General features: G+C 74.5%; 206 protein-coding genes, 1 other RNA gene and 3 pseudogenes (2 of these 210 only partly in view). 116 read left to right on the forward strand and 94 right to left on the reverse strand.

Features of this window, described 5'->3' with window-relative positions; all coding sequences use genetic code 11:
- Positions 1-407 carry the 3' portion of an FMN-binding protein gene (locus IEY96_RS12395; protein ID WP_189194968.1) on the forward strand. The gene continues 178 nt to the left of window position 1, outside the view, so only the last 407 of its 585 coding nucleotides appear in the window; its start codon lies off the left edge, out of view; the stop codon is at positions 405-407.
- 47 nt (positions 408-454) lie between these two features.
- Entirely contained in the window at positions 455-1,180 is a 726-nt protein-coding gene (locus IEY96_RS12400; protein WP_189195264.1) for an FAD:protein FMN transferase, read from the forward strand.
- A 263-nt stretch (positions 1,181-1,443) separates the two neighbouring features.
- Here IEY96_RS12400 and IEY96_RS12405 read toward each other — a convergent pair whose 3' ends face one another.
- Positions 1,444-2,115 (reverse strand): bifunctional DNA primase/polymerase, encoded by a 672-nt coding sequence (locus IEY96_RS12405; protein ID WP_189194969.1) that lies wholly within the window; start codon positions 2,113-2,115, stop codon positions 1,444-1,446.
- Positions 2,116-2,358: 243 nt separating this feature from the next.
- Here IEY96_RS12405 and IEY96_RS12410 point away from each other — a divergent pair, with 243 nt between their 5' ends.
- The 7 genes from IEY96_RS12410 (at position 2,359) to mctP (ending at position 9,203) form a co-directional block, all read left to right on the forward strand.
- Positions 2,359-3,585, forward strand: coding sequence for a helix-turn-helix domain-containing protein (locus tag IEY96_RS12410; protein ID WP_091319837.1), 1,227 nt, complete (start codon positions 2,359-2,361; stop codon positions 3,583-3,585).
- A gap of 16 nt (positions 3,586-3,601) precedes the next feature.
- On the forward strand, positions 3,602-4,183 hold the full coding sequence (locus IEY96_RS12415; RefSeq protein WP_189195265.1) for a flavoprotein: 582 nt from the start codon (positions 3,602-3,604) through the stop codon (positions 4,181-4,183).
- Positions 4,184-4,321: 138 nt separating this feature from the next.
- Positions 4,322-5,152: a Nif3-like dinuclear metal center hexameric protein gene (locus tag IEY96_RS12420; RefSeq protein ID WP_189195266.1), complete on the forward strand. Its 831-nt coding sequence runs from the start codon at positions 4,322-4,324 to the stop codon at positions 5,150-5,152.
- Entirely contained in the window at positions 5,149-5,886 is a 738-nt protein-coding gene (locus IEY96_RS12425) for a zinc ribbon domain-containing protein (protein ID WP_189194970.1), read from the forward strand. The genes IEY96_RS12420 and IEY96_RS12425 overlap by 4 nt, the downstream gene beginning before the upstream one ends.
- A gap of 5 nt (positions 5,887-5,891) precedes the next feature.
- A complete protein-coding gene (locus tag IEY96_RS12430; protein ID WP_189194971.1) occupies positions 5,892-7,112 on the forward strand; it encodes a bifunctional RNase H/acid phosphatase in 1,221 nt (406 codons plus the stop codon).
- A 193-nt stretch (positions 7,113-7,305) separates the two neighbouring features.
- Complete coding sequence (locus IEY96_RS12435; protein WP_107078118.1) at positions 7,306-7,548, forward strand: DUF3311 domain-containing protein; 243 nt, start codon at positions 7,306-7,308, stop codon at positions 7,546-7,548.
- The gene (gene mctP / locus IEY96_RS12440) at positions 7,548-9,203 is read left to right on the forward strand and encodes a monocarboxylate uptake permease MctP (protein ID WP_189194972.1); all 1,656 of its coding nucleotides are present in this window, start codon (positions 7,548-7,550) and stop codon (positions 9,201-9,203) included. Before IEY96_RS12435 ends, mctP begins: the two co-directional genes overlap by 1 nt.
- A 50-nt stretch (positions 9,204-9,253) precedes the next feature.
- On the opposite strand, the gene IEY96_RS12445 is transcribed toward mctP, so the two are convergent.
- Positions 9,254-9,733 carry a MarR family winged helix-turn-helix transcriptional regulator gene (locus IEY96_RS12445; protein ID WP_189194973.1) on the reverse strand — a complete coding sequence of 160 codons (480 nt, stop codon included), beginning with the start codon at positions 9,731-9,733 and terminating at the stop codon, positions 9,254-9,256.
- 58 nt (positions 9,734-9,791) lie between these two features.
- Between IEY96_RS12445 and IEY96_RS12450 the strand changes: the two genes are divergently transcribed.
- Entirely contained in the window at positions 9,792-11,024 is a 1,233-nt protein-coding gene (locus IEY96_RS12450; RefSeq protein ID WP_189194974.1) for an MFS transporter, read from the forward strand.
- A gap of 44 nt (positions 11,025-11,068) precedes the next feature.
- On the opposite strand, the gene IEY96_RS12455 is transcribed toward IEY96_RS12450, so the two are convergent.
- Positions 11,069-11,830, reverse strand: coding sequence for a sulfite exporter TauE/SafE family protein (locus IEY96_RS12455; protein WP_189194975.1), 762 nt, complete (start codon positions 11,828-11,830; stop codon positions 11,069-11,071).
- 193 nt (positions 11,831-12,023) lie between these two features.
- Here IEY96_RS12455 and rnpB point away from each other — a divergent pair.
- The 4 genes from rnpB (at position 12,024) to IEY96_RS12475 (ending at position 17,251) form a co-directional block, all read left to right on the forward strand.
- An RNA gene (gene rnpB / locus IEY96_RS12460) (RNase P RNA component class A) lies at positions 12,024-12,434 on the forward strand.
- Positions 12,435-13,257: 823 nt separating this feature from the next.
- The gene (locus tag IEY96_RS12465; RefSeq protein ID WP_189194976.1) at positions 13,258-15,360 is read left to right on the forward strand and encodes a PKD domain-containing protein; all 2,103 of its coding nucleotides are present in this window, start codon (positions 13,258-13,260) and stop codon (positions 15,358-15,360) included.
- Positions 15,361-15,395: 35 nt separating this feature from the next.
- Positions 15,396-15,911 carry a hypothetical protein gene (locus tag IEY96_RS12470; protein ID WP_189194977.1) on the forward strand — a complete coding sequence of 172 codons (516 nt, stop codon included), beginning with the start codon at positions 15,396-15,398 and terminating at the stop codon, positions 15,909-15,911.
- A gap of 125 nt (positions 15,912-16,036) precedes the next feature.
- The gene (locus IEY96_RS12475; RefSeq protein ID WP_189194978.1) at positions 16,037-17,251 is read left to right on the forward strand and encodes a PP2C family protein-serine/threonine phosphatase; all 1,215 of its coding nucleotides are present in this window, start codon (positions 16,037-16,039) and stop codon (positions 17,249-17,251) included.
- Between the two features lie 7 nt (positions 17,252-17,258).
- Here IEY96_RS12475 and IEY96_RS12480 read toward each other — a convergent pair whose 3' ends face one another.
- Positions 17,259-17,825: a TetR/AcrR family transcriptional regulator gene (locus IEY96_RS12480; RefSeq protein ID WP_189194979.1), complete on the reverse strand. Its 567-nt coding sequence runs from the start codon at positions 17,823-17,825 to the stop codon at positions 17,259-17,261.
- 60 nt (positions 17,826-17,885) lie between these two features.
- Between IEY96_RS12480 and IEY96_RS12485 the strand changes: the two genes are divergently transcribed.
- Positions 17,886-18,371 carry an FBP domain-containing protein gene (locus IEY96_RS12485; RefSeq protein ID WP_189194980.1) on the forward strand — a complete coding sequence of 162 codons (486 nt, stop codon included), beginning with the start codon at positions 17,886-17,888 and terminating at the stop codon, positions 18,369-18,371.
- 15 nt (positions 18,372-18,386) lie between these two features.
- Here the strand turns inward: IEY96_RS12485 and IEY96_RS12490 are convergent, their stop codons facing one another.
- Positions 18,387-19,454 (reverse strand): DNA glycosylase AlkZ-like family protein, encoded by a 1,068-nt coding sequence (locus IEY96_RS12490; RefSeq protein WP_189194981.1) that lies wholly within the window; start codon positions 19,452-19,454, stop codon positions 18,387-18,389.
- 66 nt (positions 19,455-19,520) lie between these two features.
- Here IEY96_RS12490 and IEY96_RS12495 point away from each other — a divergent pair, with 66 nt between their 5' ends.
- On the forward strand, positions 19,521-19,853 hold the full coding sequence (locus IEY96_RS12495; RefSeq protein ID WP_189194982.1) for a PadR family transcriptional regulator: 333 nt from the start codon (positions 19,521-19,523) through the stop codon (positions 19,851-19,853).
- Positions 19,847-20,821, forward strand: a complete 975-nt coding sequence (locus IEY96_RS12500) for a hypothetical protein (RefSeq protein WP_229791561.1) — start codon at positions 19,847-19,849, stop codon at positions 20,819-20,821. Before IEY96_RS12495 ends, IEY96_RS12500 begins: the two co-directional genes overlap by 7 nt.
- Positions 20,822-20,839: 18 nt before the next feature.
- Here IEY96_RS12500 and IEY96_RS12505 read toward each other — a convergent pair whose 3' ends face one another.
- Positions 20,840-21,271 (reverse strand): hypothetical protein, encoded by a 432-nt coding sequence (locus IEY96_RS12505; protein ID WP_189194983.1) that lies wholly within the window; start codon positions 21,269-21,271, stop codon positions 20,840-20,842.
- A gap of 154 nt (positions 21,272-21,425) precedes the next feature.
- Between IEY96_RS12505 and IEY96_RS12510 the strand changes: the two genes are divergently transcribed.
- From IEY96_RS12510 to IEY96_RS12530, 5 genes and pseudogenes are all read left to right on the forward strand, one after another.
- A complete protein-coding gene (locus IEY96_RS12510) occupies positions 21,426-21,629 on the forward strand; it encodes a hypothetical protein (protein ID WP_189194984.1) in 204 nt (67 codons plus the stop codon).
- A 77-nt stretch (positions 21,630-21,706) separates the two neighbouring features.
- Positions 21,707-22,273 (forward strand): annotated as a pseudogene (locus tag IEY96_RS33475) (histone); the annotation flags it as partial.
- 524 nt (positions 22,274-22,797) lie between these two features.
- Entirely contained in the window at positions 22,798-24,234 is a 1,437-nt protein-coding gene (locus IEY96_RS12520) for an RNB domain-containing ribonuclease (protein ID WP_189194985.1), read from the forward strand.
- A gap of 73 nt (positions 24,235-24,307) precedes the next feature.
- Positions 24,308-25,006 (forward strand): NADPH-dependent F420 reductase, encoded by a 699-nt coding sequence (gene npdG / locus IEY96_RS12525; protein WP_189194986.1) that lies wholly within the window; start codon positions 24,308-24,310, stop codon positions 25,004-25,006.
- Positions 25,007-25,034: 28 nt separating this feature from the next.
- On the forward strand, positions 25,035-25,478 hold the full coding sequence (locus IEY96_RS12530; RefSeq protein ID WP_189194987.1) for a VOC family protein: 444 nt from the start codon (positions 25,035-25,037) through the stop codon (positions 25,476-25,478).
- A gap of 45 nt (positions 25,479-25,523) precedes the next feature.
- Here IEY96_RS12530 and panB read toward each other — a convergent pair whose 3' ends face one another.
- Both panB and IEY96_RS12540 read right to left on the reverse strand, forming a co-directional pair.
- Positions 25,524-26,369 carry a 3-methyl-2-oxobutanoate hydroxymethyltransferase gene (panB, locus tag IEY96_RS12535; RefSeq protein ID WP_189194988.1) on the reverse strand — a complete coding sequence of 282 codons (846 nt, stop codon included), beginning with the start codon at positions 26,367-26,369 and terminating at the stop codon, positions 25,524-25,526.
- 136 nt (positions 26,370-26,505) lie between these two features.
- Complete coding sequence (locus IEY96_RS12540) at positions 26,506-28,266, reverse strand: NAD+ synthase (RefSeq protein ID WP_189194989.1); 1,761 nt, start codon at positions 28,264-28,266, stop codon at positions 26,506-26,508.
- 151 nt (positions 28,267-28,417) lie between these two features.
- On the opposite strand from IEY96_RS12540, the gene glnA (IEY96_RS12545) reads away from it, so the two are divergent.
- The 4 genes from glnA (IEY96_RS12545) to IEY96_RS12560 all read left to right on the forward strand — a co-directional run bounded on the left by glnA (IEY96_RS12545) (position 28,418) and on the right by IEY96_RS12560 (position 31,552).
- Positions 28,418-29,767 carry a type I glutamate--ammonia ligase gene (gene glnA, locus IEY96_RS12545; RefSeq protein WP_189194990.1) on the forward strand — a complete coding sequence of 450 codons (1,350 nt, stop codon included), beginning with the start codon at positions 28,418-28,420 and terminating at the stop codon, positions 29,765-29,767.
- An 82-nt stretch (positions 29,768-29,849) separates the two neighbouring features.
- Positions 29,850-30,275, forward strand: a complete 426-nt coding sequence (locus tag IEY96_RS12550) for a DUF350 domain-containing protein (protein WP_189194991.1) — start codon at positions 29,850-29,852, stop codon at positions 30,273-30,275.
- A 32-nt stretch (positions 30,276-30,307) separates the two neighbouring features.
- On the forward strand, positions 30,308-31,000 hold the full coding sequence (locus IEY96_RS12555; RefSeq protein WP_189194992.1) for a helix-turn-helix transcriptional regulator: 693 nt from the start codon (positions 30,308-30,310) through the stop codon (positions 30,998-31,000).
- 180 nt (positions 31,001-31,180) lie between these two features.
- A complete protein-coding gene (locus IEY96_RS12560; protein ID WP_189194993.1) occupies positions 31,181-31,552 on the forward strand; it encodes a VOC family protein in 372 nt (123 codons plus the stop codon).
- 130 nt (positions 31,553-31,682) lie between these two features.
- Here the strand turns inward: IEY96_RS12560 and IEY96_RS12565 are convergent, their stop codons facing one another.
- A complete protein-coding gene (locus tag IEY96_RS12565; RefSeq protein ID WP_189194994.1) occupies positions 31,683-32,147 on the reverse strand; it encodes a hypothetical protein in 465 nt (154 codons plus the stop codon).
- A gap of 180 nt (positions 32,148-32,327) precedes the next feature.
- On the opposite strand from IEY96_RS12565, the gene IEY96_RS12570 reads away from it, so the two are divergent.
- Positions 32,328-33,212, forward strand: coding sequence for a Vgb family protein (locus IEY96_RS12570; protein WP_189194995.1), 885 nt, complete (start codon positions 32,328-32,330; stop codon positions 33,210-33,212).
- An 82-nt stretch (positions 33,213-33,294) separates the two neighbouring features.
- On the opposite strand, the gene IEY96_RS12575 is transcribed toward IEY96_RS12570, so the two are convergent.
- Positions 33,295-34,224, reverse strand: coding sequence for a S66 peptidase family protein (locus tag IEY96_RS12575; protein ID WP_189194996.1), 930 nt, complete (start codon positions 34,222-34,224; stop codon positions 33,295-33,297).
- A gap of 65 nt (positions 34,225-34,289) precedes the next feature.
- Here IEY96_RS12575 and IEY96_RS12580 point away from each other — a divergent pair, with 65 nt between their 5' ends.
- Positions 34,290-35,060 (forward strand): type 1 glutamine amidotransferase, encoded by a 771-nt coding sequence (locus IEY96_RS12580; protein WP_189194997.1) that lies wholly within the window; start codon positions 34,290-34,292, stop codon positions 35,058-35,060.
- Between the two features lies 1 nt (position 35,061).
- Positions 35,062-38,085 (forward strand): bifunctional [glutamine synthetase] adenylyltransferase/[glutamine synthetase]-adenylyl-L-tyrosine phosphorylase, encoded by a 3,024-nt coding sequence (locus IEY96_RS12585; protein ID WP_189194998.1) that lies wholly within the window; start codon positions 35,062-35,064, stop codon positions 38,083-38,085.
- Between the two features lie 63 nt (positions 38,086-38,148).
- Here the strand turns inward: IEY96_RS12585 and IEY96_RS12590 are convergent, their stop codons facing one another.
- Positions 38,149-39,714, reverse strand: coding sequence for a hypothetical protein (locus tag IEY96_RS12590; protein ID WP_189195268.1), 1,566 nt, complete (start codon positions 39,712-39,714; stop codon positions 38,149-38,151).
- Between the two features lie 45 nt (positions 39,715-39,759).
- Between IEY96_RS12590 and mptB (IEY96_RS12595) the strand changes: the two genes are divergently transcribed.
- From mptB (IEY96_RS12595) to IEY96_RS12625, 7 genes are all read left to right on the forward strand, one after another.
- The gene (gene mptB, locus IEY96_RS12595) at positions 39,760-41,175 is read left to right on the forward strand and encodes a polyprenol phosphomannose-dependent alpha 1,6 mannosyltransferase MptB (protein WP_189194999.1); all 1,416 of its coding nucleotides are present in this window, start codon (positions 39,760-39,762) and stop codon (positions 41,173-41,175) included.
- 12 nt (positions 41,176-41,187) lie between these two features.
- Entirely contained in the window at positions 41,188-42,678 is a 1,491-nt protein-coding gene (gene mptB, locus IEY96_RS12600) for a polyprenol phosphomannose-dependent alpha 1,6 mannosyltransferase MptB (RefSeq protein ID WP_189195000.1), read from the forward strand.
- An 80-nt stretch (positions 42,679-42,758) separates the two neighbouring features.
- Positions 42,759-43,103: an ArsR/SmtB family transcription factor gene (locus tag IEY96_RS12605; protein ID WP_189195001.1), complete on the forward strand. Its 345-nt coding sequence runs from the start codon at positions 42,759-42,761 to the stop codon at positions 43,101-43,103.
- A gap of 14 nt (positions 43,104-43,117) precedes the next feature.
- Positions 43,118-43,582 (forward strand): SRPBCC family protein, encoded by a 465-nt coding sequence (locus IEY96_RS12610; RefSeq protein WP_189195002.1) that lies wholly within the window; start codon positions 43,118-43,120, stop codon positions 43,580-43,582.
- Between the two features lie 166 nt (positions 43,583-43,748).
- The gene (locus IEY96_RS12615) at positions 43,749-44,045 is read left to right on the forward strand and encodes a GYD domain-containing protein (protein ID WP_189195003.1); all 297 of its coding nucleotides are present in this window, start codon (positions 43,749-43,751) and stop codon (positions 44,043-44,045) included.
- 405 nt (positions 44,046-44,450) lie between these two features.
- Positions 44,451-44,720: a hypothetical protein gene (locus IEY96_RS12620; RefSeq protein WP_189195004.1), complete on the forward strand. Its 270-nt coding sequence runs from the start codon at positions 44,451-44,453 to the stop codon at positions 44,718-44,720.
- Positions 44,717-45,256, forward strand: a complete 540-nt coding sequence (locus IEY96_RS12625) for a hypothetical protein (RefSeq protein WP_189195005.1) — start codon at positions 44,717-44,719, stop codon at positions 45,254-45,256. The genes IEY96_RS12620 and IEY96_RS12625 overlap by 4 nt, the downstream gene beginning before the upstream one ends.
- Before the next feature lie 344 nt (positions 45,257-45,600).
- On the opposite strand, the gene IEY96_RS12630 is transcribed toward IEY96_RS12625, so the two are convergent.
- The 9 genes from IEY96_RS12630 to IEY96_RS12670 form a co-directional block, all read right to left on the reverse strand.
- A complete protein-coding gene (locus tag IEY96_RS12630; protein WP_189195006.1) occupies positions 45,601-47,706 on the reverse strand; it encodes a hypothetical protein in 2,106 nt (701 codons plus the stop codon).
- Positions 47,706-47,954 (reverse strand): hypothetical protein, encoded by a 249-nt coding sequence (locus tag IEY96_RS12635; RefSeq protein WP_189195007.1) that lies wholly within the window; start codon positions 47,952-47,954, stop codon positions 47,706-47,708. Before IEY96_RS12635 ends, IEY96_RS12630 begins: the two co-directional genes overlap by 1 nt.
- A gap of 183 nt (positions 47,955-48,137) precedes the next feature.
- Positions 48,138-49,523, reverse strand: coding sequence for a phage major capsid protein (locus IEY96_RS12640; RefSeq protein ID WP_189195008.1), 1,386 nt, complete (start codon positions 49,521-49,523; stop codon positions 48,138-48,140).
- Positions 49,524-49,689: 166 nt separating this feature from the next.
- Complete coding sequence (locus tag IEY96_RS12645) at positions 49,690-50,109, reverse strand: hypothetical protein (protein ID WP_189195009.1); 420 nt, start codon at positions 50,107-50,109, stop codon at positions 49,690-49,692.
- A 140-nt stretch (positions 50,110-50,249) separates the two neighbouring features.
- Positions 50,250-50,432 (reverse strand): hypothetical protein, encoded by a 183-nt coding sequence (locus tag IEY96_RS12650; RefSeq protein WP_189195010.1) that lies wholly within the window; start codon positions 50,430-50,432, stop codon positions 50,250-50,252.
- A complete protein-coding gene (locus IEY96_RS12655) occupies positions 50,429-50,650 on the reverse strand; it encodes a hypothetical protein (RefSeq protein WP_189195011.1) in 222 nt (73 codons plus the stop codon). The genes IEY96_RS12650 and IEY96_RS12655 overlap by 4 nt, the downstream gene beginning before the upstream one ends.
- Positions 50,647-51,984, reverse strand: coding sequence for an AAA family ATPase (locus tag IEY96_RS12660; protein WP_189195012.1), 1,338 nt, complete (start codon positions 51,982-51,984; stop codon positions 50,647-50,649). Before IEY96_RS12660 ends, IEY96_RS12655 begins: the two co-directional genes overlap by 4 nt.
- Positions 51,981-52,241, reverse strand: coding sequence for a hypothetical protein (locus IEY96_RS12665; RefSeq protein WP_189195013.1), 261 nt, complete (start codon positions 52,239-52,241; stop codon positions 51,981-51,983). Before IEY96_RS12665 ends, IEY96_RS12660 begins: the two co-directional genes overlap by 4 nt.
- A gap of 1 nt (position 52,242) precedes the next feature.
- A complete protein-coding gene (locus IEY96_RS12670) occupies positions 52,243-52,428 on the reverse strand; it encodes a helix-turn-helix transcriptional regulator (RefSeq protein WP_229791563.1) in 186 nt (61 codons plus the stop codon).
- A gap of 124 nt (positions 52,429-52,552) precedes the next feature.
- Here IEY96_RS12670 and IEY96_RS12675 point away from each other — a divergent pair, with 124 nt between their 5' ends.
- A complete protein-coding gene (locus tag IEY96_RS12675; RefSeq protein ID WP_189195014.1) occupies positions 52,553-53,200 on the forward strand; it encodes a hypothetical protein in 648 nt (215 codons plus the stop codon).
- A gap of 10 nt (positions 53,201-53,210) precedes the next feature.
- The gene (locus IEY96_RS12680; RefSeq protein ID WP_189195015.1) at positions 53,211-54,287 is read left to right on the forward strand and encodes a site-specific integrase; all 1,077 of its coding nucleotides are present in this window, start codon (positions 53,211-53,213) and stop codon (positions 54,285-54,287) included.
- 29 nt (positions 54,288-54,316) lie between these two features.
- Here IEY96_RS12680 and glnA (IEY96_RS12685) read toward each other — a convergent pair whose 3' ends face one another.
- Positions 54,317-55,741, reverse strand: coding sequence for a type I glutamate--ammonia ligase (gene glnA, locus IEY96_RS12685; RefSeq protein WP_189195016.1), 1,425 nt, complete (start codon positions 55,739-55,741; stop codon positions 54,317-54,319).
- A 301-nt stretch (positions 55,742-56,042) separates the two neighbouring features.
- Here glnA (IEY96_RS12685) and IEY96_RS12690 point away from each other — a divergent pair, with 301 nt between their 5' ends.
- On the forward strand, positions 56,043-56,453 hold the full coding sequence (locus IEY96_RS12690) for an RDD family protein (protein ID WP_189195017.1): 411 nt from the start codon (positions 56,043-56,045) through the stop codon (positions 56,451-56,453).
- Between the two features lie 66 nt (positions 56,454-56,519).
- Here the strand turns inward: IEY96_RS12690 and IEY96_RS12695 are convergent, their stop codons facing one another.
- Positions 56,520-57,209 carry a DUF4191 domain-containing protein gene (locus tag IEY96_RS12695; RefSeq protein ID WP_189195018.1) on the reverse strand — a complete coding sequence of 230 codons (690 nt, stop codon included), beginning with the start codon at positions 57,207-57,209 and terminating at the stop codon, positions 56,520-56,522.
- Between the two features lie 210 nt (positions 57,210-57,419).
- Between IEY96_RS12695 and IEY96_RS12700 the strand changes: the two genes are divergently transcribed.
- A complete protein-coding gene (locus IEY96_RS12700) occupies positions 57,420-57,590 on the forward strand; it encodes a hypothetical protein (RefSeq protein WP_189195019.1) in 171 nt (56 codons plus the stop codon).
- A 347-nt stretch (positions 57,591-57,937) separates the two neighbouring features.
- Positions 57,938-60,997, forward strand: a complete 3,060-nt coding sequence (locus IEY96_RS12705; protein WP_229791564.1) for a helix-turn-helix transcriptional regulator — start codon at positions 57,938-57,940, stop codon at positions 60,995-60,997.
- 191 nt (positions 60,998-61,188) lie between these two features.
- On the opposite strand, the gene IEY96_RS12710 is transcribed toward IEY96_RS12705, so the two are convergent.
- Entirely contained in the window at positions 61,189-63,102 is a 1,914-nt protein-coding gene (locus IEY96_RS12710; RefSeq protein ID WP_229791565.1) for a DUF423 domain-containing protein, read from the reverse strand.
- Between the two features lie 60 nt (positions 63,103-63,162).
- The gene (lipA, locus tag IEY96_RS12715) at positions 63,163-64,209 is read right to left on the reverse strand and encodes a lipoyl synthase (RefSeq protein ID WP_189195022.1); all 1,047 of its coding nucleotides are present in this window, start codon (positions 64,207-64,209) and stop codon (positions 63,163-63,165) included.
- A gap of 356 nt (positions 64,210-64,565) precedes the next feature.
- Here lipA and aspS point away from each other — a divergent pair, with 356 nt between their 5' ends.
- Positions 64,566-65,852 (forward strand): aspartate--tRNA(Asn) ligase, encoded by a 1,287-nt coding sequence (gene aspS / locus IEY96_RS12720; RefSeq protein ID WP_189195023.1) that lies wholly within the window; start codon positions 64,566-64,568, stop codon positions 65,850-65,852.
- Positions 65,853-65,953: 101 nt separating this feature from the next.
- Here the strand turns inward: aspS and nadE are convergent, their stop codons facing one another.
- The 4 genes from nadE to IEY96_RS12740 all read right to left on the reverse strand — a co-directional run bounded on the left by nadE (position 65,954) and on the right by IEY96_RS12740 (position 69,720).
- Positions 65,954-66,778, reverse strand: coding sequence for an NAD(+) synthase (gene nadE, locus IEY96_RS12725; protein WP_308429904.1), 825 nt, complete (start codon positions 66,776-66,778; stop codon positions 65,954-65,956).
- 17 nt (positions 66,779-66,795) lie between these two features.
- On the reverse strand, positions 66,796-67,188 hold the full coding sequence (locus tag IEY96_RS12730; RefSeq protein WP_189195024.1) for a VOC family protein: 393 nt from the start codon (positions 67,186-67,188) through the stop codon (positions 66,796-66,798).
- A gap of 5 nt (positions 67,189-67,193) precedes the next feature.
- Entirely contained in the window at positions 67,194-67,835 is a 642-nt protein-coding gene (lipB, locus tag IEY96_RS12735) for a lipoyl(octanoyl) transferase LipB (protein ID WP_189195025.1), read from the reverse strand.
- Positions 67,836-67,902: 67 nt separating this feature from the next.
- A complete protein-coding gene (locus IEY96_RS12740; RefSeq protein WP_189195026.1) occupies positions 67,903-69,720 on the reverse strand; it encodes a DUF6311 domain-containing protein in 1,818 nt (605 codons plus the stop codon).
- Positions 69,721-69,910: 190 nt separating this feature from the next.
- On the opposite strand from IEY96_RS12740, the gene IEY96_RS12745 reads away from it, so the two are divergent.
- Positions 69,911-71,119, forward strand: a complete 1,209-nt coding sequence (locus IEY96_RS12745) for an extracellular catalytic domain type 1 short-chain-length polyhydroxyalkanoate depolymerase (protein ID WP_189195027.1) — start codon at positions 69,911-69,913, stop codon at positions 71,117-71,119.
- Positions 71,120-71,143: 24 nt separating this feature from the next.
- On the opposite strand, the gene IEY96_RS12750 is transcribed toward IEY96_RS12745, so the two are convergent.
- The 7 genes from IEY96_RS12750 to IEY96_RS12780 form a co-directional block, all read right to left on the reverse strand.
- Complete coding sequence (locus IEY96_RS12750) at positions 71,144-72,043, reverse strand: TIGR01777 family oxidoreductase (RefSeq protein WP_189195028.1); 900 nt, start codon at positions 72,041-72,043, stop codon at positions 71,144-71,146.
- A 124-nt stretch (positions 72,044-72,167) separates the two neighbouring features.
- A complete protein-coding gene (locus IEY96_RS12755; RefSeq protein ID WP_229791566.1) occupies positions 72,168-72,674 on the reverse strand; it encodes a DinB family protein in 507 nt (168 codons plus the stop codon).
- Between the two features lie 108 nt (positions 72,675-72,782).
- Entirely contained in the window at positions 72,783-73,706 is a 924-nt protein-coding gene (locus tag IEY96_RS12760) for an LLM class flavin-dependent oxidoreductase (protein ID WP_189195030.1), read from the reverse strand.
- Positions 73,707-73,792: 86 nt separating this feature from the next.
- Positions 73,793-74,686, reverse strand: a complete 894-nt coding sequence (locus IEY96_RS12765) for an oxidoreductase (RefSeq protein WP_189195031.1) — start codon at positions 74,684-74,686, stop codon at positions 73,793-73,795.
- Entirely contained in the window at positions 74,683-75,198 is a 516-nt protein-coding gene (locus tag IEY96_RS12770) for a hemerythrin domain-containing protein (RefSeq protein ID WP_229791567.1), read from the reverse strand. Before IEY96_RS12770 ends, IEY96_RS12765 begins: the two co-directional genes overlap by 4 nt.
- A 139-nt stretch (positions 75,199-75,337) precedes the next feature.
- Positions 75,338-76,669, reverse strand: coding sequence for a low temperature requirement protein A (locus IEY96_RS12775; protein WP_189195032.1), 1,332 nt, complete (start codon positions 76,667-76,669; stop codon positions 75,338-75,340).
- 45 nt (positions 76,670-76,714) lie between these two features.
- On the reverse strand, positions 76,715-77,281 hold the full coding sequence (locus tag IEY96_RS12780; protein WP_189195033.1) for a TetR/AcrR family transcriptional regulator: 567 nt from the start codon (positions 77,279-77,281) through the stop codon (positions 76,715-76,717).
- 149 nt (positions 77,282-77,430) lie between these two features.
- Here IEY96_RS12780 and IEY96_RS12785 point away from each other — a divergent pair, with 149 nt between their 5' ends.
- A complete protein-coding gene (locus IEY96_RS12785; RefSeq protein ID WP_189195034.1) occupies positions 77,431-78,375 on the forward strand; it encodes an SDR family NAD(P)-dependent oxidoreductase in 945 nt (314 codons plus the stop codon).
- 59 nt (positions 78,376-78,434) lie between these two features.
- Here the strand turns inward: IEY96_RS12785 and sucB are convergent, their stop codons facing one another.
- Positions 78,435-80,249, reverse strand: a complete 1,815-nt coding sequence (gene sucB, locus IEY96_RS12790; RefSeq protein WP_189195035.1) for a 2-oxoglutarate dehydrogenase, E2 component, dihydrolipoamide succinyltransferase — start codon at positions 80,247-80,249, stop codon at positions 78,435-78,437.
- Between the two features lie 66 nt (positions 80,250-80,315).
- Positions 80,316-81,707: a dihydrolipoyl dehydrogenase gene (lpdA, locus tag IEY96_RS12795; RefSeq protein ID WP_189195036.1), complete on the reverse strand. Its 1,392-nt coding sequence runs from the start codon at positions 81,705-81,707 to the stop codon at positions 80,316-80,318.
- 177 nt (positions 81,708-81,884) lie between these two features.
- On the opposite strand from lpdA, the gene IEY96_RS12800 reads away from it, so the two are divergent.
- Positions 81,885-82,214: a hypothetical protein gene (locus IEY96_RS12800; protein ID WP_189195037.1), complete on the forward strand. Its 330-nt coding sequence runs from the start codon at positions 81,885-81,887 to the stop codon at positions 82,212-82,214.
- Between the two features lie 68 nt (positions 82,215-82,282).
- Here IEY96_RS12800 and IEY96_RS12805 read toward each other — a convergent pair whose 3' ends face one another.
- Positions 82,283-83,851, reverse strand: coding sequence for a leucyl aminopeptidase (locus tag IEY96_RS12805; protein ID WP_189195038.1), 1,569 nt, complete (start codon positions 83,849-83,851; stop codon positions 82,283-82,285).
- A gap of 197 nt (positions 83,852-84,048) precedes the next feature.
- On the opposite strand from IEY96_RS12805, the gene gcvT reads away from it, so the two are divergent.
- Positions 84,049-85,179 (forward strand): glycine cleavage system aminomethyltransferase GcvT, encoded by a 1,131-nt coding sequence (gene gcvT / locus IEY96_RS12810; RefSeq protein WP_189195039.1) that lies wholly within the window; start codon positions 84,049-84,051, stop codon positions 85,177-85,179.
- A 79-nt stretch (positions 85,180-85,258) separates the two neighbouring features.
- Here gcvT and IEY96_RS12815 read toward each other — a convergent pair whose 3' ends face one another.
- Positions 85,259-85,564 carry a putative quinol monooxygenase gene (locus tag IEY96_RS12815; protein ID WP_189195040.1) on the reverse strand — a complete coding sequence of 102 codons (306 nt, stop codon included), beginning with the start codon at positions 85,562-85,564 and terminating at the stop codon, positions 85,259-85,261.
- 67 nt (positions 85,565-85,631) lie between these two features.
- Between IEY96_RS12815 and IEY96_RS12820 the strand changes: the two genes are divergently transcribed.
- Positions 85,632-85,967 carry a winged helix-turn-helix transcriptional regulator gene (locus IEY96_RS12820; protein WP_189195041.1) on the forward strand — a complete coding sequence of 112 codons (336 nt, stop codon included), beginning with the start codon at positions 85,632-85,634 and terminating at the stop codon, positions 85,965-85,967.
- A gap of 125 nt (positions 85,968-86,092) precedes the next feature.
- Here IEY96_RS12820 and IEY96_RS12825 read toward each other — a convergent pair whose 3' ends face one another.
- The 4 genes and pseudogenes from IEY96_RS12825 to IEY96_RS33350 all read right to left on the reverse strand — a co-directional run.
- The gene (locus IEY96_RS12825; RefSeq protein ID WP_189195272.1) at positions 86,093-87,385 is read right to left on the reverse strand and encodes a DUF2314 domain-containing protein; all 1,293 of its coding nucleotides are present in this window, start codon (positions 87,383-87,385) and stop codon (positions 86,093-86,095) included.
- A gap of 64 nt (positions 87,386-87,449) precedes the next feature.
- Positions 87,450-88,223, reverse strand: a complete 774-nt coding sequence (locus IEY96_RS12830) for an adenosylcobinamide-GDP ribazoletransferase (RefSeq protein ID WP_189195042.1) — start codon at positions 88,221-88,223, stop codon at positions 87,450-87,452.
- A complete protein-coding gene (locus IEY96_RS12835) occupies positions 88,213-90,222 on the reverse strand; it encodes a bifunctional adenosylcobinamide kinase/adenosylcobinamide-phosphate guanylyltransferase (protein ID WP_189195043.1) in 2,010 nt (669 codons plus the stop codon). Before IEY96_RS12835 ends, IEY96_RS12830 begins: the two co-directional genes overlap by 11 nt.
- A 759-nt stretch (positions 90,223-90,981) precedes the next feature.
- Positions 90,982-92,322 (reverse strand): annotated as a pseudogene (locus tag IEY96_RS33350) (serine/threonine-protein kinase); the annotation flags it as partial.
- A 125-nt stretch (positions 92,323-92,447) separates the two neighbouring features.
- Here IEY96_RS33350 and IEY96_RS12845 point away from each other — a divergent pair.
- A complete protein-coding gene (locus IEY96_RS12845) occupies positions 92,448-92,648 on the forward strand; it encodes a hypothetical protein (protein WP_189195045.1) in 201 nt (66 codons plus the stop codon).
- Positions 92,645-93,442 carry a site-2 protease family protein gene (locus tag IEY96_RS12850; protein WP_189195046.1) on the forward strand — a complete coding sequence of 266 codons (798 nt, stop codon included), beginning with the start codon at positions 92,645-92,647 and terminating at the stop codon, positions 93,440-93,442. Before IEY96_RS12845 ends, IEY96_RS12850 begins: the two co-directional genes overlap by 4 nt.
- 106 nt (positions 93,443-93,548) lie before the next feature.
- Here the strand turns inward: IEY96_RS12850 and IEY96_RS12855 are convergent, their stop codons facing one another.
- Both IEY96_RS12855 and IEY96_RS32620 read right to left on the reverse strand, forming a co-directional pair.
- Positions 93,549-94,547: an aldo/keto reductase family protein gene (locus tag IEY96_RS12855; protein ID WP_189195047.1), complete on the reverse strand. Its 999-nt coding sequence runs from the start codon at positions 94,545-94,547 to the stop codon at positions 93,549-93,551.
- A 77-nt stretch (positions 94,548-94,624) separates the two neighbouring features.
- On the reverse strand, positions 94,625-100,129 hold the full coding sequence (locus IEY96_RS32620; RefSeq protein WP_229791568.1) for a WG repeat-containing protein: 5,505 nt from the start codon (positions 100,127-100,129) through the stop codon (positions 94,625-94,627).
- A 162-nt stretch (positions 100,130-100,291) separates the two neighbouring features.
- Here IEY96_RS32620 and IEY96_RS12865 point away from each other — a divergent pair, with 162 nt between their 5' ends.
- Genes IEY96_RS12865 through IEY96_RS12875 form a run of 3 tightly spaced genes read left to right on the forward strand, consistent with a single transcriptional unit; the run spans position 100,292 to position 102,922 of the window.
- Positions 100,292-101,143: an ABC transporter permease gene (locus IEY96_RS12865; RefSeq protein ID WP_189195048.1), complete on the forward strand. Its 852-nt coding sequence runs from the start codon at positions 100,292-100,294 to the stop codon at positions 101,141-101,143.
- The gene (locus IEY96_RS12870; RefSeq protein WP_229791570.1) at positions 101,136-101,957 is read left to right on the forward strand and encodes an ABC transporter permease; all 822 of its coding nucleotides are present in this window, start codon (positions 101,136-101,138) and stop codon (positions 101,955-101,957) included. Before IEY96_RS12865 ends, IEY96_RS12870 begins: the two co-directional genes overlap by 8 nt.
- Positions 101,954-102,922, forward strand: a complete 969-nt coding sequence (locus IEY96_RS12875; RefSeq protein ID WP_189195049.1) for an ABC transporter ATP-binding protein — start codon at positions 101,954-101,956, stop codon at positions 102,920-102,922. Before IEY96_RS12870 ends, IEY96_RS12875 begins: the two co-directional genes overlap by 4 nt.
- Positions 102,923-102,932: 10 nt before the next feature.
- Here the strand turns inward: IEY96_RS12875 and IEY96_RS12880 are convergent, their stop codons facing one another.
- Positions 102,933-103,493, reverse strand: coding sequence for a helix-turn-helix domain-containing protein (locus tag IEY96_RS12880; RefSeq protein WP_189195050.1), 561 nt, complete (start codon positions 103,491-103,493; stop codon positions 102,933-102,935).
- A 68-nt stretch (positions 103,494-103,561) separates the two neighbouring features.
- On the opposite strand from IEY96_RS12880, the gene IEY96_RS12885 reads away from it, so the two are divergent.
- Both IEY96_RS12885 and IEY96_RS12890 read left to right on the forward strand, forming a co-directional pair.
- Positions 103,562-104,464: an AzlC family ABC transporter permease gene (locus tag IEY96_RS12885; RefSeq protein WP_189195051.1), complete on the forward strand. Its 903-nt coding sequence runs from the start codon at positions 103,562-103,564 to the stop codon at positions 104,462-104,464.
- The gene (locus IEY96_RS12890; RefSeq protein WP_148428417.1) at positions 104,458-104,766 is read left to right on the forward strand and encodes an AzlD domain-containing protein; all 309 of its coding nucleotides are present in this window, start codon (positions 104,458-104,460) and stop codon (positions 104,764-104,766) included. The genes IEY96_RS12885 and IEY96_RS12890 overlap by 7 nt, the downstream gene beginning before the upstream one ends.
- 61 nt (positions 104,767-104,827) lie before the next feature.
- Here the strand turns inward: IEY96_RS12890 and IEY96_RS12895 are convergent, their stop codons facing one another.
- From IEY96_RS12895 to nadA, 3 genes are all read right to left on the reverse strand, one after another.
- Positions 104,828-105,436 (reverse strand): DUF3043 domain-containing protein, encoded by a 609-nt coding sequence (locus IEY96_RS12895; RefSeq protein WP_229791571.1) that lies wholly within the window; start codon positions 105,434-105,436, stop codon positions 104,828-104,830.
- Between the two features lie 75 nt (positions 105,437-105,511).
- Entirely contained in the window at positions 105,512-106,924 is a 1,413-nt protein-coding gene (gene murA / locus IEY96_RS12900; protein ID WP_229791572.1) for a UDP-N-acetylglucosamine 1-carboxyvinyltransferase, read from the reverse strand.
- Positions 106,925-107,078: 154 nt separating this feature from the next.
- Entirely contained in the window at positions 107,079-108,254 is a 1,176-nt protein-coding gene (nadA, locus tag IEY96_RS12905; protein ID WP_189195053.1) for a quinolinate synthase NadA, read from the reverse strand.
- 44 nt (positions 108,255-108,298) lie between these two features.
- On the opposite strand from nadA, the gene IEY96_RS12910 reads away from it, so the two are divergent.
- The 4 genes from IEY96_RS12910 to IEY96_RS12925 all read left to right on the forward strand — a co-directional run bounded on the left by IEY96_RS12910 (position 108,299) and on the right by IEY96_RS12925 (position 111,989).
- A complete protein-coding gene (locus IEY96_RS12910) occupies positions 108,299-109,459 on the forward strand; it encodes a glycerate kinase family protein (RefSeq protein ID WP_189195054.1) in 1,161 nt (386 codons plus the stop codon).
- Positions 109,460-109,575: 116 nt separating this feature from the next.
- A complete protein-coding gene (locus IEY96_RS12915; RefSeq protein WP_189195055.1) occupies positions 109,576-110,262 on the forward strand; it encodes a DUF4232 domain-containing protein in 687 nt (228 codons plus the stop codon).
- Positions 110,263-110,420: 158 nt separating this feature from the next.
- The gene (gene erpA / locus IEY96_RS12920) at positions 110,421-110,789 is read left to right on the forward strand and encodes an iron-sulfur cluster insertion protein ErpA (RefSeq protein ID WP_091320045.1); all 369 of its coding nucleotides are present in this window, start codon (positions 110,421-110,423) and stop codon (positions 110,787-110,789) included.
- 225 nt (positions 110,790-111,014) lie between these two features.
- Positions 111,015-111,989, forward strand: coding sequence for a carbohydrate kinase family protein (locus IEY96_RS12925; protein ID WP_189195056.1), 975 nt, complete (start codon positions 111,015-111,017; stop codon positions 111,987-111,989).
- A 75-nt stretch (positions 111,990-112,064) separates the two neighbouring features.
- Here the strand turns inward: IEY96_RS12925 and IEY96_RS12930 are convergent, their stop codons facing one another.
- Both IEY96_RS12930 and IEY96_RS12935 read right to left on the reverse strand, forming a co-directional pair.
- The gene (locus IEY96_RS12930; RefSeq protein WP_189195057.1) at positions 112,065-112,292 is read right to left on the reverse strand and encodes a sulfurtransferase TusA family protein; all 228 of its coding nucleotides are present in this window, start codon (positions 112,290-112,292) and stop codon (positions 112,065-112,067) included.
- Positions 112,293-112,309: 17 nt separating this feature from the next.
- Positions 112,310-113,461, reverse strand: a complete 1,152-nt coding sequence (locus IEY96_RS12935) for a cysteine desulfurase family protein (RefSeq protein WP_189195058.1) — start codon at positions 113,459-113,461, stop codon at positions 112,310-112,312.
- 251 nt (positions 113,462-113,712) lie between these two features.
- Between IEY96_RS12935 and ctaC the strand changes: the two genes are divergently transcribed.
- Both ctaC and IEY96_RS12945 read left to right on the forward strand, forming a co-directional pair.
- Positions 113,713-114,684 (forward strand): aa3-type cytochrome oxidase subunit II, encoded by a 972-nt coding sequence (ctaC, locus tag IEY96_RS12940; RefSeq protein WP_189195059.1) that lies wholly within the window; start codon positions 113,713-113,715, stop codon positions 114,682-114,684.
- 10 nt (positions 114,685-114,694) lie between these two features.
- The gene (locus IEY96_RS12945) at positions 114,695-115,120 is read left to right on the forward strand and encodes a cytochrome c oxidase subunit 4 (RefSeq protein ID WP_189195060.1); all 426 of its coding nucleotides are present in this window, start codon (positions 114,695-114,697) and stop codon (positions 115,118-115,120) included.
- A gap of 683 nt (positions 115,121-115,803) precedes the next feature.
- On the opposite strand, the gene IEY96_RS12950 is transcribed toward IEY96_RS12945, so the two are convergent.
- The 4 genes from IEY96_RS12950 to IEY96_RS12965 all read right to left on the reverse strand — a co-directional run bounded on the left by IEY96_RS12950 (position 115,804) and on the right by IEY96_RS12965 (position 118,854).
- Positions 115,804-116,010 (reverse strand): hypothetical protein, encoded by a 207-nt coding sequence (locus IEY96_RS12950; protein WP_189195061.1) that lies wholly within the window; start codon positions 116,008-116,010, stop codon positions 115,804-115,806.
- A 118-nt stretch (positions 116,011-116,128) separates the two neighbouring features.
- Positions 116,129-117,175, reverse strand: a complete 1,047-nt coding sequence (gene trpD / locus IEY96_RS12955; RefSeq protein WP_189195062.1) for an anthranilate phosphoribosyltransferase — start codon at positions 117,173-117,175, stop codon at positions 116,129-116,131.
- Between the two features lie 235 nt (positions 117,176-117,410).
- Positions 117,411-117,809, reverse strand: a complete 399-nt coding sequence (locus tag IEY96_RS12960; RefSeq protein ID WP_189195063.1) for a response regulator — start codon at positions 117,807-117,809, stop codon at positions 117,411-117,413.
- Positions 117,810-117,900: 91 nt separating this feature from the next.
- Positions 117,901-118,854, reverse strand: a complete 954-nt coding sequence (locus tag IEY96_RS12965) for a cytochrome c oxidase assembly protein (protein ID WP_189195064.1) — start codon at positions 118,852-118,854, stop codon at positions 117,901-117,903.
- A 108-nt stretch (positions 118,855-118,962) separates the two neighbouring features.
- On the opposite strand from IEY96_RS12965, the gene ctaE reads away from it, so the two are divergent.
- The 5 genes from ctaE to IEY96_RS12990 all read left to right on the forward strand — a co-directional run bounded on the left by ctaE (position 118,963) and on the right by IEY96_RS12990 (position 124,137).
- Positions 118,963-119,562, forward strand: coding sequence for an aa3-type cytochrome oxidase subunit III (gene ctaE, locus IEY96_RS12970; RefSeq protein WP_091320077.1), 600 nt, complete (start codon positions 118,963-118,965; stop codon positions 119,560-119,562).
- A gap of 72 nt (positions 119,563-119,634) precedes the next feature.
- Positions 119,635-120,468: a cytochrome bc1 complex diheme cytochrome c subunit gene (gene qcrC / locus IEY96_RS12975; RefSeq protein ID WP_189195065.1), complete on the forward strand. Its 834-nt coding sequence runs from the start codon at positions 119,635-119,637 to the stop codon at positions 120,466-120,468.
- A gap of 67 nt (positions 120,469-120,535) precedes the next feature.
- The gene (gene qcrA / locus IEY96_RS12980; RefSeq protein WP_189195066.1) at positions 120,536-121,624 is read left to right on the forward strand and encodes a cytochrome bc1 complex Rieske iron-sulfur subunit; all 1,089 of its coding nucleotides are present in this window, start codon (positions 120,536-120,538) and stop codon (positions 121,622-121,624) included.
- Complete coding sequence (qcrB, locus tag IEY96_RS12985) at positions 121,621-123,252, forward strand: cytochrome bc1 complex cytochrome b subunit (RefSeq protein ID WP_189195067.1); 1,632 nt, start codon at positions 121,621-121,623, stop codon at positions 123,250-123,252. Before qcrA ends, qcrB begins: the two co-directional genes overlap by 4 nt.
- Before the next feature lie 210 nt (positions 123,253-123,462).
- Positions 123,463-124,137, forward strand: coding sequence for a DUF4142 domain-containing protein (locus tag IEY96_RS12990; RefSeq protein WP_189195068.1), 675 nt, complete (start codon positions 123,463-123,465; stop codon positions 124,135-124,137).
- Positions 124,138-124,198: 61 nt separating this feature from the next.
- Here the strand turns inward: IEY96_RS12990 and IEY96_RS12995 are convergent, their stop codons facing one another.
- The 5 genes from IEY96_RS12995 to IEY96_RS13015 all read right to left on the reverse strand — a co-directional run bounded on the left by IEY96_RS12995 (position 124,199) and on the right by IEY96_RS13015 (position 129,678).
- Complete coding sequence (locus IEY96_RS12995) at positions 124,199-124,486, reverse strand: Lrp/AsnC family transcriptional regulator (protein ID WP_091122500.1); 288 nt, start codon at positions 124,484-124,486, stop codon at positions 124,199-124,201.
- Positions 124,487-124,538: 52 nt separating this feature from the next.
- Positions 124,539-125,417, reverse strand: a complete 879-nt coding sequence (locus IEY96_RS13000) for a nucleotidyltransferase family protein (protein WP_229791573.1) — start codon at positions 125,415-125,417, stop codon at positions 124,539-124,541.
- Positions 125,414-125,953 (reverse strand): NUDIX hydrolase, encoded by a 540-nt coding sequence (locus IEY96_RS13005; protein WP_189195069.1) that lies wholly within the window; start codon positions 125,951-125,953, stop codon positions 125,414-125,416. The genes IEY96_RS13000 and IEY96_RS13005 overlap by 4 nt, the downstream gene beginning before the upstream one ends.
- Before the next feature lie 49 nt (positions 125,954-126,002).
- Positions 126,003-127,793 (reverse strand): RelA/SpoT family protein, encoded by a 1,791-nt coding sequence (locus IEY96_RS13010; RefSeq protein ID WP_189195277.1) that lies wholly within the window; start codon positions 127,791-127,793, stop codon positions 126,003-126,005.
- 127 nt (positions 127,794-127,920) lie between these two features.
- Positions 127,921-129,678 (reverse strand): DEDD exonuclease domain-containing protein, encoded by a 1,758-nt coding sequence (locus IEY96_RS13015; protein ID WP_189195070.1) that lies wholly within the window; start codon positions 129,676-129,678, stop codon positions 127,921-127,923.
- A 127-nt stretch (positions 129,679-129,805) separates the two neighbouring features.
- On the opposite strand from IEY96_RS13015, the gene IEY96_RS13020 reads away from it, so the two are divergent.
- The 4 genes from IEY96_RS13020 (at position 129,806) to IEY96_RS13035 (ending at position 134,031) form a co-directional block, all read left to right on the forward strand.
- Positions 129,806-131,206: an NYN domain-containing protein gene (locus IEY96_RS13020; protein ID WP_189195071.1), complete on the forward strand. Its 1,401-nt coding sequence runs from the start codon at positions 129,806-129,808 to the stop codon at positions 131,204-131,206.
- Positions 131,207-131,338: 132 nt separating this feature from the next.
- The gene (locus IEY96_RS13025) at positions 131,339-131,551 is read left to right on the forward strand and encodes a hypothetical protein (protein WP_189195072.1); all 213 of its coding nucleotides are present in this window, start codon (positions 131,339-131,341) and stop codon (positions 131,549-131,551) included.
- A gap of 99 nt (positions 131,552-131,650) precedes the next feature.
- On the forward strand, positions 131,651-132,910 hold the full coding sequence (locus IEY96_RS13030; RefSeq protein WP_189195073.1) for a M48 family metallopeptidase: 1,260 nt from the start codon (positions 131,651-131,653) through the stop codon (positions 132,908-132,910).
- Positions 132,907-134,031 carry a glycosyltransferase family 4 protein gene (locus IEY96_RS13035; RefSeq protein WP_189195074.1) on the forward strand — a complete coding sequence of 375 codons (1,125 nt, stop codon included), beginning with the start codon at positions 132,907-132,909 and terminating at the stop codon, positions 134,029-134,031. Before IEY96_RS13030 ends, IEY96_RS13035 begins: the two co-directional genes overlap by 4 nt.
- Before the next feature lie 42 nt (positions 134,032-134,073).
- Here the strand turns inward: IEY96_RS13035 and IEY96_RS13040 are convergent, their stop codons facing one another.
- Entirely contained in the window at positions 134,074-136,182 is a 2,109-nt protein-coding gene (locus tag IEY96_RS13040) for an MMPL family transporter (RefSeq protein ID WP_189195075.1), read from the reverse strand.
- A gap of 152 nt (positions 136,183-136,334) precedes the next feature.
- Here IEY96_RS13040 and IEY96_RS13045 point away from each other — a divergent pair, with 152 nt between their 5' ends.
- A complete protein-coding gene (locus IEY96_RS13045) occupies positions 136,335-137,633 on the forward strand; it encodes a sensor histidine kinase (RefSeq protein WP_229791574.1) in 1,299 nt (432 codons plus the stop codon).
- A complete protein-coding gene (locus IEY96_RS13050) occupies positions 137,585-138,259 on the forward strand; it encodes a LuxR C-terminal-related transcriptional regulator (protein WP_189195076.1) in 675 nt (224 codons plus the stop codon). The genes IEY96_RS13045 and IEY96_RS13050 overlap by 49 nt, the downstream gene beginning before the upstream one ends.
- A 6-nt stretch (positions 138,260-138,265) precedes the next feature.
- On the opposite strand, the gene IEY96_RS13055 is transcribed toward IEY96_RS13050, so the two are convergent.
- From IEY96_RS13055 to IEY96_RS13075, 5 genes are all read right to left on the reverse strand, one after another.
- Positions 138,266-139,954, reverse strand: a complete 1,689-nt coding sequence (locus tag IEY96_RS13055) for a putative bifunctional diguanylate cyclase/phosphodiesterase (protein WP_229791593.1) — start codon at positions 139,952-139,954, stop codon at positions 138,266-138,268.
- A gap of 88 nt (positions 139,955-140,042) precedes the next feature.
- Positions 140,043-140,855 carry an SAM-dependent methyltransferase gene (locus IEY96_RS13060; protein ID WP_189195078.1) on the reverse strand — a complete coding sequence of 271 codons (813 nt, stop codon included), beginning with the start codon at positions 140,853-140,855 and terminating at the stop codon, positions 140,043-140,045.
- A gap of 209 nt (positions 140,856-141,064) precedes the next feature.
- A complete protein-coding gene (locus tag IEY96_RS13065; protein WP_007072219.1) occupies positions 141,065-141,733 on the reverse strand; it encodes a response regulator transcription factor in 669 nt (222 codons plus the stop codon).
- Positions 141,734-141,740: 7 nt separating this feature from the next.
- Entirely contained in the window at positions 141,741-143,432 is a 1,692-nt protein-coding gene (locus IEY96_RS13070; protein WP_189195079.1) for a sensor histidine kinase, read from the reverse strand.
- A gap of 14 nt (positions 143,433-143,446) precedes the next feature.
- Positions 143,447-145,252, reverse strand: coding sequence for an AMP-dependent synthetase/ligase (locus IEY96_RS13075; protein WP_189195080.1), 1,806 nt, complete (start codon positions 145,250-145,252; stop codon positions 143,447-143,449).
- Between the two features lie 179 nt (positions 145,253-145,431).
- On the opposite strand from IEY96_RS13075, the gene IEY96_RS13080 reads away from it, so the two are divergent.
- The 6 genes from IEY96_RS13080 (at position 145,432) to IEY96_RS13105 (ending at position 151,068) form a co-directional block, all read left to right on the forward strand.
- Positions 145,432-145,887, forward strand: coding sequence for an SRPBCC family protein (locus tag IEY96_RS13080; protein WP_189195081.1), 456 nt, complete (start codon positions 145,432-145,434; stop codon positions 145,885-145,887).
- A gap of 41 nt (positions 145,888-145,928) precedes the next feature.
- Entirely contained in the window at positions 145,929-146,648 is a 720-nt protein-coding gene (locus IEY96_RS13085; protein WP_189195082.1) for a hypothetical protein, read from the forward strand.
- Positions 146,649-146,721: 73 nt separating this feature from the next.
- Positions 146,722-147,669 (forward strand): ROK family glucokinase, encoded by a 948-nt coding sequence (locus IEY96_RS13090; RefSeq protein ID WP_189195083.1) that lies wholly within the window; start codon positions 146,722-146,724, stop codon positions 147,667-147,669.
- 1 nt (position 147,670) lies between these two features.
- Positions 147,671-148,372, forward strand: coding sequence for an endonuclease/exonuclease/phosphatase family protein (locus tag IEY96_RS13095; RefSeq protein WP_189195084.1), 702 nt, complete (start codon positions 147,671-147,673; stop codon positions 148,370-148,372).
- A gap of 471 nt (positions 148,373-148,843) precedes the next feature.
- On the forward strand, positions 148,844-150,247 hold the full coding sequence (locus IEY96_RS13100; RefSeq protein ID WP_189195085.1) for a flavin-containing monooxygenase: 1,404 nt from the start codon (positions 148,844-148,846) through the stop codon (positions 150,245-150,247).
- Positions 150,247-151,068 (forward strand): alpha/beta hydrolase, encoded by an 822-nt coding sequence (locus tag IEY96_RS13105; protein ID WP_189195086.1) that lies wholly within the window; start codon positions 150,247-150,249, stop codon positions 151,066-151,068. Before IEY96_RS13100 ends, IEY96_RS13105 begins: the two co-directional genes overlap by 1 nt.
- Positions 151,069-151,077: 9 nt before the next feature.
- On the opposite strand, the gene IEY96_RS13110 is transcribed toward IEY96_RS13105, so the two are convergent.
- Positions 151,078-152,496 (reverse strand): alpha,alpha-trehalose-phosphate synthase (UDP-forming), encoded by a 1,419-nt coding sequence (locus IEY96_RS13110; RefSeq protein WP_189195087.1) that lies wholly within the window; start codon positions 152,494-152,496, stop codon positions 151,078-151,080.
- A 172-nt stretch (positions 152,497-152,668) separates the two neighbouring features.
- Entirely contained in the window at positions 152,669-153,523 is an 855-nt protein-coding gene (locus IEY96_RS13115) for a DUF308 domain-containing protein (RefSeq protein WP_189195088.1), read from the reverse strand.
- 206 nt (positions 153,524-153,729) lie between these two features.
- Between IEY96_RS13115 and IEY96_RS13120 the strand changes: the two genes are divergently transcribed.
- Positions 153,730-154,422 (forward strand): lysophospholipid acyltransferase family protein, encoded by a 693-nt coding sequence (locus tag IEY96_RS13120; RefSeq protein ID WP_189195089.1) that lies wholly within the window; start codon positions 153,730-153,732, stop codon positions 154,420-154,422.
- 2 nt (positions 154,423-154,424) lie between these two features.
- Here the strand turns inward: IEY96_RS13120 and IEY96_RS13125 are convergent, their stop codons facing one another.
- A complete protein-coding gene (locus IEY96_RS13125) occupies positions 154,425-157,907 on the reverse strand; it encodes an ATP-binding protein (protein ID WP_308429911.1) in 3,483 nt (1,160 codons plus the stop codon).
- A gap of 133 nt (positions 157,908-158,040) precedes the next feature.
- Here IEY96_RS13125 and IEY96_RS13130 point away from each other — a divergent pair, with 133 nt between their 5' ends.
- The gene (locus tag IEY96_RS13130; RefSeq protein WP_091320164.1) at positions 158,041-158,277 is read left to right on the forward strand and encodes a hypothetical protein; all 237 of its coding nucleotides are present in this window, start codon (positions 158,041-158,043) and stop codon (positions 158,275-158,277) included.
- Positions 158,278-158,334: 57 nt separating this feature from the next.
- Here IEY96_RS13130 and IEY96_RS13135 read toward each other — a convergent pair whose 3' ends face one another.
- Positions 158,335-159,549, reverse strand: a complete 1,215-nt coding sequence (locus IEY96_RS13135; RefSeq protein WP_189195090.1) for an MFS transporter — start codon at positions 159,547-159,549, stop codon at positions 158,335-158,337.
- Positions 159,550-159,750: 201 nt separating this feature from the next.
- On the opposite strand from IEY96_RS13135, the gene IEY96_RS13140 reads away from it, so the two are divergent.
- Complete coding sequence (locus tag IEY96_RS13140; RefSeq protein ID WP_189195091.1) at positions 159,751-159,927, forward strand: hypothetical protein; 177 nt, start codon at positions 159,751-159,753, stop codon at positions 159,925-159,927.
- A 116-nt stretch (positions 159,928-160,043) separates the two neighbouring features.
- Here IEY96_RS13140 and IEY96_RS13145 read toward each other — a convergent pair whose 3' ends face one another.
- On the reverse strand, positions 160,044-160,736 hold the full coding sequence (locus IEY96_RS13145) for a Crp/Fnr family transcriptional regulator (protein WP_091268212.1): 693 nt from the start codon (positions 160,734-160,736) through the stop codon (positions 160,044-160,046).
- A gap of 246 nt (positions 160,737-160,982) precedes the next feature.
- On the opposite strand from IEY96_RS13145, the gene IEY96_RS13150 reads away from it, so the two are divergent.
- The 5 genes from IEY96_RS13150 to IEY96_RS13170 all read left to right on the forward strand — a co-directional run bounded on the left by IEY96_RS13150 (position 160,983) and on the right by IEY96_RS13170 (position 164,559).
- Positions 160,983-161,480 carry a polyadenylate-specific 3'-exoribonuclease AS gene (locus IEY96_RS13150; protein ID WP_189195280.1) on the forward strand — a complete coding sequence of 166 codons (498 nt, stop codon included), beginning with the start codon at positions 160,983-160,985 and terminating at the stop codon, positions 161,478-161,480.
- Positions 161,481-161,550: 70 nt separating this feature from the next.
- Positions 161,551-162,054, forward strand: a complete 504-nt coding sequence (locus tag IEY96_RS13155) for a pyridoxamine 5'-phosphate oxidase family protein (RefSeq protein ID WP_189195092.1) — start codon at positions 161,551-161,553, stop codon at positions 162,052-162,054.
- Between the two features lie 178 nt (positions 162,055-162,232).
- The gene (locus IEY96_RS13160; protein WP_189195281.1) at positions 162,233-163,261 is read left to right on the forward strand and encodes a 6-phosphofructokinase; all 1,029 of its coding nucleotides are present in this window, start codon (positions 162,233-162,235) and stop codon (positions 163,259-163,261) included.
- A gap of 73 nt (positions 163,262-163,334) precedes the next feature.
- Positions 163,335-164,153, forward strand: coding sequence for a pyrroline-5-carboxylate reductase (gene proC / locus IEY96_RS13165; RefSeq protein WP_107076605.1), 819 nt, complete (start codon positions 163,335-163,337; stop codon positions 164,151-164,153).
- Positions 164,154-164,208: 55 nt separating this feature from the next.
- Positions 164,209-164,559 (forward strand): DUF2203 domain-containing protein, encoded by a 351-nt coding sequence (locus tag IEY96_RS13170; protein WP_189195093.1) that lies wholly within the window; start codon positions 164,209-164,211, stop codon positions 164,557-164,559.
- Positions 164,560-164,638: 79 nt separating this feature from the next.
- On the opposite strand, the gene IEY96_RS13175 is transcribed toward IEY96_RS13170, so the two are convergent.
- On the reverse strand, positions 164,639-165,586 hold the full coding sequence (locus IEY96_RS13175; protein WP_189195094.1) for a threonine ammonia-lyase: 948 nt from the start codon (positions 165,584-165,586) through the stop codon (positions 164,639-164,641).
- 177 nt (positions 165,587-165,763) lie between these two features.
- On the opposite strand from IEY96_RS13175, the gene IEY96_RS13180 reads away from it, so the two are divergent.
- Both IEY96_RS13180 and IEY96_RS13185 read left to right on the forward strand, forming a co-directional pair.
- On the forward strand, positions 165,764-166,570 hold the full coding sequence (locus IEY96_RS13180) for an SGNH/GDSL hydrolase family protein (RefSeq protein ID WP_189195095.1): 807 nt from the start codon (positions 165,764-165,766) through the stop codon (positions 166,568-166,570).
- Positions 166,571-166,682: 112 nt separating this feature from the next.
- On the forward strand, positions 166,683-167,102 hold the full coding sequence (locus tag IEY96_RS13185; RefSeq protein ID WP_189195096.1) for a DUF4259 domain-containing protein: 420 nt from the start codon (positions 166,683-166,685) through the stop codon (positions 167,100-167,102).
- Positions 167,103-167,118: 16 nt separating this feature from the next.
- On the opposite strand, the gene IEY96_RS13190 is transcribed toward IEY96_RS13185, so the two are convergent.
- Positions 167,119-167,607 carry a glutathione peroxidase gene (locus IEY96_RS13190; RefSeq protein ID WP_189195097.1) on the reverse strand — a complete coding sequence of 163 codons (489 nt, stop codon included), beginning with the start codon at positions 167,605-167,607 and terminating at the stop codon, positions 167,119-167,121.
- 143 nt (positions 167,608-167,750) lie between these two features.
- Here IEY96_RS13190 and IEY96_RS13195 point away from each other — a divergent pair, with 143 nt between their 5' ends.
- The 4 genes from IEY96_RS13195 to IEY96_RS13210 all read left to right on the forward strand — a co-directional run bounded on the left by IEY96_RS13195 (position 167,751) and on the right by IEY96_RS13210 (position 172,744).
- Positions 167,751-169,391 carry a glycosyl hydrolase family 18 protein gene (locus IEY96_RS13195; RefSeq protein ID WP_189195098.1) on the forward strand — a complete coding sequence of 547 codons (1,641 nt, stop codon included), beginning with the start codon at positions 167,751-167,753 and terminating at the stop codon, positions 169,389-169,391.
- A 258-nt stretch (positions 169,392-169,649) separates the two neighbouring features.
- Entirely contained in the window at positions 169,650-170,144 is a 495-nt protein-coding gene (locus tag IEY96_RS13200; protein WP_189195099.1) for a hypothetical protein, read from the forward strand.
- 114 nt (positions 170,145-170,258) lie between these two features.
- Positions 170,259-171,665 carry a class II 3-deoxy-7-phosphoheptulonate synthase gene (locus tag IEY96_RS13205; RefSeq protein ID WP_189195100.1) on the forward strand — a complete coding sequence of 469 codons (1,407 nt, stop codon included), beginning with the start codon at positions 170,259-170,261 and terminating at the stop codon, positions 171,663-171,665.
- 50 nt (positions 171,666-171,715) lie between these two features.
- Positions 171,716-172,744, forward strand: coding sequence for a threonine aldolase family protein (locus IEY96_RS13210; RefSeq protein ID WP_189195101.1), 1,029 nt, complete (start codon positions 171,716-171,718; stop codon positions 172,742-172,744).
- Between the two features lie 136 nt (positions 172,745-172,880).
- Here the strand turns inward: IEY96_RS13210 and IEY96_RS13215 are convergent, their stop codons facing one another.
- Both IEY96_RS13215 and pknB read right to left on the reverse strand, forming a co-directional pair.
- Positions 172,881-173,750 carry a deoxyribonuclease IV gene (locus IEY96_RS13215; RefSeq protein ID WP_189195102.1) on the reverse strand — a complete coding sequence of 290 codons (870 nt, stop codon included), beginning with the start codon at positions 173,748-173,750 and terminating at the stop codon, positions 172,881-172,883.
- Positions 173,747-175,732: a Stk1 family PASTA domain-containing Ser/Thr kinase gene (gene pknB, locus IEY96_RS13220; protein WP_189195103.1), complete on the reverse strand. Its 1,986-nt coding sequence runs from the start codon at positions 175,730-175,732 to the stop codon at positions 173,747-173,749. Before pknB ends, IEY96_RS13215 begins: the two co-directional genes overlap by 4 nt.
- 143 nt (positions 175,733-175,875) lie before the next feature.
- Here pknB and IEY96_RS13225 point away from each other — a divergent pair, with 143 nt between their 5' ends.
- A complete protein-coding gene (locus tag IEY96_RS13225; protein ID WP_373293560.1) occupies positions 175,876-176,268 on the forward strand; it encodes an Rv2175c family DNA-binding protein in 393 nt (130 codons plus the stop codon).
- A 123-nt stretch (positions 176,269-176,391) separates the two neighbouring features.
- Here IEY96_RS13225 and IEY96_RS13230 read toward each other — a convergent pair whose 3' ends face one another.
- Both IEY96_RS13230 and IEY96_RS13235 read right to left on the reverse strand, forming a co-directional pair.
- Positions 176,392-177,474 carry a polyprenyl synthetase family protein gene (locus tag IEY96_RS13230; protein ID WP_189195104.1) on the reverse strand — a complete coding sequence of 361 codons (1,083 nt, stop codon included), beginning with the start codon at positions 177,472-177,474 and terminating at the stop codon, positions 176,392-176,394.
- A 10-nt stretch (positions 177,475-177,484) separates the two neighbouring features.
- The gene (locus IEY96_RS13235) at positions 177,485-177,967 is read right to left on the reverse strand and encodes a helix-turn-helix domain-containing protein (RefSeq protein ID WP_189195105.1); all 483 of its coding nucleotides are present in this window, start codon (positions 177,965-177,967) and stop codon (positions 177,485-177,487) included.
- 226 nt (positions 177,968-178,193) lie between these two features.
- Here IEY96_RS13235 and metF point away from each other — a divergent pair, with 226 nt between their 5' ends.
- Both metF and IEY96_RS13245 read left to right on the forward strand, forming a co-directional pair.
- Positions 178,194-179,111 (forward strand): methylenetetrahydrofolate reductase [NAD(P)H], encoded by a 918-nt coding sequence (gene metF / locus IEY96_RS13240; protein WP_189195106.1) that lies wholly within the window; start codon positions 178,194-178,196, stop codon positions 179,109-179,111.
- Between the two features lie 44 nt (positions 179,112-179,155).
- A complete protein-coding gene (locus tag IEY96_RS13245; RefSeq protein WP_189195107.1) occupies positions 179,156-179,845 on the forward strand; it encodes a CDP-alcohol phosphatidyltransferase family protein in 690 nt (229 codons plus the stop codon).
- Between the two features lie 9 nt (positions 179,846-179,854).
- On the opposite strand, the gene IEY96_RS13250 is transcribed toward IEY96_RS13245, so the two are convergent.
- Genes IEY96_RS13250 through IEY96_RS13280 form a run of 7 tightly spaced genes read right to left on the reverse strand, consistent with a single transcriptional unit; the run spans position 179,855 to position 185,857 of the window.
- Entirely contained in the window at positions 179,855-181,342 is a 1,488-nt protein-coding gene (locus tag IEY96_RS13250; RefSeq protein WP_189195108.1) for a phytoene desaturase family protein, read from the reverse strand.
- 11 nt (positions 181,343-181,353) lie between these two features.
- On the reverse strand, positions 181,354-182,481 hold the full coding sequence (locus IEY96_RS13255) for a glycosyltransferase family 2 protein (RefSeq protein WP_189195109.1): 1,128 nt from the start codon (positions 182,479-182,481) through the stop codon (positions 181,354-181,356).
- The gene (locus IEY96_RS13260; protein ID WP_189195110.1) at positions 182,478-183,290 is read right to left on the reverse strand and encodes a carotenoid biosynthesis protein; all 813 of its coding nucleotides are present in this window, start codon (positions 183,288-183,290) and stop codon (positions 182,478-182,480) included. The genes IEY96_RS13255 and IEY96_RS13260 overlap by 4 nt, the downstream gene beginning before the upstream one ends.
- Complete coding sequence (locus IEY96_RS13265) at positions 183,287-183,865, reverse strand: GNAT family N-acetyltransferase (protein ID WP_189195111.1); 579 nt, start codon at positions 183,863-183,865, stop codon at positions 183,287-183,289. Before IEY96_RS13265 ends, IEY96_RS13260 begins: the two co-directional genes overlap by 4 nt.
- Entirely contained in the window at positions 183,862-184,593 is a 732-nt protein-coding gene (locus IEY96_RS13270) for a monooxygenase (RefSeq protein ID WP_189195112.1), read from the reverse strand. The genes IEY96_RS13265 and IEY96_RS13270 overlap by 4 nt, the downstream gene beginning before the upstream one ends.
- Entirely contained in the window at positions 184,590-185,078 is a 489-nt protein-coding gene (locus IEY96_RS13275) for a YbaK/EbsC family protein (RefSeq protein ID WP_189195113.1), read from the reverse strand. The genes IEY96_RS13270 and IEY96_RS13275 overlap by 4 nt, the downstream gene beginning before the upstream one ends.
- A 5-nt stretch (positions 185,079-185,083) precedes the next feature.
- Positions 185,084-185,857, reverse strand: a complete 774-nt coding sequence (locus IEY96_RS13280) for a TetR/AcrR family transcriptional regulator C-terminal domain-containing protein (RefSeq protein WP_229791575.1) — start codon at positions 185,855-185,857, stop codon at positions 185,084-185,086.
- A 77-nt stretch (positions 185,858-185,934) separates the two neighbouring features.
- On the opposite strand from IEY96_RS13280, the gene IEY96_RS13285 reads away from it, so the two are divergent.
- Positions 185,935-187,125: an FAD-dependent monooxygenase gene (locus IEY96_RS13285; protein ID WP_189195114.1), complete on the forward strand. Its 1,191-nt coding sequence runs from the start codon at positions 185,935-185,937 to the stop codon at positions 187,123-187,125.
- On the opposite strand, the gene IEY96_RS13290 is transcribed toward IEY96_RS13285, so the two are convergent.
- From IEY96_RS13290 to IEY96_RS13300, 3 genes are read right to left on the reverse strand one after another with little or no spacing between them, the layout of a single operon-like run.
- Positions 187,107-187,907: an FAD:protein FMN transferase gene (locus IEY96_RS13290; RefSeq protein ID WP_189195115.1), complete on the reverse strand. Its 801-nt coding sequence runs from the start codon at positions 187,905-187,907 to the stop codon at positions 187,107-187,109. The two genes, IEY96_RS13285 and IEY96_RS13290, sit on opposite strands and share 19 nt — an antisense overlap.
- Positions 187,908-187,915: 8 nt before the next feature.
- Positions 187,916-188,428, reverse strand: coding sequence for an FMN-binding protein (locus tag IEY96_RS13295; protein ID WP_189195116.1), 513 nt, complete (start codon positions 188,426-188,428; stop codon positions 187,916-187,918).
- A gap of 20 nt (positions 188,429-188,448) precedes the next feature.
- Positions 188,449-189,846 (reverse strand): ferredoxin reductase family protein, encoded by a 1,398-nt coding sequence (locus IEY96_RS13300; protein WP_229791576.1) that lies wholly within the window; start codon positions 189,844-189,846, stop codon positions 188,449-188,451.
- 512 nt (positions 189,847-190,358) lie between these two features.
- Between IEY96_RS13300 and IEY96_RS13305 the strand changes: the two genes are divergently transcribed.
- From IEY96_RS13305 to IEY96_RS13345, 9 genes are all read left to right on the forward strand, one after another.
- A complete protein-coding gene (locus tag IEY96_RS13305) occupies positions 190,359-190,853 on the forward strand; it encodes an SAV_6107 family HEPN domain-containing protein (protein WP_189195117.1) in 495 nt (164 codons plus the stop codon).
- A 166-nt stretch (positions 190,854-191,019) separates the two neighbouring features.
- Positions 191,020-191,787 (forward strand): DnaE2-dependent mutagenesis accessory factor ImuA', encoded by a 768-nt coding sequence (imuA', locus tag IEY96_RS13310; RefSeq protein WP_189195118.1) that lies wholly within the window; start codon positions 191,020-191,022, stop codon positions 191,785-191,787.
- Positions 191,784-193,517 (forward strand): DNA polymerase Y family protein, encoded by a 1,734-nt coding sequence (locus tag IEY96_RS13315; RefSeq protein ID WP_189195119.1) that lies wholly within the window; start codon positions 191,784-191,786, stop codon positions 193,515-193,517. Before imuA' ends, IEY96_RS13315 begins: the two co-directional genes overlap by 4 nt.
- Positions 193,518-193,568: 51 nt before the next feature.
- On the forward strand, positions 193,569-196,946 hold the full coding sequence (locus tag IEY96_RS13320; RefSeq protein ID WP_189195120.1) for an error-prone DNA polymerase: 3,378 nt from the start codon (positions 193,569-193,571) through the stop codon (positions 196,944-196,946).
- A gap of 97 nt (positions 196,947-197,043) precedes the next feature.
- The gene (locus IEY96_RS13325) at positions 197,044-197,223 is read left to right on the forward strand and encodes a hypothetical protein (RefSeq protein WP_091268414.1); all 180 of its coding nucleotides are present in this window, start codon (positions 197,044-197,046) and stop codon (positions 197,221-197,223) included.
- A gap of 14 nt (positions 197,224-197,237) precedes the next feature.
- Complete coding sequence (locus tag IEY96_RS13330; RefSeq protein ID WP_189195121.1) at positions 197,238-197,987, forward strand: methyltransferase domain-containing protein; 750 nt, start codon at positions 197,238-197,240, stop codon at positions 197,985-197,987.
- A complete protein-coding gene (locus tag IEY96_RS13335; protein ID WP_189195122.1) occupies positions 197,984-199,147 on the forward strand; it encodes an alkaline phosphatase family protein in 1,164 nt (387 codons plus the stop codon). The genes IEY96_RS13330 and IEY96_RS13335 overlap by 4 nt, the downstream gene beginning before the upstream one ends.
- Positions 199,148-199,203: 56 nt before the next feature.
- A complete protein-coding gene (locus IEY96_RS13340; RefSeq protein ID WP_189195123.1) occupies positions 199,204-200,463 on the forward strand; it encodes a DNA polymerase IV in 1,260 nt (419 codons plus the stop codon).
- Positions 200,464-200,578: 115 nt separating this feature from the next.
- Positions 200,579-200,974 carry an SCO2097 family morphological protein gene (locus IEY96_RS13345; protein ID WP_091268111.1) on the forward strand — a complete coding sequence of 132 codons (396 nt, stop codon included), beginning with the start codon at positions 200,579-200,581 and terminating at the stop codon, positions 200,972-200,974.
- Positions 200,975-201,230: 256 nt separating this feature from the next.
- Here IEY96_RS13345 and IEY96_RS13350 read toward each other — a convergent pair.
- The 3 genes and pseudogenes from IEY96_RS13350 to IEY96_RS13360 form a co-directional block, all read right to left on the reverse strand.
- Positions 201,231-203,674 (reverse strand): annotated as a pseudogene (locus IEY96_RS13350) (transglutaminase TgpA family protein).
- A 16-nt stretch (positions 203,675-203,690) separates the two neighbouring features.
- Complete coding sequence (locus IEY96_RS13355; protein WP_189195124.1) at positions 203,691-204,989, reverse strand: DUF58 domain-containing protein; 1,299 nt, start codon at positions 204,987-204,989, stop codon at positions 203,691-203,693.
- Position 204,990: 1 nt separating this feature from the next.
- Positions 204,991-206,040 carry an AAA family ATPase gene (locus IEY96_RS13360; RefSeq protein WP_189195125.1) on the reverse strand — a complete coding sequence of 350 codons (1,050 nt, stop codon included), beginning with the start codon at positions 206,038-206,040 and terminating at the stop codon, positions 204,991-204,993.
- Between the two features lie 476 nt (positions 206,041-206,516).
- Between IEY96_RS13360 and leuS the strand changes: the two genes are divergently transcribed.
- Positions 206,517-209,357, forward strand: a complete 2,841-nt coding sequence (leuS, locus tag IEY96_RS13365) for a leucine--tRNA ligase (RefSeq protein WP_189195126.1) — start codon at positions 206,517-206,519, stop codon at positions 209,355-209,357.
- A gap of 112 nt (positions 209,358-209,469) precedes the next feature.
- On the opposite strand, the gene IEY96_RS13370 is transcribed toward leuS, so the two are convergent.
- The 4 genes from IEY96_RS13370 to IEY96_RS13385 are packed head-to-tail and all read right to left on the reverse strand — an operon-like array spanning position 209,470 to position 212,911.
- Positions 209,470-210,234 (reverse strand): phosphotransferase family protein, encoded by a 765-nt coding sequence (locus IEY96_RS13370; RefSeq protein WP_229791577.1) that lies wholly within the window; start codon positions 210,232-210,234, stop codon positions 209,470-209,472.
- Position 210,235: 1 nt separating this feature from the next.
- Entirely contained in the window at positions 210,236-210,955 is a 720-nt protein-coding gene (locus IEY96_RS13375; protein WP_189195127.1) for a TVP38/TMEM64 family protein, read from the reverse strand.
- Entirely contained in the window at positions 210,952-211,674 is a 723-nt protein-coding gene (locus IEY96_RS13380; protein WP_189195128.1) for a type 1 glutamine amidotransferase, read from the reverse strand. Before IEY96_RS13380 ends, IEY96_RS13375 begins: the two co-directional genes overlap by 4 nt.
- Positions 211,664-212,911 (reverse strand): MurT ligase domain-containing protein, encoded by a 1,248-nt coding sequence (locus IEY96_RS13385; RefSeq protein WP_189195286.1) that lies wholly within the window; start codon positions 212,909-212,911, stop codon positions 211,664-211,666. Before IEY96_RS13385 ends, IEY96_RS13380 begins: the two co-directional genes overlap by 11 nt.
- A gap of 355 nt (positions 212,912-213,266) precedes the next feature.
- On the opposite strand from IEY96_RS13385, the gene mraZ reads away from it, so the two are divergent.
- The 11 genes from mraZ to IEY96_RS13440 all read left to right on the forward strand — a co-directional run.
- Positions 213,267-213,698, forward strand: a complete 432-nt coding sequence (gene mraZ / locus IEY96_RS13390) for a division/cell wall cluster transcriptional repressor MraZ (protein WP_073831045.1) — start codon at positions 213,267-213,269, stop codon at positions 213,696-213,698.
- 205 nt (positions 213,699-213,903) lie between these two features.
- The gene (gene rsmH / locus IEY96_RS13395) at positions 213,904-215,013 is read left to right on the forward strand and encodes a 16S rRNA (cytosine(1402)-N(4))-methyltransferase RsmH (RefSeq protein ID WP_189195287.1); all 1,110 of its coding nucleotides are present in this window, start codon (positions 213,904-213,906) and stop codon (positions 215,011-215,013) included.
- Positions 215,010-215,612, forward strand: a complete 603-nt coding sequence (gene ftsL / locus IEY96_RS13400; RefSeq protein WP_189195129.1) for a cell division protein FtsL — start codon at positions 215,010-215,012, stop codon at positions 215,610-215,612. The genes rsmH and ftsL overlap by 4 nt, the downstream gene beginning before the upstream one ends.
- A 3-nt stretch (positions 215,613-215,615) precedes the next feature.
- Positions 215,616-217,823: a peptidoglycan D,D-transpeptidase FtsI family protein gene (locus tag IEY96_RS13405; RefSeq protein ID WP_189195130.1), complete on the forward strand. Its 2,208-nt coding sequence runs from the start codon at positions 215,616-215,618 to the stop codon at positions 217,821-217,823.
- A gap of 52 nt (positions 217,824-217,875) precedes the next feature.
- On the forward strand, positions 217,876-219,438 hold the full coding sequence (locus IEY96_RS13410) for a UDP-N-acetylmuramoyl-L-alanyl-D-glutamate--2,6-diaminopimelate ligase (RefSeq protein WP_189195131.1): 1,563 nt from the start codon (positions 217,876-217,878) through the stop codon (positions 219,436-219,438).
- On the forward strand, positions 219,435-220,832 hold the full coding sequence (locus tag IEY96_RS13415; RefSeq protein WP_189195132.1) for a UDP-N-acetylmuramoyl-tripeptide--D-alanyl-D-alanine ligase: 1,398 nt from the start codon (positions 219,435-219,437) through the stop codon (positions 220,830-220,832). Before IEY96_RS13410 ends, IEY96_RS13415 begins: the two co-directional genes overlap by 4 nt.
- Positions 220,829-221,956, forward strand: coding sequence for a phospho-N-acetylmuramoyl-pentapeptide-transferase (gene mraY, locus IEY96_RS13420; protein WP_189195133.1), 1,128 nt, complete (start codon positions 220,829-220,831; stop codon positions 221,954-221,956). The genes IEY96_RS13415 and mraY overlap by 4 nt, the downstream gene beginning before the upstream one ends.
- A gap of 241 nt (positions 221,957-222,197) precedes the next feature.
- Positions 222,198-223,613: an FtsW/RodA/SpoVE family cell cycle protein gene (locus IEY96_RS13425; protein ID WP_189195288.1), complete on the forward strand. Its 1,416-nt coding sequence runs from the start codon at positions 222,198-222,200 to the stop codon at positions 223,611-223,613.
- Positions 223,613-224,719, forward strand: coding sequence for an undecaprenyldiphospho-muramoylpentapeptide beta-N-acetylglucosaminyltransferase (gene murG / locus IEY96_RS13430; RefSeq protein WP_189195134.1), 1,107 nt, complete (start codon positions 223,613-223,615; stop codon positions 224,717-224,719). Before IEY96_RS13425 ends, murG begins: the two co-directional genes overlap by 1 nt.
- Before the next feature lie 31 nt (positions 224,720-224,750).
- Entirely contained in the window at positions 224,751-226,232 is a 1,482-nt protein-coding gene (gene murC, locus IEY96_RS13435) for a UDP-N-acetylmuramate--L-alanine ligase (protein ID WP_189195135.1), read from the forward strand.
- Positions 226,229-226,393, forward strand: partial view of a cell division protein FtsQ/DivIB gene (locus IEY96_RS13440; RefSeq protein WP_189195136.1) — the 5' portion only. It continues 654 nt past the right edge of the window; 165 of the gene's 819 nt are visible here — the first part of the coding sequence; it begins with the start codon at positions 226,229-226,231; its stop codon lies off the right edge, out of view. Before murC ends, IEY96_RS13440 begins: the two co-directional genes overlap by 4 nt.

A 226,393-nucleotide genomic window follows, 5' to 3' on the forward strand; every position in this document is an offset into this window, starting at 1 on the left:
CCGGACCCGGTGCGTCGGCGAAGCCGAGCGCCAAGGCCGGTGCCAGCCGCACCCCCGGCACCCGAACCAGCGCCACCGCGAGGGCCACCACCGCCGCGCCGCGGACCACCACGAGCGCGCCGAAGGTCACCACCCGGACGGTCACCGGGCCGGTGGTCAGCTACAAGTACGGCTCGCTCCAGGTGCGCATCACGCTGAGCGGGACCCGGATCGTCGACGCCACCGGCCTCGGCATGCCGCTGGACGGGCAGTCCGGGCTGCGCAGCGACGACGTGCAGGCCCGCTACAGCGGCAGCTCGGGCGAGGTGGTCGCCAAGCAGAGCGCCAACCTGAGCACCGTCTCCGGGGCGACCTACACCAGCACGGCGTACAAGCAGTCGCTCCAGGCCGCGATCGACAAGGCGTGAGGTAGGTGGCCGCGGGCCGGCCCGGCCTGCGCCGGGTCGAGCAGATCATGGGTACGGCGATCAGCCTGGAACTGGCCGACGACCTGCCCGCCGCCACCCTGCACGAGCTGGCCGAGCGGACCTTCGCCTGGCTGCGTGAGGTGGACGGCCGGTTCAGCACCTACCGGGCGGACAGCGAGGTGTGCCGCCTGGACCGGGGCGAGCTGCCGCTCGCCGAGGCGTCGGCCGACCTGCGGGCGGTGCTGGAGCGCTGCGCCGACCTGTGGACCGGGACCGACGGCTTCTTCGACGCGTACGCCACCGGGCGGCTGGACCCGTCCGGCTACGTCAAGGGCTGGGCCGCGCAGGTCGCCTCGGACCGGCTGGTCGCGGCCGGCGCCCCGAACCACTGCGTGAACGCCGGCGGCGACGTCCGGGTCCGCGGTCACACGGCGACCGGCGGCCCGTGGCGGATCGGCGTCCGGCACCCCTGGGACCCGGCGGCCACCTGCCTGGTGCTGACCGGCACCGACCTGGCCGTCGCGACCTCCGGGGTGTACGAGCGCGGCCACCACGTCGTCGACCCGCGCCGGGGCGCCCCGGCCGTCGGCCTGCGCTCGGTCACCGTGGTCGGCCCCGACCTCGGGGTCGCCGACGCCTACGCCACCGCCGCCGTCGCCATGGGGGAGCCCGGCATCGCCTGGCTGGACCACCTCCCGGCCCCCTGGCGTCACGCGGTGGTGACGGACGACGCCCGCCTCCTGCACTCCCGGGACCTGCCGCTGGCGACCTGACCCGGGAGCGACGGAGTCAGCGGAGGGGGCGGTGGGTGCTGGCGGGGCGGGAGCCCCGGGGACGCGAGCCGCGGGGCCGGGTGCCCAACGGGCGCGTGAAGGCCCAGCGGTACGGGCGGCGCCGGTGCCGCGGTGGCTCGGTACCGCCGCTGTGGCGGGCCGCGTCGTCCTCGGACATCGTCAACCCCCGCTCTGGCGCGCGTGCGCCCTCACCAGGCACAACGAGTGCGACGCCGGTGAGGTCGCTGTCCGGGAGCCGTCGGTCAGCAGCCGCGCCGGGGGAGGGGGAGCTGGCCGGGGAGCAGCTCGGAGGCGAGCGTGATCCCGGCCGCCCGTAACGCCGCGATCAGCGCGTTCTGCACCAGGTACGAGTCGGGCAGCCGCCAGCGCGCCTGCTCGGGGGCGACCGCCCAGCGCACCGTCCCCTCGGGCAGCCGGGTCGGCGGGGCCGGGATCCACGAGCCGGGACCGTGCCGGACCACGTGGAAGCAGTGCTCCAGCTCCGGCCGCAGCGGGTCGCCGGGGCGGACCAGGAACATCCAGCGGCCGGTGGGGGTGACCAGGACCGGACCCCGTACGCCGGCGCCGGCGGGGTGGGTGGCGACCGTGTCCAGCACGCGCCGGCCCAGGTGGGCCGCGACCTCCAGCACGTCGAACGCCCGCCCGGTGGGCAGCAGCACCCCGTGCGGGCGGTCCCGCCACCAGGTGGCCACCCGGGCCGGGTCGGCGCTCGCCGCGTGCTCCCAGTTCTCCAGCGCGGGATGGCAGCCGACCGTGGGGCAGCCGGCCCGGCCGCAGACGAAGCGGCTGTTGGCCAGGCAGGCGCCGGGGGTCACCTGCCAGCCGTGCGCGGCGTACCGGACGGCGACCCGGCGCAGCCGGACCCGTTCCAACGGCGACAGGTGAGCCACGCGCGGTCCGACATTCCCCCACATGTGTGCCACCCCTTCTCGCCCCACCCGGACTGTCCACACGCCACACCACGAAGGCCGTCACTGCCGTAACCCACACTCGTTGAGCTGACGAACGGCCGATGCAACTTGCACGAAAACTACGAGAACTGGCCGTACGGCCGACGTACAGAGTGTGCGACCAGCGAAAACCTAAAAACCGAAGGACCGTCGCGATTGGTCGACCGGGGGGATCAGCCGGATGCGAGCAGGGGGAGGGATGGTCAGATGGACGAGCTACCCATAGGCCGGCGGGTGGCGTACTGGCGGAGCCGGCGCAAGATGTCGCAACAGGTCTTCGCCGACCGGCTCGGCAAGTCCAAGAGCTGGGTGGACAAGGTGGAGCGCGGCGTCCGGCGGCTGGACAAGTTCTCCGTCGTCTACGAGATCGCCGACATCCTCCAGGTCGACGTGCAACTGCTCCTCGGCAAGGACCCGGAGCGGCGTACCGACGCCCTCAACTGCATCGACCAGGTCGAGGTCGAGGAGATCCGGGCGGCGCTGGAGCGCTACGACTCGATGAGCGCGTACTTCGACGCGGCGCCCTACCCCCCGCCGCTGACCGACATGCGCAAGGCGGTCAACCACGCCTGGCTCACCTACCAGTACGGCCGCTACGGCATGCTCACCCGCGCCCTGCCCAAGCTGCTGCGCGACGCCCAGGCCGCCGACGCCGGCTACGGCGGCGACCAGGCCCGGGAGGCCGCCCACCTGCTCGGGCAGGTCTACCAGATCGCCTCCTCGGTGCTGCGCAAGCTCGGCGAGTGCGACCTGGCCTGGCTGGCCGCCGACCGCTCGATGGCGGTCGCCCAGCGGGCCGACGACCCCCTGCTCGCCGGCATCGCCACCACCCGGGTCTGCAACGCCCTCGTCGCGATGGGCCGCCCCCGCCCCGCGCTCGAACTCAACGTGCGGATCGCCAACCGGCTCGCCCCCGGCGGTGAGAACGACGTCCGGCCCGAACGCCTCTCCGTCTACGGCATGCTGCTGCTCCAGGGCGCGATGGCCGCCGCCCGGATCGGCGACTCGGCGACCGTGGACGACCTGCTGACCGGGGCCGCCGAGGCGGCCACCCTGCTCGGCGGGGATCACAACCACTACTGGACCTCGTTCGGCCCGACCAACCTGGAGCTGCACCGGGCCGCCGCGGCCGTCGAGCTGGGCGACGGCGGCCGGGCGGTGGAGACGCACCACCGCCTCGCCGAGCCCGCGTTCAACGCGCTGCTGCCCGAACGGCGCGCGCACCACCTGCTGGACATCGCCCGCGGCTTCGCCCAGATCGGCGACGTCGCGAACGCCGGGGACATGCTGCTCCGCGGCGACCGGCTCGCGCCTTCCGAGATCCGTTGCCGGCCCATCGCCCACGAGGTGATGTCGGACGTGCTCCGTCGCACACGGGGTGCGCCGCCTTCGCCGATCGCGGAGTTGGCTGAGCACATGGGAGTCGGAGTATGAGCGCGTGGCCGGCCGGATGAGCGGTCCGCACACCAGCAACGGGCACCGTCGGGTGCTCTACGCCATCGCCTGCGGTTCGCCGCTGGCCCGTCACGTCGGCCGGCTGGTCGACCTCGCCCAGCAGGACGGCTGGCAGGTCTGCGTGGTCACCACGCCGGACGGCGCGAAGTTCGTCGACCGGACGGCCCTGGCGCGGCAGACCGGTCACCCGGTCCGCACCCACTACAAGAACCCGGGCGACCCGGACGTGCTGCCCCCGGCGGACGCCATGCTGGTCTGCCCGGCGACGGTCAACACCGTCAACAAGTGGGCGGTCGGCATCGCCGACACCCTCGCCCTCGGCCTGCTGGTCGAGGGGCAGGGGCTGGGGGTGCCCATCGCGGCCGTGCCGTACACCAACGTGGCGATGGCCGCGCACCCGGCGTTCCGGGCCAGCCTGGCCCGGCTGCGCGAGTGGGGGGTCCGGGTGGTCTTCGGCGACCACGTCGTGCCGCTGCACCCGCCCGGCACCGGCGAGCGGCACCTGGACGCCTTCCCGTGGGGAGCCGGCCTGGCCGCCCTGCGCGCCACGCCACGCCCGGTCGCCCCGGTCGGCTGAGGTGCGAGCGGGGCCCCTTGTCGGCGGATTCCGTCGGACAAGGGGCCCCTCCGCACAGTCATCGGGCATGTGGGTCGTCCAACGCCGGTAAGCTGGCCGGCCGTGAGCACAACCGGATCGCCGCCCACGGTCGCCGACGTGGTGGCCGCGCTGGACCGCCGCTACCCGCCCGCCTGGGCCGAGGAGTGGGACCGGGTGGGCCTGGTGCTCGGGGAGCCCGCGAACCCGGTCCGGCGGGTCGCCTGCGTGGTCGACGTGGTCCCGGAGACGGTGGCGGAGGCGCTCGCCGCCGGGGCCGACATGATCGTCGCGCACCACCCGCTGCTGCTGCGCGGGGTCTCCTCGGTGGCCGCCACCACGTACAAGGGCCGGATCGTGCACCGGTTGATCAAGGCGGACGTGGCGCTGTACGTGGCGCACACCAACGCCGACGTGGCCGACCCCGGGGTGTCCGACGCCCTGGCCGCCCGGTTCGGGCTGACCGGGCTGCGCCCGCTGCACCCGCCCCGCCCCGGCTCGCCCGCCGACGGTCCCGGCCGGGGCATCGGCCGGATCGGCGAGCTGCCCGCCCCGCTGACGCTGGCCGAGCTGGCCCGGCACGCCGCCGCCGTGCTCCCCGTCACCGCCTGGGGAGTTCGCGCCGCCGGGGATCCCGGGCGTATGGTTCGTACCCTCGCCGTCAGCGGTGGCTCGGGGGACAGCTTCCTCGCCGAGGCGACCGCGGCCGGGGTGGACGCGTTCCTCACCGCCGACCTGCGCCACCACCCCGCCGGCGAGCACCTCGCCGCCGGCGGGCCGGCCCTGCTGGACGCCGCCCACTGGGCGACCGAGCGACCCTGGCTGGACGACCTGGCCGCCCAGCTGCGGGACGAGCTGGGCGTCGAGACCGTGGTGTCCGACCTGGACACCGACCCCTGGACCGTGCACGCCGCCGCACCCCGACCGGACGACAAGGAGCCCCGACCGTGAAGGCTGACCCGAAGGTGCAGCGCCGCCTGCTCGACCTGCAGGCGATCGACACCGCGCTCGCCCAGCTCACCCACCGCCGCCGGACGCTGCCGGAGCTGGCCGAGCTGGAGGCCCTGGCGCGCGAGCTCTCCGCGCTGGAGGACGAGCGGGTCCGCGCCCAGGTGGCCGTGGACGACCTCGACCGGGACATCGCCCGGCTGGAGAAGGACGTCGATCAGGTCCGGGCCCGCAAGAGCAAGGACGAGGCGCGGCTGGCCGCGGGCAGCGGCCCGGCCCGCGAGCTGGAGGCGCTCCAGCACGAGCTGGCGTCGCTGAACCGCCGGCAGAGCGACCTGGAGGACGCCGAGCTGGAGCTGATGGAGCAGCGGGAGACCGCGCAGGGCGTGCTCGACGGCGTCGAGCGGCGGATCGCCGAGTCCCGGGACCGGCGGGTCGCGGCCGAGCAGCGCCGCGACGACAGCCTCGCCGAGATCGCCAAGGAGGAGGAGTTCAAGCGCGGCTCCCGCCAGCCGCTCGCCGGCGACCTGCCGGCCGACCTGGTCGCCCTCTACGAGAAGATCCGGACGGACACCGGGCTCGGCGCTGCCCTGCTCACCGGCGGCCGCTGCGGTGGCTGCCGGCTGGAGCTCTCCGGCGCCGACCTGGCTCGGATCCGCAAGGCCGACCCGGACGACGTGGTCCGCTGCGAGGAGTGCCGGCGGATCATGGTCCGGACCAACGAGTCCGGGCTGTAGCCGCCGTGGCGGTGCGCGCGGTCGTGGTGGAGGCCGACGGCGGGTCCCGGGGCAACCCGGGGCCGGCCGGCTACGGCGCGGTGGTCCGGGACCCGGCGACCGGTGAGGTGCTGGCCGAGCGCGCCGAGTCGATCGGCACGGCCACCAACAACGTGGCCGAGTACCGCGGCCTGATCGCCGGGCTGGAGGCCGCCGCCGAGCTGGGCGCGGCCGAGGTCGAGGCCCGGATGGACTCCAAGCTGGTGGTCGAGCAGATGTGCGGCCGCTGGCAGATCAAGAACCCGGGGCTGCGGCCGCTCGCCGCGCAGGCCGCCGGGCTGGTCGGCCGGTTCGCCAGCGTGCGGTTCAGCTGGGTCCCCCGGGAGCGCAACAAGCACGCCGACGCGCTGGCGAACGCGGCGATGGACGCGGCCGCCGGCCGGGCCCCGGCCCGACCCGTCGTGGAGTCGCCGCGGATCGTCGAGCCGCCGCGCGAGGTGGCCGCTCCCGACTCGGCCGCCCGGGCCGCGGCCCGCGAGGTGGCCGCGCGAGCCGCCACCGGCCGGGCCACCGGCACCGACCCGGCCACCACGCCGGCCTCCTGGGAGCCGCGCCCGACCGAGGAGGGCACCCGGCTGATCCTGGTCCGGCACGGCGAGACCGAGCGGACCGTGCAGAAGCGCTACTCCGGCCGCGGTGACGTGCCGCTGACCGACCGGGGCCGCGCCCAGGCCCGGGCCACCGCCGCCCGGGTGGCCGCCCTCGCGCCGTCGGTCGCGGCCGTGGTCAGCTCCCCGCTGTCCCGCTGCACGGCCACCGCCGAGGCGATCTCCGCGCTGGTCGGCAACCCGCCGGTACGCCCCGACGACGACCTGATCGAGTGCGACTTCGGGGTCTGGGAGGGGCGCACCTTCGCCGAGGTGCGTGACGGCTGGGCCGGGGAACTGGACGCCTGGCTGGCCTCCACGAGCATCGCCCCGCCCGAGGGTGAGTCGTTCGCCGCGGTCGCCGAGCGGACCGGCCGGGCGGTGGACCGCCTGCGGAAGGCGTACCCGGGGGAGACCGTCGTGGTGGTCTCCCACGTCTCGCCGATCAAGCTGGTGCTGCGCGACGCGCTCGCGGCCGGCGACGCCTTCCTGCACCGGCTCTACCTGGACACGGCGGGCGTCTCGGTGCTCGACCTCTACCCGGACGGCGGCGTCGCGGTCCGCTCGGTCAACGACACCGCCCACCTGTCCGACCTCTGAGCCCCACGGCGACTCCCGCCCGGCGCGTCCGACGCCGCGCCGCGACCTGGAGCCGCCACCGGCCGCCCGCCGTTCGGCGCACGCGGGCGGCCGCTCGGCGCATCGCCGTCCTCCGGTAGAACGTGACCGCGTTCACAGGGTCGTAGCCTCCGGCCGTCACATGGCAAGTTACGACTTCCCGGAGGTGTGTCACATGGCAGCACCAGAACCGGAGGCGCCGACAACGGCGCGATCCAGGGCGAAGGACCACAGCCCCTGGAACTGGTTGCTCTTCATACCGATCGTGGTGCCGCTGATCCCGGCCTTCTTCAACGCCGACTCGCCCCGACTGTTCGGGTTCCCCCGTTTCTACTGGCTGCAACTGGCCTGGATCCTGCTCGGCGTCGGGACCACCACGCTGGTCTACCAGATGACCAAGAAGCGGGGTGACCGCTGATGTGGCGCGACCACCTGACCGAGATCATCGTCTTCAGCCTTCTCTTCCTGCTGGTCAGCGCCATGGGCTTCGTGGCGGCCCGGTGGCGGGCGCCGCGCGACATGGCGCACCTGGACGAGTGGGGGCTGGGCGGGCGCAGCTTCGGCGGCTGGATCACCTGGTTCCTGGTCGGCGGTGATCTCTACACCGCGTACACGTTCGTGGCGGTGCCGGCGCTGATCTTCGGGGCCGGGGCGGCGGGCTTCTTCGCCGTGCCGTACACGATCGTCATCTACCCGCTGGTCTTCCTGGTGCTCTGCCGACTCTGGTCGGTCTCGCACCGACACGGCTTCGTCACGCCCGCGGACTTCGTCCGCAACCGGTTCGACTCGCCGATCCTGGCGCTGCTGGTGGCGATCACCGGCATCGTGGCGACCATGCCGTACATCGCGCTCCAGCTGGTCGGCATCGAGGCGGTGCTCAAGACGATGGGCGTGACCGGGGACAGCGCGCTGGCCCGGCACCTGCCGATCATCATCGCCTTCGCCATCCTGGCGGCCTACACCTACCAGTCGGGGCTGCGGGCACCGGCGCTGATCGCCTTCGTCAAGGACTCGCTGATCTACATCGTGATCCTGGTGGCGGTCATCTACCTGCCGTACAAGCTGGGCGGCTGGGGCGACATCTTCGACGCGGCCGACGCGAAGTTCAAGGCGTCACCCGCTCCCGGGGACGGCATCCTGCTCAACGCCAACAACCAGCTCCAGTACGTCACCCTGGCGTTCGGCTCGGCGCTGGCGCTCTTCCTCTACCCGCACAGCATCACCGGCGTGCTGGCCAGCCGGAACCGGGACGTGATCAAGCGGAACATGTCCGCGCTGCCGGCGTACAGCCTGCTGCTCGGGCTGATCGCGCTGCTCGGGTACATGGCCATCGCGGCCAACGTGAAGCCGCTGCCCGGCGCCAAGGCCGGCAGCGTGGACGGCAACACGGTGGTGCCGCTGCTCTTCGACAGCCAGTTCCCGGACTGGTTCGCGGGCGTGGCGTACGCGGCCATCGGCATCGGCGCGCTGGTGCCGGCGGCGATCATGTCGATCGCGGCGGCCAACCTGTTCACCCGCAACATCTACAAGGAGTACCTGAAGCGGGACGCCAGCCCGGCGCAGGAGGCGAACGTCTCGAAGATCACCTCGCTGGTGGTGAAGGTCGGGGCGGTGGCCTGCATCGTCTTCCTCGACCCGCAGTTCTCCATCGACCTCCAGCTCATCGGCGGCGTGATCATCCTCCAGACGCTGCCGGCGGTGGCGCTGGGCCTCTACACCCGCTGGTTCCACCGGACCGCGCTGATCGCCGGCTGGGTGGCCGGCATGGGGCTCGGCATGTGGATGCTCTACCAGGTCGGGAACCCGGCGACCGGGAAGAAGCACTTCGCCGGCTCGGCCTTCCCGCTCTCCGAGTTCGGCTTCGACACCAAGAAGACGATCTACGTGGGCATCGTGGCGGTGCTGGTCAACCTGGCGGTGGCCGCGCTGCTCACCCTGGTGCTGCGGGCCGCGAAGGTGGCCGACGGGGTGGACGGCACCACTCCGGACGACTACTTCGCCGACGAGGGCGACCCGCGGGTCACCCCCGGCCCGGACCGCGACGCGGACTCCGCCCGGGAGCCCGTCGCCTGAGCGCAGCAGGGCCCCCGGTCGACGCCTCGCGTCGGCCGGGGGCCCTGCCGTCACCTGCGCCGGTTGCGCGCGTCGAGGGCCTCGTTGAGGCGGTGCAGCAGGTCCGCGAGGGTGTCCCGGTCGTCGCCGGTCCAGTCGGCCAGGATCTCGCCGTAGAGCCGGGTGCGGGCGGCCCGTACCGCGGCCATCCGCTGGAGGCCGGCGGGGGTCGGTGAGATCACCGTGCCGCGCCCGTCGGCCGGGTCGGGGGTACGCGCGATCAGCCCGTCCCTCTGCAGGGCGGAGACCTGCCGGGTGACCGTGGAGCCGTCCAGGTTCAGCCGGGCGGCCAGCGCCGACACGTTCTGCGGGCCGGCCTTGTCGAGGTGCCGCAGGATCACGTACGCGGCCCGGTCCAGCACCCGGTGCTCGGCGGTGCCGGTGGCCCGGCGGGTCGCCTCGCCGAGCCGCATGAGCAGCGCGATCTCGGTCTCGATCCGGCCGAGTGTGACGGCGTCCGGATCCGTTCCCGTCCTGTGGTCGTCCCTCATAGCTGTATGATACAACAGATTTACCTGTAAGATACAGCTATCTGTCTGGAGGCGCGGAGTGGATCGGCGATCCGAACCCAACCGCAGTGCCATCTACGCCACCACCCTGGTGGCCTTCCTCGCCATCGCCGGCATCGCCGTGGTGGACCCGATCCTGCCCGCCATCGGCGAGGCGATCGGGGTCACCGCCTGGCAGGTCGAGCTGCTCTTCACCGCGTACATCGCGGTGATGGCGGTCGGCATGATCCCGGCGACCCTCGCCAGCGGGCGGTTCGGCTTCAAGCCGGTGCTGATCACCGGCGTCTCGGTGGTCGGCGTGGCCGCCATCCTGGCGTCGTTCAGCAACGACATCGTGCAGCTCTCCGTGCTGCGCGGCGTCTGGGGCCTGGGCAACGCGATGTTCTTCGCCACCGCCATGGTGGTGCTGGTCAACCTCGCCAACGACCGGGAGTGGGTGGTCGGCCTCTTCGAGACCGCGCTCGGTCTCGGCTTCGCCGTCGGCCCGTTGATCGGCGGCCTGCTCGGCGAGGTGAGCTGGCGGCTGCCCTTCTTCGTCTGCGGCGTGTTCATGGTGCTGGCGCTGGCCGTCGCGTCGCGCAAGCTCCGCGAACCGGCCCACAAGCAGCCCCCGGTACGCCTCGGCGCGATCTTCTCCACCTACCGCAAGCCGGCGTTCGTCACGCTCTGCGTGGTCACCGCCGCCTACAACTTCGTCTTCTTCGTGGTGCTCGGCTACACGCCGCTCTACCTGCACCTCGACGTCATCCCGCTGGGCCTGGCCTTCACCGGCTGGGGCCTCGGCCTGGCCGCCGGCATCCTGCTGGTCGGCCACCGGCTGGCGCACCGGATCGGCGCGGTGCAGACCGTCGGCGTCGCCATCGCCGGCCTGCTGGTCTGCATGGTTCTGTTCGCCACCTCCACCGGGACCGCCATGTCGCTGGTGGTGCTGGTGCTGGCCGGCCTGTTCATGGGCCTGGCCAACGCCAACCTCACCGATCTCGCCCTGGGCCTCGGCTCCCGCGACCGTCGGGTCGCCACCGGGGCGTTCAACCTGGTCCGCTGGGGCGCCGCCGCGCCGGCCCCGATCATCTCCGGCAAGCTCGCCGAGCACGGGCTCGCCCTGCCGTTCTGGGTCGGCTTCGGGGTGCTCGCCGTCGGCGTGCTGGTCTACCTCGCCTTCGCGCACGTGATGGCCGCCGGCTACGGCGAGCGGGTCCTCTGGTCCCGGTGGAACTCCGCCGCCCGGCGCAACGAGCACGCCCCGGAGGAGCCGGTCGGCGAGGCGTACTGAGGTGCGGGGGGCCCGTCCCGTCGGGCCCCCCCACGCTCGGTCGCTCAGCCCAGGGCGCGGTAGAGCAGGTAGAGGCCGATCACCGTGCCGAAGACCACGACGAGGGTCTTCAGCACCGCCGGCGGGAGCCGGCGGACCAGCCGGGCGCCCGCGTACCCCCCGACGAGGGTGGCCGGCGCGACCACCGCGACCGCGGCCCAGTCGACCGGGCCGAAGAGCGCGAACACCACCAGCGTGGTCAGCCCCACCACGGCCGAGAGCAGGTTCTTGATCGCCGACACCCGGGCCAGCGTGGTGTCCAGCACCAGGGCCAGGCCGGCCACCAGCATCACTCCGAGGGCGGCGCCGAAGTAGCCGCCGTACACCGTGCCGAGCGCCACCATGGCCTGCACGGTGACGGTACGGCGGCGCGGGGCGAGGTCGGCCGGATGGCCGACCAGCCGACGCAGCGGATCCTGGAAGGCCAGCACGGCGGTCGCGCCCAGCACCAGGAACGGCACCACCAGTTCGAACGCGCGCGCCGGGGTGGCCAGCAGCAGCACGCAGCCGACGACCGTGCCGGCCGCCGCGGTGGGCAGCAGCAGCCAGAGCGCCCGCCCGCGGGGCAGGTCGGCCCGGCTGCCCGCCACGCTGGCCACGTAGCCGGGGAAGACCGACACCGAGTTGCTGACGTTGGCCGGCACCGGGGGCAGGCCGGTCGCGATCAGGGCCGGGAAGGTGATCAGGGAACCGCCCCCGGCCACCGCGTTCACCGTGCCCGCGGCGAGACCGGCGGCGACCAGCAGCGCCACGTCCGAGAGCTCCATGATCCCGCAGGCTAGCCCTCCCGACCCGCTCCCGCAGAACCCCCGCACCCGCACCTCCCCGGGTTGATCAAGAAATTCGCGTCAAAATACGGCCTCACCGCGACACAAACTTCTGATCAACGCCGGAAGCGCGCGGTTCGCGGGGTGGAAATGCGGGCGGTCCGCCCGTCGTTAGGATGAACAGCGCGACGGACGAGTCGACCGGGCGGTCGCGTCGACGGGCTGCGGCCCGTCGCCGAGGAACGTCCGGACTCCACAGGGCAGGGTGGTTGCTAACGGCAACCCGGGGTGACCCGCGGGACAGTGCCACAGAAAACAGACCGCCGGCCCGATACGGGACGGTAAGGGTGAAACGGTGGGGTAAGAGCCCACCAGCATCCCGGGTGACCGGGATGGCTCGGTAAACCCCACCCGGAGCAAGGCCAAGAATGGGCCGTCACCGCAAGATGACGGCTCGCGCAGACGCTTGAGGGCGGCCCGCCCGATGTCTGCGGGTAGGCCGCTGGAGCCTGCCGGCGACGGTAGGCCGAGATGGATGGCCGCCGCCGGCCCGCCCCTCGGGGCGTGCCGGTGACAGAATCCGGCGTACAGGTCGACTCGTCCGTCGCCCACCAGGTCGCAGCCTCGATCAAAGGCTGCGACCTCGTTCTGTCTCAGGCGGTCGTTGAGCCTTGGCGATCATCATCGGTCCGTGTTCGACCGTTCCGGTACATGCCAGGCCGTGTGCCGCGTAGACGTGACGGTCGATTGCCGCGACCCTTCCCGCGAGGTCTTTACGTCCCGTCGCCGGCCTTCCGGGCGGTCAAGGGCCGAGTGGCCTGCGGTCACCCGCCCCGAGCCGGTGGCGACATCTGATCATGCGAGTCCGTCTCGTACTTTCATATATCTACATACCGCTAACTCTGTGCGTAGCATTCCTACCGAACCCGCCGGAGCGCGTCGGCGCCCGCCGGGTGGCACGGGGGTGCCCCTTACCCCGCCGCAGTTCCTTTCCCACCGGAACCACGCACCGCGGCGGCCCTACGGTCCGGCGACGGCTGCGTGACGGCTGTCAGGAGAACGGCTTGGTATTCAGCGGGCGGCATCGCATTCTCGCGATGCTGGCAATCAGCGCACTGGGGGTGGGACTGCTTCAGGCTCCGGCCTCGGCAGAGTCCACCTCGACGACGACCGGACCGGACAACCCGGTCCTCCTGGAATCCTTCTACGAACCCACCCCGGACGGGCGGGCGGCAGCCGATCTGACGGCACCGGCTCAGCTCGCGCCGCTCGCTCCCAGTTCCGTCCGCAGGCCGCCCGGCTCACCGGACGCCGACGGCCGGGCCGCCGAGTGCATGAGCCAACCCGGCGCCGGGAGCGTGGAAGGGCGTACCCACAACCGCTTCCTGTGGTGCCAGTCCATCTTCGTCGGCAGCAGGGTCTACAGCGTGGACCGGAAGGTGTACGTCGGCCAGGCGGTCTTCGCCATGAACGCCGTCGCGTACGGCCGGGACGACGGCAACCGGACGGTCGAGGTCTTCTTCCGCTCCGTGCCCGGGAGCCTGCGGTATCTGGAGGGCGACCGGGGCGAGCTGGCCAACGCGATCTTCATGGTGTTCGCCGACTGCACGACCTGGCTCGACGGCTGCTCCTCCGGCGGGCCGTCCGCCGCGAAGAGGTTCGCGGACTGGAACCTCGACGGGTCGTGGCACTCCTGGACCGTCGCCTCGTCCGAGTACCGCGGCGTGGGACCGGACAAGGTCGCCCGGCACGACTGGGCGCTGACCATCGACGCCTACGCACCCGGCACGCCGGACGCCGGCGGCGAGGACCTGCCCTCGCACCGGATCCGCTGTGACACCGCGCAGGTCGGCTTCCCCAAGTCGCGGGCGAAGGCCTGCATCATGGACGACGTCATCCCGCACCTGCAGTACTCGCTGCGGAGCGCGAACTACGCGGAGGTATCCGCGCACGTGCACTGCGCGATGACCCCGGGCTGCCAGACGTGGCCGGGGCCGCGAACGGACCGGGTCATCCCCGGCCGGTACACCGGCAACCGGAACGATCCGGGCCTGCACCGGATCACCGACAAGTTCCCGGTCGACGCGTCCGACAACAACCGGACGTACTACTCGAAGAACTCCACGGCCAAGGACGCGGCGTGCGCGACCCTCCCGTCGTGGGTGCTGGACCGGACCACCCAGCAGTGCGACGAGTTCCCGTTCGCCTCCACCATCGAGGGGGCGGGCAAGGGTGACGGCAACTTCTCCGTCCTCGGCGTGACCAGCCGCCACAACAGTTGCGCCGGCAACGCCCTCGGGAAGTTCTACCGCGACGACCGGATCCTGGTCTGGCAGCCGGCGCTGCCGAACGAGGCCCTCGACACCTATTACGTGGAGATCACCGACGTGCCGACGGGCAGCACCGACGAGTGCCTGCCACCCGAGGACGACCCGGCCGAGCCGAACCTGCCGCCGACCGCGAACGCCGGGCCGGACACCACCGGCGACGAGGGCTTCACCATCGTGCTGGGCGGCTCGGTCAGCGACCCAGACGGCAACCCGCCGACGGCGCAGTGGACCTACTCGCCGGGCCCGGACTCCGATCCCGGCATGTCCTGCACGTTCCACGACTCGCGCAGCGCGAACACCACCATGGAGTGCAACGACGACGGAACGGTCACCGTCACGCTGACCGCGTTCGACGGGGTGAACGCGGCGGTGAGCGACAGCGCCGTCGTCACCGTGCGGAACGTCGACCCGAGGCTGCGCCGGCTCGGCGAACTGGCCCCGTCGAGGGCCGCCGCGACCGAGGACGTGGAGTACGGCATCACCGCGCCGCAGCCGTGGCAGGTGTTCCGGGTCGGCGACCCGGTGCCGTTCAAGGCCCGTTTCCTCGATCCGGGCAGCAACGACACCCACTCCTGCGCGATCGAGTGGGACGACGGGCAGACCAGCACCTTCGATTCGTACGCGGACCGCTGCGAGGCGACCCACACCTTCACCCATCCCGGGATGTTCACCATCAAGCCGAAGATCACCGACGACGACGGTGGTGTCTCGCCCGCGGCGAGCGTCATGGTGATCGTGTACGACCCGAACGCCGGATTCATCACCCAGGGTGGCTGGCTGGACTCCCCGGCCGGCGCACTGGTCGACGACCCGGCGGCGCAGGACCGGCTGACCGTCGAGTTCAACCCGAAGTATCTGCCCCCGGAACCGGGACCGGCGCTCAGCGGCGGCAAGGTCGCCGCGGCACTGCGGGGAACCGGGTTCGACCTCACCTCCACCACCCTCGAATGGCTGGTGGTCACGCCTGACCGGAAGGCGGCCGTGAAGGGCACCGGCACGATCGGCGGGGCGGCCGGGTACGGCTTCGTCGCGTACGGTTTCGACACGCCGGACGCGGTCCGCCTGGTGGTCTGGCCGTTGTCGGCGGGGGACTATCCGCAGCAGACGCTGGTGTACGACAACCGGCCCGGAAAGAGCTACGACCTGGACCTGAGTGACCCGCAGCCGCTCGGCGGCGGATCGGTCCAGGTGCACGAGTAGGACCACCGGCGCCCGTACCGTGATCGGGAGGATCGATGACCGCTGCCTTCGACGGCCTGCTGAGCGTGCACTACAGCCAGGCGTACGTGGTCAGCGGCGACGAGCCGCCCGATCCGGTACGGGCGTTCGCCGGTCAGGTCAACGGCCTGTGCGGGGCCCGCGTGCCCGGCGCCCTGTTCCTGGTGACCGGCCGGAACACCGGGGAGGTCGGCTTCCGGGCCGACGTGGTGGACGGGCCGCCACCGGTCGACCCGCGGTGGGAGGAGGTCGTCGAGGTCTCCTTCACCGCGCTGTCCGACGACGTCAACCTGATGGACTGGCACCAGGAGGCGTATCCGCTGCCGCTGCGCGAGTCGGTCACCTACCGGGTGCGCTACTGCGCCCGGGGCATGGACGCGGGCAAGACCTACCTCGGCGAGCCGGGGGTCACCCTGCCGTTGGACCACTATCTGCTGCTCTTCTGGCCGGCGCCCGCGGAGGCGGACCGGATCGTCCGGCGGACCAGCCGGATCGCGGCGTACTGGCACGACGAGGGTTTCGTCGCCGGCTGACCGGGCCGGCACCGCACGCGTCCGTCACCCCAGGGCCCGGTTGTCCGGTTCCGCCCACCTCGTGGGACGCCTGTTCCGCAGGCTGCCAGGAGCAGGATTTGCCGGGGCGCAACTAGGATCGTGGCGTGGTCAGGGCAGACGTCCTGCGGGACGAGCAGCGGTTGCGCCGTATCGAGGCGGTGACCGACGCCACCCTGTCCCGACTCGATGTCGCCGACCTCTTCGACGAGCTGCTCGACCGGGTGCGGGACCTGCTCCAGGTCGACACGGCCGCGATCCTCCTGCTCGACGTCCGTGCCCAGCAGCTGGTGGCCACCGCGGCCCGGGGGCTGGAGGAGGAGGTCCGGCAGGGTTTCCGGGTCTCCGTCGGTCGCGGGTTCGCCGGTCAGGTCGCGCTCACCCGGCAGCCGGTGATCCTCCAGACCGTCACCTCGGACAACGTGGTCAACCCGATCCTGCTGGAGACCGGCGTGCAGTCCCTGCTGGGCGTGCCGATCACGGCCCAGGGGGAGCTGGTCGGCGTCCTGCACGTGGGCACCCTGACGCCCCGGCGGTTCGACCTCGACGACGTCCGCCTGCTCGAACTGGTCGCCGACCGGGTCAGCCTGGCCAGCCGCGCCCGGGAGAACATGCTGGACCAGGCCGCCGCCCTGGCGCTGCAACGCAGCCTGATCCCCACGGAGCTGCCCCGCCTGCCCGGCCTGGAGCTGGCCGGCCGGTACGTCCCGGGCCACGCCTCCGGAGTCGGCGGCGACTGGTACGACGTCTTCACCCTGCCCTCCGGCTGGGTGGGCGTCGTCGTGGGCGACGTCTCCGGGCACGGTCTCCAGTCCGCCGTCGTGATGGGCCGGGTCCGCAGCGCGCTGCGCGCCTACGCGCTGGTCTGCGACGACCCGGCGGAGGCGCTCACCCTGCTCGACCGGAAGGTGGTCCACTTCGAGGCCGGCAGCCTGACCACCGCGCTGTACGCGATGATCTCGCCCGACCGGGAGACCGTGCGCGTCTCGGTGGCCGGCCATCCGCGTCCCGTGGTGGCCGGGCCGGGCCACCCGAACACCGTGCTCGCGGCGCACATCGATCCGCCGCTGGGCGCCGGCCGCCGGGATCAGACGCGGCACACCATGACGTTCGACTTCCTGCCCGGCTCGGTACTGGTCGCCTACACCGACGGCCTCGTCGAGCGGCGCGGGGAGCTGTTCGACGTCGGCGTGGCCCGGCTGACCGAGGCCGTTCCGCTGGCCTCCGTCGACACCGTGACCGCCACCGTCATGGCGACCCTGGACACCGAGCACCCGGCCGACGACATCGCTCTGCTGGCCGTCCGCCGGCTGCTCCGGTAGCCCGGGGTCACCGCGGCCAGTTCCGCAGCAGGGCGTCGAGAGCGTCCAGGGTGCGGGACCAGGTGGCGTCCGTCGTACGCGGGGTGTGGCGGAAGCCCCCCGCCCGCTCCAGCGACACGTAGCCGTGGAAGGTGCTGTGCAGCAGGCGTACCGCGTCCGTCTGGTCGGGCTCGGCGAGCTGGTAGCCGCGCAGGATCGCGCGGGTCATCTCCGCGTGCCGCCGCGCCGCGCTCGCCTCCGCCGTCTCCCGGTCGAGTTGCAGCTGCGCCGCCGCGTACCGGCCGGGGTGCCCGATGGCGTAGTCGCGGTAGGCGTTGGCGAAGGCCACCAGCGCGTCCTTGCCCGCCCGGCCGGCGAGCGCGTCGGCGGCCCGGTCGGCCATCTCCGCCAGGGCCAGGACGGCCACCCGGACCCGCAGCTCCTGGGCGCTCCTGAGGTGGAAGTACAGGCTGGCGTCCTTCACCCCGAACCGGCGGGCGAGCGCCGAGACGGTCACGTTCTCGAAGCCGACCTCGTCGGCCATCTCCGCCGCCGCCAGGGTCAGGCGTTCGACCGTCAACCCGGTACGGGCCATGTGTCCCACCCCACGTCTAGATGCTCTAGCTCTTTACCTAGGAGGTCTAGACTAGCGCCTATGACACCCCTCACCGAGCCCGCCATCCGGGCCTCCTTCGTCAATTGCACCAAGGGCGAGGCGAAGCGCCTGGCCCTGCCCCGGGATCTGGCCGAGCGGCCGTGGGCGGACCTCGACTTCCTCGGCTGGCGCGACCCCGCGGCGGCGGAGCGGGCCTACCTGGTCGCCGGGTCCGGCACCGGGCTGGTCGGGGTGGCCCTGCGCGTGGCGCCGCAGACGGGGCGGGTACGGCGCAGCATGTGCTCGCTCTGCCTGACCACGCACACCGGGGACGGCGTCTCGCTGATGACCGCCCGCAAGGCGGGGCGGGACGGGCGTGCCGGCAACTCCGTGGGCAGCTACCTCTGCACCGACCTCGCCTGCTCGCTCTACCTGCGGGGGAAGAAGAACGCCGGCCGGCGCCTCGACGAGTCCATCACGCTGGCCGAGAAGATCGACCGGACCACCGCCAACCTGGCCGCCTTCCTCCAGCAGGTCGTCGGATAGGCCCGCACCGACCCCTCACTGTCGACGGACGCCGCCGGTCAGGCCCAGCCAGTCGGCCAGTGCGGCGAGTTCCGCGTCCACCGCCGCGGTCACCCCGGCGGTGAACGGCTCGTCCTCGTGGACCGCGTCCACCCGCAGCACAGACGCCCTGCGGTCGGCGGTCGCGTCCACCTTGCCCACCAGCCGGTCGTGGTGCAGCACCGGCAGCGCGAAGTAACCCCAGCGCCGCTGTGCCTTCGGCACGTACATCTCCAGCCGGTACTCGAAGTCGAAGAGCTCCAGGGCGCGCTTGCGGTCGTGCACCAGCCGGTCGAAGGGAGAGAGCAGCGCGGTGCGCCCGGGGAAGGGCGCGCCGTCGAGCGCCGCCGGATCGACCCGCCAGGCGCCGGCCGTACCCTCGATCTCGGCCGGCTCGCCGGCCTCGCCGACCACCAGGGGGCGGGCGACGCCGAGCGAGCGGAGCAGCCGCTCGTCGCGGAGCCGGCGGGCCTCCTCGGCGGGGACCGCCGGCGTGCCAGCCGGGTAGACCCGTTCGGCGAGGTCCCAGGTGCGTTGCCGGCCGACCCGGCCGGCGACGGCGATCTCGCCGCGTGCCGCGAGGAACTCCAGCATCTGGGTGACGTTGCGGTTGTTCGTCCAGCCCGTCGACGGCCACGGCACCACGCTCCGGTCCTCGACGTCGCGGCTGAGCAGCGGCCCGGCGTCGCGCAGCAGGTCCAGCACGTAGCGGCGGAAGGTGTCGTTCGCGGCCAGCCACTCGCGGTGCCGACCCGCCTCGGGCCAGGCGGCCATGTCGGTGAGGTGCAGCCGCAGGTCGATCATCGGCCGCACCATGGCCCGGTGCTCGAACAGGCTGCGGTCCCGCTCCAGCGCCCGGGTCAGGTCGCTCGGCCGGTAGCTAGCGCCCAGCCGGGTCCAGGCGACCAGGTCGGCGTTGGGGGCGATGGCGGCGGTGGGGTCGATCTGGAGGAACGTCAACCGGTCCACCAGCGCCAGCAGGTCGCCGGGCCGGTGCGCGTCGAGCAGTTGGGCGCGGACGGCGACCCGGCGGGCGGTGGCGCGGTCGAGCCGGTGCGGAACCATGCGGGCGAGACTAGCCGGGCCGGTCGGCCGCTGCACCCTATGTAGATTTCCGATACAGTGCCGACCATGAGGCTGACGATCCCCGTGGCGAAGGTGCTCTCCGCGCTCCTCGCCGACCCCGACGCCCCGCGTTACGGGCTCGACCTCATGCGGCTCACCGACCTGCCCAGCGGCACCCTCTATCCGGTCCTGCACCGGCTCCGGGCCGCCGGCTGGCTCGCCGCCGACTGGGAGGAGATCGACCCGGTCGCCGCCGGCCGGCCCGCCCGCCGCTACTACCGGCTCACCGGCGACGGGGTGCAGGCCGCCCGGCTGGCGCTGGCCGAGCTGCGCGCCCTCGCCCCCGAGGCCAGGCCGTCCCGGGGCGGGGCCGAGCCGACCGGAGCCCCGGCGTGGTGACCCGTCGGCTGGCCGGGGTGCTGCTGCGCGCGGCGGCGCAGCGTTGGCCGGTGGAGCTGCGCGACGAGCTGATCCGGGAGTGGGACGCCGAGCTGCACGTCCTGGCCGGGCGCGGGGAGCGGTGGCGGATGCTGCGCTTCGCCGCGAGCCTCGCCGCCAGCCGGGCCGGCGTGCCGGAGGTCGACCGGGCCGTGCCGGAGCGGCGGCTGCGGCGGACCGCCCGGGTGCTGCTGCTCGCCCCGCCGGCGTGCGTCGCGATCGTCGCGCTCGCCGCCGTGGTGATGAGCCTGGCGTACGCCGTGCTCGGCGCCCGCGTCGCCTGGGCCACCGCGGTGCAACTGCCGCTCTGGTCCGGCCTCACCGCCGGGGCGGGCGCGCTGCTCGCCCTCCTCGTCACCCGGGCCGCGCGGCGGACCGTACGCACCGGACCGCTGGCCACCGCGCTCGGCGTCGTGCTGCCGATCGGGCTGACCGTGACGGTGGTGCTCGCCGCGCTCGCCGGCTCGGGCGAGCGCGGCCTGGCGGGTACCGTGCCCGGGCTGCTGCTCTGGCTCGCCCTGCTGGTGGGGGCCCTCTGGGGCGCGGGGATCCTGGCCCGCCGGGGGCGGACCCGGCTGGCCTGGGCCGTCGGGGTGCTCGGCGCGCTGGTCGCGGCCGACGCCGCGGTCGTCCTGGCGGTGGTCTCGGCCATCCCGGGGGCTACCGTCGGGCCGGTCGCGGACGGCCTGCCCCCGGACACGGTGGACCGGGTCTCCGCCCCGCTCTGGCTGCTCACCTGCTGGACCGACTCGTCGCTCGGGCTGCCCCGGCCCACCGCCTGGGAACGGTTCCTCATCACCGACCTGGTGCTCGTCGAGCCCGTCTTCTACCTGGCCTGCACCCCTTACGCGGTGGCGTACGCCGTCGCGGCGGCCCGGCCGGCGGCGGCCACCGCACCCGCGCCGGAGCCCGTCCCGTCACCCGCCTGAACCCGCCGACCGGTCGGGTCAGTCGGGGCAGGGCAGCCGCTCCAGCGGCGCGGGGGTGTCCCCTCGGCGCACCACCTGCCCGAAGCAGGCGGCGGCGTCGGCCCGCTGCCAGCCGAGCACCGACGCGGCGGTCTTCGCCACGCGTACCCGGAAGACCAGCCGGACCTCGGCGGCGACCGCCGTCACCGTGATGACCTCGACGCCGTCCACGGTCCCGGCGGCGCGCCGCAGGTCCGCCTCCCGGTCCGACGGCTCGGCCAGCAGGACCGCCCGGGTGCGTTGGGCGGTGGCCGTCACCTCCCGGTCGGCCCGGCGTTCCAGCCGGTGCTGGGACCGGTCCCGCAGCAGCGGCACCCCCAGCGCCAGCCCGACCGCCACGAGGGCCACCAGCGCCGTCCCGACCGTCAGCCGGCGGCGCAGGCGGGCCGACCGTCCTCCCCCGAAGCGCACCCGGGGATTGTCCGACACCGACCCGGCAGCCGGCTGCCCCGTCTTTCGCCGTTCCGCTCCGGAACCGCCCTGACCAGGTCTAATGTGGAGGACATCGGCGACTATTTACGGCGTTCCGGTGGCGGCCGGGCGGTTCGCGGTGCACAGTGATCGCATGAGCGACGACGGAAGTGGTGGGCACTACTACTGGTGCACGCGACACCACCGGGTCGAGACCGATGCCGACGTGTGCCCCGCGAAGCACGTTCTCGGACCGTACGCCTCAGCCGCCGACGCGGAGAACGCCCTGCAGCAGGTGCGGGAGCGCAACGAAGCGTGGGAAGCCGAGGACGCCCGTTGGGCCGGGGAGGACAGGTAGACGGCGCGGGACGGCCCGCGTCGAGGTGATCCGTGCTCCGCGAGGGTGAGAGCACGTCCCCAGGAAAGGGAACCGAGATGGCCGAAGCACAGCAGGCCACCCGCCCGGCCGCGAAACGGACGACCGCGAAGAAGACCACCGCCGGCCGGACGGCGACCGTCACCAAGGCGGCCCCGAACGCCTCGGGCGCCGGCGCCGGCCGGGTACCGGCGAAGACGGGGGTCGCCCGGAAGGCCGCCGCCAAGAAGGTCGTGTCGGCCGCCCGGAAGGCGCCGGCCAAGAAGGCCCCGGCCACCAAGACGACGGCCAAGAAGGCGCCCGCCACGAAGGCCACCACCAAGAAGACCACCGCGGCGGCGAAGAAGACCACGCCCGCCAAGAAGACCACCGCCGCGAAGAAGACGACGGCGGCGAAGAAGGCTCCGGCGGCGAAGAAGGCTCCGGCCAGGAAGACCACGGTCGCGGCGAAGAAGGCCCCGGCCAGGAAGACCACGGTCGCCGCGAAGAAGGCTCCGGCCGCGAAGAAGGCTCCGGCCGCGAAGAAGACCGCCGCCGCGAAGAAGGCGCTGGCGCGGAAGACCACCACGGCGCCGGCGGCGAAGAAGACCACCGCGGCGAAGAAGGCCCCGGCGAAGAAGACCACCGCCGCCCGCAAGGTCACCTCCACCGGGCAGAAGGCCACCGCCGCGGTGAAGAAGACCGCCGCGAAGAAGACCGCCGCGAAGAAGGCACCCGCGAAGAAGGCCCCGGCGAAGAAGGCCACCGCCGCCAAGGCCACCGTGAGCCGCCCGGGCGGCGGCGCCCGCAAGGCGGCGGCGAAGAAGGCGCCGGCCAGGAAGGCCACCGGCACCTCGTCCGCCACGGCCCGCAAGTCGGCGGGTCGCAAGGCCACCTCCGCGGCGTCGTCCGTCGGCCCCGTCGAAGCCCGGACGAGCACCTCGACGGGAACCCACAAGCGGCTCACCGCCGCCCGGAAGCCGGCCGGCACGCGGGTCGTGGCCGGGCGGTCCACGGCCAAGCCGGGGAGCACCCGGCGGACCGCCGGCTGACGTCCTGGGCCCACCGCTGACCGGTGCCCCGCCGGCGCCAACTCCAGCTCGCCGCGCCGTGACCCGGAGCCGTCGGTGCCGGTGAGCGGATCACGCGGACCGCTGTCAGGATTGACCCCGTGGTGATCCGACGCGTACTCGCGCCCCGCATCGACTTCGGCGCGCTGCGCCGCGAGCTGGGACTTCCCGAAGACTTCCCGGCCGCGGCGCAGCGCGAGGCCGACGCGGCCGCCGCCGCGCCGCTGCCGGCCGTCGCCGACCGGACCGACGTCCCGTTCGTCACCGTCGACCCGGCGACCTCGCGCGACCTCGACCAGGCCATGCACCTCGCCCGCCGGCCCGGTGGCGGATACCGCGTCCGGTACGCGATCGCCGACGTCTTCACCCACGTCCGCCCCGGCGGAGAGCTGGAGGCGGAGACCTGGCGCCGGGGGCAGACCGTCTACCTGCCCGACGGGAACGTGCCGCTGCACCCGCACACGCTCAGCGAGGGGGCGGCCAGCCTGCTGCCCGACGCCGACCGGGCGGCGGTGCTCTGGACCATCGACCTCGACGCCGACGGCGGCACGGTCGCCGTCACGCTGGAGCGGGCCCGGGTGCGCAGCCGGGCCAAGCTCGACTACTCCGGGGTGCAGCGCGACGCCGACGCCGGCCGGCTGCCCGAGCCGATCGCCCTCCTGCCCGAGATCGGCGCCCTGCTCACCGCCCGCGGGCTGCGCCGGGGCGCGATCAACCTGCCGCTGCCCGAGCAGGACGTCGAGCCGGACGGCGACGGCTGGCGGCTGGTGCTGCGCGGGCCCGGCCCGATGGAGGAGCACAACGCGCAGATCTCCCTGCTCACCGGGATGGCCGCCGCCGACCTCATGCTGGCCGGCCGGATCGGCCTGCTGCGCACCATGCCGCCGCCCCGGCCGGAGGCGGTCGACCGGTTGCGGCTGGCCGCCGGACCGCTCGGCGTGCCCTGGCCGGCCGGCACCCCGGTCGGCACGGTGCTCGCCGGGCTGGACGCCTCGCAGCCCCGCGCGGCGGCCTTCGTCGACCAGGCCGCCGAGCTGATGCGCGGGGCCGCGTACACGGCGTTCGACGGGGAGCCGCCCGAGCAGCCGGAGCACGGCGGGGTGGCCGCCGCGTACGCCCACGTGACGGCGCCGCTGCGCCGGCTCGCCGACCGGTACGCCACCGAGGTCTGCCTGGCCCTGCACGAGGGCCGGGAGGTGCCCGAGCACGTGCGCGCCGCGCTGCCGAAGCTGCCCGAGGTGATGGCGACGACCGACCGGACCGCGTCCGCGGCCACCCGGGGCGCCGTGGAGCTGGCCGAGGCGGTGCTGCTGGCGCACCGGGTGGGGGAGACCTTCGAGGCGGCGGTGCTCGACGTGGACGAGCCGCGGCCGGCGGGCAACGGCCGGGCGGGCCGCCCGCCCGGCGGCACCGTCGCCCTCGACGAGCCGCCGGTGCGCGGCCGCTGCGCCGGTGACCTGCCGCTCGGCGAGCGCGTCCGGGTCCGCTTGACCGTCGCCGACCCGGCCCAGCGCAAGGTGGCCTTCGAGCGGGCGTGAGGCACGCCGAGCGCGGGGATTGTCACAGCGCCCGGCCGCGCTGCCGGGCGGTGACCTTTGCGAGGATGACGGCATGGCTTACGACGCGACCACGCTGCCCGACGTCTCCGGGCTGACCGTCGGCATCATCGGTGGCACCGGCGACCAGGGGCGGGGGCTCGCCTACCGGTTCGCCCGGGCCGGGCAGACCGTGCTGATCGGCTCCCGGGCCGCCGACCGGGCCGCCCAGGCCGCCGCCGAGATCGCCGCCCTGCCCGGCGTGCCGGCCGGCGCCACGGTCTCCGGCGCGGACAACGACGAGGTCGCCCGCCGCAGCGACGTGGTGATCATCGCGGTGCCGTGGGACGGACACGCCGCCATCGTGGCGGCGCTGGCCGCCCCGCTCGCCGGCAAGATCGTCATCGACTGCGTCAACCCGCTGGGCTTCGACAAGCAGGGCCCGTACGCGCTGACCGTGGCCGAGGGCAGCGCCGTGCAGCAGGCCGCCGGGCTGCTGCCCGACTCCCGGGTCTGCGCCGCGTTCAACCACGTCAGCGCGCCGCTGCTGGCCGACCCGGAGGTCGAGCGGATCGACCTGGACGTGCTGATCTGCACCGAGGACCGGGAACTGGTCGGCGTGGTGGCCGCGCTCGCCGCCCGGATCCCCGGGATGCGGGGCATCTACGCCGGCCGGCTGCGCAACGCCCACCAGATCGAGGCGTTCACCGCCAACCTCATCGCGATCAACAAGCGCTACAAGGCGCACGCCGGCATCCGCGTCACCGACCTCTGACGTCGTACCCGTGCGGCACCATCGCCGCATGGAATGGCAACTGGTGATCGACTGTCGGGAGCCGTCACGGCTCGTCGCGTTCTGGGCCGAGGCGCTGCGCTACCGGCCGCAGCCGCCGCCCGACGGGCAGCCGACCTGGCGGGACTGGTACCTCTCGGTCGGCATCCCGCCCGAGGAACTCGGCGACGACGACTGCCTCGACCGGCTGGAGGACCCGACCGGCGCGGGCCCGCGGATCTGGTTCCAGCCGGTCCCCGAGGCGAAGACGATCAAGAACCGGCTGCACATCGACCTGAAGGTCGGTGGCGGGCGCACGGTGCCGCTGGCCGAGCGGCGGTCCCGGGTGGACGCCGAGGTTGCCCGCCTCACCGCGCTGGGCGCCCGGGTGCTCGGCTCGATGGACGACCCCGACGACGGCTACTACTCCGCGCAGCTGGCCGACCCGGAGGGCAACGAGTTCTGTGTGGTCTGACCCGTGCGGGCGGCGCGGCCGGGAGCCGCGCCGCCCGGCGTACGGTCAGAAGGTGTGTTCGGCGGCGGGGAACTCGCCGCCGCGCACCTCCTCGGCGAACCGGCGGGTGGCGTCGGTCAGCGCGCCGGCCAGGTCGGCGTAGCGCTTGACGAAGCGCGGCGCCCGGCCGGTGCGCAGCCCGGCCATGTCCTGCCAGACCAGCACCTGCCCGTCGGTGTCCGGGCCGGCGCCGATGCCCACGGTGGGGATGCGCAGCTCGGCGGTGATCCGCTTGGCCACCTCACCGGGCACCATCTCCAGCACCACCGCGAAGGCGCCCGCCTCGGCCACGGCCCGGGCGTCGGCGATCACCTCCTCGGCGGTGTCGCCCCGGCCCTGCACCCGGTAGCCGCCCAGGGTGTGCTCGCTCTGCGGGGTGAAGCCGATGTGCGCCATCACCGGGATGCCCGCCCCGACGATCGCCTCGATCTGGGCGGCGCAGCGCCGGCCGCCCTCCAGCTTCACCGCGTGGCAGCCGCCCTCCTTCATGAACCGCACCGCGGTGCGCAGCGCCTGCGTCGGGCCCTCCTCGTACGAGCCGAAGGGCAGGTCACCGACGATCAGCGCCTGCCGGGTCGCCCGGACCACCGCGCGGACCAGGGGGAGCAGCTCCTCGGCGGTAACCGGCAGGGTGGTCTCGTAGCCGAACACGTTGTTCGCCGCCGAGTCGCCGACCAGCAGCACCGGAATCCCCGCCTGGTCGAAGATCGAGGCGGTGTACTGGTCGTACGAGGTGAGCATCGCCCAGCGCTCGCCGCGCTCCTTGGCGGCGATCAGGTCGCGGGTGCGGACCCGTCGGGTGGCCGGCCCGCCGTAGAGGGCGGTCACCTCGGTCGGGGTGGACTCCACCATGACTCTCTCCTTCCTCGAGGCCGCGTTCGCGGTCCCCGGGTTCCGCCGCGATCGTCGCACCGGGGCACCGGCCGGGGGCAGGGCGGAGTGGAGGATTTCACTCCCGGCGGCCGGCCGGCCGGCCGCCGGGACCGGGTCAGCCGTCCTCGCGCCAGCGGTTGGTGATCGGCAGCCGCCGGTCGCGGCCGAACGCCTTGATGGAGATCTTGGTGCCGGGGGCGGACTGCCGGCGCTTGTACTCGGCGGTATCCACCATCCGCAGCACCCGGTCCACGATCGCCGGGTCGTGGCCGGACGCGACCAGGCCCTCCCGCCCCAGGTCGCCGTCGACGTAGCCGATCAGGATCGGGTCGAGCACGTCGTATTCCGGGAGGCTGTCGCTGTCGAGCTGGCCGGGGCTCAGCTCGGCCGACGGCGGCTTGCCGATCGAGCTCTCCGGGATCGGGGGCGTCTCGCCGCGCCGCTCGGCGTCGGCGTTGCGCCACTTGGCCAGCCGCCAGATCAGCGTCTTCCAGACGTCCTTGACCGGGTTGTAGCCACCCACCGAGTCGCCGTACAGGGTGGAGTAGCCGACCGCCAGCTCGCTCTTGTTGCCGGTGGTGAGGACGAGGTGGCCCTCCTGGTTCGACAGCGCCATGAGGATCACGCCCCGGACCCGGGCCTGGAGGTTCTCCACGGTCACCCCGGAGAGCGACATGTTGGCGAGGAAGGTGTCCACCATGGGCTGGATCGGCTCGATCCGGAAGTCGAGGCCGGTGCGCTTGGCCAGCTCCTCGGCGTCGGCGCGGGAGTGCTCGGAGGAGTGCTGGCTGGGCAGCGACACCCCGACCACCCGGTCGGGGCCGAGCGCGTCGACGGCCAGGGCCGCCACCACCGCCGAGTCGATGCCGCCGGAGAGGCCGAGCACCACCGACGGGAAGCGGTTCTTGTTGACGTAGTCGCGCAGGCCCACCACCAGCGCCTGCCAGACCTCCGCCTCGTCGGCGACCGGCGCGATGATCCCGCCGACCGCGACCTCGCCCACGGGAGCCGGGGGAAGGATGTCGCTGACCTTGGCCCGGACGATGCGCATGCCGCCGGCCACCTGCTCGCCGTCGACCGGCTCCTTGGCCGGCGGCAGCTCCACGTCGTGCACCAGCAGGTGCTCGACGAACTGGGGCGCCCGGGCGAGCAGCGTGCCGTTCGCGTCGACGATCATCGAGTCGCCGTCGTAGACCAGCTCGTCCTGGCCGCCGACCATGTTCACGTACGCGATGGCGGCGCCCGCCTCGGCCGCCCGGCGGCGGACCAGCGGCAGCCGGATGTCGTCCTTGTTCAGCTCGTACGGCGACCCGTTGATGTTGAGCACCAGCCCGACGCCGGCCTGCCGGGCCACGGCGAACGGGCCGCCGGCCTGCCAGAGGTCCTCGCAGATGGTGAGCGCGACGTCCACCCCGCCGATCCGGACCACGGTCAGCGCGTCGCCGGAGACGAAGTAGCGGTCCTCGTCGAAGACGCCGTAGTTGGGCAGGTGGTGCTTGAAGTAGGTGGCCGCCACCGCCCCGCCGTGCAGCAGCGCGGCCGCGTTGCGGGCCCCCCTGCCCGGCTCGGCGTCGGCGCTGACCTGCGGCGGGCCGTCCGCGTCGAGATAGCCCACCAGGACCGGCAGGTCACCCAGGCCGTCGGCGGCCAGGTCGGCGGCGAGCCGGTGCAGCGCGGCCCGCGAGGCGGCGACGAAGGACCGGCGGAAGACCAGGTCCTCGACCGGGTAGCCGGTCAGCATCAGCTCCGGGAAGAGGACGAGCTGGGCCCCGGCGTCGGCGGCCTTCCGGGTCCAGGCGCGGACCAGGTCGGCGTTGCCGGCGATGTCGCCGACCGTCGGGTCGACCTGGCACAGGGCGAGACGCAGGGTGGGCATGCCCTCATCTTGCCCCAGCGGCAGGGGCCGAATCCGACCGGACGCGGGAGACGCCGGGGGCGTAACGTCGGCGTAACGAGCCCGGTGGAGACTGGGCGGTCAGGCCGGGCCGGCCCGACCGGTGCGGACGTACGTGTCACGAGGGGTGGAAGTGGACCGTCAGCAGGAGTTCGTCCTCCGTACGCTGGAAGAGCGGGACATCCGGTTCGTCCGGCTGTGGTTCACCGACGTGCTCGGCACGCTCAAGAGCGTGTCGGTGGCCCCGGCGGAGCTGGAGGCGGCCTTCGAGGAGGGCATCGGCTTCGACGGCTCGGCCATCGAGGGCTTCGCCCGGGTGTTCGAGTCCGACATGGTGGCCATGCCCGACCCGACGACCTTCCAGGTCTTCCCGTTCGAGGGCGGGGTCAGCGGCGAGAGCGCCCGGATGTTCTGCGACATCCTGCTCCCCGACGGCAGCCCGTCCTGGGCCGACCCGCGGCACGTGCTGCGCCGGGCGCTGTCCAAGGCGGCCGAGAAGGGCTTCACCTTCTACACCCACCCCGAGATCGAGTTCTTCCTGCTGGAGAACGGCTCGCAGGACGGCTCGCTGCCCACCCCGGTGGACACCGGCGGCTACTTCGAGCACACCACCCACGCGGTGGCCCGCGACTTCCGCCGGCAGGCGGTGCTGGCGCTGGAGCGGATCGGCATCTCGGTGGAGTTCAGCCACCACGAGGTGGCTCCCGGCCAGCAGGAGATCGACCTGCGCTACGCCGACGCGCTGACCACCGCCGACAACATCATGACCTTCCGCCACGTGGTGAAGGAGGTCGCGCTCTCCACCGGCGTGCAGGCCAGCTTCATGCCGAAGCCCTTCACCGACCAGCCGGGCAGCGGCATGCACACCCACCTGTCGCTGTTCGAGGGGGAGCGCAACGCGTTCCACGACGCCGGCGACCCGATGAAGCTCTCCAAGGTGGCCAAGTCGTTCATCGCCGGCCTGCTCACCCACGCCCGGGAGTACACGGCCGTCACCAACCAGTGGGTCAACTCCTACAAGCGGCTCTTCCCGCTGGCGCTGCCGGACCGGATCACCGAGAGCCCGGCGTACGTCTGCTGGGGTCACCTGAACCGGTCGGCGCTGGTCCGGGTGCCCGCCTACGGCAAGCCGAACTCGGCCCGGGTCGAGGTCCGCTCGCTGGACTCGGCGACCAACCCCTACCTGGCCTTCGCGGTCATGCTCGGTGCCGGCCTCAAGGGCATCGAGGAGGGCTACGAGCTGCCGCCGGGCGCCGAGGACGACGTCTGGTCGCTGAGCAGCGCCGAGCGCCGCGCCATGGGCTACGAGGCGCTGCCGGAGAACCTGGCCGAGGCGATCGACGTGATGGCCGGCTCCGAGCTGGTGGCCGAGGTGCTCGGCGAGCACGTCTTCGACTTCTTCCTGCGCAACAAGCGCGCCGAGTGGGAGCAGTACCGCCGCGAGGTCACCCCCTACGAGCGGCAGCGTTACCTGTCGCTCTAGATCACGGTGGTGCGGTGCCGCTATCGTCTGCGGCACCGCCCCGGCAACCGCGTCGGGCGGGCGAGGCCGGGGAGGGCGTTCGGTGCTGGGAGACCTGCTCAACGGGGCGTGGCAGAGCATCGTGTTCGGGGTCGTCGGGGTGGCGCTGATGGCCGCCGGCTTCCTGCTGGTCGACCTGCTCACCCCGGGGAAGCTGCGGGAGCTGATCTGGGTGCGCCGCAACGGCAACGCCGCGCTGCTGCTCGCCGCCAACCAGGTCGGCATCGCCGGCATCGTCTTCACGGCGATCCTCACCAGCTACAGCGACTTCGGCAAGGGCCTGGCCTCCACGGTGATCTTCGGCCTGGTCGGCCTGCTCGTGATGGCGTTGGCCTTCCTCGTGCTGGACCTGCTCACCCCCGGCAAGCTGGGCGAGGTCATCTGCGCCGACGAGCCCCACCCGGCGGCCCGGGTCAGCGCGGCCACCCACTTCGGCGCCGCGCTGATCGTCTGCGCCTGCATCGCCTGAGCCCTGTCGTACCCCGGGCATAGCCTCCGGGCGTGAACCGCACCGACCGTCTCTACGCCCTCGTGGAGGAGCTGCGGGCGGTGTCGCCGCGGCCGCGCAGCGCCCGCTGGCTGGCCGCGCGCTTCGAGGTCAGCACCCGCACCATCGAGCGGGACATCACGGCGTTGCAGGGCGCCGGGGTGCCGATCTGGGCCGAGCCGGGCCGCACCGGTGGCTACGTGGTCGACCGGGCCCGCACCCTGCCCCCGGTCAACCTGACCCCGGGCGAGGCGGTGGCCATGGCCGTCGCGCTGCACCGGCTGGGCGGCACGCCGTTCGCTCCGGCCGCCGGCGCCGCGTTGCGCAAGCTGGTCGCCGTGATGCCACCCGCCGACGCCGCCGAGGCGCACCGGCTGGCCGGCCGGGTGCACCTGATGGGCGGCGGGCCGGCCACGCCCGTCCCGGCCGCCGTGGCCGACGCGGTCTCCGCCCGCCGCGTGCTCCGCCTGCGGTACGCCGACCGCTCCGGCGCGGTCTCGGCGCGGGACGTGGAGCCGCTGGCCTACCTGGGCAACCCGACGCACTGGTACCTGGTCGCCTGGTGCCGGCTGCGCGACGGCGTGCGCTGCTTCCGCACCGACCGGATCGACTCGGTGCACCCGCTCGCCGAGGCGGTGACCCGGGAGCTGCGTCCCGAGGATCTGGACATCCCCGCGGGCCGGGTCCGTCCACTGAGCCTGGTCTGAGATCCCGACGCCGAGCCCGCGGGTGGTCCCAGCGGGTCCGGGGCGGTCCGGCACGCTCGGCCACGCCGACGCCGCCCGGCTGGAATTCGTGGCGAAACACCGACAGGACGGTGTCGCGGACCTCCCCGAGGCTGACTCCTGACGCCGGCCGACCGGCCGGCGCGAGCCACAGGAGGAAGCATGTCCAGCACGCCCGTCACCTGGTTCGAGATCGGCTCCGACCGCCCGGCGGAGGTGGAGCGCTTCTACGCCGACCTGTTCGGCTGGACCTTCGAGGAGCAGGGCGGCCCGGGGGCGTCGTACCGGCAGACGACGGCCGGTGGGGAGCAGGGGATCGGGGGCGCCATCCGCGCCACCAACGGCGACTCCCCGAACTACGCGATCTTCTACGCGGAGGTCACCGACGTGGCGGAGACCTGCCGGCGGGCCGAGGCGGCCGGGGGAAAGATCCTGGTGCCGCTGCGTACCGCGCCGAGCGGGCTGACCTTCGCCCACCTGGTCGACCCGTCGGGCAACCACATCGGCGTCTTCACGCCGCCCGCCGCCGGATGAGCGTCTGGGTGCGTGTGTTGTCGTCGGGGCGACACCACACGCACCCGGAGCGCCGCGTTCGATGGGTGGCCCCGCCGGTGCCGGCCGGGAGGGAGGTGCGGCCGGTGCGGGGGCGGCGGGGCCACCCGGGTCAGCTGCCGGGCCGGTCGCCGCCGCCGCGGTGGCCGTGGCCGCCCGGGCCCGGGAAGACCCCGGCCTCGGCGGCCTTCAGCACCGCGTCGGCCTGCTCCTGGGTGAGCTTGCCGTCCTTGACGGCCTGGTCCAGCCGGTCCTTCAGCGCGGCCTGCCGGTCCTCGGTCGACGGCCGCTCGGGCCGGTCGGCCTGACGCTGCTCGCGCAGCTTCTCCAGCGCCGCGGTGACCTTGTCGGTCGGGACGCCCAGCTCCTTGGCGAGCGCCTCGGCGAACTCGGCCTGCCGGTCGGCCCGCTGCTGCTGCCGGTCGCTGTTCTGGTCGGTGCTCGTGCTGGCGCTCGGGGCCGGGCTCGGGCTCTTGTCGTCGGCGAGCGCCACCGTCGGGGCGGCGATCCCGACGCCGAGCACCCCTGCGGTGGCCAGGCCGGCCAGCAGGTGCTTCTTCGACATCCTGCGGATCATGCGGTTCTCCTCTGGGTGGTGGTGCGATGACGTCACCGACAGTGACCGGCGTAGCTGGGTGTGACCCGTGGCGAACCTGTCAGCGCGCTGGCAATCGCCCCGGAGAACCGGGACAAACCAGTTGCCGGGGCATGCGGCGGGCGGCAGGGTGGGCCGGTCACCGACGGAAGGCGAAGCCGCATGACGAACCCCTCCATCCGCGAGATCGAGCTGTCCGAACCGGGCTCGGGGCCGTACGGGATCACCGCCGGCCCGGACGGCGCGCTCTGGCTGACGCTGGCCGGCACGGGTGGCGTGGCCCGGGTCGGGCCGGACGGCGAGGTGCGGACGTACCTGGCGGACCCGGCGGAGAGCCGCCCGCTGATCATCACCACCGGCCCGGACGGCGCGCTCTGGTACACCCGCTCCGGCGACCACCGGCTGGGCCGGATCACCGTCGACGGGCAGACCAGCTCGGTCGCGCTCCCGCCGGGGACCGCGCCGTGCGGCCTCGCCGTCGGCCCGGACGGCGCCCTCTGGTACGCCGGGATGGGCGACGACACCGTCGGCCGGGTCACCGTCGACGGGGCGGTCACCACCTTCCCGTTGCCGGTCGCGAAGGGCTTCCCGTCGATGCTGGCCGCGGGGCCGGACGGCGCGCTCTGGCTCACCCTCAACCAGGCGAACGCGATCGCCCGGGTCGCACTGGACGGCCAGGTGACCCTGCACGCCCTGCCCACGGAGGCCGCCGGGCCGGTCGGCATCACCCTGGGCGGCGACGGCGCGCTCTGGTTCGTCGAGATCGCCGCCGGTCAGCTCGGCCGGATCACCCCGGACGGCCGGATCGACGAGTTCCCGCTGCCCGACCGCACGGCCCGCCCGCACGCCATCGTGGCCGACCCGGCCGGCGGCTGCTGGTTCACCGAGTGGGCCGCCAACCGCATCGGCCACATCGACAAGGCCGGCCAGATCACCGCACACGACCTGCCCACCCCCGGGTCGGAACCCCACGGCCTGACGGTGACCCCCGACGGCACGGTCTGGATCGCCCTGGAGACCGGCGCGGTCGCACACCTCACCCCCTGACTCCGCTGATCATGAGGCTGGCGGCAGTCGTGGGTCTGCACCCTGCCGCCAACCTCATGATCGACGCGGGAGACGTCGGGGGTCAGTGGACCGCGGGGGTGACCGTCAGGGTGCCGGTGGTGGCGTCGAGGACGGCGGGGGTGCCTACCGGGACCGTCAGCTGGTCGGGGCCGTGGCCGATCGGGAGGCCGCCGAGGACGGGGACGCCCAGGTCGCCCAGGCGGTCGGTGAGCACGTCCGTGATCGTGGTGTCCCAGCCGTCGGCGCACTCGGTGAACTGGCCCACCGCGACCCCGGCGATCCCGTCCAGGGCGCCGCAGCGGCGCAGGTGGGTGAGCATCCGGTCGACCTTGTACGGCGGCTCCTGCACCTCCTCGACGAGCAGCACCGCCCCGGTCAGGTCGGGCATGTCCGGGGTGCCGATGGACGCGGTGATCAGGCACAGGTTGCCGCCGAGCAGCCGCCCCTCCGCCCGGCCGGGCACCCGGACCGGGTACGTCTCCTCCTCCTTCACCGCCTCGACGGTCACCGGCTCGGTGGTCATCAGCGCGGCGTGCAGCGACTCCGCCGAGCGTGGCGGGGTGCGGTCGTCCCGCCACGCCGCGCCGGGGCCGTGCACGCCGGCCAGCCGGGCGCCCCGCCAGAGCGCGAACTGCAACGCCGTGATGTCGGAGAAGCCGGCCACCACCTTCGGGTCGCGGCGGACCGCCGCCATGTCGACGAGGTCCACCACCCGCTGCGCGCCGTAACCGCCCCGGGTGCAGATCACCCCGCGGATCTCCGGGTCGGCGAACGCGGTGTTCAGGTCGGCGGCCCGCAGCTCGTCGGCGCCGGCCAGGTAGCCCTGGCGGGCGTATGTGTGCGGCGCGGGCACCGGCCGCAGCCCCCAGCCGGTGAGCAGTTCGATGCCGCGGGCCACCCGCTCCGGGCGGGTCGGGCCGGAGGGCGAGACCAGCATCACCTGGTCGCCGGGGCGCAGGACCGGTGGGCGCAGGCAGTCGTCGGTGGGCACGACGGGAGCCTAGTGCGGCCGAGCCGGACCGACCGTGGTCGGGCGCACCGGATAGCCTCGACGTCGTGGCGACCGCGCTGGTGATCGAGAACGACCCGACCGACGACCTCCGCCGCCTGGGGGAGTGGCTCACCGAGGGGGGCCTGGACCTGTGGGTCCTGCGCCCGCACGCCGGCGACGAGCTCCCCGCCGACCTCGACGGGTACGTCGCGCTCGTGGTGCTCGGGGGCGAGCAGCAGGCCTACCCGCAGGCCGACGGCACCCCGGGCGCGCCCTGGTTCCCGGCGCTGGAGGGGCTGCTGCGCAAGGCGGTCCGGCAGCGGGTCCCCACCCTCGGCGTCTGCCTCGGCGGGCAGCTGCTGGCTGCCGCCCACGCCGGGCAGGTCGAGCGCAGCCCGTCCGGGCCCGAGGTCGGGCCCGCGGTGGTCGGCAAGCGGGACGCCGCCGACACCGACCCGCTCTTCCGGTACGTGCCGCTGATGCCGGACGTGCTCCAGTGGCACTCCGACGAGATCACCGAGCTGCCGCACGGGGCAACCCTGCTGGCCGCCTCGACCCGCTACCCGAACCAGGCGTTCCGCCTCGGCGACCGGGCCTGGGGGCTCCAGTTCCACATCGAGTGCGACACCGCGATGATCGCCGACTGGGCCCGCGACTCCGAGCTGATGGCCGAGCTGGGCTACGACCCGGAGCTGGTGGTGGCCGCCTGCGACCGGGTGATGGCCGACGTGGAGGAGGTCTGGCAGCCGTTCGCCATCCGGTTCGCCGCCCTCGCCCTCGGCGAGCTGGACGACGCCGCCACCCCCCGCCCCAGCCTGCCGCTGCTCGGGCACTGAGATGACCCGACCCACCCGGGGACGCCTGGCCCGCTACGGCTTCGCCGAGACCGACGGCGGGGCGCGCGCGGCCGACGTGCTCGGTCCGGACGGGCTCGGGTTGTGGCGTACCGAGGAACAGGAACCCGCCGACGAGGCGGCCGGCGAGCTGCTCGCCGCGCTGTCCCGGGCCGCCGACCCGGACCTGGCGCTGCGCCAGCTGCACCGCCTCGTCGAGGCGGAACGGCGTACCGGTGAGAAGCCGGAGGTGCTGGAGGCGCTCGCCGCCGACCCGGGGCTGCGCCGCCGCCTGGTCGCGGTCCTCGGCGCCTCCTCGGCGCTCGGCGACCACCTGGTGGCCAACCCGCGGCAGTGGACCGTGCTGGCCACCGAACCGGACGGGCTCGCGCCCCGCGCCGACGGCCGGCTCGACCTGGCCGCCGCCGCCCCGCTGACCGCCGCCGCCGGCCCGATCCCGCTGGTGCGGCAGGCGTACCGGTTGGCGTTGCTGCGGATCGCGGCGGCCGACCTGACCGGCGGACGTGGCCTGGAGCAGACCATGGCGGCGCTCTCCGGGCTCGCCGACGCCACCCTGGCCGCCGCCTACGACATCGCCGTGGACGAGCTGCCGGAGGGCACCCCCCGACCCCGGCTGGCCGTGGTGGCCATGGGCAAGTGCGGTGGCGGCGAGCTCAACTACGTCTCCGACGTGGACGTGATCTTCGTGGCCGCCGGCGACGAGGACCTGGCGGCCGCCACCCAGGTGGCCACCCGGCTGATCCACGTCTGCGGGCTGGTCGCCTGGCCGGTCGACGCCGCGCTGCGTCCCGAGGGCAACCGGGGGCCGCTGGTCCGCACCCTCGCCAGCCACCTGGCCTACTACCGCCGCTGGGCTCGCACCTGGGAGTTCCAGGCGCTGCTCAAGGCCCGGCCGGCGGCCGGTGACCTGGCGCTGGCCCGGGAGTGGATCGACGCGCTCGCCCCGCTGGTCTGGACCGCCGCCGAGCGGCCGGAGGCGGTCGAGGACGTCCGGGCGATGCGCCGGAAGATCATCGACAACATCCCGCCGAAGGAGCTGGAACGCGAGATCAAGCGCGGTCCGGGCGGGCTGCGCGACATCGAGTTCGCCGTCCAGCTGCTCCAGCTCGTGCACGGCCGGGGCGACGAGTCGCTGCGGGCGCCCGGCACCATCCCCGCGCTGCGCGCCCTGGTCGCCGGCGGCTACGTCGGCCGCGCCGACGGTGAGGCGCTGCTGCGCGGCTACCGCTTCCTGCGCGGCGTCGAGCACCGGCTCCAGCTCCAGGGGCTGCGCCGCACCCACACCGTGCCGACCGAGCCGGCCGCGCTGCGCTGGCTGGCCGCCGCGCTCGGCCACGCGGCCGCCCCCGGCCGCAGCGCCGTCGAGGAGTTCCGCGCCGAGTGGGTCACCCACGCCACCGAGGTACGCCGGCTGCACGCCAAGCTGCTCTACCGGCCGCTGCTGGAGTCGGTGGCCCGGGTGCCGGCCGAGGGGCTGCGGCTCACCCCGGAGGCGGCCCGGCACCGGCTGGAGATCCTCGGCTTCGCCGACCCGGCGGGGGCGCTGCGTCACCTCCAGGCGCTCACCGGCGGGGTGAGCCGCACCGCCGCCATCCAGCGCACCCTGCTGCCGGTGCTGCTCAGCGAGTTCGCCGACGCGCCCGAGCCGGACCGGGGGCTGCTCAACTACCGGCAGGTCTCCGACAAGCTCGGCAGCACCCCCTGGTACCTGCGACTGCTGCGCGACTCCGGCCCGGTGGCCCGCCGGCTGGCCCGGGTGCTCTCCTCCTCCCGGTACGCCGCCGACCTGCTGGCCCGCGAGCCGGAGGCGTTGCGGCTGCTGGCCGAGGACACCGAGCTGACCCCGCGCCCGCGCGAGGTGCTCGGCGAGGGCTTCACGGCCGCGGCGGCCCGGCACGACGACCCCGTCGAGGCCACCCGCGCCGTCCGCGCGCTGCGCCGCCGCGAACTGGTCCGGCTCGCCTGCGCCGACGTGCTCAGCCGGGCCGGCGCGCTCGCCCCGCTCACCCCGCGGACGGCGGACGGCGGCGGGCGGGTGCCCACCCTGGCGGACGTCGGCGCGGTGGGCGTCGCCCTCTCCGACGTCGCCGACGCCACCCTGGCCGCCGCCCTGCGCACGGCCCGGGCCGCCCAGCCCGGACCGCCCGGCCTGCGCTTCGCGGTGATCGGCATGGGCCGGCTCGGCGGGCGCGAGTCGAACTACCTCTCCGACGCCGACGTGCTCTTCGTCTACGACCCGCCGCCCGGCGCGGACGAGCGGGTCGCCGGTGCCGCCGCGCACGCCGTCGCCGAGGAGCTGCGCCGGCTGCTCTCCGCGCCGGCCCCCGACCCGCCGCTCGGGGTCGACGCCGACCTGCGCCCCGAGGGCCGGCAGGGCCCGCTGGTACGCAGCCTCGCCGCGTACGCCCAGTACTACGCCCGCTGGTCGAAGGTGTGGGAGGCGCAGGCGCTGCTGCGGGCCCGGTTCGTCTGCGGCGACGCCGACCTGGGCGCCGAGTTCGAGGCGCTGGTCGACCCGGTGCGGTACCCGGCCGACGGGCTGACCCGCGAGCAGGTGGTGGAGATCCGCCGGATCAAGGCCCGGGTGGAGACCGAGCGGCTGCCCCGGGGCGCCGACCCGGCCACCCACACGAAGCTGGGCCGGGGCGGGCTCGCCGACGTGGAGTGGGCCGTGCAGCTGCTCCAGCTCCGGCACGCCGGCCGGCTGCCCGCGCTGCGCGGCACGCGTACCCTCGACGCCCTCGCCGCGGCCCGGGACGCCGGGCTGGTCGACCCCGAGGACGCGGCCGAGATGGCGGCCGGCTGGACGCTGGCGGCCCAGGTCCGCAACGCGCTGATGCTGGTCCGTGGCCGGGCCGGTGACCAGCTGCCCCGGCACGGGGTGGAGCTGGCCGGCGTGGTGCGGCTGCTCGGCGGCGACGACCCGGGCGAGTTCCTCGACGAGTACCTGCGCGCCGGCCGCCGCTCCCGGGCGGCCATGGAGCGGGTGCTCGACGCCCCCGCCTGACCGCCCGCCCGCCCCGACCCGGCTCGCCGCCGCGTCCCGGCCGCGCCACGCCGGTCGCCCGGGTCAGCCGCCGAGGGTGTACGTGCCGGCGCGCGGAACGGTCACCGTGGTCCACTCGCCGTCGGGGGCGAGCGTGGCGCCGCCGGTGACGGTCAGCCAGCGGTCGTGGCGGACCTGTACCGGCACCGGGCCGGGGCCGGGGGCGCGGAAGGTCACCGTGGCGGCGTCCTGACGGACCAGCTCGCCGGGGGCCCCGACCAGCGGGGTCGGGTCGGCGACCGCGTACAGCCGCCAGTGCGGGCCGGACCACACCTCGGTGAGGTACGGCAGGCCGGCCCGGACCAGCTCGGCCTCCGGCCGCCCCACCCAGGACAGCTCCACGTCGGGCACGGCGACGTACTGCACGGCGTTCTCTGCCAGCCAGGCGCGGTAGCTGTCGGCGGTCAGCGGGACGCCGGTGCCGGAGGCGCCGGGAACCGTGGTGAAGAAGAGCGGGTTGCGGGCGATGTCGGCCTGGCGCAGCCAGCCCCGGGCCAGCGGCACCTCGCCGAGGTGGGCGGCCTCCCAGTAGTTGCGGGTCGGTGGCACCTCCACCCGCCCGATGACCCCGCGCCGGTCCAGCTCGGCGCGCAGCGGCGCGAAGTACGCCGGGTCGGCCGTGGGATCGTCCGCGCTGGCCAGGTCGGCGGAGACGACGGGCGGCTGCCACCAGCAGACCGCTGCCAGCAGCGCGGCCAGCGCGACCGCCCCTGCCGCCCGCCGGTCGGTCAGCCGGCGGGGGAGCGTCGCGGCGGCGGCCAGCACGGGCAGCGCGAACATCACCACCAGCCGGGTGGCGTTCAGGCCCACCGGGGTGTGCAGCAGCGCCGCGGCCAGCACCCCGGCCGCCGAGAGCAGCGCACCGGCCCGCACCGGCCGGTACGCAACCAGCACCGCCACCAGCAGGCTGGTCACCACGGCGTGCAGGGTGTCGGCGCGGCTGATGTTCATCCAGCCGCCCTCGCCGAAGAGCAGCCCGGTCACCGCGAGGGGCGCGGCGGCGGGAACGGCGAGCAGCAGGCCGTCGGCGTACCGGCGGGTGAGCAGCAGCGCGACGCCGGCCAGGCCGACGAAGAGCCCGGCCACCGGGCTGGCCGCGGAGGCGAGCAGGGCGGCCAGACCGGCGAGCACGGCGCGCGTCCACCGGGCGCGGCCGGTGGACCCGGCGGGCAGGGTCAGGGCGAGCAGCGCGGCCAGGCCGAAGGCGACCCCGAGGGCGTACGTCACCCGGCCGGAGACCAGGTTGCCGGCGATGGTGAGGACCCCGACCAGGCTGCCGAGCAGCGGCCGGGGCACCCGGGTCCGGACCAGCAGGGCGGCGAACGCGGTGGCCGAGGCGAGCAGGGTGAGCGCGCCGGTGGGGCGGACCCCGAGCAGGGCCATCAGCGGCGGCGAGACCAGGCTGTAGCCCCACGGGTGGACCCCGCCGTACCAGCGCAGGTCGACCAGGGCGGGCCCGTGATCGGCGAAGAAGTCGGCCCGGGCCACCTGGGCGGACAGGTCCGAGCCGGTGGCCTGCAGGGTGAGATACAGCACGGCGAGGACCAGCGCGGACGCGGCGGACACCGCCACCACCCGACCGCCCCGCATGCCCACCTCCTGATCGCGACCCACCGTACTGGCAGCATGTCCGGCGTGCCTCACCACCTCTCGCGCTGGATCGGCCTGGCGGGCTCGGTGCTGCTCGCCGTGGCCGCCCACCTCGGCGGCGCGCTGCCGCACGGTGACCTGCGCCCCACCCCGGTCAGCATCTGGCAGGGCCCGAACGGGCCCCTGGTCATCGGTCTCTGGCTGGTCGGCACCGCCCTGCTGGCCTGGGCCTGGTGGTCGCTGCGCGACCGGGCGCCGTCGACCCGCTGGGTGCTCGTCACCGTCGCGCTCTGGCTGCTGCCGATGCTGTTCACCCCGCCGCTGGGCAGCCGGGACGCGTACGCCTACGCCTGCCAGGGTGCCAGCTACTCGGCCGGGATCAACCCCTACGAGCAGGGCGTGTCCGCGCTGCCCTGCCCCTGGCTGGACACCATCTCCTACATCTGGCGGGACACCCCGGCACCGTACGGGCCGCTCTTCGTGGTGCTCTCCGGGGCGGTCGTCTCCGCGGCCGGGTCGCTGGCGGGCAGCGTGGCGCTGTTCCGGCTGCTCGCCGTGGGCGGAGTGGCGCTGACCGCGTGGGCCCTGCCGGTGCTGGCCCGCCGCTGTGGGGTGCCGCCGCAGCGGGCGCTCTGGCTGGCGCTGGCCTGCCCGCTGGTGCCCGTGCACCTGGTCTCCGGGGCACACAACGACGCGCTCATGGTGGGCCTGCTCACCGCCGGGCTGGCCGTGGTGGCGGCCCGGCCGGGCCGGCCGCTGCCGCTGCTCGCCGGTGGGCTGCTGCTCGGGCTGGCCGCCGCCGTCAAGGTCACCGCGCTGGTCGTGGTGCCGTTCGCCGCGCTGGCCGCGATCGTCGGGCCGTACCGGATCCGGGCGCTGATCCGCGACGGCGGGTGGGTGGTCGGCGCGGCGGTGGGCGCCGTGGTCGCCGTGACCCTCGCGGCGGGTCTCGACTTCGGCTTCATCAGCGGACTGGAACAGGGCGGGCTCGTGGTCGCCTGGACCTCGCCGCCCACCGCGGTCGGGCAGACCGCCGGGTACGTCGCGGCGATCTTCGGCGCGCACATCGACGCGCTGCCGGTCACCCGGGGGATCGCCGTGGTGGTCCTGGTGGCGCTGCTCGTCTGGCTCTGGTTCCGGGCGCTGCGCCGGGGGGACCCGTTCTGGCACGCCGGCCTGGCGCTGGCCGCGACGGTCGCGCTCTCCCCGCTCTTCCACCCCTGGTACTGGACCTGGCCGCTCGCGGTGCTCGCCGCCACCGCCCGCCGGACCGGCTGGTTCTCGCTGGTCGCGCTGGTGTCGTCGTTCCTGGTCCTGGCCGACGGCACCGGCCTGCCCCGGTGGACCAAGATGCCCGGCGCGCCCCTGATGACGCTGTTGGTGATCGTGGTGGTGGTCCGGTTGGTACGTTCGGCTCGGGCGGCCCGCCGGCCGGTCCCCGCCGAGCGAGGAGCCGACTGAGGAGAGGTGCCGGTGAGCGAGCCCGGCGCGGTGCCCGACGGACCGGTCCGCCCGGTGGCCGCCGCGCTCGCCCGGTACGCCGGGCTCGCCGGCGCGGTGCTGCTGACCGTCGCCGGCTGGCTCGGCGGCGCGCTGCCCGACACCCCCGCCGTGACCAGCCTCGGCGACGCCTGGCGGGCCCCGCACGGGCCGGCGGTGCTCGGCTGCTGGCTGGTCGGCACCGTGCTGCTCGTCGGGGCCTGGTGGTCGCTGCGCTGGGGCGCCCCGTCGGGCCGGTGGGCGTACCTGACCGCCGGGTTGTGGCTGCTGCCGCTGCTGGCCGCGCCGCCGCTGGGCAGCCGGGACGTCTACTCGTACGCCTGCCAGGGCTGGTCCTGGACGCACGGGGCCGACCCCTACCGGGTCGGGGTGGTCGCCGCCGGCTGCCCGTGGGCGGAGAGCGTGTCGCCGATCTGGCGGGACACCCCGGCGCCGTACGGGCCGTTCTTCGTGCTGCTGGCCGGCCTGGCCGTGCTGCTCGGCGGCGGCCTGGTCGGCGCGATCGTGCTGCTGCGGGTGGTGGCCGTGGCCGGGGTGCTGCTGGCCGCGCTCTGCCTGCCCGGGCTGGCCCGGGCCGTCGGGGTGCCGACCCGGCGGGCGGCCTGGCTGGCGCTGGCCTGCCCGCTGGTCGGGGTGCACCTGGTGGCCGGCGCGCACAACGACGCGGTCGGCCTGGGGCTGCTGCTGTTCGGCCTGCTCGTCCTGGTCCGCCGGCCCGGCCGGCCGCGGGCGCTGGTCGTCGCCGGGGTGCTGCTCGGCCTGGCCGTGGCGGTGAAGGCGGTCGCCGTGGTGGTGCTCCCGTTCGCGGCGCTGGCCGCCGTGCTGGGCCGCTACACGTGGCGGGCGCTGCTGCGCGACGGCGGCTGGCTGGCCGGGGGAGTGCTGGCCACGCTGGTGGTCACCAGCCTGGCCACCGGGCTGGGCCTGGGCTGGGTACGCGGCGTGGCCCGCAGCGGCGACTCGGAGCAGTGGACGTCACCGCCGACCGCGGTGGGTCTCGTGGTCGACTACGCGGGCGCGCTGGCCGGCCGGGAGCCGCACGCCGTGCCGGTGGTCCGGGCGGTCGCGCTGGCCGTGCTCGCGGTGCTGCTGGTGCTGCTCTGGTGGCGGGCCTGGGCGGCGTTGCGCCGGCTGGGCGACGTCCGGCAGCGGGCGGCCCGGCTGGCCGCCGCGCGGCCCCGCGTGGCCCTGGCCGGGGCCGGCCTGGCGTTGGCCGCCACCGTGCTGCTCGCCCCGGTCTTCCACCCCTGGTACGCGACCTGGCCCCTCGCGCTGCTCGCGGTGGCGACGGTCGCCGTGGCCCGGACGGTGTGGTTCGTGGCGCCCTGCGCGGTGGCCTCGGTGCTCACCCTGCCGGACGGCACCAACCTGGCCCGCTTCACCAAGGCGCCGGGGGCGATCCTGATGACCGCGCTCGTGCTGGCCGTCGTGGTGGTCGCGATCCGGGCACGCCGCGCCCGCTGAAGTTTTCCCCGAAGTGGTTGACGCCGCCCCCATCCGGCCCTATGTTTAACGCATCCGTTAATTAACGAGGTGGTTAAGCAGTGGCCGAGGACCGACTCAGCGTCATCTTCGCGGCGCTGGCCGACCCGACCCGCCGGGGGATCCTCGCCCGGCTCGCGGAGGGGGACGCCACCGTCTCGGAGCTCGCCGAGCCGTTCGCGATCAGCCTGCCGGCGATCTCCCGGCACCTGAAGGTGCTGGAGCACGCCGGGCTGATCACCCGGAGCCGGAGCGCGCAGTGGCGGTCCAGCAGCCTCAACCCCGAGCCGCTGCGCGAGGCGACGGCCTGGATGGAGCGCTACCGGCAGTTCTGGGACGCCAACTTCGACCGGCTCGACGCGCACCTCAGGCGGATCCAGGCGCAGACCGAACGGAACGAACCATGAGAGAGGACAGCAGCATGACCGACACGCAGGCGACCCAGGAACTCGTCATGACCCGGGTCTTCGACGCCCCGCGGGAGCTGGTCTGGCGCGCGTTCACCGACCCGGACCAGTTCGCCGAGTGGTTCGCCCCGGTCGGCTGGTCCGTGCCGCGAAACACCGTCGACATGGACGTCCGGGTCGGCGGCCACCAGCGCTTCGTGATGGTCAACGACGAGGACCCGGCGATGACCTCGCCGGCCGACGGCACCTTCAGCGAGGTCGTAAAGCACGAGCTGCTGGTGGGCTACGAGGAGGCGCACGGCGTGCCGGGCGTGCCGGACGGCACCCGGTTCACGCTGCGGCTGGAGTTCCACACCGAGCCCGGCGACCGGACCCGGCTGGTGCTGCGCCAGGGCCCGTTCGCGCCGGAGATGCGGTCCGGCGCCGAGCAGGGCTGGGGCAGCTCCTTCACCAAGCTGGACGCGCTGCTCGCCCGCTGAGGGCGGACACACGAAACCGGCCGGGCCGGCCCCGCTGTCGCGGAGCCGGCCCGCGGGCACTGGGATGCGAGCCGATTGCCAGTGCCGGTGCGCAATTGACGCAGATTCCGGCCATTATGCCCAGAATTAACCTTACGATGAGATCTCTTCGTGGAGGTGAAGGGCCATGCCGACGTATATCGCGCTGCTGAACTGGACCGATCAAGGGATCCGGGCCTACAGGGACACCCCGAAGCGCGCCGATGCCTTCGCCGCAGCGACCCAGAAGGTCGGGGCGAAGCTCGTGAACCTTCACTGGACCGTCGGTCCGTACGACCTCGTGGCCGTCGTCGAGGCGCCCGACGAGGAGACCGCCGCTGCGGCGCTCCTGCAGCTCGGCGGGGCGGGCAACGTCCGTACCACGACCCTGCGGGCCTTCAGTCAAGACGAGATGGCCGGCATCATCGCCAAAACTGCTGGCTGAGGCCTTCCACCCCGGCCAGGATGGCGGCCGCCCGGCAGACCGAGCACGACGGGCCATCGATCGCTCGTACGCGGCGACCGACGGCCCGTCGGATGTTCCCAGGTGGTGACCAGGGGGCGCGCGGGGCGATGATCCCTGGTCAGAGGGTTGTCAGCTCAGCAGTCGAAGTACATGGCGAACTCTACTCACGCATTTGCGTGCGTTGACTGGCGTTGATTAAGCCTCCTGACCTGGGGAAACACCCCGACCGTCCGTTGGCAAGCGTTGACCGTTTGCGGACAACCTGCGGACTGACGGCGGACCGCCCCAAGTAGACGGGCCCGGCAGGTGCTGGAACACCTGTTGCCCGGGCCCTTGATCGCCGCAGGAGGCGACCCAATGGAACACCCTACTGACCCTGCCCAGGTGCAGCACCCCACCTGGTGCATCCGAGGTGCCCTCTGCACCGCTGAGGGCATCCACCACTCCCGGCCGTTGCCCGCAGTCACCGACGGCGCTGAGGACCTGATCCGGCTCTGGCTGGAGAAGGCGTGGGACCTCGCCCAGGTCTCCATCGTCATGGAGGTGACCGTCCAGGGCGAGGTCACCTACACCTACATGCAGGCCGGGCAGGCTCGGATCCTGCGGCACCAGCTCGGCCGGCTGCTCAACCTGTCCAAGGGCGGTGCCCGGTGAGCCGGCCGGACCGTTGGTGGCGGCCGGCCACCCGCCGCCGCCCACCGATCCGGGTGAGGCAGCGGCGGACGTACACCGAGCAGGAGGTCAACGACACGTTCGACCGCGGCTACCGGTACGGCGAGGCGAACGCCCGGGAAGACGACGGCATCGACAAGGCGCTCAACGTGGCGATGGACGCGGGGGTGCTCCAGGGCCGCAAGCAGGGCGAGCGGGACACCTACCTCGAACTCGGCCGGCTGCTCGACGACCCGGACGAGTTGATCGCGCAGGTCGGCGGCCGGTACCTCGCCGAGCGGGCCGATCTGTTCCTGCTGGTGGAGTCGGCGCGGGAGAACTCCCCGTACGAGTTCCACCAGCTCGAAGACGCCATCAAGGAAGGCGACGAGGCGGTCGCGGCACTGGCGCGGCGGTGGGGCGTTACGGATGACCTACTCGACGTGGCGGACGCGGCCGGCGTGACCCCGTTGGCCGACGTCGCCCCGGGCGAGCTGGTCGCCGACCTCGAGGCCTGGCTTCGGGCCGGCGGCGAATGACGGTGCGGCGTGGGGATCGGCTGGTCTGGGAGCACCCCGACTGGCCGGTCCCGCTCTACATCGCAGTGACCCGGGTGGCCCGCGATGGCACCTGGTGCGACATTGACGTGCGCATGTTGACGTCGCAGTGGTCGCGGCGGACACCCCTGCCGTTGCCGAGTCGATGCCGCCCCGACAACTCGACCGGCGAGTGACGGTCGGAAGGGGGGGTCTTTTTCGGGGCGTCCCGAAAATGATGGAGCGGCGACCGGAAGAACTCTTCCGGTCGCCGCTCTTTCACTTCGGCCGCGGGCCGGCTGGGCCGGTCGGTGCCGGTGGGCCACCCGGGCGGGGCTGACCGGGCATCAGCCGTCGCCTCTGAGTAGCAGCGTCGCGTAGTTGCCGGTGCGGTCGTCCAGGCGCAGCGTCGCCCGCGACAGGTCCCGGCGTAGCCCTCGGATCTCCTCGACCAGCGGATCTACGCCCCTGCCTGGCGCGCCGGCTGGTGCGGCGAGCGCGGGCGCCTGGGCCTGGCCGCGAACCGCGGCGCGTAGCTGCTGGAAACCTTGCGGGCCGCCGAGCGCGTCCACTTCCCGGCTGGTCATGACACCCTCGCCGGGGGCGAGCAGTCGCCATTCCGAGTCGACACCCTTCGGGCCCGGCCCGGTGACGATGCCGCCCTCGGCCATGCCGCTGGAGTAGCCCTCCCCGGTGTGGTAGCCACCGCCGTAGCTGAGCGTGCCCTGCGCCTTGACGGAGATGCGGGCGTGCATGTTGTTGATCCGGGCGACCAGGCTGCGCGCCGACTCCATCGCCGGCCCCGTGTTCGCGGTGACCGTCACCTTCCGGTCGCGGATCTGCAGCAGCTGGTTGGCGAGGTCGTTTGCGGCCGACTCTGACAGGCCCATTCCGCGGGCCAGTGCGATGAACTGCGCCCGGCCACGGTCGGCGGCAGCGTTGGCCATCTCCTGCGACCCGGTCTGCTCCATGATCTTCTTGTAGGCGTTGTTCGCCTCGCTGGCGATCTTGTCGAGGGCGGCGGCGTTCGCCCGGCCCTTCGCCGAGTTGATGTCGAGCGCGGCGCCGTGGTCGATCGCGGTCTTGCCGTTCTCCTTCACCGCAGCCGTCGCGTCGTCGATCGCGGCTTCGAGGTCGCGTTGCGCCTGACGGGCGGACAGGTTGTTGCCGGTCATCTTGTCCATCTCGCCGCGCCATGTCTCCAGCGCGCTGACTGCGTCGATGGTCTTGACCTTGGTGTCGCCGAACCCGTCGGCGAGTTTCCGCAGCTCGTCGGCGAGCCCGTTGCTGGACTGCTGCGCGAGTGCCTGCTCTGCGGCCAGCCGGCCCAGCTCGGCCGCGTCTCCGCGCAGGAACGCGCTGATCTTCTCCATCCAGCCGTAGGCGGCGGTCAACCCCACCACGGTGGTGGCCAGCGACCGGATGCCGTAGTCGAAGACACCCCACAAGGTCAGTAGGGCGTGGGCGCTTTCCGACGAGTGCTCGGACAGCTTCTCGAACACGTCACCGACCGTGTCCCCGGCCTGCTCGGCGATGGTGCCGATGGCGTCGAGGACGGGCCCGGCCCGCTCGGCGGCGGTCGCGAAGCCCTCCACCGCCCGCTCTGCCCCCGACATGGCGGACTCGACCAGGCCGGGCATCTTCGGCGACAGGGCGGAGAACGCCCGCTCCAGATCCCCGCCGATGTCGTCGATGTGAGAGCGGACCACACCCAGGGACTCGACCGTCGCCGGCACGAACGACACGGCCGCCTCTTGCAGCGCTTCCGTGAACGTCTCGCCGGTCTGCTTCGCCGCGGCTTGCACCTGCGGATGCTTCGCCGCGATCGCGATACCGCCGACGATGCCGCCGGCGCCGGCCGCGCCGACCACCGCACCGGAGATCACCGCACCGAGTGCGGGTGCCGCGGCGGCGCCGGCGGCGACCACACCAGCGCCGATCGCGACCTGCGCCTGCGGCGGCAGCGACCCGAACACGTTGGACAGGGCGGCACTGATCGGCCCACCCGCCCGCGACAGTCCGGCCGCCAAACCGGCGGCGATCCGGCCGCCGAACCGCATCGACTCTTCGTGGGACTCGCTGTCGTCGGGCAGGAGATCCTTGACCCGGATCAGCTTCCGAAGCTCACCCTGCTGCTTGCGGAGATCCTTGAAGAGTTCCTTGTTGCCGGTGGCGTCTATCTCGGCGGCGAGCCGGCGGACGTTGCCCTCAACCTGGCCGATCTCGGCGGCGAGGCCGCGGTACTGCTCGCTGGTGGTCTGGGTCTTGTCGCCGCTGGCCTTGACCTTGTCGCCGAGGTCGTCGATCTGGTCGCCGGCCTTGGCCGACGCCTTCGCGGCGTCGTCGATCTGGTCGGCGGCCCTCGCGGCAGCGTCCCCGACCTCGCGGAACGCCTTGCTGCCGCCGGCGTCACGGCCGACGACGTCGAACTCGACGCGTTCCCTGGCGACCATCAGTCACCGGCCGGGGTCAGGTCGGCGAGCTGGAGGTCTACCGCCCAGCCGCGCAGGAAGGCACGGAACGCGTCCAGGCTCCCGCTGTGCTGCTGGCCGATCCCGACAACAACCCGGGACAGCCCCAGGATCACCGCCTGGTCGCCGTGCTGGTCGACCAGCTGGACCACGCGCTGCCCGTCGCCGTCGAGCACGGCGTCGAGCACGTCCAGAGCGGCCAGCGTCGACTTCCGATCCTCACCGTTCATTGCCACTCCCTCAGACGAGTTGTGGGGCGGACGGAGCGGCCCCGGGACCGTAGACCGGGGCCGCGTCCGCCGTGGGGCGCTGGCGGCGTCTCCGCGAGGCTGAGGCGCCCGCTCTGCCGCCATCGATCCCCGGCCGCGGCATGACACTCACGAGCACGGCCGGGGTGACGTTGACGCCCAGGACTAGAACGTCGGCGTGACCAGGCCAGTGCCGGAGATGACGCTGATGGCCTTCGGGTACCGCTCGAAGGCGGTGGCCAGGTAGTTGTAGACGCGCAGCAGGATCGACAGCTGGGCCGCGAGAGGCTCGCGGAACGCCTCGGCCCGCGGGGTGCCCTCGTAGAGGATGTGGTCGCCCCGGCGCATCACGATGATCCGGTCCTCATTGGTGCCGGCCCCAAGATTCACCGGGATGTTGGCATCGGTGTAGACCGGCAGGCCCATCAGGGAGCCGACCAGGCCGGTGGCCGGGTCCGGCGACGACGATGCGATCGCGATCGCGTTCTGCGGCCCGTTGGCGCCCGGCACGACCAGCGGCCGGTTCGCGGTGTCCGCGGCGGCCATGAACCACGCCCACCGGCGCGGGTGCATCACGATGGCGTCGGCGGCCAGGAACCGACCGGTGGCGATCTGCTGGATAGCGTCCGCCAGCTTCGGGTAGAGCGTCGCCACGGTCGGGGTGCCGCTGGTGAACGTGACGGGGTTGATGCCGGAGACGTTGAGCAGTCCCCGCTTGTTGGCCACGTTGTTGTTGATGACGAAGATGTCCGTCTTCACGGCCAGGTCGGCGAGCAGGTCCCGCAGCAGGATGTCGTCCATGTTCACCGGCGACTGCTCGACGAGCTGCACCGAGATGACCTGCTGACCGGCGACGGTCGCGACGTTGCTCGTCACGGTCGCCGTGGTCGCGTCGGTGTTCTGCACCGCGGTGTTCTGGGTGGCCTGCTCCGCCACGGCGGTGCCGGTGGCCACCTTCGGGAGGTTGATGGTGTCCGTCCCGGCCGGCAGCGGCACGTTGCGGACCAGGTTCGCGGTGACGCGCCCTGCCCTTGCCAGCTCGGCCATCTCGCTCATCAGCCACAGCGGCGGCACGAAGTCACCGCCCGCGCCGTCGGTGGTGGTCAGGGCGCGCTGGCTCAGCTCGCCGGCCACCACGCGGTTGTTCTGCCGCAGCCTGTTGCCGGCCTCGGAGTCGGCACGCAGCGAAACGCCGATCATGTCGCGGATCCACGACGGCCCGTGCGGGTCGTCCTGGCGGTAGACGTGGCTGGCGCTGACGCGGGCGCCGCCGGCCGCGCGGCGGCCGGTCGGGTGAACCTGGGTGGCCTGCTCGGCGACGCGCTCCTCTTCGGCCTGCTCGGCGGTCAGCGCGGTCAGCGCGTCCTCGGCGGCTTGCAGGTCGCGGCGGGCCTGGTCGCGGGCGCTCGCGGCCCGCTCGACCATGTCCTCGGTCAGGTCCGGCGCGGAACGCAGCGCGGTCAGTTCGGCCTCACGCCGCGTCAGAGCGTCGCGGGCCTCGTCTCGGCAGCGGATCGCCGCGCCGATCATCTGGGGAATCGTGGTGGCCATGGTGGCCCCTCCGTTGGTCGCTGGTGGTAGGTGAAGTGCGCCTACTCATCCAGTCGGCCGTCCGAGGCACCTGGCGCCGGTCCGGATCTCGAGCGTTCGAGAGGCTGACCCCCGCTCAGGCGGCCGGCGGACCGGGCTCGCGCGAGCTGGGGGTAGCTGCCATCGATCATACGTCCCCGGGCGACACATCCAGCAGCATGGCCGCGCCCACAGCGGCATCTACCTCGCCCGCCAGGGCCTGCCACAGCCGCGCCACCGGAGTATCCGCCACCGTGTCCGGGTGGGTCTGCTGACGCAGCCAGTACGCCAGCGCGGACAGATCACGAGCCGGCTGGAACAGCCAGCCAGCCAGCAGCCGCGCCAGCACCGGATCGGGACCGTCGTGCCCCGCCCGGGCCGGGTCGTCCAGCAGGTCGGCCAGGGCGCGCCGCACGGCGGTCAGCCAGCCGTCGCCCCGCGGCTCACGCAGATACGCAGTCACCGCGGCAACCGCATCCGGGCCAGCCTGGTCGACCGCACGGGCCAGTTCAGGAGTCATCTCGGTCAGTACCTCTCGATAGGTCAGCCGTGACGTCACGCGCGTCACGGCGTTACGGCACTCTCCCCAGCAGACGCGGCTTGACCTGCGAAAACTCGCCGCCGCCGCTGTCACGAACTGTCCAGATCTGTCACGGGGAGAAATCGTCACAGGAACGTGCGGTGACCGTGAGGCCGGATCCTAAAAGATCATCTTGTGTTGTCGGGTTCGTCGAGCAGGTGCGCGGGGAAGCCGGCGGCGAGCAGCCGCTGCCTCGCGACCTGCTCGCCGAGCGGCGAGTCGCGCATGAGTGCGCGGACCATGGCGGCGTTGACCACCTGCGTCGGCTGGCCATCCACGATGGCCACGTCCCAATCGGGTAGCTGGGTCATGCTGCGTCTCCCTGCGTCGTGGGTGGTTCCTCGCCGAACCGCTCGCGGTAGAGGTCGGCTAGGACGGCGTAGCCGGCTTGCTCGATCTCGACCCGGGCGGTCAGCTCGTGCTCGAAGCGGATGAGGTCGGCGCGGGTCCAGCCGAGTACCTGCTCGCGGGTGTATCCGAACTCGGCGGCGGTCGCGATGATCTGTTCGGCGGCCTGGTCGAGGCTCACGCTGCGTCTCCCTGGTTGGTCGAAGGGTGCGAAGGGAGCGAAGAGAGCAGGGACACGGAGTCCGCACCCTTCGCGCTGTTCGCGCTCCCTTCGGTGGGCAGTCGGGCCACAGTCGGGTCAGTCAGTTCAGGGTTTGAATCCTTGGCCCGACTGACCCGACTGTGGTCTGACTGAGGGGCGAGGTCGGGATCGATGCGCCAGAGGGTGCCACCGCCGAAGCCCTGCCGGGGCGAGGGGACGACGCCGGCCCGCTTGCGGGCGCGCTTGACGGTGGACTCGGAGAAGCCGTCCGCCTTGGCGGCCTTCATGATGTCGGCGCGGGCCGCCTCACCGCCCTGGCTGATGACGTAGCCGCGGAGCCAGTCCGCGGCCTCGTCGCGCTCGGCCTTGTCCTCCGTGTCTCCGGTGTCGCTGAGGACGTCGCCGACGCTGCGGTCGGATTCGCCGAGCCACACCAGCCGGCCGACGTGCGCCGGGCCGCGTCGGGTCGGCACGGCGGTGTCCTCGATGTCGTAGAGCAGCGACGGCAGGTCGAGCTTGCCGAGCGAGTTCTTGGTCTGCGTCATCACTCGGATGCCGTTCTCGCGGTCGACGGCGAAGCCGAACACCGACCGGGGCACGTTCTTGAACGCCCCAGAGCCGGTGATCAGTGAGGACGGGTCGGTGCCGCTGCCCTTGTTGAAGTGGGCGATACCCAGCACGACGCAGCGGGCCCGGTCGGCGAGCCGGGCGAGCGGGTCGAGGGCGGTCCGTACGTCCCGCTCCCGGTGGGTGTCGATCTTCGCGCCGATCGTCGACATGAGCGGGTCGAGCACCAGCAGCCCGGCGCGCAGCCGGCGGAGCTCGGCCTCGAGGCGGACGTTGTCCAGCGGCAGGGACAGCGTGGTGTCGAGCGCGTCGTCCTGGTAGACCTCGCACCGGTACACCATCGACAGGTCAGCGCCGGCCGCGATCAGCCGCGGCACGAGGGTGTGCTTCCACGAGTCCTCTACCGCCGCGTAGATCACGGGCCGGGGCTGGCCGTGGAGCTGACCGGGCAGGGTGCCGCGGGTGATCTGCGCGGCCAGCCAGATCCCGAAGGACGACTTGCCGGTGCCCTCCCGGCCGGCAGCCACGGAGAGCGACCCGGACGGGATGCGGCCCTCGCTGTTGTCCTCCCACGCCCACACCACCGGCTCCGGCTCGATCTCCGACGCGGCGGTCAGCACCAGGCGACGAGCCGGCACGTCCGCGGCCCTGTCACCACGCGGTTCATCTGAACCGCGTGGTGGCGGGCAGCGGCAGTAGTCCGGCAGCAGCTCCTGGCACACCGGGCAGAACTCGACGCCCGTCATGCGGCCAGCTCCCGCTCGGCCAGTCCGAGGCACATGCCGCCGGCGGCGTACGGCTCGGGTGCGCGTTCGCGGCTGATCCCGAGCAGGTCGTCGAGTTTGGCGGCGATACGGCGGCGGGCGATGACCGGGTCACCGTTGCGGCGAAGCACCACGATGTCGGCCCGGTCGGTTACGCTGGTCGGGACGTGCTCGCCGGCCGTCTTGGCGCCCGCCCCGGAGTTACCAGCCGCGGGGCGGGCGTTCTGCATCTGCGACATGTCAGGCCGCCGCCTCTGCCTGCTCGTCGCCGGCCAGCCACGCCGCGACGACGCTCTCCGGGTAGAGCACCCGCCTGCCTCTCTTCACGCCCCTCGGGCCCTTACCGACGTGCCGCCAGTAGCGGACCGTGCTCGGCGCGGTCCGGGCCATCGCGGCGACTTCCTCGGTGGTGAGGTACTTCTCCACGTCCGACGCTCCCCTGCTCGACTGTCGGGTAAGTGGCGACACTTACCCGTTGATCGTGACTGTAGGCGTTGGGAACGTGCGAGTAAAGCTTGCTACTTACTCGGAACGGCGCTAACTTACGCACATGCAGATATCTGTCGGGTGGGGCGGCTGGGCCCAGGTGATCCCGGACGGCGGCCAGGCCGACGAGGTCGAGCTACCCGCCGTCTCCTACGTCCGGTTCGCCGAAGTCCCGTCCGGGCACTGGCGGGCCGTCGAGGTGTACCTCGACGGTCGCGGAGAGCAGGTGCGGGCCGAGGCACTGCGCCGGTACCCGTTGACCTTCATCGAGACTGCGGTGACCACCGATCCCGGGATGCTGGAAACCCTCCAGTCTTGGGCCAGGCACGCCGGGCCAGACCTGACCCGGCTCGCGTCGCACTTCGACACCGCGTTCTGGCGCGACCGTGACACGCACTGGGTGGCCCGGAGCTGGCGCGCGCAGATCAAGGACTCGGGTGAGCCGCAGGCGCCGATGGGGAAGCTGCGCAGTCCGGCACCGCGCACCCCGGAGGAGATGCAGCTACCGGAGCCGAGCGAGGGCCTGACGCCCGAATTTCTCGGCCGGGTGGCGGCTGCGTACCGGGAGGCCATCCACGTGGACGCCAAGGCGCCGGCCCGGGTGCTCAGCCAGGTCAACCCGCAGGTCTCCTACCGCACCATCCACCGCTGGATCTACGAGGCCCGCCGCAGGGGCGTCCTTCCCCGCGGCTCACAGGGCCGGGTCGGGTAGGAGGGCGACGGTGGCCAGCATCAAGAAGCGCCCCGATGGGAAGTACCGGGCCCGGTACCGCGACGAGGCCGGCAGGGAGCACGCCCGCCACTTCGACCGGAAGGTCGACGGCCAGAAGTGGCTCGACCAGCAGACCGCGGCGCTAGTCAGCGGCACGCACGTTGACCCAAAGACGGCGAAGACGACGGTCGCCGCCTGGTGCGCGACGTGGCTCGACGGGTACGGCACGCGGCGTGCGTCGACTGTCCGGCAGGCCAAGGTGCACGTGGCACAGATCGTCGCGGAGTTCGGCCCGCTGCGCCTGAGCGCGGTTCGGCCGTCCCACGTGAAGGCGTGGACGACCAAGCTGCGCGAGTCCGGGCTGGCCGCCTCCTACGTCTACGCGCTCTATCGGCGCCTGGCGCAGATCTTCGCCGACGCCGTCCACGATGGGATCGTGCCGCGGTCGCCGTGCTCGCGGCGCACCTCGCCGGGCCAAGCGAAGCAGCGGCCGTACGTCGCCACCACCGAACAGGTCTGGGGCCTCTATGACGCGATGCCGGCCCGGCAGAGGGCGTCCATCCTGCTCGGCGCGTTCGCCGGGCTGCGGACCGCCGAGGCGTGCGGGTTGCGCGTGGCTGATGTCGACTTCATGCGCGGCATGATCGCCCCGGCGGTGCAGTACCCGGCGCTGCCGTTGAAGACCGAGGCGTCCCAGACCCCGATCCCGATCTCACGCACGCTCGCGGTCGAGCTGTCGGCGCACGTGGCGCAGTGGCGGGCCGACACGATCCTCACCGCCGACGATGGTGTCCAGTTCGGCCCGTGGATGTTGGAGCGGGCCATACGTGACGCCCGGCAGCGAGTGCCTGGCCTGCCGGATGGTTTCCGGTTCCATGATCTCAGGCACTACTTCGCGTCGCTGCTGATCGAATCGGGCGCCAGCGTCAAGGTTGTGCAGGCGCGGCTACGGCACGGCTCGGCGAAGACGACGCTCGACACGTACGGACACATGTTCCCCGACAGCGACGAAGCCACCAGGTCCGCGGTGGACGCGGTCCTGGTGGCTCGTGCGGACTCCCTGCGGACTAGGGAGGTGATCGCCTGACGTAGACGCAGGTCAGCGCTTGATCACTGCTAGCAGTCGAAGTACATGGCGAACTCGTGCGGGGTCGGGCGCAGGCGCACCGGGTCGACCTCGTTGGCCCGCTTCCACGACACCCAGGTGGAGATCAGGTCCGGCGTGAAGACGCCGCCGTCGAGCAGGTAGTCCTGGTCGGCCTCGAGCGCGTCGAGCACCTCCGGCAGCGAGCCCGGCACCTGCTTGACGTCGCCCCACTCCTCCGGCGGCAGGTCGTACAGGTCCTTGTCGATCGGCGCCGGCGGCTCGATCTTGTTCTTGATGCCGTCCAGGCCGGCCATCATCATGGCCGAGAAGGCGAGGTACGGGTTGCTGGACGGGTCCGGCACCCGGAACTCGACCCGCTTGGCCTTCGGGTTGTTGCCGGTGACCGGGATGCGGGTGCAGGCGGACCGGTTGCGCTGCGAGTAGACCAGGTTGACCGGCGCCTCGAAGCCCGGCACCAGCCGGCGGTAGGAGTTGACCGTCGGGTTGGTGAAGGCCAGCAGCGACGGCGCGTGGTGCAGCAGGCCGCCGATGTACCAGCGGGCGTTGTCGGACAGGCCGGCGTAGCCGGTCTCGTCGTAGAACAGCGGTTCGCCGTTCAGCCACAGGCTCTGGTGGGTGTGCATGCCGGAGCCGTTGTCGCCGAAGAGCGGCTTCGGCATGAAGGTGGCGGTCTTGCCGTTCGCCCAGGCCTCGTTCTTCACGATGTACTTGAAGAGCTGGAGCTGGTCGGCCGAGTGCAGCAGGGTGGAGAACTTGTAGTTGATCTCCGACTGGCCGGCGGTGCCAACCTCGTGGTGCGAACGCTCCACGGTGAAGCCGGTGTCGACCAGGCGGCGGACGATGCTGTCGCGCAGGTCGGCGTAGTGGTCGACCGGCGGCACCGGGAAGTAGCCGCCCTTGTACGCGGTCTTGTAGCCGCGGTTGCCGCCCTCCTCCTCCCGGCCGGAGTTCCAGGCGCCCTCGATCGAGTCGATGTAGTAGAACGACTGGTGGGCGGAGGTCTCGTGGCGGATCGAGTCGAAGATGTAGAACTCCGCCTCGGCGCCGAAGTAGGCGGTGTCGGCGATGCCGCTCGCCGCGAGGAACGCCTCGGCCTTCTTCGCCACGTTCCGCGGGTCCCGGGAGTACGCCTCGCGGGTGAACGGGTCGTGGATGAAGAAGTTCAGCGCGAGGGTCTTCTGCGCGCGGAACGGGTCGATGAAGGCGGTCGCGACGTCCGGCAGCAGGAGCATGTCCGACTCGTGGATCGCCTGGAAGCCACGGATCGACGAACCGTCGAACGCGAGGCCGTCGGTGAAGAGGCTGTCGTCGACGGACTCGACCGGCAGGTTGAAGTGCTGCATCACGCCGGGCAGGTCACAGAAACGTACGTCGACGAACTTCACGTCCTCGTTCTTGAGGTATCGCAGGAGTTCCTCGGGATTGGCGAACACACGTCCTCCTGGCAGGTCCACTCCGGTGGCTGGCTACCTGACGAAGCTATGGCGGTGGGGTTGCCCGGCCGTGTCTCCTCTGTTTCCGCCGTGTTACGTCCCTCGCGCAGCGTCATCCCGGCCGCTCAGCCGCCGCCGGCTCTCGGTTCGGACGATACCCGCTGCACCGGTCTGCCGCTGATTGATGGCTTTGGTCCCGTTTCCCGCCCCGTGCGGAACCGGCGTACCCGGGCAGTGACCGACACCCCTGCCCGTCGCGGCGCTCCCGGCTCCGGACCGGCCGCTGGCTACCCTGGCCGCTGTGACCGATACCGCCGCCGTGCCGGTGCCGCCCGCCACGGACCCGACCTTCACGCCCCCGAGCCTCGGCCGCCGCTTCGGCGCCCTGGTCATCGACTGGGTGCTCTGCCTGCTGATCGCCAACATCTTCGCCGACCCGGTCCGCGACGGCTGGCCGCCGGTCCTGGTGCTGATCCTGGAGTACGGCTTCTTCCTGGGCCTCTTCGCCCAGACCCCCGGCATGTACGTCACCCGGATCCGCTGCCTGTCCTGGGCCGACGGCGGCCGGATCGGGCTGGTCCGGGCGCTGCTGCGCGGCGTGCTGCTGGCCCTCGTGGTGCCCGCCCTGATCATGGACGGGCACCGGCGCGGCCTGCACGACCGGCTCACCGGGTCGGTCGTCGCCGACGCCCCCCGCGCCGCCCGCCGCTGACCCGGGCCCGCACGATGAAGGAGCCGGCCCCGCGCGGGTCCGGCTCCTTCACGCGTACGTCGGGGGTCAGCGACCCCGGGTCTGGCGGAACGCGCCGCGCGGCGGCCGCATGTTCTTCGGGATCGCGCCCTTGGGCATCTGCGGGCGGGCGGTGAGCGCCTTGAGTCGCTTGTCGAGAGCGTTGACGTCCTTGGGGGCGAGGCTGCGGGGCAGCCGCATCAGCGTCATCCGCAGCTTGCGGATCGGCAGCTCGCCCTCGCCCTGGCCGATCACGTAGTCGTGCAGCGGGGCGGAACCGATCACCTTGGCCAGCCGGCGCTTCTCCTGGCCGAGCAGGCCGCGCACCCGCTGGGGGTTCCCCTCGGCCAGCAGGATCACGCCCGGCCGGCCGATCACCAGGTGCACCATGTCCATCTGAGTGGTGGAGCTGACGGCCGGCGTGACGCGCCAGTCGCCGCGCATGCTCTCCATGATCTGGGCCGCCGCGCCTGGCTGCCCCTCGGCGGCGTTCATCATCGCCTTGTTGGACCGCAGGTTGAGCACGACCAGCACCGCGAGCAGGATGAACAGGATGCCGATCGGCAGCCAGATCCAACCCCAGAGGAGCACCGCGACCACGGTGAGCGCGAGCGGGATCAGCACCGCCGCCGCGGTCAGCGGCGCGAACCACCGGTCCTGCTTGGCGGTGAACTGGAACACCATCCCGATCTGCTTCAGCCGCTGGCCGAACGAGACCTTCTCCTGGGGATTTGCCATGCCGCAGAGTCTAGTGGTCGCCGCGCAGCCGGTTGATCCGTGGCCGCCCCTCCGCCGCGACTGAGTACCTTACGTCGCCGCCGGGCCGCTGAGACCCCGGAGTAAGGAGGGGGAGCGGCCGAAGATCAGGCAGCACACCCATGCCCCGGGGGCACCTTCGCGCGGAAAGTCGGTGTCGACAGCGAAACACCGCACGACAGGAGAACCGAGATGTTCGGCAACGACGCAGACCTGCTCCTCAGCATCCACCGCAGCCACGCCTCCGAGCTTCAGGCCGACGCGGCCCGCGACCGGCTCGCCCGGTCCCTGCCCCGCCGCCACCCGCGGAGCTGGCTGAGCCGCCGGCAGCACACCGCCCGCGCCACCGACGCCCGCCGGTGACCGCCCCGGCGCTGCCCGCGCACCCGGACGCCGCGCCACCCGCCCCGCACCCGACCGGTCCGACCGGCCAGTCCGGGGCGGGTTTCGCGAACGCCGGGCCGGCCGTCTCCGGCCGGGTTGGTGCGGCCGGGGCGGGTTTCGTGGGCTCCGGGCCGGCCGTCTCCGGCGGGGTTGGTGCGGCCGGGGCGGGTTTCGCGGGTGCCGGGCCGGCCGTCTCTGGCCGGGTTGGTGCGGCCGGGACGGGTTTCGCGGGTGCCGGGCCGGCCGTCACGGGGGCGGCCGGCCCGGCGGGGAACCGGCCGGTCGGCGGGGACGGCGCGGGCGTACGCCGTGGCATGCTCGACGGCGTGACCGCACGCGCCGCCAGCACCGTCCTCGTCGGCCGCCAGCCCGAGCTGGCGGGGCTGCGCGAGGCGCTCGGCCGGGCCCGGGCCGGCGACCCGGTCACCGTCCTGGTGGGCGGCGAGGCCGGGGTCGGCAAGACCCGGCTGCTGGAGGAGTTCGGCGCGCACGCCACCGGAGCCGGCGCGCGGCTGCTCATCGGCCAGTGCCTGGAACTCGGCGAGGCCGGCCTGCCCTTCGCGCCGTTCGCCGCCGCACTGCGCGACGTGCTGCGCCACGACGGCCCGGCCGCCTTCGCCGGCTACGAGGCGGAGTTCGCCCGGCTGCTGCCCGAGCTGGCCCGGGTGCCGGCCGGGGCCGCCGCGCCCACCGGGCTGCCCGTCTCCGACACCCCGCGCGGCTACCTGTTCGACCTGGTCGCCGACCTGTTCCGGCGGCTCGCCGAGGAGCGGCCGCTGGTCCTGCTGATCGAGGACCTGCACTGGGCCGACCGCTCCACCCGCGACCTGATCGGCTTCCTGGTCCGGGCCGCCCGGGCCACCCGCCTGCTGCTGGTCTGCACCTACCGCACCGACGAGCTGCACCGCGGCCACCCGCTGCGTCCCTTCCTCGCCGAGCTGGACCGGGCCCGGGGCGTGGACCGGATCGAGCTGGGCCGGCTGGACCGGGACGGCACGGCGGCCATCCTCGCCGACCTGCTCGGCGCCGAGCCGGCCGCCCGCGCCGTCGACGACGTGCACGGTCGTACCCAGGGCAACCCGTTCTTCATCGAGGAGCTTGCCGCGGCCGGCGACCCGGTCGGCTGCGCGGTGCTTCCGGAGACGCTGCGCGACCTGCTGCTGGCCCGGGTGGACCGGCTGCCCGAGCCGGCCCAGCGGGTGCTGCGGATCGCCGCCGCCGGCGGCACCCGCTTCGCCCACCAGCTCCTCGCCGAGGTGGCCGGCCTGCCCGAGTCCGAGCTGGAGGACGCGCTGCGCGCCGCCGTGGCCGGCCAGCTCGTGGTGGCCGACCCGGACGGCGACTACGAGTTCCGGCACGCGCTGTTCCGCGAGGCCGTCCACGACGACCTGCTCCCCGGCGAGCACGCCCGGCTGCACGCCCGGTACGCCGCCGCGATCGAGGCGCAGCCGCACCTGGTGGCCGCCGGTCGCGCCCCGGCCGAGATCGCCCATCACTGGTACGCGGCGCACGACCACCCGCGCGCCCTGATCGCCGCCCGGATGGCCGCCGGGGCCGCCGCCGACCGCTACGCGTACGCCGAGCAGAGCCGGCTGCTGGAGCGGGTCCTGGAACTGTGGGAGCTGGTGCCGGACGCCGCCGACCGGCTCGGCATGGACCACCTGCGGGTGCTGGAGGAGACGCTGGCCGCGGCCATCACGGCCGGCGACTACAACCGGGCGCTCACCCTGACCCGGGCCGGGCTGGCCGAGGTGGACACGGCCGCCGAGCCGCTGCGCGCCGCCGGCCTGCTCTACCGGCGCGGCCGGTTGCTCGCCCTGCTCGGCAAGAGCGACGGCACCGCCGAGGTACGCGAGGCGTACGGGCTGGCGGCCGGGGTGCCGGACACGCCCGAGCGGGTGCGGCTGCTCGCCGACATCGCGGCGCACCTGGTCAAGATCGACCCCAGGCAGGCCGCCTCGGTGGCCGACGAGGCGATGGCCGCGGCCGAGGCGGTCGGCGAGGACGTGGCCCTGCTGCCCACCCGGATCGCCCTGCTCTGCCGCACCGACGAGGCCCCCGACCTGGGGCTGGCCGAGCTGCGCCGGGCCGAGGCCCTGGCCCGGGCCACCGGCAACGCGCCGGCGCTGGTCAGCGCCCTGGTGCACCTCTCCGACGTGCTCTACGAGCTGGGCCGGTACGCCGAGTCCGCGGAGGCCGCCGAGGCCGGGGAGAGCGAGGCGCGCCGGGTGGGGATCAGCCGCTCCACCGGGGCGTACCTGCTGTCGAACCGGGCCGAGGCGCTGATCGCGCTGGGTCGCTGGGACGAGGCCGACGCGGCCTGCGCGGAGGCGGCCCGGATCGACCCGCCGGGCGTCTCCGGGCTGCACTGGCTCCAGCTCCGGGCCGGGCTGCGGCTGGCCCGCGCGCACCCCGCCGCCGACGAGCTGGTCGGCCGGGCGCTGGCCTTCCTGGCCCGGCCCTACCTCTGGCCGAACCACCGGCTGCCCCTGCGTGAACTGCGCATCGAGGCCGCCCTGGCGGCGGACGACAAGGTGGCCGCGCTCGCCGCGAGCCGGGCCGCCCTGGCCGACGAGCGCCTCGTCGACCTGCCCCGGGAGGGCTGGCCGGTGCTCAGCGCGGTGGCCCGCGCCGCCGCACTGGTCGGCGACGCCGGGCTGGCCGCCGAGGCGTCCGCCGTGGCCGCCGTGCTGCCCGCGCGCTATCCGGCGGAGCAGGCTCACGCCGCCCAGGTCACCGCGATCCTCACCGGCATCGCCCCCGCCGCCGACGGCGCGGCCGTCGCTTCGGCTGAGTCGTCCGAGCCGCCGGCTGCCGCCGACGGTGCCGGCGGCGGGTCCGTCGCTTCGGCTGAGCCGTCCGCTGCCGCCGTCGAGCGGCGCGGCGGGCCGGCCCAGCGGCCGGAGGCGGCCCTGCCGGCCTGGCGGGCGGCCGTCGCGGCGTGGCGTGTGGTCGGGCAGCCGTATCCGCTGGGCCGGGCGCTGCTCGCCCTGGCCGAGGTCGCCGCGGCGGCCGGCGAGCGGGACGAGGTGGCCGCCGCGGTCCGCGAGGCCGCGGAGATCGCCACCCGGCTCGGCGCCACCCCGCTGGGCGAGCAGGGCGCCACCCTGGCCCGGCGGGTCGGGCTGCGCGGCGCCGGCCGGCCCGGCCCGGACCTGCTGACCAGCCGGGAGCAGGAGGTGCTCCGGCTGGTCGCGGAGGGGCACAGCAACAGCCGGATCGCCGAGCGGCTCTTCATCTCGCCGAAGACGGCGAGCGTGCACGTGTCCCGGATCATCGCCAAACTGGACGTGACCAACCGGGTGGAGGCCGCCGCGCTGGCCCACCGCCTCGGCCTGCTCGACCCGACGCCGCCCGCCACCCCGGCGCAGCGCCGGGGCAGGTAGCCGGGGCCTCGCCGGCCCTCCGCACTGGCGGGTGCGGCGGTCGGCCGATCCCTGCGCCGGCTCGACGGCGGGCAGGGCGGATCCGTTCAGCGGCGGGGCGGGGCAGGGCAGCCGGTGCCGGTTCGGCTCGTGCACGGGCGTGCGCGGTGGCCGCTCGATCCGCGGGCTCAACGGCGGCCGGGCGGATCCGTTCAGCGGCGGGGCAGGTAGATCTGCCAGCCGGCCACGGTGACCAGGTCGAGGGCGCCCGGGCCGGGCCCGAGCCGCGCGTCCAGCCGGGCGGCCAGCGGCGACCCGGCCGGCGCCACCCAGGCCGCGTCCGGGTCGGCGTCCACCGCCCGCCGGTACGCGGGCAGTCGGTCGAACCCGGGGCGCAGCTCGTCGTCGACCACCGCGCAGCGCACGCCCTCGCCGGTGGCGAAGGTGAGCCGGTTGCAGGTCCAGTAGCCGCCGCGCACGTGCCGCACGCCCAGCGCGCCGAGGGTGTCGACGAGCGCCCGGTGCCGGTCGGCCTCCGCGTGGGTGGCCGGTACGGCCCGGATCGCGTCCGCCGTGGCGACCGCCCCGGCGCCGAGCATCCCCACCAGCACCGCGACCGCCGCCACCCCGGCCGCTCGGATCCACCCCCGGCCTTCCGCCCCCCGGTCGATCGACTCCAGCTCGCCGACCTGGCGCACACCCGGCAGGTCGGACGCCGCCAGCTCGCCGACCTGGCGCAGACCTGGCAGCTCGGACCCCGCCGGCTCGCCGAGGTGGTGGCCGGGCCGGTGGGGCGGCTCGGCGGGTGCGGGCCAGAGGCCGGCCCGGCGGGCGGCGGTCCAGAGGGGCCAGAGCAGGGCCGGCGTGGCGACCGCCAGCACCGAGAGGTAGCGGGCGCTCTCGATCGGGGTCCGCCCGGCCGCGTTGCTCGCCGTGTAGGCCGCCAGCACCGCCGCCGCCCCGGCGAGCAGCGCGAGCCGCACGGCCGCCGACACCCGCCGCTCTGTCGCGCCGGCGGGATCGTCGCCCGATCTTGGACAGTTGTCGTTCGCAGCGAACGGAAAGTGTCCAAGATCGGCGGGTGAGAGGGGCCGGCGGAGGGCGCGCCAGGCGATGACCGCCGCGAGGAGCAGCAGGACGACGAACGCCGGCGCCCACCACAGTTGCCACGGGGCGCAGTGGCCCGGGGAGCAGAAGCCCATGGCCAGGGGCGGGCCGAGCACCAGGCCGCCGTACAACCGCTCGCCCCAGCTCGCCGCCGCATCGGCGCCGCTGGCGGCCAGCACGGCCGCGAGCGGGTTTCGGCCGTGCCGGAGGCTGTCCAGCAGCATCGGCGCCGCGCCCAGCAGCAGTCCTGCGGCCAGGGCTGCGCCGGCCCGCCCGATCAGCTCCCGCCGCCGACACCCTGCCAGCACCGCCCCGAGCGCCAGCACGAACGGCAGGATCAGCGGATCGGCCCAGAGCAGCAGGCCGGAGATGAGCCCCCAGCCCGCCCAGCGGGGCAGTCGCGCCGCCGACCCGGACGCGGTGGCCCGAAGGGGCAGCGGTTCCGCTGGTCTGTCCGCGGCCGCCCGACGCGGCAGCCGCGCTCCCGGGGCGCCGGCGCAGAGTCCCACGGTGAGCAGGGCCAGCGCCACCCCGGCCGGGTTCAGCTCGGGGTAGCCGCCCCCGGCGATGAGCTGGTTCTTCACCACCCGGTCCGAGCCGAGGGCGAGGAAGCCGACCACGAGCAGGGCGAACCACCGGTCGCCGCCGAGCCGGCGGGTGAGCCGCCAGGACAGGGCGAGGAAGAGGGCGTACAGCGCCAGGGTGGGCAGCCGCAGGACGAGCACCGACGGGCCGGCCAGGGCGACCAGCGGCGCAGCGAGGTACGCCTCCAGCGTGCCCATGTACGCCTGCCCGTAGAACCAGACCGGGAAGCCGTCGCCACGGGCGATGTGCAGGGCGGCCAGCCCCATCGTCGCCTCGTCGCTGTTGGTGGGCGGCGCGTCGGCGAGCAGCAGCGCCAGCCGGTAGCCGACCCCGGCCAGCCCGACCAGCAGGGCGAGCAGCGCCGGCAGCCGGGTACGCCGGGGCGTACGCGGGCGGGTGGCCTCGCGCGGCTCCTGGCGTACCCCGGCGGTCATCCCTGGGATCATGGCATCCGGCGGGTGGCCGGCGGCGGGCGACGCGGTGGACGGCCGGCCTCAGCCGGCGGCGACGACCTCGTCGCGGGCGGCGAGCGCCTGCTGGTAGAGCCGCCCGGCCCGGTACGACGAGCGGACCAGCGGGCCGCTCATCACGCCGGCGAAGCCGATCTCCTCGGCCTCCTCGCGCAGCTCGACGAACTCCTCCGGCTTGACCCAGCGGGTGACCGGGTGGTGCCGGGGGGAGGGGCGCAGGTACTGGGTGATGGTGATCAGCTCGCAGCCGGCCTCGTGCAGGTCGCGCAGCGCCTGGGAGACCTCGGCCCGCTCCTCGCCCATGCCGAGGATCAGGTTGCTCTTGGTGACCAGGCCGGCGGCGCGCGCCTGGCGGATCACGTCGAGGGAGCGCTCGTAGCGGAACGCCGGGCGGATCCGCTTGAAGATCCGCGGCACGGTCTCGACGTTGTGCGCCAGCACCTCGGGGCGGGCGCCGAACACCTCGGCGAGCTGCTCGGGCACCGCGTTGAAGTCGGGGATCAGCAGCTCGACGCCGCAGCCGGACTGGAGGGCGTGGATCTGCCGGACCGTCTCGGCGTAGAGCCAGGCGCCACCGTCGGGCAGGTCGTCGCGGGCCACGCCGGTGATGGTGGCGTAGCGCAGACCCATGGCGGCGACGGACTCGGCGACCCGGCGGGGCTCGTCGGCGTCGAACTCGGCGGGCTTGCCGGTGTCGATCTGGCAGAAGTCGCAGCGCCGGGTGCACTGGTCGCCACCGATGAGGAAGGTGGCTTCCCGGTCCTCCCAGCACTCGTAGATGTTGGGGCAGCCGGCCTCCTGGCAGACGGTGTGCAGCCCCTCACGCGAGACGAGCCCGCGCAGCTGGGTGTACTCCGGGCCCATCTTGGCCTTGACCTTGATCCACGGCGGCTTGCGCTCGATCGGCGTCTCGGCGTTGCGCGCCTCGATCCGCAGCATGCGCCGCCCCTCGGGGGCGACGGTCGCGGTGCGCGCTGCCGGCTCGGTCCTCGGCGCGGAGTGCTCGATCGTCACAAAACCGAGCCTACGCCGGTCGGTGGCGGTCGATGAACGGCGGGCGACGGCCGTCACGCCCGATTCGTTGTGACACCGGACACCAGTGGCGAAAAATGGCCGTCACACGGGCCGGGTTCGGGTGCTAACCTCCCCGGCAAAGCTGCGACGGAGCCGAGTAGCGGGCCGATCCGCCAGCCAGAGAGCCGCCGATGTGCTGGAAGGCGGTCTGGCGCCGGCCCTGCGAAGACCCTCCCGAGCTGCGGGAAGAACGGCCTCCGCGCCCAGTAGAACCCGCCCGGCTGGCCCCGGTGAAAAGGCGACGAACGAGGCCCTCCGCCGAGGCGGAGGGCGAAGGTGTGGTGGCACCGCGAGGCTCCCGCTCGCCCACACCTCCCGGGGATCGCGTTGCGATTGACCAAGGAGGTACCGCCGTGCAACGCATCCTGTCCTCCCAGCTCAGCCACCATGTCGGCGCCACCGTGCGGATCGCCGGCTGGGTGCACCGCCGCCGGCTGCTCAAGTCGGTGGCCTTCCTGATCGTGCGGGACGCCGCCGGCCTGGCCCAGGTGGTGGTCACCGACCCCGCCGTGCGCGCGGCCGTCGAGTCGCTGCCCGAGGAGACCGTCGTCGAGGTGGTCGGCACGGTGGTCGCGAACGCCACGGCGCCCGCCGGGGTCGAGCTGGCCGAGCCGACGGTACGCCCACTCGGCCCGCCCGCCGTCCCGCCGCCGTTCGACCTGTACCGGCCGGCGCTCACCGCCACCCTGCCCACCCAGCTCGACCACGCGCCGACCGCGCTGCGCCACCCGACCCGGTCGGCGGCGCTGCGGATCTCGGCGGCGGCGGTGGCCGGCTTCCGGGCCGCCCTCGACGCCCGCGGGTTCGTGGAGATCCACACCCCGAAGGTGGTCGCCTCGTCCACTGAGAGCGGGGCGAACGTGTTCGCGCTGGACTGGTTCGGCCGGCCCGCGTACCTGGCCCAGTCGCCGCAGTTCTACAAGCAGCTCATGGTCGGCGTCTTCGAGCGGGTGTACGAGGTCGGGCCGGTGTTCCGCGCCGAGCCGCACGACACCGTCCGGCACCTGGCCCAGTACACCTCGCTCGACGTCGAGCTGGGTTTCGTGGCCGACCACCGGGACGTGATGGCCGTGCTGCGGGAGACCCTGGCCGGGATGCTGGCCGAGGTCGCGGAGCGGGCCGGCGGGGCGCTCGCCACCCTCGACCTGACCCTGCCCGGGGTGCCCGCCGAGATCCCGGCCGTGCACTTCATCGAGGCGCTGAAGATCGCCGGGGCACCGGCCGACGAGCCGGACCTCGCCCCGGCGCACGAGCGGGCGCTGGGGGAGTGGGCGCTTCGCGAGCACGGCTCGGACTTCCTCTTCGTCACCGGGTACCCGATGGCGAAGCGGCCGTTCTACACCCACCCGGACCCGGCGCGGCCGACCCACTCCAACGGCTTCGACCTGCTGTTCCGGGGGATGGAGCTGGTCACCGGCGGGCAGCGGCTGCACCGGTACGAGGACTACCTGGCCGCCCTGGCGGCCCGCGGCGAGCCGGTCGAGCCGTACGCCGGGTACGTGGACGCGTTCCGGCACGGCATGCCGCCGCACGGGGGCTTCGCCATCGGGCTGGAACGCTTCGTCGCCCGGCTCACCGGCGCGGCCAACGTCCGCGAGGTGACCGCGTTCCCGCGCGACCTGCACCGCCTCACGCCCTGAGGCGAGAGGAGGGGCCCCTTGTCGACCTGACAGGGGCCCCTCCGCTGGGCGAGCCGGTGTGGAGGAGGAACCGGGGCGCGGGGCCGGGCAGCCGCGGTGCGTCAGGGAGCGATCGGGAGCTGGCGCTTGTGCTCGGTGGCCCGGTAGCGCTCCACCAGCGCCGCCTCCACCTCGGCCGGCACCGGTCGGCCCTCCAGGTAGTCGTCGATGTGCTCGTAGGCCAGGCCGAGCGCGTCCTCGTCGAGCTTGCCCGGGGCGAGGCTCTCCAGGTCGGCCGTGGGCGCCTTGCCGACCAGTTCGGCGGGGGCGCCGAGCGCTGCGGCGAGCGCCCGCACCCGCCGCTTGGTCAGCCCGGTCAGCGGGACCAGGTCCGCCGCGCCGTCGCCGTGCTTGGTGAAGAAGCCGGTGACCGCCTCGGCGGCGTGGTCGGTGCCGACCACCAGCCCGCCCGCCGCGCCGGCCACCGCGTACTGGGCGATCATGCGCTGCCGGGCCTTGACGTTGCCGAGCACGAAGTCCTGCTGGGCGGCGTCGCGGAAGGTCAGCCCGGCGGCGACCAGCGCGTCCAGGGCGGCGTCGGCGGCCGGCTTGACGTCGACCGTGAGCAGCCGGTCCGGCCGGATGAACGCCAGCGCCGCCTGGGCGTGGTGCTCGTCGGCCTGCACCCCGTACGGCAGGCGCATGGCGACGAAGACGGCCGGGTGGCCGGCCGCGCGGGCCCGCTCCGCGGCGAGCTGGCAGAGCCGGCCGGTGGTGGTCGAGTCCACGCCGCCGCTGATGCCCAGGACCAGCGTCGTGAGGCCGGTGTCGACCAGGCGGTCGGCGAGGAAGACGACGCGCCGCTCGATCTCCTCGGCGGCGTCGAAGGTCGCCGACACCTGGAGCTCCTCGGCGATCCGCTGCCGGATCGACATCACGTCGGTCATCGGGGGTCCTCTCCTGCTCAGGCGGGACCGAGCAGGTCCCAGGGGTTGCCGGCGAGGTCGCGGAAGACGGCGACCCGCCCGTACGGCTCGGTGCGCGGGGGCTTCACGAACTCGACCTTCGCCTCGACCATCCGCCGGTAGGTGGCGTCGAAGTCGTCGACCTGGAGGAAGAAGCCGACCCGGCCGTGGGTCTGGTCGCCCACCGCGGCGGCCTGCCGCTCCCCGTCGGCGCGGGCCAGCAGCAGCCCGGTGCCGCCGCCCGGCGGGCGGACCACCACCCAGCGCTTCGGCCGGCCGTCGTTGGTCAGCGACGGGGTGTCCTCCACCAGCTCGAAGCCGAGCACCTCGGTGAAGAAGGCGATCGCCGGGTCGTAGTCGGCGACGACGAGGGTGACGAGATCGATCCGCACCCGGGTCAGACCTGGACGAGGGTGGGCAGGCGCCGCTCGACCACCGGCAGCACGTCGGCGACCGTGATGGGGCGGCCCAGCTCGGCGGTGAGCGAGGTGACCCCGGCGTCGCGGATGCCGCACGGCACGATCCGGTCGAAGTGGCCGAGGTCGCAGTCGCAGTTGATCGAGAAGCCGTGCAGGGTCACGCCCCGGGCCACCCGGATGCCGATGGCGGCCACCTTGCGGGCCGGCCCCCGGTCGTCCTCCGGCACCCAGACCCCGCTGCGCCCCTCGACCCGCCCCGCGGCGAGCCCGAACTCGGCGCAGACGTCGATCAGCAGCTGCTCGGTGCGCCGGACGTACGCCACCACGTCGACCGGGTCGGGCAGCTTGACGATGGGGTAGCCGACCAGCTGCCCCGGCCCGTGCCAGGTGATCTTGCCGCCGCGGTCCACGTCGATCACGGGGGTGCCGTCCACCGGCCGGTCCCACGGCTCGGTCCGCTTGCCGGCGGTGTAGACGCTGGGGTGCTCCAGCAGCAGCACGGTGTCGCCCTGCTCGCCGGCCACCACGGCCTCGTGCAGCCGGCGCTGCTCGTCCCAGGCGGCCTGGTAGTCGAGCAGCCCGGCACGAACGGCGCTCACCCCGGAAGTAGTCACGCTCACCCGTCCACCCTAGTCCCGCGGGCCCGGACCGGGCCGCGTGAGCCTCGTCGCCATTCCCCGACCGGGGTCAGGGTGGGGGGACGCGCCAGACCCAGACGTCCTCGACCCGCTCGGGCGGGCCGAGCAGGGCGGTCGCGGTGCGGCGGACCGCCTCCTCGTCGACGTCGAACTTCGCGCCGTGCACCCGGTCGGTCAGCACCACCGTCTCGACCCCCCAGTAGTGCAGGTCGGCCCGGGACTCCCGGATGCTGCCGTCGGTGATGATCGGCACCAGCCCGGTCCGCCCGGCCTGGTCCACCAGCGCGCTGAAGGTGCGCGGCACCGGCCCGATCCGGCCCCGGCCGTCCGGCCCGCCCGGGCCGAGGAAGAAGCCGGCCGGGATGCGGAACTCGCCCTGCCGGTGGGCCAGGGCGTACGCCTGCCAGCGCTGGCCGTCCGGATAGAGGTCCACGGTGAGCGGCAGCGGGGTGAGCACCCCGCCGGGGGAGACGTAGCGCTGCCAGGCGCCGCTGGTGATGAACGCCGGGACCGGCTCCCGGACGCTGGTCAGCAGCGGGGTGGGCAGCAGCGGCAGCAGCGCGGCGGCGAAGCCGATCGCCCAGGCCAGCTGGGTGGAGCGGTGCCGGGGCGGCCGGGCGCGCAGGGTGTCGACCGCGTACGCCAGCAGCAGCCCGATCACCGGGGCCACCACCAGGGCGAGCCGGGAGGGCAGTGCCGCGTTGATCACCGGCAGGTTGTCCAGCACCCCGAACGGCAGCAGTTGGTCGGTGCGCCGGCCGTTCCACTTGGCCGTGGGGCCCCAGGAGAGCACGGCGAAGACCACCGCGGTCACCCCGAGCGCGGTGAGGGTGGCCCGGAACGCCCGGTCGGCGCGCCGCCAGAGCAGGACGAAGCAGGCGACGGCGAGCAGCAGCAGCGGGATCCCGAAGAAGGAGTTCTCCTCGGTGGGGTTGGGCGCGAGCGAGGTGCCCAGCCCGGCCCAGCCGGCCAGCGACCGGCGCGGATACGACCCGTACGCGGCGATGTCCTCGGAGTGGATCATCGGGTCGAAGCCGGTGCCGTGGAACCGCTGCGGTCCGGCGAAGTGCAGCCACAGCGGGTACGCCAGCAGCACCCCGGACACGAGCGCGGTCACGCCGAGCCCGCGCAGGAAGCTCGGCAGGGCGGCCCGCGCCTCGGCCCGGCGGGCCGGGTGCAGCGCCCACACCAGCAGGAACAGGGCGATCGCCAGGGCCGTGAAGAAGAGCCCCTCGGCGGCGATCGAGAAGGCGACCGCCACCAGCACGCCGAGCACAACCCCGCCGGCGATCGCGCGCCCGGGGCGGCGCAGCCGGAGCACGCCCCAGATGAGCAGCGGCACCAGCCAGCCGGCGGTCCAGTTCAGATGCGCGTTGGCGTGCGACACCATGGCCGGGCAGTAGGCGATGAAGAGGGCGCCGACCCCGGCGGCCAGCCGGCTGGCGACCAGGTACCGGCTGAGCAGCCAGTACCAGGCCACCGCGGTGGCCGCGAGGTTGAGCGTGAGGATCACCAGGAACGTCGCGGGCGGTCCGATCAGGTACGTCAGCGGCGCGAAGACCACCGCGTACGCGGTGATCGAGGTGTTGACCGCGAGGTTCACCCCGTCCGGGACGTTGATCAGGTGGGTGAAGAGCGGATTCTCCCCGTGGGTGACCGCGTGCCCGCCGAAGGCCAGCAGCCACTCGAAGAGGGCCTGGTCGCTGGAGTTGACGGTGATCATGCGGGTGTTGGGGTCCCGCCACATCCCGCTGGTCACCCAGAGGGCCAGCGCCACCGCGGCGAGCACCAGCAGCAGGTCGGCGCGCCGGTTGCGAACGGCGGGCGCGGTCGACGGGCCGGTGACCAGGGACGGGGAGGACGGCACGCAGCGGACGTTACCAACCGGACCTGGACACGCCGGTCAGACACGAAACCTGGTTGGCGCGGCCCGGCCCGCACACTTCGGCGTTCGTGAATGTGTGAGCGGCGGCCATTCCGGGGGCGTGAAACACGGACGTAACGTCGCGGCAACTCGAAGGTGACCCAGTTCACATTCCGCAACCAGGGAGGTCGCCGTGTCCCGCTCCTCATCCCTTCTCACCCGCCTGGCCGGGGTGGCGGCCGGAGTCGTGCTGGCCGCGGCCGCCGTCCTCGTCGTCGCGCTCCCCGCGCAGGCCGCCACGCTCACCCAGGTCACCGGCTTCGGCTCCAACCCCGGAAACCTGGCCATGTACGCCTACCGCCCGGACGGCCTGCCGGCCAACGCCCCGGCCGTGGTGCTGCTGCACGGCTGCACCCAGAACGCCTCGACCTACTTCACCAACTCCGGCTGGCAGAAGTACGCCGACCAGTGGAAGTTCGCGCTCATCGTGCCGCAGCAGCCCTCGGCCAACAACGCCAACTCCTGCTTCAACTGGTTCGAGACCGGCGACACCGCCCGGGGCCAGGGCGAAGCGCTGTCGATCAAGCAGATGGTCGACTACGCGAAGACCAACTATTCCGTCAACGGGAGCCGGGTCTACGTCAGCGGTCTCTCGGCCGGCGCGGCGATGAGCGCCGTCATGCTCGCCACCTACCCGGACGTCTTCGCCGCCGGCTCGATCATCGCCGGCATCCCCTACCGCTGCGCCACCAGCATGACCAACGCCTTCACCTGCATGAACCCCGGCGTGGACAAGACCCCGGCGCAGTGGGGCGACCTGGTCCGCAACGCCTACGCCGGCTACACCGGCACGCGCCCCCGGGTGGCCATCTGGCACGGCACCTCGGACACCACCGTCGCGCCACTGAACGCCGCCGAGTCGCGGGACCAGTGGACCAACGTGCTGGGCGTGTCGCAGACCCCGACGAGCACCGCCTCCCTGCCGGGCGGCACCAGCCTGGAGGTCTACGGCAGCGACCAGGTGCGGCTCTACCGGGTCTCCGGCATGGGCCACGGCACCCCGGTCGACCCGGGCTCGGCCACCGACCAGTGCGGCACGGCCGGGGCGTACTTCCTGGACACCATCTGCTCGACCTACCGGGACGCGCTCTTCTTCGGGCTGAACGGGGGCGGCACGCCGAGCCCCACTCCCACGGCGACCGCGTCGCCCACGCCGACCCCGACCACCGCGCCGGTCTGCGTCACCGCCAGCAACTACGCGCACGTCTCGGCCGGCCGGGCCTACCAGTCCGGCGGCTACGCCTACGCGCTGGGCAGCAACCAGCGGATGGGCCTCTACAACACCTTCTACACGAGCACCCTCAAGCAGACCGGCCCCAGCTACTGGGTCATCGGCTGCTGACCGCGCCGCCGCCGCCCTCGCCGGTCACTCGGTGAGGGCGGCGTGCAGCGCGCTCGGCAGGTCCGGGTGGGTCCAGGTGAAGCCGGCCCGGCCGAGCACGCCGGGAAGGACCCGGGTGCTGGTGAGCGCCTCGTGGGCGAACCCGCCGAGGGCGACCTTCAGGGCCAGCGCGGGGATCGGCATCACCGCCGGCCGGTGCAGCTGGCGGGCCAGCTCCCGGGTGAACTCGGCGTTGGTGACCGGGGCCGGACCGACCACGTTGACCGGACCGGCGAGGTCGTCCCGGCCCAGCAGGAAGGTCACCCCGTCCAGCCAGTCCCGCAGCGAGATCCACGGCAGCCACTGCCGGCCGCTGCCCAGCTTGCCGCCGACGCCCAGCCGGAACGGCAGCAGCTGCGGCTTGAGCATGCCGCCGTCGCGGTGCAACGGCAGTCCGGTACGCAGCCGCACCACCCGGACACCGGCGTCCTCGGCCGGGCGGGTGGCGGCCTCCCAGACCCGGCAGACGTCGGCCAGGAAGCCCTCGCCCGCCGGCGAGTCCTCCTCGACCGTCCGGTCGCCGGTGTTGCCGTACCAGCCGACGGCGGAGGAGTTGAGCAGCACCGCGGGCCGGTCGGCGGCCGGCAGGCCGGCGATGGTGATCGCCAGGGTGGTGGTGCTGTCCACCCGGCTCGACCGGATCAGGCCCCGGTACGCGTCGTTCCAGCGCTTGTCGCCCACCCCGGCGCCGGCCAGGTTGACCACCGCGTCGGCGTCGGCGACGACCTGCGGGTCGAGCTGCGCGGCGGACGGGTTCCACTGCCGCTCGTCGGGGTTGCGCGGTGCGCGGCGGACCAGGCGGGTGACCTGGTGCCCGTCCGCGGTGAGCCGGTCGACCAGTCGGGTGCCGAGGAAGCCGGACACTCCGGCCATGAGGATCCGCATGTCCATATCTTCGGGTACGGATCCCGACTTGGATGCGTTGAGCGAAATCACTCACTCGTCGTTCGCGGCTCTTGCCGGTTGACCTTCCCGGCGCTACGAACCGGGCGGCGGCGTGAGGCGCGGTTCACTCCCCGGTCCGGCCGTCGATCGCCTCGCGCAGGACGTCGGCGTGCCCGAGGTGGCGGGCGTACTCGTCGGTCATGTGCGCGAGGATCCAGCGCAGCGAGTGCGTCCGCCCGGTGTGGGGGTGGCGGCCGACCGCGTCCAGCGGGCGCTCGGCGGCGATCCGCCGCGAGGCGGCCACCTCTGTGCGCCAGAGCGCGAAGGTCTCCGCGCCGGTGGCCTGGGCGACGTCGGTGAACGGGGCGTCCGGGTCGTCGGTGAGGTCGAACAGGTCGCCCGGGAAGGCGTCGGCGAGCACCGCCTGGAAGTACCAACGCTCCACCGTGGCCAGGTGCCGGACCAGGCCGATCAGCGACAGGCCGGAGGAGTGCACCGGGCGCAGGCGCAGTTGCGCGTCGGTGAGCCCGGCGCACTTGCGGACCAGGGCGTCCCGCTGGAAGTCGAGGAAGGTCTCCAGCAGGGTCCGTTCGTCCACGGTGGCCGGCAACGCGAACCGCTCGTCGATCACCTGTCGCATCGTACACGCGTTCGACGGCGGGTGGTTGACGCCGGCAATGTTGGAGGACGCTCATCCGACGCGCACGTTCCCGCGGGTCATCGGTGTGGTGGGGTCCTGCTACGCGCCGGCGGCGAGCCGGGGGAGAAGCGGGGCCAGCACGTCGACGGCGTCGGCGCGTACCACGAAGCGGGTGATCCCCCAGCGGCGCTGGTGCCGCGAGACCGCCGCGACGATCTCGTCGGCGGTGCCGATCAGCACGAACGGCGTGGCCAGCAGGTCGGCGACGCTCAGCCCGGTGTCGGCGGCGATCGAGGCGGCGGCGGCTTCGGCGTCGTCGGTCACGGTGACCTGCTGGATCAGGGCCTCCAGGGCGGGCGGTGTGTCCCGCCCGGCCGCGCCGGCCGCCACGTGCGCGAGCTGCGCCTCGATCTGGTCGACCCGCCAGCGCACGTCGTGGTTGTGGCCGTCGGCGAGGGTACGCCCGAAGCCGGTCAGCCCCACCACGTCGGCGTGCGCGCCGGCCCAGCGCAGCAGCGTCGAGTTGGCCGTACCCATGGTGAGCGGGACCCGGCCCTGCACGGGTCGCAGCTCGGTCAGCCGGGCGGCGTATGCGGCCAGCTCCGGGGTGTCCACCGTGACCTCGTTCCCGGCCAGCAGGTCGCGCACGGCCTCGGCGACCGCGACGCAGCGCCTTACCCGGGCGGCGACGTCGGGCCGTTCCCGCCCGACGGCCCGCCACTCGGCCGGGGTGTGCCCGGCGCCGAGGCCGAGCCGGGCCCGGCCGCCCGAGACCACGTCGAGGGTGGCCACGTCGGTGGCGAGCAGGATCGGCTCCCGCACGCCGGCGTTCGAGACGTAGGAGCCGAGACCGAGGGTCGAGGTCACCGCCGCCGCGGCGGCGAGGGCCACGAAGGGCGACGCGCCGTGGCCCGGGTGGTCGGAGGCCAGCAGCGCGTCGAAGCCGGCGGCCTCGACCCGGCGGGCCAGGTCGGTCCAGCCCGTCGCGTCGGTCGGCCGGGCCTGCACGGAGAAGATCACCATCGGCCCAGCATTCCCGGGATACGCTTGTCCCGGCCAGCCCGGACCCGCCGATTCTGCTGACCGGCGAATCCGGGCCGGGCGCGGGCTCAGCCGGCCGACTCGTGGACGGCGTCGAGGCGGGACAGGTCGTCGTCGGTGAGCCGCAGCGCGCCGGCCGCGACGTTCTGCTCCAGGTGCGCCGGGTTGCCGGTGCCGGGGATGGCGAGCACGTTCGGGCTCCGGTGCAGCGTCCAGGCCAGCCGCACCTGCGCCGGGGCCACCCCGTGCGCCCGGGCCACCGCGCGCACCTCGTCGTGCTCCTGGCCGCTCGCCCCGGCCTCCCGGCCGCTGGTGGCGAGGGAGAAGAACGGCACGAACGCGGTCCCGTGCGCGGCGCAGTCGCGGATCAGCGCGTCGTTGCTCCGCCGGTAGCCGAGGCCCCACGAGTTCTGCACGCAGACCACCGGGGCGATCGTGCGCGCCTCGGCGACCTGCTGCGGCGTCACGGCCGAGACGCCGAGGTGGCGGATCAGGCCGGCGTCGCGCAGCGCGGCGAGCGCGCCGAAGTGCTCGGCAAGCGGCTCCGGCCCGTACACCCGGAGGTTGACCACGTCGAGGTGGTCCCTGCCGAGCTGGCGCAGGTTCTCCTCGACCTGGCCGCGGAGCTGGTCCGGCCGGGCCATCGGCAGCCACTGGCCGGACGGGTCCTTGCCCGGCCCCACCTTGGTGGCGATGACCAGATCCGCCGGGTACGGCGACAGCGCCCGGTTGATCAGCTCGTTGGCCGAGCGCAGCGGCGAGAAGTAGAACGCGGCGGTGTCGATGTGGTTGACCCCCAGCTCGACCGCGCGGCGCAGCACCGCCACGGCCCGGTCCCGGTCGCTGGCGCTGCCGTCCGCGTTCGCGGTCAGCCGCATCGCGCCGAAGCCGATCCGGTTGACGGTGCGGTCGCCGAGCTGCCAGGTGCCGGCCGCGGCGGCGTCGACGGTGTCGATGGTCATGCGGTCTCCGTCCGTTCGAGAAGGTCCCCGTTCCCGGGAGGCGTCACGCCGAGCAGTTCCACGGGGTCGCCCGCCAGGTGGTTCAACGCGGCGACCAGTTTCCGTTCCTCGTAGGTGAAGTGCGACTCCAGCAACGCGGCCAGCCCGTCCAGCTCGGCCCGGACGGACCGGCCGTCGGCCGCCTCGGCGAGCAGGGCCTCGATCCGGCGCAGCAGGTCGGCGACGATCCGGTGGTCCGCGCTCAGCTCGGCCAGCACCGGGCGCAGCTCGGGCGCCTGATCGGCCAGCACCTGGAACGCGCCGCCGTCCTCGCCGGTGTGGTGCCGGTCCAGCGCCGCGCAGAAGCCGACGCAGTGCGCGCGCAGTTCCCGGGAGAGTGCGGCGCCGCCGCCGTCGGGGGAGTCGAGGCTCGCGCGGAGCCGGGTCAGCTCCTCGCGGAGCCAGTGGTGGATCTCGATCAACTGGGTGCCGAGGGCGGTCAGCCGGCCGCTCGGTGGGTGGGATGGGTGCACATGGTCCCCTGCTGTCCCGCGCCTCCATGCCCACGGCGGCCTTCGTGCCGGGTGCACCGCGACGCTGCCGAGCAGTCTAGGCGTCCCTCCGGCTCCGGCGGGGTCCCTGCGGGGGCGGTCTCCGTCACGGCGCGCGGGCTCACTCGCCCTCGTCGCGTTCGTGCGGTTCGTGCCAGCGGGCCCGATAGGCCGCCTCGTGCGCCTCGTGGCTGGTCCGCTCCTCGAAGACCAGTTTCCGCAACGCCCGCCGGCCCTCGTCGAAGACCACCACCTCGGCCGCCACCATGCCGACGGTGATGGTGGTCATCAGCGCGAGCGCGGCCAGGGCGGGCACGTGCTGCGCGACCGGCATGGTCACCGCGAGCAGCAGCACGGTGCCGACCCGGGTCCAGCTCAGGGTGCGCAGGGTGCGGAACTGGAAGAGCATGTTGCCGCAGATGTAGCAGATGACCCCGCCGAAGAGCAGCGGCACGCCGGGGCCGCCCGCCGACAGGTGCTGCGGCACGTGCGGGTCGGCGACCTGGTGCACGATCATCTCGGCGCCGAGCGCGAACAGGATGATGCCCGCGATCATCGGCAGGAACAGGTACGCGTAGGCGTCCCGGGCCATGGCGACGCGGGGGCCGTCCTGGGCGGCGTGCAGGGCGATCCGGGCGGCGGGCCCGATCATGTCGTAGTGCGCCCACCAGAGCGCCGCGGTGAAGAAGATGCCGAGCACGGCCGCCGCCACGGCCGGCCAGGTCGGCGGCTGGCCGAGCAGGTTGCTGCCGACGCCGACGGAGATGACCGACTCGCCCAGCGCGATGATCAGGATGAGGTCGTACCGCTCGGTCCAGTGCTCGGCCGAGGCGACGCCCCAGCCCCAGGTTCCGGCGATGATGCCGGTGGTGTACTGGAGCAGTACGACGGTCGCCCAGAGCCCGTCGCGGACCGCCGCCGCCGAGAAGAGGTCGTCGATCTTCGGCGGGATCAGGGCGGCGATGCCCAGCAGCAGGGTGCTGCCCACCACCTCCGGGGCGAACCGGAGGAGCTGCCGGCGCTCGTTGGGGCTGTCCCGCACGGCGTGCAGGTAGAGCAGCAGGTGCACCAGCCGGATGACGGTGTAGCTCACCGCCGCGACGATCGGCCCGGCCGCGTTGCCACGCGGGTCCCGGAACGCGTTCGGCAGGGACAGGGCGAAGGTGAACAGCGCGGCCATGCCCACCGTCATGAGCACCGGGACGAAGCCCTCGCCGAGCCGGATCCGGGTGGCCACCACGCTGTGCACCACCCACGACCACCAGAGCACGGCGAGGACCAGCAGCGCGTGCAGCAGCGCGCCGCCGCTGACCTGGAGCGCGGTGGCCCGGGTGATGATGAAGAACGAGAAGACGAAGACCAGGTCGAAGAAGACCTCGAACCGGTCCACCCGGGCCCCGGGCGCCACCGGCACCGCCGGCCCGAGGCGTCTCCGCCTCCCGTTGCCGCCCACCGACCGAGTCTGTCAGCGCCCGGTCGGCCGCGGGCCGGAATCGGGTCAGGCCGGGCGGTGGCGCAGGCCGTCCATCAACAGGTCGAGCAGGCGGCCGGCCTGCGCGCGCTGGTCGGGCTCGCCGGCCACCAGGGAGACGCCGCTCAGCCCGGCGAGCACGTCGGCGGCGGCCACGTCGGCGCGTACGGTGCCGGCGGCGACGCCGGCCGCCAGCAGGTCGCCCAGCGCGGCGAGCAGCCGGTCCCGGCTGTGCGCGTACGGGTTGGCGCCGGAGGCGATGGCAAGCCGCAACGCGTCGGCCATGCCCCGCTTGGTGGCGAGGTAGTCGACGAACCGGTCCATCCAGGCCCGGACCGCCGCCTCGGCGGGCAGCGTCGCGAGCAGTTCCGGCACGGCGTCACAGAGCTTGGCCAGCTCGTTGCGGTAGGCCGCCTCGATCAGCGCCTCGCGGGTGGGGAAGTGGCGGTAGAGGGTGCCGATGCCGACCCCGGCCTCCTTGGCGATGCGGTCCAGCGTTACCTCCGCGCCGGCCTGGGAAAACGTGCGTACCGCAGCGTCCAGCAGTCGTTGCCGGTTGCGCAGCGCATCGGCGCGCAGCGGTCGGTCGGGCACGGCTCCTCCTCGGCTCGACCGGAGGGCACGTCCGGCCGGACTGGCAACCGGAGGATCCTCCGGTTAGGCTCGGTCGTAACGGAGGATCCTCCGCTTCTCATCGTAGCGGCCGGCCGACCGGTCCGCGCCGCCGCCGACAAGGATGGATCATGACCACAAGTACACCCGTCAGCACCCCGTTCTCCCGCGAGACCACCGCCCTGGAGGTGGTCCGCGACCTCGACCTGACCGGCCGGCGGGCCGTCGTCACCGGCGGCGCCTCCGGGATCGGCGTCGAGACCGCCCGCGCGCTCGCCGCCGCCGGGGCCGACGTCACCCTCGCGGTCCGCAACCCCGAGGCCGGGCAGCGCGCCGCCGCCGACATCACGGACACCACCGGCAACGACCGGATCCTGGTCGCCCCGCTCGACCTGGCCGACCTCGGCTCGGTGGCCGCCTTCGTCCGCACCTGGGACGGGCCGCTGCACATGCTGGTCAACAACGCCGGCATCATGGCCTCGCCCGAGATGCGCACCGAGCAGGGCTGGGAGATGCAGTTCGCGACCAACCACCTCGGGCACTTCGCCCTGGCCACCGGGCTGCGCCCGGCGCTGGCCGCGGCCGGGGGCGCGCGGATCGTCTCGGTCAGCTCGGCGGCCCACCTGCGCTCGCCGGTGGTGTTCTCCGACATCCACTTCCGGCAGCGGCCGTACGACCCGTGGGAGGCGTACGGGCAGTCCAAGACCGCGAACGTGCTCTTCGCGGTGGACGCCACCCGGCGCTGGGCCGACGACGGGATCTTCACCAACGCGCTGATGCCGGGCGCGATCCGGACCAACCTCCAGCGCTACATCAGCGAGGAGGAACTGGACCGGATGCGTACGCAGAGCGGCGGCGGCGCGGCGTACTGGAAGACGACCGAGCAGGGCGCGGCCACCTCGGTGCTGGTCGCCGCCTCGCCGCTGGTCGCGGGGGTTGGCGGCCGGTACTTCGAGGACTGCCAGGAGGCCGGGCCGAACCAGCCCGGCACCCGCACCGGCTACGCCCCGTACGCCCGGGACCCGGAGGCCGCCGAGCGGCTCTGGGAGGTCTCCGAGGAGCACCTGCGCGGCTGACCCGGAAACGACGAGAGGGGCGCGCGGCATCCGCCGCGCGCCCCTCTCCCGTCAGGGGGTCAGAGCCCCAGTTCGGCCTCGAAGTTGCCGGCCTCCAGCCGCTCCTTCACCGCGACGAGGAAGCGGGCCGCGTCCGCGCCGTCGATCAGCCGGTGGTCGTACGACATGGCCAGGTAGACCATCGACCGGACCGCGACGACCTCGCCCAGCTCCGGGTCGTTGACCACGACCGGGCGCTTGACCACGGCACCGGTGCCGAGCATCGCCGACTGCGGCGACGGCACGATCGGGGTGTCGAAGAGCGCGCCCCGGCTGCCGGTGTTGGTCAGCGTGAAGGTCGCACCGGCGAGCTCGTCCGGGCTGATCTTGTTGGTCCGGGTGCGCTCGGCGAGGTCGGCGACCCGCTTGGCGATCCCGCCCAGGTTGAGGTCACCGGCGTTGTGGATGACCGGCACCAGCAGGCCCCGCTCGGTGTCCACGGCGATGCCGAGGTGCTCCGCGTCCGGGTAGGTGATCGTCCCGCCCTCAAGGTCCAGCTGGGCGTTGACGATCGGGTAGGACTGGAGCGCCTCGACGGCGGCGAGGGCGAAGAACGGCAGGAAGGACAGCTTCACGCCGTGCCGCTGCTGGAAGGAGTCCTTGGCCTGGGCCCGCAGCTTGGCGATCCGGGTGACGTCCACCTCGATCACCGTGGTCAGCTGCGCCATCTCGTGCAGCGACTCGTGCATCCGGTTGGCGATGGCCTTGCGGATCCGGGGCAGCTTCTCGACGGTGCCCCGCTTGCTGCTCGGCTGCGGCTTCGCGGCCGGCTTGGCCGGGGCCGCCGCGGCGGCCGGAGCCGGCTGCGCGGCCGGCGCGGCCTGGGCGGCCTTCGCCTTCTCGGCCGCGTCCAGCACGTCCTGCTTGCGGATCCGCCCGCCGACGCCGGTGCCGTTGACCGAGGAGAGGTTCACGCCGTGCTCGGCGGCCAGCTTGCGGACCAGCGGGGTCACGTAGCCGGCGCCCTCCTCGCCACCGGCCTGGGCCGGGACGGTCGGCCGCTGCGGCGTGGTGGTCGGCGCGGCCGGCTGGGCGGCCTGCTCGACCTTGGCCGGCTGCGCGGCCTGCTCCGCCTCGGCGGCCGGCTCGTTGTAGGACACGCCCGGGGTCGGCTCCTCGACCGTGGGCTTCGGCTTCGGCTCCGGCTTCGGCTCCGGCTTCGGCTCGGGCTTCGCCTCGGCCTTGGGCTGGGGCTTCGGCTCCGGCTTCGCCGCCGGCGCGGCGCCGGCCGCGCCCACGATCGCCAGGACGCCGCCGACCTCGGCGGTCTCGTCCTCGGCGACCTTGATCTCCAGCACGGTGCCGGCGACCGGCGACGGGATCTCGGTGTCGACCTTGTCGGTGGAGACCTCCAGCAGCGGCTCGTCCACCTCGACGGTCTCGCCGACCTGCTTGAGCCAGCGGGTCACCGTGCCCTCGGTGACGCTCTCGCCCAGGGCCGGCATCGTGACCGGGGTGCCCTCGCCCGACGGCGCGGCGGCCGGGGCGGGCTCCTCGACGGCCGGCTGCTCCGCCTCGGCCTGCGGCTCGGCGGCGGCCTGCTCGGCCTGCTCCGCCGGGGCCTCCTGCTGCGGGGCGGCCCCGCCGGCCTCCTCGCCCTCACCGGCGATGACCGCCAGCTCGCTGCCGACCTCGGCGGTCTCGTCCTCGCCGACCACGATCCGGCTCAGCACGCCCGCCGCGGGGGACGGGATCTCGGTGTCCACCTTGTCGGTGGACACCTCGAGCAGCGGCTCGTCGACCTCGACGGTGTCGCCCTCCTGCTTGAGCCAGCGCGTGACGGTGCCCTCGGTGACGCTCTCGCCGAGCCGGGGCATGGTGACCGATACCGGCATGTTCTCCAGACTCCTTCATTCCCCTGGTGGGATCATCGCCCGTCGCCGGACGCCGCGGTTGTCGTGTCAGGCGTGCGCGTGCAGCGGCTTGCCGGCCAGGGCCAGGTGCGCCTCGCCCAGGGCCTCGTTCTGCGTCGGGTGGGCGTGCACGAGCTGCGCCACCTCGGCCGGGTACGCCTCCCAGTTGTAGATGAGCTGCGCCTCGCCGATCAGCTCGCCGACCCGGGCGCCGACCATGTGCACGCCGACCACCGGGCCGTCCTCGACCCGGACCAGCTTCACGTGGCCGGCGGTCTTGAGGATCTGGCTCTTGCCGTTGCCGCCCAGGTTGTAGTTGTAGGTCTTGATCTTGTCGGCGCCGTACTGCTCCTTGGCCTTCGCCTCGGTCAGGCCGACCGACGCCAGCTCCGGGTCGCAGTAGGTGACCCGCGGGATGCCGGCCTCGTCGATCACGGCCGGGTTCTTGCCGGCGATCTCCTCGGCGACGAAAATGCCCTGCTGGAAGCCACGGTGGGCGAGCTGGAGGCCGGGCACGATGTCGCCGACCGCGTAGACGTTCGGCACGCTGGTGCGCAGCCGCTCGTCGGTCAGCACGTAACCGCGGTCCATCTTGACGCCCTGCTCCTCGTAGCCGAGGTTGGCGGTGGTCGGGCCGCGGCCGACGGCGACGAGCAGCAGCTCCGCCTCGACCGTGTCGCCGCCCTGGATGGTCAGCTTGACGCCGTTCTCGGTCTTCTCGACCTTCTCGAACGGCTTGCCGACCTTGAAGTTGATCTTCCGCTTGCGGAACGCCCGCTCCAGCGCCTTCGAGGACTCCTCGTCCTCGGCCGCGACCAGGCGGGGCAGCGCCTCGACGATGGTCACGTCCACGCCGAAGGACTTCCAGACGCTGGCGAACTCGACGCCGATCACACCGCCGCCCAGCACGATCGCCGAGGAGGGGACCCGGTCCAGGGTCAGCGCGTGGTCGCTCGTGATGATCCGCTCGCCGTCGATCTCCAGGCCGGGCAGGCTCTTCGCGTACGAGCCGGAGGCCAGGATGATGTTGCGGCCGGTGTAGCGCTTGCCGTCGACCTCGACGACGTTCTTCCCGACCAGCTTGCCGGCGCCCGCCACGAAGGTGATCTTCTTGGCGCCGCCCACCAGGCCCTGGAGGCCCTTGTAGAGGCGGGAGACGACGCCGTCCTTGTACGAGTTGACCGCCGCCATGTCGATGCCGACCAGCTCGGCCTTGACGCCGAACTGCTCCGACTCGCGGGTCTGGTCGGCGATCTCGGCGGCGTGCAGGAGCGCCTTGGTCGGGATGCAGCCGTTGTGCAGGCAGGTGCCCCCGAGCTTGCCCTTCTCGATCAGGGCGACGGAGAGGTCCAGCTGGGCGGCACGCAGCGCCGCCGCGTAGCCGCCGCTACCACCTCCGAGGATGACGATGTCGAAGGTTGCGTCGTTCGGCTCGCTCACGTCCAACTCCCAGGTCGCGTCGCTGCATCGGGGGTTACGGGGGAGTAACAGGCACACCCCACCTCGGTCATCTTGTCACCACCGGGGACGGTGCGCGTAGTGAGGTGCCCAACGACACGTCGGTGGCACGTACGCTTGGCACCGTCTTCGATGACCGACGGGGGAGGAGTGGGTTCGGTGGGGCTGTTCCGACGACGCAAGCGGGTGGGCGCGGTGAGCCGCGACCGCGCCGCGGACCGCGCCGATCTGGATCACCTGGAGAGCTTCGTCCGCACCCGGCGGGGCGTCGAGGCGTACCTGGAACCCCGGACCACGGTCACCGAGACCACGGTCATGCTGATCGCCGACGACGGCGAGTGGACCCGGCGGCGGGTCGGCGGTCCGGAGGAGGCCCGCCGGTTCGCGCACCGGCTCGCCATCCCGATCTACGACGTCCGGCTGATGGGCTACCCGCAGCGGATGCGCGACTACAACGAGCGCCGCAAGCGCCGCCCCGAGCTGTTCTGATCCGGACACGCGGACGAGGCGCCCCCCCCCGGGTGAGGGGAGCGCCCCGTCGCGGCGCGGTGGACGCGTCAGCCGTTGGCGGCGACGTCGTCGACCAGGTGCAGCAGCGTACGCACAGGGACGCCGGTGCCGCCCTTGGTCCAGTAGCCGGTGGCCTCGCCCGAGTGGTAGCCGGGGCCGGCGATGTCGATGTGCGCCCAGGCCACGTCGTCGGTGACGAACTCCCGCAGGAAGACGCCGCCCTGGAGCATGTGGCCCGCCCGGTCCATGCCGGCGTTGACCTGCGAGATGTCGGCGACGTCGGAGTCCATGCCCTTGCGCACGTCGTCCGGCAGCGGCATCGGCCAGGCCGGCTCGCCGGTGGCGTCACCCGCGGCGCGGACCCGCTCGCACAGCTCCGGGGTGCCCATCACGCCGGCGATCTTCTTGCCCAGCGCGATCACCTGGCCGCCGGTCAGGGTGGAGGTCTCGAAGAGGTAGTCGGCGCCGTCCTCGCAGGCCCGGGCGATGGCGTCGGCCAGGATCATCCGGCCCTCGGCGTCGGTGTTGAGCACCTCGACCCGCTTGCCGCTGTACATGGTGATCACGTCGCCCGGCCGGTAGCTGGTGCCCGACGGCATGTTCTCCGCCATCGGCAGGTAGCCGGTGACCGCGACGGACGGCTTGAGCGCCGCGACCGCCAGCATGGCCGCGCCGACCGCGGCCGCGCCCGCCATGTCGGACTTCATCTCCCACATGCCCTGGGCCGGCTTGATCGAGATGCCGCCGGTGTCGAAGGTGATGCCCTTGCCGACCAGCGCCACGCGCTTGCCGTTGCCGCCACCCTCCGGGGTGTAGGTCAGCTTGACCAGCCGCGGCGGGGCCTCCGAGCCCTGGCCGACGGCGAGGATGCCGCCGTAGCCGCCGGCGGCCAGCGCCGCCTCGTCGAGCACCTCGACGCCGAGCCCGGCCTCCCGGGCGGCGGTGGCCACGGCGTCGGCGAACGACGGCGGACGCAGCTCGTTCGGGGCGGTGTTGACCCAGTCCCGGCTGGTCAGCACCGCACCGGCCACCGCCTGCGCGCGGGTGACCTCGGCCTGGGCGGTCGCGTCCGCCGCGTCCGGCACGGCGACCAGCACCTCGGCCACCGGCGCGCGCCGGGCCGGCTGCGGCTTGGTCTTGTAGCCGGCGAACCGGTAGCCGCCGAGCAGCGCGCCCTCGCTGACCGCGCGCAGCGCGGCCGGGGCGTCGGCGTCGTCGGGCAGCGGCAGGGCGAGCGCGACGCGGGCGGAGCCGGCCAGGGCCCGTACCGCGGCGCCGGCGGCCCGGCGCAGGGTCTCCGGGGCCGGGGCGGCGCCGGACGGCTCGGGGCCGAGCCCGACGGCGGCGACCACCGGGGCGGTGACCGTGCCCAGCGTGGCCAGCTTGATCACCTCGCCGGGGCCGCCGGTCGCGCCGAGCAGGGCCAGCGTCTCGGTCAGCTTGCCGTCGAACGCGGCGGCGATGCTTTCCGCGCCGCTGGCCAGCAGCAGGGCGCCGGCGGGTGAGCCGGACTCCTGCTCGGCGGTCTGGCTGTGCACGCCGATCACGATCGCGTCGACGGCGAGTTCGGCGGGGTCGGTGTCGACCAGGCTGAGGGTGGTGCGGGGCGATGTCACGAAAGCTACTCCGGGCGGGCCGGGCCGGCCGCGGCGTCGCGGGCCGGCGATGAAGGTCTCCGGCGGCGAACCTACCCGCCGGACGCGTGGCTGTCCCGCCGACAGGTGCAGCGGGACGTCCCGTCCGCGGCCGATGGCGCGCAGGCGGGGTCCCGCCGATGCTAACCAGCGGGTCACGGGCCGGTAAGTTCGCACCCATGACCGAGGTGACCTCCGACGCCGCCGCGACCCGGCTGCGCCGTTCCCCGCTGCACGAGCGACACACCGCGCTCGGCGCGAAGTTCGCCCCCTTCGGGGGATGGGAGATGCCGCTCGAGTACGCCGGCGGCGGCGTGCTCAAGGAGCACACGGCGGTGCGTACCGGGGTGGGCGTCTTCGACGTCTCGCACCTCGGCAAGGCCCGGATCACCGGGCCGGGCGCCGCGGACTTCGTCAACTCCTGCCTGTCCAACGACCTCGGCCGGATCGCGCCCGGCAAGGCCCAGTACACGCTCTGCTGCGACGACGCCACCGGCGGCGTGGTGGACGACATCATCGCCTACCTGCACGCCGAGGACCACGTCTTCCTGGTGCCGAACGCGGCGAACACCGCCGAGGTGGTCCGCCGGTTGCGCGCCGCGGCGCCCGACGGCGTGGCCGTCACCGACGAGCACGAGGCGTACGCGGTGCTCGCCGTCCAGGGGCCGCGCTCGGCCGAGCTGCTGGGCGCGCTCGACCTGCCCACGGAGCACGACTACATGAGCTTCTCGACCGCCTCCCTGGACGGGGTCGAGCTGACCGTCTGCCGCACCGGCTACACGGGCGAGCTCGGCTACGAGCTGGTCGTGCCGGCCGGTGACGCGCTCGCCGTCTGGGACGCGCTGTTCGCCGCCGGCGAGGCGTACGAGCTGCGCGCCTGCGGCCTGGCCGCGCGGGACACGCTGCGCACCGAGATGGGGTACCCGCTGCACGGGCAGGACCTCTCCCTGGACATCACCCCGGTGCAGGCCCGCTCCGGCTGGGCGGTCGGCTGGGACAAGCCGGCCTTCTGGGGGCGCGACGTGCTGCGGGCCGAGAAGGCCGCCGGCCCCGCCCGTACGCTGCGCGGCCTGGAGGCGGTCGACCGGGCCATCCCGCGCCCCGGCATGGCCGTCTACGCCGGCGACAAGCAGGTCGGCACCGTCACCAGCGGCACCTTCAGCCCCACGAAGAAGCAGGGCATCGCCCTGGCCCTGATCGACACCGACCCGAAGCTCCCCGACGGCGAGACCCTGGAGGTCGACATCCGCGGCCGCCGCGCCCAGATGCGCCTGACCCGCCCACCCTTCGTGGAACCCTCCGTCCGCTGACCACGGCACGCGCGTCGATCATGAAGTTGGCGGCACTCCGAGAGGCCGACATCCCCGCCAACTTCATGATCGACCGCTGCTAGCGGGTGGAGGTCACCCCGGTCGGGGTGTAGTGGCGCATCTCCTCGATGTCGTCGACGTAGGGGCGGATCTCGCGGAAGAAGGCGGGGAAGTGCGGGCCGGTGCGGAAGCGCCGGAGGTGGTCCTCGGCCGACGTCCAACGGATCCGCAGGACGTACGCGGCCGGGTCCTCGACGCAGCGGCTCAGCTCGTAGCCCAGGCACTCGGGCGCGGCGTCCAGCGCCTTCGCCGCCCGGGCATACGCCGGGACGAACTCCGCCTGCCGCTCGACCGGTACCCGGTACCTGATGTACTCGACGATCATGCTCCCCAGCCCACACCCGGGCCGACGCATGCTCAAGTACGCACTTTCCGGTGAGTAGGGGGATCGCGTGCCCAGGCGCTACCACTGTGCGGTCGAGGTGGCCGTCGACGTGATCGGCGGCCGGTGGCGGCCGGTGATCCTCGCCCACCTCAAGGAGGGCGTGCACCGCTACGGCGAGCTGCGCCGCCGGATGCCCGACGTCAGCGAGAAGATGCTCGTCCAGCGGCTGCGCGAGCTGGAGGCGGAGGGCCTGGTCGCCCGGCACGACCTCGGCACCCCGAAGGCCCCGCACGTCGAGTACCACCTCACCGCGGAGGGGCACAGTCTCGTCCCGGTGCTGGCGGCGCTGCACGCCTGGGGCCTGGCCCGGGCCGCGAGGACCGGCACCCCGATCGAGCCCTGACGTTCTCATTCAGCACGTGCAGCTGCTGGAGGATGTACCGGTAGCGCTCCAGCTGCGCGCCCTTGGCGACGGCGTCCGGGACGGCGGCGGGCCGGCGGGTCGGCCAGCGGGCGGCGCCGCCGCGGTCAGTCGGTGCTCGGGGGCTCGCCGGCGTCGAGGACCGCCTGGGTCCAGCCGCCCTCGATGACGCCGGTGCCGTCGAGGACGGCCCAGTCGACGACGTCGGCGGCCTCCACCACCACGGGGGCGCCGATCCGGACCGTCGGGTCTCCGGCGGCGTCGCTGGCGCTCGCGCCGACGATCCGCTCCGGGGTGTCCCACGAGGTCACCCCGGCCCAGACGTACTCGGGTCCGTCGTCGCCGGGCAGGCCGTACTTGACCACGAGCTGGCTCTCGGCGGGCAGCAGGCCGGCGAGGAAGCGGGCCCGGATGTCGTCCAGCGCGGCCCGGGCGGTGGCGATGGCCCGGCTCATGGCGTCGCCGGAGCGGGCGTACCGGACGTCGGGCTGGATGCCGTTGAACAGGGTCGCGCAGGCGGCGGCGAAGTAGCGGCCGGGCGGGCCCGGGTGCCCGGGCGGCGGGTTGAGGGTGAGGAACGAGTCGGCGTCCGGGTCGGTCGCCGGGTCCAGCTCCAGCCGCAGCAGCACCGGCGCCGTCGCGCCGTGCTGCTCCGGATTGCCGTACGCCACCGCGATGTCGTGCCCGGTCACCGTGGCCAGCACCGGCAGCTGCACGAAGGCCGGCACCTCCTCGCCGGCCAGCCCCTCGGTCCAGTCCCGCAGCAGCCGCCGGGCGGCCCCGGTCATCACCGCGCCCCACGCCCGGGTGAGGTGGTCCGGCACGCCCTGGGCCTGGAGCTCCAGCAGGCCGAAGCGGCGCAGCCCCTTCGTGGTGAACCAGAGCCCGTCGGCGTCCGACGAGTACGGCACCAGCACCCAGTCGACCAGCCGGATCCGGCCCTGCTCGTCGGGGAGCGACCGCAACGCGGTCGCCGGGTCGAGGAACTGGAGCCCGAAGACGTCCACGACGTCCCCGTCGACCGTTTCGGCGACCGCCGCGGCCACCGCCCGGGCCGCCCACTCGTGCGCCGGCGGCCAGCCCGGCCGGTACTCGGCCTGCACCACCACGAGGTGGGTGGCGGCGGCCAGCCGGGCCAGTTGCGGCTCGGTCGCCCCGAACGCGGTGAGCAGGTCCGGCGGCAGCTCGGGGAACTCGCTGACCGGCCGGGTGTCCACGGTCATCAGCGGGCTGTCCAGCATCTGCCGGGCCAGCCCGTGCACCGGCTCGGCGAGCCGGCCGGCGAGCCCCTCCACCGCGGTCTTCGGGCTCACCTTCGGCAGCCCGACGATGGGCACCAGGTAGGTCGCGTCCAGCGACTCGGGCACCGGTACGGGCAGGAAGTCGTCCGTGATGAGCATGCCGTCCCCCTCGACCACGCCGGTGCACCTCGCCGAGAACGCTACCCGCCCGGACGGGTGACGCTCAGCCGGACAGCACCAGTCCCAGGTAGGACAGCGTGGTGACGATCTCCAGGAGGGCGCCGAGCACGTCGCCGGTGATCCCGCCGAGCCGGCGTACCAGGTGCCGCAGCAGCCCGGCCGCGACGGCGAGCGCGGCGAGCACGGCGAGCGGCCCCTGCCACGGGCGGTCCGGCACCGCCGGCACGGCCAGCAGCGCGACGGCCGCCGTGCCGGCCACCAGCGCGACCGGCCCCACCGTGCCGGCCACCAGCGAGCCCAGCCCCTCCGGCCGGGCCGCCGGCACCCCGCGCCGGCACGCCAGCGCGACGCCCAGCCGGCCGGCCGCCGTCGCGGCGACCACCGCCGCGAGCGCCGCCGGCCGGGACCGCCCGGCCAGCTCCGCGAGCACCGCGGCCTGGAGCAGGAGTACGACCACCAGCGCGACCACCCCGAAGGGGCCGACGTCCGGCTTCTTCATGATCTCCAGTGCCGCCGGCCCGCGCCGGTAGGAGCCGAGCGCGTCCACGGTGTCGGCCAGCCCGTCCAGGTGCAGGCCCCGGGTGAGCAGCGCGCCCAGCGCGACGGTCACCCCGGCGGCGACCAGCGGGGGCGCGACCGCCGCGGCAAGCAGCAGCACGGCACCGAGGAGCGCGCCGAGCAGCGCACCTATCGCCGGGGCGAGCGCCATGGCGGCGCCGGCCGCGGCCCGGTCCACCCGGCCGGCGCGCACCGGCGCCGTGGTGAAGGTGGTGAGCGCCAGCCGGATCCCGTCGGCGAGCCGGACCTCAGTCGGCACGTCGGCCGGGGGCCACCGGCTTGTCCGGCCCGATCGTGGTGGGCCCCGGCCCGGCCGGCTCCGGCTCGGCGAACTCCGGCTCGGACTCGGTGCTGGTCGGCCCCGGCCCGGCCGGTTCGGGCTCGGCGAACTCCGGCTCCGTGCTGGTGGGCCCGGGGCCGGCCGGTTCGGGCTCGGTGAAGTCCTCGTCGTCCCCGCCGCCGAGCGACGGGTGCACGGGCAGGCCGGCCGCGAGCGACAGGGCCGAGCGCAGCAGCGGCAGGGCGGCCAGCGCGGTCGCCCCCTCGCCCAGGTCGAGCCGCAGGTCCAGCAGCGGGGTCAGGCCCAGCACGTCGGCGGCGAGCCGAACCCCGGGCCGGCCGCCGTGGTCGGGCAGCAGGCACCAGTGCCGGGCCTGCCCGGCCAGGTCGCGGCTCACCATGCCGGCGGCCACCCCGACCGGCCCGTCCAGCAGCACCGGTACGCGCCGGGCGGTCGCGCCGAGCAGCACGCCGGTGGCCACCGCCACGTCGCCACCGCCCAGCTCGGCGAGCACGTCCTTGGCCTCCCGGGGAGAGCGCCGGGTGCGGTGCAGCGCGTCCCGGACCGCCGCGCAGCGGACCATCCAGGCGGCGTCGTCGAACTCGCCGTGCTCGGTGATCACCCGGCCGAGGACCGCCGGGGGTTCCGCGCCGGCCGTGGCCGCCAGCACCGCCGCGGCGGCCGTCTCGGTGCCGGCTCCGCACGCCGCCAGCACCAGCAGCTGTACGCCCGCGTCGGCGGCCTGCTCGGCGAGCCGCCAGCCGTAGCGCAGGGCTGACTCGACCTGCTCGGCGGTGAGCGCCGGACCCTCCTCGATGGGGGCGGAGGTGGGCGCCTCGACCACCTGGAGGCTGGCGCCGCTCTCGGCCGCCAGCCGGGCCAGGGCCCCCTTGCCGGCGCGCGCCTGCCGGGCGCGGCGGGCCGACTCGCCGGGAGTCGCGCCGGCCGACGCCCCGCCCTCGTGGTCGCCGTGCAGCAGCAGCACCCGGACCGCACCCCACGGCGTCGGGGTCGCGGTGCCCTGGGTGGCGGCGGCGAAGCCGACCACCCGCTCCAGCACGCCGAGGCCCGCGCCGGGAATGTCCAGGGTGGCGAGCCGGTCGACCGCCTGCGGGCCGGTGTAGTCGTCGGGCATCGGCAGTTCCATGCCGGGCTGGATGACCAGGCCGGTGGCGATCATCGGCAGCGCCATGGTCGGCGCGGCCCAGTCGGCCTGGCCGGCCGCGCCGCCCGGCGCCGGTGCCGGGGCGGCCGGCGCGGCGGGGGTGAGCACCTCGGGCAGCGCCTCGTCGGGCGCGCCGGCCGCCGGCCGGGCCTCGGTGCGGGCCGCCTGCTCCGGGGCGCCCGCCTGCTCGGGGGCGCCCGCCTGGCCGGGGCCGGCCTGCGCCGGGACGTCCGCCCGGCCGGGCCGGGCCGGCGTGGTCGGGGTGGCGGCCGGCTTCAGCCAGGCGGTCTGCCCGGCCACCACGAGCGCGACGGCGTCGCAGGCGTCGGCGACCGCCCGGTTGGTCGCGCCCAGCGCGTCGGTGAACGCCCGGCCCAGCGGCGTGGTGGGCACCAGGGACAGGCCCACCTCGGGGCTCACCAGCACCAGCCGGGCGGCGCTGCCCCGGACGGCCGCCGCCAGCTCGGCGATCGTGGCCGTGTCGTCGGCCGGCTGGTGGGCCGGGTCGAGCAGCACGGTCACCCAGCCGCCCAGGTCGTCCACGAGCAGCGTCTCGTTCGGCCCGGCCGCCGCGATCACCTCGGCCAGCCGGCCGGGGTCCGCCGCGGTCTCCTCGGTGGTCCAGCTGCCCGGCCGGCGGGCCCGGTGCGCCGCGAGGCGGGTCGCCCACTCGGTGTCCTCCGGGTCCCCTGCGGGGGCGGTGGCCACGTACCGGACCGTGGGCGCGTCGGCGACCACCGATTCGGCGAACTCCGACTTGCCGGAGCGGATACCGCCGAGCACCAGGAGGGTGTTCCACCCGTCAACGGACATGCCCGTACCTTAAAGCCGTCCGGCGGGTCGCCGCCCGCCGGCCCGGCCGGCTCAGTCGCAGTGCTCGAACGGGCTGGCGTAGCTGGCCCCGCCCGTCGACCCGCCCCACTTCACGCAGACCCCGGCGGCGGTCGCCCGCACCGGCCCGGCGTAGTACTGGTAGCTGCCGCTCGCGGTCTGCCGCGCCTTGCCCTGCACCTCCAGGTACGTGGTCACCGTGGTGGCCCGCCCGACGTCGGCGTCCTTGAGGGTGACCACGCAGTTGGTGCCGGAGGCGGTGCTGTAGAGCAGGTAGACCCGGCCCCGGCGTACCCCGCCGGCGGTCAGCGTCGCCGAGTCGATCACCTGGTAGCCGCTGCCGCACACCTGCCCCGCCGTGTACGGCTGCTTCGGGCCGGCCGTGCTCGCGGTCGGCGCGGGCGCGCCCGTGGTCGGCGCCGGGTCCCCGCTCGACGGGGCGCCGGCGTCCGGCGCCGGGCGGCTCGACGTGGCCGACGGCGACCGGCTCGGCCGGCCGGTACGGCTGGGCGTCGGCTCCGCGGTGGCGCCGGCACCGGCGCTGGCGCTGGCCGAGACGTCCGGCTGCCCGGGGTCGGCGACCGGGGACTCCCCGGTCAGCGCGGCCGGGCGCTGCCCCGCGTCCGTGTCGTCGGGGGAGCGCACCGCCGCCACGACCACCGCCGTCACCACCGCGACCACCACCACCCCGGCCGCCCCGGCCAGCGCCAGCGCCCGGGCACGCCCCCGGCGCTCGGCCGGCTCCTCCAGCGTCGGCGGTACGCCCGAACCGGCGTGCCGGTCGTGCACCGAGCCGTACCCGCCGGGCGGCGGCCCGGGCTGCGCGACCCCGACCGACCAGGCCGGCCCCGGCGCGGAGACCGGCCCGGAAGCCGGGACGGACCCGGGAGCCGGGATGTGCCCGTAAGGCGGAACGTGCCCGGAAGGCGTGGAGGCGTGCCCGGGTGGCGTGGAGGCGTGCCCGGGAGCGGCAAAGGCGGGACCGGGCGTGGGGGCGGGGCCTGGTGTGGGGGTGGGGCCGGGCGTCGCGGCGTGGGCGGCCGGGTCGGTGCCGGAGGCGGCGGGCGGCGAGGCCGCGGGCGCGGCGAGCGGCGCGGCCGGGAACGCGGCGGGCGGCGCGGCCGGGAACGCGGCGGGCGGCGTACCCCCGGGCGGGCCCGGGATCGGCGCGGGCGCCGGCAGGACCGCCGGGCCCGGCACGGCCGGCCCGGCCACCGCCCACGGCGGGCGGGGCGGGACGGGGAGGCCGGCGAGGGTGGCGTCCCGGGCGTCCTGGGCGGCCTCGGCCAGGGCGAGCGCGCTCGGGAACCGGTCGGCCGGCCGCTTCGCCAGCGCCCGGCCGACCACCTCGACCACGGCCGGCGGCGTGCCGACCAGCGCCGGCGGCTCGTCCTGGACGTGCCGCATGGCCACCTGGAGCGGGTTGTCGCCGTCGAAGGGCGGCCGCCCGGCCAGGCAGTAGTACGCCACCGCGCCGAGGGCGTAGACGTCGGTGACCGGCGACACCGGCTGGCCGGCGGCCTGCTCCGGGGACATGTACGAGGCGGTGCCCAGCACCATGTGCGCGGCCGTGATGCCCGCCATGGTGGTGGCCCGGGCGATCCCGAAGTCGACCAGCACCACCGTGCCGTCCCGCTTGACCAGCAGGTTGCCGGGCTTCACGTCGCGGTGCACGATCCCGGCCAGGTGGGCGGCGTGCAGCGCGTGCGCGGCCTGGGCCACCACCGACATGGTGGACGCCGGGTCGAGCCGGCCGGCGCGCCGGATCCAGGTGACCAGCGGCTCGCCGTCGACGTACTCCATCACCAGGTAGCTGACCTGGCTGCCGTCGGCGAGGGCCGCGGAGCCGAAGTCGTGCACCTGGACGATGCCGGGGTGGCGCAGCGCGGCCAGCATCCGGGCCTCGGCGTGGAAGCGGGTGGTGAACTCGGGGTCGGCGACCAGCGAGGGCAGCAGCACCTTCACCGCGACCTCGCGGCCCAGCAGGGTGTCGGTGCACTTCCAGACGGCCCCCATGCCGCCCGTCGCGATGCGTTCGCCCAGCCGATAGCGCTCGCTGAGCACCACTCCTTGAGTCAGCACCGCGTCACCGTACCGGCCCGGGGTGTCGGCATGATCCATGTGGCGGCCGGGCCGTCCCGCGTCGGGCCGACTAGGCTTGCGGGGGTTTCCGTCCCAGGGGCGACGGCGGCGAGGGGAGACGCGGCATGGCGTGGAGCTGGCGGTACGAGGGCACGAACGGCGCTTCGGTCGACGGGCCGGGTGAGTCGTTCCCCAGTCAGGCGGACGCCGAATCGTGGATCGGCCAGGCCTGGCGGGAGCTCGCGGCATCCGGCGTCACCTCCGTCGCACTCCTCGAGGACGACCGGGTGGAGTACCGGATGAGCCTGCTGCCCCCGGTCGAATGACGGGCTACGAGCGCCCGCGGGACCCGCTGGTGCTCGGGGTGCCCCGGGCGGCGTTCCGGCCCAGCGCGATCTTCCTCGCCCTGGTCGCGGTCTTCGTGGCCAGCGGGGTGATGACCTGGAACCGGTTCGGCAACGTCCGGTTCGACGTCTTCCTCTTCGTGGTCTCCGGCTGGCTGATCTCGCTCTGCCTGCACGAGTACGCCCACGCCGTGGTCGCGTACCGGGCCGGGGACCGGGACATCGCGCACCGGGGCTACCTGACGTTGAACCCGCTCAAGTACACCAACCCGTTGCTGTCCATCGTGCTGCCGGTGGTGGTGGTGCTTTTGGGCGGCATCGGCCTGCCCGGTGGCGCGGTCTGGGTGGACCGGCACGCCATCCCCGGCCGGCTGCGGCACACCCTGGTCAGCCTGGCCGGACCGGCGACCAACGTGCTGTTCACCCTGCTGCTGGTGCTGGCCGTGCGGATCGGCCTGGGCGCGGGCGGCCCGCTGGAGTTCTGGGCGGGCGTGGGGCTGCTGGCGTTCCTCCAGCTCACCGCCAGCGTGCTCAACCTGCTGCCGGTGCCCGGCCTGGACGGCGGCAACATGATCCAGCCGTGGCTGAGCCCCGAGTACCGGCGGATGTACGACCTGTTCGCCCCGTACGGCTTCATCCTGTTGTTCGCGCTGCTGTGGAGCCCGCGGATCGGCAACTGGTTCTTCGGCGCCGTCTTCGACGTGGCGGACTTCCTCGGGCTGCCGCCCCAGCTCTACGTGCTCGGGCTCGACCTGATCCGGTTCTGGCGGGGCTGACCCTCCGGGGGCGGGAGCCGGCGCGCAGCGGCGGGGTTCTCCGCGGTGCGCGTACCTCCGCGGGAGCCCGGGCCGGCGCGGAGATCGCGCCGGCCCGGGGAGAGCGTCACGGACGCTGCGCCGGGCTCTCGGTCTTCGCCGGGTCCCGCTCAGTGACCGGCTCGACGATCTCGTCGATCGCCTTGAGCAGGTCGGCGTCGAGCTTCACGCCCGCCGCCTTCACGTTGTCGTGCACCTGCTCCGGCCGGGACGCGCCCACGATCGCCGAGGAGACGTTCGGGTTCTGGAGCACCCAGGCGACGGCGAGCTGCGGCATGGTCAGCCCGGCCTGCTCGGCCAGGGGCTTGAGCCGCTGCACCCGGGTGAGCACGTCGTCGCTCAGCCAGGACGCGATGAAGCCCGCCCCGGACTTCTCGTCGGTGGCGCGGGAACCGGCCGGCGGCGGCTGGCCCGGCAGGTACTTGCCGGAGAGCACGCCCTGGGCCATCGGCGACCACACGATCTGGCCGACGCCCAGCTCCTCGCTCGTGGGGATGACCTCGGCCTCGATGACCCGCCACAGCATCGAGTACTGCGGCTGGTTGGAGACCAGCGGGATGCGCAGTTCGCGGGCGAGCGCGTGCGCCTCGCGGATCTGCGACGCCTTCCACTCGGAGACGCCGATGTAGTGCGCCTTGCCGGAGTGCACGATGTCGGCGAACGCCTCCATCGTCTCCTCCAGCGGGGTGCTGTAGTCGTAGCGGTGGGCCTGGTAGAGGTCCACGTAGTCGGTCTGCAGGCGGCGCAGCGAGCCGTTGATCGACTCCATGATGTGCTTGCGGGACAGGCCCCGGTCGTTGCGGCCCGGCCCGGTCGGCCAGTACACCTTGGTGAAGATCTCCAGCCCCTCGCGCCGCTCGCCCTTCAGCGCGCGGCCGAGCACCTCCTCGGCCTTCGTGCCGGCGTAGACGTCGGCGGTGTCGAAGGTGGTGATGCCGGTGTCCAGGGCGGCCCGCACGCAGGCGGTCGCCGCCTCCTCCTCGACCTGCGACCCGTGGGTGATCCAGTTGCCGTACGAGATCTCGCTGACCAGCAGGCCCGATCGGCCTAGGTGTCGGAATTCCATGCCCCGACCCTAGCCCCGCCCGATCATGGTCGACATGCGGCGCGACGGGGTGTGACGCTCAGCCGGGCGGCCGGGCCTCAGAGCACCGGGCTGGTGTCGGCGAGCAACCGGTCGATCTCCGCCACCACGGCGGCCCGGCTCGGGTGCACCGGGTCGATCAGCCGCTCGCCCCGCCGGTCCAGCGCGCCCCACCGGCCCGACTCGTCGCCGACCAGGAACGCCACCGGGTGCACCACCAACGTCGGGTACGCCGGCGTGACCAGCACCCGGCCGGTCCGGTCCACCACCCCGCGGCGACCGGCCAGCTCCACCACGGCCAGGCCGTCCTCGGTGAAACCGTCCACGTACCGGCCGTCGGCCAGCGCGGTGTTCAGACCGTGGTATCGGGTCGGCACCACCACCTGGCCGGTCCGGTCCACCGCGCCCCAGCCGCCGTTCTGCCGGACCGCCGCCAGGCCGCCCCGGAACGGCCGGACGTCCTCGTAACCCGGCGGGATCTTCACGATGTTGGTCCGGTCGACCGCCATCCACCGGCCCTTGCCGTCCATCGACACCCAGGACAGCCCCTCGGAGAACGAGCGCACCGCCCGGTAGCCGTTGTTCGCCTCGATCAGCGCCGCGCCGGTGGTGTCGATCAGCGCCCAGCGGGACGCCTCCGGGCGCCGTACCCACGCCAGGCCCTCGCGGAACGGCTGCACCTCGGCGTACCGGTGCCCGATCACCAGCTCGCCCTCGGCGTCCGCGTACCCCCAGAGCTCCTGCTCCTCGTCGAAGGTCGGCACCGGGTGCTGCTCGCCGCCCAGGACCGTCTCCCGGCTGCGCGGCTTCGGCCCGAACCCGCCCGTCGCGGCCCGCTCCGCGACCGCGTCCAGCGCCAGCGTGGTACGTGCGTTCAGCTCCGGGTCCTCGCCCTGGCGCAGGTCCAGCGCCCGCTCGAAGTGCAGGCACGCTTCGGTCAGCCGGCCCTGGTCGTAGCAGGAGCGGCCGGCGTGCTCGTGCAGCACCGCGCGCAGCCGGTCGGGCAGCTCCGGCGAGTTGGCCTCAGCGAAGAGCCGGTCGGCCTCCGCGTGCTCGCCCCGCCAGCGCAGCACCTCGGCCAGCCGGGCGCGGGCCAGCGCGGTCCGCCGCAACTCGCCGGTGGCCTCCGCGTACGTGAGGGCGAGCCGCGCGTCGGCCAGGGCGTCGTCCAGGTCGCCGAGGATCCGGGACGCCACCGAGCGCAGGCTGAGCAGCCGGGCGCGGCTGCGGTTGTCCAGCGCGCTGCCGAGCTTGGTGGTCAGTCCGTCCCGGATCTCCCGCAGCGCCGGGGGATCGGGGGCCTCCTCGCGGAGGGTCTCCGGGTGCAGCCGCCAGCGGATGGCGGCGAGTGCCTGCTCCGGGTCGACCGGGCGGGACTCCCGCGGCTCGGCGTCGGCGTCCGGCTCGGGCGCCCCCTTCTCCGTTCCGTGGGTGTGCGGTGCGTCCCCCGCCGGGGTGGACCCGGTGGACGCCACGGCCGTGGTGGGCTGTGCCGGCGCCGGCTCGTCCTGGTCGGCGGGTGGGTCCGGGACCGCACGTGGCTGGGCGGGGGCCGGCTCGTGCGGGACGGTCGTCGGGGCGGTGTCGGGGGTCGCGCCGCTCTCGTGCGACGTGACTGCCGGTGTGGCGGCCTCCCGCACCGCCTGTGCCGGTGGGTCGGCCGGTGTGCGCGGAGCCGGCGGGGCGACGTCGGGGGTCGTGGTGCCCTGGGTAGCCGCCTGGGCCGGTACCTCGGCTCGGGTCGGCGGGTGCGGCGTCGGGACCGGGGCGGGCGCCGTCTCCGGGGTGGCCGCCTGGCCTTCCCTGTCGGGCTGGGCGGGGGGCCGAGCCGGGAGCGCCGGGGCGGCGGTGGCCTCCGGGGCGGTGTGCGGTGGGAGGTCGTCGACGGGCGGCCTGGGAACCGGCGCCGCGAGACCGGGGGCCGGCGGGCCGGAGACAGGCGTGGCGGAGAGGGGCGGGCCGGAGACAGGCGTGGCGGAGACGGGTGTGACGGGCGGGCTGGAGACGGGTGTGGCGGCAACGGGCGCGCCGGAGGCAGGCGTGGGGGAGACGGGCGTGGCCGGGCTCGGTGCCGGTGCCGCAGAGACGGATGCGGCGGGGTTCGGGGCGGGCGCTCCGGAAACGGGCCTGGCCGGGTTCGGCGCGGGGGCTTCCGCGACTGGCGTGGCCGGGGCCGCGTCGATCCCGGCGGCCGCGGCCGGCTCCGGCGTTCCCGTGGCCCGCGAGCCCGATCCGGCCTGGAGGCCGGCGGCCGAGGCCGACCTTTCCGGCTCGGCTGCGACTGTTTCCGAGCTGGCCACGGCCTGAGCGTCGCGCGCCGGGCCGGGCAACTCCGGCTCTGGCCGGTTCGCGGTCGCGTCGGGTACCGGGACGTCGTGCGGGGCGTCGAGCGCCGGGGCGGACGCCTCCGTCGGAGCGTCCGGCGACACCGGCGCCTTCGGCCGGAACCAGGCATCCGCGCCACCGTTCGCCGGCTCGGCGCGCCGCGCGGACGCCGCGTCCTCCGGCCGGTCGGCGGCCTCGGCGCGCCCTCCGTGCCCGCCGGCGGTGACCGGTGCGGGCACCTGGTCGCCCGCCTCCGGCGACTCGGGGCTGGATGTGGTCTCGCGGCCGTCGCCCGCCGGCCGGTCGGCCTCGGCGGGCGTGGTCGGGCCGGCGGTACCGCCCGGCCGGCGGTCCTCGGCGGGCGTGCTCGGATCGGGGGTGTTTTCCAGCCGGGTGTCCTCGACGGGCGTGCTCGGGCGGGGGGTGCTGCCCGGCGGGGGGACCTCGGTGGGCGCGGTCGGGACGGCGGTGGGCTCCGGCCGGGCGGCCGCGGGGCCGGGATAGGCGGGCGGCGCGGGTCGGACCGGCGTCGGTGCGGCCGGGGCCGGCTCGTCGACGGGTCGGGCCTGCGGTGCCGGGGTGGGGCGCGGCGGGGCCTCCTGGCCATGCGCGGTCCGCGCTGCCGGCTCGGCGCGGTCGGCCGGAGCCGGACGGTCGGGCAGCGACGAGGAGCCGGCGGGGCTGGGCAGGAACTCGACGCGCAGGTTGGCGGCGGGCGGCGCGCCGGCCGGAGCCGGGCGGTCGCCCCGCTCGTCCAACGGTGGCCGCTCGGTGGGATAGGTCGGCGGGCTCGCCGCCTCCGGTGCCGCCGGCCGGCCCGATCGATCGCCCGCCACCGGTCGGTCACCGGGGATGGCGGGCGGACCCGAAACGGGAACACCGGAGACGGGTGCCCCCGAAACGGGAGCGCCGGAGACGGGTACGCCCGAGACGGGTACGCCGGAGACCGGCGGACCCGAGACGGGAGCGCCCGACACGGGAGCGCCGGAGATCGGCCGGTGGGGAACCGGCGTTTCGAAGACCGGTGGCCCCGAGACGGGTGCCCCCGGCACGGGCATGCCGGAGACGGGCACGTTGGCGACCGGCGCCCCCGACACCGGCGCGCCGGAGGTGGGTGCCGCCGGGCGCGCCGGCTGCATCGGCGGGCGCCGGACCTCGTCGGGCCCGGTCGGCGGGACCGGCATCGCCGGCTGCCGTCGTTCCTCCGGCCGCGCGGGCCGCTCGTCCGGCCGGGACGGCTGCCGTCGCTCCTCCGGCCGCGTGGGCCGCTCGTCCGGCCGGGCCGGGGGCATGAGCCGCTCGTCCTGCCGCGCGGGCGGCACAGGCCGTCGGTCGGCGTCGGGCCGCCGGTCGGCGTCGTCGACGCGCGGCGGGGCCGGCGGGGGCGGCACCACAGGCCGGTCCCGCCGCTCCCCGGGACGGCTCGGGGCGGCCGGCATGGCCGCCTCCCGTCCCTGGTCCGGGCGCGCGCCGGGCTGGGGCTGCTGCCGGGCCTCGTCGGGGCGCGCCGGCCGGTCCCGCAGGTCGTCCGGGCGGGTACGCGCGGCCGGCTCGACCGGCGGGCGCCATCCGTTGCCCGGGCGGGCCGGTCCGGGCTCGCCCGGCCGCCCCTGCCACCCGTCCGGCCGCGCCCGGAACTCGGGCCGCGGACCGACCGACTCCGGCCGCGGGCCGACCGACTCCGGGCGCGGACCGACCGTGTCGGGGCGACGGCCCTCGTGGCGGGCCGCGTCGTCCATCGGCCGCGCGGGGCGGCCGTCGGGGCCGGGCCGGTCGACCGGCGGGCGGTGCCGCTCGTCGGGCCGGTACCCGGCTGGGTCGGTGCGCGGCCGCCGCTCGACGACCGGCCACTCCTCGTGGTGCGGGCGGGCGCGGTCGCCCGGGGGACGCTGACCGTCCCACCGCTCCTCCGGCCGGATCGCGGCGGGACGCGGCTCGGCGTACCGGCCCTGATCGGCGCGGTACGGGTCCACCGGCCGGCGCCCGGCCTCGGGCGCCTCCCGGTACGTCTCCGCGCGCGCGGCGGCGTCCCGGCGCGGCGCGCCGTCGAAGCCCCGGTCCGGCTCGCGACGCGGCGATCCCTCGTAGCCCCGGTCCGGCTCGCGTCGCGGCGGTCCCTCGTAGCCCCGGTCCGGCTCGCGTCGCGGCGTACCGTCGAAACCCCGGTCGCCCGGGCGGCCGAGGTCCTGCTCCCGCCGGTCGGTCGGGCGGGCCACGCCGGCGTCGCGCCGGCCGTCGAAGCCCTGGTCCCGCCGAGCGGGCACGTCCTGGTCGCGCCGGTCCGCCGGACGCCCGGGGTCGGCCACCCGCCGGTCCTGCCGCCCGTCGAAGGCCGGATCCCGCCGCCCCTCGAAGGCCACCTCACGTCCACCGCCGAACGCCGCCTCCCGGCGATCGTCGAACGCCGGACCCCGCCGCCCGTCGAAGGCCGGATCCCGGCGATCGTCGAACGCCGGATCCCGCCGGCCGTCGAACGCCCGGTCCCGCCGGCCGTCGAACGCCGCCTCGCGCCGCTCCATGGGCCCGCCGGGCGGTGGACCGGCCGGGCCGTCCGCCGGCCCGCGGCGCTGGTCGGGCCGCCCCGATCGCGGCGGCGCGTGGTGCGGGTGCTCGCCCGGCTCCGCCACCCAGCCCGGCTCCGGGGCGGGGGAGACCGGCCGGTGCGGCGCCGTGCCGCGCGCCGGCTCCGGGCGCACCCACCGCTGGTCGTACCGCTCGCCCGGCGCGCCGCGCCGGGAACCGTCCTCGGACCACCGCCCATCGCCGACGGGCCGCCCACCCCGCCGCCCGTCGAGGTCATCGGGCCCGGCGGGACTGACGGGATACGCGCCGCGCCGCCGGTCCAGGCCGTCCGGACCGGCAGGGCTGACGGGGTACGCGCCGCGCCGCCGGTCGAGGTCGTCCGGACCGGCAGGGCTGACGGGGTGCGGACCGCGCCGCCGGTCGACGTCGTCCGGACCGGCAGGGCTGACGGGGTGCGGGCCGCGCCGCCGGTCGAGATCGTCGGGCCCGGCCGGGCTGACGGGGTACGCGTCCTCGCCCACGGGCGCCGGGCTGACGGGGCGCACCTCGGCCCGGCCGACCACACCGGACCGGCCGCGCGGTGCGGGCGGGGTCAGGTGTTCGAGGCCGATGTCGCCCGGATAGCGCTGCCCGGGGAACTGTGGCCGCCACTCGTGGGTGGGCTCGGCCGCCCAGGACGGTTCGGCCAGCTCGCGCCAGCGGTCCCAGCCGCTCATCGGGGGACCCTGTCGCCGCCCGCGCGGCGCGGCCCCGGGGCCGGCTCGCGTCGCTCGCTCACGGCGATGTCACCTCGTTGGAAATTGTCGCGCTGGGCGCCTCGACGTGCCGGTAGAGTCGCCCGGTCCAGCACCTCGTGGCTGCGGAAGGAGGGTAGCGGCGTGGGCTCTGTCACCGCCACTGTGGCACCGCCCACGGATCCAAACGTTACCCGATGGTTTCGGACATTCGGCGCGATAGTGGCCTCCGGCTTCCGGCGCCACGCCACCTACCGGCAGGCGGCCGTGGCGGGCGTCGTCACGAACACCGTCTTCGGCTTCCTACGCTGCTACATCTTCCTCGCGGTGGCCGGCGCGGCCGGCACGGTGGCCGGCTACGACCGCGCCCAGCTCGGCACCTTCGTCTGGGCGGGCCAGGGGCTGCTCGCGGTGATCGCGATCTGGGGCTGGACCGAGCTGGCCGACCGGATCCGGACCGGGGAGATCGCCTCCGACCTGCTCCGGCCGGTGCACCCGGTGACCAGCTACCTCGCCACCGACCTGGGCCGGGCCGGGTTCGCGTCGCTGGCCCGGCTGCTGCCGCCGGTGGTGATCGGCCCGTTCTTCTTCGAGGTCTACCTGCCCCGGCACTGGGCCACCCCGCCGCTGTTCGCGCTCTCCGTGCTGCTCGCCGTGCTGGGCTGCTTCGCCTGCCGCTACCTGGTCAACGCCACCGCGTACTGGTTGCAGGACGTCCGCGGGCCGATGATCCTCTGGACGCTGGGCTCCGGCGTGCTCGCCGGCCTGTACTTCCCGCTCGGCTTCCTCCCGGGCTGGCTGGAGGCCACGCTGCGGTACGCCACCCCGTTCCCCAGCCTGTTGCAGGTCCCGCTCGACGTGCTGGTCGAGCGGGAGCCGATGCCGACCGAACTGGGCCTGGTCGGGCTCCAGCTCGGCTGGGCGGTGCTGCTGCTGGCGCTCTGCCGGCTGGTGCAGCGCCGGGCCGAGCACCGGCTGGTGGTGCAGGGTGGCTGAGCCGGGGACCCTGACCGGGTCCTGGCGGGCGTACCGGGCGCTGCTCGGGGCGCAGGCCCGGTCGCAGGCGGCGTACCGCACCTCGTTCGTGGTGGACCTGGTGGGCAACATGGGCGCCACGGTGTTCGACGTGGTGACCGTGCTGGTGCTCTTCGGGGTCACCCGGGAGCTGGGCGGCTTCACGCTGCGCGAGACGCTGGTCGTCGTCGGCCTGTCGTCGTTCGCGTTCGCCACCGCCGACCTGCTGGTCGGCAACATCGAGCGGCTGCCCCGGTACGTCCGCACCGGCCTGTTCGACGCCGTGCTGGTCCGGCCGCTGGCCGCGCTGCCGCAGCTGCTGCTCATGGACCTGCCGCTGCGCAAGGTCTCCCGGGCGGTCTTCGGGCTGGCCGTGCTGGTGTTCGCGCTCGTCTCGGCCGGTATCGGGTGGACGCCGGGCCGGGTGGCGCTGGCGGTCGTCGCCCCGCTCGCCGCGGTGGTCTTCTTCGCCGCCCTCTTCGTCACCACCGCCACCGTGTCGTTCTACTGGGTCGACTCGGGGGAGCTGGCCAACTCGGTCACCTACGGCGGGCGGGACTTCACGTCGTACCCGGTCACCGTCTACGGCGGCTGGTTCCGCGCGATCTTCGCGTACGGGCTGGGTTTCGCCTTTGTCAGCTACCACCCGGCGCTGGCGCTGCTGGGCCGGGCCGACCCGCTGGGCCTGCCGGCCTGGGTGGGCTGGGCCTCGCCCGGCGTCGCGCTGGTCGCCGCAGCGGTCGCCGCCCTGGCCTGGCGTGTCGGGATCCGCCACTACCGGAGTACGGGGTCATGAACGTCATCGAGATGAACGGGCTGCGCAAGGAGTTCACCGTCCGGGTGAAGGCCGGGCGGCTGCGCCGGGAGAAACGGACGGTCACCGCGGTCGACGGGGTGGACCTGCGGGTGGAGCGGGGCGAGATGCTCGGCTACATCGGCCCGAACGGCGCGGGCAAGTCGACCACGCTGAAGATGCTCACCGGCGTGCTGACGCCCTCGGCGGGCCACGCCCGGGTGTGCGGGCTGCGGCCGGTGCCCGACCGGACCCGGCTGGCGCTGCGCATCGGCGTGGTCTTCGGGCAGCGCTCGCAGCTCTGGTGGGACCTCCCACTGCGGGACTCGTTCGCGCTGCTGCGGCACGTCTACCGGGTGCCGGCCGGCGAGCACGCGGCCCGGCTGGCCCGCTGCCGGAGCCTGCTCGACCTCGACGAGTTCCTGGACACCCCGGTCCGGCAGCTCTCCCTGGGCCAGCGGATGCGCGGCGAGCTGACCGCCGCCCTGCTGCACGGCCCCGAGGTGCTCTTCCTCGACGAGCCGACCATCGGGCTGGACGTGGTCAGCAAGCAGGCGGTCCGCGGCTTCCTGGCGGAGCTGGGCCGGGCCGGCGACACCACCCTGGTGCTCACCACCCACGACCTGGCCGACATCGAGCGGCTCTGCCGGCGCCTCGTGGTGATCGACCACGGGCAGGTGGTGCACGACGGCTCGATCGCCGCCCTGCACAGCCGGTACGGCTCCCGCCGGATGGTGGTCGCCGAGCTGGACGCCGCGCTGCCCGCGCCGCCGGTGCTGCCGGGCGCGCCGGTGCAGCGGGTCGAGGCGGACGGGCGCCGGCTGGTCTTCGCGCTGGAGTCGGCGAGCGTCGCCGAGGTGGTGGCCGGGCTGGCCGGGCTGGCCACGCTCCGGGACATCTCGATCGTGGAGCCGGACATCGAGGAGGTCGTGGCCCGGCTCTACCGCGCCCCGGCCGAGGTGGGCTGAGCGGCCTCGCTCACGGGTGCTCCATCACCAGCACGGCGAAGGTGCCGGGGGCCAGCGCCTCGTACCGGTGCGGGGTGTCGCCGGGGAACGTGGCGTAGTCGCCCGGTCCCAGCTCGACCAGGTCGGTCTCCGGGCCGACGCGCATCCGCCCGGCCGCGACCACGACGTGCTCGACGCTGCGCGGCGTGTGGGCCTCGGCGAGCCGGACGGCACCGGGTTCCAGCTCCATCACGTAGACGTCGCGCCGGGCGTGGGGCGCGCCCGCGGCGAGCAGGGTGGCCGAGAAGTCGGCGTGCTCGGAGCGGATCCGCGGCCCCTCGCCGGCCCGGACCACCCGGACGGCGGCGGTGGGGGGTTCGACGAGGCGGCTGAACGGTACGCCCAGCGCCACCCCGAGGGCCCAGAGCGTCTCCACGCTGGGGTTGCCGGCCCCGGATTCCAGCTGGGACAGGGTGGACTTGGCGATGCCGGCGCGGCGGGCCAGTTCGGTCAGCGACAGCCCCGCCCGGTCGCGCTCCCGGCGCAGGGCGGCCGCGATGGTGGCGAGTGGGGGAGCGGGGTCGATCGCCATGTGTTCGCTCCAACAGTCGGTTTGTTCGGTTTGACGAACGCGGGTCCTTGCGTTCAGGATAATGGACCATGCGTACGGCATACCGAACGGGCGACGCCCGCCTGCTCCGCGACGTCGCCGCCATCGGCGCGGCGATGCTCGCCGTGGGCGCCTCGTTCGGCGCCGTGGCGGTGGCCGCAGGCCTGCCCGCCTGGGCCACCCTGGCCATGTCGGTGCTCGTCTACGCGGGCGGCGCCCAGTTCATGGCCGTGGGCCTCGTCGCGGCCGGCAGCCCGCTCGCGGCGGTCCTCGCCGGCCTGCTGCTCAACGCCCGGCACCTGCCGTTCGGCCTGGCCCTCGGGGGCGCCCTGGGCCCCGGGCGCCGGCAGCGGCTGCTCGGCAGCCACCTGATGACCGACGAGGCGACCGCGTTCGCGCTGGCCCGCCCGGCCGGGCCCGGGCGGCGGCGGGCGTTCTGGCTCGCCGGGGTGCTGCTCTTCCTGGCCTGGAACGCCGGCACCGGCCTCGGCGTGCTGGCCGGCGGTGCGGTCGGCGACCCGGGCGCCCTGGGGCTCGACGCCGCCTTCCCGGCCGGGCTGGCCGCCCTGCTGCTGCCCAGCCTGCGCGACCGGGAGACCCGCCGGGTGGCGCTCACCGGAGCGGGGCTGGCCGTGCTGGCCACCCCGCTGCTGCCGGCCGGGCTGCCGGTGCTGCTCGCGCTCGCCGCGTTGGTCCTGCCGGTGCTCGGTCGCCGCCGGGCGGCCGCCGCGCCGGACAGTCCGGGGACCAGGCGAGACACCCCCGGCGCCACCCCGGACACCCCCGGCGCCACGCCGGACGCCCTCGGCGCCGCGCCGGACGCCCTCGGCGGCGTGCCGGACGACCCGGGCGGCCGACCGGCGGACGGCGACGTCGCCCTCCCGGCTCGTCGCCGGCTGGCGGACGGCGACGAGCCGGGACGGGTCGTGCGGGCCGGGGAGGCGGCGTGCTGATCGCAGTGATCCTCGCCCTGGCCGCCGGCACCTACGGCTTCCGCGTCGCCGGGGTGCTGCTGCGCGACCGGCTGGAACTGCCGGAGTGGTCCCGGCAACTGCTGCCGGTCGGCGCCGCCGCGCTGCTGGCCGCCCTCGCCGCCACCGCGGCGCTGACCGAGGCCGGTGGCTTCGCCGGCTACGCCCGGCCCGCGGGGGTGCTGGTCGGCCTGCTGCTCGCCGCGCGGCGGGCGCCCTTCGTGCTGGTCGTGGTCGCGGCGGCGGGCACCACCGCGCTGCTGCGCCTGCTCGGGGTGGCCTGACGACGACACCGGCCCCTCCCCGCCGAAGCAGGAAGGGGCCGGTGTCGTCAGACGCGCCCGGTCAGATCTTGTCGCCGATGTTCACCCGCGGCGCCGGGGCACGCATCTTGCGGAACGTGATCGACCGCATGATCGCGTAGAAGTAGAGCGAGCCGAGCCGCTCGGTGCTCTTCGGGTAGCGCTCGCGGACCAGCTTCTTGATCTTCCGCGCGATCAGCACCGAGTCGATCACCACGCCGAGCGCCAGGGCACCCCAGAGCACGTTCGACAGCAGCCGGACGATCGGGGGCATGGCCTGGTTGGAGCCGACCAGCACGATCAGCGCGCCACCGAAGAACCAGGTGCCCACCGTCCGCCGGGAGTCGACCACGTTGCGGGCCAGCAGCCGCTCGGGGCCCCGGTCGCGCGGGCCGCCCTCGCGCCGGAACTCGGCCGCCGACTCGGCGCGCGCCGCGCGGCGCTGCTCCCGGGCCTCCTCCTTGGTCAGGGGGCGGGCCGGGGCGGCCGGGCGGCGACCGGCGGTCGGCCGCTTCGGGGTGGTCCGCCCGAGGTCCTTCTTGCTCGGGGTGTAACCCCGGGGCTGGGCAGCGGAGGGCGCCTCGTCGGTCGTCACCGGGGTGACGGACTCCTCGACCAGGTCGGTGGGCTTACGGCGAAACAGCGACGGCACGTCGGCAAGGGTAGCCAAACAGCCGCGCCCGGTGCACATCGCGGGTGCACCGGGCGCGGGAGGAGCGGTGTGAGGTCAGGGACGCTCGACGTGCGCGCCCAGATCCGCCAGCTTGGCCTCGAAGTCCTCGTAGCCCCGGTTGATCAGGTCGACGCCGTACACCCGGGAGGTGCCCTCGGCGGCCAGCGCCGCGATCAGGTGGCTGAAACCGGCCCGCAGGTCCGGGATGACCAGGTCGGCCGCGTGCAGCTTGCTCGGGCCGGCGATCACCGCGGAGTGCTTGAAGTTGCGCCGGCCGAAGCGGCAGGGGGTGCCGCCCAGGCAGTCCCGGTAGACCTGGATGTTGGCGCCCATCGTGTTCAGCGCCTCGGTGTAGCCGAGCCGCTGCTCGTAGACCGTCTCGTGCACGATCGACAGGCCGCGGGCCTGGGTGAGCGCCACCACGAGCGGCTGCTGCCAGTCGGTCATGAAGCCCGGGTGCACGTCGGTCTCCAGCGCCACCGCGTTCAACTCGCCGCCCGGGTGCCAGAACCGGATGCCGCCCTCCTGGCCCGGCCGGCCGGCGCGCGGCGGACGCAGGTCGGTCACCTCGTACTCGCCGCCGACGGAGCGGAAGATGTTCAGGAAGGTCATCATGTCGGCCTGCTGGGCGCCCAGCACCTCGACGTGACCCCGGGTGGCCAGCGCGGCCGCGGCCCAGCTCGCCGCCTCGATCCGGTCCGGGATCGGCCGGTGGGTGTAGCCGCTGAGCCGCTTCACGCCCTGGATCTCGATCACTCGGTCGGTGTGGACCTTGATGATCGCGCCCATCTTCTGGAGCACGCAGATCAGGTCGATGATCTCGGGCTCGACCGCCGCGTTGCGCAGCTCGGTGACGCCCTCGGCCATCACCGCGGTGAGCAGCACCTGCTCGGTGGCGCCCACGCTCGGGTACGGCAGGGCGAACTTGGTGCCGTGCAGCCCGTTCGGCGCCGACAGGTGCAGCCCCTCCGGGGTCTTCTCCACGGTCGCGCCGAACTCGCGCAGCGCCTGGAGGTGGAAGTCGATCGGGCGCGGGCCGATGTGGCAGCCGCCCAGGTCCGGGATGAAGGCGTGGCCGAGCCGGTGCAGCAGCGGGCCGCAGAACAGGATCGGGATGCGGCTGGAACCGGCGTGCACGTTGATCTGGTCGGTGCTGGCGCTCTCGACGTTGGAGGGGTCGAAGACCAGCTCGCCGTCCTCCTCGCCGTCGCTGACCTTGACGCCGTGCAGGCCCAGCAGCCCGCGGACGACCTCCACGTCCCGGATCCGCGGCACGTCGAACAGCCGGCTGGGGCTGTCGCCCAGCAGGGCGGCGACCATCGCCTTCGACACGAGGTTCTTCGCGCCGCGCACGCGGATCCGCCCTTCGAGCGGAGTGCCTCCGTGTACGACCAGGACGTCGTCGGTCAACGCAACCTCCAGCGCGTTGGTGCTGCCGTGTAGATGAGTGGGGTCCACGATCTGCATCGCTACCCGGAAGGCGGCCCGGTGAAAACGGTCCGCGTGTGTTGCCCCGGCAGCATAGCCCTCCGTGACGAAAATGGAATCGGTCACATCACCAGCGAGGGCACGAACCGGGGATTCCGGCGCGCTTCCGTGCCAGTGACGTGACCGAGGGTGATCAGGCGCCCGGCAGAGCGAGCATCTGGTCCAGTGCGGCCCGGGCGTGTCCGGCGGTGTCCGGGTCCACGGTGATCTGGTTGACCACCCGGCCGGCGACCAGCTCCTCCAGCGCCCAGACCAGGTGCGGCAGGTCGATCCGGTTCATCGTCGAGCAGTAGCAGACCGCCCGGTCGAGGAACATGATCTGCTTGTCCGGGTGGGCCAGCGCCAGCCGGCGTACCAGGTTCAGCTCGGTGCCGACGGCCCACGCCGAGCCGGCCGGGGCCGCCTCGATGGTCTTGATGATGTATTCGGTCGAGCCCACCTGGTCGGCGGCGGTGACCACCTCGTGCCGGCATTCGGGGTGGACCAGCACGTTGACCCCCGGCACCCGCTCGCGCACGTCGTTGACGCTGTCCAGGGTGAAGCGGCCGTGCACCGAACAGTGCCCGCGCCACAGGATCATCTTCGCGTCGCGCAGCTGCTCCGGGGTGAGCCCGCCGTTCGGCTTGTGCGGGTCGTAGAGCACGCAGTCGTCCAGCGAGAAGCCCATCTCCAGGACGGCGGTGTTGCGGCCCAGGTGCTGGTCGGGGAGGAAGAGCACCTTCTGCCCCTGCTCGAACGCCCAGTCCAGCGCCCGCTTCGCGTTCGACGAGGTGCAGACCACGCCGCCGTGCCGGCCGACGAAGCCCTTGATGTCCGCCGAGGAGTTCATGTACGTGACCGGGACGGTGTCCGCGGCGATGCCCAGCTCGGTCAGCACGTCCCAGGCGGTCTCGACCTGCGACAGCACCGCCATGTCGGCCATCGAGCAGCCGGCGGCGAGGTCGGGCAGGATGACCTTCTGGCGGTCCGAGGTGAGGATGTCGGCGCTCTCGGCCATGAAGTGCACGCCGCAGAAGACGATGTACTCCGCGTCGGGGCGGGCCGCCGCCTCCCGGGCCAGCTTGAACGAGTCGCCGGTCACGTCGGCGAACTGGATCACCTCGTCGCGCTGGTAGTGGTGGCCGAGCACGAAGACCTTCGTGCCGAGCGCGGCCTTCGCCGCGGCCGCCCGGGCTACCAGGTCCGGGTCGCTCGGCGCGGGGAGGTCACCCGGACACTCCACGCCACGTTCGGTGGCGGGGTCGCTGCCGCGGCCGAGGAGCAGCAGCGCAGTGGCGGTGTTGGAGGGCTCAACCCAGGTCGAAGTCACGCCCTCCATGGTCCCACAGCGGGACGGCCGCGCAGCCGCCACGGATGTGGCCTGCCACACTGCTCGGCATGCGCGTGCTGCTCTGCCCGGACAAGTTCGCCGGCACGCTGCCGGCCCAGGAGGTCGCCGTCGCGGTGGCCGAGGGCTGGCGGTCGGTCGCTCCCGCCGACGAACTGCTGATCCGGCCGCTGGCCGACGGCGGCCCCGGGTTCGTCGCCGTGCTCGCCGAGGCGCTCGGCGGCCGGCTGCTGCCGGTGCCCACCGTCGACCCGCTCGGCCGGCCCGCCGCCGGTGAGATCCTGCTCACCGACGACGGCGTGGCGTACCTGGAGAGCGCCCAGGCGTGCGGACTGCACCTGCTCTCCGCCGCCGAGCGGGACCCGAAGGCGACCACCTCCTACGGGCTGGGCCTGCTGGTCGCCGCCGCGGTCGAGGCGGGAGCGCGGACCGTGGTCATCGGGCTGGGCGGCTCGGCCACCAACGACGGCGGCGCCGGGATGCTCATCCCGCTCGGGGTCACCCCGCTGGACGAGGCCGGCCGGGCCCTGCCGTACGGCGGGGCGGCCCTCGCCGCGGTGACCGCGCTGGACGGCGCGCTCCGGCTGCGCGGCGCGGCGCTGGTCGCCGCGACCGACGTCGACAACCCGCTGCTCGGGCTGCACGGCGCCAGCAACGTGTACGGCCCGCAGAAGGGCGCCACCCGCGCGGACGTGCTGCTGCTCGACGCCGCGCTGGAGCGCTGGGCGGCCGTGCTGGAGAGGGACCTGCCGGGCTCTCCGTCCGGACTCGGCGCGCTGCCCGGCGGCGGTGCGGCCGGCGGCCTCGGCGCGGCGGTGCTGGCGCTCGGCGGCCGGTGCGAGTCCGGCATCGGCCTCGTCACCCGGGCCATCGGCCTGGACGCCGCGCTGGACGCCGCCGACCTGGTGATCACCGGCGAGGGCTCCTTCGACCACCAGTCGCTGCGCGGCAAGGTGGTCGCCGGTGTGGCCGGTGCCGCCCGGGACCGCGGAGTGCCCTGCGTGGTGCTGGCCGGCCGGGTGAGCACCGGGCGGCGGGAGGCCGCCGCGGCCGGCGTCACCGAGGCGCACAGCCTGGTCGAGCACTTCGGCGGCGAGGAGCGCGGGGGAGTGGAGGCGGCGATGAGCCGCCCGGCCGAGGGCCTGCGCGCGCTCGGCGCCCGGCTCGCCGGCCAGTGGAGCCGCTGAGCCCACCCCGGACGCCCTCCGCGCGCCGTGACCGGTGTCGCCCACCCGACGGTCCCGCCCGCAACGCGGCCCGGACCCGGCGCGTGTGCCGAAGGACACCGGACGAGGAGGTCGACATGACCAGGAGCACGGCTGACCGGACCAGGGACCCGGCGACCCGGCGGCGGACCGGCCGCCGGCTGGCCGCGCTGGCGGCGGGCGCGGCCGCCCTCGCGCTCACGGCCTGCTCTCCGGCACGGGACGGCGCCTCCGCCACCGCCCCGACCGCAACGGCCGCCCCGACCGCATCGGCGACCTCGCCGGCACCCCGGTCCCCGTCGGCCGCGCCGACCCCGCCGGCCACGCCGCGGCCGACACACAGCACGACGCGCCCGGCCTCCGGGACCCCGGACTGCCGGACCGCCGACCTCTCGCTGGCGCCCGCCGGCTCGTCCGGCCACGCCGGCAGCGGGACCGCCTACCTCGCGCTGACGAACCGGTCCGGCCGGCACTGCGCGCTGGCCGGCTTCCCCGAGGTCCGGCTGGTCGACGGCACGGGCCGGGCCCTCCCGGTGCGGGTCCGGCACCACCTCGCCGCGCACCGCGTGGTGCTGGCGCCCGGCGGCGCGGCCGGGACCGCGGTCACCCTGAGCCACGTACCCCGTGCCGACGACGAGGGGGCGCCGTGCGAGCCGCCGGCCGCCGCGCTCCGGCTCACCCCGCCGGGTGGCACCGGCTACCTGGCCGCCGAGGGCGCCTGGCGCGCCTGCGGCGGTACGGTCGAGGTGGATTCGTTCACCGCCGGGCGCCCGCCGGCCGCCTGACGGTCCCGGCGCCGACCGGGGCGAGTCCGTCATCACGCCGCCGGGTGACCTCGGTGGGAGCGGCGTACGATCGGATCTGGACCACACCGGGAATCACTGGCGGACGTGCGGCGTTTGCCAGTGCGTCCGGACCCCATACCGCGCAGGGAGACTTCCACGTGACCACGCCAGCGCAGACCGAGTCGACCGAGGCCAAGGCCCCCAGCACCGTCGTCCTCACCGACGTCGCGGCGCAGAAGGTCAAGGCCCTGATCGAGCAGGAGGGCCGTGACGACCTGCGGCTCCGGGTCGCCGTGCAGCCGGGCGGCTGCTCCGGCCTGCGGTACCAGCTGTTCTTCGACGAGCGGTCGCTCGACGGTGACGTCGTCACCGACTTCGGCGGTGTCGAGGTCGTCGTCGACCGGATGAGCGCCCCCTACCTGGCCGGCGCCACCATCGACTTCGCCGACCGGATCGACGCCCAGGGCTTCACCATCGACAACCCGAACGCCGGCAACTCCTGCGCCTGCGGCGACTCGTTCAGCTGAGTCGGCCGGGCCCACGTCGCCTGCCTCGAACGGCGGGACCATCCCTCACGGGCTGGTCCCGCCGTTTGTCGTATCCGCACCCGGCCTGGACGGGAACGTCCGGCGGGTGTCCGGACCGTGACGCCCGGACGGGCGGGGGATGGCCGGTTGCCGACCGACCCCGCCCGTACGGGTGGGGCGACCGGTAGGCTGACCGGCGCCGTGCTCCCGACCACGAGGGTTGACATGAAGATCGCCGTGACCGGCTCGATCGCGACCGACCACCTGATGAGCTTCCCCGGCCGGTTCGCCGACCAGCTCCTCGCCGACCAGCTGGACAAGGTCTCGCTCTCCTTCCTCGTCGACGAGCTGGTGCTCCGGCGCGGCGGCACCGCCGCGAACATCGCCTTCGGCATGGCCCAGCTCGGGCTCCGCCCGGTGCTGCTCGGCGCGGTCGGTGCGGACTTCGCCGACTACCGGTCCTGGCTGGAGCGGCACGGCGTCGACTGCGACTCGGTGCACGTCAGCGAGATCGCGCACACGGCCCGCTTCGTCTGCACCACCGACACCGACATGTGCCAGATCGCCTCGTTCTACGCGGGCGCGATGAGCGAGGCCCGCAACATCGAGCTGGCCCCGGTGGCGCAGCGGCTCGGCGGCCTCGACCTGGTGCTGGTCAGCGCCAACGACCCGGCTGCGATGATCCGGCACTCCGAGGAGTGCCGCGAGCGCGGGTACGCCTTCGTGGCCGATCCGTCGCAGCAGCTCGCCCGGATGGACGGCGCGGACGTGCTCGGCCTGGTCGACGGCGCCGACTACCTGATGACCAACGAGTACGAGAAGTCGCTGCTCCAGAGCAAGGCCGGGCTGACCGACGCCCAGCTGCTGGACCGGGTCAAGGTCCGGGTCACCACGCTGGGCAAGCAGGGCGTGGAGATCGCCGGCCGGGACGTCGGGACCATCCACGTGCCGATCGCCCGGGAGATCCAGGCCGTCGACCCGACCGGCGTGGGCGACGGCTTCCGGGCCGGCTTCTTCGCCGCGCTCAACTGGGGTGTCAGCCTGGAGCGCGCCGCGCAGGTCGGCTGCCTGCTCGCCACCCTGGTCCTGGAGAACTTCGGCGGCCAGGAGTACGAGGTCCGCCGCGACCTGTTCGTCAAGCGGCTCGCCGAGTCGTACGGCGACGTGGCCGCCGAGGACATCCGGCCGCACCTGCAGTGACCGGCCCCGGCCCGGGGTGCCGCTGATCGACCCCCCGCCTGGGAGTCGACACCGACCCGCCGCCGCTGACCCCGGTCAGTGGCGGCGGCGTACGTCGTAGCCCGGTCCCTCCGGGTGGGCGCCCACGAACTCCTGGCCGCGCATCCGGCACCAGGCCGGGATGTCCACGGCCGCGGCGGGGTCGTCGGCGAGCACCCGGACCACCGCGCCGACCGGCAGCTCCGGCAGCCGCCGGGCGAGATTGATCACGGGCAGCGGGCAGCGCTGGCCCCGGCAGTCGAGCACCTCGTCCGGCCCGCTCACCGGGCTCCCTCCGGCGCTCACAGGCCGGTCACCCCCGCCTCGGCTCGTAGACCGGCGACGATCCCGGGCAGTTCGGCGAGGAACCGGTCGACGTCCGCCTCGGTGGTCTCCCGGTGCAGCGACACCCGGACGTTTCCGTGCGACAGCACCCCCATCGCCTCCAGCACGTGTGACGGCCGCAACGTCGAGGAGGTGCACGACGAGCCGGAGGAGACCGCGAAGCCCCGCCGGTCCAGCGCGTGCAGCAGCGCCTCGCCGTCCACGTACAGGCAGGAGAAGGTGACCAGGTGGGGGAGGCGGTCCACCGGGTCGCCGACGACCTCCACGTCCGGCACCTCGGCGGCCACCCGGGCCCGGATCCGGTCCACCAGGGGCGCCAGCCGGGCCGCCTCGGCCGCCGCGTCGGCCGCCGCCGCGCGCAGGCTCGCCGCCGCGGCCACCACCGCCGGCAGGTTCACCACCCCCGGGGTACGCCCCGACTCCCGCTCGTCCGCCGGGAACGGCGACTCCCACCGGGTGCCCTTGCGCACCACCAGCACCCCGACGCCGGGCGGCCCGCCCCACTTGTGCGCGCTGGCGCTCAGCACCGACCAGCCGGCCGGCAGCGGCGCCCGGCCGGCCAGCTGCGCCGCGTCGACGTACAGCGGCACCCCCGCCTCGGCGCAGAGCTCCGCAGCCGCGGGCACCGGCTGCACCGTGGCCACCTCGTGACTCGCCCCGATCAGCGCGGCCAGGGCCACCCCGGGCGCGGCCACCGCCGCCGCCCAGGCGTCCAGGTCCACCCGGCCGAGCCGGTCCACGGGTACGCACACCGCGTCGCCCCCGCCGGCCACGTGCCGTTCCGCGGCGTGCAGCACCGCCGAGTGCTCGATGGCGGAGTGCACCAGCGCCGCCCCGGCCCGGCGCCGCCCGGACAGGCCGCCGAGCACGGCGGCGTGCGCGGCCGCCGTACCGCTGGGGGTGAAGGAGAGTTCGTCGGCGCGGACGCCGAGGGTCTGGGCGGCGGCCTCGCGGGCGGCGTCGAGGAGCTGGCGGGCCCGGCGGGCCTGGCCGTACAGCTTGGCCGGGTCGGCCCAGCCGTCGTCCAGCGCGGCAAGTAGCGCCTGCCGCGCGACCGGGTGCAGCGGGGCGGCGGTGGCCGCGTCCAGGTAGACCGGGTTTGCGCTCATGCCACCGCCTCGCTCCGCTCCGCGGCGGCGCGAGGCGCCGCGCTGCTGAGTCTGATGGTTCGCTCGCTCCGCTCGCTCACGAACGTTGACGCTAGCGCGCCGGTACGCCCAAGATCCCCCCGATGGGGGCGGACAGTGACCCCAAGACGGTCAGGCCCGTCATGGTCGAGTAATCTGCGACCGTCGGTGACGCCTTTGCCGTCGGTGTCGAGCGAAACAATCACCGCGGCGCGCTAGGGAGGCAGGACCAGGTGGTCGCAAGGAGTTCGGAGGTACGGCCGTCGGCCGTACGGCACAGCGCTTCCTCGGGGGCCGGTGGGCGCCGGCGGCGTGGTGCTGGTCGACTCGCCGGGCTCGGTCTCGGTGGAGCCGCGCTGCTGGTTCTGCTCACCGGCTGCGACGTCGGCAAGACGTTCGGCGGGTTCGGGTGGCCGCAGGGCGGCATCACCCCCGAGTCGCACCGGATGTACGACCTCTGGATCGCGTCCTGCATCGCGGCCCTCGCGGTCGGCGTGTTCGTCTGGGGCCTGATCTTCTGGTGCGTGATCCGCTACCGGAAGCGCGGCAACGAGCTGCCGGTGCAGACCCGCTACAACCTGCCGATGGAGTTCCTCTACACCATCGCGCCGATCCTCGTGGTCTCCGTGCTCTTCTACTACACCGCGGTGGTGCAGACCGACGTGGTGAAGGAGTCGAAGAACCCCGACGTCACCGTCGAGGTCGTCGCCTTCAAGTGGAACTGGCAGTTCAACTACCGCGACGGCCAGGGCCGCGACGCCAACACCGTCGCCTCGGTGCTGGGCACCAGCGAGGTCATCCCGGTGCTGGTCCTGCCGAGCGGCAAGTCGATCCGGTTCGAGGAGCAGAGCCGCGACGTCATCCACTCCTTCTGGGTGCCGGAGCTGCTGTTCAAGCGCGACGTCATGCCGGGCAGCATCCGCAACACCTTCGAGGTCTCCAGCATCGACCAGGAGGGCGCGTTCGTCGGCCGCTGCGCCGAGCTGTGCGGCAGCTACCACGCCTTCATGAACTTCGAGCTGCGGGTCGTCTCGCCCGAGAAGTACGAGCAGTTCCTGGCCGCCAAGAAGGACGGCAAGTCGACCCAGGACGCGCTCTCGGCGATCGGCGAGAACCCGTACGCCACCGAGACGGTGCCGTTCAAGACGCGGCGCAACACTGCCAACTTCAACCCGTCGGACGCGACGGCCGGCGCGGGAAGCTGAGGAATCCGGCATGAAGACCGAGTGGAAGATCTTCCTCACCATCGCGACGTTCCTCCTCGGCGTGGCCATCCTCTACGGCGCCTGGACGTACGGCGAGGGCGGCCGGGTCGAGTGGATCGGCACCGTGGCGCTGCTGCTGTCCTTCCTGCTGTGCGCCATGTGCGGCGGCTTCTTCTGGTTCGTCTCGCGCCGCATCGACCTGCGCCCCGAGGACCGGCCGGACGGCGAGATCGCCGACGGCGCGGGCGAGGTCGGCTTCTTCAGCCCGGGCAGCTACTGGCCGTTCGGCCTGGCCCTCGCCGCCGCGATCGCCGGTCTCGGCCTGGTCTTCTGGCAGTTCTGGCTGATCGGCCTGGGCCTCGTGACGGTCGTCTTCGCGGCCTGCGGCCTGCTCTTCGAGTACTACTCCGGCACCCGCCGCACCGCCGAGCACTGACCCGAAGCATCAGCGGAAGGCCCGCAGCCCCTCCGGGGCGGCGGGCCTTCCGCTGTTCTGCCCCCTGGGGGAGTCGCCGCCGCCGACCGCCGTCGATCATGAGGTTGGCACTGCAATCCGCCGGTTTCGTCCCAGCCAACGTCATGATCGCCGGGCTGGTTTTGCGGATCTTGGACAGCTGTCGTTCGTTATGAACGGTAAGTGTCCAAGATCGGCGGGCGCGACGCTGGTGCGATGGCTTGGTGCGGTGAGTGGGCAGCGCTCCCGGGCAGGCGACCCGATGACGTCCGCGGGAGGCGGCGACAGCGCGCTGTGAGGCGGCCGACCGGCGGGGGTCAAGTGGCGGCCGGGGTCCAGGCGGCGGGTTGCCGGGATCGGTGCGTGGGGCAGCCCTTGGCGGGCGACTGGCGAGTGCCTCGGGCGGTGGGGTCGCCGGTCTCGGTCTGTGGGCTCCGTGGGCGGGGGACCGGCGGGTATCCAGCGCGGTGATCCGCGGGCTTGGGCTGCGGAGAGCCCTGGCTGGCCGACCGGCGGTTGCCCAGCGCGGTGGGTTGCGGGCTCGGGCTGCGGAGAGCCCTGGGCGACCGCCCCGGTCGGTGTCCAGCGTGGTGGGTTGCCGGGATCGGATGCGGCGCTGTCAAAGCCCCAACGCGGGGCGCTGTGGCGGCCGTGGTGTCGAGGGGTCAGGCGGCGCGGCGGTGGGGCGGCGTGGTGCTGCGGCGGCCGTTCAGGCGTGGCGCGCGGAAGGCGAACGTGGCGATGAGCACAGCCGCGCCGCAGCCGGTGCAGACCAGCTCGGGGCAGTCGGCGTCGTGCCCGTCGACGCAGGGGGGCGCCTCGAACAGCACGACGCCCTCGCAGTCGTCGCAGTAGAGCTCGCGGTCCGACACGGGCGTCTCCTCTCGCTCCGGTGCCCGCCGACGGGCGTTGGCGTCATCGGCGGAAAACGGAAAATTACTCCCGTGTAGTTTGGCACGCGGGTCCGACAAAACCGGACGGCACCCGGGCTCAGAGCGTGCCGGCCACCTCGAGCCAGCGCTCCAGGGCGGCGGCGGCCGCGCCCGAGTCGATCGACTCGGTCGCCCGGACCAGGCCGGCGCGCAGCGCCTCGTGCAGGTCGCCGTCGAGCGGGCCCTGGGTGGCCAGTGCGACCGCCGCGTTCACCAGCACCGCGTCGCGGACCGGGCCGGTGTCGCCGGCCAGCAGCCGCCGGACGACCCCCGCGTTGTACGCCGCGTCACCGCCCCGCAGATCGGCCAGGGTGGCCCGGGGTACCCCGAGTTCCGTCGCGTCCAGCAGCGCCTCCCTGACGGTGCCCTGCTGGGCCACCCAGACGCGGGTCGGCGCGCCCGTGCTGAACTCGTCCAGCCCGTCCTCGCCGCGTACCACGATGACGGAGTCGCCCCGGGCGGCGAAGACGGCCGCCATCACCGGGGCCATCCGCGGGTCGAAGCAGCCCACCGCGCCGGCCCGCGGGCGGGCCGGGTTGGTCAGCGGGCCGAGGAAGTTGAACGCGGTGGGCACGCCGATCTCGCGGCGGACCGGCCCGGTGTGCCGCATGCCGGGGTGGAACCGGGCGGCGAAGCAGAAGCCGATGCCGGCCTCGGTCACGCAGCGGGCCACCTGCTCCGGCTCCAGGTCCAGTGGGACGCCCAGGTGTTCGAGCACGTCGGCGGTGCCGCAGGAGGAGGAGGCGGCCCGGTTGCCGTGCTTGACCACACGGACGCCGGCCCCCGCGACCACCAGCGCGGCCATGGTGGAGATGTTCACCGTGTGGGCGAGGTCGCCGCCGGTGCCCACCACGTCGAGCGCGCCGGCCCGTACCTCCTCGGGCAGCGTCACCGGGACGGCCCGGGTCAGCATCGCCTCGACCAGGCCGCCCAGCTCGCCCGGCGTCTCGCCCTTGGTGCGCAGGGCCACGGCGAAGCCGGCGATCTGGGCCGGGGTGGCCGAGCCGGCCATGATCTCGCCCATCGCCCAGGCGGTGTCGGCGGTGGAGAGCTCCTCGCCGCGCAGCAGCGCGTTGAGCAGAAGCGGCCAGGTCCGTTCGCCCATGGCGGGCCTCCCGAGCGGAGTGTGAGCGGGTGTGGCGGCCGTCATCCGGTCCGTGGCGCCGCCGGGCGGCGTGGCGGCCGGATCATGGCCGGCGGCCGTCATTCGTCCGTGGGCGTCTGACGGCGCGCAGGCCGAATTATGGCCGAAGTCGGCGCCACGGCCGCGTCGCCGTGGCGCCGGGACGACGATTCCAGGTCGCGGCGCGTGCGCCGAGCCCGAGTCGTCGCAGGGTGGCTCAGGCCGCGGCGTGCGTGCGCCGCAGCAGCTCGGCGACGGTGGTGCCGGCGGTCACCGGGTCGAGCGGGTGGGTCAGGGTGGCGTCGACCTCGGCGTACGCGGCCAGCCAACGGTCGGCGGCGCGGGCCAGCACCACGCAGGTCGGCGGGGCGTCGTCCCGGTCGTCCTTGATCTGGCGGGCGATGCCGAGGCCGCCGCCGGGGCTCGCCTCACCGTCGAGCAGGAGCAGGTCGATCTCGTAGTCGTCGACCAGCCGGACGCAGGCGGCGTAGTCGGCGGCCTCGACGAACTCGATCTCGAGCCCGGGCGCGGGCCGGGTGCCGACGGCGAGTCGCATCCGGTCACGGACCTTCGGGTCGTCGCTGTAGAGCAGGACGGTGCAAAGACGATCGCTCATCGTGACGTGGCTCCCACCTCGTAGCTGCCCGCTGATCGTAGCGGGCGTCACATCCGGCCGGTCGCCCCGCCCTGGCGTACCCAGGGAGGGGCTAGGCGCTGGCCTCCGCGGCGCGCTGGCGGGCCTCCTGGCGGTCGAGCTCGCGGTCCAGCCGGCGGGCCTCGCGCTCGGACTGCTTGATCCACTGCACGACCAGCACGGCCAGCATGGTGACGCTGACGAACTCGCCGCCGGCCCAGAGCACGCCGCCGGCGACCACCTGGTCGTTCCACGGGTCGGACCAGCTCAGGTGCAGCGACGGGTACCAGTCGCCGCCGAGCAGCGTGGTGCTCTGCATGATGGTGAGCCCGAGCACGGTGTGGAACGGCACGGAGAGCACCATGAGCAGCGCCCGGGCCGGGTACGGCCAGCGCCCGGGCAGCGGGTCCAGGCCGAGCAGCGGCCAGAAGAACACGCAGCCGGTCATGATGAAGTGCGCGTGGACCAGCTCGTGCGCCCACTCGTGCCGGAGGGTGATCTCGTACAGGCCGGTGAAGTAGAGGGCGAACGGGTTCACCACGAAGATGGCGAACGCCACCAGGGGGAAGCTGTAGACCCGGGCGATCCGGCTGTGCACGATCGCCAGCAGCCGCTTGCGTGGGCGTACCGGCAGGGTGCGCAGGGCGAGCGTCACCGGCGCGCCGAGCGCCAGGAAGATCGGCGCGACCATGGACAGCACCATGTGCTGGACCATGTGCACCGACAGCAGGGTGGTGTCGTAGGCGCCCAGCCCGCTGACCGTGACCGCGGCGATGCCGCCCAGGCCCGGGAAGAGGAAGCAGACGGTACGGACCACCGGCCAGCGGTCGCCGCGCAGCCGTAGTCGGTACACCCCGTAGAGGTAGAGACCGGCGGCGAGCACCAGGCCGAGGGCGAGCCAACTGTCCAGCCGGGTCTCGGTCAGGACCCGGGCCACGGTGAACGGCGGCGGGACCGCCTCGCCCCCCGCCGCGAGTGTCGCCGGGGCCACCGAGGTGGGGGCGAAGATCGGATCGACGTGCAGCACGCTTTTCAGGGTAGGTCAGGCGAAGCGGACGACCCCTATCGGGCCACTGATGGCGCAGGTTTGGCCCCCCGCTGATCGTCGGTCCCGGTCAAGGGCAATAATGACCGCGTGACTGCGGCCCCAGCCATTGACAAGAGCCGGATCCACTCCCTGACCCGACCCAACATGGTCAGCGTCGGGACGATCGTGTGGCTCTCCAGCGAACTCATGTTCTTCGCGGCGCTGTTCGCGATGTACTTCTCGATCCGCGCGGCGGCGCCGGAGCAGTGGGAGAAGCACACCGAGATCCTCAACATCCCCTATGCGACCACCTTCACGGTGATCCTGGTGCTGTCCTCGGTGACCTGCCAGCTCGGTGTCTTCGCGGCCGAGAAGGGCGACGTCCACGCCCTCCGTCGGTGGTTCACGATCACCTTCGTGATGGGCCTCATCTTCGTCCTCGGCCAGGCGAACGAGTACCGGAACCTGGTGCACGAGGGCGTCAAGATCAACGAAGACGGTTACGGGTCGATGTTCTACCTGACGACCGGCTTCCACGGCCTGCACGTGACCGGCGGTCTGGTCGCGTTCGTCATCTTCATGATCCGCACCACCATGGGCCGGTTCACCCCGGCGCAGGCGACCTCGGCGATCGTCGTGTCCTACTACTGGCACTTCGTCGACGTCGTGTGGATCGGGCTCTACGCCATGATCTACTGGCTCCAGTGATCTTGGCGCGTCACGTACCGCGCCGCTGCTCCGTCCCCTGAGACAAGGTCCAACCGGTTAAGGACACAGGTCATGACTTCTGACAACGACCGCCGACGCGGTCTGCTCGCGCGCCTGCGCGGGCGGCCCGTAGCGCGCAGCAGGGGCCGCCGCCGGCTGGGTGCCGCGGTCCGGCTGGCCGCCGCGCTGATGCTGGCCGGCGGCGCCTACACCGTCTTCGCCCCCGGCGTGCAGGCGCAGGACAACCCGCCCCTGAGCGCCGCCGCCAACGAGGGCAAGGCGCTGTTCGACGTGAGCTGTGTGACCTGTCACGGTCGCAACGCCCAGGGCGTCGAGGGACGCGGTCCGAGCCTGATCGGCGTCGGGTCGGCCTCGGTCGAGTTCCAGGTCAGCAGCGGGCGGATGCCGATGGCCCGGCAGGAAGCCCAGGCCATGCGCAAGCCCCCGCAGTTCACCGACGAGCAGGTGCGCCAGCTCGGCCAGTACATCCAGGAGCTCGGCGGCGGCCCGCAGGTGCCGCAGGGCGACCTGCGCGAGGGCGCCAACCTCTCCACCGGTGGCGAGCTGTTCCGGATCAACTGCTCGCAGTGCCACGCCTTCGGCGCCGGCGGCGGTGCCCTCTCCTCGGGCAAGTACGCGCCGAGCCTGAAGCCGGCCAGCGACCGGCAGATCTACGCCGCCATGCTGAGCGGCCCGCAGAACATGCCGGTGTTCGGCGACAACCAGATCTCTCCGCAGGAGAAGGCGGACATCATCGCCTACATCCAGGAGACCCTGAAGCACGACCAGGACCAGGGCGGTTTCAACCTGGGCCGGTACGGCCCGTCGACCGAGGGTCTCGCGATCTTCCTGGTCGGCATCGTCGCGCTGGTCTTCGCGAGCCTGTGGATTGCGGGCAAGTCGTGACCGAGCGGATCATTCGTTTCAGTGCTGTGGCGCCGACCCCCGGCGTCACCCGTAGCGAGGTGACGGCATGAGCACCCACACCGAGCACCAGGCCCCGCAGGGCCGGGAGCCGCTCGACGTGAACGACCCCCGGCTCTCCCGGTTCGACATCGTCCAGGAGGGCGCGCGGCGGGACGACATCGAGATCGTCCACTACGAGCCGCAGGTGGTCCCGGGCAGCAAGGCGGAGCGCCGGCTGACCCGCACGGTCGCCACGATGTTCCTGCTGACCGGCGTCGCGGCCACCGCCTTCCTGGCCATCTACATCTGGTGGCCGTGGAACTGGGAGGCCGGCCGCGGCGGCGACAAGTACTACACCCCGCTGCTCGGCGTGACCCTCGGCATCGCGCTCCTCGGCATCGGCTTCGGCATCCTCACCTGGGGCAAGAAGCTGCTGCCGAAGGAGGTCTCGATCCAGGACCGGCACGACCAGCCGGGCTCCCCGGCGGACCGCCGGATCACCGGCGAGACCATGCTCTACATGGCCGACGAGCTCGGGGTGAAGCGCCGGCCGCTGCTCGGCATCTCGCTGCTCGCCGGCCTGGCGCCGGTCGGCGCGGTCGTCGCGGCCCCGCTGGTCGGTGGCCTGATCTCGAACCCGCACAAGAACAACCAGATGTTCACCACCGGCTTCAAGCCGGCCGAGGACGGCAAGCGGATCCGGCTGGTCCGCGAGGACGGCCGGCCGATCCGCCCGGCGGACGTCAGCGTCGGCGGCCAGCTCACCGTGTTCCCGGGTATCGACGGCGGCGTCAGCAACAAGCACGCCGACTCGCCGACCCTGCTGATCCACCTGCGCGAGGACGACGCGCAGAAGTCGCGCGCCGCCAACGAGCGCAAGGGCCACGGCGACTACATGTGGGGCAACTACGTCGCGTTCTCCAAGATCTGCACGCACGCCGGTTGCCCGGCCAGCCTCTACGAGCAGCAGACCAACCGGCTGCTCTGCCCCTGCCACCAGTCGCAGTTCCTCATCACCGACAACGCCATGCCGGTCTTCGGCCCGGCGAACCGGCCGCTGCCCCAGCTGCCGATCGAGGTGGACGAGGAGGGCTTCTTCGTGGCGAGGTCCGACTACACCGAAACCATCGGTCCCGACTTCTGGGAGCGGCCATGAAGCGCCGAAAGTTTGATGCGGCCGCGCTGCCGGCCAAGACCGCCGGGGCGGTGGACGACCGCTTCCAGGTGGCGACCCCGCTGCGCAAGCTGCTGAACAAGGTCTTCCCCGACCACTGGTCCTTCCTGCTGGGCGAGATCGCGCTCTTCTCGTTCATCGTCCTGCTGCTGACCGGCGTCTTCCTGACCTTCTTCTACGAGCCGGCGATGACCGAGGTGGTCTACGACGGCAGCTACGCCCCGCTGCGGGGCACCCCGATGTCGGCCGCCTACGCCTCCAGCCTGGACCTGTCGTTCGACGTCCGGGGCGGTCTGATCATGCGGCAGATGCACCACTGGGCGGCGCTGCTGTTCATGGCCGCCATCGTGGTGCACATGCTCCGGGTGTTCTTCACCGGCGCGTTCCGCAAGCCGCGTGAGACCAACTGGATCATCGGCTCGCTGCTGTTCTGGGTCGGCTTCCTGGCCGGCTTCACCGGCTACTCGCTGCCGGACGACGGCCTCTCCGGCACCGGTCTGCGGATCGCCTCCGGCATCATCCTGTCGATCCCGGTGATCGGCTCCTGGGTCAGCTCGTCGATCTTCGGCGGGGAGTTCCCGGGCACCATCATCATCAGCCGGTTCTTCATCGCCCACGTGCTGCTCATCCCGGGTCTGCTGGTGGCGCTGATCAGCGCCCACCTGGGCCTGGTCTTCAAGCAGAAGCACACCCAGTGGCCCGGCCCCGGCCGGACCAACGAGAACGTGGTCGGCGAGCGGATGTTCCCGCGCTACGCGCTCAAGCAGGGCGGCTTCTTCATGGTCGTCTTCGGCGTGATCGCGCTGATGGGTGGCCTGTTCCAGATCAACCCGATCTGGTACTTCGGCCCGTACGAGGCGTGGGTGGTCTCGGCCGCCAGCCAGCCCGACTGGTACGTCATGTTCCTCGACGGCTCGACCCGACTCATGCCGGCCTGGGAGATCAGCATCCCGATCGGCGACGGGTACGTCATCCCGCCGCTGTTCTGGCCGACGGTCGTGCTCCCCGGCATCCTGGTGGGCCTGTCGACGATGTACCCGTTCCTGGAGGCGCGCCGCCTCAAGGACTACAAGCACCACAACCTGCTCCAGCGGCCCCGGGACGTGCCGGCCCGGACCGCGGTGGGCGCCATGGCGGTCTCCTTCTACATCGTGCTGACCCTCTCCGGCGGCAACGACGTGATCGCCGACAAGTTCCACATCAGCCTGAACGCGATGACCTGGGCCGGCCGGATCGGCCTGCTGGTCGTCCCGCCGCTGGCCTACTACTTCACCTACCGGATCTGCCTGGGTCTCCAGCAGCACGACCGGGAGGTGCTGGCCCACGGCGTGGAGACCGGCATCATCAAGCGGCTGCCCGACGGCCGGTTCGTCGAGGTCCACCAGCCGCTCACCCCGGTCGACGGGCACGACGGCCACGCTCCGGCGCTGGACTACGTCGGCTGGGTGGTGCCCAAGAAGATGAACCGGCTCGGCGCCCTCGGCCCGGCCATCCGGGGCTTCTTCTACCCGATCGAGAAGCCGGCCGAGGCGCCGGTCTCGCCGGGGCACCCGCCGGTCGAGCCCCGACCGGAGCGGGAGGAGATCGGCAGCGGCGAGAGCCGCCGCTGACCCCGCCCAGGCACGACTGACCGTGGCGCCCGCCGGATCACCGGCGGGCGCCACGGCCGTTTCCGGCCCGGCCGTCCCGTTCCGCCCACCGGACGCCCGTCGGCCCCGCTCCGGTGTCCCGCCACCCCCTGACACGGACGGGTGGAATCGCAGGAATAACCCCGGTGAGCCGGGTATCCGTGCGGTCCAACGTCTCAAGGGGGGGAAAGCATGTTGGGAATCAAACGCCTGGGCCTGCTGGCCGCGCTGGTGCTCGTGGGACTGGCGCCGGCCGCCGCGGCCCAGCCAGCGGCGCAGCCGTCGACGCAGGACACCCAGTACCTGCAGGCGGTGCACCAGGTGAACCTGTTCGAGATCACCGCGGGTAACCTGGCGCAGCAGAAGGGCCAGAATCAGCAGGTCAAGGACCTGGGCAAGATGTTCGTCACGGACCACACCCAGCTGGACCAGACGGTGCAGTCCACCGCCCAGCAGCTCAACGTCCAGCTGCCGTCCGACCCGACCGCCGACCAGCAGAAGGTCCTCGACCGGCTGAACAACCTGAGCGGCGCCGAGTTCGACAAGGCGTGGGTGACCGCCCAGTTGGCCGGCCACGTGCAGGCCATCCAGGCGACCCAGACCGAGATCTCGCAGGGTTCCGAGCAGTCGGTGGTCCAGATCGCCCAGGACGCCCTGCCGGTCCTCCAGGCGCACTACGACGCGCTGGTGGCCCTGGCCCAGACCCTGGGCGTCCCGGTCCCGCAGACCAGCGCCAGCGGCACGCCCAGCCCGGGCGGCACCACGTCGCCGGGTCCGGGTGGCACCGAGTCGCCGGCCCCGGGTGGCACCGGCACCGAGGAGCCCGCTCCGGGCACCACGGAGACCCCGGCGCCCGGCCAGAGCTGACGCGATACGGCCGACGGTGGCCGGTCCGCCCCACGGGGGCGGGCCGGCCACCCGCCTGCGGTCAGTCGGCGTTCGCCAGCCCGATCGCGAACGCCTCCTCCAGGTCGTGCTGGGAGTAGGCGCGGAACGCGATGTGCGACTCGGTGTTGATCACCCCGGGCACCTTGGAGATGCTGCCGGCGATGACCTGGGCGATCTGCTCGAACTCGCGGACCCGGACCATGGCGATCAGGTCGACGTGCCCGGCCACCGAGTAGACCTCGCTGACGCCGGGCAGGTTGGCCAGCGTCTCGGCCACCTCGGGAATGGAGTCGGTGGCGCAGTCGATCAGCACGATCGCGGTGATCACGGGACATTTCTCCGTTCGTCGGCGTCGAGGCCCATGCTAGAGGCTCAGCGGGTCACCGGGTCGCCGGGACGGTGAGGTCGCTGCCAGCCCGGATCACCTCGCTGAGGCGTTCCCCGGCGGCGACCGTCGCGCCGGGCCAGACGACCGACCGGTCCACCGCGCCGCGCACCACGGCGCCCGCCCCGACCACCGAGCGGGTCACCGGCCCGTCGACCGTCGCGGACGGGTCGACCAGGCCGCCGGGGCCGGCCGCGTGCAGGTTGGCGGCCAGGTAGTCGGCCGGGGTGCCGGTGTCGTAGAAGGTGCCCCGGTAGGGGAGCACGGTGAGCGCGCCGGCCGCCTCCGCCGGCCGCCAGACCGCCCGGACCAGGTCGCCGAAGGCCGCCGGCAGCTCCCGGACCAGCCGCCAGGGCAGCAGCGAGAACCCCACGAACCGGTGGCCGCTGAAGGTGCCGGGGGCCGCCGGGTCGTCCGCCGGCTGGCCGAGCAGGCGTACGCTCCGCCCGTCCCAGCCGTCCAGCAGCGCCGCCACGTCCGGCCCCGGCGGGGCGTCCGGGTCGGCCAGGTACGCGTCGGCGTTGCCGACCAGCACCCCCCGGCCGGCGATCCAGTCGCGCAGGTTGCCCAGCCCGCCGGCGGTGCCGAGCGGGTCGCCCGGCTCGACCGACAGGTGCGCGCGGGCGCCCACGTGCGCCACCACCTGCCCGCCCAGATAGCAGGCGTTCACCGCGACCCGGTCCGGCCCGACCAGGCCCAGCCCGGCCAGCCGGTCGAGCGCCCGGTCGAGCAGCGGCACGTTGCCGACCGGGCACAGCGCCTTCGGCAGGTGCGCGGTGAGCGGGCGCAGCCGGGTGCCCTCGCCGGCGGCGAGCACCACCGCGCAGACGTCCACGGCGGCCCGCCAGCCGGGCCCGGTCGCGGGAGCGGTCACGCGGCGGGTGGCGCCGCCGGCGGGACCTCACCCGCGCGCGGGCCGATGCCGTAGTAGCGGAGCAGGTTGGCGGTGGCCCGGCTCAGCCGGGGCAGGTCGTCCAGCGGGTGCCAGGCGGCCTCGAAGACCTCGGCGCCGTCCACCGCCAGCTCGGTGCGGGAGGCCGGCACCTCGGCCTCGAAGACCACGTCCACCCAGCCCTTGGCGTGCACCACGGCGTTCGGCACGGCCGGGCGGAGCCGCTCGGGGGAGAGCCGGATGCCAGACTCCTCGTACAGCTCGCGGGCCGCCCCGACCACCGGCGCCTCGCCGCGCTGCAGCAGACCGGCCGGGAGCGTCCAGCTGTGGCCGGGCGGCTGGCGCAGCAGCAGGATCCGCCCCGCCCCCTCGGCCTCGGTGTCCCGCACCAGGGTGACCGCGCCGACGATGTACTTCGGCACGGCCAGCCGGACCAGCCGGCGCCGCAGCGGGACCGGGAGCCGGTAGAAGATCTGGTAGCCGAGGGCCCGTCCGGTGGCACGCGCGCGGGGGATCATGCCTGTAAGGCTAGTGGCCGGGCGGCGCCGGTGGATGAGCGGAGCTCGCCTACTGCCGGTGGTCGACCAGATCGATCAGCTGCTGGACCACCGTGTCCGGCTCCACCGTGCGGTCGAAGACCGCCACGAGCAGGGTCTCCAGGTCGGGGTAGCCGAGTTCCTCGGAGAGCCGCAGCAGCGGCAGGTCGCTGGCCAGGCCCCGGTTGTGCTTGCGCAGCGCCAGGCCGATGGTGGCCCGGCCGAGGCGTACCTTGTCGGCGATCGAGATGCCCGGCTCGGTGTGCTCGGCGAACCAGCGGTTGATCTGCATCTGGGCGTGCGGGGACTTGACGAAGCCCAGCCACTCGCGGCGCGGCCCGCGCGGCGCCACGTCGACCTCGAAGCCGCTCTCCGCGTCGCTCTCGGTGAAGATCTCCACCACGTCGCCCTCCTCCAGCTCGGAGGAGAGCGGGGCCAGCCGGCCGTTGATCCGCGCGGCGAGGCAGTGGTCGCCCCGCTCGGTGCCCAGCTCGTAGGCGAGGTCGACCGGGGTGGCCCCGGCCGGCAGCACCACCTGCCGCCCGTCGGCGACCACCTGGATCTGCGCCTCGGCCAGGTCGCAGCGGAGCGACTCCATGAACTGGGTGGGGTCGACCGTCTCCTGCTCCCAGTCGAGCACCCGGCGCAGCCAGGCCAGCTCGTCGGCCCGGTCGCCCGACCGGCCGGTGGCGCGCGGGAATCGGTAGTGGGCGGCGACGCCGTATTCCGCCGCGCGGTGCATCTCCTCGGTGCGGATCAGCACCTCGACGGTCCGGTCCTGGGGACCGCAGACGCTGGTGTGCAGGGAGCGGTAGAGGTTGTTCTTCGGAGAGGCGATGAAGTCCTTGAAGCGACCCGGCACCGGCCGCCAGAGCCCGTGCACCGCGCCGAGCGCGGCGTAACAGTCGGTGGCCGGGCCGTCCACCACGATGGCGATGCGGGGCAGGTCGTAGGGGGCGGCGTGGTCGCCGGCCACCGTGTCCTTCCAGATCGAGTAGAGGTGCCGGGGACGGGGACCGACCTCGGCGTCCACCCGGCTGCGGCGCAGCGCCACCCGCGTCTTCGCCACCACGTCGTCCAGGTAGGCGTCCCAGCCCGGCCGGTCGTGCACGAACCGGGCGATCCGCGCGTGCTCCTCCGGCCGCAGGTGCAGCAGCACCACGTCGTCCAGCTCGCGTTTGAGGGTCTGGATGCCCAGCCGGTCGCAGAGCGGGACGAGCACCTCCTGGGTCTTGCGGGCGATCCGCTCCCGGGAGGCGGCCGAACGGACCCCGAGGGTGCGCATGTTGTGCAGCCGGTCGGCCAGCTTGATGATCAGCACGCGGACGTCCTTGCCGGCCGCCACGATCATCTTGCGGACGGTCTCCGCCTCGGCGGCCTTGCCGTAGAACGCCTTGTCGAACTTGGTCACCCCGTCGACCAGGTGGGCCACCTGGCGGCCGAAGTCCTCCTGGAGCGCCTGGAGGGTGTAGCGGGTGTCCTCGACGGTGTCGTGCAGCAGGGCGGCGACCAGCGTGGTGGTGTCCATCCCGAGGTCGGCGCAGATCTGGGCGACCGCCAGCGGGTGGGTGATGTACGGTTCGCCGCTCTTGCGGAACTGGCCGCGGTGCATGTTCTCGGCGATCGTGTAGGCCCGCCGCAGCACCGACGCGTCGGCGCTGGGATGGATGCCGCGATGGGCGCGGACCAGCGCGGTGACCGGGTCGCCGTCGGTGGTGGGCCAGGTGAGCAGGGAGCGCAGGCGGCGGGAGAGGGGCAGTTCGCCGGGCTGGGTCGGAAGGGCGCCGCCCAGGGCGGCGCCGTGTCCGGCGTCGACGTCCACCTGGGACACCTCCTCACCCCGGCCCCGGGTCGCCGAAGCCGGCAACCGGGAGCAGGCCCGCGAATCGGGCAGGACTGCACTTCTCTAACAGCCTAAGCGAGTTGACGTAGTCCGATCGGACACTTGGTCATGAGCGTTCGGTCGAGAGTTGGTGGGACGCCCCGTTTTCCGCCTTGGTCAACAGGTCCCGGAACCGGCCCGCGCCGGCGACCGGCGAGGCCCACCCCGCCGAGGTCTCCACCAGCCGGGTCTCCGGTCGCTCCAACCAGGACAGGATGCGCTCGGTCTCCTCGGCGGTGGCGGCCGGCACCGGGCCGTGCCCGGGCAGGACCGTCTCGGCGGTGGCCCGGATCGCGCTGATGGTCGGTCGCGGGTGGACACCCGGCGGGGACACCCCGGCACCGGCCAGCCGGCCGTGCCGCACCAGGGCCAGCTCCCAGCCGCCCCGGGCGGCCGGGCGTGCGGCGGCCAGCTCGGCGATGCCGGTCAGCGCGGCCAGCCGCTGCATCCGCACCGCCGCGCGCAGCACCGCGGCGAGCCGGCTGCGGACCACCGCGGCCTCCTCGTAGCGCCGGGCGTCGGAGAGCACCTCGATCCGGGCCAGCAGGGCGTCCACCACCACCTGCGGGTCGTCCCGGGTGGCGGTGCGGAACGGAACGGCGGCGCGGTGGTCGTACTCCTCGGGGGTGATCCGGTGCTCGCAGGGCGCCGGGCAGCGACCCAGCTCGGCCAGCGCGCAGGCCGGCATGGTGGTGCGCCGGGACAGCCGGTGGGTGCACTGGCGCAGCGGCACCGCGTCGTGGAACCCGGCGGCGGCCAGCTCGGCGGCCTGCTTCGAGCGGAACGGGCCGAGGTAGGCCGAGTCGGTGGGGGCCAGGTCGCGCACGATCGACAATCGGGGGTACGCCTCGTCGGTCAGCTTCAGCCAGACCTGGCGCTCGGGATACTTCGACCGCCGGTTGTACGGCGGCGCGTGCGCGGCGATCAGCCGCAGCTCGCGCACCTCGGCCTCCAGGGAATGGGCGCACTCGACGGCCTCCACCCGCTCGGCTGCGGCCAGCATCTCCGAGATCCGGGCCCGCTTCTCGGCGGCCGTGAAGTAGCTGCGCACCCGGGTGGCGATGTCGCCGGAGGTGCCGACGTAGAGCGGCCGGTCGTCGGCGGCCCGGAAGATGTAGACCCCGGGCACCTTCGGCAGCCCCTCGGCGAGGTGCCGCTTGCGGCGCTGGGTCGGGGTGACCGCCCGGGCGAACTCGATGGCCTCGCCGACGGTGTCGACCCGGTGCCCGCCGAGCCGGCCGATCAGCCCGTGCAGCACGTCGACGGTGGCCTTGGCGTCGTCCAGCGCCCGGTGGGTGGGCTGGGTGGCGGTGCGGAAGTAGGCCGCCAGGGTGCCCAGCTTGCGGTTGGGCACCTCGTCGCGGGTGAGCACCCGGCGGGCCAGCGCGGCGGTGTCCAGCACCCGCGGGTTGGGCCAGGAGTAGCCGTGCCGGGCGCAGGCGGCCTTGAGGAAGCCCACGTCGTAGGGCGCGTTGTGGGCCACCAGCACGGCGTCGGCGATGAACTCCAGGAAGCTCGGCAGCACCTGCTCGATCGGCGGGGCGGGGAGCAGCATGGCCTGGGTGATACCGGTCAGCACGGTGATGAACGGCGGGATCGGCACCCCCGGGTTGACCAGGGTGGCGAGCACGCCCAGCTCCTCGCCGCCGCGCACCTTCACGGCGCCGATCTCGGTGATCCCGCCGCCGTCCGGCGCGCCGCCGGTGGTCTCCAGGTCGACCACCACGAAGGTGGTCGCGTAGAGCGGCAGCGCGGGGTCGACCCCCGTGCCCGCCGCCCGGTCCAGGCCGGCCAGCGCCTCCTGGACGTACTCCGCTCGCGTCACCCGCGGCACGCTAGCGGCGGGGTCCGACACTCCCGTCCCACCAGTACCATTCGCTACCACGGCGGTAGGATGAGAGATCGGCTCACTCACCCGGCGGTGGGCCCGTTCGGGGTGGGAGACTTGCCACATGCCCCTCACCGAGCCGCACGACGACCACTCCTCCGCGGAGGAGCCGGTGGTCGGCGCGCTCGAGGCCGGTGAGAGCCCCTCGACCCCGCCGGAGCCGGAGCCGACCCTGCCCGAGCCGGTCCGGCAGCGGATCGTGGCGCTCACCGCCGCGGTGCTGCCCGGGCTGGCCGCCGACGAGGTGCCGGTGCCGCTGCGCCGGGTGGCCAAGTTCGCCCCCAACCGGCGCGCCCGGCTCGGCGCCCCGGCCATCGCCGCCCAGCTCACCGCCGACCCGCTGTTCCGGCAGCGGGTCACCGCCCGGGTGCTCGCCGACGCCGGCGACCTCGGCGCGGCCGTGGTGGAGGGGACCGCCCCGGCGGCCGCCGACCCGGTCGAGGTGGCCGCCCTGGCCTACCTGGCCCGGCCCCGCGGCTGGCGGGAGCTGATCGAGGCCAGCGGCGCCGCGGTGCGGGCCGAGGCGGACAGTGCGGTGGTGGCCGAGCTGGTCCGCGAGGCCGAGCAGCGGGCCACCCGCGCCGAGCACGACCGGGCGGTGGCCCGGGTGGAGGCGGAGAAGCTCCGCGACGAGCTCGCCCGGGTCCGCGAGGAGCTGGGCCAGCTTCGCGAGGAGGCCCGGCAGCTCGCCCGTACCCTGCGGGAGACCCAGGCCCGGGAGCGCAAGGCCACCGAGATGCTGGCCACCGAGCGGGGCCGCGCGGCCCGCGCGGCGGCCGACGCGGACGCCGAGCTGCGCCGCGCCCGGGCCCGGCTGGCCGAGGCGGAGGCCGCGGCCGGGGTGGCCCGGGTCAGCGCCAAGGAGGCCCGGTCGGTCGACGAGGCGAAGCTCTGGCTGCTGCTGGAGACCATCGGGCAGGCCGCCGTCGGGCTCCGCCGGGAGCTGGCCCTGGATCCGGTGGAGAAGCTGCCCGCCGACTTCGTCGCCGACGCGTTCGCCGACCAGTCGGCGGCCACCCCGGCCGGGGCCGCGGCCCGGGCGCGGGACACCGACGACCCGGCCCGGCTCGACCAGCTGCTCGCCCTGCCCAAGGCGCACCTGGTCGTGGACGGCTACAACGTCACCAAGCGGGGCTTCGGCGAGATGTCGCTGGAGCAGCAGCGCAAGCGGTTGATCAGCGGGCTGGGCGGGATCGCCGCGCAGACCGGCGACGAGGTCACCGTGGTCTTCGACGGCGCCGAGCGCATCCACGGGCTGCCGCCCACGCCGCGCGGGGTGCGGGTGCTCTTCTCCCGCAAGGGGGAGACGGCGGACGAGCTGATCCGCCGGCTGGTCCGCGCCGAGCCGGCCGGCCGGCCGGTGGTGGTGGTCTCCTCCGACCGCGAGGTCGCCGACGGGGTACGCCGGCACGGCGCCTACCCGCTCGGCGCGGACTCGCTGCTGCGGCGGCTCGCCCGGTCCTGAGGCCCGATGATCGGATTCGGGGTGGGTGCTGCCTCGTTGTCCGGTTCTGTCACACCCCCGGCCTAGCCTCGTGGTGACCGACGGTGGTGGTCCCTCTCCTGTCCGCCACCGGCCACGCGTCAGGAGGCGTTGATGCTCATCGACTGCGGCACCTGCGGGATCCGCGGCGCCGGGTGCTCCGGCTGCCTGGTGACCGCGCTGCTCGACACCGGCGCCGCGGCGGCCGACCTGGGCCCCGCCGAGCACCGGGCGATCGAGGTGTTCGCCCGGGCCGGGTTCGAGGTGCAGGTGCTGCCCGCCCCGCCCGCTCCCCGGAAGCCGGTCCGCCGCCGTCGCGTCGCCTGATCGCCCGCGGCACCGCGGCCACCCGGCACGCGCCGGGCCTTAGGATGGGCCCTCACGGCGGGAGGGGAGCGGCATGACGCGGGTACGGCGGGTGGGGCGGTGACCCCGCGTGGCTGGGCGGTGCTGACCCTGGCCGGGCTGGCCGTGGCGCTGCTTCTCGCGGCGGCGCTGCTGATCCCGTGGAGCCGGCCGCCGGCGCCCCGCGCCGACCAGCTCGCGGCGCTGCGCGCGCTTCCCGTCGAGCAGGTGGCCCGGGGCCGGGCCTTCCACGGCGCGCTGCGCCCGGCCGGCTGGTCGGCGCTCGCCGTCGGCCTGGTGGTGGCCCTGGTGCTCGGGCTCACCCCGCTCGGCGGCCGCCTGGTCGAGCTGGCCGGGCGGCCCTTCGGCGGCCACTGGACCGCCCAGGCGGTGCTCGGCGGGCTGGCCGTGATGTTCCTCGCCGACCTGCTCACCCTGCCCTTCGCCGCCTGGCGGCAGACCGTGCTGACCCGCTACGGGCTGAGCACCCAGGGCTGGGGCGGCTGGGCGGTCGACCTGCTCAAGTCGTACGCGGTCAGCGCGGTCATCGGCGCGCTCGTCCTGCTCGGTTTCTACACGGTGGTCCGGCTCGCCCCGCGCTGGTGGTGGGCGTTCGGCGCGGCCGGCGCCGCCGCGCTGGTGGTGCTGCTGTCGTTCGTGCTGCCGGTGCTGGTCGAGCCGGTGTTCAACCGGTTCACCCCCATGGAGCCCGGCCCGCTGCGCACCGAGCTGACCAGCCTGGCGGCCCGGGACGGGGTGCCGGTCCGCGACGTGCTGGTCGCCGACGCCTCGCGGCGGACCCGGGCGGTCAACGCGTACGTCTCCGGCCTGGGGCCGACCCGGCGGGTGGTCGTCTACGACACCCTGCTGCGCGAGGCCGACCCGGCGGAGGTGACCAGCGTGGTCGCCCACGAGCTGGGGCACGCCAAGGACCGGGACGTCTGGACCGGCACCCTCATCGGGGCGCTGGGCGCCGCCGCCGCGGTGGTGGCGCTCTACCTGATCGGCTCCTGGACGCCGCTGCTGCGGCTGGCCGGCGTCGACTCGATCGCCCAGCCCCGGGCGTTCCCGCTGCTGATCGCGCTGGTCACGGTGGCCGGCCTGGTGGCCACGCCGGTGCAGGCGCTGGTCTCCCGGCGGGTGGAGGCCCGCGCCGACGCGCACGCGCTGGCGCTCACCGGCGACCCGGCCACCTTCGAGGCGATGCAGCGCCGGCTGGCCGGGGTCAACCTGTCCGACCCCGACCCGCCCCGCTGGGAATACCTCTGGTCCGCGTCCCACCCGTCCACCGTGGAGCGGATGGCCGCCGCCCGCGCCTACGCCAGGGAGTCCGGCGGATGAGCCGCACCTTGCTGATCACCAACGACTTCCCGCCCCGCCCCGGCGGCATCCAGTCGTTCGTGCACAACCTGGCGGTGCGCCAGCCACCGGGCTCGGTGGTGGTCTACGCGTCGAGCTGGCGCGGCGCCGCCAAGTTCGACGCCGACCAGCCGTTCGAGGTGGTCCGGGAGCGCACCAAGGTGCTGCTGCCCACCCCGCTGGTGGCCCGCCGGGCGGCGCGGCTGGCGCGGGCGTACGACTGCGACACGGTGTGGTTCGGCGCGGCAGCTCCGCTGGGGCTGCTCGCGGCGGGGTTGCGCCGGCGGGCCGGGATCCGCCGGGCGGTGGCGCTCACCCACGGGCACGAGGCCGGCTGGGCCACGCTGCCCGGCGCCCGGTCGGCGCTGCGCCGGATCGGGCGGGGCGTGGACGTCACCACCTACCTCGGCGAGTACACCCGGGTCCGGCTGGCCCGGGTGCTGGACGGGGTGACCGAGCTGCGCCGGCTCGCCCCGGGGGTCGACGTGGACACCTACCACCCGGGCGTCGACGGTGAACGGGTGCGGCTGCGGCTGGGGCTGGCCGACCGGCCGGTCGTGGTGTGCGTCTCGCGCCTGGTGCCGCGCAAGGGGCAGGACATGCTCATCCGGGCGATGCCGGAGATCCGGCGCCGGGTGCCGGACGCCGCGCTGCTGGTCGTCGGCGGCGGCCCCTACCGGGCGACGCTGGAGAAGCTGGCCCGGCAGACCGGGGTGGAACGCGACGTGGTGTTCACCGGCTCGGTGCCCTCGGCCGAGCTGCCCGCCCACTACGCGGCCGGCGACGTCTACGCGATGCCCTGCCGGACCCGCAACCGGGGCCTCGACGTCGAGGGCCTGGGGATCGTCTACCTGGAGGCCAGCGCGACCGGGCTGCCGGTGGTGGCCGGCGACTCCGGTGGCGCGCCGGACGCGGTCCGCGAGGGTGAGACCGGATACGTGGTCCGCGGCCGGGACGTGGCCCAGCTCGCCGACCGGGTGGCCACCCTGCTCGCCGACCGGGACCTGGCCCGCGAGTTCGGCGCGGCCGGCCGGGCCTGGGTGGAGCGTGAGTGGCGCTGGGAGACCCAGGCCGAGCGGATGGCCGGCCTGCTCGCCGGCTGACCCCGGCCCGGGAGCCGGGCCGGGGTCACGAACACGAGCGGGTCAGGTGCGAGCCAGGGCCGGCTCCGCCGGGGCCGGCCGCGGCGACCGCCGGGCGAGGCGCCCCGGCCACCAGGTGCGCACGCCGAGGTCCAGGGTCAGCGCCGGGATCAGCAGGCTGCGCACCAGCAGGGTGTCGAGCAGGATGCCGACCGCCACGATGACGCCCATCTGCACCGACGGCACCAGCGGCAGCACCAGCAGCGCGCCGAAGGTTGCGGCCAGCACCACGCCCGCGCTGGTGATCACCCCGCCGGTGACGGTCAGCGCGCGCAGCACGCCCGGCCGGTGCCCGATCCGGGCGACCTCCTCCCGAGCCCGGGTCATCAGGAAGATCGTGTAGTCCACCCCGAGCGCCACCAGGAACAGGAACGCCTGCAACGGGACCCCGACGAAGAGCCGGGGGTGGCCCAGGGCGTCGAGCAGCAGTCCGGCCGCCCCCATGGCGGCCGCGTAGGACAGCACCACGCTGGCCATCAGCAGCAGCGGCGCGACCAGCGACCGGAGCAGCAGCACCAGGATGACCAGGACGACCGCGAGCACCAGCGGGATGACCACCCGGTTGTCCCGGTTCACCGTGCGCTCCTCGTCGAGCAGCGTGGCGGTCCGCCCGCCGACCAGGGCCCGCGCGTCGGGCACCGCGTGCACGGCGGTCCGCAGCCGGGTCACCGTGTCCCGGGCGGCGTCGCTGTCCGGCGCGCCGGCGAGCACGGCCGGCACCCGGACCCACCGGCCGTCCGCCGAGCGCTCCGGCGCGCCGACCTCGGCGACGCCCGGCACCGCGCGGGCGGCGGCCACCACCCGGTCGGCCGTACCGGCGGCGGCCAGGATCTCGGCGGGCGCGGCCGAGCCGCCCGGGTAGTGGGCGGCGATCAGCCGCTGCCCGGCGACCGAGCCGACCTCGGTGGTGAACGACTCGTCGTCGGGCAGACCCAGGCCGAGGTTGCCGATGCCCAGGGTCAGCGCGGCCAGCGCGGCGGCGGTGCCGAGCCAGACCGCCCGGGGCCGGCCGGCGACCACGCCGGCGATCCGGCGCCACACCCCGTGGTCGGCGGCGCGGTCCCGGGTGTCGGCGCCGGGGGCGTACCGGGGCACGAACGGCCAGAACAGCCAGCGGCCGCACAGCACCAGCACCGCCGGCAGCAGGGTGGTCATGGCCAGCAGCGCCGCGGCGATGCCGACCGCGCCGACCGGACCCAGGCCGCGGGTGGCCGGCAGGTCGGCGGCGAGCAGGCACAGCAGTCCGATCGCGACGGTCGCCGCCGAGGCGCAGACCGCGCCGGCCGAGCGGCGCAACGCGACCGCCATGGCGGCGTGCCGGTCGGCGTGCCGGCGCAGCTCCTCCCGGTAGCGGGCGATGAGCAGCAGGGCGTAGTCCACCCCGACGCCGAAGACCAGCACGGTGAGGATGGTCTGGCTCTGGAAGTCGACGGCCAGCCCGGCGTGCCGGGCCAGCAGGTAGACCACCGCCCCGGCGAGCTGGTTGGCGACGGCCACCGCGACCAGCGGGATCAGCCACAGCACCGGGCTGCGGTAGGTGACCAGCAGGAGCAGGGCGACGGTGAGCGCGGTGGCCAGCAGCAGCGCGCCGTCCATTCCGGAGAACGCGTCGAATACGTCGTGCTCGGCGGCCGCCTCCCCGGTCAGCGCGGTCCGCAGGCCGGGTGGCGCGCCGTCGGCCAGCCGGTCCTTGAGCGCGCCGACCGCCTCGGCGCGCCGCTCGTCGTCGAGGCTGACCGGCAGGGAGAGCAGCAACGCCCGGCCGTCGGCGGAGGCCACCGGCGGGGACACCGTGCCGCCGTCGGCGTACCGGGCGAAGGCGGCGCGGTCGGCGTCGACCCGGGCCCGGTCGGCCGGGGTGAGCCCGGTGTCGCGGACGTACACGGCGACGGCCAGGGGGTGCCGCGAGTCGGGGAAGGCCGCCTCGGCCCGCTGCGCGGCCCGGCTGCTCTCGGCGCCGGCCGGCAGCGCGCCGAGCGTCGAGTTGTCCTGCACCTCGCCGAGCTTGACGGCGAGCGGGCCGGCCGCCACGAGCAGCGCCAGCCAGAGCAGGAGGACCGCGTACTTGCCGCGGCGGCCGGCGGGCAGGCCGGCCAGGCGTTGCGGGGACATCCGAATTCCCTTTCGTCGTCACGGTTGCGGGGTCGGCGACCCCTGCCTCCGATCCTTCGGCCCGGGCCGGCGCGGGTCAGGGGTGCCAGCGCGCCGCCCGGGGTGGTGCCAGCACCACCGGTCCCGCGCCACCCGTGCCGCAGAATGGGGCCGTGGACGGCGTACGCGGACTGCTCCGCACCTGGATCCGGCCCGGCGCGGTCACCGCCGCGCAGGGGCTGCTGATCGCCCTGCTGTCGTTGGCCACGCACGTCGCGCTCTTCGTGCTGTCCCTGGTGTCGCTGCTGCTCATCCCGGTGTTCGGCGTGGGGTTCGCGCTCTTCCCGGTGGTCACCGCGCTGGTCCGGCTCTGCGTGGGGCTGCACCGCCGGCTGGCCCGGTGGGGCGGGGTGGAGATGGCCACGCCCTACCTGCCGGCGCCGGCGGGGGCGCAGTTCGGCACGTGGCGGCGGTTCCGCTGGGTCGTGGGTGACCCGGCCACCTGGCGCGACCTGTCCTGGCTGCTGCCCGGCGCGGTCACCGGCGCGGTCTGCCTGGCCGCCTTCGTCCTGCCGGTGTACGGCCTGGAGGGCGTGCTCGGACTCCCACTGGTGCTGCACCTGACCGTCGGCTTCGGCTACGGCCCGTTCTGGCCGATCGACAACCTCTTCGAGGCGCTGCTCTGCTTCCCGCTGGGCGCGCTGTTCCTGGTCGGCGGGCTCGCCGCGGGGCGCTGGCTGGTCTGGCTGCACCTGGCCTTCGCCCGGTTCTTCCTGCCGCCGACCCGCACGGCCGAACTGGCGCTGCGGGTCCGCCAGCTCACCGTCACCCGGGCCGAGACGGTGGACGCGCAGGCGGCCGAGCTGCGGCGGATCGAGCGGGACCTGCACGACGGGGCGCAGGCCCGGATCGTCGCGCTGAGCATGAGCATCGGCCTGGCCGAGCAGCTCGTGGGGGACGACCCGGAGGCGGTGCGGCGGCTGCTCGCCGAGGCGCGGGAGACCAGCGGGCAGGCCCTGGCCGAGCTGCGCGGGCTGGTACGCGGCATCCACCCGCCGGTGCTCGCCGAGCGCGGCCTGGCGGGCGCCGTACGCGCGCTGGCGCTGGCCGTGCCGCTGCCGGTGGCGGTGACCGTCGACCTGCCGGGCCGCCCGGCCGCCCCGGTGGAGTCCGCCGCGTACTTCGCGGTGGCGGAGGGGCTGGCGAACGTGAGCAAGCACAGCGGTGCGTCCCGGGCCTGGGTCGAGCTGGGCCACACCGACGGGCGGCTGACGATCGTGGTCGGTGACGACGGGCGTGGCGGTGCCGACCCGGCGGCGGGCAGCGGCCTGGCGGGGATGGGGCGCCGGCTGGCCGCGTTCGATGGGACGATGGTGGTGACCAGTCCGGCCGGTGGGCCCACCGTCATCAGCATGGAGCTGCCGTGCGAGTTGTCATCGCCGAGGATCTCGCCCTCCTCCGGGACGGGCTGATCCGCATCCTGGAGGCGTTCGGCTGCCAGGTGGTCGCGGCCGTCGACAACGGACCCTCGGTGCTGCCCGCGCTGACCGCGCACCGCCCGGACGTCGCGGTGCTCGACGTGCGGCTGCCGCCCACCTTCACCGACGAGGGGTTGCAGGCCGCCATCCGGGCCCGCGCCGAGATCCCCGGGCTGCCGATCCTCGTGCTGTCCCAGCACGTCGAGCAGCTCTACGCCCGGGAGCTGCTCTCCGACCGGCTCGGCGGGGTGGGCTATCTGCTCAAGGACCGGGTGTCCCACGTGGACCAGTTCGTCGACGCGGTCCGCCGGGTGGCCGCCGGCGGCACGGTGATGGACCCGGAGGTGGTCGCCCAGCTGCTGGCCAGCCGGTCCGGGGCGGGGCCGCTGGACGAGCTGACCCCCCGGGAGCGGGAGGTGCTGGGCCTGATGGCCGAGGGCCGCTCCAACGCGGCGGTCGCGGCCCGGCTCTTCGTCACGGAGAAGGCGGTCAACAAGCACATCAACAACATCTTCAGCAAGCTGCGGATGCCGCCGTCCAGCGACGACAACCGGCGGGTGCTGGCCGTGTTGGCGTACCTGCACGGGGAGGACGGCCGGCGGCCGCGTACCCCGGCCTGACCGGGCTCAGGAGGCGGTGTCGGTCAGGGCGGGGGAGCGGCCCAGGTGCGGCACGGCCGGTCCGGGGCGGCCGAAGTGCCAGCCCTGCCCGGCGTCGCAGCCGATGGCGCGCAGCCGGTCCGCCTGGTCGGCGGTCTCCACCCCCTCGGCGGTGACGGTCAGGCCGAGGGCGTGCGCCAGGGAGACCAGCGAGGCGAGGATCCGCTCGTCGGTGCGGCTGCCCGGGTCGTCGGCCGGGGCGCGCAGCCCGGCCACGAACTCGCCGGCCACCTTCAGCTCGCTCACCGGCAGGTCCCGCAGGTACGCCAGGTTGCAGTAGCCGGTGCCGAAGTCGTCGATGGCCACCCGCACGCCCAGGTCGGCCAGCACCCGCAGGGCCCGGACCGGCTCCGCCACGGTGCTCATCATGGTGCTCTCGGTGATCTCCAGCTGCAGCCGTTCGGCGGGCAGGCCGGTGCGCCCCAGCACGCCCTGCACCTCCTGCACCAGCCCGGGCCGGTGCAGCTGGCGGACGGCCAGGTTGACGCTGACGAACGGGGCCTCGGCCGCCCCGGCCGCCCAGGTCCCCGCCTCGCGGCACGCTTCGGCGAGCACCCAGCTGCCGAGCCGGACGATCAGGCCGGTCTCTTCGGCGAGCGGGATGAAGCTGTCCGGGCGGAGCACACCCAGCTCCGGGTGGCGCCAGCGGACCAGCGCCTCCATGCCGACCACCCGGCCGTCCCGCAGCCCGGTCAGCGGCTGGTAGTCGAGGTAGAACTCGCCCCGGTCCAGCGCCGTGGGGATCGCCGCGGAGAGGGCGTAGCGGGCCAGCTCGCGGCGGTTGCGGTCGGCGTCGAAGATCGACCAGCGGGCCCCGCCGGCCGCCTTGGCCCAGTGCAGGGTGCTGTCCGCCGCGCGCATCAGCTCCATCGGCGAGGTGCCGGCCACCTGCCGCTCCACGATGCCGACGCTGGCCGACACGGTCAGCTCGTGCCCGTCGACCAGCGCCGGCTCGCTCACCGCCGCCAGGGCCGCCTCGGCCACCTTGACCACGTCCTCCGTGCAGCCGGTGCGCTCGACCAGGATGACGAACTCGTCGCCGCCGAGCCGGGCCACCAGGTGCTCGCCGAGGGCCCGCCGCAACCGCCGCGCCACCGAGACCAGCAGCGAGTCGCCGACCTGGTGGCCGAGGGAGTCGTTGACCACTTTGAACCGGTCCAGGTCGAGGAAGCAGACCCCGATCCGGTCGGCGCCCCGCCCGGGCGCCGTGATCGCGGTGGTGAGCCGCTCGGTGAACAGGGTGCGGTTGGGCAGGTCGGTCAGCGGGTCGTGGGTGGCCTGGTGCCGGAACCGGGCCTCGCTCTCCCGCAGCGCCCGTTCGGCCTGCGCCCGGGCCATCATGGCGGCCCGCCGGATGGCCTCCTGCTCGTCGAGCGTGCGGTCGCGCAGGGCGCGGGCGTACCCGGTGGCGACGGTGGCGAGCAGCCGGGCCATCCGGTCCTCGACGTCGTCGACGGCCAGGTCGAGGTCCCGCACCAGGCGGAGCTGGATCACCTCGATGGTGCGGCCGAGCCCTTCGGCCGAGGCGATGTGCGCCTGCACCAGCTCCGCCCCGACCTGCTGGCCGATCCGCAGGTCGAACGGGTCGGTGCGCAGCGCCAGCGCCAGCCGTTCGGTGAGCCGCTGGAGCAGCGCCTCCAGCTGGGCCTGGGTCATCGGCAGGTAGCTGGTCCCGGAGACCGCCTTGGCCCAGGCCCGGGCGAAGGCGCCGGGGCGGGAGCAGGTGGTGGCGGTGGGCCCGTCGTCACCCACCGAGCCGCCCGACCCCGCCCATGAAGACCGCCTGCGCGGCGTTCTCCGCCTGCTCCGGGGTGTCCGGCCGCCACTGCGGGACCCAGACCACACCCGGGTCGACCAGCTCGAAGCCGGCGAAGAGCGCGGACAGCTCGGCCCGGCTGCGGAAGAAGAGTTGGTTGTCGGTGCGCCGGTAGACCCGCTCGGCCTCGGCCCGCTCGCCGGTGCCGGCCCGGCCGTCGTCGCTGGCCTGCGACATCACCAGGTAGCTGCCGGGGGCCAGCGCCGCGCGCAGCGTCCGCAGGATCTCCTCCGGGCGGTCCGCGTCCGGGATGAAGTGCAGCACCGCCACGATCATCACGGCGACCGGCTGGGAGAAGTCCAGCAGCTTCCGGACCTCGGGATGGCGCAGGATCGCCTCCGGCCGGCGCAGGTCCTCCTGGACCACCGCGGCCCGGTCGTTGCCGGCCAGGATCTCCTGGCTGTGCGCCACGGCGACCGGGTCGACGTCGACGTAGACCACCCGGGACTCCGGGTCGATCCGCTGGGCGATCTCGTGCACGTTGCCGACGGTCGGGATGCCGGAGCCGATGTCGAGGAACTGGCGTACCCCGGAGTCGGCCAGGAACTGCACCGCCCGGCGGAGGAAGGCCCGGTTGGCCTGGGCCATCAGCGGGGCCTCCGGCACCGCCTCCACCATGGCCCGGGCCGCGGCCCGGTCGGCCGCGAAGTTGTGGGAGCCGCCGAGGTAGTAGTCGTACATGCGGGCCACGCTGGGGCGCTCGATGTCGATAGTCTCGGGTGCCCAGTCCGGCCGCTGCATGCGCTTGCCCCTTTGTGTCGGCGACGCGCGGGGGTCACCGCCGCGCGGATCACCCGGGTATTCTGCCCGCCCGGCGTCGCCGTGCAAAGACCACCGTCGCTACGCGTCCGGCCCCTCACCGTACGCGGTCACGGGTGCCCGGAATGCCGGAGAGGCCCGCGTCCGGGGTGCGGACGGGGCCTCTCCGGCGTCGAGTTGGTGCGACGCCGTCAGAACTTCGGGGCGTCGGGGGCCTCCAGCAGCCCCAGCCGCAGCGCGGTCATCAGCGCCTGGGCGCGGTTGGCGGCGCCGAGCTTCTCGTAGAGCTTCGAGATGTGCGTCTTGGCGGTCGACTCGCTGACGAACAGCTGCTTGGCGATGCCGGCCACGCTCATGCCGTCGGCCAGCAGCCGCAGCACCTGACCCTCGCGGGGGGACAGCTGCGGGCCGGACGGGGCCAGCCGGCGCTTCATCGCCTCGGCCAGGTCGGCCGCGGTGAACGCGCTGGGGGAGGAGGCGGCGTGCCGGGCGGCGGCCACGACCTCGTCGGCCGGGGCGGTCTTCGGCACGAACGCGCTCGCCCCCGCCTCCAGGGCGCCGAAGAGCTGGTCGTCGCCGGCGTACATGGTGAGCACCACGATGCCCATGGACGCGCTGGACTTGCGCAGGGCGCGCGTCGCCTCCAGGCCGCTGCCGTCGGGCAGCCGCAGGTCCATGATCACCACGTCCGGCTGGAGCGCGCCGGCCTGGCGCACACCCTCCGCGGCCGTGGCGGCCTCGCCCACGACCTCGAACTGCCGGTCCCGCTCGAAGGCGTGCCGCAGACCCTTGCGGATCAAATCGTGATCGTCGACAAGGAGGACCTTGGTCCGGGTGGCCGGTGTCGGGCTAGTGGTCATCCTCGGGTTACTCCCCTTCTGCTGCTGCGCTGCCGCGCACCTTATCGCGCCGGGGCGAGGAGCCGAGTACCACCGCCACGGTAGTGCCGCTGGGTTGCCGCGGCCTGATCTCCAACCGGCCCCGGATACGTTCCGCCCTCTCGGCCATGATCGCAAGACCGTAGTGCCCGTCGGGGCGCTGGTCACCGATGCCGTGACCGTCATCCGACACTTCGATCTGAGCGTACGGGGGATCCACCTCACAGGTAACCCACAGGTTCGCCGCCCCGGCGTGCTTGCGGGCGTTGGTCACCGCCTCCTGCGCGATGCGCAGCAGTTCGGCCTCGGTGGCGGCGGGCAGCCGGGCGGTGGACTCGTCCAGGGACAGGTGCACCCGCAGGCCGCCGGAGGCGCCGACGGTGCGGGCGTACTCGGCGATGGCGGCGGCCAGGCCACCGTGCCGGTCCACCTCGCTGCGCAGCTCGAACAGGCTCAGCCGCAGCTCGGTGATCACGCGGGTGACCTCCTGGCGCAGGGTGCGCAGCGAGTCGGCGGTCTCCTCGGCGTCCTCGTGCACCGTGGCCAGGGCGTTGTCGATGCCGTACCCGACCATGACCAGCTCCTGGGCGACCCCGTCGTGGATCTCCCGGGCCAGCCGCTGCCGCTCCTCGTTGGTGGCCAGCGAGCGCACCTCGTCGAAGAGCAGCGCGGCCTCCAGGCGTAGCGCGGCCGGGCCGGTCAGCGCGGTCACCCGGGACACCACCGGCGGCGGGTACGCGTGCGCGGTGTCCGCCTCGATGACCACCAGGCCGACCGTGCGCACCCCGGCCACCAGCGGCACGATCAGCGCCGAGACCTCGCCGGAGGCCCGGGAGCGGGCCTGCGAGCGGGTCGAGGTGGTCGGCTGCTGGCTGGCCCAGGCGTCGGCGATGGCCGAGTCGGCGTCGAGCGTGGTCTCCCAGTCCACCCGGTCGGCGCCGATCTGGGCGAGCACCACGAGCCGGCCGCCCCCGCTGGCCGACAGCACCGCGCCCCGGTCGGTCTTGGCCACGACCCGCAGCTCCTCCAGCAGGTGCTCGGAGATGCCGCCCGGGTCCAGGGTGGCGCCGGGGAGCTGGCGTGCGACCGTGCGCAGCTGGGTGAGCAGCCGGGTGGCCTCCGCGTACGGCTGGGGCTTGCCCTCGCCGCGGACCCGCATCACCCGCTGGAGCGTGCCGGCGGTGTAGAGGCCGAGGCCGGCCAGGATCAGCCACTGCGCGCAGACCGCCAGGTAGCCGAGCTGACCGAGCTGCGGCTCACCGGCGACCTCGGTGAAGGCCGCGCTAACCAGCAGGGTGGCCGCCGCCACCACGAGCAGCGCCGCGCCCTCGCGGAACCGGCGGCGCAGCGCGGTCACGGTGACCGGCACGGCGAGGTACGGCAGCACCGCCGAGGCGCCCAGCCCGCCGGTCACCCCGGTGAGGTGGGTGTCGGCGGCGACCTGGCTGGCGGCCAGCCCGAGGACCATCACCTCGGCGAAGCGGCTGATCGGGGCGAGCAGCCGGTGCTGCGGGGCCAGCACGGCGGGCAGCCCGGCGACGCCGAGCAGGGCGATCCACCACAGCTGCGCGGCGTCGCGGGTGGCGAACAGGGTCAGGGCGGCGACCAGCGCGAGGATGACCGCGCGCGCCGCGGCCGCGAGGGGCTGCGTCGGCGGTTGGCTGGGTGTCGAGGCGGGCACCTGACGGATGGTAGTCAGCCTCGGTAGATATCGGCGATCTCCGCCGCGTACGTCTTGTGCACGACCTGCCGCTTGACCTTGAGCGAGGGGGTCAGCTCGCCGGTCGCCTCGGTGAAGTCCTGCGGCAGGATCCGGAACACCTTGATCGCCTCGGCCTTGGAGACCGCCTGGTTGGCCTGGTCGACCGCGGCCTGCACCTCGGCCCGCAGCGTCTCGTCCTCGCGCAGCTCGGCCACGGTGGTGGCCTCGGGGCGGCCGTGCGCGGCCAGCCACTTCGGCAGCGCCTCCTCGTCGATGGTGACCAGGGCCGCGATGAACGGCTGCCGGTCGCCGACCACCACGCACTGGCTGACCAGCGGGTGCGCCCGGACCTGGTCCTCCAGCACCGCCGGCGCGACGTTCTTGCCGCCGGCGGTCACGATGATCTCCTTCTTGCGGCCGGTGATGGAGAGGTAGCCGTCCTCGTCGAGCTGGCCCAGGTCGCCGGTGCGGAACCAGCCGTCGGCGCTCACCGCCTCGGCGGTGGCCGCCTCGTTGTGCCAGTAGCCCCGGAAGACGATCTCCCCGGAGATCAGGACCTCGCCGTCGTCGTCGATCCGGATGGTGACGCCGGGCAGCGGCCGGCCGACCGTGCCGATCCGGGTGTGCCCGGGCAGGTTCGCGGCGGCGGCCGGCGCGGTCTCGGTGAGGCCGTAGCCCTCGCAGATGGTCACCCCGATGCCCCGGAAGAAGTGCCCGAGCCGGGCGCCGAGCGGGGCGCCGCCGGAGATCGCGTCCCGGCAGCGGCCGCCCAGCGCCGCGCGCAGCTTGCGGTAGACCAGCTTGTCGAAGAGCGCGTGCTGGGCGCGCAGGCCCAGGCCCGGGCCGTCGGGGGTCTCCAGCGCCTCGCTGTAGGCGATGGCGACCTTCTCGGCCCGGTCGAAGATCTTGCCCTTGCCGTCGGCCTCGGCCTTCTGCCGCGCGCCGTTGTAGACCTTCTCGAAGACCCGGGGTACGGAGAGCACGAAGGTCGGCTTGAACTCCTGCAGCTCGCCGACCAGGCTCTTGGTGTCCGAGCAGTGCGCCATGGTGGCCCGGGCCTGCACCACGCCGACCTGGATGAGCCGGGCGAAGGCGTGCGCCAGTGGCAGGAAGAGCAGGGTGGAGGCGCCCTCGCGGAACAGGTTCGGCAGCACTGGCACGGCGTTGGCGATGTCGGCGTAGATGTTGCGGTGGGTCAGCACGCAGCCCTTGGGGCGGCCGGTGGTGCCACTGGTGTAGATGATGGTGGCGACGTCGTCGGCCTTCAGGGTCGAGCGGCGTACCTCGACCTCGGCCGGGTCGACCGACGCGCCGGCCGCGACCAGCTCGTCGACCGCGCCCAGCTCGATCTGCCAGACCTCGCGCAGCTCGGGCAGCCGGTCGCGGACCCCCGCGACCAGGGTGGCGTGCCCGGTGTTCTCCACCACGACGGCGACCGCGCCGGAGTCGGAGAGGATCCAGGCCGCCTGTTCCGCGCTGGAGGTCTCGTAGATCGGCACGGTGACCGCGCCGGCCGCCCAGATCGCGTAGTCGAGCAGCGTCCACTCGTAGCGGGTGCGGCTCATCAGCCCGACCCGGTCACCGGGGGACACGCCGGCCGCGACCAGACCCCGGGCCACGGCGACGACCTCGTCGCGGAACTGCCGGCAGGTCACGTCGATCCAGGCGCCACCCGTGCCCGCGGCGCGGCGGACGAACTGCACGGCGTCGGGGGCGACCTCGGCATTGTCCCAGACCGGGTCGGTCAGGTTGGCCGCGTCGCCGACGGTGACGATCGGCGGAACGGAGAACTCGCGCACCTGCACTCCCTCGTGCTCGCACTGGCCGGGGCGGCCGTGGTCGGCTCAGTCGAAACCTACCCGTACGCCCCGGGGGATGAGGTAGGGAGGTTGCCTGCCCGGCAGGTGGGACACCGGCGCGCCGCGACGGGCGGGGGTGGAGCGGCGCACGCCCGCCCGTCGCCGGGTAGCCTCCCCCCATGGCGGACTCCTCCACCCAGTCGATCGTCGTCGGCGCGTCACCGGACCGGGTGGCGGCCGTCATCTGCGACTTCCCCCGCTACCCGGAGTGGACCGAGGCGGTGCGCCGGGCCGACGTGATCGAGGAGTACGAGGACGGCTACGCCAGCCAGGTCCGGTTCACCATCGACGCGGGCGTGATGGCCGACGAGTACGTGCTGGCGTACGAGTACGCCGAGGACATCTCCCGGATCGAGTGGCACCTCGTGGCGCCCTCGAAGATGCAGAAGTCCCAGCGCGGGTCGTACGACATGGTCGGCAACCCGGACGGAACGACCACGGTGACCTACACCCTCGAGGTGGAGCTTTCCGTGGGGATGCTCGGCATGTTTCGCCGCAAGGCCGAGAAAATGATCATGGACGCGGCGTTGAAGCAGCTCAAGCGCCGGGTAGAAGCACTCGGTGCGGCCCACTGACCCGACCGTCGTCCCGGTTGTCACGCTGGAGGAGCCGAACCATGGGCACCACTGATCCGGGTTCGGCCCGGGAAGAGGCCGAGCGCCTCGTCGCCATGCTGCTGGCCACCGCGAAGCTGGCGGCCGCCACGCCCGGAGCCGGTCCCTGGGGTCCGCTCGGTGGGATCCTGTCGAGTGTCCTCGGTCACAGCCCGGGCGGCACGGGCGCGGGCGACGGGTCGTCCGCCCCGTCCGGCGGCGGCGCGGGCTTCGCCACCGGATCGCCGGAATGCTGCGTCTGCCCGGTCTGTCGGGGTATCGCCGCGTTGCGCGACCCGAGTCCCGAATTCGCCGAGCGGCTCGCCACCGGCGCCGGCGACCTGGCCGCCGGGGTGGCCAGCCTGCTGCGGGCCTTCGCCCCGGCCGACCCCGCCGGCCCGACGGCGGCCGGCGGGCCCGGCGGGGCGACCGCCGGGACCGCGGCGGGGGACCACGTGTGGCGCGAGGCGACCCGTACCGGGCATGATTCTCAGCCGGCACCCGAGCAGGACGTGTGGTCCGCCGCCACCCGGGGGGAGGGCGCGGCCGATGCGGGTGCCGTCGACGGCTCCAGGTCGCGGCGTGGCGTCAGCCTCGCCGAGCCGGAGTCGTCGGAGCCGCCCGCCGATGCCGCCGGGCCGGACGTGCCGGCGCCGAGCCGGCCGCCGGCCGGCCGGCCCGTGGTGCCCGCCTCGCGGGCGTCCGGCGAGGTGGGCGAGGACGCACCAGGCGACGGGGCCTGACCCACCGGACATCCCGGGACCGCACGGCCGGTTCGGCCGGGGCCGGGCAGCACAGCAGAGGGGAGTGGCAGCGGTGACGCTGACCATCGGAGTCGACGTCGGTGGCACGAAGGTGGCCGGCGGTGTCGTGGACGACACCGGCAAGGTTCTCGTGCAGGCCCGACGGGACACCCCCGCCGACGACGTGGCCAAGACTCGCGACGTCATCATCGAGCTGGTCAGCGAGCTGGCCACCGGCCGGACCGTCGACGCGGTCGGCATCGGCGCGGCCGGCTGGATCGACGCCTCCCGCTCCACCGTGCTCTTCGCCCCCAACCTGGCCTGGCGGGACGAGCCGCTGCGCGAGTACGTCAGCAACGCCACCGGCCTGCCCGTGATCGTGGAGAACGACGGCAACGTCGCGGCCTGGGCGGAGTTCCGCTACGGCGCGGCCCGGGACGCCGACGACTCGATGGTGATGTTCACGATCGGCACCGGCGTGGGCGGCGGCATCGTGCTCGGCGGCGAGCTGGTCCGCGGGGCCAACGGCATCGCGGCCGAGCTGGGGCACATGCTCACCGTGCCGGACGGCCACCAGTGCGGCTGCGGCCGGCTGGGCTGCATCGAGCAGTACGCCAGCGGCAGCGCCCTGGTCCGCTTCGCCCGCGCCGCGGCCCGCCAGGAGCCGCACCGGGCCACCGCCCTGCTGGAACTGGCCGGTGGCGAGGCCGAGGGCATCTCCGGGCCGATGGTGACCGCCGCCGCGAAGGGCGGCGACCCGGTCTCCGCCGAGGCGTTCGCCCAGGTCGGCCGCTGGCTCGGCACCAGCCTCGCGGACATGGCGCAGATCCTCGACCCGCAGGTGCTGGTGGTCGGCGGTGGTGTGATCGACGCCGGCGACCTGCTGCTCGGCCCGACCCGCCGGTCGTTCACCGACGCGCTGGCCCAGCGCAGCCGCCTGCCCGTCGCCGAGGTGCGCCCGGCCGAGCTGGGCAACACCGCCGGTGTCATCGGCGCGGCCGACCTGGCCCGGCGGATCTGACGTGCCGGCAGCAGGCGTGCCGCTGCGGGTGGTGTCCTACAACATCCACAGCCAGCGGGACGACACCGCCGCGCTGGCCGAGGTCGTCCGGGCGGCCGAGCCGGACGTGGTGATCGTCCAGGAGGGGCCGCGGCGGTTCCGGTGGCGGCAGAAGTGCGCCACGCTGGCCGACTCGTTCGGGCTGGTCGTCGCGGCCGGCGGCCTGCCGTCGCTGGGCAACGTGCTGCTGACCAGCCTGCGCGTCCGGGTGACGGCCACCCGCTGCCAGCGCTACCCGTTGACCCCGGGGCGGCACCTGCGCGGCGCCGCGTACGCCGAGTGCCTCGTGGGTGGCGCCCGGTTCCTGCTGGCCGGCTCCCACCTCTCCACCGATCCGGCGGAGCGGCCGGCCCAGGCGGCGGCGTTCAAGCGGGAACTGGCCGCCGCGACGCTGCCCGTGGTGGCCGGCGCCGACCTCAACGAGGGGCCGGACGGGCCGGCGTGGCGAACCGTCGCGGAGGGACTGACCGACGCGGCGGTCGCGATGGACCGGGCCGACCGGCACACCTACTCCTGCGCGAACCCCCGCCGGCGCATCGACGCCCTCTTCGTGGACCCGCGCGTCACGGTCGTCGACTACGACGTGGTGGACACCCCGCGGACGCGGCAGGCCAGCGACCACTTCCCGGTCCTGGTGGACCTGTTGCTGCCCGCCGGCGACTGACGCCCCCGCCTCATCGCACCGGCCACCTGCCCGCGCCGCCCGCGCCGTCCAGCGCCGGCCCCGCGCCGTCCCGCGCCACCCTGCGGGCGTCGCGGGACACGAGCAGTAGCGGTGTGACGGACGGTGACATCTCCGCCGTCAGGCCTCCACCCGCCGCCCAGCCTTTGCTCTGCAGCCAAATGCGCATCGGTTACCTTGCGTGATCATGCCGCCGGAGCCGGGGTCCGACGGCGAACGCCGGACCGCAGCTCAGCAGGGTGGTGCGCCGATGGCTGCAGAGCAAAGCGGCTCAGCGGCCGGTGGGGGAGCAGCGGCCCTACGACACGCTGAGTGACCAAGGTGTTCGTCACTCAGCGCCACCGAGTCCGGTCGCCGCAACACCCCGGCCCTCGGGTGGCTGGACAACGGCGGGCATTGTCGGCAGGATTTCGCACCGACCCGGCACTCGTGCCGCACAAAAGGAGATTCCCGGTGTCCTCCTCCACCGACCTCGGCCGCCCCGACCCGGACCCGACGGTCGCCCCGACCCGGGACGGCCGCCCGGTCTCCGACCGCGGCGACACCGTCTGCGTCATCGGCGCCGGGGCCAGCGGCCTCACCGCCGTGAAGAACCTCCGCGAGGCCGGCTTCGGCGTGGACTGCTACGAGCGGGAGACCGGCGTCGGCGGGGCGTGGAACTGGCGGCACGACCGCAGCCCGGTGTACGCCAGCACGCACCTCATCTCGTCCCGGCCGTTCACCCAGTTCCCCGACTTCCCGATGCCGGACGACTGGCCCGACTACCCGCACCACGCCCAGCTGCTGTCCTACTTCGAGCGCTACGCCGACCACTTCGACCTGCGCCAGCACGTCTGGTTCGGCACCGAGGTGGTCCGGGTGGAGTCGGTCGAGGGGGACCGCTGGGACGTCACCACCCGCAGCACCGGCGGCTACGGCCCGGAGCGCACCTCCCGTTACGCGGCCGTGGTGCTGGCCAACGGGCACAACTGGTCGCCGAAGCTGCCCCGCTACGAGGGGCTGGAGCAGTTCCGCGGCGAGGTCATGCACGCCTCGTCCTACAAGGACCCGGCCCAGCTGCGCGGCAAGCGGGTGCTGGTGGTCGGGGCCGGCAACACCGGCTGCGACATCGCGGTCGAGGCGGCCCAGCAGGCGTCCCGCTGCTGGCACGCCACCCGCCGCGGCTACTGGTACGCCCCGAAGTACGTCTTCGGCCGCCCCGCCGACCAGGTCAACGACACCCTGCTCGCGCTGCGGGTGCCACTGCGGGTGCGGCAGTGGCTCTACCACTGGACGCTGCGGCTGACCGTCGGCGACCTGACCCGGTTCGGCCTGCCCCGGCCCGACCACCGGGTCTACGAGACGCACCCGATCGCCAACAGCCAGCTCGTCTACTACGTCGGCCACGGGGAAATCACTCCGGTGCCGGACATCGCGCGGTTCGGTGACCGCACCGTCGAACTGACCGACGGCCGCGAGATCGACCCCGAGCTGGTCGTCTTCGCCACCGGCTACCTGCCGCGCTTCGAGTTCCTCGAGGGCAAGGTGCTGGGCGACGCGGACGGCTCGGGCCGGCCCCGGCTCTGGCTCAACGCGTTCACCGCCGGCCACCCCACCCTGGCCGTGGTCGGCCTGGTGCAGCCGGACTCCGGCATCTTCCCCATCTCGCACTGGCAGAGCGTGCTCTTCGCCCGGCTGCTCACCCTGCGCACCACCCACCCGGACCGGGCCGCCGCGTTCGGCCGCCGGGTCGCCGCCGGCCTCGGCGAGCGGTACTCGGCGAAGGTCAAGGACAGTACCCGGCACTGGTTCGAGGTGGGGCACGCCGACTACCTGCGCGCGCTCCAGCGGGCGCTCCACGACCTGGAGGGCAAGTGATGGCGGAGCGGGTGCGGGTGGTGCGGGGGTGGGAGTGGGCCCGGCCGGAACGGCCGGCCCGCCGCGAGGTGCTCGCCGCGGTGCCCGAGCTGGACCAGGCGAAGCCACCGCTGCTGTTCGTGCCCGGGTTCGGGCACGGGGCGTGGGCGTTCGCCGAGCACTGGCTGGGGCACGCCGCCGGGCGTGGCTTCCCGGCGTACGCGCTGAGCCTGCGCGGGCACGGCGGCAGCGAGCCGGCGCCGGGGGCGACGCTGCGGTCGTACACCCATGACGTGGTCCAGGCGGCGGCGGGCCTGCCCCGGCAGACGGTGCTCGTGGGGCACGGCGCCGGCGCCCGGGTGGTCGCGCACGCCCTGGCCCGCTACCCGGCCCGGGCGGCGGTGCTGGTGGCGCCGGTGCTCGGCGGCTGGGGCACCTTCGGCACGGCGCTGCGCCGCAACCCCGCCGGCACCCTGCCCGCGGTGTTCGGCGCCGGCCTGCGGCTGAACCGCCGGCAGCTGTTCAGCCGGGAACTGCCCGACGCCGAGGCCCGCCGGTACGTCTCCCGGCTGGGCCGGGCCGGCCGCCGGGCGCAGTGGCAGCTGCTCACCGGGCGGCAGCCGGAGCCGGCGGTGGGTCGACCGCCCGTGCTGGTGCTGGGCAGCCCCGACGACCGGGTGGTGCCGGCGGCGGCGCTGACCCGGGCGGCACGCCGCTACGCCTCGGCCCCGCTGCTCTTCCCCGGCATGGGCCACGACCTGATGCTCGACGCCCGCTGGCGGGAGCCGATCGACGCGATCCTCGACTGGCTGGACAAGGACCCGACTCCCGCCCACGGGTGAGCGCCGGCGTCAGCCGCTCGCGGTGCGCCGGCCGGGCAGGGACGTGGTCTCCTCCAGCGCGCTCAGGTAGGACCCCGCCCAGGCGTGGATGTCGTTGCGGCCCAGGTGCTCGCGCATCGCCCGCATCCGGGCGGCCACGTCCTCCGGCGCGGCCCGCAGCGCGGCCAGCAGCGCCGCCTTGAGCCCGTCGAGGTCGTGCGGGTTGACCAGGTACGCCTGGGCCAGCTCGGCGGCCGCCCCGGCGAACTCGCTGAGCAGGAGCGCGCCGGAGCCGTCGACCCGGGCGGCCACGTACTCCTTGGCCACCAGGTTCATCCCGTCCCGCAGCGGGGTCACCGCCATCACGTCGGCGACCCGGTAGAGGGCGACCAGCTCGGTGCGGTCGAAGGGCTGGCTGAGGTAGTGGATCGCCGGCTCGCCGACCCGGCCGAACTCGCCGTTGATCCGGCCGACCTGGTGCTCCACCCGGTCCCGGAGGATCTGGTACTGGGCCACCCGGTCGCGGCTGGGCACCACCACCTGGACCAGCACGGTGTCGCGGACCTTGACGTCTCCGCTGGCCAGCAGCTCCCGGTAGGCCTTGAACCGCTGTTCGATGCCCTTGGTGTAGTCCATCCGGTCGACGCTGAGGATGACGCGCTCCGGGTCGCCGAGGTCCTGGCGCAGCCGCCGGGCGCGGTCGGCGACGTCGGGCCGGGCGGCGAGCGCGGCCATCTCGGCGGTGTCGATGGAGACCGGGAAGGCGCCGATCCGGACCACCCGGTCGCCGACGCCGATCCGCCGGTCGGTGGCGGGCAGGTCGAGCACCTTCGTGACGAGCTGGGCGAAGTTGTGCGCGGCCTGGGCCCGCTGGAAGCCGATCAGGTCGGCGCCGAGCATCCCGCGCAGCAGTTCGGCCCGGCGCGGGAGCTGCATGAACAGCTCGGGCGGCGGGAACGGCACGTGCAGGAAGAAGCCGATCCGCAGGTCGGGGCGCAGCTCCCGGAGCAGCCCCGGCACGAGCTGGAGGTGGTAGTCCTGCACCCAGACCAGCCCGCCGGGCTCGGCCACCTCGGCGGCGGCCTCGGCGAACCGCTGGTTGACCCGCTGGTACGCCTCCCACCAGCGCCGGTGGTATTCGGGCTGCTCGACGGCGTCGTGGTAGAGCGGCCAGAGGGTGGCATTGGCGAAGCCCTCGTAGTGGTCGCGGAAGTCCTCGCCGCTGAGCGGGACGGCGTGCAACCGGACCCCGTCCACGTCGGGCAGGTCCGGGGCCGGGCCGGTGCCGCCGGCCCAGCCCACCCAGGTCGCGGGAGTGTGCCGGAGCAGGGGGTGCAGGGCGTTCATCAGGCCGCCGGGGCTGCGGCGCCATTCGAAGGCGCCGTCCGGCGCCACACTGTCGTCGATGGGGAGGCGGTTGGCCACCACCACGAGGGGACTCGGTCGCATCTCGGGCATTCCGATCAGCAGAGGACCGACCACCGGAGGAGGGGCCCTACCCGGACAGCCGGTGCGGGAAGTGACGTACAGCGGTATTCCTACTGACAGTAAGTTACACCTCTGTTACATGAGCGGCCCGTACCGGGCGGTGTCCCGCCATCCGGGCCACCGGCGCGCGCGGTCAGACGACCGCGCCGTCGTCCGGGTCGTGCTCGTCGGAGTCGCCGGGGCGCAGCCGCCAGATCAGCATCACGAAGCCGGCCAGGATGCCGGTGAAGCCCAGCAGGGTCACCACCGACGGGTCGACCGTCGACAGCAGGGTGGGGGAGAGGAAGAGCAGGAAGCCGAGCACGATGCAGAGCACGCCGACCACCGCGTACTTCGAGAAGCGCGGCAACGGGGGCGGCGGTGGCGGGGTGTAGTGCTCCTCGTCCCCGTCGCCGGGCAGGTCGGCGCCGAAGGTGTCCAGGCCGTCCAGGAGCGAGGGCTCGTCCTGCCGCCCCCGGCTCAGCGAGATGCCGGAGACGTCCGCCGCGTAGGGCAGCCGCCGCACGTCGGTGGCGGTCGGGCCGGCGGTCTCCTCGGCGCGGCCCGGAGCGCCGCCGCCCGGAGTGGCCGGGTCGACCGGGTCCACCGGCTCGTCGACGTCCTCGGCGGCCGGCCAGGGGTGGCTCCCGGCGCTCGGCGCGGTGTGGAAACCGGCGACGATCCTGGCCCACTCGGCCTCGATGTCCGGCTCGTCGTCGCGGGCCGGCTCGCGGCCCCCCTCGTCGCTGAGCTGGGTGAGGTAGTCCCGGGCGGTGGTCAGGTGGGAGCGGTCGACGTAGAGCCGGTCGATCGGCCGGGACGGGACGGTGGTGGTGCGGGTCACCGGGTTGAGGTCGGCCGAGGGCTGGAGGTAGGCGGCGATGCCGCCGGCGGCGAGCACGTCGAGCAGGTGCTCCCCGACGCGCGGATCGACGTCGCCCGCGACCGCGTACTCGGCCGCGTCGAGCCCGTTGTCCCGCCGTCCCCGGCGGGGCCCGCCCCCTGACACCGGACACCCCCTTCGCCGCACCCGTCGTGCCCTGAATCCTGACACGTCGGGACCCGGTTCCGGGAGTGCGTTGTGGCGTGCCGCTCCCTGTTCGTACGCTCTTCCCCGACAGTCCCGCTCGCCGACGGCGCCCCGGGCGCGGTCCCGGCGGCCACCGCCGCACCCCGGCGACCGGCCCGTCACCGCTCCCGCCTGGAAGGACCCCGGTGCTGTACTGGCTGCTGAAGTACATCATCCTCGGCCCGCTGCTGAGGTTGATCTTCCGCCCGCAGGTCGAGGGGCTGGAGAACGTCCCGGAGGCCGGCCCGGTGATCCTGGCCAGCAACCACCTCTCCTTCTCGGACTCGATCTTCACTCCGTTGATCGTCAAGCGAAAAGTAACATTCATCGCGAAAGCCGAATATTTCACCGGTAAGGGTCTCAAGGGCTGGCTGACCAAGATGTTCTTCGTCGGCTCCGGCACCATCCCGGTCGACCGCTCCGGCGGCCGGGCCGCCCGCGCCGCCCTGGACACCCAGCTCAGGGTGCTGCGCTCCGGCGGCATCGCGGGGATCTACCCGGAGGGCACCCGCTCGCCGGACGGCCGGCTCTACCGGGGCAAGACCGGCGTGGCCCGGCTCGCCCTGGAGAGCGGCGCCCCGGTGGTGCCGATGGCCATGCTCAACTCCGACGCGATCCAGCCCACCGGGCAGATCGTCCCCAACCTCGGCCGGGTGCGGATCCGCTTCGGCGCCCCGCTCGACTTCTCCCGCTACGCCGGGATGTCCGGCGACCGGTTCGTCGAGCGCGCCGTCACCGACGAGATCATGTACGAGCTGATGGAACTGTCCGGCCGCGAGTACGTGGACATGTACGCGCAGAAGGCGAAGGCCCAGCCCCGGGAGCCTGTTCCCGCCTGACGTCAGTCGGCCCCGGCGATCCGGAGCAGGCCGCCGGCGGCGTGCCGATCGGCGAAGGCGCGTACCCGGGCGAGCGTCTCCGCCGCGGCCGCCGGATCCGCCTCGGTCAGCGGCCCCACCGCGAGGGCGGACGCGATGACGTGATCGGTGACGTCGGTCATCTCGGCGTAGCTCGCCGCCGCCGCGCTGAACAGGCTGGCCGCCCGCCGGACGTCGCCGTCCCGCCGGGCCAGCGCCGCGTCGGCGGACCGGCCGGCCGCCCGCGCCCAGCGCGTCGTCCGTGGGGCGCGGGCCAGCAGGTCGCGGACCAGGACCGCCGCTTCACCACCGAGCACCCCCGCCACGTGCCCGACCGCCGGCACCCACTCCGCGAACGGGATCATCCGGGTCCGCCGCCAGTCGGCGTCGAGTTCGGCGAGCAGCGCCATCGCCTCGTCCCGGCGGCCCTGCACCGCCCGGCACAACGCGGCGTGCGCCACGGTGGACCGCAGCACCCGGTGGAAGCCGCTGCGCCGGGCGGCGACCAGCGCCTGGTCCACCAGGTCGGCGCCGTCGCCCTCCGTGCCGCCGTCGGGCGGCGCGTCGCCGAGCGCCCGGATCCAGCCGGAGACCGCCACGATGTGCAGGTCCCACTCGTCGGTCGGGCGTCGGGTCGACCCCTCGGCCATCCGCAACGCCGCCGTCCAGTCCCCGCTGTAGTACGACCGGGTCCACTGGTCGGCGAAGCTGACCGTCAGGCCGTGCTCGCCGGCCAGGTCCAGCGAGCTCTGCTCGTCGACCAGGCGGGCCGAGCCGGTCAGATCGCCCTCCTCCTGCAACGCCCAGGCCAGGTTGTGCACCGCGCGCCGGCGGCTGGTCAGCCGCTCCACCCGGCACTCCTCGGTCACCTCGGCAAGCTCGGCGTACGCCTCCTCGACGCCGGCCTGGTAACGCGCCACGGCCAGGGTGATCCGGGCGTTCGCCCGCGCCTCCCGAAGCTCCAGCCGCTCGGCCAGTTCGGCGGCGGCCCGCGCGGCGGCGCAGGCGGGCTCGGCCTCCGCGTCGAGCATGTGCGTCCGGGCCAGCTCCAACAGCGCGCCGACCTTGTCCTCGCTGTCCGGCAGCCCGGCGTGCAGCCGGATCGCCCGGTCCAGGCAGCGCAGCGTCTCCGACCGGTCGGCGCGGGCCCACGCCGCGGTGGCCAGCAGCCGCCACGCCTTCGCCGCGCCCGGCAGGTCGCCCGCCCCCGCCAGCCGGTCGGCCAGCGAGGTGAGGGTCTCCGTGCCCCCGCCCACCAGGAACCCGTCGCGGTCCCGGTAGAACGCCAGCTCCGCCTGGAACAGGTCCAGGGAGGGGTCCGGTCCGCAGTCCACCGCCAGCGCGCGGCCGACCAGCGTGGCCGCGGTGTCCAGCGCGTGCAGCGCGTACGCCCGGCGGGCGGCCCGGTGCAGCGCGTTGCGGGTGGCCCAGGCGTACGGGGACGGGTCGAGGCCGACCGTGCGGGCGATCTCGTGCGCCGCCCACCGGTGGTTGGCCAGCACCTCGGCCAGGTCGTGCTGCCGGCCGTCGGCGAGCTGCTCCAGCCAGTCGGCCGTGCGCTGGTGCCGGGTGACCCGTTCCGCCCGGGGCAGCCGCTGGTAGCAGACGTCCCGCACCAGGATGTGCCGGAACCGGTACTCGGGCTGGCCCGGCATGGTCGAGGCGGGCAGCTCGTAGACGAGGTCGCGGCGCTGGAGGCGGTGCAGCGCCCGCTCCACCCACTCGGCCGGCCGGCCCAGGGCCAGGGCCACGGGCGCCGCCCAGAACTGCACGCCCACCACCGAGGCCGCCTGGAGCACCGCCCGGTCGGCCGGATCGAGCAGGTCCAGCCGGTTGGCGATGACCGCCTGGACGGTTCGCGGCATCCCCGTCCCACCGGCCGGATCCAGCGGCGGGAGGGCCGTCTTCTGCTCGACGAACCCGCCGTCGAGCAGCATCCGCGCGTACTCCTGCGCGTACAGCGGATTGCCGTCGGCGAACTCGATCAGCGGCCCGCGGGCCTCCGCCGGCAGGGTGGCGTGGCCGAGCAGCAGCGAGTAGAGGGTGTCGATGTCCCCGTCGTGCATGGGCGGCACCGAGATGGACATGGCGCCGCTGATCGTGCCCGTCCACGCCGGGTGCCGCTCGCGGAGCTCCGGGCGGGCGGTCGCGATCACCAGCAGCGGCACGTTGCGGGCGGCCGCGCCGAGCTGCTCCACGAAGGAGAGCATCGTCTCGTCCGCCCAGTGCATGTCCTCGAAGACGAGCACCGTGGGACCGGTCGCGGCCAGCGTGAGCAGGAACCGCCGCCAGGCCGCCTCGGTCTCGGCGGAGGTGAGCCGCTCACCGGGCACGCCGACCAGGGGGCCCAGCGCCTCGGCCAACCGCACCGCGTGCGGGTCGGCCAGCCGGCCCAGCCGGTCCCGCAGCCGCTCCCGCATGGCGGCCGGGTCGTCGGAGTCGGGCAGCCCGAGCCAGCTGCGGACGATGTCGGCCAGGGCGGCGTAGGTGACGTTCTCCCCGAACGGCGGGCACTGGCCGATCAGCCAGGTCACGCGAGCGCCGGGCAGGTTCGCCGCGTGCCGGGCCAGCTCGCGCAGCAGCCGGCTCTTGCCCACCCCGGCCGGGCCGAAGACGGTCAGCAGCTGGGAGGTGCGTTCGGTGACGGTGCGGTGCAGCGCGCTGACCAGCAGGCCCCGCTCGTGGTCCCGGTCGACCATCGGGGCCAGCTCGGCGGTGTGCCCGTCGCGGCGGGGCCGGGCGCGGACGGCCAGCCAGATACGGCTCACCGCCGACCGCCCCCGCAGCGTGACGGGTGGCTGGTCGTCGTACTCCATCTCGTGCCGGGTGGCCGCCCAGGTGCTCTCGTCGACCACCACGCCCCCGGCGGGGGCCAGCCCCTGCAACCGGGACGCGGTGTTGACCACGTCGCCGGTGACGAACGCCTGGCCGCCGTCGCGGGCGGCGGCGAGGTCGACCAGGGCCTCACCGGTGGCGATGCCGACCCGGAAGCCGAGCGGCGGGTGCGGGCCGGTCGGCTGCCGGGCCAGGCTCCGTTGCAGCTCGAGCCCCGCCCGTACGCAGCGCAGCGCGTCGTTGTCCGTCGCCACCGGCGCCCCGAACAGCGCCATCACGGCGTCGCCGATGTACTTCTCCACCACGCCGCCGTACTGGTGCACCAGCCGACGGACCGTGGCGAAGTACGCCTGCTGGAGCCCGCGGGCCTGTTCCGGGTCGGCCCGCTCGGCGTACGTGGTGAAGTCCACGATGTCGATGAAGAGCACGCTGACCTGTCGGCGGTCCTCCTGCACCGCGACGGCGTGGTCGCGCAACGGCTGCCCGCAGTTGGTGCAGAAGTTCGCCTCGGCGTTGTTGGCGTGACCGCAGCCCGGACAGGTCGCCGCGAGGGGCCGGCCGCAACCACCGCAGAAGCGGTCGTCCGGGCCGGCGGTCCGGGAGCAGTGTCCACAGGTGAGGTCGATGTCCAGCTCCGTACGCGTGAGGTCCCCATCGTCCCGCGCGGACCGGCAGTCGGGTACCCGACGGGTCGGCGGGACGTCAAGGCCGATCGGCCGGGTCTAGTCTTCCGTACCAGGAAGTTCCGTCGACAGGGAGAGTGCCGTGCACGTCCGACTGGCCGCCTCCTGGACCGATCCACGAGGGACGGTGTGGGCCTCGGGCGACACGGTCGACGTCGACGCCGTCACTCTCGCCGAACTGGAGGAAAAAGGCATGGTAGAGCAGCCCGTGGGCGCTGAGTCGACCAAGACCACGACGACCACCACGACCAAGGAGACCGACCCGCAGAAGATCGGTCCCGGCCCGAGCTCGCCGCCGGCCGACACCACCGAGAAGTGACCGCACGGTGGGGCCGGCGGTAGTCCCGCCGGCCCCATCGACCCTCCACCGTGCGGCTCAGGCGACCGCCGCGACGGCGGGCCGCCGCCGCGCGCCGGCGCCGAGGGCGCGGGAGAGCAGCGGTACGACCAGCGCCAGCGTGGCCAGGATGCCGACCCCGGAGACGACCAGCAGCCAGCGGGGCCCGATCGCCCCGAGCAGCGAGGCCCCGGTGAGGTAGGCCAGCACCTCGGCCGCGTACGGGAACATGTAGACCGTCCCGAAGACCACGCCCAGCCGTTCGGCCGGCACGTTCTGCTGGATCAGGGTGTCCGCCGCCACGTGGTGCCAGCCGGCCCCCGCCCCGGCCAGGGCCTGCCCGAGCAGGGCGATCCCGATCGCCGGGCCCACGCCGGTGGCCAGCGTCCCCACGCCGAGTGCGAGCAGGGCCGCGTACAGCACCAGGTCCATCCTGGTGCGACGGCCGGTGCGGGTGAGCAGCGCCGGCCCGGCCACCATGCCGACGCCGTACGCGGTGCCGAGCAGGCCGATCATCACCTCGGTGGCCGCGAGTTCGCTCCGGGCCAGGGGCACCACCGCGAGGTTGTCCAGGGCCGCGAACGTCACCAGCACGAGGAACCCGATCGAGACCGCGCGGACCACACCGCTGCCGCGGACGACCCGCAGCCCGGCGCCGAGCACCTGGCGGAACGGCTCGGTCCGGGACGCCGCCGGTGCGGACAGCGGGCGCACCCCGCCGATCAGCAGCGCGGACAGGACGAAGGTGGCCGCGTCGACGAGCAGCGTCGCGGTCAGCCCGACCGTGGCCAGGAGCAGGCCGCCGATGGCGGGACCGGCCGCGAAGCCGATGTTCATGCCGACCGCGAGCTGCGCGTTGGCCGCCGGCAGCCGGTCGGGCTCGACGAGCCGGGGCAGCAGGCTGCGGCCGGCCGGGGTGAAGGCGGTGGCCGCCACGGTCGCGGCCGTGACGGCGGCGAGCAGCACCGGCAGCGGCGGCATGACCAGCGCCACGGCCAGGTAGAGCAGGGCCTGGGCGACGTCGCAGCAGACGATGAGCCGGCGCTGGTCGAACCGGTCGGCGAGGGCGCCGAGCAGGGGCCCGAGCAGTCGCGGCGCGGTGGTGGCCAGCAGCAGCAGGGCGACGGCCGTTCCCCCGTACGCGTCGTACGCCGCGATCAGCAGCGCGGTACGGGCGAGCTGGTCGCCGGCGTACGACACGAGGCGCGCCGACCAGTAACGACGAAAGGCGATATTGCCGCGGATCAGTGACATGCCCGTCAACTCCTCGCTCCGGCAGATCTGTCCGGTGGGGCCCCGCGCGGGGGCGTACCGGACAACGCTGGCAGTGGGCGTCGACGATGGACAACGGCCCTTCGGGCAGTGATTAGTGTATATATGTCTATTTTGCGCCGATCGTCCCTCCCGTAGCGTCGGTGCTGCACCAGCAACCGACACGACAACCAGGGAGGCACGATGTCCACCTCGACGAACGCCAAGGCCGACACGACGACCGGCTGGGCCGGACCGGGCTACTGGGTGGGTCCGGGCTACTGGGCCGGTCCGGGCTTCTCGGCGGATTCCGGCCGCGGGTGGGCCGGCCCGACCCGCCGCTGGGCCGGTCCCGGCTACTGGGCGGGCCCGACCCGCTGAACCGCGCACCACGGTCACGCCGGCTGCCGAGGCAGCCGGCGCAGCCGTGCGTGGGGACGGGAACGCCGCCGGGGCGCGGACTCCGCGCGGCCCCGCGGTCGGGTCAGGTCAGGCGGTCAGCGGTCGTTCATGCCGGCGCGCCGGCGCAGCGCGGCCACGTCGGTGACGACGATCCGGCGCCCCTCGGTGCGCAGCCAGCCCCGGCTGGCGAAGGAGCCGATGGCCTGGTTGACGCTCTGCCGCGAGCCGCCGGCCATCTCGGCGAGCTGGCTCTGGTTGAGCTCGATCGTGATCATCGGGGCCTGGCTCTCGCCGGCCAGCCGGACCAGCGTCTTGGCCACCCGGCCCGGCAGGTCGAGGAAGACGTGGTCGGCGTTCTGCTCGGTGAGCCGGCGGATCAGCTGGCCGAGGGAGCGCATCACCGCGTCGAGAATGCGTGGGTTGGAGTGCACCAGCTCCATGAAGGCCGGCCGGGACAGCGCCAGCGCGGCGCAGTCCTCGATCGCCTCGGCCGACGCCGACCGGGTCGAGGCGTCCAGCAGGGAGACCTCGCCCAGCACGTCCGGCGGTCGGATGACCGACAGCACGGCGCGCTCGCCGGTGGGGGCCGTGCGGAACACCGCCACCGCGCCGCGGCGCAGCACGATCAACGACTCGCCGGGGTCGTTCTCGACGAAGAGCAACTGACCCTTGCGGTACGTGCGCGGCACGGCCGCGGCGATGACCCGCTGCCGCACCTCCGGCTCCAGCCCGGCGAACATCTCCACGCCCGTGAGCGCGTCACCCGGCTCCGGCAGGCGCATCTCCACGGCCCAACCCCTCCCCGGTCAAGGACCACAGCTCGCACACCGGGTGAACCTGTCAACCCCGGCACGAGGCATCTCAACCGGTTCGGCGTCCGGTAGCGGTACACATCAGATCATGACGCTCCGGTCGCGTGCTGTACACCCCTGGAGACACTTCCGTGACCGTCACCAGCTGGTGGCGGCGGGCCGCCGACCTCGGCGGACGCCCCGGCGACCGGCCGCCGGCGGCGGTGGGCGAGGATGGTGGCGATGGCCTACCGCTACTTCTACGACTGTGAGTTCATCGAGGACGGCCGGACCGTCGACCTGGTGTCGATCGGCGTCGTCGATGAGTACGGCCGCGAGTTCTACGCGGTCTCCACCGAGTTCGACGACTCCCGGGCGGTGCCCTGGGTGCGCCGCAACGTGCTGGACAAGCTCCCCTCGCCGGCCGACCGGGCCTGGCGCTCCCGGGAGCGGATCCGCGACGACCTCTACGAGTTCCTCATGGCGCCGGTCCGGGACCGGCCCGGCGAGCAACTGGAACTCTGGGCCTGGTACGCGGCGTACGACCACGTGGTGCTGGCCCAGCTCTGGGGGGCGATGCCCGCGCTGCCCCGGGAGATCCCGCGGTTCACCAAGGAACTGCGCCAGCTCTGGGACGACCGGGGCCGGCCGCGGCTGCCGGAGGCCGAGGCGGGCCGGCACGACGCGCTGGTCGACGCCCGGCACAACCTGGCCCGCTGGCGGGCCATGACCACCCGGTGAGCTGTCGGCAGGTTTGACCGGTTCTGTCCCGGGCACGGATCGACATCGAGTCGATCCGAGGGAGGGCCGCATGAGCAAGCAGCCGACCGACGCCGGGGATGGCCGCGGCCGGGTCACCGAGCTGATCCGGGACGCGCGCATCTGCCTGCTGACCACCACCGCCGTCGACGGGCGGCTGGTCAGCCGCCCCATGGGGCTCCAGGAGGCGGAGTTCGACGGCGACCTCTGGTTCTTCGCGTACGCGGACTCCGCGAAGGTCCGCCAGATCCGGGTGAACCCGCAGGTCAACGTCGGCTTCGCCGACCAGCGGCACCACGCCTGGGTGTCGGTGGCCGGCACCGCCGCCGAGGGGTGGGACCGGGCCCGGGCCGAGCGGCTCTGGCACCCGCTGCTGAAGACCTGGTTCCCGGACGGGCTGGACACCCCGGGCCTCACGCTGATCAAGGTGCACGCCGGCTCGGCCGAGTACTGGGACGCGCCGGGCAGCACGGTGGTGAACCTGCTCGACTTCGCCCGGGCGGCGGTCACCGGGCAGCCGCCGAAGGCGGGGGAGAACCGCGAGGTCAGCTACTGATCGGTAGCCGGTCCGGGGCGCGGAACGGGCCGGGGCGCGGTGTCGGCGGGCCCGCACGCCGACTACAGTGCGCACTGACGGCCCGCCCCGGGCCGGCAACGGCGCCGATGGTCTGATCTGACACATATCCTGGGGCTTATCCGGGCTTCACCTGATGCTCCAGGAGGATGAGCAGATCATGCGTATCGGCGTGCTCACCGGCGGCGGCGACTGCCCTGGTCTCAATGCGGTGATTCGGGCGGTGGTCCGCAAGGGCGTCGCCACCTACGGTCACGAGTTCGTGGGCTTCCGGGACGGCTGGAAGGGCCCGCTGGAGGGCCTGTCCAAGCCGCTGGGCATCGCGGAGGTCCGCGGCATCCTGCCCCGTGGCGGCACCATCCTCGGCTCGTCCCGGACCAACCCGTTCAAGATCGACGGCGGTGTGGAGCGGATCAAGGACAACCTGGCCGCGCAGGGCGTGGACGCGCTGATCGCGATCGGCGGCGAGGACACCCTCGGTGTCGCCACCAAGCTGCACGAGCTGGGCGTCCACGTCATCGGCGTGCCGAAGACCATCGACAACGACCTCGGCGCCACCGACTACACCTTCGGCTTCGACACCGCCGTGAACATCGCCATGGAGGCGATCGACCGGCTGCACACCACCGCGGAGAGCCACCACCGCACCCTGGTCGTCGAGGTGATGGGCCGGCACGCCGGCTGGATCGCCCTGCACGCCGGCCTCGCCGGCGGCGCCAACGTGATCCTGCTGCCGGAGCGGCAGTTTGACGTCGACCAGGTCGCGGGCTACGTCGAGAAGCGCTTCCAGCACCAGTACGCCCCGATCGTCGTGGTCGCCGAGGGCGCCCAGCCGCTCGACGGCCAGATGGTGCTGCACAACCAGGAGCTCGACGCCTTCGGCCACGTCCGCCTCGGCGGCATCGGCCAGTGGCTCGCCGAGCAGCTGGAGGCGAAGACCGGCAAGGAGGCCCGCACCGTGGTGCTCGGCCACATCCAGCGCGGCGGCACCCCGACCGCGTTCGACCGGGTGCTCGCCACCCGCCTCGGCCTGCACGCGATCGACGCGGCGAACGAGGGCGACTGGGGCAAGATGGTCGCGATGCAGAGCACGGACATCGTCCGCGTCCCCCTCGCAGAGGCCACCCGGGAGCTGAAGACCGTGCCGCTGGAGCGGTACGCCGAGGCCGAGGTCTTCTTCGGCAGCTGACCGACGGCGGGCGGCGCGGCGGGTCCTGCGACGGGCCCGCCGCGCCGCACCTCCACCGAGAGGGGTACGGCTCATGGCACCCGAGGTGCACACGGTCGCGGTGATCGGCGCGGGCAAGATCGGCGAGCTGATGCTCTCCGGGCTGCTCCGCTCCGGCTGGCCGGTCGAGCGGCTGCTCGCCACCGCCCGGCGGCCCGCCCGCGCCGAGGAACTGACCGCCCGGTACGGCGTCCGGGTGGTGGACAACCTCACCGCGGTGGACGAGGCCGAGGTGCTCGCGGTCTCGGTCAAGCCGCAGGACGCGGCCGCGCTGCTGGACGAGATCGGCCCCAAGGTGCCCGCCGACAAACTGGTCATCTCGCTCTGCGCCGGCCTGCCCACCGCCTTCTTCAACCGCCGGCTGCCCGAGGGCACCCCGGTGGTCCGGGTGATGACCAACACCCCGGCGCTGGTCGACGAGGCGATGAGCGCGATCTCGCCCGGCGCGCACGCCACCGGCGCGCACCTGGCGCTGGCCGAGGAGATGTTCAAGCCGCTCGGCGCCACCCTCCGGGTGCCCGAGTCCCAGCAGGACGCGGTGACCGCCCTGTCCGGCTCCGGCCCGGCCTACTTCTACCTGCTGGTCGAGGCCATGATCGACGCCGGCATCCTGCTCGGCCTGCCGCGCCAGGTGGCACACGAGCTGATCGTGCAGACCGCCATCGGCTCGGCGGTGATGCTGCGCGACTCCGGCGAGCACCCGGTGAAGCTCCGCGAGGCGGTCACCTCGCCGGCCGGCACCACCATCTCCGCCATCCGCGAGCTGGAGAACCACGGCGTCCGCGCGGCCATGCTGGCGGCCCTCGAGGCGGCCCGTGACCGGGCCCGCGAACTGGCCGCCCAGGCCGACTGACCCCGCCGGCACGGCGACCCGGAGTGGATCTCGCGGCGTGCCGCATACTGGCGCCGTGTTCACTCTCGCCCAGGCGCGACACCTGGTGGCCACCCTGCGGCCGCGCGTCGAGGAGCTGATCCGGCTCCGCGCCGACCTCGCCGAACTCCGGATCGACCTGGCCGACCACGGGGTCAGCGCGCTCGGTGGGCTGGCCGAGGTGAAGGCCCTGGAGGCCCGGCTGCACGCCGTGGTGGACGAGTTCCACCAGCACGGCATCCAGGTCAAGGGGATCGCCCCGGTGCTGCTCGACTTCCCCGGCGAGCGGGACGGCCGGGCGGTGCTCTGGTGCTGGCTGGAGGGGGACACCGACGTCCGCTGGTACCACCGGGTGGAGTGCGGCTTCGCGGGACGCCGCCCGGTCTGACCCGTCGCCCCCCCCGTGGTCCGACCCGCCGGCCCGGTGCGACCCGCCGGAGCCGGTCGCCGTCGCCCGGTCCGATCCGTCAGCCGAGGGTGGCCAGCACGGCCGGTGCGACGTTGCCGCCGCTGAGCACCAGGACCGTCCGCTCGCCGGGCGCCACCTCGACCAGCCCCGCCCGCAGCGCCGCCAGGGTCACCGCGGCCGCCGGCTCCACGAGCAGCTTCGTGGCCTCCACCAGTTCGGCCCAGGCGGGCAGGATGTCCGCCTCCGGCACCTCCACGACCGTGTCGACCAGCGCCCGGACGTGTGCCAGGGTGTGCCGCCCGGCGAACGGGGCGGCCAGGCCGTCGGCGACCGAGGCCGGCCGGACCGGCGGGGTGTGCGTCCCGGTCCGCAGGGCGTACGACATGGCGTTGGCCCCGTCCGGCTCCACCCCGACGATCCGGGTCGTCGGTGACCCCGCGCGGATGGCCGCGGCGATCCCGCTGATCAGCCCGCCGCCGCCCACCGGTACGAGCACCAGGTCCGGGCGCGGGCCGTCGGCCAGGATCTCCCGCCCCACGGTGGCCTGACCGGCGATCACGTCCGGGTCGTCGAAGGGCGCGAGCAGGTGGAAGCCGCGCTCGGCCGCGACCGCCTCGGCGGTGGCCAGCAGGTCGTCGGTGAGGACCGCCTCGGCGCCGAGCCGGCGGACCGTGGCCAGCTTGCCGGGCACCGCGTGCGGCGGCATGCAGACCACCGCGGGCAGCCCGGCGGCGCGGGCGACGTGGGCCACCGCGATCGCGTGGTTGCCGGCGGAGAACGCCACCAGCCCGGCCGGCGTTCCGGCGCGCTCGGCGTGGGCGAGCAGCGCGTTCGTGGCGCCGCGGACCTTGAAGCTGCCGGTGTGCTGGAGGTTCTCGGCCTTCACCGCCACTCGCAGGCCCAGGTCGGCGCCGAGGACCGGCGCGTCCAGCAGCGGCGTGCGGACCACCCGGCCGTCGAGCCGCTTCTCGGCCGCCGTGATGTCGTCCCCGGTGATCAACCGCACCTGGCGAGCCTAGCCGATCCGCCGCTGGCGAAAACCTTCATGGATGGATACGTCGCCGTAAACGATTTGTAGCAATAAGGGTCTATGGGCGACCGGCGCAAATTGTTGATCTTTCGTGCGCCTCCAATCTATTGATATCTATCTCTCACCACCACTTCCCACCCCCAGGAGTGCGACGTGCGGAGATCCCGTCTTGCCACCCTCGCCCTGACCCTGGCCGCCTCGCTCGGCGTCACGCTGACGCTGGGCGCCGCCCCCGCCCAAGCGGCCGCGACCGATCGCTACGTCGCTCTCGGCGACTCGTACGCCTCCGGCGTCGGCGCCGACAGCTACACCTCCGAGAGCGGGTCCTGCCTGCGCAGCACCAACGCCTACCCGGCGCTCTACAACACCAACATCAGGCCCGCCTCGTACCGCTCGGTCGCCTGCTCCGGCGCGACCACCACGGACGTCATCAACAACCAGCTCTCCGCGCTCTCCTCGACCACCACGCTGGTCAGTGTCACGATCGGCGGCAACGACGTCGGTTTCGCCAGCATCATGAGCACCTGCGTGCTCCAGGGTGAGACCCAGTGCGTGGCCGCGGTCCAGGCCGCCGAGGACAAGGCCCGCACCCAGCTGCCCGGCAAGCTGGCCAACGTCTACAACGGCATCAGGAGCCGGGCCCCGTCGGCCCGGGTCGTGGTGGTCGGCTACCCGGTCTTCTACCAGCTGGGCACGGTCTGCGTCGGTCTCAGCGCCACCTCGCGAGCCAAGATCAACGAGGGGATCAACCTCGTCGACGACATCACCCGCACGGCCGCCACCTCGGCCGGCTTCACGTTCGCCGACGTCCGGTCGATCTTCGTCGGCCACCAGCTGTGCAGCTACGGCGAGAAGTGGCTGCACGCGTTGAACTACCTGAACCTCACCGTCTCGTACCACCCGACGGCCGCGGGGCAGTCCGGCGGCTACTACCCGGTCTTCCGCTCCGCCGCGGGCTGATCCGGCACGGTCACGTCCGGGGCGGGCCCTGGCCTGCCCCGGACATCCGTCGTTGTCGGACCCCGCCGCTAGCCTGCGGTCCTGTCGATGTGGACGGCGAGCGGAGGACCGGATGGGGACCTGGGCGGCGGGGCCGTTCGACAACGACACGGCGGCGGACTGGTCCGGCGACCTCGACGAGGCCGCGCCGGAGGAGCGTCCGGCCCTCGTGGAGCGGGCCCTGCGCACGGTCCTCGACGAGCCGGACCACCTCGACTCGGACCTCGGCGTCGAGGCGGTGGCCGCGGCCGCGGTGGTCGTCGCCCACCTGCCCGGCGCGTTCCCCGTCGACTCGCCCTACGCACCGGACTTCCTGACCGCCGGCACCCGGCTCGACCTGCCCGAGCGGCTGCGACCGCTGGCCGTGCGCGCGCTGGACCGGGTGGTCGCCGACGACTCCGAGCTGGCGGAGCTGTGGGCCGAGGCGGGGGAGCCGAACGAGTTCCTGGTCGAGGTGGCCCGGCTCCGCGCCGCCCTCGTCGCCTCGGCCTGAGCGCCTCGGCGGCCGCTCAGGCCGGCAGCACCTTCTCGACGGTGGCGCGCAGTTCGGGGGAGTCCGGGGTCACCGTCGGGGCGAAGCGGGCGGCCACCGTGCCGTCCGGCGCGACGAGGAACTTCTCGAAGTTCCACCGCACGTCCCCGGTGTGCCCCTCGGCGTCCGGGGTGGACACCAGCTCGGCGTAAAGCGGGTGCCGGTGCGGCCCGTTGACGTCGACCTTCTCGGTGAGCGGGAAGGTCACGCCGTAGTTCACCTGGCAGAAGTCCTCGATCTCCGCGGCCGTGCCGGGCTCCTGGCCGGCGAACTGGTTGCACGGCACGCCGAGCACGGTCAGGCCCCGGGCCGCGTACTCGTCGGCGAGCGCCTGGAGGCCGGCGTACTGCGGAGTGAGGCCGCACCGGGAGGCGACGTTGACCACCAGCAGGGCGCGGCCGCGGTAGCGCCCGAGGTCGGCGGGGCCGCCGGCGAGGGCGTCGATCTGCACGTCGAAAACCGTCATGGGACGAGGCTACGGGGTTGCCCGTCCCGTCCGGCGGCGGACCCGAGGAATCGATGTATCTACATCTTGACGAAGTGGTGACGCGTGAGTAGCGTCTCAGCATCCAATCTGGAAAGTTTCCTAACTGTTTGGGGAGACGCCGTATGAAGAGATCGCTCCGCCGGGCCCTCTGGGCCACCGGCGCCGTGGTCGCGCTCGCGGTCGCGGCGGTGCCGATGGCGACCGCCTCCGCCGCGGGCAGCGTCACCGCCACGTTCACCAAGGTGCAGGACTGGGGGACCGGTCACGAGGCGAAGGTGACCATCACCAACGGCACCAGCGCCAGCGTCGACACCTGGCGCATCGAGTTCGATCTGCCCGCGGGCACCACCATCAGCAGCTTCTGGGACGCCGACGTCACCAGCAGCGGCAACCACTACGTGGCCGTCAAGAAGAGCTGGGCCGGCCCGCTCGCCGCGGGCGCCAGCTTCAGCTGGGGCTACAACGGCACCGGGGCGTACAAGGCGCCGCTGAACTGCACGGTCAACGGCGCGTCCTGCTCCGGCGGCACTCCTCCGACGACGACCCCGCCGACCACGACGCCGCCCCCCACCACCACTCCGCCCACCACGACCCCGCCGACGACCACCCCGCCGACCACGCCTCCGCCCACCACGACCCCGCCCAGCGGAGGCAAGAAGGTGGTCGGCTACTTCGCGGAGTGGGGCGTCTACGGCCGCAACTACCACGTGAAGAACATCCACACGAGCGGGTCCGCGGCCAAGCTCACCCACATCCTGTACGCCTTCGGCAACACCACCGGCGGCCGGTGCAGCATCGGTGACAGCTATGCCGACTACGACAAGGCGTACACCGCGGCGGACAGCGTCGACGGTGTGGCCGACACCTGGGACCAGCCCCTGCGCGGCAGCTTCAACCAGCTGCGCAAGCTGAAGAAGATGTACCCGAACCTGAAGGTGCTCTGGTCCTTCGGCGGCTGGACCTGGTCGGCCGGCTTCACCCAGGCCGCGCAGAACCCGGCCGCGTTCGCCGACTCCTGCTACGCGCTGGTCAAGGACCCGCGCTGGGCGGACGTCTTCGACGGCATCGACGTCGACTGGGAGTACCCGAACGCCTGCGGCCTCCAGTGCGACAGCAGCGGCCCGAACGCGTTCAAGAACGTGGTCAGCGCGCTGCGCAGCAAGTTCGGCGCGAACTTCCTGGTCACCTCGGCGATCACCGCCGACGGCAGCAACGGCGGCAAGATCGACGCGACCGACTACGCCGGCGCGACGCCGTACCTCAACTGGCTCATGCCGATGACGTACGACTACTTCGGCGCCTTCAACGCCCAGGGGCCGACCGCGCCGCACTCCCCGCTCTACTCGTACACCGGTATCCCGCAGCAGGGCTTCTGGTCGGACGCGGCGATCCAGAAGCTCAAGTCCAAGGGCGTGCCGTCGGACAAGCTGCTGCTCGGCATCGGCTTCTACGGCCGGGGCTGGACCGGCGTGACCCAGACCGCCCCCGGCGGCACCGCGACCGGCCCGGCGCCCGGCACCTACGAGCAGGGCATCGAGGACTACAAGGTGCTCAAGAACAGCTGCCCGGCCACCGGCACGGTCGGCGGCACCGCCTACGCCAAGTGCGGCAGCAACTGGTGGAGCTACGACACCCCGGCGACCATCGGCGGCAAGATGACCTACGCGAAGAACCAGGGCCTCGGTGGCGCGTTCTTCTGGGAGCTCTCCGGTGACACCAGCAACGGTGAGCTGATCGGCGCCATCAAGGGCGGTCTCGGCTGAGCCGAGGGCCGACGCACCACCCACCCGGCGGGGAGGGGCCGCACCGGCCCCTCCCCGCACGGTGTCCGTTCCGGTACGGATGCGGACGCGGACCGCGCGCCGTTCTGGCCGGCCGGGGGCGATCCGGGCGAGGATGGGGAGGTCGTCGAGGGCCGGTGGCGGCCGCCACCGGTGGCCCGGGGCCGGTATGCGATGACGTCGATGTGACAGACTCGCCGCTCGGCATGTCCCGATGTCCGCGCCGATGGAAGGGGACCGATGGGCCTGACGCACCCGAGGGCGGTGGCCGGCGCGGCCCTGCTCGCGCTCCTGCCGGTCACGCTGGCCGGCTGCGGCCTCGGCGGCGGGGACGACGCCCCGGCCAGCCCGGCCAGCCAGTCCCAGCGGGCGCCGGCCGAGGAGGCGGCGGCCAAGAGCCGGGAGCGCGTCCAGGCGTACCTGGACGCGATGGCGGCCAAGGACACCGACGCCGGGCGCAGCCAGCTCTGCGCGCCCATGCAGGCCGCCTTCGACGCCGCCGCCACCGGCCCGAACGGCGACTTCGCCGATCACTTCACGGTCCCGCAGGCCACCATCACCGACGTCCGGTCCGGCCCGCACGGCGAGGAGGTGAGCACGTCGATCACGGTGGCCGTCGGGGCCCGCAAGGCCACCCGGTCGCTGCTGTTCACGGTCACCCGCACCGGCGCCGACTGGTGCATCGCCGGCGAGGCGCCGGGCGGCAACACCCCGGAGCCGGGGATCACGCCCTGACCCCGCACCCGCCCCGACCTGCGGCGGTTCCGGAGTGTGTCGGTGATCTCCCAACCACCGGAACCGTCCCCCTCGGCGGCGGGCCGCCCCGGCGGTCGCCGTACGCTTTCCCCCATGCGCCATGAGTGGCATCAGCTGAGTCACCCCGCCGTGGGCAGCCCGGGCCTCCAGACCAGTCGTCCGACCGCCGACTCCGCCGAGGACGCGGCCCTCGGCCTGGACCGCTGGCGGGAGCTCCCGCGCGCGCAGACCCCGCCCTGGCCGGACCAGGAGCAGGTCGCCGAGGTCTGCAAGGTCCTGGACACGGTGCCGTCCGTGGTCGCCCCCTACGAGGTCGACCAGCTCCGGCAGCGGCTGGCCCTGGTCTGCGAGGGCAAGGCGTTCCTGCTCCAGGGCGGCGACTGCGCGGAGACCTTCGCCGACAACACCGAGAGCCACCTGCTGGCCAACGCCCGCACCCTGCTCCAGATGGCGATCGTGCTGACGTACGGCGCGTCGCTGCCGGTGGTCAAGGTGGCCCGGGTCGCCGGCCAGTACACCAAGCCCCGGTCGCTGCCGACCGACGCGCGCGGCCTGCCGGCCTACCGCGGCGACATGATCAACTCGCTGGAGGCCACGCCGGAGGCGCGGGTCGCCGACCCTCAGCGCATGATCCGGGCATACGCCAACTCGGCCGCCGCCATGAACATGCTCCGCGCGTACCTGGCCGGTGGGCTGGCCGACCTGCACGCGGTGCACGACTGGAACAAGGGCTTCGTCAAGCAGTCGCCGGCCGGCGAGCGCTACGAGGCCATCGCCCGGGAGATCGACCGGGCGCTGGCCTTCATCCGGGCCTGCGGGATGACCGACGACGAGGCGCTGCGCACGGTCACCCTCTACTGCTCGCACGAGGCGCTGGCGCTGGAGTACGACCGGGCGCTCACCCGGATCTCCGGCAGCCGGGCGTACGGCCTGTCCGGGCACTTCCTGTGGATCGGCGAGCGGACCCGGCAGCTCGACGGGGCGCACATCGACTTCATCTCCCGGATCGCCAACCCGATCGGGGTCAAGCTCGGCCCGACCACCACCCCGGACGAGGCCATCGAGCTCTGCGAGAAGCTCAACCCGGACAACATCCCCGGACGGCTCACCCTGATCAGCCGGATGGGCAACCACCGGGTCCGGGACGCCCTGCCCCCGATCGTCGCCAAGGTCACCGCCGCCGGCGCCAAGGTCGTCTGGCAGTGCGACCCGATGCACGGCAACACCCACGAGTCCTCGAACGGCTACAAGACCCGGCACTTCGACCGGATCGTCGACGAGGTGCTCGGCTACTTCGAGGTGCACCGCGGCCTGGAGACCCACCCGGGCGGCCTGCACGTCGAGCTGACCGGCGAGGACGTCACCGAGTGCCTCGGCGGCGCCCAGGGCATCGAGGACCTCGACCTGCCCGACCGGTACGAAACCGCCTGCGACCCGCGACTGAACACCCAGCAGTCGCTGGAGCTGGCCTTCCTTGTGGCGGAGATGCTCCGTGGCTGACGCGAGGAGTGAGCTTGCGAGCCCCGCAGTCGGCAGCCGAAAGGATCATCGTGGCTGACTTCATCGATCTTCGTTCGGACACCGTGACCCGGCCCACGGCCGGGATGCGGGAGGCGATGGCCACCGCCGAGGTGGGCGACGACGTCTACGCCGAGGACCCGACGGTAACCGCGCTGGAGGCCGAGGTCGCCGCGCTCTTCGGGCACGAGGCGGCGCTGTTCGCCCCGACCGGCTCGATGGCCAACCAGATCGCCCTCCAGCTCGTCGTCCCGCCCGGCGACGAGCTGCTCTGCGACGCCGACGCGCACGTGGTCACGTACGAGATCGGCGCGGCGGCCGCGTACGGCGGGATCTCCTCGCGGACCTGGCCGGCGGTCGGCGCGGAGATCGACCCCGAGGTGGTGGCCGGGATGGTCCGGCCGGACGGCTACTTCGCGGTGCCGACCCGGGCCATCGCCGTCGAGCAGACCCACAACCGCGGCGGCGGCGGGGTGATCCCGCTGGCGACCCTGCGCGAGCTGCGCCGGGTCGCCGACGACCACCGGCTCGCGCTGCACTGCGACGGCGCCCGGATCTGGCACGCGCACGTGGCCGACGGGGTGCCGCTGGCCGAGTACGGGGCGCTGTTCGACACCCTCTCGGTCTGCCTCTCCAAGGGCCTCGGCGCCCCGGTGGGTTCGCTGGTGGTCGGCAGCGCCGAGAAGATCGCCCGGGCGCGGTTCGTCCGCAAGCGGATGGGCGGCGGAATGCGGCAGGTCGGCATCCTGGCCGCCGCCGGCCGGTACGCGCTGGCCCACCACGTCGAGCGGCTCGCCGAAGACCACGCCAAGGCCGCGCGGCTGGCCGAGGCGGTCGCCCCGTACGGGGTGCTTGCGACGGTGGTGCGGACCAACATCGTCCCGCTCGACCTGGCCAAGCACCCGCTCGACGCGCCCGCCCTGGCGGCCGCCGCCCGGGAGCGGGGCCTGCTGATCTCGGTGCTCGGCCCGCGCACGGCCCGCCTGGTCACCCACATGGACGTGTCGAACGACCAGATCGACCGGGCCGCCGAAACCCTGACCACCATCCTCCGCGCCTGACCCGCGGTCCCGCCCCCTGGCCTCGTTGATCAAGAAGTTTGCGTCGTCCACGACGCGGATCCCGACGCAAATTTCTTGATCAACCCCGGGGTGCCGGGGTGCCGGGGTGCCCGGCCCACGGGCCGGGGTGGGTGGCTCAGGGGTGGAGGCGCTTCAGGGTGGCGATGTCTGCGGCGTGGCCTACGTGCTTCTCGGTGGGCGTTTCCACCAGGACGGGGACGCCGGCGGTGGCGGGGTGGCGCATCAGCTCGGCGAACGCCGGCTCGCCGATGCTGCCCTTGCCGATGCTCTCGTGCCGGTCCCGGGTGGAGCCGCACAGGTCCTTCGAGTCGTTCGCGTGCACCAGCTTCAGCCGGTCGGCGCCCACCGCGGCGACCAGCGCGTCCAGCGTGGCGGTCATCCCGCCCTCGGTGGCCAGGTCGTGCCCGGCCGCCCAGGCGTGGCAGGTGTCGAAGCAGACGCCCATCATGGGGTGCCGGTCCACCGCGTCCAGGTAGGGGCCCAGGTGCTCGACCCGCGAGGCCAGCGACCGGCCACCCCCGGCGCTCGGCTCGACCAGCAGCATCGGCCCGCCGGTGGCCGCGGTCTCGTCCAGCAGCGGGAGCAGGGCCGCGCGGACCTGCCGCATGGCCGCCTCGGCGTGGCCCGCGTCGACGGCGCTGCCGGCGTGGAACACCACGGCCTCGGCGCCGATGGCCCGGCCCCGGCGCAGCGCGTGCGCCAGGGTCTCCGCCGACCGCTCGACCGTGGCCGGGGTGGGGGAGCCGAGGTTGACCAGCAGCGAGGCGTGGATGAAGACGGGCAGGCCGCGCTCGCCGCAGCCGTCCCGGAACAGCGTGTCCTGCTTCGGGTCGCCCGCCGGCAGCGCCCAGCCCCGCGAGTTGGAGACGTAGACCTGCACCGCCTCGGAGGCGGCCGCGTCGGCGTAGGGCAGCGCCGCCTTGGCCAGGCCCCCGGAGGTGGGGGTGTGCGAGCCGACCCGCCGCCGCCCGCTCCGCTCGCTCACAGGCAGGTCACCGTGACCGTGGTGCCCGGCGGCACCGGGGTGTTCTCGCCCGGGTTCTGGAAGCGGGCCACCCCGTTGGGGTTGAGCTGGATGTTGACCGGGAAGCCCTGGCTCTCCAGCACCTGCTTGGCCTGCTGGCAGGGCAGGTCGACGACGCGGGGGACGGGCACCTGGGCCGGGCCCTTGCTGACGTCCAGCTTGACCTGGGCGCCCTTCTCCACGCCGGTGCCGTCCGCCGGGCTCTGGCCGAGGATCTCGTCCCTCGGCTTGTCGGAGTCCTTGTACGTCTCCACCGGGGTCAGCCCGAGCTGGCCGAGGATGGTGCGGGCGTCGGTGAGGCTCTTGCCCACCAGGTTCGGCACGCTCACCGGGGCGCGGCCCTTGCTCAGGATCACCGTCACCTTCGTGCCCGGTTTGACCACCGTGCCCACCTTCGGGTCGGTGGCCAGCACCACCCCGGCCGGCAGCGCGTCGTCGTAGCGGGAGCTGCCCTTGACCGGCGCCAGCTTGGCGTCGGCCAGCTCGGCCCGGGCCAGTTCGAAGTCCTTGCCCACCACGTCCGGCACCGGCAGCCGCTCCGGGCCGAGCGACAGGGTCAGGGTGATCGTGCCGCCCTTGACGATCCGGGTGGCGGAGACCGGGTCCTGGCCCAGCACCGTGTCCTTGGGGATCTTCTCGTCGTAACGGGGCTCGGCGTAGCGCAGGACGAAGCCGCCCCGGGTGGCCTGCGCCTCCGCCTCGGCCTTGCTCAGGCTCATCAGCTGCGGGGCGACCGTGTAGCGGCCCACCCCGACCCACCAGCCGCCCACGGCGGCCACCAGGCCGAGCACCACGGCCGCCGCGGCGACCGCCAGCCGGCCGCGCGGCGAGCCCATCACCCGGGTACGCAGCCCGGCGAGCCGGGCGCCCAGGCCCTCGTCCTCGACGGCGCGGCGGCGGTGCGTGCGCTGGCCGCCGCCACCCTCGGGCAGCCGGGCCCAGGCGGGGCGCTCGGCCGGGCGGACCGCCGCCACCACCATGGTGGGCTGCGCGATAACGGCCGTCTCGTCGCCCATCTGCCGCAGCACCGCGGTGTGCGAGTTGGCGTCGCTCAGCTCGTCCCGGGCGGCCTGCACCTCGGTCAGCAGCGCGCCGGCGTCGGCCGGGCGGGCGGCCGGGTCGCGCCGGGTGGCCCGGGCGACCAGCGCGTCGAGGACCCGGGGCAGCGCCGGCACCAGGGTCGACGGGGCCGGCACGTCGCGGTCGACGTGCTGCCAGGCGACCTCGACCGGGCGGTCGCCGTCGTAGGGCACCCGGCCGGTGAGCATCTCGAACAGCACGATGCCGGCGGAGTAGACGTCGGTGCGCGGGTCCGCGTGGCCCTGGGTGACCAGCTCCGGCGCCACGTACGCCACGGTGGCCATGAGCTGGTTGCCGTTCTCCTCCTCGGCGCTGGCCTCGACCGCGCGGGCCAGCCCGAAGTCGGCCACCTTGACCACGCTGTCCACCAGGCTGGTGGTGCCGCCGGTGGGCGCCTCGGCGACCAGCACGTTCTCCGGCTTGACGTCGCGGTGCACGAGGCCGGCCCGGTGCGCGGCGGCGATCGCGGCGAGCATCTGCTCGGCGATGGCCAGCGCCTCCTCCGGGGTGAGCCGGCGCCGCTCGGCGAGCACGTCGCGCAGGGTGCGACCGCGCACGTACTCCATCACGAGGTAGGGGAGGCCCGCGTGGCTGCCCTGGTCGTAGACCGCCACCACGTTGGGGTGGGTGAGTCGGGCGATGGTCTTCGCCTCGTCGGTGAAGCGTTCGACGAAGCCGGCCATCCGGGCCCGGGCCTCGGGCGCCTGCGTCGGGTGAATGATCTTGACCGCCACGGTGCGCTCCAGGCGCTCGTCGGTGGCGGTGTACACGGTCGCCATGCCGCCACGGGCCACGCGACCGCGAATGCGGTAGCGCCCGTCGATCAGCGAGCCCAGCAACGTGTCGGCGACCTGTGTGTCCATCGGCAGGCAGTCTATGTGTCGGGAGGGTGAAGGTTGAACAGGATGCTACAGCCGGGCTGCGACGGGGGTGGACCGGCGCACGCGCCGGGCGGGGTACGGGGTGCCGCCGACCGGCCCGGGCGGGCACGTGGCAGGGTGGTCGGGTGACCGATTCCGTACCCGCCCAGGCCGCCGCCACCGGCGCCGACCTGCCCGGACCGACCGACCCGGCCGGCTGGCTGACCCTCCCGGACGTGGCCGAGCGCCTCGACCTGTCGATCAGCAAGGTGCACCAGATGATCCGCGACCGGGAACTGCTCGCGGTGCGCCGCGACGGCGTCCGCCGGATCCCGGCCGACCTGGTGGCCAACCACACCGTGCTCAAGCACCTGCCCGGCGTGCTCAACCTGCTCGCCGACGCCGGGTACGACGACGAGGAGGCGCTGCGCTGGCTCTACCAGGAGGACCCCACCCTCCCCGGTACGACGCCGGCCGCCGCCCTCGGCGGCGACCAGGCCCGCGAGGTCAAGCGCCGCGCCCAGGCCCTCGGCTTCTGACCGGCCCACCCCCACCTCGTCGATCATGAGGTTGGTGGCACACTCGGAGATCCACTTCGCCGTCAACCTCATGATCGACCGTGGCGGGCCTGGTGGCGGCGGACGACGCCGGCCCTGAAGGAGTCAGTCGGTGCGGCGGGTGGCGGCGATGGCCAGGTCGACGAGGGACTGGCGGGCCTCGGTGTCGAGGTCGACCGTGGTGAGGGCCGCGAGGGCGCTCTCGGTGAGGGCGGTGATCCGGCGTTCGGTGCGGTCCAGGGCTCCGCTCGCCGTGATCAGCTCGCGGAGGCGGGCCACCCCGGCGGCGTCCAGGTCCGGGTCGCCGAGGCCGCCGAGCAGCAGCTCGCGGCCGGCGTCGTCGAGCGTCTCGAGGGCCGCCGCCACCAGGTACGTCCGCTTGCCCTCGCGCAGGTCGTCGCCGGCCGGCTTGCCGGTGCGCTCGGGGTCGCCGAACACCCCCAGCACGTCGTCGCGGAGCTGGAACGCCTCGCCCAGCGGCAGCCCGTACGCCGAGTAGGCGGCGTGCACCTCGGCCGGCGCGTCGGCCAGCGCGGCGCCGAGCAGCAGCGGCCGCTCGACGGTGTACTTCGCCGACTTGTAGCGGGCCACCTTGCCGGCCCGCTCCAGCGAGGTGTCCCCGGTGGCCTGGGTCAGCACGTCCAGGTACTGCCCGACGGTCACCTCGGTGCGCATCTCGTCGAAGATCGGCCGGGCGCGGGCCACCGTGCGCGGGTCCAGGCCGGCGGAGTGCAGCACCTCGTCGGACCAGACCAGGCACAGGTCGCCCAGCAGGATCGCCGCGGCGTCGCCGAACCCGTCCGGGTCACCGCTCCAGCCGGCCGCGCGGTGCCGGGCGGCGAACCGCCGGTGCACCGCCGGCTCGCCCCGGCGGGTGTCCGAGCGGTCCATCAGGTCGTCGTGGATCAGGGCGCTGGCCTGCACGAACTCCAGCGCGGCCAGGGCGGCGACCACCTGGTCGGAGTCGACCCCGCCGGCACCCCGGTAGCCCCAGTAGCCGAAGGCCGGGCGCAGCCGCTTCCCGCCGCCCAGCACGAACGCCTCGATCGTCTCGGCGACGGGCGCCAGGCCGTCGTCGACGGCCGTCAGCCAGCCGCGCTGGCCGGCGAGGAACTCGGTGAGGGCCTTGTCGATCCGCTGGCGGAGACCGGCGCGGTCGACGGGGGACACGGGAGCAGCGTGGGTCACGCCGACGACGCTAGCCGGTCCCCGCCGGTCGTGTCCGATCGCCGTCCCGGCGCGCCGCGCGGGGCGTCGACCCGGGCGCCCGCGCCCGCGCCGCCCCGGGCCCGCCGGGGGCGCGACCGGCGGGTGCGGGCGGGCCGCCGCGACCGGTCCCGCGTGGCGCCGGGCGGCCGGCCCGGGCGGGTGCGCGGCCGGCCACCGGCACACCCCGGCGAGCCGGCCGGCCGCCCGGGGCGAGCCGGCGGCTGCGCGCGGCGGCCTCGGCGAGCAGGTCGCCCGGCACCCCGAGGACCACCGCCAGCCAGCCGGACCAGAAGTCACCGGGGAGCCGCCGCTGCCGCTCCCACCGGGACACCTCGTGCCGGGTCAGGGTCGGCACGCCGGCGGCGGCGCACAGCTCGGCGGCGACCCGCTGCTGGCTCCAGCCGCGGGCCGCCCGAAGCTCGGCCAGGAGCGGCCCGAGCGGGCGCGGGCCGGGTGGTGGGGACGGGGTCATCGGTCCTCCGGAGGCGACGGCGCGGGCGGCGACGCGGACGCCCCGGCGGTGCCGGGCCGACGCGTCGCCGATCGTGGCGACCCCCGCGCGGCCCCCCGGACCGGCCACCGGCCGGCCCCACCGCGCTGCCCCCTTCCTACCCCCGGGGTACGACGCTCCGCCGCGCTCGTGCTCGCGGGCTGGGAAGATCCTGGGTCGGACCGGACCGGCCGGTTACAGTCGGTCCGTGGCGCTCGGTCTCCCCTCGGTCCTCCCCAACCCCCAGCCGGCCATCGGCGAGCTGATCCGCGACGGCCGGCCCACCTTCTCCTTCGAGTTCTTCCCGCCGAAGACCCCGCAGGGGGAGCGCCTGCTCTGGCAGGCCATCCGCGAGCTGGAGTCGCTGCGCCCGTCGTTCGTCTCGATCACCTACGGCGCGGGCGGCTCGACCCGGGACACCACGGTCGCGGTGACCGAGCGGATCGCCACCGAGACCACCCTGCTGCCGATGGCGCATCTCACCGCGGTCGACCACTCGGTCGCCGAGCTGCGGCACGTGATCGGCCGGCTCGCGTCGGTCGGGGTGCGCAACGTGCTGGCCGTGCGCGGCGACCCGCCGGGCAACCCGGGCGGTGAGTGGATCGAGCACCCGGAGGGCGTGCGGTACGCCGAGGATCTGGTCCGGCTGGTCCGGGACTCCGGCGACTTCAGCGTCGGGGTGGCCGCCTTCCCGTACAAGCACCCGCGCTCGCCCGACGTGGCCAGCGACACCGCGCACTTCGTCCGCAAGTGCCGGGCCGGGGCCGAGTTCGCGATCACCCAGATGTTCTTCGACGCCGACGACTACCTGCGGCTGCGCGACCGGGTGGCGGCCGCCGGCTGCGACACCCCGATCCTGGCCGGGGTGATGCCGGTGACGCAGATCGGCACCATCGAGCGGTCCGTGCAGCTCTCCGGCGCGCCGTTCCCGCCGGCCCTCGCCGAGCGGTTCGCCGAGGTGGCCGACGACCCGGAGGCGGTCCGCCGGCTCGGCATCGAGCAGGCCAGCGAGATGTGCGCGAAGCTGCTGGACGAGGGCGTGCCGGGGATCCACTTCATCACCCTCAACCGGTCCACCGCCACCCGGGAGGTCTGGCAGCGGCTGCGGGCCGACGCGCGGGTGTGACGACCCGGCGCACGACACCCGCGCCGCCCTTCTACGGTTGATCCGTGGTGGGCACACAGCTGAACTGGGACCAGTACGCGACCGCCTGGGCGCGGCTGCACGGCGGCTTCGACCCCCGGGTGGCCGCGCCGGTGGTCCGCGCCTGGCTGCGCTTCGCCTACCACGTGGGCTACATCCTGGGCCGGCTGCGGATCGGCCCGACCCCGGTGACCGTGGTCGGGGTGCTGCTCTGCGTCTGCGTACCCCTGCTGGTGGGGCGGGCCGGCGACGGGCCGTTCCTGGGCGCCCTGTTCGTGCTGCTGGCCGCGGTGGCGGACAGCGTCGACGGCGCGGTGGCGGTGGCCACCAACCGCACCACCCGGCTCGGCTACGTTTACGACTCGGTGGCCGACCGCCTCGGGGAGGCCGCCTGGCTGACCGCGTTCTGGCTGCTCGGCGCGCCCGGCGCGCTGGTCGCCGCGGCCGGCGGCCTGTCCTGGCTGCACGAGTACGTGCGGGCCCGGGCGGTCTCCGCCGGGATGCGGGAGATCGGTGCGGTGACCGTGGGGGAGCGCCCCACCCGGGTCTGCGTGGCCCTGTTCGGGCTGCTGGTCGCCGGGCTCGCCGGGCTGCTCGACGCCGACCTGTCCGCGGGCACCATCACGATGGCCACCACGGTCTGGGTGCTGCTGGCCGGCTTCGGCCTCGGCCAACTGCTCTCCGCCGTGCGCCGTGCCCTGATCGACGCCGACTGACCCCTCGCCCTACCAGGCCGGGCCGATGGCGTCGGCGACGATCTCCGCCGACAGGGTGACCATGGGGAGCCCGCCGCCGGGGTGGCTGGAGCCGCCGACCAGCCAGAGCCCCGCCGCCGGCCCCCGGTTGGCCGGGCGGAGCAGCCCGCCCGCGGTGCCGTAGATCGCCCCGCCCGGCGCGCCGGTCGCCGCGTCCAGGTCGGCCGGGGTGCGGATCTCCCGGAACACCAGCCGGTCCCGCACGTCCACGCCCCGCTCGGCGAGCACGTCGAGGATCCGGTCGGCGTACGCCTCGGCCAGCCCCGGCCGCCGCCAGTCGACCGCGCCCGCGGCCGTGCCGTGCCGTGCCGCGTTGACCAGCACGAACCACGCCTCGTGCCCCTCGGGGCGGACCGCCGGGTCGTCGGCCACCGTGACGAAGACGGTCGGGTCGGGCGCCGGCCGGGCCCGGACGCCCCGCCCCGGGTCGCCGAAGACCGCGTCGAACTCGGCGTCGTTGTCGCGCGGGAAGAAGACGGTGTGGTGGGCCAGCCCGGAGTCGCCGCGGACGCCCAGCAGCAGCACGAATCCGGCCAGGCTGCGGTCGGTGAGCGCGGCCAGCCGGCGCGGGGTGGGCAGCAGGTCCCGGTAGACGGTGAGCGCGTCGACGTTGGCCACCACCACGTCGGCGGGGACGGGAGCGGCCACGCCGGCCAGGCGTACGCCGTGCACCCGGCCGCCGGCCGCGTCGATGCGGGTGACGGTGGCGCCGGTCCGCACCACCACGCCGAGGTCCAGGCAGCGCGACAGCAGCGCGTCGGCCAGGGTGCCCAGCCCGCCGCGCAGATACCAGCCGCCGTACGCCAGTTCGGCGTAGGGGACGGCGACCAGCGCGGCCGGCGCGCGGCGCGGGTCGGCGCCGGTGTAGGTGGCGTACCGGTCGAGCAGCATCCGCAGCCGCGGGTCGGACAGGTGCCGGCGGCCCAGCCCGCGCAGGCTGCGGCCGGGGCCGATGGCGGCGAGGTCGCCCAGCCGCCAGGCCAGCGCGGCCAGGTCGCGCGGGGAGTCGACGGTGCGGCGCAGCACGTCCCGGTGGGAGGCCGCCCACACCCGGCCGGCCCGCTGCCAGAGCCGCTGCCAGTCGGCGGCGGCCCGGTCGCCGAGCGCCGCGCCGATCCGGGCGGTGAACTCGGCCGGGTCGGCGCAGGAGTCGAGGGCGGGTCCGCCGTCGGGGAAGACGTGCCGGACGATCGGGTCCAGCGGCACGAGGTCCAGGTATTCGTCGAGCTTCGCGCCGGTCGCCTCGAACAGGTCATGGAACACCTGCGGCAGGGTGACCAGGCTCGGCCCGGTGTCGAAGCGCCACGCCCCCTCGGGGGTGTCGTGCAGGTGCCGGCCGAGTTTCCCGCCGACGGTGTCGGCCCGTTCGAGGACGGTCACCTCGTGCCCGGTGACCGCCAGCCGGGCGGCGGTGGCCAGTCCGCCCACGCCGGCGCCGATGACCACGATCCGCGCCATGCCGCCCCCTCCTAGCTGACCGGGCGACCCCGCCAGGTGAGCCGGCGTCGCTTCCGCAGATGGTACGACCGCAGGGTCAGCCAACCGAGGACCACGACCGACACGGGGTGTGCCAGCGCGTCGGGCCAGGCCCGCCCGCCGGTGGCGCGGGCGCTGACCGCCCGCCCGGCGACGCCGAGCAGGTAGCCGGCCAGCGCGAGCCCGGCCGTCACCGGCGCGCCGGCCACCAGGGCACCGACCGCGACGAGCGGGGGAGCGGTGTAGAGCAGGAGCAGCAGGGTCACCACCACCGCGGCGGCGGCCGGGTGCCCGAACGAGGCCCAGAGCGACTTGGCGTAGCCGTCACGCAGTTGCGGCCAGCTCTCGTACATCCGGCAGGCGGCCAGCCGCGCGCCGTCGGCGAGGGCGATCCGGCCGCCGGACCGCTTCACCGCGCGGGCCAGCTCGATGTCCTCCAGGACCCGGTCGGCGACCGCCGCGTGCCCGCCGGCCCGCAGGTAGCCGGCCCGGTCCACGACCAGGAACTGCCCGCCCGCCGCGGCGAGGGACGGCCGCGGCGAGCGTTCCATCGCGCGCAGCGGCAGGAAGGTCAGCCACAACCACTGCAACAGCGGCTGCACGAGCCGGTCGGCCACCGTCCGCACCACGATCCGGGGGTACGGCGACAGCAGCGTCGCGCCCGCCGCGCGCAGTTCGGTCACCGCCGCCGCGACCGCGTACGGGGTGAGCACCACGTCGGCGTCGACGAAGGCCAGCACGGTCGGGGCCGGGTCGGTGCGGGTGGCGAGCTGCCAGCAGGCGTGCGGCTTGCCGAGCCAGCCGGGCGGCGGGGCGACCCCGGTGAGCAGGGTGACCCTCGGGTCGTCGCCGGCCACCGCGCGGACCACCTCGGCGGTGCCGTCGGTCGAGCCGTCGTCGAGCACCACGATCCGCAGCCGCGGCACGCCGCGCTGGGCGAGCAGCGCCCGCAGGCACGGGGTGACGCGGTCGGCCTCGTCGCGCAGCGGCAGCAGCACCGCCACCGACTCGGTGACCTCGACCGGGCCGGCGCCGGGGCGGCGCAGCCAGGCGGTGGCGTTGACCAGCGTGTGCGCGGTGAGCGCGGCCACCACCGCGACCACGACGAGCGCGGGGATCATGCCGGCGCGTCGACGCGGGGCGCCGGTTCCGCCGCACCGCGACCGGCCCCGTCCCGGCGGGCGCGCAGCAGCGTCACCGCCAGCGGCACGGCGGCCACCGCCATCCCGGCCGCGCCCCAGAGCGCCGAGGCGGGCAGCCGGAGGAAGACCGCGTGCGCCAGCACGCTGGAGGCGTACGTCCACAGGTAGAGCGCGAACATCGGGGCGTCCCGCCCGTCGGCGCGGTCGACGGCCGGCCCGGCGAGCGGGCGCAGCGCGGTCATGAGCAGCACCGCGAAGAGCAGCCAGCCCAGGTAGTTGCTGACCGGGATGCCGGGCAGGCCGGGCAGGGCCGGGGTGGCGTCCCGCCAGCGCCAGTAGCCCTCGGCCACCATCTGCGGGTCGAGGAAGAGGTCCCAGGCGGCCAGCCCGACCGCGGCGAGGGCGATCCGGGCCGGGCGGGAGCGGGTGAGCCGGACCGCCGTGAGCCAGGCCGGCCAGGCCATCCAGGTCCAGGCCAGCGGGATGATCAGCGGCACCCCGGCCAGCTTCGGGCCCAGCTCGCCGGAGTAGTCGTAGCTGCCGAACGGGAAGCCGGTGGCCACGCCGAGCGCCTCGATCGCGAAGCCGCCGCCGGTGGCCACGGCGACCAGCGCGAGCGCGGTGCGCGTACCCCGGCTGAGCAGGGCGTGCCCGACGGAGAGCAGCCAGCCGAGCACGACGGTGGCCACGGTGAGCCCGGCCCGGGTCGCGCCGCCGGTGAGCGGGTAGCAGATCTGGGCCAGGACCAGGACGGCCAGCAGCGCCCAGGGCAGCCGGCCCCGGCTCATGGCGTGTCCGGGGCGGGCGCGCCGCCGGGGCCGGGCGGGGGCAGCGGCAGGTCCCGGCCGAGCACGCCGAACGGCCGCTCGTCGCCGGGGAAGTGGAAGTGGCGCAGGATGTCGACGAAGCCGAACCGGCGGTAGAGCCGCCAGGCCCGGGACCGCTGCTCGTCGGCCTCCGGCGTGGAGAGCAGGGTGGTGCTCCCCTCGGCCATGGTGAGCAGGGCGCGCAGCTGGCCGGCGCCCAGGCCGTGCCCCTGCGCGGGCGGGCGGACGTGCAGCTCGACCACCTCGAAGCAGTGGGTCAGCCAGCGCTGCCGGGCCTCGCCGTCCAGCGCCCGGTGCACCTGGTCGTGCCACCACTGGCCGGCGGCGCCCAGGTAGCCGTAGCCGAAGCCGGCCAGGTGCCCCTCGGTGGTGAGGCTGGCGACGGCCCGGAAGCCGGGCCGGCGGACGTGGGTGGCGATGTAGCCGCGCCGGGCCTCCAGCAGGTCGGCGCGGTAGCCCATCGCCTCGCCGTAGACGGCCACCACGTCGTCCAGCCGCCGGACCAGATCGTCCGGCGTCCACCGCACCAACCTCATGCGTTCCCTCTCGCCGTCTCCGGGTCGCCCGCTGGGGCGGCCCACCCCAGCACCGTGCGGTCGCCGACCACGTCGCCCACCGCGAACCGCGCGAACAGTTCCTCCGCGTACCAGCCCTCGGTGGGGGTGCGGGTGATCGCGGCGCGGTGCTCCGGGTGACGGTACGCGAACGCGACCAGGTCCGCCGCGTCGCGCCACACGCTCACCGTGCCCTGCCAGCCCAGCGGGGCCTCACCGACGCCGAACCGGGCGAGCAGCCCGGGCGCGGCGTGCAGGGCGGCGGCGACCGGCGGGATCGCCCGCCAGAAGGTGACCGCCCGGCGGGCTCGCAGCCGGGCCCGGGTCAGTGCCAGCACCGGCCCGGTGACCCGCCCGCCGGACGGCTCGCCGAACGGCCGGCGGCCGGACCACTCGCCCCGGCTGGTCAGCGGGCGCAGCTCCACCCGGACGGCGGCCCGGGCCAGCCGGGCCCAGGAACGGCCGACCGGGGAGGCGTCGAAGCCGGCCGCCGCGGCGGGGGAGTCCCACACCACGAGGGCGGCCCACCGGGTCAGGTCGGTGTCGCCGGGGCCGAAGCCGGTGCCGGTCCCGGTGCCGAGCAGCTTGGCGAACCGGACACCGGGCATCCGGCGCAGCCGCGCCGGGTGGGTCGCCATCCGGGCCAGCGCCCGGGGGACGGCCGTCCGGGGGATGCGCCACACGTGCAGCGTGACGAGTTCGGGGGTCACGCCACCTCGGTCGGGGTGCCGGAGGTGAGCCGCAGCAGCTCCGCGTACGTGGTGGGGAAGACCGCCTGCGGCACGCCGCCGGCCGCCCACACCTCGTCGTACGCCGCCAGCGCGGTGTCCACGAGGGTGCGCAGCGGCTGCGGGTGGCCGACCGGGGCGACCCCGCCGATCACCTGCCCGGTGTGTCGCTTGACGAAGTCCGGGGTGGCCCGGCGCAGGTGGGTGACGCCGAGGGACGCGGCCAGCCCGGCGGTGTCCACCCGGTGCGCGCCGGAGGTGAGCACCAGCAGCGGCGCGTCGTCGGCGTCGAAGACGAGCGAGTTGGCGATGGCGCCGACCTCGACGCCGAGCGCCTCGGCCGCCGCGGCGGCGGTGTGCACGGCCTCGGGCAGCAGGCGGACCTGGCTCGGGCCGCCGGAACCGCCCCGCGCGCCCGCGTCGTCGAGCGCCCGCTGCACCGCCTGCACGTTCGGGTGTGGCTGCATGCCCCTCATTCTCCCCGGCCGCCCGGGCTCCGCTCGTCCACCCCGCCCGGGTGTCGGGGGACGGCGGCGGCGCGGGCGGTGATGAGCGCCTCGACGCCGTCGAGGATCCGGGCCAGGCCGAAGTCGAGGGCCTGGTCGGGGGTGTTCGGGTCGATGCCGCGCAGGGCGGCGTGCAGCGCCGGGAACCGCTCCTCCCGGCCGCGGACCAGGGCGTCGAAGGCGGCCTCGCGGCTCCCGCCCGGCGCGTCGTCCGGCGCCGCGTGCTGGGCCAGGTTGCGGGCGTGCCCGACCAGGAGCACCGCGACGTCGAGCTGCTCGGGGCCGGTCAGGCCGGTGCCGGCGAGGGCGGCGACCACCCGTTCCAGCCAGGCCAGCTCGTTCGGGCCGGGCAGCCGGGGGCCGACGGTCGCCGCGTGGGCCCACGGGTGCCGGCGGAACCGGTCGAACAGCTGCCGGGTCCAGTCGTCGAGCCGGCCGCGCCAGTCGGCGCCGGCCGGCGGTGCGGGGGGCTCGCCGACCGCCGCCTCCAGCATCAGCGCCACCAGTTCGGCGCGGCCGGGCACGTAGCGGTAGAGCGCCATCTTGGTGACGTCCAGCGACTCGGCGACCCGCTGCATGGTCAGCCCGTCGAGGCCGTCGGCGTCGGCGATGGTGATGCCGGCCCGGGCGATCGCGGCCAGCGTGAGGGTGGGGCGCGGCCCGCGCCGGGGGCCGGTCGGGGTGCCCCACAGCAGCTCGAACAGCCGGCGTTGGTCGACGCCACCGGTCTCCACGGTCACCCCTCTTGTCCTCGGATCGAAACTGTGTCTAGAGTACTCTGTATCCGAGGGACACAGTTTTGAAACGGGGGGAAGACATGCCCACTCCACTGCGCGGTTTCCGCGTGCTCGTCTCCGGCGCCGGGGTGGCCGGCCCGGCGGTGGCCTGGTGGCTGGCCCGGCACGGGGCCGAGGTCACCGTCGTCGAGGCCGCTCCCGCGCTGCGGACCAGCGGCTTCGCGGTCGACTTCCGCGGGCCGACCCACCTCGGCGTGCTCGCCGCCATGGGCGTGCTCGACGAGTTGCGCGCCGTGCAGACCCACGCCGGCGCGATGAGCCGGGTGGACGAGCACGACCGGGAGGTCTTCCGGCTGCCGGCCGAGTTCGCCGGCGGCGAGCTGGAGGTCCGCCGGCGGGACCTGTCCCGGATCCTCTACGAGCACGGCGCCGACCGGGTCGGGTACCTGTTCGGCGACCGGATCACGGCGCTCACCGAGACCGCCGACGGGGTGCGGGTCGACCTCGCCCGGGGCGCCTCCCGCACCGTCGACCTGGTGGTCGGGGCGGACGGGCTGCACTCCGGGGTGCGCCGGCTGGCGTTCGGGCCGGAGTCGGCGTACGTCGCCCACCTCGGCTACCACCTGGCCGGCTGGGACCTGCCCAACGACCTCGGGGCGGGCCCGGTCCCGCGGCAGTACAACGTGCCCGGCCGGATGGCCAGCGTGTCCGCCGACCAGCGCGAGCCGGACCGGGCCACCGCCCTCGTGGTGTTCGCCTCGCCCCGGCAGGACCACGACCGGCTCGACCTCGACCGGCAGAAGGCGCTGGTCGCCGACGCCTTCGCCGGGCTGGGCTGGCACGTGCCCCGGCTGCTGGCCGGCCTGCGGGACGCCCCCGAGCTCTACTTCGACGCGATCGCCCGGGTCAGCGTGCCCCGCTGGCACGCCGGCCGGGCGGTGCTGCTCGGCGACGCGGCCTGGGGCGTGACCCTCGGCGGGATGGGGGTGGGCACCGGCCTGGTCGGGGCGTACGTGCTCGCCGGCGAGCTGGCCCTGGCCGGCGGCGACCACCGGGTGGCGCTGCCCGCGTACGAGCGGCGGATGCGGGCCTACGCCGGCCGCTGGCAGCGCGGCGCCAGCCCCGGCCACTTCCTCGCCCCGGCCACCGGCTGGGGGCTGTGGCTGCGCGACCGGCTGCTGGCCACCCGCCCGGTCCAGTCGCTGCTGGTGCGCAGCACCGGGTCGCTGGCCACCGAGGCCGACCTGCCCGACTACGCGGCGCCGGTCTGAGCCGCCGCTCGGGAGCCGGGCCAGTTCGGGGTGGCCCGGACCCGGCCGGCGGCGTCCACCAGCAGGGCCGCGTACCCGTCCAGGGTGGCCAGCCAGTCCAGCGCGTCCGCGCCGCGGGCGACGGCCGCGGTGGCGTACACGTCGGCCCAGAGCAGCTCGGGGCCCACCACGGTGACCGACCGGACGGCCTCGGCCGGCCGCCCGGCGCGCGGGTCGGTGATGTGCGCGCCGCGCCGCGCCGTGCCCGACGTGGCGACCGCGCCGTGCGCGCGGGTGACGACGTCGAGCAGCCGCTCGGGGCGGTCCGGGTCCTCGATCCCGACCCGCCAGGCCGGCCGGCCCGGCGCGGTGCGCAGCAGCACGTCCCCGCCCGCGTTGAGGCACAGGTCGTGGCCGGGCAGCGCCAACCAGCGCGCGGCCCGCTCCACCGCCCACCCCTTGACCAGGCCGGACGGGTCGAAGCCGGTGCCCCCGCCGGGCAGCGGCAACCGCCGCGCGTCGAACCACCCGCCGGTGCGGACGCGGGCCGCCTCGCAGCGCTCGACCACCTCGCGCACCAGCGGCTCCGCGGCGGCCGGGTCGGGCATCGCCCCGCCGAGCCGGCCCAGCACGCTGTCCGGCCGGTACGTGCTGAACGTCGCGTCCACCGTGCGCAGCTCGGCGAAGACCCGCTCCACCCGCTCGGCCACCGCGTCGGTGCGTACCCCGGGGCCGCGCAGGTGCACGCTGACCGGCAGCCCCATCACCTGCGCCACCCAGGCGCGCCGGTCCGGTTCGGTCACGGTCCCGCTCACTTCAGGTGCGCCGCGTCGATCGCGGACTGGAGGGACTCGCGGTAGCCGTCGCTGGTCACGGTGGCCCCGGAGACGGTGTCGATCTGGGCGCTCTGCGCGTCCAGGGCCTCCTGCCGCAGGATCGGCACCGCGTAGTCGTTGATCTCCTGGTCCCGGTGGTTGCCGTCCGGCACCTGCACCGCGGTGACGTCGGTGATCTTCCCGTTGGAGACGGTGATCCTCACCTGCACCGGCCCCCATCGGGTCTGCGCCACCGACCCGGTGGCCGTGCCGCCGCCGCTCGACGTGCCGTTGCCGCTCGACGTGTCGCCGTCGTTGCTCGACGTGCCGCCGCTCGACGAGCCCGACCCGTCGTCCGTGCCGGTCCAGGAGCTGCCGCTGCCGGCGCCGTCCGAGCCGGAGGCGATCGCGCTGCTCTCCCCGCCCGCGCCCATGGTGCTGGTCTTGTAGCTGAACAGCAGCACCAGCGCGGCCACCGTCGAGAGCAACCAGATGGTGATCCGTCGCATGGATCGTCCCTTCCCGCCTGTCACCAGGCGAAGCGTTCGTGGTGGACGTGCGCGTCGGGGACCCCGGCCGCGCGGATCGCGGCGCGCGCGGCGTCGACCCAGCCGTCCGGTCCGCAGAGGAAGACGTCGTGGCCGGCGACGCCGGGGGAGAGCCGGCGCAGCGCCTCCGCGTCGGAGAGCCCCTCGGCGTAGGCCGGCAGCCAGGACGGGCGGGCCGCCCGGGGGCCGACCAGGTGGTGCACGACCAGCCCGCGCTCCGCGGCGAGCCGGTCCAGCTCCGCCCGGAAGGCCAGGTCCTCCGGGGTACGCGCGCGGTAGAGCAGCACCGCCCGGCCGGGCGCGTACGGCAGCTCCCAGAGCAGGGCCAGCAGCGGGGTGATGCCGACCCCGCAGGCCAGCATGGTGATCCCGCCGCCGCGCCAGCGCTCCCCGGTGAGCCGCCCGTACGGCCCCTCGACGAGCACCCTCGTGCCGGGGCGCAGGGCGGCCACCCGGGCGCTGTCGTCGCCCAGGTCCTTGACCGTGATCCGCATCAGGTCGCCGTTCGGCGGCGCGGACAGCGAGTACGGGTGGGCCCGGGACCAGCCGGGGCCGTCCAGGAACCGCCAGAGCAGGAACTGCCCGGCCCGGACGGGCAGCCGGTGCAGGTCGCGCCCGCGCAGCCAGACCGAGGTGATCCCGGGCGCCTCGGGAACCACGGCGGCCACCTCGATCCGGTGCCGCAGCGAGCGCCAGGCGGGCAGCCCCAGCCGCCAGACCAGCACGCTGGCCAGCGCCAGCAGGTAGACGGTCCACCAGTAGGCGCGGGCGAGCGGCGAGGCGAGGAAGTCGGCGCCGGTCCAGAGCTGGTGCGGTAGCGCCAGCGCGACGCCCAGGTACGCGTACAGGTGCAGCAGGTGCCAGGACTCGTAGCGCAGCCGGCGCCGGGCCGCGCGGACCGAGGTCACCACCACCAGCACCAGCAGGGCCAGCGCCGCGGTGGCCAGCAGCATCCCCGGGTACGTGACGACCAGGTCCCAGGTCTCGGCGAGCACCCCCCGGCGGGCGGTGCCGGCGTACCCGAGGACGGTCAGCAGCACGTGCGCCAGGAGCAGGTGGAACGAGGTGAAGCCGGTGAGCCGGTGCCAGCGGGCGATGCGGTCCTGGCCGAAGCGCCGCTCGATCAGCGGCACCCGGGCCATCAGCACCACCTGGATCAGCATGAGGTCGGCGCTGACCAGGCCGGCGAGCCGGCCGAGCGAGGTGAGGCCGGTGGCCGCGCCGCCCAGCAGCTCCTGCACGCCGCGGTCGGCGGTCCAGAGCGCGGTGACCACCAGCAGGCTGAGCACCGCGGCGCCGCCGGCCACGTCGGCCCACCAGGCCGGGACGGCCGGCAGGGTCCGGCGCGGGGTCCGCCGGCCGGCGACGGCGGCGCTCACCTGGGGGTCTTCCCGGTACGGCTGACGTTCATGTCGTCCACCCTGCGGGCCGGAACTCGGCGGCTCCTTTGCCGACGCTGTGCGCGCCCTGAGAATCCACCGGCCGGCGCATCGACGCGCCGGTGCGTCACACGTTGCATTTTCGTCGGAGGGGGGGTGTACTGTCAGAGCAGTTAGAACGAGTGTTCGATTCGCTCGTACGCTCGTTCCAACGTCCGGGAGCGGTGTTTCGCGGCTCCGGCTCCCGGGAGGTGCGGTTCCGCGGACCGCACCGGGCTCCGGACAGTCGCGAGTCCGGACCCGTCAGGCAGGATCGTCGCCCGCCGCCCACGACCCCGGGGCGGCGGGCGACGGACCCGCCGGTACGCCGGCCGGGTGTGGTGTGGGGAAGCGTCCACACCCGGCCGGCCCCCACCTGGTGCGTCTTCCTCCGCACCGCCCGTTCCGGGCGTCCCGGGCGACGGCTCCCCGTCGCGCGGCCGCCCCGCCCCGGCCCACGCGGAGGAGAGACCATGTCGACCAGTCCGGCCCAGGCGCCCACGGTGCCCGCGCACGTGCTGCCGCACCGCACCCCCGCCCAACTGCTCGTGGTGGCCCGCCACGGGCTGGCCGAGGCCGCCCGGACCCGCCCCGACGGCCTCCGGTACGCCGCCGCCCACCTCGCCGCGCTGCGCGCCGCCGCCGCCCTGCTCGCCGCCCGCGCCCGCCCCGCGCCCACCCGGCGCAACCGGATCACCAGCGTCTGGGTGCTGCTCGCCGCCGTCGCCCCCGAGCTGGACGAGTGGGCCGGCTACTTCGCCGCCGGCGCCGGCAAGCGGGCCGCCGCCGAGGCCGGCATCCCCCGGGTGGTCACCGCCCGGGAGGCCGACGACCTGCTCCGCGCCGCCGAGGAGTTCGTGACCGTGGTGGAGACCGCGCTCGGCCTGGCACACCAACCGGCGCTCGACGGGCTGCACCGGCTCGGCGGGTCCGACGCCGCGCCGCGCCCCGGAGCGGCCGCCGCCTGAGCCGCGGCGTCCGGCCACCACCGGCGGGACCCCGGGTGGCCGGGCGCCGCTCCCCGGCGACGGCGGGTGCGCCGCGCCGGGGCCGCACGCCCGTCCCGCACCGCACGATCCAAGCACCATCCACGGGCCGGTGCCCGTGGTGAACACACGACGGGGGGTAGGTCCGATGGCGGGCCGCATGGTGGTCGGCTCCGCCGCCCTGGCCGAGCTGGTACGCCCGGCGAGCGCGCCCGACCCGGCCGGCGGCCACCGGGTGCTCCCCGTCCGGCCCGAGCTGACCGGGCTGCTGCCCAACCGCGGGCTGCGGCGCGGCAGCACCATCGCGGTCGGCGCCGGCCAGCCCCGGCGCAGCGGCGCCACCTCCCTGATCCTCGCCCTGCTCGCCGAGGCGTCCCGGGCCGGCTCGTGGTGCGCCGTGGTGGGCGTACCCACCTTCGGGGCCGGCGCGGCGGCCGAGGCCGGCATCGCCCTGGACCGGCTCGCCCTCGTGCCGAACCCCGGACCGGAGTGGCCCACCGTCGTCGCCGCGCTCATCGACGGGGTCGACGTGGTGGTCACCGCCGTGCCGACCACGGTCTCCGCCTCGATCGCCACCCGGCTGGCCGCCCGGGCCCGGCAGCGCGGCAGCGTGCTCGTCCCGTACGGCCGGTGGGACGGCGCGGACGTGACGCTCCAGGTGGTCCGCGGGGTCTGGGAGGGGCTCGGGCCGGGCCGGGGCCGGCTGCGCCGCCGGGAGGTGACCGTCTCGGCCCGTGGCCGGGGTGCGGCCGCCCGACCCAAGGAGATCAAGGTCTGGCTGCCCGGCGACGAGCTGACCCGGGTGATCCCCCGGTCGACCGGCGCCGGCGCCGTCCGCGCCGCCGCGCCCCGGCGGCTCCGCGTGGTGGCTCCGGCCGCCGCCGTCCGGCCGCTCACCGTGGTCGGGTCGGCATGAGCGGCGCGCCGGCGCGGACCCTGCTGCTCTGGTGCCCGGACTGGCCGGTCCTCGCCGCCGAGATCGTCGACGGGGTGCCGGCCACCGACCCGGTCGTGGTGCTGCACGCCAACCGGGTGGTCGCCTGCTCCGAGCGGGCCCGCGCCGAGGGCGTCCGCCGGGGGCTGCGCCGGCGGGAGGCGCAGGGGCGCTGCCCGCAGCTCACCGTCGTCGACCACGACCCCGCCCGGGACGCCCGGGCGTTCGAGCCGGTGGTGGCCGCCGTCGAGGAGGTGGTCGCCGGGGTCGAGGTGATCCGCCCCGGGGCCTGCGCGCTGGCCGCCCGGGGCCCCAGCCGCTACCTCGGCGGCGAGGAGGCGGCGGCCGAGCGGATCGTCGAGCACGTCGCCCAGACCTGCGCGGTGGAGAGCCAGGTCGGCATCGCCGACGGGGTCTTCGCGGCCGGGCTGGCCGCCCGGGACGGGCGGATCGTGCCCCCCGGCGGGACCCCGGAGTTCCTGGCCGGCCTGCCCGTCGAGGCGCTCGGCCGGCCCACCCTGACCGACCTGCTGCGCCGGCTGGGCGTCCGCACCCTCGGCGACTTCGCCGCGCTGCCCGCGGGGGACGTGCTGGCCCGGTTCGGCTTCGACGGGGCGCTGGCCCACCGGCTCGCCGCCGGCCGGGACCACCGGCCGCTCGCGGTCCGGCAGCCGCCCGCCGACCTGACCGTCACCGCCGACCACGACGAGCCGATCGACCGGGTCGACGCCGCGGCGTTCGCCGCCCGCACGCTGGCCGAGCAACTGCACGAGCGGCTCGCCGCGCACGGGCTGGCCTGCACCCGGCTCGGCATCGAGGCGGTCACCGCGCACGGCCAGGAGCTGCACCGGGTCTGGCGGCACGACGGCCTGCTCACCGCCGCGGCCATCGCCGACCGGGTCCGCTGGCAGCTCGACGGCTGGCTCTCCGGCAGCAACGGCCGGGGCGGCGCGCGCCCGGCCCGGCCCACCGCCGGGATCATCCGGCTGCGGCTGGTGCCGGACGGGGTGCTCGCCCAGGCCGGCCTGCAACCCGGCCTGTGGGGGGAGACCGGCGAGGAGCGGGAGCGGGCGCACCGCGCGTTGAGCCGGGTGCAGGGCATCCTCGGCCCCGAGGCGGTGGTCACCGCCGTGCTGGGCGGCGGGCGCTCCCCGGCCGACCAGGTGCGCCTGGTCCCGTGGGGCGACGAGCGCCTGCCCGCCCGCCCCGGCCCGCCGCCCCTGCCGGCCGCTCCGGACGCCGCCGCTCCCTCGGGCGGACCGGCGTTGCCGGCGCTCGGCGGATCTGCTCCCGCGGACGGGGCGCCGGCCCGCGGTGGCGCTTCCGTTTCCACCGGTGGGGCGGCGCGGCCCAGCCGGGCGGCCCGGTCGGGCGGGGCGCCGGTGCCGCCGTGGCCGGGGCGGATCCCGCCGCCCGCGCCGGCCGTGGTGCTGCCCACCCCGCTGCCGGCCGCCGTGCACGACGCCGCCGGCGAGCCGGTCGTGGTCAGCGCCCGGCTGGCGGTCAGCGCCGCCCCGGCCCGGCTGACCGTCGGCGCCGGCCGGCCGGCCGAGATCGCCGGCTGGGTCGGCCCGTGGCCGGTGGACGAGCGCTGGTGGGCGCCGGCCGAGGCCCGCCGCCGGGCCCGGTTCCAGGTGTGCCTGGCCGACGGGGCCGCCCTGCTGCTCGCGGTCGAGGGTGGCCAGTGGCTGGTGGAGGCGATCTATGACTGAGCGGCACGCCCCGGCCGCGCGCCGGCCCCGCAGCCGCCGGGGAGACCGCCGGTGAGCTTCCACAACCCGAAGATGCCCTGGTCGGAGCTGGAGCAGGTGCTCTCCGGGCGGTCCGACGGGCGGTCCGGCACGGGGCGGCCGCGGGGCGAGCGGCACCTGCACGTGGTGGACCCGCTCGCGGTCGACGCCGACGGCGGCGACTCCCCGGCGTGGAGCCGCAAGCGGCAGGAGTACGCGCCGCCGGAGCTGTCCCGCCCGGACGACGCGGTGCCCTACGCCGAGCTGCACGCGCACTCCAACTTCAGCTTCCTCGACGGCGCCAGCCACCCCGAGGAGCTGGCCGAGGAGGCCGCCCGGCTGGGGCTCACCGCGCTCGCCGTCACCGACCACGACGGCTTCTACGGCGTGGTGCGCTTCGCCGAGGCGGCCCGCGCGCTGCACCTGCCGACGGTCTTCGGCGCGGAGCTCTCCCTCGGGCTGCCCGGCCCGCAGAACGGCGAGCCGGACCCGCACGGCGCGCACCTGCTGGTGCTGGCCCACGGCCACGAGGGGTACGCCCGGCTCGCCGCCACCATCGCCCGGGCCCAGCTGCGCGGCGGCGAGAAGGGCCGCCCGGTCTACGGCGAGCTGGAAGAGGTCGCGGAGGAGCTGCGCGACCACGTGCTGGTGCTCACCGGCTGCCGCAAGGGGCACGTGCCCGCCGCGCTGCTCACCGAGGGCGTCGACGCGGCGGCCCGGGAGCTGGACCGGCTCACCGCGCTCTTCGGCGCCGAGACGGTGGCGGTGGAGCTGACCGACCACGGCCACCCGCTCGACGCCGACCGCAACGACGCGCTGGCCGAGCTGGCCGCCGCGGCGGGGCTGCCCACGGTGGCCACCAACAACGTGCACTACGCCACCCCGGGCCGGCGCCGGCTGGCCACCACCGTGGCGGCCGTGCGGGCCCGGCGCAGCCTGGACGAGATCGACGGCTGGCTGCCCGCCGCCGCCACCGCCCACCTGCGCAGCGGCGCGGAGATGGCGGCGCGGTTCGCCGCGTACCCGGGTGCGGTGGCCCGGGCCGCCGAGTTCGGCGCGGAACTCGCCTTCGACCTGCAACTGGTCGCGCCGCAGCTGCCGGCGTACCCGGTGCCGCCGGGGCACACCGAGATGAGCTGGCTGCGCCACCTCACCATGGCCGGCGCCCGGGAGCGCTACGGCCCGCCCGAGGCACACCCGGAGGCGTACGCGCAGCTGGAGCACGAGCTGCGGATGATCGACGAGCTGGGCTTCCCCGGCTACTTCCTGGTGGTCTACGACATCGTCGCGTTCTGCCGCGAGCAGGACATCTACTGCCAGGGCCGGGGCTCGGCGGCCAACTCGGCGGTGTGCTACGCGCTGCGGATCACCAACGTGGACGCGGTGCGCCACCGGCTGCTCTTCGAGCGCTTCCTCGCCCCGGAACGCGACGGCCCGCCCGACATCGACGTGGACATCGAGTCCGACCGCCGGGAGGAGGTGATCCAGCACGTCTACGCCCGGTACGGCCGGGAGCACACCGCCCAGGTCGCCAACGTCATCTCCTACCGGCCCCGGTCGGCGGTGCGGGACGTGGCCAAGGCGTTCGGCTTCTCGCCCGGGCAGCAGGACGCCTGGAGCAAGCAGATCGACCGCTGGGGCTCGGTCGCGGCGGTCGACGTCGAGGACATCCCCGAGCAGGTGGTGGCGTACGCCAACGAGCTGCAGACGTTCCCCCGGCACCTGGGCATCCACTCCGGCGGCATGGTGATCTGCGACCGGCCGGTGATCGAGGTCTGCCCGGTGGAGTGGGGGCGGATGCCCGGCCGCAGCGTGCTCCAGTGGGACAAGGACGACTGCGCCGCCGTCGGCCTGGTCAAGTTCGACCTGCTCGGCCTCGGCATGCTCTCCGCGCTGCACTACGGCTACGACCTGATCGGGATGAGCCTCGACCTGGGCGACATGACCCTGGACGACCCCGAGGTCTACGACATGCTCTGCCGGGCCGACTCGGTCGGGGTGTTCCAGGTGGAGAGCCGCGCCCAGATGGCCACCCTGCCCCGGCTCAAGCCCCGCGAGTTCTACGACCTGGTGGTGGAGGTGGCGCTGATCCGTCCCGGCCCGATCCAGGGCGGCTCGGTGCACCCCTACATCCGGCGCAAGAACGGCCAGGAGCCGGTGACCTTCGCGCACCCGCTGATGCGCAACGCGCTGGAGAAGACCCTCGGCGTGCCGCTGTTCCAGGAGCAGCTCATGCAGCTCGCCATCGACCTGGCCGGCTTCGACGCGGCGGGGGCCGACCAGCTGCGCCGGGCCATGGGGGCGAAGCGCTCGGTGGAGCGGATGGCGCAGATCGCCGACCGGCTCTACGCCGGGATGGCCGAGCGGGGCATCACCGGCGAGCTGGCCGACGACGTCTATCGCAAGCTGACCGCGTTCGCCAGCTACGGCTTCCCGGAGAGCCACGCCATGAGCTTCGCCTACCTGGTCTACGCCAGCTCCTGGCTGAAGCGCTACCACCCGGGCCCGTTCCTGGCCGCGCTGCTCAACGCCCAGCCGATGGGCTTCTACTCGCCGCAGACCCTGGTCGACGACGCCCGCCGGCACGGCGTCGAGGTGCGCCGGCCGGACATCAACGCCAGCGGCGCCAAGGCGGTCCTGGAGTCCACGCCGGAGACCCGGTGGGGGAGCCAGCCGGGCGAGCCGCCGCACGCCTGGGGGCTGGGCGGCCCGGCGGTCCGGCTGGGGCTGGGCAGCGTGCGTACCCTCGGCGACGACGTGGCCGAGCGGATCGAGGCGGAGCGGACCGCCCACGGGCCGTACCGGGACATGCCGGACCTGGCCCGCCGGGTCGGCCTGACCGCGGCGCAGCTGGAGGCGCTGGCCACCGCGGACGCCTTCGCCTGTTTCGGGCTGACCCGGCGGCAGGCCCTCTGGGCCGCCGGCGCGGCGGCCCAGGACCGGCCGGGCCGGCTGCCCGGCACGGTGACCGGCACGACGCCGCCCACCCTGCCCGGGATGGAGGCGGTGGACCGCCTGGTCGCCGACGTCTGGGCCACCGGCCTGTCCCCGGAGAGCCACCCGGCCCGGTTCATCCGAGACCGGCTGGACGCCCTAGGCGCGGTGCCGATCGCCCGGCTGGGCCGGGTGGAGCCCGGGCAGCGGATCCGGGTCGGCGGGATCGTCACCCACCGGCAGCGCCCGGCGACCGCCGGCGGGGTCACCTTCCTCAACCTGGAGGACGAGACCGGCATGCTCAATGTCACTTGCTCCCCGGGCCTCTGGCAGCGCTACCGTCGAGTCGCCCGCACCAGTGGCGCGCTGGTGGTGCGGGGCCGGTTGCAGCGGCACGAGGGCGTCATCAGCCTCACCGCGGACCGACTGGACGAGATCGAGCCGCCCGTCACGCCGGCGTCCCGGGATTTCCGTTGAGATCAGTGATCCACATTACGGTTTCCCGGCCCCGGACGCGGGAGACTCCCGGGCGCGGGTGGGCAGAGTGGCCCGCCCGGGTATGGGGGATGAACCGATGACCTTTCACAGCACGTACCCCGGTGGCGTGGCGAACGCCCGACGGACCCGGCTGGGCGCCGGCTGGGCGCCCACCCACGAGGTGGAGCCGCGGGAATACCAGGTGACCGACGGGCCGGTGGCCAACGCCCAGCGGTCCCGCGCCGAGGAGGACCCCGCCGGCGGTGGCGAGTCCTGACCCCGGGCCCGGGGGTGACTAGGCTCGGCGGCGTGGAGCGCACCCGAACCCTGACCCCCCGCACCGCCGTGATCTGGGCGGTGCTCCGGGCCGAGCTGGACCGGCGAGCCGGCGAGCGGCTCACCGTGCTCGACGTCGGCGGCGGGACCGGCGGCTTCGCCGTCCCGCTCGCCGACGCCGGCCACCGGGTCACCGTGGTCGACGCCAGCCCCGACGCGCTCGCCGCGCTGACCCGCCGGGCCGCCGAGGCCGGGGTCGCCGAGCGGGTACGCGCCGTGCAGGGCGACGGCGACGCGCTCGCCGGGCTGGTCGAGCCGGCCACCGTCGACCTGGTGCTCTGCCACTCGGTGCTGGAGGTGGTGGACGATCCCGCCCCGGTGGTCGCCGCGCTGGCCGCTGCCCTGCGCCCCGGTGGCGCGGCCAGTGTGCTGGTCGCCGGCCGGGCCGCCGCCGTGCTGGCCCGGGCGATGAACGGCCACCTGGACGTGGCGGCCGCGCTCGCCGCCGACCCGGCCGGCGCCGCCGGTCCCCGGGACACCCTGCGCCGCCGCTACGACACCGACGGCGCCACCGCCCTGCTCGCCGCCGCCGGGCTCGCCGTCGAGGAGATCCACGGCGTACGCGTGCTCGCCGACCTGCTCCCGGCCGCGGTGGCGGACGGCCAGTCGGCCGCCCTGGTCGAGCTGGAACGGGCCCTCGCCGCCCGGTCGCCCTACCGCGACCTCGCCGCCCAGCTGCACCTGTTCGCCCGCCGCCCGGCATGACCGGCCCGGCGGTGGGTCCGCTCGACCGGGTCGCGCCCCGCTACGGCGGCGGCAGCCTGGCCGACGTGCTGCCCAGCGCGCTGGCGCTGCTCGGCGTGCCCGGCGCCGCCGACCTGCTCGGCCTGGCGCCCCGGCTGGCCGGGGTGCGGCGGGTCGCCGTGCTGCTGGTCGACGGGCTCGGCTGGTACCAGATCCCCACCGCCGCCCCGTACGCGCCGACGCTGGCCGGGCTGGCCGCCACGGTCGGCGTCCCGCTCACCTCGGGCTTCCCCTCCACCACCCCGACCAGCCTGGTCAGCCTCGGCACCGGCACCCCGTCCGGCCCGCACGGCGTGCTCGGCTTCAAGGTCCGGGTGCCGGGCACCGACCGGGTGCTCAGCCACATCGAGTGGGCCGGCGACCCGGAGCCGCTGCGCTGGCAGCCCGTCGCCACCTGGTACGAGCGGGCCCGCGCCGCCGGGGTGGCGGTCACCGTGGTCAGCCGCCCGGAGTACGGCGGCAGCGGCCTCACCCTGGCCGCCAACCGGGGCGGCGACTACCGGGGCGCGGCCGGCGTCGACCCGGTCGCGGAGCGGATGCTCGCCGCCCTGGCGGCCGGTCCCGGGCCGACCCTGGTCTCCGGCTACCACCCCGACCTGGACCGGCACGGGCACCTCACCGGCGTGGACTCCGCGCCCTGGCGGCTGGCCGCCGCCGAGGTGGACCGCCTGCTCGCCCGGCTGGTCGACGGGCTGCCGCCGGACGCCGCGCTGCTGGTCACCGCCGACCACGGGCAGCTCAACGTGCCCGACGGGCACCGGATCGACCTCGACACCGACCCCCGGCTGCGGGCCGGCGTCCGGGTGGTGGCCGGCGAGCCCCGGGTCCGCTACCTGCACGTCGAGCCGGGCGCCACCGCCGACGTGGTGGCCGCCTGGTCGGCGGTGCTGGACGGCGCCGCCCGGGTGCTGACCCGGGCGGAGGCGGTGGCGACCGGCTGGTTCGGGCCGGTGCCGGAGGCGCACCTGGGCCGGATCGGCGACGTGGTGGTGGTCTGCCGCGACACGTACGCCGTGGTCGCCACCCGCTCGGAGCCGCCGATGGAGTCCCGGCTGGTCGCGTACCACGGCGCGGACACCGCCGCCGAGATGACCATCCCGCTGCTGGTGGTCCGCGGCTGACCCGACGCGGGCGGTCGGGCGGCGGGACTGTCGGACCGGGCGGCTAGCCTGCGGGGATGGGCCGCAGCCAGTCGTTGCCCCGGGGCGGTGATCCGCGCTTCGGGCCGGACGCCGACGACACCGGCTGTCCGATCCTGCACGTCGACATGGACGCCTTCTTCGCCTCGGTGGAGGTGCGCCGCCGCCCCGAGCTGCGCGGCCGCCCGGTGGTGGTGGGCGGGATCGGTCCGCGCGGGGTGGTCAGCTCGGCCAGCTACGAGGCCCGCCGCTTCGGCGTCCGCAGCGCCATGCCCACCGCCCGGGCCCGGGCGCTCTGCCCGCAGGCGGTCTACCTGCCGCCGGACTTCACCGCCTACTCGGCGGCCTCGCGGGCGGTGATGCGGATCTTCCGCGACGTCACCCCGCTGGTCGAGCCGCTCTCCCTGGACGAGGCGTTCCTCGACGTGGCCGGCGCCCGGCGGCTCTTCGGCGCCCCGACCGAGATCGCCCGGCTGATCCGCCGCCGGGTCGCCGAGGAGCAGGACCTGACCTGCTCGGTCGGGGTGGCGCCGAGCAAGTTCGTGGCCAAGCTCGGCTCCACGCGGGCCAAGCCGGACGGCCTGCTCGTGGTACCCGCCACCCGGGTGCTGGAGTTCCTGCACCCGCTGCCGGTGGCGGCCCTGTGGGGGGTGGGGGAGCGGTCCGCCGAGGCGCTGCGCCGGCTCGGTCTGCACACCGTGGGCGACCTGGCCGAGGCGCCGCCGGGCCTGCTCCGCCGGGCGGTGGGGGAGGCGTCCGCCGGCCACCTGCACGAGCTGGCCTGGGGGCGGGACCCGCGCCGGGTCTCCCCGGAGCACGTGGAGAAGTCGATCGGCGCGGAGGTCACCTTCGACACCGACGTCACCGACCCGGCGGAGATCCGCCGCGCGCTGCTCGCCCTCGCCGAGAAGGCCGGCGCCCGGCTGCGCGCGGCGGGCCAGGTGGGGCGCACCGTGTCGCTCAAGGTCCGGTTGGCCGACTTCCGCACGGTCAGCCGCTCCCGCACCCTCGGTGTGCCCACCGACACGGCCCGGGAGATGTTCGACACGGCCTGGGCGCTCTGGACCGCCCTCGCCCCCGGCGAGCCGGTCCGTCTGGTCGGCGTCCGGATGGAGGGGCTCGCCGCGGCGGAGGAGACGCCGCAGCAGCTCACCCTGGGTGCGCCGGAGCGCGGCTGGCGGGAGGCGGAGGCGGCGGCCGACGCGGCGGCCGCCCGATTCGGGCGGTCCGTCATAGGTCCGGCCAGTCTTCTCGGCAGGCGTGATGCCCGGCGCGGCGAAAAACCGACCCGGCCGTAGGTCGTCCCGCTTTCCGACGCGCGAGCCCCCTCGTAGACTTGCGGGTAAGCAGCCGGATGGCTGCCACGGTCTGTCGGCCCGACCGGGCCGACCAACGTGACCGGGGAGGAGTGCCGTGCCGCTCTCGGAGCACGAGCAGCGGCTGTTCGAGCAGATCGAGCGGTCGCTTGCCGAGGACCCCAAATTCGCCTCGGCCGTGCGCGCCAGCGACCCGCGTTTCCACGCGCGGCGTCGCGTGCTCGTCGCTGCCGGCGTGGTCATCGCTGGTCTGGCCCTGTTGATCTACGGTGCCGTGATCAAGACGCCCCCGCTGGCCGTGGCGGGCTTCGTCGTCATGCTGGCCTCGTTGGGCTACGCGGTGCAGTCGCACCGCCGCTCCCAGTCGCCCGACCTGCACGTGGTCGGCGGCACGACGAGCCGTCGTCGTCCCCGTGGCCGCAGCGGCCGCCGGGGCTCCTTCCTGGACCGGATGGAGGACCGCTGGCGGCAGCGCCCGGAGGGCCACCGCTGAGCACCTCCCGCCCCTGACGGGGCGGGACCTCTCGCGACGGCGGATCGCCGGCACGGCCGGCGAGCGTGGTCGCTTCCGCGCGCCCCGATCCCCCCGGCCACCCCACCCGACGCCGCGTTGATCAAGAGGTTTACGTCGGCGCGGGTCGGTTTCCTGACGCAAACTTCTTGATCAACGCGCGCAGCGATGGCGCCAGGGGTTGGTTGGGACCCGGTCCGCGCCCGCCGGCGGGGGAGCGCCGGCGGGCGGAACCGGGTCAGCGGGCCGGTCGGCCCGCCAGGAGACGACGCGGGTTCCAGCGCAGCAGCCGCTGCCGCACCTGCCCGGTCGTGGTGACCAGCCGGGTCGAGCGGTCGGTCAGGGCGTTCCGCCAGCGCAGCAGCACCGACGGCGGCAACAGGGCCGCCAGCAGCCGGGTACGCCGGTCCGCCCGGGCCGCGAGAGCGCCGCGCACCGACCGCAGGGCCGGGTACAGCTCCTCGCCGGTCAGCGGGTCGCGGGCGTAGCGGGCCCGCTCCTCCGCCCGGCCCAGCAGCCGGACCCCGGTCACCGCCCCGGCGTCCTCGACCAGCGCCTCCCGGGCCAGCCGCTCGGCGGTCGCCCGGGGCGTCTCCGTCAGGTCCACCCGGACGTGGAAGTCGACAAGCGTGTCGAGCAGCTCGTCCCAGGCGGCGTGCGCGTCCGCGCGGGCCCGGTCGGCGTCCACGCCGACCACGATCTCGCGCGCCTCGCCCCGCTGCCCGGGGACGGCGGCCAGGGTGGTGGCCGCGGGCACGGCCGCCCGTGCCCGCCGGCGCCGGCGCAGCGCGGACCGGCGCAGGGCCGGAACCGCGAGCAGCGCCAGCAGGGCGAGCGCCCCGGCCACCCACCACGGCCAGACCGGGTTCTGCCGGCTCGGGCCGTTGTCGCCGACGGCCAGGCCCTGGTCGGCGTCCTTGTCGAGGCGGTCCGGGTCCTCCGGGCCGGCCGAGGGGTCGACCCCGGAGGGGGCGGCGGTGCTCCCCGGCAGGGGGGTGACCTCCTCGGGAGCGTCGGTGTCCGGGGCCCAGGCCGAGCGGACCGACCCCACGACGCCCGCCGCCGGGGTGGCGTCGAACGGCACCCAGCCGATCCCGCCGAAGTAGACCTCGGTCCAGGCGTGCAGGTTCCGGTTGGTCAGCACGTACGTGCCGCCGCCGGAGTTGCTGCCGTTGCTGAAGCCGAACGCCACCCGCGCCGGGATGCCGGCCGAACGGACCAGCCACGCCATCGCCGCGGCGTACTGCTGGCAGAAGCCCACCTTGGTGGCGAGGAAGTCGGTGATGTCGTCCCCGCTGGTGCCGCCCCGGGTGGACAGCGAGTAGGTGAACCCGTTCTCCACCGAGAAGTAGTCGTAGATCGCCCGGACCTTGTCGTAGTCGTTCGTCCGGCCCTTGACCAGCTGGTCGACCAGCCGGTCGACGGCGCGGACGGCCGGCGTGACGGTCTGCTGCCGCAGCACCGGGTCGTCGGCCGGCAGGGACGGCGCCGCGCGCAGCGCCGCCGGGCTGAACGTCGAGCGGACGTAGTCGAACGAGTAGCGCTTGCCCCGGGAGTTCTCCCGGTTCGAGAAGACGATCTGGAGGTTCGGGTCGTAGAGCCAGTTGCCGCCGAGGTCCTCGGTCTTCACCGGCTCGGCGTAGACCGGCAGCAGCGGCATGTTGAGGTTCTTGCTCACCTCGACACGCCCCGGCCGCCGCGCTCCGCCGGGTCGGGCAGGTTGCGGTTGGCGGGCCGCCCCGTGGGCACGCGCACCCGGAAGCCGTCCGGCCGCAGCTCGTCGGCGACACCGAAGCGCAGGTAGAACGGGGCCGGCTCGTCGGTGCTGACCTTGACCAGCTCGGTCACCTCGGACTGGTTGAGCTGGCCGCTGAGCGCGGCGAACAGGTCGATCCGGCCGGGGCTGCCGCCCTGGCCCGGCCGCCCGTTGCCGGTGCCGTTGCCGTTGCCGACGGCGCTCATCAGCCCGCCGGTCATCCCGGGCACGACCAGCGGCAGGGCCACCGCGAGGGCCACCCCGACCACGGCCAGCCGCCGGCCCGCCGCGGCCAGCGGCGACGCCTCCCACACGTCGACGTCGCGGCCCTCGCCGGTGAACCGGCGGCCGAACCGGCGTACGCGGTCGACGTTGTCGGTGACCAGCAGCCACAGGTAACCGCAGGCGCCCACCACGAACGGGGTGGCGGGGACGCTGTCCACGTAGACCGCCACCGGCACCGAGTAGATGGCCAGCATGGGCAGCCCGGCCAGCGCCGGCCGGCGCAGCCCGACGGAGAGCACGTCCACCACGATGGCCACCGCGCCGATGCCGAGCACGGCGAGGAAGAGCAGCGAGTCGACGTCCGGCACCTCCACGCCGTACGAGCGCATGTCGGGCAGCGAGGCGTTCAGCAGGTCGCCGAAGTGGGCGAAGGTCGCCGGGGTGGGCACGAACGCGAAGAACTCGGTGCCGCCCGGGAAGACCCAGGTCAGGGCGAGCGTGAGACCGGCCAGCATGGCCAGCACCTGACCCCACAGCGGCGCCCGGGCCAACCGGCTCAGCGCGGCCGAGCCGGCCACCACGGCCACCACGATGGCCGCCTGGATGAGCCAGGTCCAGCGCTCGAAGATCGCCGACAGCGGGGCCGCCGCCAGCAGGGTCGCCGCCGCGGCGACGAAGCCGAGGTTGCGGTGCGCGGTCACGGGTCCACCCTTCGGGTCATCGCACGCCTCCGGCCACCGTCTCGGCCAGCGCCGCCCGTAGCGCGAACCCCTGCGAGCCGCGGCCCGCCTGGGGCCAGAGCACCGGCAGCCGGTTGCCGTGTTCCACGCCGATCACGCGCCAGCCGCTCTGCAGCAGGGCGAGCGCGGCGGCGGCGTGCGCGTGCTCCGCCTCGGCCCGGGCCTTCGGCGGCAGGTTGAGCCAGCTGTTGCTGTCGAGCAGGAAGCCCACGCAGGTCGCACCGCTGGTGCGCAGCCCGGCCAGCAGCTCCGCCTCGGCGGTGCTCAACGTGCCGAGGAGCGCGATGATCAGGCCGCCGTCGGCCCGTTGCCGGACCTGCTGCACCAGCGTGGTGACCTCGCCGCGCTTGTCCAGGTGCACCTCGGCGAGGTGGTCGAGGAGCACGCCCTCGCCGCCGGCCTCGGTGGCGTCCACGTCCGCGCCGGAGCCGGTGACCAGGCGCAGCTTGTAGCCGGCCTGCCGCAGGTGCACGGCGACGCTGGCGGCGGTGGAGACGGCCCACTCGAAGCTCGCCGTGGGCCCCTCGCCCCGGTGCCCGGCGGCGCGGGTGTCCAGCACCACGGTGGCCCGGCTCTCCCAGGGCTGCTCCTCCCGGCGCACCATGAGCTCGCCGGTGCGTGCCGTCGACTTCCAGTGCACCCGGCGCAGGTCGTCGCCCATCCGGTACTCCCGGGTGGCCGCGTCGTCCTCGCCGTGCACCGCCACCGAGCGGGCCCGGCTGTCGCCGCTGCCCGCGAACTCGCCGGGGAGGCGGACCGAGGGCAGCGGGGTGACCTGCGGGATCACCGTGAGGTGGTCGGTGCTGGGGAAGGCCCGGCTCAGCTCGCACAGCCCGAACGGGTCGGTCAGCCGGATCACCAGCGGGCCCACCTCGTAGCGGCCGCGCACGTCGGCGCGGACCGTGTACGCCACCGAGCTGGCCTGGTGGGCGCCGAGGCGCTCCAGCACCACCCGCGGCCGGCTGCCGAGCGCGTAGGGCAGCCGGTCCTCCAGCAGCAGGGTGCCGGTGGGCAGCCGGGACAGGTTCTGCAGCCGCAGCACCACCCGGGAGCTGGCCCCGACCGGCACCCGGTGCGGCTCCAGCGACCGGTTGCAGGCGAGCTTGTAGCGGCTGCGCCCGACGTAGGCCGCCGCGAGCAGCGGCAGGATGGCGAGCAGGACGGCCACCCGGAGCAGGTCCTTCTCGCCCAGGATGGCCGCGGAGATCGCGGCGGCGACGGCGGCCGCCAGGAACGAGCGGCCGCGGGTGGTCAGCCCTCGCAGCCCGTCGCGCACCTCACGGCCTCCGCGGCTCGTACGGCCCGCGACCGTTGCCACCGGGCCGGGTGTCGTACGGGGAGCGCTTGCGGTCGTGCGGCAGCGGGAGGCGGTGCACCAGCTCGGCGACGATCGCGTCGGTGGTGCGCCGGGCCAGCTGCGCGTCGGCGGTCGGGATGATCCGGTGCGCCAGCACCGGCACCGCGAGGGCCTGAAGGTCGTCCGGGAGGACGTAGTCGCGGCCCTCCAGGGCGGCCACCGCGCGGGCGGTGCGCAGCAGCTGGAGGGTGGCCCGCGGGGACGCGCCGAGCCGGAGGTCGGGCGCCTCGCGGGTGGCGGTCACCAGGTCGATCGCGTACTGCTTGACGGCGTCGGCGACGTGCACCTGCCGGACGTGGCCGATCAGCCGGCGGACGGTGGCCGCGTCGGAGACCGGCCGCAGCTCGTTGAGCGGGTCGGTGCCGCCGTGGCCGTCCAGCATGGCCAGTTCGGCGCCCGGGTCCGGGTAGCCCATCGCGATCCGGGCGGTGAACCGGTCGCGCTGCGCCTCCGGCAGCGGGTAGGTCCCCTCCATCTCGATCGGGTTCTGCGTCGCGATCACCATGAACGGGGTCTGGAGCTGGTAGGTCACGCCGTCGACGGTGACCTGCCGCTCCTCCATGCACTCCAGCAGCGCGGACTGGGTCTTCGGCGAGGCCCGGTTGATCTCGTCGCCGACCACCAGGTTGGCGAAGACCGCGCCCGGGCGGAACTCGAAGTCGTGCGTCTCCTGGTTGTAGACGCTGACCCCGGTGACGTCGCTGGGCAGCAGGTCCGGGGTGAACTGGATCCGGCGCACGGAGCAGTCGATCGACCGGGCCATGGCCTTGGCCAGCTTGGTCTTGCCGACGCCGGGGACGTCCTCGATCAGCAGGTGGCCCTCGGCGAGCAGCACCGCGAGGGCGAGCCGGACGGTGGCCGTCTTGCCCTCGATGACCTGCTCGATGTTGGCCACGATGGCCTCGCTGGCGGCGCGGAACTCGTCGTGCGGCAGCAGACCGCCCACCTCGTCCCAGGTCTGTTGTGTCACGGGCCTCCTCCTCGTCGCCGGACGGCAGCTCTGTATAGAGCACCTGGACCCGCCGTTGGGTTCGCGACGCCGAGCCTCGTCTGCCGCAAAAATCTCACTGGTCTCTCAGGCTAACCATGTTTGTCGTTGTCGCCGACCCCCGCAGGCGGTCGGCCGGTTACGCCCGGAATATTCGCCGGACCGGGGGACGCGTGACCGGCCCGTAGGCGGGTAGCCCCGTCCCGGCCCCTGTCGCGCGGGCGGCGGGAAGGGGAGCCCCGGGGCCGGGCGCCGTCCCACCTCGTGGCGGCGGGCGCGAGGCGTGACCCGCCGGCGAGGTACACTGCCGGTCATGGCCGGAGTCTTCCTGCTTCTTACCGAGCCGTGCTGATGCGCTGAGCGCGCGACAGCACGGCGGCCCCTCCTGCGCGAGGGGCTTTTTTGTGCCCGCAGCAGACCTCCCATATCCGACATGACCCGCGCCGAGGAGACACGCCATGAGTGAGGCAGCCGCACCGGCGACCGACATCCCCCCGTTCCGGTACACCGCCGCCCTGGCCGAGGAGATCGAGCACCGCTGGCAGGACACCTGGGAGCGGGAGGGCACCTTCCACGCGCCGAACCCGACCGGCCCGCTGGCCGACCCGGACCACCCGCGGGCGGGCGCCGAGAAGCTGTACGTGCTGGACATGTTCCCCTACCCGTCCGGCGCCGGCCTGCACGTCGGCCACCCGCTGGGCTACATCGGCACCGACTGCTACGCCCGCTACCAGCGGATGGCCGGGCGCAACGTGCTGCACGCGATGGGCTTCGACGCGTTCGGCCTGCCCGCCGAGCAGTACGCGGTGCAGACCGGCACCCACCCGCGGACCACCACCGAGGCGAACATCGAGCGGTTCAAGGCGCAGCTGCGCCGGCTGGGGCTGGCCCACGACGAGCGGCGTTCGGTGGCGACCATCGACACCGGCTTCTACCGCTGGACCCAGTGGATCTTCCTGCAGATCTTCAACTCCTGGTACGACGCGGAGGCGAAGAAGGCCCGGCCGATCGCCGAGCTGATCGCCGAGTTCGAGGGGGGCACCCGGCCCACCCCGGACGGCCGGCCGTGGGCCGAGCTGACCGTGGGCGAGCGCCGGGCGATCGTCGACGACCACCGGCTGGCGTACGTCTCGGAGGCGCCGGTGAACTGGTGCCCGGGGCTGGGCACCGTGGTGGCCAACGAGGAGGTCACCGCCGACGGTCGCTCCGAGCGCGGCAACTTCCCGGTCTTCAAGCGGAACCTGAAGCAGTGGATGATGCGGATCACCGCGTACGGGGACCGGCTGCTGGAGGACCTGGACGCCCTGGACTGGCCCGAGCCGATCAAGCTGCAGCAGCGCAACTGGATCGGCCGGTCGACCGGCGCGCACATCGACTTCCCGACCGAGCGCGGCCCGGTGCGGGTGTTCACGACCCGGCCGGACACCGTCTTCGGCGCCACCTACATGGTGCTGGCGCCCGAGCACGAGCTGGTCGACGTGCTGGTTCCGGCCGCCTGGCCGGAGGGCACGAAGGACGCCTGGACCGGCGGGCACGCCAGCCCGCGGGCCGCCGTCGAGGCGTACCGGAAGGCCGCCGCGGCCAAGACGGACGTGGAGCGGCAGGCGGACAGCAAGGAGAAGACCGGCGTCTTCGTCGGCGCCTGGGCGACCAACCCGGTCACCGGCGGGCAGGTCCCGATCTTCATCGCCGACTACGTGCTGGCCGGCTACGGCACCGGCGCGATCATGGCGGTGCCGGCCCAGGACGAGCGGGACTGGGAGTTCGCCGAGGTCTTCGACCTGCCGATCGTGCGCACCGTGCAGCCGGCCGAGGGCTTCGCCGGCAAGGCGTGGACCGGGGACGGCCCGGCGATCAACAGCGCCGCGCCCGACCGCGGCCTGGACCTGAACGGCCTGGGCGTGGCCGACGCCAAGGCGCGGATCATCGAGTGGCTGGAGGCCAACGGGCACGGGGCCGGCGCGGTCACCTGGCGGCTGCGGGACTGGCTGTTCTCCCGGCAGCGCTACTGGGGTGAGCCGTTCCCGATCGTCTACGACGAGACCGGCGCGCCGATCGCGCTGCCCGAGTCGATGCTGCCGGTCGAGCTGCCCGAGGTGGAGGACTTCTCGCCGAAGACCTTCGACCCGAACGACGCCGAGTCCGACCCGGAGACCCCGCTGTCCCGGCGGCGCGACTGGGTGGAGGTGGAGCTGGACCTGGGTGACGGGCCGAAGCGCTACACCCGGGAGACCAACGTGATGCCGCAGTGGGCCGGCTCCTGCTGGTACGAGCTGCGTTACCTGGACCCGACCGACGCGCAGCGCTTCGCCGAGCCGGAGAACGAGGCGTACTGGATGGGGCCGCGCTCCGCCGGCGACCCCGGTGGCACCGACCTGTACGTCGGCGGCGCCGAGCACGCCGTGCTGCACCTGCTGTACGCCCGCTTCTGGCACAAGGTGCTGTACGACCTGGGCCACGTCTCCTCGTTCGAGCCGTTCCGCCGGCTGTTCAACCAGGGCATGATCCAGGCGTACGCGTTCACCGACCCGCGCGGCGCCTACGTGCCGGCCGAGGAGGTCGTCGAGGTCGACGGCCGGTACTTCCACGGCGACACGGAGGTCACCCGCGAGTACGGCAAGATGGGCAAGTCGCTGAAGAACGTCGTCACCCCCGACGACATGTGCGCGGCGTACGGCGCGGACACCTTCCGGGTCTACGAGATGTCGATGGGCCCGCTGGAGGTGTCCCGCCCGTGGGAGACCCGGGCCGTGGTCGGCTCCTACCGGTTCCTGCAGCGGGTCTGGCGGGCGGTCGTCGACGAGCAGACCGGCGCGCTGCGGGTCACCGACGCGCCGGCCGACGAGGCCACCCGGCGGCTGCTGCACAAGGTGATCGACGGGGTCCGCGCGGACATGGAGGGGATCCGGTTCAACACCGCGATCGCCAAGCTGATCGAGCTGACCAACGGGCTGACCCGGCTGGCGGAGACCCCGCGCGAGGTGGCCGAGCCGCTGGTGCTGATGGTGGCGCCGTTCGCCCCGCACGTCGCCGAGGAGCTGTGGCGGCGGCTGGGCCACGACACCTCGCTGGCGTACGCGGACTTCCCGGCCGCCGATCCGGCGCTGCTGGTCGCCGAGACGGTGACCTACCCGGTGCAGGTCAACGGCAAGGTGCGGGGCCGGGTCGAGGTGGCCGCCGACGCGTCCGAGGACGACGTCCGGTCGGCCGCGCTGGAGGCGGTCGCCGGCGCGCTGGCCGGCAAGGAGCCGCGCAAGGTCATCGTGGTGAAGGGCCGGATGGTCTCGGTCGTCGCCTGACCCCGCCGGTTCGTCGGAGGCGCGTCCCGTGCGGGGCGCGCCTCCGGCGCGTCCGGGCCAGGGGCGCCGGTGGGCTCCCGCCGGCCACCGGCCGCGCCCGCTGGCGTGACCGTCACCCGGCGTCGAGCGCGGCCTCGACCGTCGCGCGGTGCCGGAGCAGCCACTCGTGCCAGCCGCGTACCGCGTCGACGGCGCCCGCCGCGCGGAGCCGGCGCATGCCCGGCTCGTCCCGGTCGGCGCCGGCGTCGATGCCCCGCCAGGTGCCGTCGAGCTGGCCGAGCATGACGGCGACCAGCTCGCCCCGGGGCAGGGACACCCCCGTGCCGGCCGCCTCGTAGGCGTCGCAGAGCAGCCGGCAGCGCCGGGCCAGCTCGGCCGGGTCGGCGTCCCCGCCCAGCGCGGCCCAGTGCCAGCCCGCGAACGCCACGTCCTCGATCCGCCGCCCCGGCCCGGCCAGGTCCCAGTCGAGGAAGGCCACCGGCACCGGCCCGGCCGGCGAGTCCCGGTAGACCGTGTTCTTCGGCGACAGGTCCCGGTGGCAGACCGTCTCCGCGTCGCCGGCCAGATCGGTGCCGGCGCAGGCGTCGTGCAGCGCCCGGACCAGCGCGGCCAGCCGGGTCAGCGCGGGGTCGGCGAAGAAGGCCGGGTCCTCCCGGTCCCGCCAGGGCACCCGACCGTCGACGTGGGTCAGCACCTGCCGGCCCCGCTCGTCCACCCCGAGGTAGCCGGGCGCCAGGCCCGGCGCGGTGGCGGCCAGGTGCCGCAGCAACGCCGCCCCGAACTCCGCGCGGGCCGGGGGAGTGCGGCGTACCGTGTCGCCGATCCGGACCACCTCGGTGACGAAGCCGCCGGGCAGCCGCTCCTCCGCGGCCGTCACCTCAGCTCGGGCCCAGCCGGCGCTGCCGCTCCGCCCGCCACCAGCGGTGGATGATCAGCACGCTGGCGATCAGGCCGAGGCTGGCCGGGGCGGCCGCGTACCAGTTGATCGAGCCGGGGGAGCTGACCGCCGCGCCGATGGCCGCGTAGCCGATCGCGGTGGGGGCGGAGGCGATCACGCTGCCGGCCAGGAACGGCAGCACGCGCGCCCCGGTGGTGCCGTAGCCGTAGCTGACCAGCCCGAACCCGGCGATCGGCAGCAGCCGGACGGTGATCACGCCGAGCACGCTCTGCCGGGCGAACCAGCCGTCCAGCCGGGCCAGCCGGCCGCGGACCCGCTCGGCGACGAACTGCCGGCCGAGCAGGCGGCCGACCGCGAAGCCGAGGGCCGCCGCGAGCAGCGCCGCGCCGAGGGCGTACGCGGCGCCCTGCACCGGGCCGAAGATCGCGCCGGCGGCCAGCGTCACGAAGGTACGCGGGACCAGCGCCACGAGCAGCAGCGCGCCGCCCACCACGGCGGCGACCGGGGCGTACCCGCCGAGCGAGTGGGCGAGCCGGGGCAGGTCGCCCGGGTCCGGGTGGGGGACCAGCAGCAGCGTGACACCGAACCCGGCGAGCAGCAGGAGCAGCAGCGCGAACCGACGCGCCGACGGCTGCCGGAGCATCCGGACGAGCCGGCGGGACGCCGGTCGTCGCCGCCACGGTCGGGCGGCGCCCGTCATGCCCTCGCGGCGGCGGCCACGGCGGTGCGGCGCTCGGACCGGAGCCGGTCGGCCCAGGTGTCGTCGAGCGGGGGGAGCTGGTGGATGCCGGTCGCCCAGCGCAGCAGGAGGTCGGCCAGGGCGGGGTTGCGGGCCAGCGCCGGGCCGTGCGAATAGGTGCCGAGCAGCTTGCCCCGCCAGGCGCCCTCGGTGGTCCCGTCGTTGCCGACCCCGGTGGTCACCCGGGCCACCGGCGACACGCCGGGGCCGAGGTGGGTCCGCCCGCCGTGGTTCTCGAACCCGGTCAGGTACGGGATGCCCAGCCGCGGGTCGACCTCGCCGGCCAGCTCGCCGACCGCCCGGGTGGGACCCCGGTCGGAGGAGATGTCCAGCAGCTCCAGCCCGGTGCAGCGGGTGCCCTTGGCGAAGAAGGAGGTGCCGAGCAGCTGGTAGCCGGCGCAGACGCCGAACACCACCGAGCCCTGGGCCACCGCCCGGTGCAGGCCGCCGTCGGCGATCAGCCGCTGCGCGCCCAGCGCCTGCGGGCCGTCCTCGCCGCCGCCGATCAGGTAGATGTCGGCGGTGGCGGGCAGCCGCTGGTCGGAGCGGACCTCCAGCACCTCGACCGGCATGCCGCGCAGCTGGGCCCGGCGGGCCAGGATCAGCGCGTTGCCCCGGTCGCCGTAGGTGGACAGCAGGTCGGGGTAGATCCAGACGATGCGCAGGCTCTCAGTTGACACGGTCCAGCTCCGCTCGGATGTCCTGGAAGGCGGTGTAGTTGGCGATGACCTCCAGCCGGCCCGGCGGCACCGCCCGGACCGCGTCGTCGAAGCTCCGCACGTGCTGGAACGGCACGCCGTTGACGTCGAGCCGGACGGCGAGGTCGTACGCCCGGTCGCCGGTGATCAGCACCTGCCGGCCGCGCAGCGGGGAGAAGTCGACGTCGAAGAGCCAGGAGGTGTCCAGCCCGTCGGGGTCGCGCGCGTTGATGGAGAGCAGTGTGGGCGCGACGTCGGCCATGTCGAACGCCTCCAGCCAGCTGGCCGGGTTCTTGGCCAGCAGCAGCCGGATGTTGCGCCCGTCCCGGTCGACCTGGGCGTAGCGGCCGGCCACCGAGGTGACCGTGCCCAGCCGGGAGACGGCGTCCACGGGGCGTACCCCGAACTCGGCGGCGACCGCCAGGGCGGTGGCCGCGTTGCCGAGGTTGACCTTGCCGGGGAGCTGGAGCTGCACCTTGTGCCAGGCGCCGGTGGGGTCGAGCACCCCGTCGTCCTCGACCGTCCACTGCGGCTGCGGCCGGCGCAGCGGGCAGCCGGTGCACCACCACTGCTCGCCTGAGCGCTGGATGGTGGAGCCGCACTCGGGGCAGACCCAGGAGTCGTCGTGCCAGCGCTGGCCGGCGCTGAACCAGGTGACCTGCGGCGGGACGTGGCCGCGGGCCGGGTCGGCCGGCGGGGTGGCGGCCCAGACCACCATCGGGTCGTCGGCGTTGGCGACCACCCGCAGGTCGGGGTGCCGGACCAGCGCGGCGCGCCAGAGCTGCGCCATCATGGCGACCTCCTTGGCCCGGTCGAGCTGGTCGCGGGAGAGGTTGAGCAGCGCCACCACGTGCGGCTCGGTGGCGTCCAGCACCTGGGCGAGGTAGTGCTCGTCCACCTCGAGCACGGCGTAGGGGGTGCTGCCGGCCTTGGCCAGCGCCGAGGTGTGCCCGGTGGGCATGTTGGCGCCGAAGGAGTTGGTGGCGACCCGGCCGAGCACCCCGACGGCGGCGGTGGTGAGCCGGGTGGTGGTGGTCTTGCCGTTGGTGCCGGACACCAGGGCGATGGCGCGCCCGGCCGAGAGGTGGGCCAGCAGGTCCGGGTCGATCTTGAGGCCGATCCAGCCGCCGATCACCGAGCCGTCGCCACGGCCCGCGGCCCGGGACAGCGCCGCGGCGGTCCGCGACACGGAGCTGGCCACCTTTGCCCGCAGGGGCATCTTCGCGTCCGTCACCCGAGCGAGGTTACCGGACCACCGGGCCCACCAGATCGCCGCCGACGGCGATCCGTTCGGCCGGGGACGGCCGGCGGACGGTCAGCGCGCGTTCCGCCGGACGGAGTCGATCTATGTCGGGAAGCGGACCGCCGGCGGGGCGCGCCGGGCCCCTCCACTCCGCCCCACCCCCGCTGACGTGCTGTTTTGCGCGTGGAAACGCCACGCCGCGCGGGCGTTTCCGGTTGCAGGTGGAGGGAAGTGGAGTAGAGTGGGGCGCGATGGTGAGGCCGGGAGGGCCGCACCGGCCCGGGGGGTCAGCGGCGCCGCGAACGCCGCTCAGGGCGAGGGGGTTGGGCCGATGTTCCTCGGCACCCACACTCCGCGCCTGGACGACAAAGGCCGGTTGATCCTTCCGGCGAAGTTCCGGGACGAACTGGCGGGGGGTGTCGTGATCACCAAAGGGCAGGAGCGCTGCCTCTACGTCTTCCCGATGCCCGAGTTCCAGCGGATCGCCGACCAGTTGCGCGCGCAGCCGATGACGAGCAAGGCGGCCCGGGCCTACAGCCGGGTCTTCTTCGCCAGCGCGCACGACGAGGTGCCGGACAAGCAGGGGCGGGTCACCATCCCCGGGCACCTCCGGTCGTACGCCGCTCTCGACCGCGACCTGGTCGTGATCGGCGCGAGCACCCGGGTGGAGATCTGGGACAGGGCGGCCTGGGAGGCCTACCTCGCGGAGAGCGAAGACGACTTCGCCGACATCGAGGAGGGGGTGCTGCCCGGCGGTCTGTAGGGCGTGACGGCGCCCGACGTACTGCGAGATCTCCAGCCGCTTTCGAGTTCCTGGCACCCCTTCCCCGGTGCCAGGCGCACGATCCGATACGGAGGGCCGCGGCCTCCGGCGGGCGGGGAGCGGATGGGGATCTGGCGGTATGGCGAGGCGTCGTGGCGACGACGGGCACCGGGACGGAAACAGGTTTCAACCAGTGGGGGTCGAGATGGGGGAGCTACGCGGCACGCACGTGCCGGTGCTGCTCGAGCGGTGCCTCGAGTTGCTGGCCCCCGCGCTGGGCCGGCCCGGCCGTACCGTCCACGTCGACGCCACGCTCGGCCTGGCCGGGCACGCCGAGGCGGTGCTCGAGGCGCACCCGGACACCGTGCTGATCGGCCTGGACCGGGACACCGAGGCCCTCGCCCACGCACGCGTCCGGCTGGCCCGGTTCGCCGACCGGATCCACCTCGAGCACGCCGTCTACGACGAACTGCCCGACGTGCTCGACCGGCTCGGTTACCCGGCGATCGACGGGGTCCTGTTCGACCTCGGCGTCTCGTCCCTGCAACTGGACGCGCCCGACCGCGGGTTCGCCTACGCGCAGGACGCGCCGCTGGACATGCGGATGGACCAGACCCGGGGGGTGACCGCCGAGGAGGTGGTCAACACCTACTCCCACCCGGACCTGGCCCGGGTGCTGCGGGTGTACGGCGAGGAGAAGTTCGCCGGGCGGATCGCCTCGGCGATCATCCGGGAGCGCGAGCGCGCCCCGATCACCTCGTCGGCGCGACTGGCCGAGCTGGTCCGGGAGAGCATTCCGGCACCAGCCCGACGAACCGGGGGACACCCGGCAAAGAGAACGTTTCAGGCTTTACGGATCGAGGTAAACAGGGAGCTGGCAGCGCTGGAGACGGCGCTGCCGGCCGCTCTCGACAAGCTCACCGTGGGCGGCCGCATGGTGGTCCTGTCCTACCACTCGCTGGAGGACCGGCTCACCAAGCAGGCGCTCGCCGACCGGGTCCGCAGCAAGGGCCCGGTCGACCTCCCGGTCGAACTGCCCGGGTCGGGTCCGACGTTCCGGCTGCTCAGCCGGGGCGCGGAGCTGCCCGGGGAGGCGGAGGTCGCCGCGAACCCGCGTGCCGCCTCGGTGCGGCTGCGGGCCGCGGAACGGCTCGACCCGGAGGAGGCCCGGCAGGGGCGTACCGACCGCGAACGGTACCGCCGCCGGGTGAAGGCGATGCACCAACCGGGGACGGGGTCGCCGGGGTCCGCGACGGGCCCGGGGTCGGCGCCGGGGGACGGGAACGGGACGGACGAAGAGGGGGAGGGGACATGAACGTCAACCAGCGCGACGGCCGGGACACCGGCATCGGGCAGCGCGCACCGCGGTCGGGGGGCCGGACCGCGGCGCAGCGTACCCCGCGCGGCACCACGTCGACGGCGGCGGCCGACCGGCCCGACCGCCGGGGGGAGGCTCGCGCCCGGGGGGCGCGCGAGTTCCCCACCCAGGGCAGCGCCGCCCTGCGGCCGGCCGAGCGCACGAAGGCCACCGGCACGACCTCGCCGCGGCTGCGGGTCGCCCCGCCGCCGCCGGTCCGCGTGCCGCGGGCGCCGTTCGTCGGGCTCATCCTGGTGCTCGTGGTCGGCGGGGTGCTCGGCATCCTGGCGGTCAACACCAAGATCAACGAGAACGCGTTCAAGCTGGAGAAGCTCCAGCAGCAGCAGGCCAAGCTCGACGTCGACCAGCAGCAGCTGGAGAAGGAGATCGCCGACCAGAAGGCGCCGGGCAACCTCACGGCCAACGCCCGCAAGCTCGGCCTGGTCGACTCGGACGAGCTGGCCTACATCCGGCTGCCGGACGGGAAGGTGATCGGCGTTCCGCACCCCGTCGAGGGCGCGCCGGCGATCACCAGCCAGCAGGGCAACGGAGGCTGAGCAGTGCCGCCGAGATCGGAGGAACCGCGCCGGGACGCCACGGGCTCCCGGCGCGGCTCGTCCCGGGGCGCGGAGCACCGGGAGCCGGGCGTCGGCGGCATCTCCGACGCCCGGGCGTACACGCCGCGGGGCCGCACCATCCGGGAGGGCGGCGGCGCCGCCCGGACGGGTGGCGGTACCGAGCAGCGGCGTACCCCGCGCAGCAGCCGCTCCGGCGACCCGTTCCGGCCGGCCCTGCAGGTGCTCGACGGCGGCCGGACCGGGGCGACCCGCGCCGGCCGCCGGGAGACCGCCGCGGGCGGCCGGGCCGGCGTGGTGCGGACCGTGTCCGCCCGGCCGGGGCGCGAGCCGTTCGACGACGACGACGAGGCGCCGTCGCCACGACGCCGGCCCGGGCCGCGGCGCCCGGCGCGGCCGGCCGCCACCCGGCGGCCGGTCCGCAAGCCGCGCCGCCCGCCGAAGCTCGCCGACCCGCGCCGCCGGCTGCGGCTCGGCACGCTGCTCGTGCTGGCGCTCTTCACCACCATCGGCATCCGGCTGGTCTTCCTCCAGACCGTCAGCACCCCGGCGTACGCCGACGGCGGGCTCGCCAACCGGCTCGCCGTGGTCGAACTGCCGGCACCGCGCGGGGCGATCTACGACCGCACCGGCGCCCCGCTGGCGCACAGCGTCGAGGCGCGGTACGTCTTCGCCGACCCCACCCAGGTCAAGGACCCGGTCGCCACCGCGAGGCTGCTCTCCCCGCTGCTCGGCGTGCCCGCCTCGCAGCTGGCGGAGAAGATGCGGCCCCGCAAGCTGCCCGGCGGCGGCTGGTCGCAGTTCGAGTACCTGGCGCGCGGCGTCGACATCGACCGGGCCAAGCAGATCATGGCGGCCGACCTGGCCGGCATCGGCGTGCACCGCGACGAGCGGCGCGAGGTGCCCGGCGGCGACCTGGCCGCCAACCTCATCGGCTTCGTCAGCCAGGACATGAACGGCCTCGAAGGGCTGGAGGCGAAGTACGACGACGTGCTGGAGGGCAAGGCCGGCAAGAAGAGGTACGAGGTGGGGCAGGGCGACCTGGCCGCACCGATCCCGGGCGGCTACAGCCAGACCACCCCGGCCCAGCCGGGCAGCTCCCTGGAGCTGACGATCGATCGCGACCTCCAGTTCCAGACGCAGCGGATCCTGTCCGACGGGATGGCCCGCACCCGGGGCAGCGTCGGCGCCGCGGTGATCATCGAGGTCGGCACCGGCGACGTGCTGGCCCAGGCGAGCTACCCGAGCTACAACGCCGCCGACCCGACCAAGGTCAACTCCTCGGCCGACCGCGAGGACGCGGCCACCAGCTTCATCGTCGACCCGGGCTCGATCCACAAGGCGATCACCTACGGCGCCGCCCTCCAGGAGGGGGTGATCACCCCGGACACCACCTTCCCGGTGGCCAACAGCATCCAGAAGGGCGACACCACCTTCCGGGACACCCATCCGGCCAACGGGCAGAAGATGAGCATCCCGGGGATGCTCGCCTTCTCGTCCAACGTCGGCACCATCGAGATCGCCGACCGGCTGGGCCGGGACCGGCTGATCGACTACCAGAAGCGGTTCGGGCTGGGGCAACCCACCGGCGAGGGCATGCCCGGGGAGGCCAGCGGCCGGCTGCTCCCGGCCGACCAGTGGAGCGACTCGTCGTCCGGGTCGGTGCCGATCGGGCACAGCGTCGACGCCACCCCGTTGCAGATGGCCGCCGCGTACGCCGCCATCGCCAACGACGGGAAGTACGTCCAGCCGCACCTGATCAAGCAGGTGATCGGCCCGGACGGGAAGAAGAAGCCCGCCGCCGACCCGGTGACCCGCTCGGTGCTCAGTCCGGCCAACGCGGCCGCGCTGCGCCGGATGCTGGAGGCGGTCACCACGGTCGACGGCCCGGACGGGCGGGCCACCGGCCTGGCCGCCGCGGTGCCGGGCTACCGGGTGGCCGGCAAGACCGGCACCGGTCTGCGCTACGACAACGGCAAGCTCCAGCCCGGCGAGGTCGGCTCGTTCATCGGGATGGCCCCGGCGGAGAAGCCGCGGTACGTGGTGGCGGTCTTCGTCTGGAGCCCCGGCGGCGAGGGCGGGGCGGTGGCCGCCCCGGCGTTCCGGGAGATGATGGGCTTCACCCTCCGTCACTACCGGGTGCCGCCCTCGGCGACCGACAGGTCCCCGAAGTTCGAGGTCTTTCCGCACTGAGCCGGCACGGCGGGACATCATCGGTGAGTGGCGACGAACCACCGGGGCGGCTGTGCGGTCGGAACCGGACGACCGGGTAGGGTCTGACGCCGTGCCCGGCAATCCACGTCCCGCCACCGTGAATCCCGTCCGGCTCGGCGACCTCGCCGCCCGGCTGGCCGTCGCGCCGCCGGAGGGGGCCGCCGAGGTGGCCGTCACCGGGGTGACCCACGCCAGCCAGGAGGTCCGCCCCGGCGACCTGTACGCGGCCCTGCCCGGGGCCCGCCGGCACGGCGCGGAGTTCGCCGCCGCGGCGGCCGGGGCGGGCGCGGTGGCCCTGCTGACCGACCCGGCCGGCGTCGCGCTGGCCGCCGACGCGGGCCTGCCCGTGCTGGTCGTCGACGACCCCCGGGCGGTGCTCGGCGAGGTCGCCGCCACCGTCTACGGCGATCCGACCGCCGGGCTGACCATGATCGGCGTGACCGGCACCGCCGGCAAGACCTCCACCAGCTACCTCATCGAGTCCGGGCTGCGCGCCGCCGGGCACACCACGGGCCTGATCGGCACGGTGGAGACCCGGCTCGGCGACCTGGTGATCGACAGCGTCCGGACCACCCCGGAGGCGACCGACCTGCACGCCATGCTGGCGGTGGCCCGCGAGCGCGGGGTGGACACCGTGGTCATGGAGGTCTCCAGCCACGCCCTGGCCATGGGCCGGGTCGGCGGGGTCCGGTTCGACGTCGGCGGCTACACCAACTTCGGCTCCGACCACCTGGACTTCCACGCCGACGAGGCGGACTACTTCGCCGCCAAGGCGAAGCTCTTCGACGGGCGCTGCCGGGTCGAGGTGCTCAACCACGACGACCCGGCGCTGCGGCCACTGCTCAAGCCGGCGACCGTGACCTACTCGGCGGCCGGCGACCGGAGCGCCACCTGGTGGGCCGACGGGATCGGCGGCGAGGGCTACGCCCAGCGCTTCACCGTGCACGGCCCGGACGGGCTCACCCTGCCCACCGGGGTGGCCCTGCCCGGCCGGCACAACGTGGCCAACGCGCTGCTGGCCGTCGCCACCCTGGTCGCCGCCGGCGTCGACCCGGCCACCGCGGCCCGCGGGGTGGCCGCCTGCGGTGGCGTGCCCGGCCGGCTGGAACTGGTGAGCGGCGACGCCCCGGTGCGCGGGGTGGTCGACTACGCGCACAAGGCGAACGCCATCGAGGCGGTCCTCGTGGCCCTGCGGGACCTGACCGACGGCCGGCTGATCTGCGTGCTCGGCGCCGGCGGCGACCGGGACCGGGGCAAGCGGCCGGTGATGGGCGGCACCGCCGCGCGGGGCGCCGACGTGGTGCTGGTGACCGACGACAACCCGCGCACCGAGGACCCGGCCGCGATCCGGGCCGAGGTGCTGGCCGGCGCGTACGCGGCGGGCGCCGGCGCGCGGATCATCGAGGCGCCCGGCCGGCGCGCCGCGATCGAGGAGGCGGTCCGGTTGGCCGAACCGGGGGACATCGTGGCGCTGCTGGGCAAGGGGCAGGAACGCGGCCAGGAGGTCAACGGCGAGGTGCTGCCGTTCGACGACCGGGTGGAGCTGGCGGAGGCGCTGCGCGCCCGCTTCGGCGACCTGGTGGGGCAGCGATGATCCCGCTGACCCTGGCCGAGGTGGCCGCCGCGGTCGACGGCCGGCTGGTCGTCGCCGACCCGGACGCCCGGGTCACCGGCTCGGTGGAGTTCGACTCCCGCAAGGTCACCCCCGGCGGCCTCTTCGTCGCCTTCCCGGGCGAGAAGGTGGACGGGCACGACTACGCGGCCGGCGCGGTCGAGGCCGGTGCGGTGGCCGTGCTGGGCACCCGCGAGGTGCCCGGGGTGCCCATGGTGCTGGTGGGCGACGCGCTCGACGCCATGGGGCGGCTGGCCCGCGCCGTGGTCGACCGACTGCCCGGACTGACCGTGATCGGGCTGACCGGCTCCTCCGGCAAGACCACCACGAAGGACCTGATCGCCCAGCTCGCCGTCCGGCTCGGCCCGACCGTGGCGCCGCCCGGCTCGTTCAACAACGAGCTGGGGCACCCGTACACGGCGTTGCAGGCCGGCCCGGAGACCCGCTACCTGGTGATGGAGAAGGGCGCCCGCGGGGTGGGGCACATCCGCTACCTCTGCGACGTGGTGCCGCCGCGGATCTCCGTGGTGCTCAACGTCGGGGTGGCACACCTCGGCGAGTTCGGCTCGGTGGAGACCATCGCGCTGGCCAAGGGGGAGCTGGTCGAGGCGCTGCCCGCCGACGGCCTGGCCGTGCTCAACGCCGACGACCCGCGCGTCGACGCGATGGCGGCGCGCACCGAGGCCCGGGTGGTCCGGTACGGCGAGTCCGAGCGGGCCGACGTGCGCGCCGTGGACGTGACGGTGGACGGGCGGGGCCGGCCGTCGTACACCCTGGTCACGCCGGAGGGGAGCGCGCCGGTGCGGCTCGGGCTGACCGGCCGGCACCAGGTGTCCAACTCGCTGGCCGCCGCGGCGGTCGCCCGGGAGCTGGGGCTGCCCCTGGCCGACCTGGCGGTGGCCCTGGGCGAGCTGGGCCTGGTCTCGACCCGCCGGATGGACGTGTTCGAACGCCCCGACGGGGTGACCGTGATCGACGACTCGTACAACGCCAACCCGGCTTCCACCGGCGTGGCGCTGCGGGCGCTGGCCAGCATGCGGGGGACGGGGCGTACCGTCGCGGTGCTCGGCTACATGGCCGAGTTGGGCGACTTCGAACGGGAGGGGCACCAGCAGGTCGGCCGGCTCGCGGCCGAGCTTGGGGTGGACCGGCTGCTCGTGGTGGGCGAGCCGGCGGCGCCGATCCACGAGGGCGCGACAGCGGTAGGCAACTGGGGAGGAGAGTCGGTGCTGCTCACCGATCAGGCGGCGGCCGTCGAGGTGCTGCGGAGCGAGCTACGTCCGGGTGACGTGGTGTTGGTGAAGGGCTCCCGGTACCGAACCTGGGAGGTGGCGGACGCGCTGCGCGCGGACGCCGCGAAGGGGTCGGCCGCATGAGGGCGGTGATCGTCGCCATCGGGGTCGCCTTCCTCGTCTCGCTCTTCTGCACCCCGATCGCGATCAAGGTGTTCACCCGGCTCAAGGCCGGCCAGCCGATCCGGGCCGAGGGCCCGGCCATGCACCAGGGCAAGAAGGGCACGCCGACCATGGGCGGCGTGGTCTTCATCCTGGCCACGGTGATCGCGTACGTCGCCGGCCACCTGGCCCTGACCACCCTGCCGGACGCGCAGATCGCCCAGGTCGAGCCGACCATCACGGCGCTGGTGCTGCTGGGGCTGATGGTGTTCTCCGGTGCGGTCGGCTTCATCGACGACTTCCTGAAGGTCCGCAAGCGGCACAGCGGCGGCCTGAACAAGCGTGGCAAGCTCGCCGGCCAGATCGTGGTCGGCGCGATCTTCGGGATCGTGGCGCTCTACTTCCCGAGCAGCATGACCGACGTGAGCGGCAACGCGACCAACACCGAGACCGTGGGCAGCACGATGCTGAGCTTCATCCGGGACATCCCGGCCCTGGAGATCGGCAAGATCGGCGCGGTGATCGTCATCATCCTGGTGGTGATGGCGGCGACCAACGGGGTGAACCTGACCGACGGCCTGGACGGCCTGGCCACCGGCGCCTCGGTCATGGTGCTGGCCGCGTACGCGCTGATCGCGTTCTGGCAGTACCGGCACTGGTGCGCCGACCCGAACTACCCCGCCGGGGAGTACTGCTACACGGTCCGGGACCCGCTGGAGATCGCGTTGATCGCCGGGGCGGCGGCCGGAGCCTGCGTGGGCTTCCTCTGGTGGAACACCTCGCCGGCCCGGATCTTCATGGGCGACACCGGGGCGCTGGGCCTGGGCGGCCTGATCGCCGGCATGGCGATGTCCACCCGGACCATCCTGCTGCTGCCGATCATCGGCGGTCTCTTCGTGATCATCACGATGTCCGTCGTGATCCAGATCATCTCGTTCCGGACCACCGGGAAACGGGTGTTCCGGATGTCGCCGCTCCAGCACCACTTCGAGCTGGCCGGCTGGAGCGAGGTCAACATCGTGGTCCGGTTCTGGATCATCGCCGGCATCGGGGTGGCCATCGCGCTGGGCCTGTTCTACAGCGAGTTCCTCGCCGCGACGAGCTGATCCGCTGCCGCTGCGTCACGGCGGGATCCCCCGGTGTTACCAGGGGTCCCGCCGTTTCGCGTTCCGACACGCCGACCGGGCGGTTGCGCCACGGGCGGGCGGGTCGAGCCGCCATGATGGGCGGGTGGGGGAGGGAAGAGACACCGAGGGCACGACCGACACGCAGGCCAGACGGCCGCCCGCCGCGAGCCGCCCGGCCGACCCGCCGGGCCCGCCGCTCGGGCTGGACGCGGCCGGCGGGCTGGCCGCGCTGCGCGGCCTGCTGGCCCGTCCGCTGGCCTCCTACTACCTGCTGCTCTCCAGCACCGGCCTGCTGCTGCTGATCGGCCTGACCATGGTCTTCTCCGCCACCAGCGTGAAGGACTTCGCCGAGGAGGGGGACGCGACCGCGTCCCTGGTCAAGCAGGCGATCTTCGCGGTGATCGGGATTGTCGCCTTCTGGGCGTGCCAGCGGCTGCCCGCCCGGACGTTCCGGGCGGTGTCCCGGCCCTTCCTCGGGGTGGCCGTGGGGCTCCTGCTGGTCCTCAACCTGCTGGTGGCGCTGGAGGCGCTGTTCCGGGTGGAGTCCATCGGCCCGCTGAAGGCCCAGCTGCTCTGGCTCTACCTCGGCCCCATCTCGGTGCAGCCGGTCGAGGTGGCCAAGTTCGCCCTCGTGCTGTGGGGCGCGCACGTGCTGGCCCGCAAGGGCGCCGCGCTCGGCTGGTGGAAGGAGCTGGCCACCCCGCTCTTCCCGGTGGTCGGCCTGCTCTTCGTGCTGGTCGGCTACAACGACCTGGGCAGCATGCTCTGCCTGCTCGCGCTGGTGGTCGGGATGCTCTGGGCCGCCGGGGTGCGGAAGCGGGTCTTCGCCACCCTCTCCGCGATCGGTCTGGCCGGGATCGGCCTGCTGGTCGCCGCCGCCTCCCTCGGCGCCGGATCCGGGTCGCGGGACGCCGACAACTACCGGCTCGGGCGCCTCACCATGTGGCTCGACCCGCCGGACCCGAAGACCTGCTTCGAGCTGGACCTGCCCAACTGCTACCAGCTCGTCCAGGCCCGCTACGCGGTGGAGAACGGCGGCTGGTTCGGCGTCGGTCTGGGCCGGAGCAGCTTCAAGTACGGCTGGCTGCCCGAGGCGCACAACGACTTCATCTTCGCCATCATCGCCGAGGAGCTGGGGGTGGTCGGCTGCACGGTGGTGCTGGTGCTCTTCGCGGTGCTGGCCTACACCGGGCTGCGGATCGCCCGCCGGGTGGAGGACCCGTTCCGCCGGCTCGCCGCCGCCGGGGTCACCGCCTGGCTGGTCGGCCAGGCCGTGATCAACGTCGGCGGGGTCACCGGGCTGCTGCCGCTGACCGGCGTACCCCTGCCGTTCATCTCCGACGGCGGCAGCGCCCTCGTGGTGACCCTGGCCGCGGTCGGGATGCTCGCCTCCTTCGCGCGCGCCGAGCCCGACGCGGCCCGCGCCCTGCATGCCCGTCCGCCGGCCCGGTGGGTCCGACTAGTGTGGGCCCCGTTGCCGCCGCTTCCCGGCCGGCGCCGCCGACCGGCGTCGCCACCGGCGGACCGAGGGTCCGTGCCCCGGTCCCGCCCGCGACGGCAGGACGACCAGGCCGCGACCCGCGGCGCCCGGTCCGACCGGGCGCGCGCCGGCACGGCGAGCGAGAGGAGACGCTGATGGGTCCGCTGCGTTCGGTGGTGCTCTGCGGAGGCGGTACGGGTGGGCACATCTACCCGTTGCTCGCCTTCGCCGACTGCCTGCGCCGACACGACCCGAGCGTCCGGATCACCTGCCTCGGCACACCCAAGGGGCTGGAGAACGAGCTGATCCCGCCGGCCGGCTACGACCTGCGCCAGATCCCGGCCTACCAGCTGCCCCGCTCGGTCAACATGAGCCTGGTGCGCACGCCGGACCGGATGTGGAAGGCGGCCCGCGCGGCGGGCAAGATCCTCGACGAGGTGCGGGCCGACGTCGTGATCGGCTTCGGCGGGTACGTCTCGGTCCCCGGCTACCTGGCCGCGTGGCGGCGCGAGCTGCCCATCGTCATCCACGAGGTGAACGTGCCGCCGGGCGTGGCCAACCGGCTCGGCATGAAGTTCACCAAGAACGTCGCGGTCGGCTTCCCGCACCAGCCGGCGCAGGCCGAGTCGCTGCGCGACGCCCGGGTGGTGGGCGTGCCGCTGCGCCGCGGCATCGCCGGGCTGGACCGGGCCGCCGTGCGAAACGCCGCCCGCGCCCACTTCGGACTCCGCCCCGACCTGCCGGTGCTCTTCGTGGCCGGCGGCTCGCAGGGCGCCCGCTCGATCAACCTGGCGGTCTCCGGGGCGGCCAAGGAACTGGCCCGCAACGGCGTGCAGGTGCTGCACGTGATCGGCGCCCGCAACGAGCCGGTCTCCGTCCCCACCGACCTGCCGGTGCCGTACGTGACCCTGCCCTACCTGTCCGAGATGGAGCTGGGCTACGCGGCCGCCGACCTGATGCTGGGCCGGGGCGGCGCGATGACCTGCGCCGAGGTGGCCGCCATCGGCCTGCCCACCGTCTACGTGCCGTACCCGCACAGCAACCAGGAGCAGAAGCGCAACGCGCTGCCCGTGGTGGAGGCCGGCGGCGGGCTGCTCGTCGACGACGCCGAGGTGACCCCGGCCTGGGTGGAGCGCACGGTGATCCCGCTGATCCGGGACCCGCAGCGGCTCGCCTCGATGGGCGCCGCCGCGGCCGCGTACGGCCGGCGCGACGGCGACGTGGCCCTGCTGAACTTCGTCTACGAGGCGGTGTCCCGCTGATGTGGGCCGCCGCGACCGGAAGGTACGTCCCATGAACACCGCGCAGTTCACCCCCGCCGGCACGATGACCGCGGAGGACCTGGGCCGGATCCACCTCATCGGGGTGGGCGGCGTCGGCATGAGCGGCCTGGCCCGGCTCTTCCTCACCCGGGGCCTGCCGGTTTCCGGCAGCGAGCTGCGGGAGTGGCCCTCCCTGGCCGGCCTGCGGGCGCTCGGCGGCACCATCCACATGAGCCACGAGGCGACCAACCTCGACGGGGTGGACACGGTGGTCTACTCCTCGGCCATCCCGCAGGACCACCTGGAGATGGTCGAGGCGCGCCGGCGCGGGCTGCGGGTGCTGCACCGCTCCGAGGCGCTCGCCGCCGCGATGACCGGCCGCCGGACCGTGGCGGTCGCCGGCACCCACGGCAAGACCACCACCACCTCGATGGTCACCATGGTGCTCCAGCAGGCCGGCACCGACCCGTCCTTCGTGATCGGCGGCGAGATCTCCGAGGTCGGCTCCGGCGCGCACCACGGCACGGGTGAATACTTCGTGGTCGAGGCGGACGAGAGCGACCGCTCGTTCCTCATCTACCGCCCGTACGTGTCGATCATCACGAACATCGAGGCGGACCACCTCAACACCTACGGCGACCTGGCGAACCTGGAGGCGACCTTCGCCGAGTTCGCCCGGCTCACCGACCCCGAGGGCTTCATCATCACCTGCGCCGACGACCCGGGTGGCCGGCGGCTGGCCGAGACGCTGCGGGCCGAGGGGCGCCGGGTCTGGACGTACGGCGAGGCCGCCGACGCCGACCTGAGGCTCAGCGGGATGGCCTCCTCCGCGCAGGGGGTGCGCTACCTGGCCGAGATCGAGGGCCGGTCGCTGGGCGAGATCCGGCTCCCGGTGCCGGGGCGGCACATGGGGCTGAACAGCGCCTCCGCGGTGCTCGCCGCGTACCTGCTGGAGCTGCCGGTCACGGCGGCGGAGGCCGCGCTCGGCGCGTTCCCCGGCGTGCGGCGGCGCTTCGAGCGCAAGGGCGTCGCGGACGGCGTGCTGGTCTACGACGAGTACGCCTACCACCCGACCTCGATGACGCTGGCCCTGCAGACGCTGCGCGAGGTGGCCGGCGAGGGCCGGCTCATCGTGGTCTTCCAGCCCTACCGCCTCTACCGGACCCGCGACCTCCAGGCGGAGATCGCCGCCGCCCTCGGCATCGCCGACGAGCTGGTGCTGCTGGAGGTCTTCGGCCCCGGCGAGCTGCGCCAGCCCGGCGAGGGCTCGGCCGCGCTGCTGGCGGTGGTGCCGCTGCCGGCGGACCGGAAGGTCTTCGTCGAGGCGTGGGACGACGTGCCGGCCGAGGTGGCCCGCCGGGCCCGGCCGGGCGACGTGGTGGTGACCATGGGCGCGCCGCCGATCTCGCTCATGGGCGACCAGCTGCTCGACGCCCTGCTGGCCCGGACCGGTGACGCCGCGGCGATCGGCACCGGCGTCGACCCGGACGGCGCGGCGGCCACGGCCGGATGAGCCCCGGCCCGGCCCGCGGCCGCACCCCCGGCCAGGACGGCGGGGCCGGCCGGCGCAACCCGGCCCGGCGGTGGCAGCTGGTCCGGGCCGGCGCCGACGCCGTACCCCCGTCGACCCGGCGCTTCATGGCCCGGGCCCGGCAGCGGCGGATGCGCGCGGCG

Source organism: Micromonospora fulviviridis, from assembly GCF_014648395.1.
GTDB lineage: Bacteria > Actinomycetota > Actinomycetes > Mycobacteriales > Micromonosporaceae > Micromonospora > Micromonospora fulviviridis.

Excerpts from the sequence above, each read along its gene's own strand:
- IEY96_RS12400 (WP_189195264.1), top strand. The coding sequence starts at position 455 with ATGGGTACGGCGATCAGCCTGGAACTGGCCGACGACCTGCCCGCCGCC.
- IEY96_RS12405 (WP_189194969.1), bottom strand. The coding sequence starts at position 2,115 with ATGTGGGGGAATGTCGGACCGCGCGTGGCTCACCTGTCGCCGTTGGAA.
- IEY96_RS12410 (WP_091319837.1), top strand. The coding sequence starts at position 2,359 with ATGGACGAGCTACCCATAGGCCGGCGGGTGGCGTACTGGCGGAGCCGG.
- IEY96_RS12415 (WP_189195265.1), top strand. The coding sequence starts at position 3,602 with ATGAGCGGTCCGCACACCAGCAACGGGCACCGTCGGGTGCTCTACGCC.
- IEY96_RS12435 (WP_107078118.1), top strand. The coding sequence starts at position 7,306 with ATGGCAGCACCAGAACCGGAGGCGCCGACAACGGCGCGATCCAGGGCG.
- mctP (WP_189194972.1), top strand. The coding sequence starts at position 7,548 with ATGTGGCGCGACCACCTGACCGAGATCATCGTCTTCAGCCTTCTCTTC.
- IEY96_RS12445 (WP_189194973.1), bottom strand. The coding sequence starts at position 9,733 with ATGAGGGACGACCACAGGACGGGAACGGATCCGGACGCCGTCACACTC.
- IEY96_RS12455 (WP_189194975.1), bottom strand. The coding sequence starts at position 11,830 with ATGGAGCTCTCGGACGTGGCGCTGCTGGTCGCCGCCGGTCTCGCCGCG.
- IEY96_RS12470 (WP_189194977.1), top strand. The coding sequence starts at position 15,396 with ATGACCGCTGCCTTCGACGGCCTGCTGAGCGTGCACTACAGCCAGGCG.
- IEY96_RS12480 (WP_189194979.1), bottom strand. The coding sequence starts at position 17,825 with ATGGCCCGTACCGGGTTGACGGTCGAACGCCTGACCCTGGCGGCGGCG.
- IEY96_RS12485 (WP_189194980.1), top strand. The coding sequence starts at position 17,886 with ATGACACCCCTCACCGAGCCCGCCATCCGGGCCTCCTTCGTCAATTGC.
- IEY96_RS12490 (WP_189194981.1), bottom strand. The coding sequence starts at position 19,454 with ATGGTTCCGCACCGGCTCGACCGCGCCACCGCCCGCCGGGTCGCCGTC.
- IEY96_RS12495 (WP_189194982.1), top strand. The coding sequence starts at position 19,521 with ATGAGGCTGACGATCCCCGTGGCGAAGGTGCTCTCCGCGCTCCTCGCC.
- IEY96_RS12510 (WP_189194984.1), top strand. The coding sequence starts at position 21,426 with ATGAGCGACGACGGAAGTGGTGGGCACTACTACTGGTGCACGCGACAC.
- npdG (WP_189194986.1), top strand. The coding sequence starts at position 24,308 with ATGGCTTACGACGCGACCACGCTGCCCGACGTCTCCGGGCTGACCGTC.
- IEY96_RS12530 (WP_189194987.1), top strand. The coding sequence starts at position 25,035 with ATGGAATGGCAACTGGTGATCGACTGTCGGGAGCCGTCACGGCTCGTC.
- panB (WP_189194988.1), bottom strand. The coding sequence starts at position 26,369 with ATGGTGGAGTCCACCCCGACCGAGGTGACCGCCCTCTACGGCGGGCCG.
- IEY96_RS12540 (WP_189194989.1), bottom strand. The coding sequence starts at position 28,266 with ATGCCCACCCTGCGTCTCGCCCTGTGCCAGGTCGACCCGACGGTCGGC.
- IEY96_RS12560 (WP_189194993.1), top strand. The coding sequence starts at position 31,181 with ATGTCCAGCACGCCCGTCACCTGGTTCGAGATCGGCTCCGACCGCCCG.
- IEY96_RS12565 (WP_189194994.1), bottom strand. The coding sequence starts at position 32,147 with ATGATCCGCAGGATGTCGAAGAAGCACCTGCTGGCCGGCCTGGCCACC.
- IEY96_RS12570 (WP_189194995.1), top strand. The coding sequence starts at position 32,328 with ATGACGAACCCCTCCATCCGCGAGATCGAGCTGTCCGAACCGGGCTCG.
- IEY96_RS12585 (WP_189194998.1), top strand. The coding sequence starts at position 35,062 with ATGACCCGACCCACCCGGGGACGCCTGGCCCGCTACGGCTTCGCCGAG.
- IEY96_RS12590 (WP_189195268.1), bottom strand. The coding sequence starts at position 39,714 with ATGCGGGGCGGTCGGGTGGTGGCGGTGTCCGCCGCGTCCGCGCTGGTC.
- IEY96_RS12610 (WP_189195002.1), top strand. The coding sequence starts at position 43,118 with ATGACCGACACGCAGGCGACCCAGGAACTCGTCATGACCCGGGTCTTC.
- IEY96_RS12615 (WP_189195003.1), top strand. The coding sequence starts at position 43,749 with ATGCCGACGTATATCGCGCTGCTGAACTGGACCGATCAAGGGATCCGG.
- IEY96_RS12630 (WP_189195006.1), bottom strand. The coding sequence starts at position 47,706 with ATGGTCGCCAGGGAACGCGTCGAGTTCGACGTCGTCGGCCGTGACGCC.
- IEY96_RS12635 (WP_189195007.1), bottom strand. The coding sequence starts at position 47,954 with ATGAACGGTGAGGATCGGAAGTCGACGCTGGCCGCTCTGGACGTGCTC.
- IEY96_RS12640 (WP_189195008.1), bottom strand. The coding sequence starts at position 49,523 with ATGGCCACCACGATTCCCCAGATGATCGGCGCGGCGATCCGCTGCCGA.
- IEY96_RS12650 (WP_189195010.1), bottom strand. The coding sequence starts at position 50,432 with ATGACCCAGCTACCCGATTGGGACGTGGCCATCGTGGATGGCCAGCCG.
- IEY96_RS12660 (WP_189195012.1), bottom strand. The coding sequence starts at position 51,984 with ATGACGGGCGTCGAGTTCTGCCCGGTGTGCCAGGAGCTGCTGCCGGAC.
- IEY96_RS12665 (WP_189195013.1), bottom strand. The coding sequence starts at position 52,241 with ATGTCGCAGATGCAGAACGCCCGCCCCGCGGCTGGTAACTCCGGGGCG.
- IEY96_RS12675 (WP_189195014.1), top strand. The coding sequence starts at position 52,553 with ATGCAGATATCTGTCGGGTGGGGCGGCTGGGCCCAGGTGATCCCGGAC.
- IEY96_RS12695 (WP_189195018.1), bottom strand. The coding sequence starts at position 57,209 with ATGGCAAATCCCCAGGAGAAGGTCTCGTTCGGCCAGCGGCTGAAGCAG.
- IEY96_RS12700 (WP_189195019.1), top strand. The coding sequence starts at position 57,420 with ATGTTCGGCAACGACGCAGACCTGCTCCTCAGCATCCACCGCAGCCAC.
- IEY96_RS12710 (WP_229791565.1), bottom strand. The coding sequence starts at position 63,102 with ATGACCGCCGGGGTACGCCAGGAGCCGCGCGAGGCCACCCGCCCGCGT.
- nadE (WP_308429904.1), bottom strand. The coding sequence starts at position 66,778 with ATGACCGACGTGATGTCGATCCGGCAGCGGATCGCCGAGGAGCTCCAG.
- IEY96_RS12750 (WP_189195028.1), bottom strand. The coding sequence starts at position 72,043 with ATGCGGATCCTCATGGCCGGAGTGTCCGGCTTCCTCGGCACCCGACTG.
- IEY96_RS12760 (WP_189195030.1), bottom strand. The coding sequence starts at position 73,706 with ATGGTGATCTTCTCCGTGCAGGCCCGGCCGACCGACGCGACGGGCTGG.
- IEY96_RS12765 (WP_189195031.1), bottom strand. The coding sequence starts at position 74,686 with ATGACCATCGACACCGTCGACGCCGCCGCGGCCGGCACCTGGCAGCTC.
- IEY96_RS12785 (WP_189195034.1), top strand. The coding sequence starts at position 77,431 with ATGACCACAAGTACACCCGTCAGCACCCCGTTCTCCCGCGAGACCACC.
- sucB (WP_189195035.1), bottom strand. The coding sequence starts at position 80,249 with ATGCCGGTATCGGTCACCATGCCCCGGCTCGGCGAGAGCGTCACCGAG.
- gcvT (WP_189195039.1), top strand. The coding sequence starts at position 84,049 with ATGACCGAGGTGACCTCCGACGCCGCCGCGACCCGGCTGCGCCGTTCC.
- IEY96_RS12815 (WP_189195040.1), bottom strand. The coding sequence starts at position 85,564 with ATGATCGTCGAGTACATCAGGTACCGGGTACCGGTCGAGCGGCAGGCG.
- IEY96_RS12825 (WP_189195272.1), bottom strand. The coding sequence starts at position 87,385 with ATGCTCATCACGGACGACTTCCTGCCCGTACCGGTGCCCGAGTCGCTG.
- IEY96_RS12835 (WP_189195043.1), bottom strand. The coding sequence starts at position 90,222 with ATGTCCGTTGACGGGTGGAACACCCTCCTGGTGCTCGGCGGTATCCGC.
- IEY96_RS12845 (WP_189195045.1), top strand. The coding sequence starts at position 92,448 with ATGGCGTGGAGCTGGCGGTACGAGGGCACGAACGGCGCTTCGGTCGAC.
- IEY96_RS12850 (WP_189195046.1), top strand. The coding sequence starts at position 92,645 with ATGACGGGCTACGAGCGCCCGCGGGACCCGCTGGTGCTCGGGGTGCCC.
- IEY96_RS12855 (WP_189195047.1), bottom strand. The coding sequence starts at position 94,547 with ATGGAATTCCGACACCTAGGCCGATCGGGCCTGCTGGTCAGCGAGATC.
- IEY96_RS32620 (WP_229791568.1), bottom strand. The coding sequence starts at position 100,129 with ATGAGCGGCTGGGACCGCTGGCGCGAGCTGGCCGAACCGTCCTGGGCG.
- IEY96_RS12875 (WP_189195049.1), top strand. The coding sequence starts at position 101,954 with ATGAACGTCATCGAGATGAACGGGCTGCGCAAGGAGTTCACCGTCCGG.
- IEY96_RS12880 (WP_189195050.1), bottom strand. The coding sequence starts at position 103,493 with ATGGCGATCGACCCCGCTCCCCCACTCGCCACCATCGCGGCCGCCCTG.
- IEY96_RS12885 (WP_189195051.1), top strand. The coding sequence starts at position 103,562 with ATGCGTACGGCATACCGAACGGGCGACGCCCGCCTGCTCCGCGACGTC.
- murA (WP_229791572.1), bottom strand. The coding sequence starts at position 106,924 with ATGCAGATCGTGGACCCCACTCATCTACACGGCAGCACCAACGCGCTG.
- IEY96_RS12910 (WP_189195054.1), top strand. The coding sequence starts at position 108,299 with ATGTGGCCTGCCACACTGCTCGGCATGCGCGTGCTGCTCTGCCCGGAC.
- IEY96_RS12915 (WP_189195055.1), top strand. The coding sequence starts at position 109,576 with ATGACCAGGAGCACGGCTGACCGGACCAGGGACCCGGCGACCCGGCGG.
- IEY96_RS12925 (WP_189195056.1), top strand. The coding sequence starts at position 111,015 with ATGAAGATCGCCGTGACCGGCTCGATCGCGACCGACCACCTGATGAGC.
- IEY96_RS12935 (WP_189195058.1), bottom strand. The coding sequence starts at position 113,461 with ATGAGCGCAAACCCGGTCTACCTGGACGCGGCCACCGCCGCCCCGCTG.
- IEY96_RS12945 (WP_189195060.1), top strand. The coding sequence starts at position 114,695 with ATGAAGACCGAGTGGAAGATCTTCCTCACCATCGCGACGTTCCTCCTC.
- trpD (WP_189195062.1), bottom strand. The coding sequence starts at position 117,175 with ATGGGCGAACGGACCTGGCCGCTTCTGCTCAACGCGCTGCTGCGCGGC.
- IEY96_RS12960 (WP_189195063.1), bottom strand. The coding sequence starts at position 117,809 with ATGAGCGATCGTCTTTGCACCGTCCTGCTCTACAGCGACGACCCGAAG.
- qcrC (WP_189195065.1), top strand. The coding sequence starts at position 119,635 with ATGACTTCTGACAACGACCGCCGACGCGGTCTGCTCGCGCGCCTGCGC.
- qcrA (WP_189195066.1), top strand. The coding sequence starts at position 120,536 with ATGAGCACCCACACCGAGCACCAGGCCCCGCAGGGCCGGGAGCCGCTC.
- qcrB (WP_189195067.1), top strand. The coding sequence starts at position 121,621 with ATGAAGCGCCGAAAGTTTGATGCGGCCGCGCTGCCGGCCAAGACCGCC.
- IEY96_RS12990 (WP_189195068.1), top strand. The coding sequence starts at position 123,463 with ATGTTGGGAATCAAACGCCTGGGCCTGCTGGCCGCGCTGGTGCTCGTG.
- IEY96_RS13005 (WP_189195069.1), bottom strand. The coding sequence starts at position 125,953 with ATGATCCCCCGCGCGCGTGCCACCGGACGGGCCCTCGGCTACCAGATC.
- IEY96_RS13020 (WP_189195071.1), top strand. The coding sequence starts at position 129,806 with ATGCCCCTCACCGAGCCGCACGACGACCACTCCTCCGCGGAGGAGCCG.
- IEY96_RS13025 (WP_189195072.1), top strand. The coding sequence starts at position 131,339 with ATGCTCATCGACTGCGGCACCTGCGGGATCCGCGGCGCCGGGTGCTCC.
- IEY96_RS13035 (WP_189195074.1), top strand. The coding sequence starts at position 132,907 with ATGAGCCGCACCTTGCTGATCACCAACGACTTCCCGCCCCGCCCCGGC.
- IEY96_RS13040 (WP_189195075.1), bottom strand. The coding sequence starts at position 136,182 with ATGTCCCCGCAACGCCTGGCCGGCCTGCCCGCCGGCCGCCGCGGCAAG.
- IEY96_RS13055 (WP_229791593.1), bottom strand. The coding sequence starts at position 139,954 with ATGACCCAGGCCCAGCTGGAGGCGCTGCTCCAGCGGCTCACCGAACGG.
- IEY96_RS13060 (WP_189195078.1), bottom strand. The coding sequence starts at position 140,855 with ATGCAGCGGCCGGACTGGGCACCCGAGACTATCGACATCGAGCGCCCC.
- IEY96_RS13065 (WP_007072219.1), bottom strand. The coding sequence starts at position 141,733 with ATGACCACTAGCCCGACACCGGCCACCCGGACCAAGGTCCTCCTTGTC.
- IEY96_RS13080 (WP_189195081.1), top strand. The coding sequence starts at position 145,432 with ATGGCGGACTCCTCCACCCAGTCGATCGTCGTCGGCGCGTCACCGGAC.
- IEY96_RS13085 (WP_189195082.1), top strand. The coding sequence starts at position 145,929 with ATGGGCACCACTGATCCGGGTTCGGCCCGGGAAGAGGCCGAGCGCCTC.
- IEY96_RS13105 (WP_189195086.1), top strand. The coding sequence starts at position 150,247 with ATGGCGGAGCGGGTGCGGGTGGTGCGGGGGTGGGAGTGGGCCCGGCCG.
- IEY96_RS13110 (WP_189195087.1), bottom strand. The coding sequence starts at position 152,496 with ATGCGACCGAGTCCCCTCGTGGTGGTGGCCAACCGCCTCCCCATCGAC.
- IEY96_RS13135 (WP_189195090.1), bottom strand. The coding sequence starts at position 159,549 with ATGTCACTGATCCGCGGCAATATCGCCTTTCGTCGTTACTGGTCGGCG.
- IEY96_RS13140 (WP_189195091.1), top strand. The coding sequence starts at position 159,751 with ATGTCCACCTCGACGAACGCCAAGGCCGACACGACGACCGGCTGGGCC.
- IEY96_RS13150 (WP_189195280.1), top strand. The coding sequence starts at position 160,983 with ATGGCCTACCGCTACTTCTACGACTGTGAGTTCATCGAGGACGGCCGG.
- IEY96_RS13155 (WP_189195092.1), top strand. The coding sequence starts at position 161,551 with ATGAGCAAGCAGCCGACCGACGCCGGGGATGGCCGCGGCCGGGTCACC.
- IEY96_RS13160 (WP_189195281.1), top strand. The coding sequence starts at position 162,233 with ATGCGTATCGGCGTGCTCACCGGCGGCGGCGACTGCCCTGGTCTCAAT.
- proC (WP_107076605.1), top strand. The coding sequence starts at position 163,335 with ATGGCACCCGAGGTGCACACGGTCGCGGTGATCGGCGCGGGCAAGATC.
- IEY96_RS13185 (WP_189195096.1), top strand. The coding sequence starts at position 166,683 with ATGGGGACCTGGGCGGCGGGGCCGTTCGACAACGACACGGCGGCGGAC.
- IEY96_RS13190 (WP_189195097.1), bottom strand. The coding sequence starts at position 167,607 with ATGACGGTTTTCGACGTGCAGATCGACGCCCTCGCCGGCGGCCCCGCC.
- IEY96_RS13195 (WP_189195098.1), top strand. The coding sequence starts at position 167,751 with ATGAAGAGATCGCTCCGCCGGGCCCTCTGGGCCACCGGCGCCGTGGTC.
- IEY96_RS13200 (WP_189195099.1), top strand. The coding sequence starts at position 169,650 with ATGGGCCTGACGCACCCGAGGGCGGTGGCCGGCGCGGCCCTGCTCGCG.
- IEY96_RS13205 (WP_189195100.1), top strand. The coding sequence starts at position 170,259 with ATGCGCCATGAGTGGCATCAGCTGAGTCACCCCGCCGTGGGCAGCCCG.
- pknB (WP_189195103.1), bottom strand. The coding sequence starts at position 175,732 with ATGGACACACAGGTCGCCGACACGTTGCTGGGCTCGCTGATCGACGGG.
- IEY96_RS13235 (WP_189195105.1), bottom strand. The coding sequence starts at position 177,967 with ATGACCCCGTCCCCACCACCCGGCCCGCGCCCGCTCGGGCCGCTCCTG.
- IEY96_RS13250 (WP_189195108.1), bottom strand. The coding sequence starts at position 181,342 with ATGGCGCGGATCGTGGTCATCGGCGCCGGCGTGGGCGGACTGGCCACC.
- IEY96_RS13255 (WP_189195109.1), bottom strand. The coding sequence starts at position 182,481 with ATGATCCCCGCGCTCGTCGTGGTCGCGGTGGTGGCCGCGCTCACCGCG.
- IEY96_RS13260 (WP_189195110.1), bottom strand. The coding sequence starts at position 183,290 with ATGAGCCGGGGCCGGCTGCCCTGGGCGCTGCTGGCCGTCCTGGTCCTG.
- IEY96_RS13265 (WP_189195111.1), bottom strand. The coding sequence starts at position 183,865 with ATGAGGTTGGTGCGGTGGACGCCGGACGATCTGGTCCGGCGGCTGGAC.
- IEY96_RS13275 (WP_189195113.1), bottom strand. The coding sequence starts at position 185,078 with ATGCAGCCACACCCGAACGTGCAGGCGGTGCAGCGGGCGCTCGACGAC.
- IEY96_RS13285 (WP_189195114.1), top strand. The coding sequence starts at position 185,935 with ATGCCCACTCCACTGCGCGGTTTCCGCGTGCTCGTCTCCGGCGCCGGG.
- IEY96_RS13295 (WP_189195116.1), bottom strand. The coding sequence starts at position 188,428 with ATGCGACGGATCACCATCTGGTTGCTCTCGACGGTGGCCGCGCTGGTG.
- IEY96_RS13305 (WP_189195117.1), top strand. The coding sequence starts at position 190,359 with ATGTCGACCAGTCCGGCCCAGGCGCCCACGGTGCCCGCGCACGTGCTG.
- imuA' (WP_189195118.1), top strand. The coding sequence starts at position 191,020 with ATGGCGGGCCGCATGGTGGTCGGCTCCGCCGCCCTGGCCGAGCTGGTA.
- IEY96_RS13315 (WP_189195119.1), top strand. The coding sequence starts at position 191,784 with ATGAGCGGCGCGCCGGCGCGGACCCTGCTGCTCTGGTGCCCGGACTGG.
- IEY96_RS13325 (WP_091268414.1), top strand. The coding sequence starts at position 197,044 with ATGACCTTTCACAGCACGTACCCCGGTGGCGTGGCGAACGCCCGACGG.
- IEY96_RS13335 (WP_189195122.1), top strand. The coding sequence starts at position 197,984 with ATGACCGGCCCGGCGGTGGGTCCGCTCGACCGGGTCGCGCCCCGCTAC.
- IEY96_RS13340 (WP_189195123.1), top strand. The coding sequence starts at position 199,204 with ATGGGCCGCAGCCAGTCGTTGCCCCGGGGCGGTGATCCGCGCTTCGGG.
- leuS (WP_189195126.1), top strand. The coding sequence starts at position 206,517 with ATGAGTGAGGCAGCCGCACCGGCGACCGACATCCCCCCGTTCCGGTAC.
- IEY96_RS13375 (WP_189195127.1), bottom strand. The coding sequence starts at position 210,955 with ATGACGGGCGCCGCCCGACCGTGGCGGCGACGACCGGCGTCCCGCCGG.
- IEY96_RS13385 (WP_189195286.1), bottom strand. The coding sequence starts at position 212,911 with ATGCCCCTGCGGGCAAAGGTGGCCAGCTCCGTGTCGCGGACCGCCGCG.
- mraZ (WP_073831045.1), top strand. The coding sequence starts at position 213,267 with ATGTTCCTCGGCACCCACACTCCGCGCCTGGACGACAAAGGCCGGTTG.
- rsmH (WP_189195287.1), top strand. The coding sequence starts at position 213,904 with ATGGGGGAGCTACGCGGCACGCACGTGCCGGTGCTGCTCGAGCGGTGC.
- ftsL (WP_189195129.1), top strand. The coding sequence starts at position 215,010 with ATGAACGTCAACCAGCGCGACGGCCGGGACACCGGCATCGGGCAGCGC.
- IEY96_RS13415 (WP_189195132.1), top strand. The coding sequence starts at position 219,435 with ATGATCCCGCTGACCCTGGCCGAGGTGGCCGCCGCGGTCGACGGCCGG.
- mraY (WP_189195133.1), top strand. The coding sequence starts at position 220,829 with ATGAGGGCGGTGATCGTCGCCATCGGGGTCGCCTTCCTCGTCTCGCTC.
- murG (WP_189195134.1), top strand. The coding sequence starts at position 223,613 with ATGGGTCCGCTGCGTTCGGTGGTGCTCTGCGGAGGCGGTACGGGTGGG.
- murC (WP_189195135.1), top strand. The coding sequence starts at position 224,751 with ATGAACACCGCGCAGTTCACCCCCGCCGGCACGATGACCGCGGAGGAC.